At 65.5% G+C, this 167,934-nt stretch carries 138 protein-coding genes, 2 tRNA genes, 1 pseudogene and 2 riboswitches; of the genes and pseudogenes, 72 read left to right on the top strand and 69 right to left on the bottom strand.

Going from position 1 to position 167,934, the window contains the following annotated elements; all coding sequences use genetic code 11:
* Positions 1-2 precede the first annotated feature (2 nt).
* From CA2_RS03740 to uvrB, 10 genes are all read right to left on the bottom strand, one after another.
* Positions 3-74: transfer RNA gene (locus CA2_RS03740), tRNA-Val, on the bottom strand.
* A 28-nt stretch (positions 75-102) separates the two neighbouring features.
* Positions 103-840, bottom strand: a complete 738-nt coding sequence (gene dnaQ, locus CA2_RS03735; RefSeq protein WP_042412782.1) for a DNA polymerase III subunit epsilon — start codon at positions 838-840, stop codon at positions 103-105.
* Positions 841-843: 3 nt separating this feature from the next.
* The gene (gene fdx, locus CA2_RS03730; protein ID WP_042412781.1) at positions 844-1,182 is read right to left on the bottom strand and encodes an ISC system 2Fe-2S type ferredoxin; all 339 of its coding nucleotides are present in this window, start codon (positions 1,180-1,182) and stop codon (positions 844-846) included.
* A gap of 11 nt (positions 1,183-1,193) precedes the next feature.
* The gene (gene hscA / locus CA2_RS03725) at positions 1,194-3,065 is read right to left on the bottom strand and encodes a Fe-S protein assembly chaperone HscA (protein ID WP_042412816.1); all 1,872 of its coding nucleotides are present in this window, start codon (positions 3,063-3,065) and stop codon (positions 1,194-1,196) included.
* A gap of 88 nt (positions 3,066-3,153) precedes the next feature.
* Positions 3,154-3,672 (bottom strand): Fe-S protein assembly co-chaperone HscB, encoded by a 519-nt coding sequence (gene hscB / locus CA2_RS03720; protein ID WP_042412780.1) that lies wholly within the window; start codon positions 3,670-3,672, stop codon positions 3,154-3,156.
* Positions 3,673-3,746: 74 nt separating this feature from the next.
* Positions 3,747-4,070, bottom strand: coding sequence for an iron-sulfur cluster assembly protein IscA (gene iscA, locus CA2_RS03715; protein WP_042412779.1), 324 nt, complete (start codon positions 4,068-4,070; stop codon positions 3,747-3,749).
* 2 nt (positions 4,071-4,072) lie between these two features.
* A complete protein-coding gene (gene iscU / locus CA2_RS03710; protein WP_042412777.1) occupies positions 4,073-4,474 on the bottom strand; it encodes a Fe-S cluster assembly scaffold IscU in 402 nt (133 codons plus the stop codon).
* A gap of 36 nt (positions 4,475-4,510) precedes the next feature.
* Positions 4,511-5,731 carry an IscS subfamily cysteine desulfurase gene (locus tag CA2_RS03705; RefSeq protein WP_042412776.1) on the bottom strand — a complete coding sequence of 407 codons (1,221 nt, stop codon included), beginning with the start codon at positions 5,729-5,731 and terminating at the stop codon, positions 4,511-4,513.
* A gap of 95 nt (positions 5,732-5,826) precedes the next feature.
* Entirely contained in the window at positions 5,827-6,363 is a 537-nt protein-coding gene (iscR, locus tag CA2_RS03700) for a Fe-S cluster assembly transcriptional regulator IscR (RefSeq protein WP_042412774.1), read from the bottom strand.
* A gap of 244 nt (positions 6,364-6,607) precedes the next feature.
* The gene (uvrB, locus tag CA2_RS03695; RefSeq protein ID WP_042412773.1) at positions 6,608-8,668 is read right to left on the bottom strand and encodes an excinuclease ABC subunit UvrB; all 2,061 of its coding nucleotides are present in this window, start codon (positions 8,666-8,668) and stop codon (positions 6,608-6,610) included.
* Positions 8,669-8,782: 114 nt separating this feature from the next.
* Between uvrB and CA2_RS03690 the strand changes: the two genes are divergently transcribed.
* The 3 genes from CA2_RS03690 to CA2_RS03680 all read left to right on the top strand — a co-directional run bounded on the left by CA2_RS03690 (position 8,783) and on the right by CA2_RS03680 (position 13,811).
* Positions 8,783-9,979 carry an amino acid aminotransferase gene (locus CA2_RS03690; protein WP_042412771.1) on the top strand — a complete coding sequence of 399 codons (1,197 nt, stop codon included), beginning with the start codon at positions 8,783-8,785 and terminating at the stop codon, positions 9,977-9,979.
* Positions 9,980-10,190: 211 nt separating this feature from the next.
* Positions 10,191-11,102: a CoA transferase gene (locus CA2_RS03685; protein ID WP_042412770.1), complete on the top strand. Its 912-nt coding sequence runs from the start codon at positions 10,191-10,193 to the stop codon at positions 11,100-11,102.
* A gap of 276 nt (positions 11,103-11,378) precedes the next feature.
* On the top strand, positions 11,379-13,811 hold the full coding sequence (locus CA2_RS03680; protein WP_042412768.1) for a putative bifunctional diguanylate cyclase/phosphodiesterase: 2,433 nt from the start codon (positions 11,379-11,381) through the stop codon (positions 13,809-13,811).
* A gap of 51 nt (positions 13,812-13,862) precedes the next feature.
* On the opposite strand, the gene CA2_RS03675 is transcribed toward CA2_RS03680, so the two are convergent.
* Complete coding sequence (locus tag CA2_RS03675; protein ID WP_042412766.1) at positions 13,863-16,364, bottom strand: YgiQ family radical SAM protein; 2,502 nt, start codon at positions 16,362-16,364, stop codon at positions 13,863-13,865.
* 158 nt (positions 16,365-16,522) lie between these two features.
* Here CA2_RS03675 and CA2_RS03670 point away from each other — a divergent pair, with 158 nt between their 5' ends.
* Entirely contained in the window at positions 16,523-16,807 is a 285-nt protein-coding gene (locus CA2_RS03670; RefSeq protein WP_042412764.1) for a hypothetical protein, read from the top strand.
* A gap of 256 nt (positions 16,808-17,063) precedes the next feature.
* On the opposite strand, the gene rssA is transcribed toward CA2_RS03670, so the two are convergent.
* From rssA to CA2_RS03635, 7 genes are all read right to left on the bottom strand, one after another.
* A complete protein-coding gene (rssA, locus tag CA2_RS03665; protein WP_042412762.1) occupies positions 17,064-18,047 on the bottom strand; it encodes a patatin-like phospholipase RssA in 984 nt (327 codons plus the stop codon).
* Between the two features lie 2 nt (positions 18,048-18,049).
* The gene (gene ligA, locus CA2_RS03660; protein ID WP_042412761.1) at positions 18,050-20,152 is read right to left on the bottom strand and encodes an NAD-dependent DNA ligase LigA; all 2,103 of its coding nucleotides are present in this window, start codon (positions 20,150-20,152) and stop codon (positions 18,050-18,052) included.
* A gap of 6 nt (positions 20,153-20,158) precedes the next feature.
* Positions 20,159-21,340 (bottom strand): cell division protein FtsZ, encoded by a 1,182-nt coding sequence (locus CA2_RS03655; RefSeq protein ID WP_042412760.1) that lies wholly within the window; start codon positions 21,338-21,340, stop codon positions 20,159-20,161.
* A 29-nt stretch (positions 21,341-21,369) separates the two neighbouring features.
* On the bottom strand, positions 21,370-24,894 hold the full coding sequence (gene smc / locus CA2_RS03650; protein WP_042412759.1) for a chromosome segregation protein SMC: 3,525 nt from the start codon (positions 24,892-24,894) through the stop codon (positions 21,370-21,372).
* Between the two features lie 178 nt (positions 24,895-25,072).
* On the bottom strand, positions 25,073-25,435 hold the full coding sequence (locus CA2_RS03645) for a YnfA family protein (RefSeq protein WP_042412758.1): 363 nt from the start codon (positions 25,433-25,435) through the stop codon (positions 25,073-25,075).
* Entirely contained in the window at positions 25,428-28,505 is a 3,078-nt protein-coding gene (locus CA2_RS03640) for a bifunctional diguanylate cyclase/phosphodiesterase (RefSeq protein WP_042412757.1), read from the bottom strand. The genes CA2_RS03645 and CA2_RS03640 overlap by 8 nt, the downstream gene beginning before the upstream one ends.
* Positions 28,506-28,635: 130 nt before the next feature.
* Positions 28,636-29,535, bottom strand: a complete 900-nt coding sequence (locus CA2_RS03635; RefSeq protein WP_042412755.1) for a LysR family transcriptional regulator — start codon at positions 29,533-29,535, stop codon at positions 28,636-28,638.
* Positions 29,536-29,693: 158 nt separating this feature from the next.
* Here CA2_RS03635 and CA2_RS03630 point away from each other — a divergent pair, with 158 nt between their 5' ends.
* From CA2_RS03630 to mmsB, 6 genes are all read left to right on the top strand, one after another.
* Complete coding sequence (locus CA2_RS03630; RefSeq protein WP_042412754.1) at positions 29,694-31,217, top strand: CoA-acylating methylmalonate-semialdehyde dehydrogenase; 1,524 nt, start codon at positions 29,694-29,696, stop codon at positions 31,215-31,217.
* An 83-nt stretch (positions 31,218-31,300) separates the two neighbouring features.
* Positions 31,301-31,708: a lysozyme inhibitor LprI family protein gene (locus CA2_RS03625; protein ID WP_042412751.1), complete on the top strand. Its 408-nt coding sequence runs from the start codon at positions 31,301-31,303 to the stop codon at positions 31,706-31,708.
* Between the two features lie 63 nt (positions 31,709-31,771).
* Positions 31,772-32,938 (top strand): acyl-CoA dehydrogenase family protein, encoded by a 1,167-nt coding sequence (locus CA2_RS03620; protein ID WP_042412750.1) that lies wholly within the window; start codon positions 31,772-31,774, stop codon positions 32,936-32,938.
* A gap of 63 nt (positions 32,939-33,001) precedes the next feature.
* The gene (locus CA2_RS03615) at positions 33,002-33,505 is read left to right on the top strand and encodes a TfoX/Sxy family protein (protein WP_042412749.1); all 504 of its coding nucleotides are present in this window, start codon (positions 33,002-33,004) and stop codon (positions 33,503-33,505) included.
* Positions 33,506-33,523: 18 nt separating this feature from the next.
* Positions 33,524-33,925 carry a DUF488 domain-containing protein gene (locus CA2_RS03610; RefSeq protein WP_042412746.1) on the top strand — a complete coding sequence of 134 codons (402 nt, stop codon included), beginning with the start codon at positions 33,524-33,526 and terminating at the stop codon, positions 33,923-33,925.
* A gap of 106 nt (positions 33,926-34,031) precedes the next feature.
* Entirely contained in the window at positions 34,032-34,928 is an 897-nt protein-coding gene (gene mmsB, locus CA2_RS03605) for a 3-hydroxyisobutyrate dehydrogenase (protein WP_042412744.1), read from the top strand.
* Between the two features lie 380 nt (positions 34,929-35,308).
* Here mmsB and CA2_RS03600 read toward each other — a convergent pair whose 3' ends face one another.
* Positions 35,309-36,244 (bottom strand): EamA family transporter, encoded by a 936-nt coding sequence (locus CA2_RS03600; RefSeq protein ID WP_042412743.1) that lies wholly within the window; start codon positions 36,242-36,244, stop codon positions 35,309-35,311.
* Positions 36,245-36,282: 38 nt separating this feature from the next.
* Between CA2_RS03600 and CA2_RS03595 the strand changes: the two genes are divergently transcribed.
* Positions 36,283-36,852 (top strand): helix-turn-helix domain-containing protein, encoded by a 570-nt coding sequence (locus tag CA2_RS03595; RefSeq protein WP_042412814.1) that lies wholly within the window; start codon positions 36,283-36,285, stop codon positions 36,850-36,852.
* Positions 36,853-36,899: 47 nt separating this feature from the next.
* Entirely contained in the window at positions 36,900-37,373 is a 474-nt protein-coding gene (locus tag CA2_RS03590; protein WP_042412812.1) for a GNAT family N-acetyltransferase, read from the top strand.
* Between the two features lie 206 nt (positions 37,374-37,579).
* Here CA2_RS03590 and CA2_RS03585 read toward each other — a convergent pair whose 3' ends face one another.
* On the bottom strand, positions 37,580-39,766 hold the full coding sequence (locus CA2_RS03585; RefSeq protein WP_042412741.1) for an EAL domain-containing protein: 2,187 nt from the start codon (positions 39,764-39,766) through the stop codon (positions 37,580-37,582).
* Positions 39,763-41,907: an HDOD domain-containing protein gene (locus CA2_RS03580; RefSeq protein WP_042412739.1), complete on the bottom strand. Its 2,145-nt coding sequence runs from the start codon at positions 41,905-41,907 to the stop codon at positions 39,763-39,765. The genes CA2_RS03585 and CA2_RS03580 overlap by 4 nt, the downstream gene beginning before the upstream one ends.
* A gap of 220 nt (positions 41,908-42,127) precedes the next feature.
* On the opposite strand from CA2_RS03580, the gene CA2_RS17900 reads away from it, so the two are divergent.
* The 4 genes from CA2_RS17900 (at position 42,128) to amaB (ending at position 45,791) form a co-directional block, all read left to right on the top strand.
* Positions 42,128-42,457, top strand: coding sequence for a hypothetical protein (locus tag CA2_RS17900; protein WP_156105947.1), 330 nt, complete (start codon positions 42,128-42,130; stop codon positions 42,455-42,457).
* Between the two features lie 305 nt (positions 42,458-42,762).
* Entirely contained in the window at positions 42,763-43,881 is a 1,119-nt protein-coding gene (locus tag CA2_RS03575) for a saccharopine dehydrogenase family protein (RefSeq protein WP_042412737.1), read from the top strand.
* Positions 43,882-43,917: 36 nt separating this feature from the next.
* Entirely contained in the window at positions 43,918-44,274 is a 357-nt protein-coding gene (locus tag CA2_RS03570; protein ID WP_042412735.1) for a hypothetical protein, read from the top strand.
* Positions 44,271-45,791, top strand: a complete 1,521-nt coding sequence (gene amaB / locus CA2_RS03565; RefSeq protein ID WP_042412733.1) for an L-piperidine-6-carboxylate dehydrogenase — start codon at positions 44,271-44,273, stop codon at positions 45,789-45,791. Before CA2_RS03570 ends, amaB begins: the two co-directional genes overlap by 4 nt.
* On the opposite strand, the gene CA2_RS03560 is transcribed toward amaB, so the two are convergent.
* Both CA2_RS03560 and CA2_RS03555 read right to left on the bottom strand, forming a co-directional pair.
* Positions 45,779-46,627: a YggS family pyridoxal phosphate-dependent enzyme gene (locus CA2_RS03560; protein WP_042412731.1), complete on the bottom strand. Its 849-nt coding sequence runs from the start codon at positions 46,625-46,627 to the stop codon at positions 45,779-45,781. The two genes, amaB and CA2_RS03560, sit on opposite strands and share 13 nt — an antisense overlap.
* Before the next feature lie 4 nt (positions 46,628-46,631).
* Complete coding sequence (locus tag CA2_RS03555; RefSeq protein ID WP_042412729.1) at positions 46,632-47,885, bottom strand: benzoate/H(+) symporter BenE family transporter; 1,254 nt, start codon at positions 47,883-47,885, stop codon at positions 46,632-46,634.
* Between the two features lie 162 nt (positions 47,886-48,047).
* Here CA2_RS03555 and pdxR point away from each other — a divergent pair, with 162 nt between their 5' ends.
* Positions 48,048-49,526: a MocR-like pyridoxine biosynthesis transcription factor PdxR gene (pdxR, locus tag CA2_RS03550; RefSeq protein WP_042412727.1), complete on the top strand. Its 1,479-nt coding sequence runs from the start codon at positions 48,048-48,050 to the stop codon at positions 49,524-49,526.
* 159 nt (positions 49,527-49,685) lie between these two features.
* Here pdxR and CA2_RS03545 read toward each other — a convergent pair whose 3' ends face one another.
* On the bottom strand, positions 49,686-50,936 hold the full coding sequence (locus CA2_RS03545) for an MFS transporter (RefSeq protein ID WP_081888847.1): 1,251 nt from the start codon (positions 50,934-50,936) through the stop codon (positions 49,686-49,688).
* A 100-nt stretch (positions 50,937-51,036) separates the two neighbouring features.
* Between CA2_RS03545 and CA2_RS03540 the strand changes: the two genes are divergently transcribed.
* The 4 genes from CA2_RS03540 to CA2_RS03525 all read left to right on the top strand — a co-directional run bounded on the left by CA2_RS03540 (position 51,037) and on the right by CA2_RS03525 (position 55,969).
* Positions 51,037-51,987, top strand: a complete 951-nt coding sequence (locus CA2_RS03540) for a LysR family transcriptional regulator (RefSeq protein ID WP_042412725.1) — start codon at positions 51,037-51,039, stop codon at positions 51,985-51,987.
* 495 nt (positions 51,988-52,482) lie between these two features.
* Positions 52,483-52,941, top strand: coding sequence for an SRPBCC family protein (locus CA2_RS03535; RefSeq protein WP_042412723.1), 459 nt, complete (start codon positions 52,483-52,485; stop codon positions 52,939-52,941).
* Positions 52,942-53,051: 110 nt separating this feature from the next.
* Complete coding sequence (trpB, locus tag CA2_RS03530; RefSeq protein ID WP_042412721.1) at positions 53,052-54,260, top strand: tryptophan synthase subunit beta; 1,209 nt, start codon at positions 53,052-53,054, stop codon at positions 54,258-54,260.
* Positions 54,261-54,346: 86 nt separating this feature from the next.
* Positions 54,347-55,969: a methyl-accepting chemotaxis protein gene (locus tag CA2_RS03525; RefSeq protein ID WP_042412719.1), complete on the top strand. Its 1,623-nt coding sequence runs from the start codon at positions 54,347-54,349 to the stop codon at positions 55,967-55,969.
* A gap of 195 nt (positions 55,970-56,164) precedes the next feature.
* Here the strand turns inward: CA2_RS03525 and CA2_RS03520 are convergent, their stop codons facing one another.
* Together CA2_RS03520 and mnmH are read right to left on the bottom strand one after the other, a co-directional pair.
* Positions 56,165-57,046 (bottom strand): pirin family protein, encoded by an 882-nt coding sequence (locus tag CA2_RS03520; protein ID WP_042412808.1) that lies wholly within the window; start codon positions 57,044-57,046, stop codon positions 56,165-56,167.
* A gap of 125 nt (positions 57,047-57,171) precedes the next feature.
* On the bottom strand, positions 57,172-58,221 hold the full coding sequence (gene mnmH, locus CA2_RS03515) for a tRNA 2-selenouridine(34) synthase MnmH (RefSeq protein WP_042412718.1): 1,050 nt from the start codon (positions 58,219-58,221) through the stop codon (positions 57,172-57,174).
* 384 nt (positions 58,222-58,605) lie between these two features.
* Here mnmH and fdnG point away from each other — a divergent pair, with 384 nt between their 5' ends.
* The 17 genes from fdnG (at position 58,606) to selD (ending at position 79,023) form a co-directional block, all read left to right on the top strand.
* Positions 58,606-61,671, top strand: a complete 3,066-nt coding sequence (gene fdnG / locus CA2_RS03505) for a formate dehydrogenase-N subunit alpha (protein ID WP_081888846.1) — start codon at positions 58,606-58,608, stop codon at positions 61,669-61,671.
* A gap of 13 nt (positions 61,672-61,684) precedes the next feature.
* Positions 61,685-62,614, top strand: a complete 930-nt coding sequence (gene fdxH / locus CA2_RS03500) for a formate dehydrogenase subunit beta (protein WP_042412715.1) — start codon at positions 61,685-61,687, stop codon at positions 62,612-62,614.
* Positions 62,611-63,237: a formate dehydrogenase subunit gamma gene (locus tag CA2_RS03495; protein WP_042412714.1), complete on the top strand. Its 627-nt coding sequence runs from the start codon at positions 62,611-62,613 to the stop codon at positions 63,235-63,237. Before fdxH ends, CA2_RS03495 begins: the two co-directional genes overlap by 4 nt.
* 102 nt (positions 63,238-63,339) lie before the next feature.
* Positions 63,340-64,314, top strand: a complete 975-nt coding sequence (gene fdhE / locus CA2_RS03490) for a formate dehydrogenase accessory protein FdhE (protein ID WP_042412712.1) — start codon at positions 63,340-63,342, stop codon at positions 64,312-64,314.
* Positions 64,315-64,405: 91 nt separating this feature from the next.
* A complete protein-coding gene (gene selA / locus CA2_RS03485) occupies positions 64,406-65,809 on the top strand; it encodes an L-seryl-tRNA(Sec) selenium transferase (protein ID WP_156105946.1) in 1,404 nt (467 codons plus the stop codon).
* A gap of 203 nt (positions 65,810-66,012) precedes the next feature.
* Positions 66,013-67,935: a selenocysteine-specific translation elongation factor gene (gene selB / locus CA2_RS03480; RefSeq protein WP_042412708.1), complete on the top strand. Its 1,923-nt coding sequence runs from the start codon at positions 66,013-66,015 to the stop codon at positions 67,933-67,935.
* 66 nt (positions 67,936-68,001) lie between these two features.
* A tRNA-Sec gene (locus CA2_RS03475) sits at positions 68,002-68,097 on the top strand.
* A gap of 161 nt (positions 68,098-68,258) precedes the next feature.
* The gene (locus CA2_RS03470) at positions 68,259-69,071 is read left to right on the top strand and encodes a CheR family methyltransferase (RefSeq protein WP_042412706.1); all 813 of its coding nucleotides are present in this window, start codon (positions 68,259-68,261) and stop codon (positions 69,069-69,071) included.
* 2 nt (positions 69,072-69,073) lie between these two features.
* A complete protein-coding gene (locus tag CA2_RS03465; protein ID WP_042412704.1) occupies positions 69,074-70,153 on the top strand; it encodes a protein-glutamate methylesterase/protein-glutamine glutaminase in 1,080 nt (359 codons plus the stop codon).
* A 207-nt stretch (positions 70,154-70,360) separates the two neighbouring features.
* The gene (locus CA2_RS03460) at positions 70,361-71,482 is read left to right on the top strand and encodes a methyl-accepting chemotaxis protein (RefSeq protein ID WP_042412701.1); all 1,122 of its coding nucleotides are present in this window, start codon (positions 70,361-70,363) and stop codon (positions 71,480-71,482) included.
* 36 nt (positions 71,483-71,518) lie between these two features.
* The gene (locus CA2_RS03455; protein ID WP_042412699.1) at positions 71,519-71,887 is read left to right on the top strand and encodes a response regulator; all 369 of its coding nucleotides are present in this window, start codon (positions 71,519-71,521) and stop codon (positions 71,885-71,887) included.
* Positions 71,884-72,192: an STAS domain-containing protein gene (locus CA2_RS03450; protein WP_042412697.1), complete on the top strand. Its 309-nt coding sequence runs from the start codon at positions 71,884-71,886 to the stop codon at positions 72,190-72,192. Before CA2_RS03455 ends, CA2_RS03450 begins: the two co-directional genes overlap by 4 nt.
* Positions 72,189-74,288 (top strand): chemotaxis protein CheA, encoded by a 2,100-nt coding sequence (locus tag CA2_RS03445; protein WP_042412695.1) that lies wholly within the window; start codon positions 72,189-72,191, stop codon positions 74,286-74,288. Before CA2_RS03450 ends, CA2_RS03445 begins: the two co-directional genes overlap by 4 nt.
* A gap of 53 nt (positions 74,289-74,341) precedes the next feature.
* On the top strand, positions 74,342-75,976 hold the full coding sequence (locus CA2_RS03440) for a methyl-accepting chemotaxis protein (RefSeq protein ID WP_052369810.1): 1,635 nt from the start codon (positions 74,342-74,344) through the stop codon (positions 75,974-75,976).
* A 10-nt stretch (positions 75,977-75,986) separates the two neighbouring features.
* A complete protein-coding gene (locus CA2_RS03435; protein ID WP_042412691.1) occupies positions 75,987-76,502 on the top strand; it encodes a chemotaxis protein CheW in 516 nt (171 codons plus the stop codon).
* 21 nt (positions 76,503-76,523) lie between these two features.
* On the top strand, positions 76,524-77,810 hold the full coding sequence (locus tag CA2_RS03430; protein ID WP_042412689.1) for an EAL domain-containing response regulator: 1,287 nt from the start codon (positions 76,524-76,526) through the stop codon (positions 77,808-77,810).
* Between the two features lie 139 nt (positions 77,811-77,949).
* Positions 77,950-79,023, top strand: coding sequence for a selenide, water dikinase SelD (gene selD, locus CA2_RS03425; protein WP_042412806.1), 1,074 nt, complete (start codon positions 77,950-77,952; stop codon positions 79,021-79,023).
* A gap of 82 nt (positions 79,024-79,105) precedes the next feature.
* Here the strand turns inward: selD and CA2_RS03420 are convergent, their stop codons facing one another.
* From CA2_RS03420 to CA2_RS03400, 5 genes are all read right to left on the bottom strand, one after another.
* Complete coding sequence (locus CA2_RS03420) at positions 79,106-79,348, bottom strand: hypothetical protein (protein WP_042412688.1); 243 nt, start codon at positions 79,346-79,348, stop codon at positions 79,106-79,108.
* Positions 79,349-79,562: 214 nt separating this feature from the next.
* Complete coding sequence (locus CA2_RS03415) at positions 79,563-80,939, bottom strand: HD-GYP domain-containing protein (RefSeq protein ID WP_052369809.1); 1,377 nt, start codon at positions 80,937-80,939, stop codon at positions 79,563-79,565.
* A 103-nt stretch (positions 80,940-81,042) separates the two neighbouring features.
* On the bottom strand, positions 81,043-81,681 hold the full coding sequence (locus tag CA2_RS03410; protein ID WP_042412687.1) for a 3-oxoacid CoA-transferase subunit B: 639 nt from the start codon (positions 81,679-81,681) through the stop codon (positions 81,043-81,045).
* Between the two features lie 30 nt (positions 81,682-81,711).
* Positions 81,712-82,197, bottom strand: a complete 486-nt coding sequence (locus CA2_RS03405; protein WP_042412686.1) for a DUF3806 domain-containing protein — start codon at positions 82,195-82,197, stop codon at positions 81,712-81,714.
* A gap of 3 nt (positions 82,198-82,200) precedes the next feature.
* The gene (locus CA2_RS03400) at positions 82,201-82,899 is read right to left on the bottom strand and encodes a CoA transferase subunit A (protein WP_042412685.1); all 699 of its coding nucleotides are present in this window, start codon (positions 82,897-82,899) and stop codon (positions 82,201-82,203) included.
* A 79-nt stretch (positions 82,900-82,978) separates the two neighbouring features.
* On the opposite strand from CA2_RS03400, the gene CA2_RS03395 reads away from it, so the two are divergent.
* From CA2_RS03395 to CA2_RS03385, 3 genes are all read left to right on the top strand, one after another.
* Positions 82,979-83,521 carry a PAS and helix-turn-helix domain-containing protein gene (locus CA2_RS03395; protein WP_042412684.1) on the top strand — a complete coding sequence of 181 codons (543 nt, stop codon included), beginning with the start codon at positions 82,979-82,981 and terminating at the stop codon, positions 83,519-83,521.
* Positions 83,522-84,006: 485 nt separating this feature from the next.
* Positions 84,007-86,208 (top strand): catalase/peroxidase HPI, encoded by a 2,202-nt coding sequence (gene katG / locus CA2_RS03390; protein ID WP_042412682.1) that lies wholly within the window; start codon positions 84,007-84,009, stop codon positions 86,206-86,208.
* A gap of 269 nt (positions 86,209-86,477) precedes the next feature.
* Positions 86,478-87,893, top strand: a complete 1,416-nt coding sequence (locus tag CA2_RS03385) for an MBL fold metallo-hydrolase RNA specificity domain-containing protein (protein ID WP_042412680.1) — start codon at positions 86,478-86,480, stop codon at positions 87,891-87,893.
* A 102-nt stretch (positions 87,894-87,995) separates the two neighbouring features.
* Here the strand turns inward: CA2_RS03385 and CA2_RS03380 are convergent, their stop codons facing one another.
* On the bottom strand, positions 87,996-88,487 hold the full coding sequence (locus CA2_RS03380) for a DUF6882 domain-containing protein (RefSeq protein ID WP_042412679.1): 492 nt from the start codon (positions 88,485-88,487) through the stop codon (positions 87,996-87,998).
* Positions 88,488-88,632: 145 nt separating this feature from the next.
* Between CA2_RS03380 and CA2_RS03375 the strand changes: the two genes are divergently transcribed.
* Positions 88,633-89,214 (top strand): peroxidase-related enzyme, encoded by a 582-nt coding sequence (locus CA2_RS03375; RefSeq protein WP_042412802.1) that lies wholly within the window; start codon positions 88,633-88,635, stop codon positions 89,212-89,214.
* 275 nt (positions 89,215-89,489) lie between these two features.
* On the opposite strand, the gene CA2_RS03370 is transcribed toward CA2_RS03375, so the two are convergent.
* From CA2_RS03370 to CA2_RS03360, 3 genes are all read right to left on the bottom strand, one after another.
* Positions 89,490-90,821 (bottom strand): sigma-54-dependent transcriptional regulator, encoded by a 1,332-nt coding sequence (locus tag CA2_RS03370; RefSeq protein ID WP_042412676.1) that lies wholly within the window; start codon positions 90,819-90,821, stop codon positions 89,490-89,492.
* Positions 90,818-92,689: a sensor histidine kinase gene (locus CA2_RS03365; RefSeq protein WP_042412674.1), complete on the bottom strand. Its 1,872-nt coding sequence runs from the start codon at positions 92,687-92,689 to the stop codon at positions 90,818-90,820. The genes CA2_RS03370 and CA2_RS03365 overlap by 4 nt, the downstream gene beginning before the upstream one ends.
* 71 nt (positions 92,690-92,760) lie before the next feature.
* Positions 92,761-94,065, bottom strand: a complete 1,305-nt coding sequence (locus CA2_RS03360) for a dicarboxylate/amino acid:cation symporter (protein WP_042412672.1) — start codon at positions 94,063-94,065, stop codon at positions 92,761-92,763.
* Between the two features lie 500 nt (positions 94,066-94,565).
* Between CA2_RS03360 and CA2_RS03355 the strand changes: the two genes are divergently transcribed.
* From CA2_RS03355 to CA2_RS03340, 4 genes are all read left to right on the top strand, one after another.
* Positions 94,566-96,266: an electron transfer flavoprotein-ubiquinone oxidoreductase gene (locus CA2_RS03355; protein WP_042412670.1), complete on the top strand. Its 1,701-nt coding sequence runs from the start codon at positions 94,566-94,568 to the stop codon at positions 96,264-96,266.
* A gap of 275 nt (positions 96,267-96,541) precedes the next feature.
* A complete protein-coding gene (locus CA2_RS03350; protein WP_042412667.1) occupies positions 96,542-97,507 on the top strand; it encodes an ABC transporter substrate-binding protein in 966 nt (321 codons plus the stop codon).
* Positions 97,508-97,592: 85 nt separating this feature from the next.
* Positions 97,593-98,477, top strand: coding sequence for an ABC transporter permease (locus CA2_RS03345; protein WP_042412666.1), 885 nt, complete (start codon positions 97,593-97,595; stop codon positions 98,475-98,477).
* A gap of 30 nt (positions 98,478-98,507) precedes the next feature.
* Entirely contained in the window at positions 98,508-99,302 is a 795-nt protein-coding gene (locus tag CA2_RS03340; protein WP_042412664.1) for an ABC transporter ATP-binding protein, read from the top strand.
* Positions 99,303-99,425: 123 nt separating this feature from the next.
* Here CA2_RS03340 and CA2_RS03335 read toward each other — a convergent pair whose 3' ends face one another.
* The 10 genes from CA2_RS03335 to CA2_RS03290 all read right to left on the bottom strand — a co-directional run bounded on the left by CA2_RS03335 (position 99,426) and on the right by CA2_RS03290 (position 113,225).
* Entirely contained in the window at positions 99,426-102,140 is a 2,715-nt protein-coding gene (locus CA2_RS03335) for a cation-transporting P-type ATPase (RefSeq protein WP_042412662.1), read from the bottom strand.
* Positions 102,141-102,274: 134 nt separating this feature from the next.
* On the bottom strand, positions 102,275-102,907 hold the full coding sequence (locus CA2_RS03330; RefSeq protein ID WP_052369808.1) for a vWA domain-containing protein: 633 nt from the start codon (positions 102,905-102,907) through the stop codon (positions 102,275-102,277).
* Positions 102,908-102,942: 35 nt separating this feature from the next.
* Positions 102,943-104,043: a magnesium chelatase ATPase subunit I gene (locus CA2_RS03325; protein ID WP_042412660.1), complete on the bottom strand. Its 1,101-nt coding sequence runs from the start codon at positions 104,041-104,043 to the stop codon at positions 102,943-102,945.
* Complete coding sequence (cobN, locus tag CA2_RS03320; RefSeq protein ID WP_042412658.1) at positions 104,043-107,870, bottom strand: cobaltochelatase subunit CobN; 3,828 nt, start codon at positions 107,868-107,870, stop codon at positions 104,043-104,045. Before cobN ends, CA2_RS03325 begins: the two co-directional genes overlap by 1 nt.
* On the bottom strand, positions 107,870-108,949 hold the full coding sequence (gene cobW, locus CA2_RS03315; protein ID WP_042412656.1) for a cobalamin biosynthesis protein CobW: 1,080 nt from the start codon (positions 108,947-108,949) through the stop codon (positions 107,870-107,872). Before cobW ends, cobN begins: the two co-directional genes overlap by 1 nt.
* A gap of 43 nt (positions 108,950-108,992) precedes the next feature.
* The gene (locus tag CA2_RS03310) at positions 108,993-109,802 is read right to left on the bottom strand and encodes an ABC transporter ATP-binding protein (RefSeq protein ID WP_042412655.1); all 810 of its coding nucleotides are present in this window, start codon (positions 109,800-109,802) and stop codon (positions 108,993-108,995) included.
* On the bottom strand, positions 109,802-110,836 hold the full coding sequence (locus CA2_RS03305; protein ID WP_217997621.1) for a FecCD family ABC transporter permease: 1,035 nt from the start codon (positions 110,834-110,836) through the stop codon (positions 109,802-109,804). Before CA2_RS03305 ends, CA2_RS03310 begins: the two co-directional genes overlap by 1 nt.
* Positions 110,833-111,708, bottom strand: coding sequence for an ABC transporter substrate-binding protein (locus CA2_RS03300; protein WP_052369807.1), 876 nt, complete (start codon positions 111,706-111,708; stop codon positions 110,833-110,835). Before CA2_RS03300 ends, CA2_RS03305 begins: the two co-directional genes overlap by 4 nt.
* On the bottom strand, positions 111,708-112,334 hold the full coding sequence (gene cobO / locus CA2_RS03295; RefSeq protein WP_042412652.1) for a cob(I)yrinic acid a,c-diamide adenosyltransferase: 627 nt from the start codon (positions 112,332-112,334) through the stop codon (positions 111,708-111,710). The genes CA2_RS03300 and cobO overlap by 1 nt, the downstream gene beginning before the upstream one ends.
* A 126-nt stretch (positions 112,335-112,460) precedes the next feature.
* Positions 112,461-112,676: riboswitch (cobalamin riboswitch) on the bottom strand.
* Between the two features lie 45 nt (positions 112,677-112,721).
* Positions 112,722-113,225: a GNAT family N-acetyltransferase gene (locus tag CA2_RS03290; RefSeq protein WP_042412650.1), complete on the bottom strand. Its 504-nt coding sequence runs from the start codon at positions 113,223-113,225 to the stop codon at positions 112,722-112,724.
* 59 nt (positions 113,226-113,284) lie between these two features.
* Positions 113,285-113,510, top strand: a riboswitch (cobalamin riboswitch).
* Between the two features lie 134 nt (positions 113,511-113,644).
* Here CA2_RS03290 and CA2_RS03285 point away from each other — a divergent pair.
* From CA2_RS03285 to CA2_RS03260, 6 genes are all read left to right on the top strand, one after another.
* Complete coding sequence (locus CA2_RS03285; RefSeq protein ID WP_156105944.1) at positions 113,645-114,652, top strand: ABC transporter substrate-binding protein; 1,008 nt, start codon at positions 113,645-113,647, stop codon at positions 114,650-114,652.
* A gap of 55 nt (positions 114,653-114,707) precedes the next feature.
* On the top strand, positions 114,708-115,787 hold the full coding sequence (locus CA2_RS03280) for a FecCD family ABC transporter permease (RefSeq protein WP_081888845.1): 1,080 nt from the start codon (positions 114,708-114,710) through the stop codon (positions 115,785-115,787).
* Positions 115,784-116,578, top strand: coding sequence for an ABC transporter ATP-binding protein (locus CA2_RS03275; protein ID WP_042412648.1), 795 nt, complete (start codon positions 115,784-115,786; stop codon positions 116,576-116,578). Before CA2_RS03280 ends, CA2_RS03275 begins: the two co-directional genes overlap by 4 nt.
* A 17-nt stretch (positions 116,579-116,595) precedes the next feature.
* On the top strand, positions 116,596-117,048 hold the full coding sequence (locus CA2_RS03270; protein ID WP_042412793.1) for a pseudoazurin: 453 nt from the start codon (positions 116,596-116,598) through the stop codon (positions 117,046-117,048).
* A 44-nt stretch (positions 117,049-117,092) separates the two neighbouring features.
* Positions 117,093-118,514, top strand: coding sequence for an OprD family outer membrane porin (locus tag CA2_RS03265; RefSeq protein WP_245620871.1), 1,422 nt, complete (start codon positions 117,093-117,095; stop codon positions 118,512-118,514).
* 300 nt (positions 118,515-118,814) lie between these two features.
* Complete coding sequence (locus CA2_RS03260; RefSeq protein WP_042412646.1) at positions 118,815-120,281, top strand: amino acid permease; 1,467 nt, start codon at positions 118,815-118,817, stop codon at positions 120,279-120,281.
* Between the two features lie 138 nt (positions 120,282-120,419).
* Here CA2_RS03260 and CA2_RS03255 read toward each other — a convergent pair whose 3' ends face one another.
* On the bottom strand, positions 120,420-121,922 hold the full coding sequence (locus tag CA2_RS03255; RefSeq protein ID WP_042412644.1) for an MFS transporter: 1,503 nt from the start codon (positions 121,920-121,922) through the stop codon (positions 120,420-120,422).
* A gap of 70 nt (positions 121,923-121,992) precedes the next feature.
* On the opposite strand from CA2_RS03255, the gene CA2_RS03250 reads away from it, so the two are divergent.
* Positions 121,993-122,511 (top strand): TetR/AcrR family transcriptional regulator, encoded by a 519-nt coding sequence (locus CA2_RS03250; RefSeq protein ID WP_042412641.1) that lies wholly within the window; start codon positions 121,993-121,995, stop codon positions 122,509-122,511.
* A 36-nt stretch (positions 122,512-122,547) separates the two neighbouring features.
* Here the strand turns inward: CA2_RS03250 and CA2_RS03245 are convergent, their stop codons facing one another.
* From CA2_RS03245 to CA2_RS03220, 6 genes are all read right to left on the bottom strand, one after another.
* Positions 122,548-123,837, bottom strand: a complete 1,290-nt coding sequence (locus CA2_RS03245; RefSeq protein WP_042412639.1) for an arsenic transporter — start codon at positions 123,835-123,837, stop codon at positions 122,548-122,550.
* Between the two features lie 163 nt (positions 123,838-124,000).
* Positions 124,001-124,513, bottom strand: coding sequence for an arsenate reductase ArsC (locus tag CA2_RS03240; RefSeq protein ID WP_042412638.1), 513 nt, complete (start codon positions 124,511-124,513; stop codon positions 124,001-124,003).
* Between the two features lie 6 nt (positions 124,514-124,519).
* Positions 124,520-125,020 (bottom strand): ArsI/CadI family heavy metal resistance metalloenzyme, encoded by a 501-nt coding sequence (locus CA2_RS03235; RefSeq protein ID WP_042412636.1) that lies wholly within the window; start codon positions 125,018-125,020, stop codon positions 124,520-124,522.
* Between the two features lie 11 nt (positions 125,021-125,031).
* Positions 125,032-125,355 (bottom strand): ArsR/SmtB family transcription factor, encoded by a 324-nt coding sequence (locus tag CA2_RS03230; protein ID WP_042412634.1) that lies wholly within the window; start codon positions 125,353-125,355, stop codon positions 125,032-125,034.
* 350 nt (positions 125,356-125,705) lie between these two features.
* A complete protein-coding gene (locus tag CA2_RS03225; RefSeq protein WP_042412632.1) occupies positions 125,706-126,539 on the bottom strand; it encodes a substrate-binding domain-containing protein in 834 nt (277 codons plus the stop codon).
* Between the two features lie 47 nt (positions 126,540-126,586).
* Complete coding sequence (locus tag CA2_RS03220; RefSeq protein WP_042412629.1) at positions 126,587-127,561, bottom strand: Bug family tripartite tricarboxylate transporter substrate binding protein; 975 nt, start codon at positions 127,559-127,561, stop codon at positions 126,587-126,589.
* Between the two features lie 100 nt (positions 127,562-127,661).
* On the opposite strand from CA2_RS03220, the gene CA2_RS03215 reads away from it, so the two are divergent.
* Positions 127,662-128,612, top strand: a complete 951-nt coding sequence (locus tag CA2_RS03215; RefSeq protein ID WP_081888844.1) for a LysR family transcriptional regulator — start codon at positions 127,662-127,664, stop codon at positions 128,610-128,612.
* Between the two features lie 133 nt (positions 128,613-128,745).
* Here CA2_RS03215 and CA2_RS03210 read toward each other — a convergent pair whose 3' ends face one another.
* Together CA2_RS03210 and CA2_RS03205 are read right to left on the bottom strand one after the other, a co-directional pair.
* Positions 128,746-129,300, bottom strand: a complete 555-nt coding sequence (locus tag CA2_RS03210) for a DUF3455 domain-containing protein (protein WP_042412628.1) — start codon at positions 129,298-129,300, stop codon at positions 128,746-128,748.
* A 70-nt stretch (positions 129,301-129,370) separates the two neighbouring features.
* The gene (locus CA2_RS03205; RefSeq protein WP_042412626.1) at positions 129,371-129,964 is read right to left on the bottom strand and encodes a ferritin-like domain-containing protein; all 594 of its coding nucleotides are present in this window, start codon (positions 129,962-129,964) and stop codon (positions 129,371-129,373) included.
* 232 nt (positions 129,965-130,196) lie between these two features.
* Between CA2_RS03205 and CA2_RS03200 the strand changes: the two genes are divergently transcribed.
* Positions 130,197-130,772 carry an RNA polymerase sigma factor gene (locus CA2_RS03200; protein ID WP_042412625.1) on the top strand — a complete coding sequence of 192 codons (576 nt, stop codon included), beginning with the start codon at positions 130,197-130,199 and terminating at the stop codon, positions 130,770-130,772.
* 18 nt (positions 130,773-130,790) lie between these two features.
* The gene (locus CA2_RS03195) at positions 130,791-131,594 is read left to right on the top strand and encodes an anti-sigma factor (protein WP_042412624.1); all 804 of its coding nucleotides are present in this window, start codon (positions 130,791-130,793) and stop codon (positions 131,592-131,594) included.
* A gap of 252 nt (positions 131,595-131,846) precedes the next feature.
* Here the strand turns inward: CA2_RS03195 and CA2_RS03190 are convergent, their stop codons facing one another.
* From CA2_RS03190 to CA2_RS03145, 10 genes are all read right to left on the bottom strand, one after another.
* Positions 131,847-133,982: a TonB-dependent receptor gene (locus tag CA2_RS03190; protein WP_042412623.1), complete on the bottom strand. Its 2,136-nt coding sequence runs from the start codon at positions 133,980-133,982 to the stop codon at positions 131,847-131,849.
* Positions 133,983-134,687: 705 nt separating this feature from the next.
* Positions 134,688-134,906, bottom strand: coding sequence for a hypothetical protein (locus tag CA2_RS03185; protein WP_042412622.1), 219 nt, complete (start codon positions 134,904-134,906; stop codon positions 134,688-134,690).
* Between the two features lie 122 nt (positions 134,907-135,028).
* The gene (locus CA2_RS03180) at positions 135,029-135,484 is read right to left on the bottom strand and encodes an Lrp/AsnC family transcriptional regulator (RefSeq protein WP_042412621.1); all 456 of its coding nucleotides are present in this window, start codon (positions 135,482-135,484) and stop codon (positions 135,029-135,031) included.
* A gap of 305 nt (positions 135,485-135,789) precedes the next feature.
* Positions 135,790-137,259 (bottom strand): efflux transporter outer membrane subunit, encoded by a 1,470-nt coding sequence (locus tag CA2_RS03175; RefSeq protein WP_042412620.1) that lies wholly within the window; start codon positions 137,257-137,259, stop codon positions 135,790-135,792.
* Positions 137,256-140,411: an efflux RND transporter permease subunit gene (locus CA2_RS03170; protein WP_042412618.1), complete on the bottom strand. Its 3,156-nt coding sequence runs from the start codon at positions 140,409-140,411 to the stop codon at positions 137,256-137,258. Before CA2_RS03170 ends, CA2_RS03175 begins: the two co-directional genes overlap by 4 nt.
* 18 nt (positions 140,412-140,429) lie before the next feature.
* Positions 140,430-141,713 (bottom strand): efflux RND transporter periplasmic adaptor subunit, encoded by a 1,284-nt coding sequence (locus CA2_RS03165; protein WP_081888843.1) that lies wholly within the window; start codon positions 141,711-141,713, stop codon positions 140,430-140,432.
* A gap of 302 nt (positions 141,714-142,015) precedes the next feature.
* Positions 142,016-142,933, bottom strand: a complete 918-nt coding sequence (locus tag CA2_RS03160) for an SDR family oxidoreductase (protein WP_042412616.1) — start codon at positions 142,931-142,933, stop codon at positions 142,016-142,018.
* 100 nt (positions 142,934-143,033) lie between these two features.
* A complete protein-coding gene (locus CA2_RS03155; RefSeq protein WP_042412614.1) occupies positions 143,034-144,050 on the bottom strand; it encodes an NADP-dependent oxidoreductase in 1,017 nt (338 codons plus the stop codon).
* 99 nt (positions 144,051-144,149) lie between these two features.
* Positions 144,150-144,590: a PaaI family thioesterase gene (locus tag CA2_RS03150; protein WP_042412611.1), complete on the bottom strand. Its 441-nt coding sequence runs from the start codon at positions 144,588-144,590 to the stop codon at positions 144,150-144,152.
* 197 nt (positions 144,591-144,787) lie between these two features.
* Positions 144,788-145,573, bottom strand: a complete 786-nt coding sequence (locus tag CA2_RS03145; protein WP_042412608.1) for an SDR family oxidoreductase — start codon at positions 145,571-145,573, stop codon at positions 144,788-144,790.
* A 276-nt stretch (positions 145,574-145,849) separates the two neighbouring features.
* On the opposite strand from CA2_RS03145, the gene CA2_RS03140 reads away from it, so the two are divergent.
* The 14 genes from CA2_RS03140 (at position 145,850) to CA2_RS03075 (ending at position 163,215) form a co-directional block, all read left to right on the top strand.
* Positions 145,850-146,170, top strand: a complete 321-nt coding sequence (locus CA2_RS03140) for a hypothetical protein (protein WP_042412606.1) — start codon at positions 145,850-145,852, stop codon at positions 146,168-146,170.
* Positions 146,171-146,417: 247 nt separating this feature from the next.
* On the top strand, positions 146,418-147,557 hold the full coding sequence (gene gcvT / locus CA2_RS03135) for a glycine cleavage system aminomethyltransferase GcvT (RefSeq protein ID WP_042412603.1): 1,140 nt from the start codon (positions 146,418-146,420) through the stop codon (positions 147,555-147,557).
* 113 nt (positions 147,558-147,670) lie between these two features.
* Positions 147,671-148,045 carry a glycine cleavage system protein GcvH gene (gene gcvH / locus CA2_RS03130; protein ID WP_042412601.1) on the top strand — a complete coding sequence of 125 codons (375 nt, stop codon included), beginning with the start codon at positions 147,671-147,673 and terminating at the stop codon, positions 148,043-148,045.
* A gap of 112 nt (positions 148,046-148,157) precedes the next feature.
* Positions 148,158-151,028 carry an aminomethyl-transferring glycine dehydrogenase gene (gene gcvP, locus CA2_RS03125; protein WP_042412789.1) on the top strand — a complete coding sequence of 957 codons (2,871 nt, stop codon included), beginning with the start codon at positions 148,158-148,160 and terminating at the stop codon, positions 151,026-151,028.
* An 88-nt stretch (positions 151,029-151,116) separates the two neighbouring features.
* Complete coding sequence (locus tag CA2_RS03120) at positions 151,117-153,315, top strand: PAS domain-containing hybrid sensor histidine kinase/response regulator (protein WP_042412598.1); 2,199 nt, start codon at positions 151,117-151,119, stop codon at positions 153,313-153,315.
* Entirely contained in the window at positions 153,315-153,974 is a 660-nt protein-coding gene (locus CA2_RS03115) for a pseudouridine synthase (protein WP_042412596.1), read from the top strand. Before CA2_RS03120 ends, CA2_RS03115 begins: the two co-directional genes overlap by 1 nt.
* A 248-nt stretch (positions 153,975-154,222) precedes the next feature.
* Positions 154,223-155,347 (top strand): branched-chain amino acid ABC transporter substrate-binding protein, encoded by a 1,125-nt coding sequence (locus tag CA2_RS03110; protein WP_042412594.1) that lies wholly within the window; start codon positions 154,223-154,225, stop codon positions 155,345-155,347.
* A 111-nt stretch (positions 155,348-155,458) separates the two neighbouring features.
* Complete coding sequence (gene livH, locus CA2_RS03105) at positions 155,459-156,385, top strand: high-affinity branched-chain amino acid ABC transporter permease LivH (RefSeq protein ID WP_042412591.1); 927 nt, start codon at positions 155,459-155,461, stop codon at positions 156,383-156,385.
* Complete coding sequence (locus CA2_RS03100) at positions 156,385-157,632, top strand: high-affinity branched-chain amino acid ABC transporter permease LivM (protein ID WP_042412588.1); 1,248 nt, start codon at positions 156,385-156,387, stop codon at positions 157,630-157,632. Before livH ends, CA2_RS03100 begins: the two co-directional genes overlap by 1 nt.
* A gap of 41 nt (positions 157,633-157,673) precedes the next feature.
* Positions 157,674-158,444 (top strand): high-affinity branched-chain amino acid ABC transporter ATP-binding protein LivG, encoded by a 771-nt coding sequence (gene livG / locus CA2_RS03095; protein ID WP_042412585.1) that lies wholly within the window; start codon positions 157,674-157,676, stop codon positions 158,442-158,444.
* A gap of 17 nt (positions 158,445-158,461) precedes the next feature.
* A complete protein-coding gene (locus CA2_RS03090) occupies positions 158,462-159,163 on the top strand; it encodes an ABC transporter ATP-binding protein (protein WP_042412582.1) in 702 nt (233 codons plus the stop codon).
* A 50-nt stretch (positions 159,164-159,213) separates the two neighbouring features.
* Entirely contained in the window at positions 159,214-159,972 is a 759-nt protein-coding gene (locus tag CA2_RS03085; protein ID WP_042412579.1) for an SDR family NAD(P)-dependent oxidoreductase, read from the top strand.
* A gap of 332 nt (positions 159,973-160,304) precedes the next feature.
* On the top strand, positions 160,305-161,285 hold the full coding sequence (locus tag CA2_RS03080) for a Bug family tripartite tricarboxylate transporter substrate binding protein (protein WP_042412787.1): 981 nt from the start codon (positions 160,305-160,307) through the stop codon (positions 161,283-161,285).
* Positions 161,286-161,886: 601 nt separating this feature from the next.
* Positions 161,887-163,215 (top strand): sensor domain-containing diguanylate cyclase, encoded by a 1,329-nt coding sequence (locus CA2_RS03075; RefSeq protein WP_042412577.1) that lies wholly within the window; start codon positions 161,887-161,889, stop codon positions 163,213-163,215.
* Here the strand turns inward: CA2_RS03075 and CA2_RS03070 are convergent.
* Entirely contained in the window at positions 163,212-164,390 is a 1,179-nt protein-coding gene (locus CA2_RS03070) for a GNAT family N-acetyltransferase (RefSeq protein WP_245620869.1), read from the bottom strand. The genes CA2_RS03075 and CA2_RS03070 overlap by 4 nt on opposite strands.
* A gap of 487 nt (positions 164,391-164,877) precedes the next feature.
* Here CA2_RS03070 and CA2_RS17445 point away from each other — a divergent pair, with 487 nt between their 5' ends.
* Positions 164,878-165,114 carry a hypothetical protein gene (locus CA2_RS17445; RefSeq protein ID WP_245620868.1) on the top strand — a complete coding sequence of 79 codons (237 nt, stop codon included), beginning with the start codon at positions 164,878-164,880 and terminating at the stop codon, positions 165,112-165,114.
* A gap of 111 nt (positions 165,115-165,225) precedes the next feature.
* Positions 165,226-165,528 (top strand): annotated as a pseudogene (rbp, locus tag CA2_RS03065) (RNA-binding regulator); the annotation flags it as partial.
* A gap of 160 nt (positions 165,529-165,688) precedes the next feature.
* On the opposite strand, the gene CA2_RS03060 reads toward rbp, so the two are convergent.
* From CA2_RS03060 to CA2_RS03045, 4 genes are all read right to left on the bottom strand, one after another.
* Positions 165,689-165,940: an RNA recognition motif domain-containing protein gene (locus CA2_RS03060; protein WP_042412572.1), complete on the bottom strand. Its 252-nt coding sequence runs from the start codon at positions 165,938-165,940 to the stop codon at positions 165,689-165,691.
* A 48-nt stretch (positions 165,941-165,988) separates the two neighbouring features.
* Positions 165,989-166,255, bottom strand: a complete 267-nt coding sequence (gene infA / locus CA2_RS03055) for a translation initiation factor IF-1 (protein WP_042412569.1) — start codon at positions 166,253-166,255, stop codon at positions 165,989-165,991.
* A gap of 31 nt (positions 166,256-166,286) precedes the next feature.
* The gene (locus tag CA2_RS03050; protein WP_042412566.1) at positions 166,287-166,505 is read right to left on the bottom strand and encodes a hypothetical protein; all 219 of its coding nucleotides are present in this window, start codon (positions 166,503-166,505) and stop codon (positions 166,287-166,289) included.
* A 301-nt stretch (positions 166,506-166,806) separates the two neighbouring features.
* Positions 166,807-167,523: an EAL domain-containing protein gene (locus CA2_RS03045; protein WP_369441133.1), complete on the bottom strand. Its 717-nt coding sequence runs from the start codon at positions 167,521-167,523 to the stop codon at positions 166,807-166,809.
* Positions 167,524-167,934 lie beyond the last annotated feature (411 nt).

Here is a 167,934-nt window from a genome sequence, read left to right as displayed (position 1 = left end):
GGTGGGTGATACATGGATCGAACATGTGACCCCTGCCGTGTGAAGGCAGTGCTCTACCGCTGAGCTAATCACCCGTTTGTCAGTGTTCCGACAAGACTTAGATTATGTCACAGCTTGCGCCGCGTCTTTTCCAATTCGCCAAATAGTTTTGCCACCGGACGATTTGTCCAGATCGGCCAGCACGGCGTCGTGCGCTGCCAACTCCTGCTCGTTGGCCTTGAGCACGGGCAGCACCATGGCACGTAGATCCAGCACTGGCAGCGCATCGCTGGCCTCTTGCTCCTGCGGGGACTCGTCATCTTCCGGCATGACCAGGGCGTTCTGCCCGCGCGTCATGTTGATGTAGACGTCGGCCAGCAATTCCGCATCCAGCAACGCCCCGTGCAGGGCCCGACCGCTGTTGTCCACATCCAGCCGCGAGCACAGCGCATCCAGGGAATTGCGCTTGCCAGGGAACATCTCTTTGGCCATGGCCAAAGAGTCGGTGATCCCCTCCACATAGTGGGTCAGCGGCTGCAGACCCAGCAACGAGAATTCCTTGTTCAGGAAACCCACGTCGAACGGCGCGTTGTGGATGATCAGCTCCGCCCCTTGCAGGTAGGCCAGGATGTCCTGGACCATGGCCTCGAACTTGGGCTTGTCGCTCAGAAACTCGGTGGTCAGGCCGTGGACGCGCAGGGCATCGGGGTGGCTGTCGCGCCCGGGGTTGAAATACAGGTGCAGGTTATTGCCCGTGAGCTTGCGGTTGACCAGCTCCACGCAGCCCAGCTCAATGATGCGATCCCCGCCCTCTGCGGACAGGCCCGTGGTTTCGGTATCCAGAACAACGAGGCGCGACATAGGTCAGTGGTTTTCCTTGGCGTGGTTGATGGAGTACTTGGGGATCTCCACCACCAGATCCTTCTGCGCCACGATGGCCTGACAGCTCAGGCGCGACTGGGGCTCCAGCCCCCAGGCGCGGTCCAGCAGGTCCTCTTCCTCTTCCTCGGCATCGTTCAGCGAGTTGAAGCCTTCACGCACGATCACATGGCAGGTGGTGCAGGCACAGCTCATGTCGCACGCATGCTCGATCTTGATGTTGTGGTCCAGCAAGGCTTCGCAGATCGAGGTACCTGCGGGCGCTTCGATCTCAGCGCCAGCCGGGCAGTATTCGGGGTGGGGAAGAATTTTGATTACAGCCATGTTCTTATGAATCAAGTAAGAGATTGGACGTTCTTGCCAGCCAGCGCATCGCGAATGCCGCGGTTCATGCGCTCCGCCGCAAAGGCTTCCGTGCCTTTGGCCAGGGCCTGCGTGGCCGCCTCGATCACCGCCGCATCGGCCGCGGTCACCGTGGCACGCAGCGCATCCATCAAAGCCGTGATTTCATCACGCTGTGCCGGCGACAGCAGATCACCATCGGCATCCAGCGCACTCTGGGTCGCCAGCAGCATGCGGTCGGCATCCACGCGCGCCTCGACCAGGGCCCGGGCCTGCATGTCTTCCTGGGCGGTGCTGAAGCCCTCTTGCAGCATGCGTGCCACCTGGTCATCCGACAGGCCATAGGATGGCTTGACGGCCACCTGGGCTTCCACGCCGCTGACCTGCTCTTTGGCATGCACGGACAGCAGGCCGTCGGCATCCACCGTGAAGCTCACACGGATGCGTGCAGCGCCCGCCGCCATCGGCGGGATGCCGCGCAGCTCGAAACGCGCCAGGCTGCGGCAGTCCTGCACCAGATCGCGCTCGCCCTGCACCACGTGGATGGCCATGGCGGTCTGCCCGTCCTTGTAGGTCGTGAAGTCCTGGGCGCGCGCCGTGGGAATGGTTTCATTGCGGGCAATGATGCGCTCGACCAGCCCCCCCATGGTTTCCACACCCAGCGACAGCGGGATCACATCCAGCAGCAGCAATTCACCAGCGGCATTGTTGCCCGCCAGCTGGTTGGCCTGGATGGCGGCGCCCAAAGCCACCACCTCATCCGGATTCAAATTGGTCAGGGGCTGCTTGCCAAACAGCTGGGCCACGGCCTCCTGCACCTGGGGCATGCGGGTCGAACCACCCACCATGACCACGCCCTGCACGTCCTCCACCGTCAACTCGGCATCACGCAGTGCCCGGCGCACCGCCTGCAGCGAGCGCTTGGTCAGGTGCTCGGTCGCTTGCGCGAAATCCGAGCGCGCCACCGCCTGCTGCAGGGCCGCGCCACTGGGCAACTGCACAGCGAATTCGGTGTGCTCGACATCCGTCAGGCGCTCCTTGCAGGCCTTGGCCGCCACCCGCAGGGCCGCCCAGTCCTCCGCCGACTGTGCCTGCACCCCGGTCTGTGCCAGCACCCACTGGGTCAGGGCAGCGTCATAGTCATCGCCACCCAGGGCCGAGTCGCCCCCGGTGGAGATCACCTCGAACACACCCTGGGTCAGCCGCAGCACGGAAATGTCAAAGGTACCGCCGCCCAGGTCGTACACGGCGTAGGTACCTTCGCTGGCGTTGTCCAGGCCATAGGCAATCGCTGCCGCCGTGGGTTCGTTGATCAGGCGCAGCAGGTTCAGGCCCGCCAGCTTGGCCGCATCCTTGGTGGCCTGGCGTTGCGCATCGTCGAAGTACGCGGGCACGGTGATGACCGCGCCGTAGAGGTCATCGTTGAACGTGTCTTCCGCGCGGTAACGCAGCGTGGCCAGGATTTCGGCACTGATTTCCACGGGGCTCTTGGTGCCAGCGCGGGTCTGCAGGCTGACCATGCCCTGTTCGGCCTGCGGCTCGAAGGTGTAGGGCAATTGCTGGACCTGCGCCCCCAGGTCGGACAGGCTGCGACCCATGAAGCGCTTCACCGACACGATGGTGTTGGGCGCGTCCTCCACTTCGTGTCCACGCGCCTCGTAGCCAATATGGCGCTTACCCTCGGGGGCGTAACGCACCACGGACGGCAGCAACACCCGCCCTTGGTCATCCGGCAGGCACTCGGCCACGCCGTTGCGCACCGAGGCCACCAGGGAATGGGTCGTACCCAGGTCGATCCCCACCGCGATGCGGCGCTGGTGGGGATTGGGCGATTGACCGGGTTCGGAGATTTGCAATAAAGCCATGTTCATCAGTCTCTGTGTGAACGGAATGCTCCGCTCTGGACGCCCGCACCGGGGTGTGCAGGACGCGACGTTGCATGCAACGACTGGGTTATTGTTCCAGTTGCTCGCGGCGGCGTTCGATGTCTTGCGCAAAGCGCTCAACAAACATGAGGGATCTCACCACCTGTACGGCCTGCGTCGCCCCCTCCTGCGACGCCAGCAGGCGCTCGCAATTTTGAAGCATCTGACGCTTGACCAGCATGACCTCGTCGGCCAAAGCATCCACATCCGTTTCGGAGTCGGCTTCTTCCAGCGCCTCGCGCCATTCCATCTGCTGCATCAGGAATGCCGCAGGCATCGCCGTGTTGTCCTCGGCACGCACAGGCACGCCAAACAATTCACACAGGTAGGCCGCGCGCTTGAGCGGGTGTTTCAGCCGCTGGTAGGCCTCGTTGATGCGCACCGACCATTGCATGGCCACCCGCTGCGCCACACCGCCTTCGCCAGCAAAGCGGTCGGGGTGGGTCTGCTTTTGCAGCTCTTTCCAGCGCTCGTCCAGCACCGCGCGGTCCAGCGCAAACTGCCGGGGCAAGCCCATCAATTCGAAATCGTCAGACTGAAGGTTCATGTCAATAAAAAACCGCCAGCACTGCTGCAATGGCGGTTTGAAAAATCAGGGGCAGCACAACCGCCCTTTAGCAATCAGATCCGGAAGCTTTCTCCACAGCCACAGCGATCACGCTCATTGGGGTTGTGGAACTTGAAGCCCTCGTTCAAACCTTCGCGCACGAAGTCCAGCTCCGTGCCGTCGATGTACGCCAGGCTCTTGGGATCGATCATCACCTTGATGCCATGGCTTTCGAACACCACATCCTCAGGTTCGGGCGCGTCCACGTACTCCAGCTTGTAAGCCAGACCGGAGCAGCCGGTGGTCTTGACCCCCAGACGCACCCCGATCCCCTTGCCACGCTTGGTGAGGTAACGCCCCACGTGGCGTGCAGCAGCATCCGTCAGCGTGACAGCCATGGTTATGCAGCCGAGGCAGTTTCGCTGTGCTTGGCGCGGTAGTCGTCGACCGCGGCCTTGATGGCATCTTCCGCCAGGATGGAGCAGTGCACCTTCACGGGTGGCAATGCCAACTCCTCAGCGATCATGCTGTTCTTCAGCGCAGCCGCTTCGTCCAGCGTCTTGCCCTTCACCCACTCTGTCACCAGGGAGGACGAGGCAATCGCCGAGCCGCAACCATAGGTCTTGAAGCGCGCATCTTCGATCACGCCCGTTGCAGGGTTGACCTTGATCTGCAGCTTCATCACGTCACCGCAGGCGGGCGCACCCACCATACCAGTACCCACGCTGTCATCGCCTTTTTCAAACGAGCCAACGTTGCGGGGATTTTCGTAGTGGTCAATGACCTTGTCGGAGTAAGCCATGATGTCTACCTCTTCAAATTCAATCTATGTGACGGCTCAGTGCGCAGCCCACTGGATGGTGCTCAGGTCCACACCGTCCTTGTACATTTCCCACAGCGGGCTCAATTCGCGCAGCTTTTCCACGTTCTTGCGGATGGTCGCAATCGCGTAATCGATCTCTTCCTCGGTGGTGAAGCGGCCGATGGTCATGCGCAGCGAGCTGTGTGCCAACTCATCGCTGCGACCCAGGGCGCGCAGGACATAGCTGGGCTCCAGGCTAGCCGAGGTGCATGCCGAACCCGAGGAAACGGCCAGGCCCTTGATACCCATGATCAGGGACTCACCTTCGACGTAGTTGAAGCTGATGTTCAGGTTGTGGGGCACGCGGTGTTCCATGTCCCCGTTCACGAACACCTGCTCGATGTCCTTCAGACCTTCCAGCAGGCGCTGCTGCAGGCGCTTGGCGTGGTCGAAGTCCTGCTGCATTTCTTCCTTGGCGATGCGGAAGGCTTCGCCCATGCCCACGATCTGGTGCGTGGGCAGGGTGCCCGAACGCATGCCACGCTCATGGCCGCCACCGTGCATCTGGGCTTCCAGGCGCACGCGGGGCTTGCGGCGCACGTACAGTGCGCCAATGCCCTTGGGTCCATAGGATTTGTGCGAAGCCAGGCTCATCAGATCGACAGGCATGGTCTGCATGTCCAGCGGCATCTTGCCCGTGGCCTGTGCGGCATCCACGTGGAAAATGATGCCCTTCTCACGGCACAGATTGCCGATCGTGTTCAGGTCCTGGATCACGCCGATCTCGTTGTTCACGGCCATCACGCTCACCAGGATGGTGTCGGGACGGATGGCTGCCTTGAACACGTTCAGATCCAGCAGGCCGTTTTCCTGCACGTCGAGGTAGGTCACCTCGAAGCCCTGGCGCTCCAACTCACGCATGGTGTCCAGCACGGCCTTGTGCTCGGTCTTCACGGTGATCAGGTGCTTGCCCTTGCCTTGGTAGAAGTGCGCGGCACCCTTGATCGCCAGGTTGTCAGATTCGGTGGCACCACTGGTCCACACGATTTCACGGGGGTCGGCATTGATCAGCTCCGCCACCTGGGTACGGGCCTTTTCAATCGCTTCCTCCGCTTCCCAACCCCAGGCGTGGCTGCGCGATGCAGGATTGCCAAAGTGCTCACGCAGCCATGGGATCATGGCGTCCACCACACGCGGATCGCAAGGTGTGGTCGCACCGTAGTCAAGGTAGATGGGGAAATGTGGGGTCATGTCCATGGCTGGCTCTACTGATATCTGTCTGGCAACGCCGGGGTTGCCGATTGAAAACTTGTCCTTGCCTGCCGAGCGCGCCCGGCGGGCCAATCACACCATCAAGATTTGGCGAATACGTTGCCCAGTGCGAACACCGAGTTGGGGGCATTCACGCGAATCGGCTTGACCACGGGTGCGGTCGAGATGGCGCGACGCACCACGGGCTTGTCCTCGATCTGGATACCCTTGGCCAACTGTTCATCGACCAGCTTCTGCAGCGTCACGGAGTCCAGGAACTCCACCATGCGCTGGTTCAGGGCGGACCACAGCTCGTGGGTCATGCAGCGACCGGCCTCGCCCATACAGTTTTCCTTGCCACCACACTGGGTAGCATCGATGGGTTCGTCCACCGACACGATGATGTCAGCCACCGTGATTTCTGCCGCCTTGCGGGCCAGGGTGTAGCCACCACCTGGGCCACGGGTGGATTCCACCAGCTCATGGCGACGCAGCTTGCCGAACAGCTGCTCCAGGTACGACAGGGAAATTTGCTGACGCTGACTGATGGCAGCCAGCGTGACAGGACCATTGTTCTGGCGCAGTGCCAGATCGATCATGGCGGTGACCGCAAAGCGGCCTTTTGTTGTGAGACGCATCGTGAGCTCCTTCAGTCAGGCTGTTAGTTACAGAAACATCAATCGCGGTCAATCGGACTGATACCGTCTCCGCCCTTACTCCAGCGCCCTGCCCGTAACCAGCAAGCGCAGAGCCCTTCTCCTAAGAAGTCTTTTGTTGTTGTTGAGTGATAACCCGAAGTATACCAGAAACCCCATCAATTTTGTCGGATACCGCCAATCAACGTCATCAACGCAATCTATCAAGGAGAAAAAGTGTTGAAAATCAAGCCCCAAACAGTTTCTGCTTGAGCACGGCCAGCTGGTCCCGCAGACGTGCTGCAGCCTCGAACTCCAGGTTCTTGGCATGCGCCAGCATGTCCTTTTCCAGCTTCTTGATGGCCTTCGCCAGCTCGGCCTCCGACATCACGGCCTCGGCTTCGTGGCACACCTGGGCCCGCGCCTGGTCGTCGGCCGCACGGCCACTCTTTTCGCTATAGACCCCATCAATCAGGTCTTTCACCCTCTTGACAATTGCCTGTGGCTGAATCCCGTGCGCTTCGTTGTAAGCGATCTGTTTGGCGCGGCGGCGCTCGGTTTCATCGATGGCCTTGCGCATGGAGTCGGTGATGCGGTCGGCGTACAGGATGGCCTTGCCATGCAGGTTGCGCGCCGCGCGGCCAATTGTCTGGATCAGGCTGCGCTCGGCCCGCAGGAAACCCTCCTTGTCGGCATCCAAAATGGCCACCAGCGACACCTCGGGAATGTCCAGCCCCTCGCGCAGCAGGTTGATGCCAACCAGCACGTCGAACACCCCCAGGCGCAGGTCACGAATGATCTCCACGCGCTCCACGGTGTCGATGTCCGAGTGCAGGTAGCGCACCCGCACGCCGTTTTCGGTCAGGTAGTCGGTCAACTGCTCGGCCATGCGCTTGGTCAGCGTGGTGATCAGCACCCGCTCCCCGCGCTGCTCGCGCAGTCGGATTTCTTGCAGCACATCGTCCACCTGGTGGGTGGCGGGCCGCACCTCGATCTCGGGATCCACCAGCCCCGTGGGGCGCACGACCTGGTCAACAACCTGCCCGGCATGGGTCTTTTCGTAATCCGCGGGCGTGGCCGACACAAAGATCACCTGGCGCATGCGCTGCTCGAACTCCTCGAACTTCAGCGGCCGGTTGTCCAGCGCCGACGGCAGGCGAAAGCCATACTCCACCAGCGTGGTCTTGCGCTGCTTGTCGCCGTTGTACATGGCGTTGAGCTGGCCGATCATCTGGTGGCTCTCGTCCAGGAACATCAGCGCGTCCTTGGGCAAGTAGTCGGTCAGCGTGCTCGGCGGCTCACCGGGTGCCGCCCCGGAGAGGTGGCGCGTGTAGTTCTCAATGCCCTTGCAGTGCCCCACCTCGCTCAGCATCTCCAGGTCAAAGCGGGTGCGCTGCTCCAGGCGCCGCGCCTCCACCAGCTTGCCCATGTCCACCAGTTGCTTGCTGCGCTGGCGCAACTCTTCCTTGATGGTCTCGACGGCCGCCAATACCTTGTCGCGCGGCGTGACGTAGTGGCTGCTGGGGTAGACCGTGAAGCGTGGGATGCTCTGGCGAATGCGCCCGGTCAGCGGGTCAAACAACTGCAGGCTGTCCACTTCGTCATCAAACAGCTCAATGCGCAGCGCCAGCTCGGAGTTTTCCGCCGGAAACACGTCGATGGTGTCGCCACGCACGCGGAACGTGCCGCGCGAGAAATCCTGGTCGTTGCGCTGGTACTGCATGCGGATTAGCTGGGCGATGACATCGCGCTGGTTCATGCGGTCACCGGTGCGCACCGTCATGATCATCTGGTGGTAGCTCTCGGGCTCGCCAATGCCGTAGATAGCCGACACCGTGGCCACGATGACCACATCGCGCCGCTCCATCAGGCTTTTGGTGCAGGACAGGCGCATCTGCTCGATGTGCTCGTTGATGGCGCTGTCTTTTTCGATGAAAAGATCGCGCTGCGGCACATAGGCCTCGGGCTGGTAGTAGTCATAGTAGCTGACGAAGTACTCCACCGCGTTCTTGGGAAAGAACTCGCGGAATTCGCTGTACAGCTGCGCCGCCAGGGTCTTATTGGGCGCAAAGATGATGGCGGGCCGCCCCAGGCGCGCGATCACATTGGCCATGGTGAAGGTCTTGCCCGAGCCCGTCACGCCCAACAGCGTCTGGAAGGCCTCGCCATCCTGCACCCCCTCCACCAGCTTGGCGATCGCCGACGGCTGGTCGCCCGCCGGCGGATACGGCTGGAACAACTCGAACGGCGAGCCGTCAAAGTGGGCAAAAGTGCCTTCTGGCGCAGCGGTGCTGGTGGATTCTTGCATAGCGTTATGTGCGGCGCGCATGGCGCCCCCGGGAGTAAAATGCCGAGTTAACCCTCGAGCCTAAACCATCAGGTGGGGGCCTTTAGCGTTATATCTACCCCTCAAGGACGATTCATGTCTCTGTTTACCGCCGTCGAAATGGCCCCCCGCGACCCCATCCTGGGTCTGAACGATCAATTTGCCGCCGACACCAACCCCAACAAGGTCAATCTGGGCGTGGGCGTGTACTTCGACGACAACGGCAAGCTGCCCCTGCTGCAATGCGTGCAGGCCGCGGAAAAGGCCATGATGGACAAGCCCGCTGCGCGCGGCTACCTGCCCATCGACGGTATTGCGGCCTACGACAACGCCGTCAAGGGCCTGGTGTTCGGTGCCGACTCCGACGTGGTCACCTCCGGCCGTGTCTCCACAGTACAGGCCATCGGTGGCACGGGCGGCCTGAAGATCGGCGCCGACTTCCTGAAGAAGATCAGCCCCAACGCCAAGGTGCTGATCTCCAACCCCAGCTGGGAAAACCACAAGGCCATCTTCACCAACGCGGGCTTTGAAGTCGGCACCTACGCCTACTACGACGCTGCCACCCGCTCGGTCGACTTCGCCGGCATGCTGGCCGACCTGAACGCCGCCGCCGCCGGCACCATAGTGGTGCTGCACGCCTGCTGCCACAACCCCACCGGCTACGACATCACCGCCGCCCAGTGGGATGAAGTGATCGCCGTCGTCAAGGCCAAGGGCCTGGTCGCCTTCCTGGACATGGCCTACCAGGGCTTTGGCCACGGCATCGCCGAAGACGGCGCCGTGATCGGCAAGTTCGTGGCCGCCGGCCTAAACATCTTCGTGTCCACCTCCTTCTCCAAGAGCTTCAGCCTGTACGGCGAGCGCGTGGGCGCCCTGTCCGTGGTCGCCAACGACAAGGAAGAAGCCGCGCGCGTACTGTCGCAGCTGAAGATCGTCATCCGCACCAACTACTCCAACCCACCCACCCACGGTGGTGCGGTCGTGGCAGCCGTACTGAACAACCCCGAGCTGCGCGCCCTGTGGGAAAAGGAACTGGGAGAGATGCGCGTACGCATCAAGGAAATGCGCCAGAAGCTGGTGGATGGCCTGAAGGCCGCCGGCGTGACCCAGGACATGTCCTTCATCACCACGCAGATCGGCATGTTCTCGTACTCCGGCCTGTCCAAGGACCAGATGGTGCGCCTGCGCTCCGAATTCGGCGTGTACGGCACCGACACCGGCCGCATGTGCGTGGCCGCGCTGAACAGCAAGAACATTGAACACGTCTGCAAGTCGATTGCCGCCGTGATCTAAGGGACCACGCTGTCCAAGCAAAAAGCCACCTGCGGGTGGCTTTTTTGATGGCAGGTGTATTCAAAATACGTAGCTGGTTGCGCACATCAGACAAGGAATTTCTTATGTTTAGCGTCTGAAACCCTGTTTTGATCAACGCCATCAGCTATCAAAACCACGAATCGACGCCCAGGCGTCAACCCTGAACGCTGCGCTGGTTTACAAAACCGGCATGCACACCACACCGACCCTGCAGCCGCTCAGCGGCACCCACATCCTGAGCCTGGCGCTGAACCTGCCCGGCCCCGCCGCCCTCATCCGCTGCCGCGACATGGGCGCGCACTGCACCAAGCTGGAGCCCCCCGCGCCCGCCGCACAGCCCAGCGCCGACCCCATGCACAGCTACAGCCCCGCGGCCTACGCCCAGTTGCATGCCGGCATGCAGGTCCTGCACGCGGACCTGAAAAGCACCGCCGGCCAAGCCACGCTGCACCAGGCGCTGGCGCAGACCGACGTGCTGCTCACCTCGTTCCGCCCCGCTGCCCTGGACAAGCTAGGGCTGTCCTGGGATAGCCTGCACGCCCGCCATCCACGGCTGTGCATGGTGCGCATCTTCGGCAGCACCGACCCCGACGAGGCCAACCACGCCGGGCACGACCTGACCTACCAGGCCCAGGCCGGCCTGACCGATGACGGCCACCTGCCCGCCAGCCTGTTCGCCGACATGGCCGGTGCCGTCATGGGCAGCGAGGCCGTGCTGCAAACCCTGCTGCAACGCGGCCACAGCGGCCACGGCCACTGTCTGGACGTCGGCCTGGCCCAGGCCGCGCAATGGCTGGCGCTGCCGCGCCACTGGGGCATGACCACCCCGGGCGGTGATGTCGGCGGCGCCCACGCCGGCTACCGCATGTACCGTTGTGCCGACGGCTGGGTCGCCCTGGCGGCGCTGGAGCCGCACTTTGCCCAGCGCATCGCCCAGGTCGCAGGGCTGGTGCAGCGCGACGGCAGCCTGCCCAGCATGCACCACAGCGGCTCCCACGCCGCACTGGAGCGCTTTTTCGCGCTGCAGCGCTGCGAACAGCTGGCAGCGATGGCAGCACAAAGCGACATCCCCCTACATGTAATTCCAGTCCGAGACAAATAATCTTTGTCAATCAGGAGGCATTGATTTGAACCTATGACCTGAGCCTTTGCGCAAGCAACGAACTATCTCCATCGCCCTGTGGCCTGACCCGGATTGGGATCGCCCGATCCCCGAGACGGCCCCCACCCTGGAGTTTCCAGTGCCGAGCAATGACCATCGCACGATCCACCATGGCAGGTTTCTGCCTGGAGGCCATGCACCAGTCCCCCATCTGCCGGCCCAAGCTGGCAGCGGGCGCCGTGCATCCCTGGCCTTCCACTGCGGGGAGTACGCTTGATGCCAAGCCAGACCTCTGCCAGCAAAGCCTACACCCGGCGACGCTGGCTCTTCATCACCGCTGTTGGCGTCCAATTGCTGGTGGCCTGCATCAGCATCGTGCTGATGACCTCGGTGCGCGTCGTGGTGGGTGGCGAGAGCCTGTGGAGCAAAGGATTCAACGCGGCAGCCTTGCACCTCAACCAATACGCAGAAACTGGCAATACCCAGGATTTTCTGGATTTCCAGGATGCGCTGACGACACCGCTGGGCGTCGGCCAGGCGCGTGAAGCACTGGACGAAGGCGACCGCCACAGCACGCGCATCCGCACCGGCTTGTTGCAGGGAGAAAACCACCCGGACGACGTCGACACGCTCTTGTATGCACTGCCCTGGGTATGGACCCTGGACGTGCTGGCACCCACGCTGACGATCTGGCGCAGCGGCGATGCCCATGTGCAAGCCCTCAACCAGTTGGGCAAGGACATCTACAACCACAGAAACTCTGGGCGCCCGGTGACAGACCAGACGATTGCATCCTGGCACGAAGAAATCAACAACATCAGCACCACCGTGGTCCCGCTGGCCAAGAAATTCAACGCAACGCTGGCCAGCAATGCCCGCGATCTGGAATGGCTGCTGATCTTTGTGAACATCTTCACCGCCGCCTTGCTGTGCACCATGCACTGGCTCGCCATCCAGAAAGCGATTGTCGAAAACCGCAAAACCAGCAGCAAGCTGGAGACCGAGCGCCAGCGCAGCAGCACCACCCTGGCCGCATTGGGCGACGGCGTGCTGAACCTGGACGAGCAGCACCGCATCCGTTACGCCAACCCCTCCGCATCGCGGCTGCTGGACCTGTCGCAAGGCCATCTGCTGGGCCAGGACATCCAGACCATCCTGCCGTTTGCCACCGAGGTGCTGGTCAAACACCTGGCAGGCCCCAAACAGCCGGGAATGGCCCCACGTCGCGACGACAGCGTGCACTGGATCCGCCGCACATCGGGCGACAACGTGGCCGTCCACGTCAGCGCCACCACGCTGGATGGTGAAAATTCCGGCACCGTGGTGGTTCTGCACGATGTCTCGCAGGAGCAGAACTACATGCGCATGCTGCAATGGCAGCAAAGCCACGACCTGCTGACCGGCCTGGACAACCGCGCGACCTTCGAGAAATACCTGCAGCAGGTGCTGGGCAAGCACCAGGCCAGCCTGCTGCACCTGAACCTGGACCACTTCAAGATGATCAACGCCAGCTACGGCCACGCAGCGGGCGACGAGATCCTGCGCCAGGTCTGCCAGCAACTGCGCCTGGTGCTGCGCGAAAGCGATGTGCTGGCGCGCGTGGGCGGCGACGAGTTCGCCGTGCTGCTGACCCACTGCCCACCCCATGCCTCGATGCAGTCGGCCGAGCGCTTGCGCCAGTCCATCCACAATCTCAACGTGCAGTGGCGCCAGCACAACCTGCACACCGGCGTCAGCATTGGCGTGGTGCACATCGACCCACAGCAAAGCAGCGATCCGGCCAGCCTGCTGGGCATGGCAGAAAGCGCCTGCAAGCACGCCAAGGAAAGCGGGCGCAACCGCATCACGGTCTACAACCCGCATGACCGTGCCTTCCAGCGCTACCAGGGCGACATGGAATGGGTGCAACGCCTGCGCAACAGCCTGGAAGAAGACAAGTTCACCCTGTTTGCGCAGACGGTCTACCCGCTGCACCCCGAGGACCAGGGGGGGGTGCACTTCGAAGTGCTGCTGCGCCTGTCCGATGTCCCTGGGCAACAGCTGTCGCCGTCCGAATTCATCCCGATCGCCGAGCGCTACGACCTGATGAACCTGATTGACCGCTGGGTGGTGCGGCACGCCCTGCAACTGCTGAAGACGCACCTGGCGCAAGGCGCCGACATTCGCACCTGCTCCATCAACCTGTCCGGCTCCAGCCTGGGGGACAGCGACCTCACCGAGTTCATCCGGCAAAGCATCCTGGAGTTCGGCATCGCCGGCGACAAGCTGTGCTTTGAGATCACCGAAACCAGCGCCATCGCCAGCATGGACAGCGCCATCGCCATGATCACCGAGCTGCGCAAGCTCGGCTGCCGCTTCTCGCTGGACGATTTCGGCTCCGGCATGGCCAGCTTCCGGTACCTGCAACAGTTGCCCGTGGACTACCTCAAGATCGACGGCAGCTTCGTGCGCGACATGCTCAAGAACCCCAGCAACTTCGCCATGGTGGAGGCCATCGGCCACATAGGCCACGTCATGGGCAAATCCACCGTCGCCGAATTCGTGGGCGACCAGGCCACCTTCGACGCCCTGCGCAGCATGGGCATCGACTACGCCCAGGGCTACTACATCGCCACGCCGGTACCGCTGGACACCACCTACTTCCAGCACGCCCACCAAGCCCCACAGCAGCGCAGCCGGGCCACCGCGACCCCGGCACCACGCGACTGAGGCCGCCCACAAAAAAGCCAGCACAAGCGCTGGCTGGTGGGGTCAGCGCCTTCAGCGCTTGGGCTTGGGTTTGCCCCCTGCTGCAGGGCGTGGCTTGACGCCCGGGCGCGGCGGCAGCCCGGTGTGCTGGGTCAGCAGCTTGCCGGGACGCGGTGCGGTGCCACGCACCTCGGCCCCGCGGAAGCGCACATCGCTCTTGGGCTCCAGCAGGGCGTGTTCGTCCTGCTTGCGCGGGCGCAGCGCCACGGCCTTGCCATCCTGGTTGGTGGTATAGCCCAGGCCGGTCTTGCCACCTGCCGAGGGCGTGCTGTTCTTCTTGCGCGCGCTCTGGTAGCTGCCGTCCACCATGGGCTGGAAGGTCGGAATCAGGTGGTGCTTGCCGTTGCCGATCAGATCGGCACGCCCCATGGTCTTGAGCGCATCGCGCAGCAGCGGCCAGTTGTTGGGATCGTGGTAGCGCAGGAAGGCCTTGTGCAGGCGGCGGCGCTTTTCGCCGCGCACAATGTCCACGGCTTCCTCGTCCCGGTCGCGCATTTCGCGGCGTACCTTGGTCAAGGTGTTGCGGCCGCTGTGGTACATGGCCGTGGCCGTGGCCATGGGGCTGGGGTAGAAGGTCTGCACCTGGTCGGCGCGGAAACCGTTCTTCTTCAGCCAGATGGCCAGGTTCATCATGTCCTCATCGCTGGTGCCGGGGTGGGCAGCGATAAAGTACGGGATCAGGAACTGCTTCTTGCCCGCCTCTTCGCTGTACTTCTCGAACAGCTGCTTGAACTTGTCGTAGCTGCCGATGCCGGGCTTCATCATCTTGGACAACGGGCCGGCCTCGGTGTGCTCGGGCGCGATCTTCAGGTAGCCACCCACGTGGTACTGCACCAGCTCGCGCACGTATTCGGGCGACTTGACGGCCAGGTCGTAGCGCAGACCCGAGCCGATGAGGATCTTCTTGATGCCCGGCAGCTTGCGCGCGCGGCGGTAGATGTTGATCAGCGGGCCGTGGTCGGTGTGCAGGTTCGGGCAGATGCCTGGGAACACGCAACTGGGCTTGCGGCAGTGCTTCTCGATCTCGGGGCTAGAACAGCCCAGGCGGTACATGTTGGCGGTGGGGCCACCCAGGTCGGAGATGGTGCCTGTGAAGCCCTTGACCTTGTCGCGGATGTCCTCGATCTCCTGGATGATCGAATCTTCCGAGCGACTCTGGATGATGCGGCCTTCGTGCTCGGTGATCGAGCAGAAGGTGCAGCCACCAAAGCAACCGCGCATGATGTTAACCGAAGTGCGGATCATCTCCCAGGCCGGGATCTTGGTCGCACCTTCGTGGCTGCCGTGCTCGTCGGCATAGCTGGGGTGCGGGCCACGCGCGTACGGCAGGCCGAACACCCAGTCCATCTCGGCCGTGCTCAGCGGGATGGGCGGCGGGTTCAGCCACACATCGCGCGCCGTCGCGCCCTCCCCGTGGGCCTGCACCAGGGCGCGGGCGTTGCCGGGGTTGGTCTCCAGGTGCAGCACGCGGTTGGCGTGGGCGTACAGAATCGGATCGCTCTTGACCTGCTCGTAGCTGGGCAGGCGCAGCACGGTCTTGTCGCGCGGGGGCTGCTTGGCCTTGCTGCGCAGCGACAGATTGGGCATGAACTGGATGGGCTGCACGGCCGGCATCGCCGATTCAGCAGAATTTTGACCTGTAGCGCACGCTGCGCCTGCGCTGGGTGCTACACCATTTGTAGCATCTTCCTTGGAGCAGCTCTGGCCCTGGGCCGCGGCCTGCTCGCTGGTGGTCATGTAGGGATTGATGTGGGGCTCGACCACGCCGGGCTCGTCCACCACGGAGGAATCCACCTCGAACCAGCCGTCTTCGGAGCTGCGACGGAAGAACGCCGTGCCGCGCACATCGGTGATGCTCTCCACCGGATCGCGGCGGGCAATGCGGTGTGCCACCTCGACCAGGGCGCGCTCGGCGTTGCCATACAGCAGGATGTCGCACTTGCTGTCCACCACGATGGAGCGACGCACCTTGTCGCTCCAGTAGTCATAGTGGGCAATGCGGCGCAGCGAACCCTCGATGCCGCCCAGCACGATGGGCACATCCTTGTAGGCCTCGCGGCAGCGCTGGCAGTAGACGATGGCCGCACGGTCTGGGCGCTTGCCGCCGACGTCGCCGGGGGTGTAGGCATCGTCGCTGCGGATCTTGCGGTCCGCCGTGTAGCGGTTGATCATGGAATCCATGTTCCCCGCCGTCACGCCCCAGAACAGATTGGGCTTGCCCAGGGCCTTGAAGGCCTCGGCGCTCTGCCAGTCGGGCTGGGCGATGATGCCCACGCGGAAGCCCTGGGCTTCCAGCACCCGGCCGATCACCGCCATGCCGAAACTGGGGTGGTCCACGTAGGCATCCCCGGTCACCAGGATGATGTCGCAGCTGTCCCAGCCCAGCTGATCCATCTCTGCCCGGCTCATCGGCAGAAACGGGGCCGTGCCAAAGCGTTTCGCCCAGTACGGGCGATAGCTGGTCAGCGGCTTGGCATCGCGCTGAAAAAAGGAAACATCAATCGGTGCGTTCATCGAGGGATTTCGTGCGGGAAAATTCAACCCGCCAGTGTACGTTTGACCCTCCAACATTGGAGGCTGTAGGCTTATAGCGCTGCAACCAGACGATACGCTGGGCGTACCCAGACCTGCCCGGCTGTGCCGCCTTCCCTTTTTCGCCTCTTCATCCAACCATGAGCATTGTCGTCTTTCACCTGCACAACGCCCAGCCCGCTGCCGAAGCCCCTGTCTGGGTGCCGCAGTGCCATGCCTACAGCGACAGCGCCATGACCCAGGCGCTGGCCCACTGCCAAAGCCTGCGCGCCGACCCGCGCAACGCCCATGTCTGCATCTCGTCCGACCTGAGCGAGATGGTCGGCACGCTGGGCGTGGCGGCGGTGGAGAACGGCTGCACTCCCGATGGCGAACCCTACGACTGGAGCAAGGCCGGCCGCGCCGGGGCCGTGCGCCGCCGCTAGGAGCCGGACATTCATCATCAAATCGGCGTTTTGCGCAGTACCAGCAATCGCTGACTGCTATGGTTCTCGTCAGCCCTGAGCGAGAGAGTCGGCACCCTGGGCGTGGCGGCGGTGGAGAACGGCCGCACCCCCGATGGCGAACCCTACGACTGGAGCAAGGCCGGCCGCGCGGGTGCCGTGCGCCGCCGCTAGGCGCCGGAGATTCACCATCGAATCAGCGTTTTGCGCAATACCAGCAAGCGCCGACTGCTATGGTTCAAGAATTTTCCTGGGGTGACTTGTCCACCGCGGCCTTCCAGCCGAAATGCTGCAAGCCCGGCAGGGCGGCCTGCGCAGCGGCATAGCCCGCGGCCACGGCCTCCTTGGCGCGGTGAAAATCCAGCAGCCCCATGTCGGACAGCCTGGGGGCGATCACCAGCTCCGGCGGATCGCCCGCCATGCGGCTGCGCGTGATGCGCATCTGCATGATGTTGACGCTGGTCATCGCCACATCCAGCAGCGAGGGAATGGGGATCGCATCGCTGGCCGGGGTGGCGCGCCCGGCACGCCGCCCCCGCAGGCGGCTTTGCAGGCGCGCCACCCAGGCCGCGCTGTGCGCATCCACCACCTCCGCTGGCTGGCCGGCCGTCTCGTCGGGCTGCGTCGCCACTACCCCCAGGGGGTGCATGTGGCGGTGCAGCAAGCTGGCGTTCAAATCCACGGCGATGACGATGTCCGCGCCCATGGCGCGCGCCAGCGAGGCCGGCACCGGGTTGACCAGGCCACCATCGGCCAGCAGCCGCCCCTCGCGCACCACCGGGGTGAACAGGCCCGGCATCGCGATCGAGGCCCGCACCGCGTCGGCGATGGAGCCATGGCGCAGCCAGACCTCGGCGCCCGAATGCAGGTCGGTGGCGACGGCGGCAAACGGCAGGGCCGAATCCTCGATGTTGAAATCTGCGAAATTGCGGCGCCAGAAGCTGATCAGCTTCTCGCCCTTGAGCATGCCGCCCGACAGGTTGAAGTCCATGAAGCCGAAGACATCGCGCATGCCCAGGCTTTGCACCCAGTCGGCAAACCGCTCCAGCTCGCCGGCGGCATAGGCCGCGCCGACCAGAGCACCGATCGAGGCGCCACAGACCACATCGGGGCGGATGCCGGCTTCGTCCAGCGCCTGCAACACACCGATGTGCGCCCAGCCGCGTGCCGAGCCACTGCCCAGCGCCAATCCAATCTTCGGGGTGCGCCGGGCCAGTGTCATGCTCAGTTCTCCGTAGCGTTCAGTAGGGCCAGCATGCCGGCTTCGTCCAGCACGGGCACACCCAGTTCCTGGGCCTTGGCCAGCTTGCTGCCGGCCTCGGCCCCCGCGATCACATAGCTGGTCTTCTTGCTGACCGAGCCGCTGACCTTGGCGCCGGCCGCCTCCAGCAGCTCCTTTGCGGCATCGCGCCCCAGGGTGGGCAGGGTGCCGGTCAGCACCACGGTCTTGCCTGCCAGCACCTGCGGCGCCTTCTGCGCCGGTGCGCCCTCCTCCCAGTGCACGCCGCAGGCGCGCAATTGCTCCACCACCTCGCGGTTGTGGGGCTGGGCGAAGAAGGTGTGGATGCTTTCGGCCACCACCGGCCCCACGTCACGCACCTGCAGCAACTGCTCGACGCTGGCGTCCATGATGGCGTCCAGCGTGCCGAAATGGCGCGCCAGGTCCTTGGCCGTGGCCTCGCCCACATGGCGGATGCCCAGGCCGAACAGGAAGCGGTTCAGCGTCGTGGACTTGGATTTCTCCAGCGCTGCCAGTACGTTTTGGGCCGATTTTTCAGCCATGCGATCCAGCGAAGACAGCGCGGTCAAGCCCAAGCGGTACAAATCCGGCAAGGTGCGCACCACATTGCCATCCACCAGTTGGTCCACCAGCTTGTCACCCAGGCCTTCGATGTCCATGGCGCGGCGCGCGGCAAAGTGCAGGAGGGCTTCCTTGCGCTGCGCCGGGCAGAACAGCCCGCCGGTGCAGCGGTGGTTGGCCTCGCCGGGTTCGCGCACCACCTCCGAGCCGCAGATCGGGCAGGCCTTGGGCATCTGGAAGTTGGGCACGTAGACCGGGCGCTCGCCGGGCACCTTACCCACCACCTCGGGGATCACATCACCAGCGCGCCGCACAATGACGGTGTCGCCCACGCGCACGCGCTTCTTGCGGATTTCAAACAGGTTGTGCAGCGTGGCATTCGTCACCGTGACCCCGCCCACGCTGACCGGCGCCAGCCGCGCCACGGGTGTGAGCTTGCCGGTGCGCCCGACCTGCACGTCGATGCCCTCCATGACGGTGGGCATTTCCTCGGCCGGGTACTTGTGCGCCACGGCCCAGCGCGGCTCGCGCGTCACAAAGCCCAGCTGGCGCTGCAGGGCCAAGCTGTTGACCTTGTAGACCACCCCGTCAATTTCATACGGCAGGCTGGCACGCTGCTGGCCCAGCTCGGCATGGAAAGCCACCAATTCAGGAGCACCCCGCGCAATGCAGACCTGCTCTGCCACCGGAAAACCCCAGGTGCGCAGCTGCTGCAGCAAGCCATAGTGGGTGCTGAACACCGGCCCGCCCTGCTCGGGCGGGGTCACCTCGCCCACGCCGTAGGCAAAGAAGGACAGCGGCCGTTGCATGGCGATGTGCGAATCAAGCTGGCGCACCGAGCCCGCCGCCGCGTTGCGCGGATTGGCAAACAGCTTGCCGCCGGCGGCTTCTTGGCGCGCATTCAGTGCCTGGAAGTCGGCACGGCGCATGTAGACCTCGCCACGCACTTCCAGCACCGGGGGCACGCCGTCCGGCAGGCTCAGGGGGATCTGGCGGATGGTGCGGATGTTGTGGGTCACGTCCTCGCCCACCTCGCCGTCGCCGCGCGTCACGGCGTGCACCAGGCGGCCCTGCTCGTAGCGCAGGCTCATCGCCAGGCCGTCGAACTTGGGCTCGGCCACGTACTCCACGGGCGGTGCGGCCAGGTCCAGCTCCAGCTCGCGGCGGATGCGTGCATCAAAGGCCTCGGCGCCCGAAGCCTCGTTGTCGGTTTCCGTGCGGATGGACAGCATGGGCACCACGTGGCGCACCGGCTTCAATCCCTCCAGCACCGCACCGATGACCCGCTGCGTGGGCGAATCCGGCGTCTGCAGCGCGGGGTAGGCGCCTTCCAGAGCCTGCAGTTGCTGGAACACGCGGTCGTACTCTCCGTCGGGCACCGAGGGCGCATCCAGCACATAGTATTCATGCGCCCACTGGTTCAGCTGGGCGCGCAGCTGCTGCACCTTGGCAACAACGGTTTCAGGAGCAGCAGGCGTAGGCTGCTCGGGCGCTGGAGCGCCAAAAAGGTCTAGATTGTCGTGCATGCCGCCTCAATTGAACAGACGGCGCGCCAGCATGGAGCCGGCCGACAGTTCACGGCTGTCGAGCTTGTCGTACAGCTTTTGCAGGTCGGCCTCGATCGGATCCAGCACCTGGGGCAGCAACTGGTAGCCGTTCTGGTCGCACAGCATGCCGTCCATGCCTTCGCACAGCACCTGCACCACCTGGCGCAGGCGTGCAAACGGCTCCTCGGTGCGCGGCACCTGGGGCACATCCAGGCTCAGCCAGACCTCGTGCACGGCCGTCTGGTCCAGGTTGTCGGCTTGGGCTGCCTGGGCGTCGTAAGCCAGGGTCAGCAGCGGCGCATGGCCGGGCGTTTCGGACGGCAGCAGCATGCGTCCGGGCATGGTGGCCGGCACGAAGCCGACGGCCGCGGCGTGCTGCTCGATGTAACCGGGGCTCCAGGCCGCGCGGCGCGGGCGCAGCATGAAGCTCAGCTGCGCATCGTGCTCGCCGGCGAACTGGTCCAGCTCGCGCGCGCGCGCCACTTCGTGAAGCATGTCGGGCAGGTCCACGGCGGCATTCAGCGCATCGCCAAAGCCCTGCACCTTGGCCGCGAACTCGGAAAATTCGATCTCGTTGAGCGCACCCAGGCGGTTGGCCAGCTGCACCCCGGCCTGAAACGCCGTGTAGCGCTGGCCGGCACGCACGGTTTCCCATTCCTGGGTCGCGGCGTTCAGGCCTTCAATGCGGAACTGCTTGCTGCCGGCGCGGCGCGTGGTGGGCTGCACCATCAGGGCGGCATCGCCGGTGACCACGTGCTCCACGCGCAGCGGGGCAATCGCGTCGATCAGGCCATCCAGCGCCAGCTTGCGCTCGGCCGCTGCCGCAGGCGACACGGCCACGGCCGCACCGCCATCCACTGCGGCCGTGGCCGGGGCAGCGTCCAGCGCCGGGTCGGCGGCCAAGATGCCGGCCTGCGCCTCTTGCGCGGGCGCGGTATCCAGCAGGGGGTCGACCACCGGCGCGCGGTGGCTGGGTGGCAGATCGGTCACATCCACGCCGTCCAGGGCCGGGTCAAAGCGCGAATGCCCCTCGCCCAGGCGCATGTCTCCGTCTGCATGCTGCGCGCGCTTGGGGGCATTGCGCCGGTGGGTCCAGGTGTTGTAGGCCACGATCAGGCCCAGCAGGATCACCCCCACCACGGCCAGACTGATTTGAAGGGTACTCATGGAATTGCTTCGTCCCGTAATCCGTTGACTCAGGCGTGGGCCATGGACAGGGCCGATTCCATGTCCACGGCCACGATGCGCGAGACACCTTGCTCCTGCATCGTCACACCGATCAGTTGTTGCGCCATTTCCATGGCAATCTTGTTGTGACTGATGAACAGGAACTGGGTTCCCTTGCTCATGCTGGCCACCAGTTTGGCATAGCGCTCAGTGTTGGCGTCATCCAGCGGCGCATCCACTTCGTCCAGCAGACAGAAGGGCGCGGGGTTGAGCTGGAAGATCGCGAACACCAGCGCAATCGCCGTCAGGGCTTTTTCGCCGCCCGACAGCAGGTGGATGGTCTGGTTCTTCTTGCCCGGTGGCTGGGCCATGACCTGCACGCCGGAGTCCAGAATTTCATCACCGGTGATGATCAGCTTGGCCTGCCCGCCACCGAACAGCTCGGGGAACATGCGGCCAAAGTGCTCGTTGACCGTGTTGAAGGTGCCCGACAGCAGCTCGCGCGTCTCGTTGTCGATCTTCTTGATGGCGTTTTCCAGCGTGGTCATGGCCTCGGTCAGGTCGGCCATCTGGGCATCCAGGAAGGTCTTGCGTTCCTTGGCCAGCTGCAGCTCTTCCAGGGCTGCCAGATTGACCGCGCCCAGGGCCGCGATCTCGCGGTGCAGGCGGTCGATTTCAGACTGCAGGCCGTGCAGCTTGACGTTGCCTTCCAGGATGGACTGCGCCACCGCCGCCAGGTCGGCCCCGGCGTCGGCCAGTTGCTGCTCGTACTGGGCACTGCCCAGCGAGGCGGCCTGCTCCTTGAGCTGGAATTCGGTGATGCGCGCGCGCATCGGGTCCAGCGCGCGCTCGATCTGCACGCGGCGCTCGTCACTGGCGCGCAGCTTGTTGGTCAGGTCTTCATAGGCGCTGCGCGCGGTGGCCACGGCCTGTTCGCGCTCCATCTTCAGCGCCAGCGCGTCCTGCAACCCGCCCTGGGCTGCGGCATCGTTCAGGCGCCCTTGCTCGGCCTGCGCGCGCTCGCGCTCTTCCAGCAGCGCCTTGGTCTGCTGCTCGGCCGTCTCCAGGGTGCGCTGCAACTCACCTTGGCGCGCCTGCATGCTGCGCTGGCTGAACGTGGCTTCTTGCGCGCGGCGCTCCAGCGTGCGCAGCTGCTCCCGGCTTTCAGCCAGCTTGCGCTCGGCCTCGATCACGCGGTCGTCCAGCTGGGCGTGCAGCTCCTGGCTGTCGGCCAACTGCATGTCCAGCTCTTCAAAGCGTGCCTCGGCGGCCACGGCGCGCTCCTGCAACTCGTCCACCGCAGCCTGCACCTCGGCCACGTCGGCCTCGATCTGTGCCGTGCGCGCGCGCGCCTGCTCGGCCTGCTGCGTCAGGCGCAGCATGTCCACCTGCAGTTCGTGCGCGCTCTGCTTGGCCTCGGTGGCCTCACGGCGCGCGCTGACCAGCCGCTGCGAGGCATCGGCATAGGCGGCTTCGGCCTTGGCCAGGGCGGTGCGGGTCTCTTCGCTGATCAGGGCCTGGGCGCGCAGTTCTTTTTCCAGGTGTTCGATCTCCTGGGCGCGCGCCAGCAGGCCGGACTGCTCCGAATCCTGCGCATAAAAACTCACGCTGTGCGCCGTCACGGCATGACCGGTGGGCACATAGATGGTGTCGCCGGGCCGCAGCTGCGCCCGGTGGCTCAGTGCCTCGTCCAGCGAAGCAGCGGTGTAGCAACCGGCCAGCCATTCGCAGAGCACGGCCTTGAGACCCGCGTCGGTCACGCGCAGCAGGTCGGCCAGCAGGGGCAGACTCTGGCTGGTCAGCGCAATGCTGGCATCGGGCCGGGAGTAAAACGCCAGGCGCGCCGGCGGGGCATCCTTGGCGCCGGCCCCCAGGAAACCGCGCACCATGTCCAGGCGGCTGACTTCCAGCGCGCCCATGCGCTCACGCAAGGCCGCCTCCAGGGCGTTTTCCCAGCCGGCTTCCACGTGGATCTTGGTCCACAGGCCCTGCAGGCTTTCCAGCCCATGCTGGGCCAGCCAGGGCTGCAGCTTGCCATCGGTCTTGACTTTTTCCTGCAGCGCCTTGAGGGCTTCCATGCGCGCGGCCAGCTCGGCCTGCTTGGACGTTTCGGCATTCAGGGCCTGCTGGCGCTGGCGCCGCTCGTCATCCAGCTGGGGCACGCTGTCCTGCAGCTCCACCAGCACCGCCTCGGCCATCTCGGCCATATCGGCGGCGTCGGCGTACTGGGCGCTGACTTGCTGCAGCCGATCTTCGTCGGGGGCAGCCAGCGCATTGCGATCGTTGCGCAGCCGCTCCAACCGGGCTTCGTGCTGGCGGGTTTGCTCGTTCAGGCTGCGCTGCTCGGCAGCCAGCACCTGGATCTGCTGCTGCACCTGCACCACCTGCTGGCGCTGGGTATTGGCCTTGTGCTGGGTGGCGCGCAGCGCGTCTTCGAGGTCCGGCAGGCGCTGGCTCTGCTCTTCCAGCTGTGCGGCCAGCATTTCGGCCTGCTCTTCGGCGTCCATGCCGCTGGCGGCCAAGTGCTCCAGCTCGGCCTCGGCATCGTCCTTGCGCTGCGCCCACAGGGCAATCTGCTCGGCCAGCTGCTGCATGCGCTGCTCGACACGCTGGCGGCCCTCGACCACGTAGCGGATCTCGGCCTCCAGCTTGCCCACCTCGGCCGTGGCTTCATACAGTCGCCCCTGGGCCTGGTTGACCTGGTCGCCGGCCTCGTAGTGCGCCTGGCGCACGGCTTCCAGGTCGGCCTCGATGTGGCGGATTTCCGCCATGCGGCTTTCCAGCTCGTTGACGGCCTGCAGACCTTCCTGGCGGATCTTGGCCAGATCGCCCTCAGCGTCCTGCTTTTTCAGGAACCACAGCTGGTGCTGCTTGAGCGTCACGCTGGACTGCAGCGTGTTGTACTGGGCCGCCACCACGGCCTGCTTTTCCAGCTTGTCGAGGTTGGCGTTCAGCTCGCGCAGGATGTCCTCTACACGCGTCAGGTTCTCGCGCGTGTCGCCCAGGCGGTTTTCGGTCTCGCGGCGGCGTTCTTTGTATTTAGAGACACCTGCCGCCTCTTCCAGGAACAGGCGCAGCTCCTCGGGGCGCGACTCGATGATGCGGCTGATGGTGCCCTGGCCGATGATGGCGTAGGCGCGCGGGCCCAGGCCGGTGCCCAGGAACACGTCCTGCACATCGCGGCGGCGCACCGGCTGGTTGTTGATGAAGTAACTGCTGTTGCCATCGCGCGTGAGCACGCGCTTGACGGCGATTTCCGTGAACTGACCCCATTGGCCGCCCGCGCGGTGGTCGCTGTTGTCGAACACCAGCTCCACGCTGGAGCGGCTGGCTGGCTTGCGGTGGGTCGTGCCATTGAAGATCACGTCCTGCATGCTCTCGCCGCGCAGCTCGCTGGCCTTGCTCTCCCCCAGCACCCAGCGCACGGCATCCATGATGTTGGACTTTCCGCAACCGTTGGGGCCGACCACGCCGACCAACTGGCCCGGCAGCAGGAAGTTGGTGGGTTCGGCGAAGGATTTGAAGCCGGAAAGCTTGATCGAATTAAGGCGCACGGAGGTCGGGTCGGAGAAGCAGACGTGGCAACAGTGGAAACCAGAGGCCGATGATAACGCGCCTGCTTACAACTGCCGCCCGGGCTTCGGCGCGGACTTTGTAACAAAAAAGGCTTTTGCGCAGGTGCAGCCAGCGCGTTCAGCTCTCAATTCAGGAGTTGACGGTCCGCGAGGGTTCTCACACCGGGCGCGGTGCCAAGGCGATGATGGCCATGCCGCACAGGCAGACGGCGACACCGGCCCATTCCCAGGCCGTGGGGCGCAGGCCGTCCACCAGCCACAGCCAGACCATGGCCACGGCGACGTAGACACCGCCGTAGGCGGCATAGACCCGACCGGCGGCGGCCGGGTGCAGGGTCAGCAACCAGACAAAGGCCACCAGGCTGGCGGCGGCCGGCAGCAGCAGCCAGGCGCTGCCCCCTTGCTTGAGCCACAGCCACGGCAGGTAGCAGCCCACAATCTCGGCCACGGCGGTCGCCACGAACAGGCCCGCCGTCTTGAGCAGCCCCCCCAGGCTGCCCACCCAGACCGCCTCAGACATGGCTGCACTCTGAACGTGCCGCGCCGTAGGCCCGTGTCCAGGTCTCGAATTCCGCAATCGGCTTGGGCTGGCTGAACAGGAAGCCCTGCCAGTAATGGCAGCCGCTGGACGCCAGGAATTCGCGCTGCGCCTCGGTCTCCACGCCTTCGGCGATCACCTGCAGGCCCAGGCTGTTGCCCAGGGCGATGATGGAGCGGGCGATCGTGGCGTCGTTGGCGCTGGACAGCACCTCGTAGACAAAGCTCTGGTCGATCTTGAGCTTGTCCAGCGGCAGGCGCTTGAGGTAGCTCAGCGACGAATAGCCCGTGCCGAAATCGTCCAGCGAGAAGATCACGCCCATGGCCTTGAGCTGCACCATCTTGCGGATGGTGTCCTCGACATCGGCCAGCAGCATGCCCTCGGTCAACTCCAGCTCCAGCATGCGCGGCGGCGCGCCGGTGACGCGCAGGGCCTGCTGCACCTGCTCCACAAAGCTGGGCTGGTAGAACTGGCGCGGGCTGACGTTGACCGACATGGTCAGGCCCGCCATCTGCGGGTCCTTGGCCCACTGCGCCAGCTGGCGGCAGGCGGCGTACAGCACCCATTCGCCCAGCGGCAGGATCAGGCCGGACTCTTCCGCCGCCGGCACGAACACGCTGGGGGAGATGAAGCCCTTGACCGGGTGCTTCCAGCGCAGCAGCGCCTCAGCACCGATCACCTTGTCCTTTTGCACCTGGGGCTGGAAGTACAGGTCGAACTCATGGCGCTCCAGGGCCAGGCGCATGTCCTTTTCCATCTCGACCCGGGCACTGACGGCCTTTTGCATGCGGGGATCAAAGAACTGCAGCGTGTCGCGGCCCGCGCTCTTGGCCTGGTACAAGGCCAGGTCGGCGCGCTTGAGCAGCTCTTCCACGGTGTCGCTCTTGCCACTGAACACCACGGCGCCCATGCTGACGGTGACGTGAAAGTCCTGCGCCCCCAGGTAGAACGGCGTGCGCAGCGCCTCCAGCACCGCGCAGCCCACCTGCTCGGCGCGGCGCCCTGCCTCCAGCGGCTCGCTGGGCAGGTCCTCCAGGACCACGGCGAACTCGTCCCCCCCCTGGCGCGCCAGGGTGTACTGGCCCGCGATGCAGTTGCTCAGGCGCGTGGCCACCAGACGCAGCAGTGCATCGCCATGCTGGTGGCCCAGGGTTTCGTTCAGGGATTTGAAATTGTCGATGTCCAGCAGCAGCAGCAGTGCACCCTTGCCCCCACCCGGGCGCTGGCAGCGGGACACGGCCTCGGCCAGCCTCTCCAGCAGCAGGCGGCGGTTGGGCAGCTGGGTGAGGGTGTCGTAAAAGCCCAGCCAGCGGATCTCCTCTTCCGCAGCCTTGCGCTGGCTCAGGTCCACAAAGCTCAGCAGGATGCGCCCGCCCAGGAAGCGGCCCGACACCTCGATAGGCAGCTCCTTGCCATCCTTGCTGCGCAGCAGGTATTCGGCCGCCGGCATATTGACGCCGGTGGGCACCACCTCGCAGCGCCCAGTGTTCAGGCGCTGCAGCAGCGCGGCATGCTGCATGGCGTCCACGCACAACAGGCGCCACAGCGTGGTTTCGTCGGCCATGTCGCACTGCGACCAGCCGGTCATCACCTCGAACTGGTGGTTCACGAACTCGATGTTGCCGCTGGGCCCGACCACCACCAGCCCCACCGGCATGTAGCGCAGCATTTCGCTGGAATAGGCTTCGCGCGCGTGCAACTGCGCCTGCAGGATCTGGCGCTCGGTCACGTCCAGCAGCAGCACGATCTGGCGCCCCATGGACTGGCCGGTGTTGTCCACCACGGGCGAGACCCAGACCTCGGCCCAGACCTCGCTGCCATCGGCGCGCACCATGCGCTGCGTCACCGTGAAGTGGGCCAGACGGCCGGCTGCCAGTGCGCCTTCCAGGCGCTGGAACTCGGGGCGCTCCTCGGGGTGCAGGATCTGGTAGAGATCCATCATCTCCAGCGTCTTGGGGTCATAGCCCACAACATCGGAGAAGCGGCTGTTCACGCTGAGGTAGCGGCCAGTGCCGGGCTCGATCTCGGCCACGCCGATCGCAGATTGGTGCAGCAACGCCTTGAGGCGGTCGCTTTGCTGGCGCAGCAAGTTGTGCTTGACGCGGGTCTGGAATTGCGCGCGCAGCCGCTGGTGCGACAGCACGGCCACCAGGGCCGCCAGCACCAGGGTCGCGCCCAGCCCGCCAATGCCGACAATCATGGGATAGGCGCTTTCCAGCGCCGACAGCACCTGGGGCTGGGGGGCAAACTCCAGCGACCAGATGCGCCCCGAGACCAGCAGCTCATGCTGCACTTTGGGGGCACTGGCCGGCAACTTTGCCCAGCCATCGCTCACATAGATGGGCAGGCGCGGTGTGCGGCTGGTGGCACTGCGGTGCGAAGCCGAGCCCTGGTCGTGGATCGACACCAGCCCCTGCTCCAGCCCCCCACGTGACATGAAATGCTCCAGCAACTGGTCGGCACGCAGGCCCATCGCCAGAATGTCGCCCTGGTGCACCGCGGCGGACCGGGCCGAGGCCGACCACATCGGCATGCCGATGACCACCCGCTGCGGCGAGGCATCACCGCCCAGCAGCGCGAACGGCTCGCTCATGCTGGGCTCCAGGCTTTCGGGCAGCCGGGCCCACAGCTGGGTCAGCGCTTCCAGGTTCTGGGCGTTCTCGCCCATCCAGACATCGGTGCTGCGGGTGGGCCAGACATCGGCCATTTCATAGCCGGCCACGGCCGAAGGCATGCGCCGCACCAGGCTCAGGAATTCCACGCCCGGATAGCGCTGCGCATTGAGCTGGGGCAGCAAGGGCGAAGACAGGCTCTCCGGCGATTTGCCGAGCACGGCCATGCCATAGACCAGCTCGCCATAGGCATCCATCTTCTGTTCCAGCGCACTGCTGAGCTGCAGGGCCTGCTGCTCCAGACGCTCCAGTGTCATGCTGGCCCGGTGCGCTTCCAGGGTGTGCCACAGGCCCAGACTCAGGGCACCACCCACTGCGCAGACGGTCGCGGAAAGCCACCACAGTTGCAATCGCTGTCGGAACTTAGAGCGAAGTTTCATGAATCACTAGAGCTGTGCCGCAATGCAGGCATGCAATTGCTAACAAAATTTAACCGGAGCGATAGCATAACCTTGGCTCAGGTCCTGTTTGTGCAAACCAAACTGCTAAATAACCCTGAGTGAACCGCGCTCACAGGGGCTTGAGCCGAGACTGGTGCTCTGTGAACAAATGCTTCAGTAGTTTCCATACCACTTGGATGCGCGGCACACCCTTGGCTTCCTCGGGCATGGACATCCAGAAACTCCGCTCGAACCGCGCCTGCTCAGGCAGCACGCGCTGCAGCAGCGGGTCCCGGTCGGCCAGGAACGCCGGCAGCACCGCCAGGCCTGCGCCGGCGCGCACGGCCTCGTACTGCGCCGCAATGCTGGTGCTGCGGAACACGAAATGGGTGGGCTTGTACAGCTGCGACAGCAGTTGCAGCTCCTGCGAGAACAACAGGTCGTCGACGTAGTGGATGAACTGGTGGTGGCGCAGGTCCTCGCTGCTGTGCACCAGCGGCTTGCGCGCCAGGTACTGGCGCTCGCCATACAGATACAGGTGGTAGTCGGTCAGCTTGCTGACCACCACCGTGCCACGCTTGGGCCGCTCCAGGGAAATGACGATGTCCGCTTCGCGCCGCGACAGGTGCATCAGCCGGGGCAGCGCCAGCAGATCCACCGACAGCTTGGGGTACTGCAGCGACAGGCGCGACAGCGGCGCGGCCAGCAGCTGCACACCCAGCCCCTCGGTCACGCCGACGCGCACCAGCCCGGCCACCGCCGCATGCTCGGCATCGCTGTGCTGCGCCAGGTGCTCAATGCCGCTGGCGGCCTGCTCCATGGCCTGCACCGTCGGTAGCAGCTGGCGCCCGGCCTGGTTGAGCTTGTGCCCCGTGGCATCGCGCACGAACAGCGGGGTACCCAGCTGGTGCTCCAGCGCCTGGATGCGCCGGGCCACGGTGGTGTGCTCCACACCGAGTGCGCGTGCCGCCCCCACCAGCGTGCCGGTGTGGGCCAGGGCCGCAAAGAAACGCAAATGATCCCAATCCATGCCCACAGTATGACTGTGCATTTATGCAAAGCCAAGGTGCGTAAATGCGTATTGCTTTGGCAGTTTTGCACACCTAGCATGTCCTCCATGGTCGGACGAATGCACCGCAGCCGCTGCCAAGCCCACCTGATTCCTACAACACCCTGGAGACACGCACCATGAATGCACCTGCTTCCCAAGCCGTCCTTGCCCCGACCGTCAAACTGCTGATCAACGGCCAGCTGGTCGAATCCAAGACCACCCAGTGGCGCAACGTGGTCAATCCGGCCACCCAGGAGGTGCTGGCCCGCGTGCCCTTTGCCACCCCCGAGGAAATCAACCTGGCGGTGAGCAACGCCAAGGAAGCCTTCAAGACCTGGAAGAAGACCCCCATCGGCACCCGCGCCCGCATCTTCCTGAAGCTGCAGCAGCTGATCCGCGAGAACATGAAGGAGCTGGCCGCCATCCTGACCGCCGAACAGGGCAAGACCCTGCCCGACGCCGAAGGCGACGTCTTCCGCGGCCTGGAAGTGGTGGAGCACGCCGCCAACATCGGCAGCCTGCAGCTGGGCGAGCTGGCCAACAACGTGGCCAATGGCGTGGACACCTACACGCTGAACCAGCCGCTGGGCGTGTGCGCCGGCATCACGCCGTTCAACTTCCCCGCGATGATTCCGCTGTGGATGTTCCCCATGGCGATTGCCACCGGCAACACTTTCGTCCTGAAGCCTTCCGAGCAAGACCCCATGGTCACCATGCGCCTGTGCGAACTGGCGCTGGAAGCCGGCGTGCCCCCCGGCGTGCTGAACGTCATCCACGGCGGTGAAGACGCGGTGAACGCCATCTGTGACCACCCCGACATCAAAGCCATCAGCTTTGTGGGCTCCACCAAGGTCGGCACCCATGTTTACAACCGCGCCAGCCTGAACGGCAAGCGCGTGCAGTGCATGATGGGCGCCAAGAACCACGCCATCGTCCTGCCGGATGCCAACAAGGAGCAGTCGCTGAACGCCCTGGCCGGCGCCGCCTTTGGTGCGGCCGGCCAGCGCTGCATGGCGCTGTCGGTGGTGGTGCTAGTCGGGGAGGCCCGCAACTGGATCCCAGAGCTGGTGGCCAAGGCCAAGACCTTGAAGGTCTCCGGTGGCACCGAGCCCGGCACTGACGTCGGCCCCGTGGTCAGCTGCGCTGCCCTGTCGCGCGTGGAAAGCCTGATCGAACGTGGCATTGCCGAAGGTGCCGTGCTGGAGTTGGATGGCCGCAAGCCCCAGGTAGCCGGCTACGAGAAGGGCAACTTTGTCGGCCCCACCATCTTCAGCGGCGTCAAGCCCGGCATGAGCGTGTACGACCAGGAAATCTTTGGCCCCGTGCTGTGCATTGCCGAAGCCGCGGACATCGATGAAGCCATCGCCTTCATCAACGCCAACCCCAACGGCAACGGCACGGCCATCTTCACCCAAAGCGGCGCCGCTGCGCGCAAGTTCCAGGAAGAGATCGACGTCGGCCAGGTCGGCATCAACGTGCCAATCCCTGTGCCTGTTCCCCTGTTCTCGTTCACCGGCAGCCGTGCCTCCAAGCTGGGCGACCTGGGCCCCTACGGCAAGCAGGTGGTGATGTTCTACACCCAGACCAAGACGGTCACCGCGCGCTGGTTCGACGACTCGACCACCAGCCACGGCGTGAACACCACCATCAGCCTGAAGTAAGGCCTGCGCAAAGCATAGCTGGCAGCGCTGGTGCAGATTGGGCAGGAGGCCGTTTGGATACCAAACTCTGGGATGATGCAGGCATGAATTTGCCTGCCCCCTCCCTGGCCACCGCCTGCCTGCTGGTGGCCGTGCTGATCCACAGCCCTGCCGTGCGGGCCCAGGCCGGCGCGGCCTGCGAACCCGGTGCCAGCGACACCGCCAGCCGCAATGCCTGCGCCGTGCAGCGCTTTCAGCAGGCCGACAGCGCGCAGAACATTCTGTATGGCGATGTGATGCGCGCCCTGTCGGCCCACGAGCGCCCGGCCCTGCGCAAGGACCAGAGCGCCTGGAGCCGCCAGCGCACCAGCACCTGCAAGGCCCGCCATGCCGGCGACGAGGGCCGCGTCGACTGGCCCCAGCGTCTGCACGACTGCCTAACGCAGCAGACCGAAGCCCGCCACGCCGCCCTGCGGCACTGGCTGCACCACGGCGAAGCGCCGCCCCCCTGAGCCGCGGACCTTGCATCTGCGGACACCGCCTTCGACAACAACAAAGAGACAGGAGACACCGCCATGGACTTTGAACTCAGCGCAGACCAACGCGCCTTTGCCGACACCGCGCGCCAGTTCGCCCAGAACGCCCTGGCCCCGCATGCCGCCGAATGGGACCGCGAAGCCATCTTCCCGCGCGAGGCCATCGCCCAGGCCGGTGAACTGGGCTTTTGCGGCCTGTACGCCCCCGAGAACGCCGGCGGCCTGGCCCTGCCGCGCCTGGATGCGACGCTGGTGTTCGAGGAACTGGCCGCCGTCGATCCCAGCACCACCGCCTTCATCACCATCCACAACATGGCCACCTGGATGCTGGGCACCTGGGCCACCGAAGCCGTGCGCACCACCTGGGGCGAGGCACTCACCAGTGGACAGAAGCTGGCCAGCTACTGCCTGACCGAACCCGGCGCCGGCTCGGACGCCGCCTCGCTCAAGACCCGGGCCGACAAGGACGGTGACCACTATGTGATCAACGGGGCCAAGGCCTTCATCAGCGGCGCCGGCAGCACCGACGTGCTGGTGCTGATGGCCCGCACCGGCGCCCCCGACTCGGGCGCCAAAGGCATCAGCGCCTTTGCCGTGCCGGCCGATGCCCCGGGCATCAGCTACGGCAAGAAGGAAGAGAAGATGGGCTGGAACAGCCAGCCCACGCGCGTCATCAGCTTTGACAATGTGCGCATCCCGGCCGACCACCTGCTGGGCCAAGAAGGCGAAGGCTTCAAGATCGCCATGAAGGGGCTGGACGGCGGGCGCATCAACATCGCCACCTGCTCCATCGGTGCCGCCCAGGGCGCGCTCACCCAGGCGCAGCAGTACATGCAGGAGCGCAAGCAGTTCGGCAAGGCGATTGCCAGCTTCCAGGCCCTGCAGTTCAAGCTGGCCGACATGGCGACCGAGCTGGTCGCCGCGCGCCAGATGGTGCGCCTGGCCGCCAGCAAGCTGGATGCCGCCGCCCCCGACGCCGCCACCTATTGCGCCATGGCCAAGCGCTTTGCCACGGACGCCGGCTTCATGGTCTGCAACGAGGCCCTGCAACTGCACGGCGGCTATGGCTACATCCGCGAGTACCCGCTGGAGCGCCTGATGCGCGATGCGCGCGTGCACCAGATCCTGGAGGGCACGAACGAGATCATGCGTGTCATCATTGCCCGGCGCATGCTGGAGGCCGACGCGCCCGACGCCATCCGCTGAAATTTTCATAGCTGGCAGCGCGCACTGCACAAGCCCCAACACCCTTTTCACACCCAAACCGCCATGCCTGCCCGCCCGCTTTCCGACGACACCCTGCAGCTCATCGACGCCGTGCGCGAAGCGCTGCTGGAGGCCGGCGAGGTCGAGGAAAAGCGCATGTTCGGCTGCCATGTGTTCATGGTGAACGGCAAGCTGTGTCTGGGCGTGGAAGGCGACGAGCTGCTGGTGCGCCTGCCGTCGGACACACACGCCGCCGTGGCGGAAACGCCGGGCGTGCGCACCCTGTCCAGCAAGGGGCTGATGGACGGCTACTTCTACATCAGCCCGGCCGCCTACGCCACGCGCGCGCAGTGGCAGCACTGGATCGCCGCGGCCCTGGCCTTCAACCCGCTGGCCAAGGCCACGCGCAAGAAGGCCGCACGCGGTGACGGGGCACCGCCGCGCTCGCGCAAAGAGAGCGCACCACGCGCTTCCAGCCTGCACAAAACGGCCAAAACGCCCACCAACACGAAGGCCACACCACGCCCGCCTGCGCGCAAGCACTCCGTGTTCGATGACGACGCCTGACCGGCCCGGAGACACGCCATGCCCATCCGCATCGTTCAACTTGGCAGCCCGCGCAGCGCGGACGAGGGCCTGCGCATCGGCACCGTGCGCCGACCGCCGCGCGGTGTGCCCAAGGCCGAATTTGCCCGTCGCGACTATTACGACGTCTGGTACCCGGAGTTGTCCCCCTCGGCCGAACTCATGGCCCTGGGCCAGGCTGCGCAGAAAAACGGCGACGCCAAGGACTGGCAACAGTTTGAGAAAGCTTTTCGCAGGGCCATGGCCGAAGCCCCGGCGGCGCGCACGCTGGACCTGCTGGCGGCCCTGTCGCACCACGGCCGTTTCGCCCTGGGCTGCTATTGCGAGGACGAGGCCCGCTGCCACCGCAGCATTTTGCGCAGCCTGCTGAGCGAGCGCGGGGCCGACTTCGGCATTAGCTAGCTCGGATTGCAAGACTTTTAAGCCTCCAGCCCTTATCACACCAGCGCAGACAGCTAGTTTTTTTGAAGATTACAACCACAGTTCAACACCACCAGGAGACAACGGTATGACCACCATCGCTTTCATCGGCCTCGGCAACATGGGCGGCCCCATGGCCATCAATCTGCAAAAAGCCGGCCACGCCGTGCGCGCCTTCGACCTGTCCAAGGAGGCCGTCGCCAAGGTGGTTGCCGAAGGCGCCACCGCCGCCTTCAGCGCACAGGACGCCGTGCAGGGCGCCAAGGTGGTGGTCACCATGCTGCCCGCCAGCCAGCACGTGGAGGCCCTGTTCCTGGGCAAGGACGGCGCCCCCGGCCTGCTGGCCAGCATTGCCCCGGGCACGCTGGTGATCGACAGCTCCACCATCGCCGCCGCCACCAGCCAGAAGGTGGCCAAGGCGGCCGATGCCGCCGGCATCGACTTCATCGACGCCCCGGTGTCGGGCGGCACGGGCGGCGCGATTGCGGGCACGCTGACCTTCATGGTCGGCGGCACCACGGCGCAGCTGGAACGCGCCCAGCCCTACCTGGAGAAAATGGGCGCCAACATCTTCCACGCCGGCGCCGTGGGGGCCGGCCAGACCGCCAAGATCTGCAACAACATGCTGCTGGGCATCCTGATGGTGGGTACCAGCGAAGCCATCGCCCTGGGCGTGGCCAACGGCCTAGACCCCAAGGTGCTGAGCGAGATCATGCGCCGCAGCTCCGGCGGCAACTGGGCGCTGGAAAAGTACAACCCCTTCCCCGGCGTGCACGAGAACGCCCCGGCCAGCAAGGGCTATGCCGGCGGCTTTGGCACGGACCTGATGCTCAAGGACCTGGGCCTGGCCCAGGACAACGCCATCGCCACCAAGGCCAGCACCCCGCTGGGCGGCATGGCCCGCGCCATCTATGCGGCCCACAGCATTGCGGGCCACGGCGGCGAAGACTTCTCCAGCGTCATCAAGATGCTGCAAAAACCGTGAGGGTCTGAGCCACCGCTCAGGATCATCCTCCCAGGCCGCCAGGCAGATGCCTGGCAGCTTGTTTTATGGGGGTGCTGACGCCCACGGCCTCAGAGAGGTATTCACTCTGCGGACACTGCCCCCCTGCACCCGTAACCGGCCCTTCGAGCCGCGGCGTGCCCGCCGTTCGATCGTGCAAGCAGCGTCACAGTCCGGCTGAAATCAGGAGCCCCCCCCTGGGGGAGGAGCGCACCACAGCACCAGCGCAGTCCTAGCCACCACGGAGCAAGGAAGAAGGACGAGCATTCGCCCGAGCTAAACGTGGCGCACCCTGCGCCCTTTGGAGCCTTCACGCACAGGCCGCGCCATGCCATGGGCACAGCCGCCCTCACTCCGATGGATCACTCGGACACCATGTTGGAGGCCGCCCTGGCATGCCCCCAGACACTGGCCATCGCCGCGGACAGAATGCACACCCCGCCCACCACCAGCCCCAGATGCAAGGACGCGCCACCCCACCAGACGGCGGTGACGGCCGCAAACAGCACTTCGCACGGCAGGACCACCGCCGTCACCCGGGCGCTGAGACGGGCCACGGCATATTGCAGGCACAGGTTCACCACCAGAAAGGCCAGGGCCAGTCCCGCAACGGGCAGCACCCACGCTGCCGCGGCGCCAGGCCAGGTGACAGCCAGGGAGGCGGCATCCCCTGCCCCGGACAGCAAGGTGGCAGCAGCCCCCGCGACCAAAGCCCCGCCCAGAAACATGGCCATCGCCCGCCCTTCGCGCGGTACCGCGGCCGCACGCCGCAGCAGCACGGTGTTCAAGGCAAAAGCAAAGCCGGCCAGCAAGGCCAAGGCATCGGCAAGGCTGGCAGAACTGGCCTGTATGCCCGCTGCAGCTGCCGCAGGACCGGCCAGCACGCAGCCGGCCCCGACCACCGCCAGCACAGCGCGCACGCACGCACCGGCCGTCACCGCTTCGCCGAGCAACCGCCTTGCCAGCAGCAGCGACCACAGCGGCATCAGATAGAACAAGAGCACCATACGGACCACGTCCCCGATGCTGACCGCCCAGTTGAAGGCCGCATTGGTCAGACCTGAGGCGATGAGGATCCCCCACAGCGACGGCAGGCGCACGACCTGGCCCAGTGCTTGGGGGCGCCACAGCCCGATCACGCTGGCCGCCAACCCGTAGATGCAGGCGGTCGCCCACAGCGGATGCAGCCCCAAGGACTGAAGCTGCCGGAAAGGCCACCACGCGACACCCCAGGCCAGCGCATTGAGCAGCAGCGCCAGCACCGGCACGGCTGTCGTATTCGAGAACGTTGCACGCATATATTCCACTATAGTAGATATCCACTATAATGGAATTCATGTCACCCCACACATCCCCCGAACACCTCATCCCCCAGCGCGTCCGCGAAGAGCGGATGCGACGCGGACTGACACTGGACCAGCTGGCGACCCAGGCGGGCGTGAGCCGGGCCATGATTTCCAAGATCGAGCGCGGTGAAAGCAGCCCCACCGCCGTGCTGCTCTCCCGGATTGGTGATGCCATGGGCCTGAGCATGTCGGCCCTGATGCGCGAGCCCCGGTCAGCCCCCACAGCGATCCAGCGCATGCAGGAGCAGCAGCAGTGGACAGACCCGGCCACGGGCTATGTCCGGCGGCTGCTGTCCCCATCGGGCGATGCCGCCGAGGTGGAGATCGTGGCGGTCGAGTTGCCACCGGGGCAAACCGTCAGCTTTGCCGCCAGCGCCACGCTGCACTCGGACGATCAAATCCTGCTGCTTGAAGGCCAATTGACGCTCACCAGCGGGGCCACCGTCTACGAACTACAGCCTGGGGACTGCGCGCGCGTGTCCACCCACGAAGAACAATCCTTTGGCAACAGCGGAACGACCGCTGCGCGCTATCTGGTCATCAAGCGCCACTTTCGCTGACCCCCATCGGCAACGCCGCCTCGCCCCTGCCCCCCGCTCACCACATGATGCATCTGAACTACCACTGGAACCGCCTGGAGGCCTTCACGGCCCTGGAAATCTACGAAGTGCTACGCGCCCGAGAATCGATCTTCGTCGTCGAGCAGCAGTGCGCCTACCAGGACGCCGACGGCTTGGACCCACAGTCCTGGCACCTGCGGGTGACGGTGGGGAGCGAGCTCGCGGCCTATGCCCGGGTCGTGGATCCCGGGCTCAAATACACGGAGCCTTCGATCGGGCGCGTGATCACGCTGGCCCAATTCCGCAACCTCCAAATTGGCCGCGCGCTGGTCGCCGAGGCCATCGCCTTCACGGAAAAACACTTTCCCGGCCAAGGCATACGGATCGGTGCACAAGCGCACCTCGAAAAGTTCTATGGATCGCTCGGCTTCCAGGCCGCCGGGGATGTCTATGACGATGATGGCATTCCCCACATCGACATGTTGAAACCGGCGGCATCGACCGGCAGCGCTGCAGTGTGATGGACTGCCCAGGCAAAGGCCACCTGGTTGACGCCACCGGCTGAAAGCGACTCCCCACGCAATCCATGCATGGCGCAGTGCGCTTATGGGCCAGACCCACCTTCCCCCGCATCCGTGCATCAATTCCGGCGGTTGTTGTGTAGGAACACCTTGCGGCAGATCTGCCCCCCAGATTGACCAGGGGCCTCATCCCAACGCATGCCGCCCTATGGGCAACCGAGCGCGTGCTGCGGGGTGGTCTTCAAGAACTCCACCGTCTTTTCAAAAGGCAAGGGACGGCTGAAGAAGTAGCCCTGCATCTCGTTGCACCCCAGCTGGTGCAGTATCTCGAGTTGCTGCGCCGTTTCCACGCCCTCGGCAATCACGTTCAGCTTGAAATTCTTGGCGATGCCAACAATCGCCTGGATGATGGCGTAGGAGTCTTGCGACAGGCCCAGGTCACGCACAAAGGATTGATCGATCTTGATGCGGTTGACTGAGAACCGGCGCAAGTAGTTCAACGAAGAATAACGCGTGCCGAAATCATCGATGGAGATGTGGATCCCTGTATCACGCAGGCGCTGAATGCGGGCCACGATGCTTTCGACATCCTTCATCAACAGGCTCTCGGTGATTTCGATGTCCAGGGACTGGGGTGGCACACCAAACTCTTCCAGTGGCACCTGGATACGCTCCATGAAGTCACTGCGGTCGAATTCCCGGGGCGAGAGGTTGATGCCCAGGCGCAGGTGGTCAAAGCCCAGGGCACTCAAGGCCGCGAAATGGGAGCAGGCCTTCCACAGCACCCAGTCACTGATGGCCACGATCAAGCCAGTTTCCTCGGCGATCGGAATGAACACATCGGGGCTGATCATCCCTTCCTTGGGATGGTGCCAACGGATGAGGACCTCCAGGCCCGTTGCCTTGCCGGTCAAGGCCTCGATCTGCGGCTGGAAGTACAGCTCGAACTGGTTGCCCTGTTTGACGGCTTCACGCAGGTCATTCTCGATGGACAAGCGATTCAGGTAGGAGGTCTGCATGTGCGGCAGAAAAGCTGCGCAGCCATTTTTGCCCTGGCCTTTCACCTGGTACATGGCCATGTCGGCACAACGGATCAGCTCTGCGGCATGCGTGGCATCGTCCGGATAGACCGCAACGCCAATGCTCGTCGTCGCCAGAAACTGCGTGTCCGAGACCCGGAAGGGCTTGCGCAGCTCCGCCTGGATTTTTTCCGCAATCACGGCGATGTCATCACGATGCGCCAGGGACGGCAGCAAGACGGTGAATTCATCGCCCCCCTGGCGCGCCAGGGTGTCGCCATTGCGCAGGCATTTGCGCACACGCGCCGCGAACTCTCGCAAGAGCTGGTCGCCCACGGGGTGGCCGTAGGTGTCGTTGACCAGCTTGAAGCGATCCAGATCGAAAAACATCACGGCCAGTTTTTCTTTGCGGCGGCTCGCCTCGACAATCGCCATCTCCAGGCGGTCCATGAACAGGTTGCGATTGGGCAGCTTGGTCAGCAAATCGTGGAACGCCTGAAAGGCAATCGTTTCTTCCGCGCGCTTACGCTCGGAAATATCGCGTGCCACCCCGGCTGTGCCCACAAAGCGCCCGGTCTGCCCAATATCCTGGGCCTCGTACACACCCTGGGTACTGAGGATGACCGTGATCTCGCTGCCACTGCTGGCCTTGGGCGACACCGGGTTGACACGAAAGCGCACCTCCTTGTTGCTGGTGGCGCGCAGGCCGACACGCCGCTCCTTGAACGCATATTGCACGTGCAGGTAGTCGCGCGGGTCGACGATCAGCGAATAGTGCTTGCCGATCAACTCATCGGCCTCGTACCCCAGCAGGCTGTATACGCGGCCATTCATGAAGGTAAAGAACCCTTCTTTGTTGAGCGTAAAGATGATGTCGGGGGACTGTTCCACCAGGAAGCGGTGCAGGCGTTCCGAGTGCTTGAGCTGTGCCGAGATGCTGGCGTGCTCCTTGTCCCGCTGCCGGTGGTTCAAAGCGCGCTCGACCGCCAGCAACATATCGTCTGGATCGCAATCCTTGCGCAGGAACTCAAAAGCCCGGTGGCGCAAGGCATGGATTGCGGAATTGATGGATTTGTCGGCGCTGAAGACAATCACGGTGGTGTTGATCTTGTTGGCCGTCAACCACTCCATGATCTCCAGACCCGAAATGTCCGGCAGCTTCAAATCCAGGATCACCAGATCGATTGTTCCCTCTTTGAGCTTGGACAAGGCTTCCTGCCCGTTCTCGGCCTCCTCGATGACCCGCTGCTCATGGGCCAGCAAGGTTTTGTAGGCGGTCCGAAAGCGCGCTTCGTCGTCCACGATCAAGAGATGGCAGCCCGTCTCCAGGTTTTGGGGCTTGTCAGGAACGCCCAGGATGCTGATGGCATTCATGTGAGTGCGCTCTCCGGTATGAATTTTGGAACCAGTAGTTCGATGCAGGTCCCCGCGCCCGGCTGGCTGCGGCAGGTAATCAAAATCCCTTCCTGCCTGGCGAGGCGCCCGACCAGTGACAGGCCCAATCCACGCGTTTGGGTCGTGGAAATGACTGCAGGCTCGTACAGGGTGCGGATTTTCGCTTCGGAGATGCCCGGGCCCGAGTCATCGATCCGAAGCTGCGCGTAATGGGTGCCACCGTGCACCACCCCGTCAATCAGGGCAATTTTGACCAGTTCGCCCGCGCCCAAGGCCTCTGATGCATTCTTCCAAAGATTGAGCACGATCTGCTTGAAACGGTCGCGTTCCACGGATGCCAGAATTTCAGCCGGGGGCACTTGCTTTTCAACCCGGATCCCTTTTTCTTTGAACAGAGGGTCTGCATACAGGGCCAGCAAATCGCTCAACACTGCTGCCAAGTCTATGCCCTGGATTGCCACGTTTTGGGTGTGGTCATCGGCCATCTTTCCGACGATACCGGCCACACGGTCAATTTCTTCCGCCAGGATTCCCAGCTCCTGCCCAACGCTGTCTTCGGGCAGCTTGCGCTCCAGAATCTTCAAATAGCTCTTGATGATGCCGAGCGGATTGCCGGCTTCGTGCGCGATCTGGCGTGCGTGGCGGATGAATTGCTGGGTCCGCTGCTCTTCGGCATCGTGTCGCTCTTGTTCGGCCCGCAGCACAACCTCCAGGCTCAAGGCGGCGATTTTTCCAAAATGCTTCAGCCACGGAATACGCCGCTGCAAGCCTGCGTAGTGCCCAGAGGACAGACCGCAGACGATCACGCCCACCGTCCGCTGGCCGGCCACCAACGGAATGCACAGCAGGCCATCGGCCGAGAGGGCGCGTACCAATTGCCGGTCCAGCAAGGCCAGCGGCTGGGCGCTGGCAAACGATGCTCTGACCTGGTGATCGGCGACAGCCGCCGCCGCCAGGCATGCGGCGGGTGCCAAAGGGATCGAGAGTTGGCGAAAAAGCGAGGGTTGACCTTCCACCCCGTCGCCGGTCAAGGCTGCACCGGAGGCATCAACCAGCAAGATGGCCATGCTGGGCAGCTCAAACAGGATGCGCGCAGACTCTCGCAGCGCCAGCAACACCTCCCGGACGTTACCCAACTGCAGCAAATCCTGCTGCAGGGGTTGCAGCAAGGCCATGCCTCCCACCATCACCGACAGCTCGCTCTCGGCTGGGCTGAACGACATGGCTGGCACGCTGGTCGCAGGCACCTGCTGGAGGGCACGTTGCGGGAATTCCGCAGCCACCGCAATCCCCATGGCCTCCGCAATCTGCCGGGTGCGCTCCACCGCACGTGCTCGCGTCACGACCAAGGCCACGGGATCGATGGCAAGCGCGGTGCGCTCAATCAGTGCCCCATATTCGGCCGCGTCCTCCTCCTGCAGCGTGAGCGCCTGCGCGAGCCACACGGCTTGCGGCAAGGCTGTCGCTGCGGCTATCTCAGTGGCTCGGGCATGGTGAAACGCAATGCCATCGGCCAGCACCGAATCCAGCCCCCAATGCGCGATCAGCCACGCACCGACCTCACTGTGTGTCGTGCCAAAAAGCTGTTCCTCATCGGCAGTCAGCGAAGGATGGGCCGAGACATTCGCCAGAAATTGGCGATAGGGGTCGCCGATGGCCTGCAGCAAGATCAATTCACCAATGTCGTGCAACAGACCGGACAGATAGGCATCGTCGGGCTTGTGCAAGCCGGCCTGCTCGGCAATGCCCCGTGCAAGTTCGCCCACCAGCAGTGAATGGCACCAGAAATCCGCCACTTCGGCCGATGAAAGCGTCTGGTCTTTGTCAAACAGCCTTTGGATGGACAGGCAGGTGACCAGGGCACGCACCAATCGAATGCCGATGGATGCGAGGCAGTCTTCAATCGTCGTGAGTTCTTTCGTTCGCCGCAGTGCGGGTGAATTGGCGACCAACAGGATGCGGCTTACTAAGCCAGGGTCCTGGCTGACAATCTGCGCCAGATCGGGAATAGAGGAGGCCTCGTCCTCCATCGCCCGCATCAGATGCACCAAAACTTCAGGTGGCGACGGGATCTTCCCGGTTTCTACGGATTCCCGAACGACCTCTGGTAGTCGATGCATGGTTGATTTTGCTTTGATCTGTGGTTGTGTCAAAAATTCTATAAGTTATTTTTGATACGCAAGCAATAAATCGGCACAACCGCCGTCCAGTGATAATCACAAACAACAACATACAGACATATTGCATTTGAAAGCGCGCTTGTCCTACACAACAAAAAAAACTGCTTTATACCTTCCATTATTTATTCATCAATCGTGCTTCAGATGCTGCTTCATTGCCTTGCAATTCTCGCAAATTTCAAATGGACTTTCTTCGCTGACCCACGACGTTGACAGCATCCGGTGGGTTGTCACGCACAAGCATTCAAGCCATCAATATCTTGGTTCGACGCATCGTCGGCCTATCGCCAAGCCGGGAAGAATATCGCTGCTGCTGCGAATTGAGCATCGCACCAAAATGGAACAAATGTGGGATGCCAATATTCCCAACACCCGCGGCCAGATCATGGAATACCAGATGACCTTCAATATGCACGCCACGCGATTGCTTTCCGAATACCCACAGGCTGGTGAAAATCTGCGTCCCGAATCCACATTTCGCCCGGGCTGATACGCCCCCATCACTGGCATGCAGTCGCTCACTATCCCAAGGGGGCGTTGTTACAGCTTTCCTCAGTCCGCGCAACATCGGTCAGACCGTATCGGACGTCGCTGTTTCTTGCACCCCATCCCACACCTGCACCATTAGCCCTGCTGCACAGGATTAAGCAAATGTCGTGGTCAAGACGCACAAGCACCGTCCCATAATAGTGGTGCGGTCTATCAAGCGATATCACCCGCATGGTCTGAGCGGCTGCCCCAGCTTTCCACAGCAAGCCCTGCCCCTCAGCCAGCGGCGCTGCAAAGGAGCCTGCCATGAGCATGCATGCACACCACATCCTGGTTCTCGGCGCGGGAAAGATCGGCACCACCCTGGCCGACATGCTGACCGAGCTGTATGAGATGCCGGTCACGCTGGCGGATGTTCAGCCGGCTCCACCCCACAGCGATCCCCTGTTGCGCCACCTGCAGTTGGATGTCCAAGACGATGCGGCACTCACCGCCGCGCTGGCCGCCCACAGCCTTGTCATCAATGCCCTGCCCTTTTTCTGCGCGGCACGCGTGGCCACGGCAGCAACGCAGCGGGGCGTGCACTACTTTGATCTGACCGAGGATGTGGCGGCCACCCGCACCATCCGCGCATTGGCACCCCGGGCACGGGCAGTGCTGATGCCGCAGTGCGGACTGGCACCTGGGCTGATCGGCATGCTGGGAGGGCATCTGGCCAGGCAGTTTGACGAGCTCTATGACCTGCAACTGCGTGTGGGCGCGCTCACGCTGCACGCCCTGAATGCGCTGCGCTACCACTTCACCTGGAGCGTGGACGGCGTTATCAACGAATACTGCAACCCCTGTGACGCCATCGTGGGCGGCCAGCTCGCTAATGTGCAACCCCTGGAGGGCCTGGAAAGCCTCAGCCTCGACGGGCAGGTGTTCGAGGCCTTCAACACCTCAGGCGGCCTGGGCACGCTGTGCGAGACGCTGGCTGGCCGCGTGCGCAACCTGAACTACAAAACCATTCGCCACCCGGGCCACCGCGACGCCATGCACCTGCTGCTGCACGGGCTGCGCCTGATCGAGCGGCGCGATCTGCTGCGCCAGGTGCTGGATGGTGCCGTGCCCCACAGCCGGGACGACATGGTGGTGGTGGCCGCCACGGCCACGGGCCTGCGCAGCGGTCGGCTGGAACAGGTCACGCACAGCACCCGGCTCTACGGTGCAGCGCTGCGCGGGCGACAGCGCACGGCCATCGAACTGACCACGGCCGCTGGCGTGTTGGCGGCGGTGGAACTGTGGGCCCAGGGCCTGCTGCCGCAACAAGGCTTTGTGCGACAGGAGCAATGCACGCTTTCCGCCTTGCGCAACACCCGTGTGGGGCGCTACTTTGAAGCCCTGCTGCCCGCTCCGGCGGCGCCAGGCAATACCAACGCCTGATCACCCAGCCAGGGTCTGCCTCTTTCGCCCGCTGCCATGTTTGTTCTGCCCGCCATCGCCCTGCCCTTCCTGCTCATGCTGGCGGTCTACCGCCTGCTGCACATCCCCCTGCAAATGCGCGCCGGGACCTTGCGGGTTTCGGAACGGCGGCGCGCCATGCTGCTGGTGGCCACCGCTGCGGCCTATCTGGCGTTGCTGGCATACACGACGGGATTGCTGACGGCACTGGTACACACCTTGTTTTTTGCAGCGGACAGTTTGTCGACTTACCTGGAACTGGCGGCCTACGTGCTGGCTTATCCCTTGGTGTACCTCGCCACGGCCTGGATCTTCTACCACGGCCTGAAACCCACGACACCGCACACCCTGTCCTCTGCCAAGGAGCATCCATGAGCGCGCTTTCTGCCACCGACTTCTCCACCGTGCTGTCGCACTGCGGCATCGATCTGGTCGCTCACCAGGGCGATGACATCACCGTGTGCTCCCCCATCGACGGCGCCACGCTGGCCCAGTTGGCTGCTGTGCCCGTAGCCGCCATGCCGGCAGTGATCGATCGTGCGGCCCAGGCCTTCCTGCAATGGCGCCTGGTGCCCGCGCCAGTGCGCGGCGAACTGGTGCGGCTGTGGGGCGAGGAACTGCGCCGCTGCAAGGCCGACATCGGCCAGGTGGTCTCGCGCGAGGTGGGCAAGATCCTGCAGGAAGGCCTGGGTGAGGTGCAAGAAGGCGTGGACATCTGCGAGTTTGCCGTCGGCCTGTCACGCCAGCTGCATGGCAAGACCATCGTGTCCGAACGCCCCGGCCACCGCATGATGGAGCAGTACCACCCGCTGGGGCCGGTGGCCGTGATCACGGCCTTCAACTTCCCTAGCGCGGTGTTCGCCTGGAACGCGGCGTTGGCCTTGGTATGCGGCGACCCGGTGGTCTTCAAGCCCTCGGAAAAAGCCCCGTTGTCGGGCCTGGCCACCTTCCAGGCACTAGAGCGGGCGATCGCCCGTTTTGGCGACCGTGCGCCCCCGGGTCTGGCGCAGATCGTGCTCGGCCACAGCGATGTCGCGGAGGCCCTGGTGGACAGCCCGCAGATCGCTCTGGTGTCCGCCACAGGCTCCAGCCGCATGGGCCGCGCCGTGGGCCCCAAGGTGGCGGCCCGCTTTGGCAAGCGCATTCTGGAGCTGGGCGGCAACAATGCCATGGTGGTCACCCCCGCGGCCGATCTGGATCTGGCCGTGCGTGCCATCGTCTTCAGCGCCGTGGGCACGGCAGGCCAGCGCTGCACCTCGCTGCGCCGGCTGATCGTGCACCACAGTGCCAAGGCCGCGCTGCTGGACAAACTCTTGCAAGCCTATGCCAGCCTGTGCATCGGCGACCCGCTGCAGGCCGGCACACTGGTGGGCCCGCTGATCGACCGGGCCGCTTTGGATGCGATGCAGCATTCTCTTGCCCAGGCCCAGACTCAAGGCGGAACCGTGCTCACAGGGGGCCAGCGCGTGCTGGCAGACCAGTTCCCCCAAGGCTATTACGCGGCTCCGGCCATTGTGGACATGCCGGCACAAACCGCCATCGTGCAGCACGAGACCTTTGCGCCCCTGCTCTATGTGCTGACCTACGACACGCTGGAGCAGGCCATCGCCTGGAACAACGGCGTGCCCCAGGGCCTGTCCTCCTGCATCTTCTCCAACGATCTGCGCGAGGTGGAGACGTTTCTCGGGGCCGCTGGCTCGGACTGCGGCATTGCCAACGTCAACATCGGCCCCAGCGGTGCCGAGATTGGTGGTGCCTTTGGCGGCGAAAAAGAAACCGGTGGCGACCGCGAAAGCGGCTCCGACGCCTGGAAACAGTACATGCGCCGCACCACCAATACCATCAACTACTCGCGCGAGCTGCCCCTGGCCCAGGGCATTCAGTTCGGGTGAGGCAGAGGCCCTGACACCCCGTCCACCTCCGCCGGCACCGCAAGTCCTGGCCAATAGTGCTGGTCCGGGACTGCCCGGGCACCAAAAATGGCCTGGCCCACACGCACCACGGTGGCACCCTCCTCGATCGCGATATCAAAGTCACCCGACATCCCCATGGACAGCTCCTCCAGAGACATGCCCGCCGGGGCACTCTGCCGCAACTGGTCGCGCAACCTGCGAAGGCGCACGAAACACTGGCGCACCCGCGCGCTGTCCTCGGAGAACAGCGCCAGCGTCATCAGGCCGCGCACCCGCAGCGCCGACATGGCGGGCAAGGCCTGCAGGAACGCCGGCACCGCCTCGGGGGCCAGTCCGTATTTGCTGGCCTCGCCCGAGGTATTGACCTGGACAAAGACATCCAGCGCGCGCCCTTCGGCCTGCAGGCGGCGGTCCAGAGCCTCGGCCAGGCGCAGGCTGTCCAGGGCCTGGAATTCGCTGGCAAAGCGCGCCACCAGCTTGGCCTTGTTGGTTTGCAGATGGCCGATGACCGACCAGCGCAGATCGGTCAGGTCCTGCAAAGACTCCCATTTGCCCCAGGCCTCCTGCACCTTGTTTTCGCCCAACATCCGGCAACCCGCCGCATGGGCCAGGCGCAGGCTGGCTTCGGGTTTGGTCTTGCTCACCGGCAGTAGCCGCACGCTGGCCGCATCCCGCCCAGCGCGTTGGCAGGCCGCCGCCATGCGGGCCTGGACCGCAGCCAGATTGTGTTGAAAGTCCGCCAGAGTCAGGGCCTGGGGATAGCGACCATGCTGGTCATGGCCGGTGCGGGTCGGAAAGAAATTTGGAGCCGACATAGGTTCAGGCCTTGGTGACAGAGGAGGTCGCTGCCAGCGGTGCAGCACTCCCCGGGCGCCAGGGCATGCGGCCATGCAGCACGGCATGGGCCAGCAGACCGATCACCAGGCCCCAGAACGCGCCGCCAACGCCCAGCCACTGGATGTTGGCCGCTGCAGCCAGAAAGGTGATCAGCGCCGCCTCGCGGGTACGGGCATCGGCCAGGGCGGCCGCCAGACTGCCGCCCAGGGTGCCCAGCAGGGCCAGTCCCGCCAGCGTGGTGGTGAACGCAGCCGGCAGGGCCATGAAGACGGCAGCCAGCGTTACCCCGAACACCCCCACCAGACAGTAAGCTAGGCCTGCGGTCACTCCCGCAATCCACCGCTTGGACGGGTCTTCATGGGCTTCGCGCCCCGTGGCAATGGCTGCCGTGATGGCCGCCAGATTGAAGGCATGCGCACCAAACGAAGCCATCAGCAAAGAGCCCAGACCGGTCACAGTCACGATCGGGTTGGCACTGGTGGCAAAGCCATCGTTGCGCAACACCAGCATGCCCGGCATGTACTGACCCGTCAGGGTGATCAGAAACAATGGCAGGGCCACGCTGAGCAAGCTGTCCAGCGACCAGGTGGGTGCGGTGTACACCGGTGCCGCCAATTGCAGCGACAGCCCCGCCAGGTCCACGCGTTGCTGCTGCACCAGGAACGCCAGCCCCAGCAGCAGAATGCCGACCACCGCATAGCGTGCGGCAATGCGCTTGAGCACCACATAGGCCACGATCAATAGCAGCGCCAGCGCCGGCTCCACCGCCACGCCGCCAAAGGCCCGCAGGCCGAAGGGCAGCAGAATCCCCGCCAGCAGCCCGGTGGCCACGCCCGGGGGAATCAGCCGGATGACACGTTCGAAGCCCCCAGACAACCCCAGCACCACAAAGGCAGCAGCCGACACCAGGTAGGCACCCACAGCTTCGGCATAGGGCGTGCTGGCCAGTGCCGTCACCAGAAACGCCGCCGCTGGCGTGGACCAGGCCGTGATGATGGGCGCACGCGTCAGCCAGCTCAGCAGCAGGCCCGTCAGCCCCACGCCCATCGAGAGCGACCACACCCAGGACGCCGTGTGCGCGGCATCCAGCCCAGCCACCCGGGCCGCTTGGAACACCAGGATGAAGGTGCCCCCGTAGTTGACGATGACCGACACCAGCCCCGCCACGGCAGGATGGAACACATCGCGCAGACGCAGCCGCGCGGACACAGAAACGGAAGCCGGGGTATGGGCCATGCCTGAACAACTTTCCAACAGATCACACAGTCAAACAATCCAACCGGCCCAGGCGTTGCTCGACCGATGGAACACGGTGTGCCTGCTGCCTGGGCATGCGCCGTTTATAAAATCCGAATGGCATGCTGTAGCCAGCCACTTTTCCACCACCGGTCAGACCAATTGTTCAAACACGCCTTGCTCGAATCCGTCAAAGCCTGGATGACCGATCCGGCCCACCAGGCCCTGCCCTTGCACGCCCGGCTGCAGCGCAGCCTGCGGCAGCTGATCCTCGATGGCCAACTGGCGGCCGGGCGGCCCCTGCCTGCCTCGCGTGCACTGGCGCAATCGCTGGCGGTGTCGCGCGATACGGTGGAAACGGCCTACAGCCAGCTGCACGCCGAAGGCTTCATCACGCGGCGCGTGGGCAGCGGCAGCCAGGTGTCCCAGCAGGCGCGGCGCCTGCCGGCCCGCCCCGCAGCAGCCGGCCCGGCCGCGGCGCCGCCACTGAGTCGACGCTGCCAGGCCATGCTGGCTGCAGGCGGTGTTGGCGACTTTCCGGCGCCCCATACCTTTGTCCCCGGCGTGCCCGAGACCCGCAACTTTCCATTGCCGACCTGGGAGCGGCTGCAGCGCCAGGTGCTCAAGGAATACGGCCACCGCGCGCTGCAGCACAGCCCGGCGCAGGGTGTGCTGCCACTGCGCCAGGCCATTGCCGACTATGTGAACCTGGAGCGCGGCGCCCGCGCCACGCCCGAGCAGGTGCTGGTGCTGACCAGCACCCAGCAGGCGCTGAGCCTGTGCGCGCAGGTGCTGCTGGACCCGGGTGACCGCATCCTGATCGAAGACCCGGTCTACCATGGTGCGCGCAAGGCCTTTGACGCCGCCGGCCTGGTCTGCCAGCCCGTGCCACTGGATGCCGAGGGCATGCAGGTGCAGCACCTCGCGGCCGCCCCGCCCGCCCAGGCCATGTTCCTGACCCCGTCCCACCAGTACCCCACCGGCGCCACCCTGTCGCTGGAGCGGCGGCTGGCCGCCATCGCCTGGGCCCGGGAGCACCAGAGCTGGATCCTCGAGGACGACTACGACAGCGAATTCCACTACGCCGGCAAACCCACGGCCTGCGTGCAAGGGCTGGACGCCCACGGGCGTACGCTCTATATCGGCACCTTCAGCAAATCGCTATTTCCAGGCCTGCGCCTGGGCTATATGGTGCTGCCGCCCGCGCTGGTGGCCCCCATGACCGTCGCCCGGTCACTGCAGGACGGGCACAGCGCGCCCCTGGCCCAGCTGACACTGGCGCGCTTCATCGAAGGCGGCCACCTGGGGGCCCACATCCGCACCATGCGCACCGTCTACGCCCAGCGGCGCGATCGGCTGGCCCAGTTGCTGCGCACGCACCTGGCCGACTGGCAGGAACCCCAGGTACCCGCAGGCGGCATGCAGATGGCCTGCCACCTGCGCGGCGGTCTGCAAGAAGCACCGCTGGTGGCGGCCGCCGCACGCGCCGGCATCACGCTGGCGGGCCTGTCGGCGCTGTACAGCGGACCACCGCGCCACCAAGGCGTGCTGATGGGCTTTGCGGCCTACACCCCGATGGAACTGGAGGCCGGGGTGCGCCAGTTGGCCCAGGTGCTGCACGCGCTGCGTCACCCCGGCTGAAACGGGCAGCGGCCTCGGCCCAGGCTGACCGCCCCCACGTCCACCCCAGCTTGACACTGGCGAGGCCGGGCCCCCACACCGGCCCTTGCAGCCACACGCGTTAGGCCTGCCACCCAAGTGCTGGTTTGGCGCTGCGCAGCGGGATGGCATCCATAGCACTCAGCGGCCATGCGGCCAGCAGCACACCCCCAGGGCCGCCAGGGCCGTCACGGTGGCCAGCACGACCACGCCCAGCCAGCCCGCATGGTCCAGCACCCAGCTGCCGATGGCCGCACCGCTGGCCATGCCCACGAACATGCCGGTGAACAGCAGCGCATTCAGGCGGCTGCGCGCCTCGGGCGCAATGCCGTAGACGATGGTCTGGTGCGCCACTAGCACAGCCTGCACGCCAAAGTCGAACACCACGGCCGCCGCCACGATCAGCAGCATCTGGCCCTGCGCCCCCAGCCAGGGCATCGCCGCCATGCTGGCAAAGGCGGCCGCTGCCAGTGCGGCGCCGGCGCGCGTCACCAGCTCGGGGCCACGGCGGTCGGCCATGCGCCCGGCCAGTGGGGCGGCCAAGGCCCCGGCCGCGCCCGCCAGCCCCAAGGCCCCCGCTGCGGCGGCCCCCAACTGGAACTGGCTGTGCAGCATCACCGCCAGCGTGGACCAGAAGGCGCTGAAACCCACCGCCAGCAGGCCCTGGGCCAGCGCCGCACGGCGCAAGGCCGCATGCTGGCGCCACAGCCCCCACATGGAACGCATCAGTGCCGACCAGCCCAGCTGGGTGGTGGGCGCAAAGTGCGGCAGGCCGCGCCACACGGCCACGGCCAACAGGGCCATGGCGGCAGCGGCCAGCAGGTACATGCTGCGCCAGCCCCAGAGCTGGGCCACCAGGCCGCTGACCACGCGGGACAGCAAAATGCCCAGCAGCAGCCCGGTCATCACCGTGCCCACCATGCGCCCGCGCTGGGCCGCAGAGGCCAGCGTGGCCGCGGCGGGCACCACGTCCTGCGCCATGGTAGCGGCCAGGCCCACGCCCAGGCTGGCCGCCAGCAGGCTGGCCATGCCAGGCGCCAGGCCACTGACCAGCAGCGCCAGCACCAGGGCCGCAGCCTTGGCCAGGATGATGCGGCGGCGGTCATACCGGTCCCCCAGCGGCGCCAGCAGCAAAATGCCCAATGCATAGCCCAGCTGTGTCAGCGTGGGCACCCAGCCGGCGGTGCTGGCCGGGGCCTGCAGATCGGCGCCCAGCACCCCCAGCATGGGCTGGCTGTAGTACAGCGACGCGACGCTGACACCCGCGGCCGTAGCCAGCAACAGCAGCAGCCGTGCGCCGATGGCCGGCGGCGCCGGTGGGTGGATCACGCCCTGCGTGGACTGGGTGGTGTGCGTGCTGCGCGCTTCATACGTAGATGGAATGGATGACATGTTCAACGTCCAGATGTTTGCTATCAATGCTGCAGAGTTTCCGTATATCAACAGCGCGCGGGTAGTGGTCTGGCTTGTAGATTTGCTATACGCTTAACGTATGGAAACCTCGCCTTCCAGCGGCAGCGACCGCCTTGCCCTGCTGCACACCCTGGTGCGCATCGTCGAAGCCGGCAGCCTCTCGGCCGCCGCCCTGCAGCTGGGCACCACCCAACCCACCGTCAGCCGCCGCCTGCAACAGCTCGAGCGCGCGCTGGGCCTGCGCCTGCTGCAACGCTCCACGCACGGCATGAAGCTGACCGTGGACGGCGAGCGCTGCTACGCCCATGCCAAGTCGCTGGTGCGGGACTGGGAGGCCATGGAGGCCGATCTGCGCGGCGTGCAGGACGTGCCCCGGGGCCAGCTGCGCGTGCTGGTGCCGCATGCCTTTGGCCAGGACCAGCTGATGGCGCCCTTGCTGGACTACCTGCGCCGCTACCCCGAGGTGCAGGTGGAATGGATGCTGCACGACCGCCGCCCGGACTTCATCGCCGAAGGCATTGACTGCGCCATCCAGGTGGGCCAGGTGCAGGACCCGGCCGTCATCGCCCTGCGCCTGGCCGAGGTGCCGCGCATCGTGGTCGCGGCGCCGTCCCTGGTGGCCCAGCACCCGCCGGCCACGACCGCGCAGGACCTGGCCGGCTGGCCGTGGATGGCGCTCAACACCTTCTACCAGCGCGAAGTGGGCCTGACACACGCCCTGCACGGCACGCAGCGCCTGGCCATCCAGCCCCGTCTGTCCACCGACAGCCTGTACGCCCTGCGCAGCGCGGCCCTGGCCGGCCTGGGTGTGGGCATCGCCTCGGCCTGGGTGGTGCAGGACGATCTGCGCGCCGGCCGGCTGCAGCACCTGGTGCCGGGCTGGGAGGCCGCCCCCCTGCCCGTCTCCCTGGTCTACCCGCAGGCTGCGTTCTACCCGGCCAGGCTGCGCTGCTTTCTGGACACCATGCGTGCCGCCATGCCGCAGCTCAGCGGCATGCGGGCGGCTTCGGTCATACCGCCCCCGCCGTGAGACCCGGGCCCGTGCGCCATCGCCCACATCGCCAACCGACCACCCCACGGACAAGGCCCCGGCCCTTCCACCCCACGGCCCGCCCGGCCACGATGTCTTGCCAAGGCCCATGCAGGGGTCGCCGCGAGGACGCCACACAGACCGGGCCTGCAGCGCCTGCATGACCACACGACGCCAACAGCCGGCGACTGGCCGCGCCAGATGGACCCAGTACACCCCAGGTGGGAATCGTTGCGGGCCGTGAACTCGGCCTGCCAGGCCCTGCAGGCCAACCATTCGGCCGCCCCAGCGTTGGCTCAGTCGCCAAGCCGTGGCCAACGCGCCCAGAGCCCCACCGTGACCGCACAAGCACAGGGCAGTTGGACCGGGCAGGACAAGCCCCTGACACAGCACCCGGCCGCCCTCGATTCGCCATCCCGGCACCATGGCCTTGCCGCGCAGTGCTCCCGCGGTGGGGTTAGGCTGGCCCTGGCTGCCACAACCCAGGAGGTTTCCATGGCCCACACCATCCGCCTGCACCGCGTGCTCCAGGCGCCCCCGGAGCGCATCTACCGCGCCTTCACCAGTGCCGCCGCCCTGGTCAAATGGATGCCCCCGCACGGTTTTGTCTGCGAGGTCGAGGAGATGGACGCCCGCACCGGTGGACGCTTTCGCATGGCCTTCATCAACCTGGGCACGGGCGAGCGCAGCAGCTTTGGCGGCACCTACCTGGAGCTGGTGCCCAACGTGCGCATCCGCAACAGCGACCAGTTCGACGACCCCAGCCTGCCCGGCAGCATGACCACCACGGTCGATCTGCGTGCCGTGCCTTGCGGCACCGAGGTGCAGATCGTGCAGGAAGGCGTGCCCGCCATGATCCCCGCCGAGGCCTGCTACCTGGGCTGGCAGCAATCGCTGCAACTGCTGGCGCTGCTGGTGGAAGCGCACATCCCGTCCGCGCCGCCAACGGCCTGATCCGCGGCGGCCCTGCGTGGCAGGGTTTGTACAGACGGCTGGCTGTAAGCCTGGCGTGCTATCAAGATGGGGACTGCTTTGACCCACTCCCCACCCTTGTGACCCCTGCCATGCACACAGCCACCACGTTTGCCCCCATGCCCGATGACCAGGGCTTCTTCGGCCCCTACGGCGGCCAGTTGGTGCCCCCGCACCTGAAACAGGCCATGGACGACATCAACGTCGCCTACGCCCAGATCACCCAGCGCCAGGACTTCCAGCAAGAGCTGGCCGAGCTGTTCGCCGACTATGTGGGCCGCCCCAGCCCCATCTTCCACGCCAAGCGCCTGTCCGCCCAACTGGGCGGCGCGCAGATTCACTTGAAGCGTGAAGACCTGAACCACACCGGCGCCCACAAGATCAACCACTGCCTGGGCGAAGCGCTGCTGGCCAAGTTCATGGGCAAGAAGAAGGTGATTGCCGAAACCGGCGCCGGCCAGCACGGCGTGGCCCTGGCCACGGCCTGTGCGCTGGTGGGTATTCCCTGCGAGATCCACATGGGCCAGGTCGATATCGCGAAGGAACACCCCAACGTCACCAAGATGCGCATCCTGGGCTGCAAGCTGGTGGCCGTGACGCGCGGTGCCGCCACGCTGAAGGAGGCCGTGGACAGCGCCTTCGAGGAGTACCTGACCAACCCCAGTGACTACCTGTACGCGATTGGCTCGGTGGTCGGGCCCCACCCCTTCCCGATGATGGTGCGCGACTTCCAGAGCATCATCGGCCGCGAGGCCCGCGAGCAGTTCCAGGCCAAGCATGGCCGCCTGCCCGACTTCGTGGCCGCCTGCGTGGGCGGCGGCAGCAACGCCATCGGCATGTTCACCGCCTTCCTGCCCGACGCCGCCGTGCAGCTGGTCGGCGTGGAGCCCGCCGGTGAAGGCGTGGACAAGCCCGGTCGCCACGCGGCCACACTGTCGGTGGGCAAGCCCGGCGCCATCCACGGCATGCAGTGCTATGTGCTGGAAAACGCTGACGGCACGCCGGCCGCCGTGCACAGCATCGCCTCCGGCCTGGACTATCCCGGCGTGGGCCCGCAGCACAGCTACCTCAAAGACCTGGGCCGTGTGCAGTACCAGTCGGTCACCGACCAGGAATGCCTGCACGCCTTCATGGCGCTGTCGCGCGTGGAAGGCATCATCCCCGCACTCGAAAGCGCCCACGCCGTGGCCTGGGCCATGCGCGCCGCCCCCACGCTGGGCGCGGACCAGCACATCCTGGTCAACCTGTCCGGCCGTGGCGACAAGGATGCGGACTACGTGGCCAAAATCCTCAACCTGTAAAACGATCGTCAAGAGGTTGGCGCGAAATTTGCGAAACATTTTGTATACCGTTGCCACAAGCAGCGGGGCATACCCAAGGATTCGTGATGAACTTCGTTGCCAACCTGTCGATCAAGCGCCGCCTGTACTGCGGCACCCTGTTTTGCCTGGCCATGCTGGCCGCCATTGGCGGCGCGGGCTTTTATGCCCTGGAGCAGACCCACCACACGGTGGAAGAGGTCTTCGCCACCCGGGTGCAGACCCTGACCGATATCAGCGAGCTGCGCACCAATCTAGGGAGCCTGCAGATCGCCGAAAAAAACACCATCGTGAATGCCGACAGCTCGGACCGGGCCGAAGAGATGCTGGGTCGCTGGCAGACCACGCTGGCCAGCATCAAGGAACGCGCCCAGATGCTGGGGATGCTGCAGCCCGAAACCTCGGACTATGCCCAGAAGCTGGGCGTGGTCCACACCTCGCTGGAGCGCTATGGCAACGACCTGTCCCCGCTGCTGGAGCAGGTGCGCCAGGGCCTGGTCAGCCCGGCCGAGGGGGCCGAGCAGGCCGAGTTCGTGCGCTCGGCCATCCATGACGCGGACGCCCTGCTGAGCGCCGCCGTGATGCAGGCCCAGGCCGAGCTGGACACCGCCCGCCAGCAGATCACCGCCCAGGCCGAGCAGATGAAGCGGCTGATGGCCGCCGTGGTGCTGATCGCCGTGCTGGTGATGCTGCCGGTGACGGTGGTCAGCGTGCGCACCATCATGCGTTCGCTGACCATGGCGCGCGACATGGCGCAGCGCGTGGCCGCTGGCGACCTGTCGCAGGACATCGTGGCACTGAACCGCGACGAGGTCGGCCAGTTGGTGACCGCCATGGCCACCATGCAGGCCGCCCTGCGCAGCCTGGTGGCCCAGGTGCAGGCCGCCTCGGGCCAGGTGTCCACCGCCAGTGCGGAAATCGCCACCGGCAACCACCACCTGAGCGAGCGCACGGAAGACACGGCTTCGCACCTGCAGACCACCACCGGCGCCATGGAAGAGCTGGGCCAGGGCGTGCAGCACAACGCACAGGCCAGCGAAACTGCGCACCAGCACGCCCAGGCCGCCACCAGCGTGGCCCAGCGCGGGCGCCAGGTGACGGCGGAGGTGGTGCAGACCATGGCGCAGATCGCCCAGAGCTCCGAGCGCATCGCCCACATCACCGGCGTGATCGATGGCATCGCCTTCCAGACCAACATCCTGGCGCTGAATGCGGCCGTGGAGGCCGCCCGCGCCGGCGAACAGGGCCGCGGCTTTGCCGTGGTGGCCAACGAGGTGCGGGCCCTGGCCGGCCGCAGCGCCGAGGCGGCGCGCGAAATCAAGGCGCTGATCACCGCCTCCACCCAGTGCGTGGACAGCGGCACCAGCCTGGTGCGGCAGGCCGGCAGCACCATGGACGACATCGTGGGCAGCGTGCACCGCGTGGCCCAGGTGATTGCCGAGATCAGCGAGGCAGCCCACACCCAGCACCGCCAGATTGCGGAGGTGATGCGCTCCGTGGACGAGCTGGAACAGATGACCCAGCAGAACGCGGCCCTGGTGGAGCAGTCCAGCGCGGCCTCGGCCTCGCTGCGCGACCAGGCCGGCGTGCTGGACCAGGCCGTGCGGCAGTTCACCCTGCCCGGCAGCGCCCAGTCGGCCGAACAGGCACTCCTGGAATCAGAGCAGCCCGCGCTTATGCTGCAAGGCTAGAGGCCATTTTCACCCCTTGAGTACAGCCACAGGGGGTGAGCCAGCGTCGCTGAGCCCTCGGCCAGCGGCGGGGTCGTCACCCTGGGCGGCCACACGTGCCATGACGCCCAGACCGACCCGCCCAATATCAGCCGAATTGGCCTGCAGCGCCTGTGCAGCAAGCGCAGGCAGCTATCAAAACCGAATAACCCGTTTTCAGGGCAGCGGCGGGGCCATCAGGCGTCGCCCTTCCCCGCCGGGCACGCTGCCAAAGCGTTCGCTCTGGACCTGCCAGGCCTCGCGGTAGGTGCGGATGCTCGCCAGATCCGGGCCCACAAAGTTCCACCACATGGTCACCGGGTCGGCAAACGGCGCGCCACCGATCAGCAGCAGCCGGGTGCCGGCCTGCATCTGGAGCGTCACCGCGGTGCGCCCGGCAGCCAGGTACGCCAGTTCGTTGGCAATCCAGGTCTCGCCGGCCACGGCCAGCCCGCCAGTCAGCGGCAGCAAGCCGTATTCAAAGTCTGCGCGCAGCGGCAACGTCACGGTGGCCCCGCGGTCGCAGCGCACCTCCAAGCCCACCAATGGGGAATGCAGCTGCGTGGGCGCGGTGTGTTCGCCATAGCTGCCGGCCATTAGGGCCCAGTCACAACCCTGCGCCTGCCAGGTGGGCAGCACCGGGTAATGCGCAAAGGCGGGCGGCTGGTCGGCCACCGCCGCCGGCAAGGCAATCCACAACTGGGCCGCATGCAGGCGCGCACCGGGCGTGACCGAGTCTTCGGTGTGCGAAATACCGTAGCCCGCCGTCATCAGGTTCACCTGACCGGGGCGCACCACCTGTTCCGAGCCCAGGCTGTCGCGGTGCAGGATTTCGCCCTCAATCATCCAGGTGAAGGTCTGCAGCCGGGTGTGCGGGTGGGCCCCCACATGCATGCCCTGGCCGGCGGGAAAGTCCACCGGACCCAGGTGGTCCAGAAAACACCAGGCGCCGATCATGCGCCGCCACCGGGTGGGCAGGACGCGGGCCACCGTCATGCCCTCCCCCAGGCTGCTGGGGCGGGCAAGGATGCGTTCAGGCGGGACGGGGGCTTCGGACATGGTGCAGGACTCCTGGTGGGGCACATCAAACATGCGACGTTGTACCACCCAGCGGGCCTGCCAGGTGTCATCCAGGCACGCCAGACCCGCAGGCACCCAGGCCGTGGCGCCTGGATGCCCCGCGGTCAGCCCAGGGCGACGATCGCGCCGGCCAGGCGGGCAAAGGCGGATTCGGACAGGTCGTCGGCCGCCAGCGACTGGCGCTGCCCCCACTGGGCGAAGTGGCGCGACTGCGAACGCTGGTACTGGGGGTCGTAATGCAGGCGCATCAGCTCGGCAAACAGCTGCGGCAACGCGCCAGCCTGGGCCCAGTCCTGCCAGCGGGCAATCGTCTCGCTGCCCTGGATTTCCTTGAGGTAGGCCAGCCGCTCGCACAGCGAGGCCACGTCATCGCCCAGGTAGGCGTAATCGCGCAACAGGTAGTCCAGCCGCGCCGTCTCGGTGGCCTGGATTTCGATGACCGGCGCCTGGCGCATGTGCTGCACCAGTTGCAGGGGCAAGGCCACGCGGCCGATCTTGGGGCTTTCCCCCTCCACATACACCGGCCGGCTCAGGTCCAGGGTTTCCAGCACGGCCACCAGCTGTGTCTCGAAGCTCTTTTGCGAGGGCTGCGGCACGCCCGGCAAGGCGCCCAGCAACGACCCCTTGTGGCAGGCCAGCCCCTCCAGGTCCACCACCTGCGCACCCTGCTGCTGCAAGGCGTGCAGCACCCGGGTCTTGGCGCTGCCGGTGGCGCCGCACAGCACGCGCAGCTGCAACTGCGGCACCAGGCGCTCGATCTCGTCGACCACATAGTGGCGGAAGGACTTGTAGCCGCCCGCCAGTTGCTGGGCATCCCAACCGACCAGACGCAGCCACGTCACCATGGAGCCGCTGCGCAGCCCCCCGCGCCAGCAATAGACCACGGGACGCCAATTCTCGGGCTTGTCGGCAAAGGTGGTGTGCAGGTGCTGGGCCAGGTTCTGGGCCACCAGGGCCGCCCCCAGGCGTTTGGCCTCGAAGGGGCTGACCTGCTTGTAGATGGTGCCGATGGTGGCGCGCTCGGCGTCGCTCAGCACCGGGCAGTTGATCGCGCCGGGGATGTGGTCAAGGGCAAATTCTGCAGGCGTGCGGGCGTCGATGATGGTCGTGAACTGAGCAAGATCGGCCACACGGACGGGCTGGCGATGGGACATGGAAAAAACCGCAACAAGGAACAAAAGCCGACGCAGACAAGACGACCGGCGCATCTGCGCACAGCAGCCACCGCTGTACGCCAACACGAAGATGGGTCGACCCTCGACACGTGGCACACCCGCCTTCACGGGTTGCGCACACCTTGCTGTTGATGGCCCGCATTGTCGCCGCTGCAGGCGGCGCTTGCTGGATTTTCCATAAAGCACACACGGCCAGCACCTACAAAACTCGGGTTCTTCCCGCCTTATATGTGCCGCCGATCTATGCAACCATATGCATACATTCCCCGGTAAGCGCCATCGGTTAAAGGCTGGGAGTGGGTCTTGTATGAGACACATAACTAGAATTTCGCCTACAAGCGTCAAGTTTTAAAAGGTAACCCCATGGTGCAACTATCCAGACGCCAGTTCATGCAAGTGACTGGCTCGAGTCTGGCGGCATCCAGTCTGGCAGTGATGGGCTTCTCGCCCACCGCTGCCCTGGCTGAAGTCCGTCAGTTCAAACTGGCCGCAACCACCGTCACACGGCAGACATGCACGTACTGTTCGGTGGGCTGCGGCATCCTGATGTACTCCTACAGCGACGGCGTCAAGAACGCCAAGATGTCGGTGATGCACGTTGAAGGTGATCCCGATCACCCCGTGAATCGCGGCACGCTGTGCCCCAAGGGCGCCTCGCTGCTGGACTTCGTTCACAGCCCCAACCGCCTCAAGTACCCCGAATACCGTGCTCCCGGCTCGACCGAGTGGAAGCGCCTGTCGTGGGACGAAGCCCTGGACCGTATCGCCAAGCTTCTGAAGGAAGACCGCGACGCCAACTTCGTCGAGAAGAATGAAAAGGGTCAAACGGTCAACCGTTGGCTCACCACCGGCATGCTGGCTGCTTCGGCCTCTAGCAACGAAGCCGGTTACGTCACCCACAAGGTTGCCCGTTCCTGGGGCCTGCTGGCGCTCGATAACCAAGCACGTGTCTGACACGGCCCGACGGTGGCAGGTCTTGCCCCGACGTTTGGCCGTGGAGCCATGACAAATCACTGGGTCGACATCAAGAATGCTGATGTGATCCTGATCATGGGCGGTAACGCTGCGGAAGCGCACCCCTGTGGTTTCAAATGGGTGACCGAAGCGAAGGAGCACAACGGTGCGCACTTCATGGTGGTCGATCCGCGTTTCAACCGATCTGCTTCCGTAGCCGATTTCTATGCCCCTATCCGTTCGGGCTCGGACATCGTGTTCCTGGGCGGCATCATCAATTACCTACTGACCAACGACAAAATTCACCACGAATATGTGAAGAACTACACCGACTTCACATACATCGTGCGCGAAGACTTTGCGTTCGACGAAGGCATCTTCTCCGGCTACAACCCCGAGACCCGTACTTACGACAAATCGTCGTGGGACTACGAGATGGGCGAAGACGGCTTCGTGAAGACCGACCCCACGTTGCAGCACCCCCGTTGCGTCTACCAGTGGCTTAAGCGCCATTACGCGGGCTATACCCCCGAGAAGGTAGAAAGCATCTGCGGCACCCCCCAGGCCAAGTTCCTGCACGTGGCCGAGCAGTTTGCCTCGACCGCAGTGGCAGGCCGCGTGGCGACCATCATGTACGCACTGGGCTGGACCCAGCACACCACGGGCGCACAAATGCTGCGTACCGGCGCCATGATCCAGCTGCTGTGCGGCAACATCGGCGTTGCAGGTGGTGGCATGAACGCCTTGCGCGGTCACTCCAACATCCAGGGCTTGACCGACTTGGGTATCTTGTCCGCTTCGTTGCCGGGTTACCTGACGCTGCCCAACGAGCGCGAGCAAGACTACCAACAGTACATCGCCGCACGCACGCCCAAGCTGCTGCGTCCCGGCCAGATGAACTACTGGTCCAACACACCCAAGTTCCACGTCAGCCTGATGAAGGCATGGTGGGGTCCTGCGGCGACTGCGGAAAACAACTGGGCATTCGATTACCTACCCAAGTTGGACAAGCAGTACGACATGCTGCAGGTCACCGACATGATGGTGCAGGGCAAGGTGAATGGCTACATCGCGCAGGGCTTCAACCCCCTGGCCGCGCTGGCCAACTCCAACAATGTCCGCGAAGGCTTGAAGAAGCTGAAGTTCCTGGTCGTGATGGATCCGCTGGTCACCGAGACTTCCGAGTTCTGGAAGAACCACGGTGAATTCAACGATGTGGACTCCGCCTCCATCCAGACCGAGGTGTTCCGCCTGCCCACGACCTGCTTCGCCGAAGAAGACGGTGCGGTCGTGAGCTCCTCGCGCGTGTTGCAGTGGCACTGGAAGGCCGCCGATGCACCGGGCGAAGCCAAGACTGACATCGCGATCATGTCCGGCCTGCACCTGCGCTTGAAGAAGTTGTACGAGAAGGACGGCGGCAAGTTCCCTGACCCCATCGTCAACCTCTACTGGCCGTACTCGCACGCCGACCACCCCACTTCCGAGGAAATTGCCAAGGAATACAACGGTCGCGCCCTGGTCGATCTGTACGACCCCAAGGACCCCACCAAGCTCATCCGCAAGGCGGGCGAGCAGCTGGCGGGCTTTGGCGAAATGCGCGATGACGGCACTACCCTGGGTGGTTGCTGGATCTGGGCAGGCAGCTGGACGTCTTCGGGCAACCAGATGGCGCGCCGCGACAACAGCGACCCTACCGGGATCGGCAACACGCTGAACTGGGCCTGGGCCTGGCCGGCCAACCGCCGTGTGCTGTACAACCGCGCATCGTGCGACCGCCAAGGCAATCCGTTCAACCCCAAGCGCGTGCTGATCAAGTGGAATGGCAAGCAGTGGGGCGGCGCGGACGTGCCGGACGTGGCCGTAGGCCTGGATCCCGAGGTGATCAACCCCTTCATCATGAATCCCGAGGGTGTGGCGCGCTTGTTCGCACGCAAGGGCATGAACGAAGGTCCGTTCCCCACGCACTACGAGGCGTTCGACAACCCGCTGGGCTACAACCCCATGTATCCCAAGAACCCGCTGGCGGTCATCAACCCTGCAGCGCGTATCCTGGAATCCACCAAGGGCACTGCGGGTGATCCCAAGGACTACCCACACGTGGGCACGACCTACCGCCTGACCGAGCACTTCCACTATTGGACCAAGCACGTTCAGCTGAACAATATCGTTCAGCCCGAACAGTTTGTGGAAATTGGTGAAGCGCTGGCCAAGGAGCTGGGCATCGAAACCGGCCAGAAGGTCAAGGTGTCGTCCAAGCGTGGTTTCGTCAAGGCTGCGGCAGTGGTGACCAAGCGCATCAAACCCATGCAGATCGACGGCAAGACCATCCACCACGTGGGCATTCCGATCCACTGGGGCTTTGCCTCGACAGGTCGCAAGGGCTACCTGGCGAACAACTTGACTGCGTCGGTCGGTGACGGCAACAGCATGACCCCTGAATCCAAGACCTTCCTCGTGAAGGTTGAGAAGGCATAAGGAGAAATAGCTGATGTCCTCAACCATGTCCCTCGATATCAAGCGTCGCTCCGCAACGACCACCCCCGCTCCCAGTGCGCGTGAAGCACACAGCGGGGAGGTCGCCAAGCTGATCGATGTCTCCAAATGCATTGGCTGCAAGGCTTGCCAGACCGCCTGCATGGAGTGGAACGATCTGCGCGACGAAATCGGCACTTCGGCTGCTGGCGTGTACGACAACCCGACCGATCTGACCGATCAGTCGTGGACCGTCATGCGCTTTGCCGAGTACGAGAACGAAGCCACCGGCAATCTGGAATGGCTGATCCGCAAGGACGGCTGTATGCACTGTGAAGACCCCGGCTGTCTGAAGGCCTGTCCCTCGCCCGGTGCGATCGTGCAGTACGCCAACGGCATCGTGGACTTCCAGCAGGACCAATGCGTCGGTTGCGGCTACTGCGTGACCGGCTGCCCGTTCAACATTCCACGCATCTCCAAGAAGGACCACAAGGCGTACAAGTGCACCTTGTGTTCGGACCGCGTGGCGGTGGGCCGCGAACCTGCCTGCGTCAAGACCTGCCCGACCGGCGCCATCATGTTTGGCACCAAGAAGGCGATGCACGACCAGGCAGAGCGCCGCATCGGCGATCTGAAGCAGCGTGGCTACGCGAACGCTGGTCTGTATGACCCCGCAGCCGTGGGCGGTACGCACGTCATGTACGTGCTGCACCATGCAGACAAGCCTTCGCTGTACAAGGGCCTGCCGGACGATCCCAAGATCAGCCCGATGGTATCCCTGTGGAAGGGTGTTGCCAAGCCTCTGGCCATGGCCGCACTGGGCGCAGCTGCTGTCGGCAGCCTGTTTCACTACATCACCAAGGGTCCGAACGACGTGTCCAAGGAACTGGAAGATGAAATGGAGCGCAAGGACGCTGAAGCGCTGAACAAGGAGAACGGCAAATGAAACGCAACCCTCGCGACCTCGTGCGCTACAACGCATCGGAGCGCGCCAACCACTGGGTGGTAGGCATTTGCTTCATTTTGCTGGCCCTGTCCGGTCTGGCGTTCTTCCACCCCGCCTTCTTTCCGCTGACCCAGCTGTTCGGTGGCGGCCCCTGGACGCGCATTCTGCACCCCTACATCGGGGTGGTGATGGCCGTGTTCTTCATCATCATGGCGTGCCGTTTTGCCAAGCTCAACATCGTGGAACCCCGCGATATTGACTGGCTCAAGAACGTCAACAAAATGATCGACGGCGACGACCACGACATGCCCGAACAGGGCAAGTACAACGGTGGCCAGAAGCTCCTGTTCTGGGGCCTGGTGATCGGCATGCTGCTGATCACGGTCACCGGCGTGCTGATGTGGCGCGCCTGGTGGACGCTGCCCGTGGGCGTGGTGCGTGCCGCTTCGGTGGTGCACGCCATCGCTGCGGTGTGGATGATCGGACTGATCATCATGCACGTCTATGCGGCTATTTGGACCCGCGGCACCATCCGCGCCATGTTGTATGGCACAGTGACCCGTGCTTGGGCCAAGCAACACCACCGCGGCTGGTATCGCAAGATGACTGGCGACAACGACTGATCCGATCGGTCTTTAGATAAAGTCACTTAGACGCTTGTTGATTGCCGCCGGACGCCCTCTGCTGGGCGTGCCGGCGGCTTCAATTTCTGGACCCCTATTTCTATGCAACAACGCATTCTTCAACCCGGCGAAATCGAAGCGCTGGACAAGACCAGCTTCCCCCGCATCCTGCTGCCCCAGGTCGCCAGCCTGTTCGCAGACCGCGCAGCGCGCCTGCGCCAGCTGTCGGACGGCAACCCGATCGCGGACTACCTGCAGTTTGCCGCCAAGATCGTGGATGCCCAGCATGTGGCCGCCGCCCAGGTGACGCTGCAGCCCCTGGACACCAGCAGCATGGAACGTGCGCAGCAGCACTCCATGCCCCTGTTGCCCGCTGCCGACCACATCGACCCCGCCTGGCATGCCGTGCTGGACGCCATGCTGGACACCCTGGCGGGCAACGAAGGCCTGCCCGAGCCGCTGCAGCCACTGATCACCTCGCTGCGCGCCCTCAGCCCGCAGGAGCGCGATGAAATCGCCCAGCGCCTGCTGCAGAAGGAAGTGGCCGCCCGCCACATCGGCATGGCCCCCTTCATCATGGCCGCGCTGCAAGTGACCTATGCCCAGCGCGCCGCGGCCCTCAGCGTGCGCGACGTGCCCTACACCGAGCCGGCCACCATCTGCCCCGTCTGCGCCAGCGAGCCCGTGGCCAGCGTGCTGCGTATTGGCGGCCAAAGCAGCGGCCACCGCTACCTGCACTGCGGCACCTGCTGCACCGAATGGCACATGGTGCGCGTCAAGTGCTCGCACTGCGAGTCCACCGAAGGCATCCACTACCAGACCATCGAAGGCAGCAAGGACGTCATCACCGCCGAGACCTGCGACCAGTGCGGCACCTACCGCAAGGTCATCAACCAGGAAAAGGACCCCTTGGCCGAGCCGCTGGCCGACGACCTGGCCAGCCTGACCATGGACCTGCTGATGAGCGAGAGCACCCGCTTCCAGCGCTCCAGCGCCAACCCCCTGCTGTTTGTGGCCGTGGCCGAAGAGCAGGCGGCCGACGCCGAGGCCGGCCTGGTGGACCCTGCGGCACAATAAGAGGCCAGCCACCGCCAGCCCCTGCCGAAAGGCCGCTGCGGCGGCCTTTCTTCATTGCACCATTGTTTTTTTGACTGCGAGATTCCCCGCCGTGAACGCTGCCACCCCGCGCCTCCCCTCCGTTGACAAGCTGCTGCACACCCCGGCCCTGCAGGCCTTGCAGCAGCAGTACGGCACCAGCAGCACCACGGATGCCGTGCGCCAGGTGCTGGAAGGGCTGCGCCCGGCGCTGCGCGAGGGCAGCCTGCACGCAGACCAGGTGACCGAGACCGCCCTGGTGCAAGCGACCGAGCAGCGCCTGACCGAGCGCTTTGCCCCTCGCCTGCGCAGCGTGTTCAACCTCACAGGCACGGTGCTGCACACCAACCTGGGCCGCGCCCTGCTGCCCCAGGAAGCGGTGGACGCCGTGGTCGAAGCGCTGACCCACCCCGCCAACCTGGAATACGACCTGGACACCGGCGGCCGTGGCGACCGCGACGACCTGGTCGAACAGCTGGTCTGCGAGTTGACCGGCGCCGAGGCCGCCACCATCGTCAACAACAATGCCGCCGCCGTGCTGCTGGCCCTGTCCACCCTGGCGGCTGGCCAGGAAGTGGTGGTCTCGCGCGGCGAGCTGGTCGAGATCGGTGGCGCCTTCCGCATTCCGGACATCATGAAGCGCGCCGGCTGCCAACTGATCGAGGTGGGCACCACCAACCGCACCCACGCCAAGGACTATGCCGAGGCCGTGACCGACGCCACCGCCTTGCTGATGAAGGTGCACACCAGCAACTACGCGGTCATGGGCTTCACCAAGAGCGTCTCGGATGCCGAGGTCACCGCCATGGCGCACGAGCGCGGCCTGTCCATGCTGGTGGACCTGGGCAGCGGCACCCTGGTGGACCTGCGCCAGTGGGGCCTGCCCCACGAGGTGACGGTGCGCGAGACCGTAGAGGCCGGCGCCGACATCGTCACCTTCTCGGGCGACAAGCTGCTGGGCGGCCCCCAGGCCGGCATCATCGTGGGCCGCAAGGACCTGATCGCCAAGATCAAGAAGAACCCCATGAAGCGCGCGCTGCGCGTGGGCAAGCTGACGCTGGCCGCGCTGGAGCCCACGCTGCGCCTGTACCTGCACCCGGAAAAGCTGGCCGAGCGCCTGACCACGCTGCGCCTGTTCACCCGCCCGCCCACCGACATGCAGGCCCAGGCTGAGGCCCTGCGCCCCCGGTTGCAGGACGTGCTGGGCGATGCCTGGGTCGTCGAGACCGCTGCCATGCACAGCCAGATCGGCAGCGGCGCCCTGCCCGTGGACAACCTGCCCAGCTGGGGCCTGAAGCTGTACCCCGCCAGCGGCAAGCAGGCGGGCCGCCAGCTGACCCAGCTGGAAGCGCGCTTGCGCGCCCTGCCACGCCCGGTGATTGGCCGCCTGCACGACGATGCCCTGTGGCTGGACCTGCGCTGCCTGGAGGCCCCGGCCCAGCCGCAGTTTGAACAACAGCTGCATGCCTTGCGCTGAGCACGGCCCGCACGCTAAGACCCAGGCGATGGACGATGGCAACGAGGCGCGAAGCAGCAGGTAGCTCTTCAGTACGACAATCCCACGCAACGGCGTGCCCAGGTTTGCACAGGGCCATCTAAATACATAGCTACTGGCGCTTGCTGGACAAGCGCTGGATGCCAATTTGACTAGGAACCATCGGGGTTCTGGAAAGTGTTTGCATGATCATCGGTACCGCGGGACACATTGACCACGGCAAGACCACGCTGGTGCGCGCCCTCACGGGGGTGGAGACCGACCGCCTGAAGGAAGAGAAGGCGCGCGGCATCTCGATCGAGCTGGGCTACGCCTACGCCCCCCTGCCCAACGGCGACGTGCTGGGCATCATCGACGTGCCCGGCCACGAAAAGTTTGTGCACACCATGGCCGCTGGCGCCGTGGGCATCGACCACGCGCTGCTGGTGGTGGCCGCCGACGACGGCGTCATGCCACAGACGCTGGAGCACCTGGAAATCCTGCAACTGCTGGGCATCCGCCAGGGCACCGTGGCCCTGACCAAGGTCGACCGCGTGCTGCCCGAGCGCATCCAGGACGTGCGCGACGAAATCACCGCCATCCTCAGCGTCACGGCCCTGGCCGGCAGCCCAATCTTTGAAACCGCCGCCGCCCAGCCCGGCGCCCCCGGCGTGCAGGCCCTGCGCGCGCACCTGGACGTACAGGCCCAGCTGATGCCCCCGCGCCCGCGCGACGGCCTGTTCCGGCTGGCGGTGGACCGTGTCTTCACCCTGCCCGGCCAGGGCACCGTGGTCACCGGCACGGTGTTCAACGGTCGTGTGGCCGTGGGCGACAGCCTGGTGCATTCGGCCAGTGGCCAGGCGGTGCGGGTGCGCAGCATCCACGCCCAGAACCAGGCGGCCGAGCAAGGCGTGGCCGGCCAGCGCTGCGCGCTGAACCTGGCCGGCATCGCCAAGGACGACATCCAGCGTGGCGACTGGATCGCTGACGGCCGCGTGCTGCAGGCCACCGACCGCATCGACATCCGCCTGCACCTGCTGGCCGAAGCCCCTGCGATGGCGCAGTGGACGCCGGTGCACGTGCACCTGGGCACCCAGCGCGGCACGGCCCACGTGGCCCTGCTGCAGGACCAGCCGATCGAGCCCGGCACCGAAGTGCGTGCGCAGCTGGTGCTGGACGCCCCGGTCTTCACCGTGCCCGGCGACCGCCTGGTGCTGCGCAACGCCCAGGCCAGCCGCACCATTGCCGGCGGCATGGTGCTGGACCCGTATGCCCCCGCGCGCAAGCGCCGCAGCCCAGAGCGCAGCGCCACCCTGGATGCGCTGGAGCACCTGGTGGCCACGCACGATGCCACGCCGCTGGTCGCCCAGGCCGCCCACGGCCTGCCCCTGTCCCAGTTGCAACGCCTGACCGGGCGCAGCCTGGACGGCATTGTCCTGGCTGACACACAGCGCATTGCGCTGGCCGACGGGGATGCGCTGCTGATCGACGCCCAGCGCCTGGCCCAGCTGCAGGCCCAGGTGCTGGACACCATCACGCGCTTTCACGACAAGTACCCGGATGAGCCTGGCATCAACGCCGCGCGCCTGCGCCGCATGGCCTGGCCCGGCCTGGTCCATGCGCAACACGACATGCTGTGGCGCGCCATCATCGACCAGTTGCTGCAGTCGCAGCAGCTGGCCAGCAGCGGGGCGTGGCTGCACCGGCCCGGCCACAGCGTGCAACTGTCCGCCGCCGAGCAGGCCCTGGCCGAGCAACTGCTGCCGCGCCTGCAGGACGGCCGCTTTGACCCACCTTGGGTGCGCGACCTGGCACGCGACACCAGCAGCGGCGAGGAAGTGGTGCGCCAGCTGCTGCGCAAGCTGGCCCGCCAGGGCCAGCTGTTCCAGGTGGTCAAGGACCTGTTCTACACCGCCGCCAACATGGACCAGCTGGCCACCATCGTCCAGGACCTGGCCGCCACCACGCCCCACGGCGAGGTCGAGGCCCGCGCCTTCCGCGACGCGACACAACTGGGCCGCAAGCGCGCCATCCAGATCATCGAGTGCTTCGACCGCCTGGGCTACACCCGGCGCGTGCGCGACGCCCACGTGCTGCGCCCGGACGCGCAGTGGCACCCCCAGGCATGAGCGCGGCATCGCCCCGATTGCCGCGCTGCGCCACGCCAGCGCGTTACAATCGGCGCCAGCTTCTTCGGAAGGCAATCGTGCCCGGTGGTGCGGCCGGGCTTCAAACCCGGTGAGGGGTGTTAGCCACTCCTGGGTAGGTTCGACTCCTGCTGCTTTCCGCCACACATCCAAGCCCTGACTCTGCCGGAGTCAGGGCTTTTTTAATGAACCGCGCGTTCGTATAAATAAATGAGCAATTAGCGCCCGCTCACTCGGCCTTTCCTTTTACTTTTGCTTGCAATCCAAAGAGAATCAAGCGCTTCGCGCTATGGTTTTAGGCCACCATGTCTTTGCATCTTTCTGACGAAGAGTTTCTGGACTTTCAAAGCTTCATCCATCGCCAGACGGGCATCCAGATGCACCGCGGCAAGAAAGCCTTGATCTGCGGCCGCCTGGCCAAGCGCCTGCAGCAATGCGGCATGCCCAGCTATGGCGACTACTTCCGCTTCATCCATAGCGCGGAAGGCCAGGGTGAACACCAGACCTGCATCGACCTGCTGACCACCAACGAAACCTATTTCTTCCGCGAACCCAAGCACTTTGACTGGCTGACGGATTACCTGCGGGGCCTGTCGCCCGGCACGCAGCCACTGCGCCTGTGGAGCGCGGCCTGCTCCAGCGGCGAGGAGACCTACAGCCTGGCCATGGTGCTGGCCGAATACAGCCCATGTGCCTGGCAGTTGATGGGCTCGGACATCAGCACCCGCATGCTCGAGCGTGCGCGCACCGGGCACTATCCGATGGCGCGCAACAAGCACCTGCCACCCGAGCTGCTCAAGAAGTACTGCCTGCGCGGCACCGGCCGGCAGGATGGCACCTTCCTGATCACCAAGGCCCTGCGCGAGCGCGTGGAGTTCTGCCACATCAATCTCAACGAGGGCCTGCCCCAGGTCGGACTGTTCGACGTGATCTTTCTGCGCAACGTGATGATCTACTTCGGCTCAGCGACCAAGCAGGCCGTGGTCAACCGACTGGCGCAGCAGCTACGGCCCGGTGGTTTCCTGTGCATCGGGCATTCGGAAAGCCTCAACGATGTACAGCACCCACTGCAATCCCTGGCCCCAGCCATCTTCCGCAAGCCCGGCACGGCCGTCTGACGATGAGCATCCGCGTTCTGCTGGTCGACGACTCCGCGCTGATGCGCCAGACACTGGGTGCCCTGTTGCACGACAGCCCCGGCATCGAGCTGCTGGCCGCCGTCTCCGACCCACTGCTGGCCATGAAGCGCATGCAGCAACAGTGGCCCGACGTGATCGTGCTGGATGTGGAGATGCCGCACATGGACGGCATCTCCTTTCTCAAGAAAATCATGCACGAGCGGCCCACACCCGTCATCATCTGCTCCACCCTGACCGAGCAGGGCGCGAAGACCACCCTGGACGCCATGGCCGCCGGCGCATTCACGGCCATGGCCAAGCCGCGGCTGGGCCTGCGCCACTTTCTGGACGAGCATGCCAAGGAGTTCATCACCACCATCCGCGCCGCCATGCAGGCCAACGTGCGGCGCCTGGTGCCGCGCGCGCCCTTGCCGGCACCAGCCCCCAAGCTGAGCGCCGACGCCGTGCCGCCGGCCACCGCGCCCCGGCATGCCCTGGCCCACACCACGGAGCGGATTGTGGCGGTGGGCACCTCCACCGGCGGCACCCAGGCCCTGGAGCGCATCCTCACCGCCCTGCCGCGGCTGTCGCCGGGCCTGGTCATCGTGCAGCACATGCCCGAGCAGTTCACCGCGGCCTTTGCCCAGCGCCTGAATCAGTTGTGCGACATCACCGTGCAGGAAGCCCAGAACGGCGACCGCGTGCTGCCAGGCCATGCCCTGATCGCCCCGGGCGGGCGCCACATGCTGCTGCGCCGCAGCGGTGCGCAATACCGCGTGGAGATTGTGGATGGCCCCCTTGTCAGCCGCCACCGCCCCTCGGTCAATGTGCTCTTCCGTTCCGTGGCGCAAACCGCTGGCGCCAATGCCCTGGGCATTTTGCTGACCGGCATGGGCGACGATGGTGCAGCCGGCTTGCTAGAGATGCGCCAGGCAGGTGCCCACACCCTGGCGCAGGACGAGGCCAGCTGCGTCGTATTCGGCATGCCCAAGGAGGCCATCAAGCGCGGTGCGGCAGCCCAGGTGCTGGCCCTGCACGACATGCCGGACGCCATCACGCGCTACAACAAAAGTACCGGCTAGGTAAAGCCTTTAACCGTGTACCTTGCCCAGGATTTCTAGGGTTTACCCGGTAATTCCTTGGGTTTGCGCATATCCTCACCGTATACATTTTCTAACAAAAAGCGCACACCGGGCCATCCGGCGCTCGCGCTGCACGGCATGCCCCCCCTTTCTTCCAGCGCCTCGGCCGCACGGCCGGCTTCGGCATGTGCGGCTTGTGCCGCACGCATGCACACCTTTGGTGAATGGGCCGGCAGTCCCACCACCTTGGGGATTGCCGCCGGCCTGGGCATCTGGGCGGCCAGTGCCTGGCACCCCGCAGCCGCGCTGGCAGGCCTGGCCTGCAGCGCCTGGGGGGGGCTGGCCCACCGCCGGCATGTCCGGCACCTCCAACAGGTGCATGCGCAGCACAGTTCGCAGCACCAAGGCCTGCAGGCCTTGGGCCACGAACTGCTGCCACTGTGGCGCCAGCACCTGGGCGCATCCCAGGGGCAGATGGAAACGGCCGTGACGCAGCTGACCCACCGCTTTGCCAGCATCGTGGACCGGCTGGACCAGGCCATGGAGACCTCCACCCTGTCCTCGCAGGCCGGGACCCAGGAGGGGGTGCTGGCGTTCCAGCACAGCCAGACGCAGTTGCAGGCCGTGCTGCAGGCCTTGCGCGCGTCGATCGATTGCAACCAGCAGTTGCACCAGCAGGTGCAGGACCTGGAGCGCTACGTGCAGGAGTTGCAGGACATGGCGGCGGAGGTGGCCTCGATCGCCTCGCAGACCAACCTGCTGGCCATCAACGCGGCGATTGAAGCCGCCCACGCGGGCGAAGTCGGCCGTGGCTTCTCGGTGCTGTCGCAGGAGGTGCGCAAGCTGGCCGCCCTGTCCGGTGCCACGGGCCAGCGCATGACCCAGAAAGTCACGGCGATCACGCAGGCCATCAGCCACACCCGCCTCCAGGGCGCCGACACGGCTGCACAGCAGACCGCATCGCTGACGGCCTCCCAGGACAGCGTGGAGCAGGTGCTGACCCGCTTCCAGGGACTGACAGGGCAACTGACCGATGCCGCGCAACTGCTGCAGGATGAAAGCCGGGGCATCCAGACCGAAATCGTGCAGTCGCTGGTCCAGTTGCAATTCCAGGACCGCGTCAGCCAGATGATGGGGCACGTGGGTGACAGCCTGCAGCAGTTGGGCGCCCAGTTGCAATCCGCGCAGGGGCTCGACATCCCCCGCTTGCTGGCCGCCCTGGAAAACACCTACGCCATGGCCGAAGAGCGCCAGGCCCATGCCGCGCAGCGCGGCCAGGCCGCCCCACCCACGCCCACCCACGACAGCGATGCCGTGACCTTCTTCTGACCGCCCCTTGCCTGCTTGCTTTCTGAAAGTTGTACCGTGCCCAAGACCATCATGATCGTGGATGACTCCGCCTCGCTGCGCCAAGTGGTGTGCATTGCGTTGCGGGGCGCTGGCTATGAGGTGCTGGAAGCGTGGGATGGCCAGGATGCGCTGGGCAAGCTCACCGGCCAGAAGGTGCACCTCATCGTCTCCGACGTGAACATGCCCAACCTGGACGGCATCGGCTTGGTCCAGGCCGTCAAGGCGTTGCCGGCTTACCGTTTCACCCCGGTCGTGATGTTGACCACCGAATCCCAGGCCGAGAAGAAGGCCCAGGCCCAGGCCGCAGGTGCCAAGGCCTGGGTGCTCAAGCCCTTCCACCCCACGCAGCTGCTGACCGTCGTGCAAAAACTGGTGCTGCCATGAACGAGGCCCCCGTGTTCACCATCACCGGCGAGCTGAGCATCTACCGCGCGGCCGAGCTGTGCCAGGCCTTGCAAGCCTGGCTGCCCCAGGCCCTGGCCTGCGGTAATGACGCCGTGTCTCTGGACCTGGCCGAGGTGTCCGACATGGACACCGCGGGCCTGCAGCTGCTGCTGGCACTGCAGCGCAGCGCAGAAGACGCCGGCGCCCGGCTGGCCTTGCAGTCAGCCAGCCCAACGGTCATGGAAGTGCTGCAACTGACCGCACTGGAACACCTGATCGCGCCTGCCGCGGCCACCGCCCCATGAACCTGGACCACGCCTTGCACACCTTCATCGCAGAAAGCCGCGAGCTGCTGGCCGACATGGAAGCCAGCCTGCTGCACCTGCAGCCGGAAGCGCCCTCGCCCGACGCCATCCACGCCATCTTTCGCGCGGCCCACACCATCAAGGGCTCGGCCGGTTTGTTCGGGCTCGATAGTGTGGTGGCCTTCACCCACGTCGCCGAAACCCTGTTGGACCAGGTCCGTGCGGCCTGTGTGCCGCTGGATGCCGACTTGGTCGAGCTGCTGCTGGCCTGCTGCGACCACATGCACGCCCTGGTGAATACCGTCGAGGCGCATGGCGCTGTCCAGGACCCACAGCTGCAGGCACGCAGCGACACCCTGGTGCAGGCCCTGCACGCCCGCAGCCTGGCGCCCAGCAAGTCCGTGCGGCCGCCCCAGACGGCCACCCCCGACCTGCCTGCCGAGACCGACGCCCCCAGCTGCGCTTGGCAGATTGCGGCCCGGTTCGGTCCGGCCGTGCTGCAAAACGGCATGGACCCGCTGTCCTTTCTGCGCTACCTGCACACCCTGGGCCGCATCACCCACACCGAACTGCTGAGCCAGGCGGTACCGAACCTGCAACAGCTGGATGCCGAGCAGTGCTACCTGGGATTTGTGGTGCACCTGCACGGCCACGCCAGCCAGCAGGAGGTGGAGTCCGTGTTCGAGTTCGTGCGTGACGAATGCGAGCTGCAGGTCACGCCGCTCGCATCGCCACATGCTGCCCCCTGCCCCGCACAGCCCAGTGCGCAGGACAGCGCCGGTAGCGACAAGCCCCCCGCAAAAGCACCGCCCCATGCTCCCCCCAGCAACACCTGGCAGGATATTGCCCAGGTCACCGTGGTGCCATCCGCGGAGGCCCTTCCCAGCGCGTCTGCAAGCACGACAGGCCCCCGCCAGGGCGAGCACGCCAGCCTCAGGGTCGATGCCCACAAGCTGGAGCAGCTCATCAACCTGGTCGGGGAACTGATCACCGCATCGGCCGGCGCCACCGAAGTGGCACGCCAGCTGCGCCACAGCGAGATGCTGGAAGCCACCGCCACCGTCGCCGCGCTGGTCGAGCAGGTCCGCGACCATGCGCTGCAGCTGCGCATGGTGAAAATCGGCGGCACTTTCAACAGGTTCCAGCGCATCGTGCACGACGTGGCGCGCGAGATGGGCAAGGACATCGCACTGCACATCAGTGGCCAGGACACCGAACTGGACAAAACCGTGGTGGAGCGCATCGGCGACCCGCTGACCCACCTGGTGCGCAACGCCATCGACCATGGGATCGAGCCGGCGGCCGTGCGCTTGGCCAACGGCAAGCCTGCACAGGGCTCAGTGTACCTGGACGCCCACCATGAGTCGGGCCACATCGTGATCGAGATCCGCGATGACGGTGCCGGCCTGGATCGCGAGCGCATCCTGGCCAAGGCCATGGAGCGGGGCCTGGTCGAGCCAGGACAGCAACTGGCGGACAACGACATCGACGCCCTCATCTTCGAGCCCGGCTTTACCACCGCCACGCAGATCACCAGCCTCTCCGGGCGCGGTGTGGGCATGGACGTGGTGCGCAGCAACATCACGGCGCTGCGCGGCACGGTCGAGGTGCGCAGCGTGCCGGGTCAGGGCACGACGGTGCAAGTGCGCCTGCCGCTGACCCTGGCCATCATCGACGGCTTCCAGGTGCGCGTGGGCCACTCCGTGTTCGTGATTCCACTGGAAATGGTGGACGAATGCGTGGAATACCTGGGCACAGCAACGCAGCACTACACCGACCTGCGCGGCACGGTGCTGCCCTTCATCCGCCTGCGCCAGCACTTTGCCCTGCAGGGTCCTGGCAGCGCACGCCCCAACATCGTGGTCATCCAGCATGGCACCCAGCGTTTTGGGCTGCTGGTGGACGAACTGCTGGGTGAAGCCCAGGCCGTCATCAAGCCCCTGTCCCGCATCTTCCGACAGGCGCGGGGCATCAGTGGCTCCAGCATTCTGGGCAATGGCAAAGTGGCGCTGATCCTGGACATTGCCGCCTTGCACCAGCAAGTGCTGACCGCACGCCGCAGCGAGGCCCCCGCCTTCACGACGACTGCGCCCTGAGCGCCCGACTTTATTACCTCTTAATCCCTTCAAGGACAGGCATGTTTGCAAATATGCGCGTTGCGACGCGACTTGGCATTGGCTTTGGGCTGATGATTCTGATGCTGCTTGGCAGCTCCATGTTCGGGCTGGACCGTCTGCGTTCGGTGAGCGATCTGAGCGCACGGGTGATGGACGTGCACTACCCCCGTGCCTCGCTGAGCCGCGACATCATCGACGCCAACGACCGCACCAAGATTCTGGTGCGCGACCTGGTGTTCGCGCACACGGATGTCGAGCTGGCCCGCGCCCTGCAGACCCTGAATGCCGGCCGCGCCGACGTGGTCAAACACATCGCGCAGCTCAGCGACACGATCCAATCGTCCGAAGGCCGCCGCCTGCTGGAGTTGATCACCCTGAACTCGCACAAGCTCAATGCCCTGTACGAGCAGATCACGGCACTGGCCCAGGCAGACAAGGATGGCGCGCTGGCCCTGATCCGCGGCGAATACACCACCATCCAGGACCTGCAGACCCAGCACCTGCTGGACCTGTCCCGCCTCATCGCCACGCGCATGCACGAGGCCAATGTCGAGGCCCAGAGCACGGCCCAGGCCACCCAGCAGATGCTGCTGTACATCGCCGTGGCGGCCATCGTCGTGGCCGTGCTGACCGCCTGGCTGATCGCACGCGGGCTGACACGCCGGTTGGGCGGCGAGCCGGCCTATGCCGCTGAGATCATGAACCGGATTGCCACCGGGGATCTGAGCATGGAGGTACAGCTGCGCCAGAACGACACCAGCAGCATGCTGCACGCCGTCAAGCAGATGGTTGCCAAGCTGCAGCTGGTGGTCGGCGAGGTCAACAGCAGCTCCGAAGCACTGGCCAGCGCCTCGGAAGAAGTCAGCGCCACCGCCCAGACCTTGAGCCAGGCATCCAGCGAACAGGCGGCCGGCGTGGAAGAAACCAGCGCCACCATCGAGCAGGCGAACGCCTCGGTCACGCAGAACACCGAAAACGCCAAGCTGACCGACAGCATGGCCTCCAAGGCCGCCCGCGATGCTGCCGAAGGGGGCCAGGCCGTCAAGGCCACCGCCACTGCCATGAAGCAGATTGCCCAGAAGATCAGCATCATCGACGACATTGCCTACCAGACCAACCTGCTGGCCCTGAACGCGGCCATCGAGGCTGCCCGTGCCGGCGAGCACGGCAAGGGCTTTGCCGTGGTGGCGGCCGAAGTGCGCAAGCTGGCCGAACGCAGCCAGGTGGCCGCACAGGAAATCAGCGATGTGGCCACCTCCAGCGTGCAGCTGTCCGAACGGGCCGGCCAGCTCCTGGATGTGATGGTGCCCAACATCCAGAAAACCTCGGAACTGGTGCAGGAAATTGCTGCGGCCTCCGAGGAGCAAAGCAGCGGCATCGGCCAGATCAACCTGGCCATGGGGCAGCTGAGCCAGGCCACCCAACAAAACGCCTCCAGTTCCGAAGAGCTGGCAGCCACGGCCGAGGAAATGAGCGCCCAGGCTGAGCAATTGCAGCAAGCGATTGCCTTCTTCCGGCTGAGCGGCAGTGCGGCCACCACGCTGCCCCCCCATGCACCACGCACAGGCACGACCGCCAAACCCAAGGGGGCCACGCTGGCACGCGGCCCCATGGTGGCCCGCACCAGCGGCAAGACCCTGGACGAGTCTGATTTCGTCAAGTTCTGAGAGGACGGGCATGCACGCAAGCCAATCGTCCCCTGCCACCCCGGCCCTTCCCAGTCAGTACCTCACCTTCCTGCTGGGCGGTGAGGCCTATGCCCTGGGTATCCTGTCGATCAAGGAAATCATCGAATACACGCACATGACCGAGGTGCCGCTGATGCCGGCCTGCATCCGCGGGGTGATCAACCTGCGTGGTGCGGTGGTGCCGGTGATGGACCTGCAGGTCCGCTTCGGCCTGGCCACCAGCGCGGTGAGCAAGCGCACTTGCATCGTGATCGTGGAACTGCCGGGCAGCGAAGGCCCCCACACCATGGGCGTGGTGGTGGACGCCGTCAGCGAGGTGCTGGAGATCGTCCCGCAGGACATCGAGCCACCGCCGGCCTTCGGCACCCACATCCGCACCGACTTCATCTCCGGCATCGGCAAGGTGCGGGGCCGGTTCGTCATCCTGCTGGACGTGCAGCGCGTGCTGGATCTGGACGAGCTGCAAACCCTCTCAGAATCGCTGGCAGCCACAGAAAACGGTTAAGCTTGTCGTTTTAAAGCCACCATGCCATTGACACACTCAGTCCCGTCATCGCTAGGTCTGCAGTCCATCATGGTGGTGGACGACAGTCCCGTGCAGCGCGACCACGCGGCGCAGCTGTGTCGCCAGCTCGGCATCGGCCTGATTTACGAGGCCTGTCACGGTGTGGAGGCGCTGGAGCAGCTGGCCATGCTGCGCCTCAAGCCCGATGTGATGCTGATCGACCTGCACATGCCCGTCATGGACGGGGTGGAGCTGATCACGCAACTGCAGGACAAGGGCTGGAAGATCCCGATGTTGGTGGTGTCCAGCCAGCAGCAGGGCATCCTGAACGCGGTGCAGGAACTGAGCAGCACCCTGGGCCTGCCCATGCTGGGGTCGCTGCCCAAGCCCCTGCGCCAGGAACAGCTGGAGTCCGCGCTGCAACACTACAGCCAATGCCTCAAGGGCAATGTGCTGCAGTCCGGCCCGCGGCAGCCCCTGCCCATCAGCACCCAGGACCTGTGCCACGCCATCGACTGCGAACACATCGACGTGCACTACCAGCCCAAGGTCGACATCCGCACGGGCCTGGTGCGCGGCATGGAAGTGCTGGCCCGTTGGACGCACCCCAGCCTGGGCCGCATCCCCCCCGACCAGTTCATTGCGCTGGCCGAAAAGGAAGGCCTGATCTTCGACCTGACGCTGCGGGTGCTGCGCAAATCGATACGCCAGGCCGCTGCCTGGGTGCACATGGGCTTCACCCCCAAGCTGGCCATCAACCTGTCGCCCCTGCTGCTGGACAACCCCGGCATCGTGCAAGAGATCACCTCCCTGGTGGAAAGCAGTGCCATCAGCCCATCCCAGGTGGTGCTGGAAATCACCGAAAGCGCGGGCGTGGAACATCTGGGCAAGGCGATTGCCGTGCTCACCCGCCTGCGGCTCAAGGGCTTTGGGCTGTCCATCGACGACTACGGCACCGGTTTCTCGTCCATGCAGCAGCTGGCGCGCCTGCCCTTCTCGGAGCTGAAGATCGACCGCAGCTTTGTGCACGGCGCGCACCAGCGCCGCAACCTGGGCGTGATTCTGGAGTCGGCGCTGGACATGGCCAAGCGCCTGGAGCTGGTCTCCGTGGCCGAAGGCATCGAGACCATGGAAGACTGGTGCCTGCTGCAACGCTGCGGCTGTGCCGTCGGCCAGGGCTACCTGATTGCCCGGCCCATGCCGGCGCAGGACATCCCGGCCTGGCTGCGCAGCCACCGCGCCCGCCTGCCCGAATTGCGCCTGCAGCCCTCGCCCGCCCTGGCGCCAGCCCTCACGCCCCTGGATTGAGCACGCACGCTCCGCGGCGATGGCCGCACCCCACCCGCCCAGGCCGTGAACTGGCGCACAATGTGGGGCGCACCTGCGGGTGCCGTCTCTCCATGCCTCTCAAGCCACCTGTCGTGCTGCGTGCAGCCATTGAATGACCATGACCCAAGCTTCCCCCACCACCTCTGCCCACACGCCCCCCCGCCTGACCTCCCTGTCGCACGGCGGCGGCTGCGGCTGCAAGATTGCCCCCGGCGTTCTGGCCAAGCTGATCGGCCAGAGCACCCTGCCCAAGCAGTTCTTCCCGGACCTGCTGGTGGGCACGGAAACCGCCGACGATGCCGCGGTCTATCGGATCAACGATGAACAGGCCATCGTCGCCACCACCGACTTCTTCATGCCCATCGTGGACGATCCGCGCGACTTTGGCCGGATTGCCGCCACCAATGCGCTCAGCGACATCTACGCCATGGGCGGCACGCCCCTGATGGCGCTGGCCATCGTCGGCATGCCCATCAATGTGCTGCCGCACGAGACCATCGCCGCCATCCTGGAAGGCGGGGCCTCCATCTGCCAGGAAGCCGGCATTCCCCTGGCCGGCGGGCACTCCATCGACTCGGTCGAGCCGATTTACGGCTTGGTCGGCATTGGCATCGTCAACCCCCAGCACATCAAGCGCAACGCCGACGCCCAGGCCGGCGACGTGCTGGTGCTGGGCAAGCCCCTGGGGGTGGGCATCCAGTCGGCCGCGCTGAAGAAGAACCTGCTGGATGCCGCGGGCTACCAGGCCATGGTGGCGGCCACCACCCAGCTCAACCGCCCCGGCGCAGCACTGTCGCAGCTGGCCGGCGTGCACGCCCTGACCGATGTGACCGGCTTCGGCCTGCTGGGCCACAGCCTGGAACTGGCACGCGGCGCACAGCTGACGGCCCACCTGGACATGCAGGCCCTGCCCGTGCTGCCCGGCGTCATGGAACTGGCGCAGCAAGGCGTGTTCACCGGCGCGTCCGGCCGCAACTGGGCCTCGTACGGCGACACCGTGCAACTGGCCAGCCACATCAGCGATGCCCAACGCGCCCTGCTGACCGATCCGCAGACCTCCGGCGGCCTGCTGGTGTCCTGCACCCCCGAAACGGTGGACCAGGTGCTGGACATCTTCAGCAGCAGCGGCTTTGCCCAAGCTGCCGTCGTGGGTCGCATGCAAGCCGGCGCGGCCCAGGTGCACGTGGCCTGACGCCAGCGTTCACACAGCGCCCATGCCCAAGCCCCAGGTGGCAGCACCCGGGGCTTTTTTTGTATCTATTCCTGGGCCGGCTTCAGGCCAGCGTCTTGCGCTGCATCCAGGCACTGGCCTGGTCCACGGCATAGGCCAGCGCACCGTCCGCCGACTCGAACACCGGGGTGAAGGTGAACAGGCGCTGGTAGCGCGCCGCGCCGGCGCCGCTGTCGATGCGCAACTGCGACACAAAGCCCGGCCCGTCTGTGGGCTGTGCATGCGGCACAAAGGTGAAGCGGTCCATGGTGATGCCCGGGTGGGCGCCGGCGTAGGGGCTGTGCATGGCAAAAATCCTGGGTGATCGGGCCACCGCATCGGTGGCCGCACGCAGCCGTCATGGCCGCGCGGGTGTGCAACATCGGAGCGTGTGGAACGCAGCTTAGGCCTGGCACGTGACAGCCTGATTACATAAAAAAAGGAGCACCTTGCGCAGGAGCTCCTTGGTATTCAGAATCTAACGTATTCAAACCTCTTGAAATACGCGCGCAGCCAGCTCCTCAAATCGCAGCATCCGCATTGACCGTGGCGGGCAAGGCCGCATGGCCCAGCACCATGCGGCAGCTCTGCAGCCAGTCGTGCATGGCCGCATCGAAGGTGGTGCGCGGCTGCAGCAGCTGTGGCCAGCGCCGCACGCAGGCCTCGATGCAATTGTTGACCTGCCACAGCGCCTCTTTGTTGATCAACACCAGCTCGCCCATGCTGGAGGGGTCCTCCTCGAGCATGCGCAGCCAGTCCGCCTGCTGGCGCGGGTGCGAGCCCGATTCGGCCAGGGATTTTTCCAGCGCCTGCATGCGCAGGTCCACGTACACGCCAGCGCGCCCACCGGGCAGGGCCTGCCACTGCGATGGGAACTTGCGCTTGCACGCCGTCCAGTGCTGGAACACGGCGCCCAGTGTGGCGATCACCTCGCGCACCTCGGCGCTGGTGTGCGTGACCGCCGTGGCCGCGGCCGGCACGGCCTGCGCCAGCAGCGCAAACACGTGCTTCGTCAGCGCTGCGTCAAAGCGGCTGTGGTTCATGCGCAGCATCAGCGACAGGCGCTGGGCCGGCATGTCCGAGAACTTGCTGTAGAACGCAGACACCACCTCGGCCAGCATCAGAATGCGCCCCCAGGGCCCCACCTCGTCGCCCTTGGTGTGGCGCGGATAGCCGCTGCCGTCCAGGCGTTCATGGTGCTCCAGCACGGCATCGGCCACCGCCTGGGGGTAGACCTTGGCGCCCTGCACCACCAGCATGGCGGTGATGGAATGCGCGGCCAGCTGTCGGTGCTCCTGCGGTGTCAGCTTGTGCCGGGGGTTCAACCAGTTGGGCGGCATATAGAGCATGCCCACGTCGTGCAGCAGCGCCGCCGCCGCCAGGTCCGCGCACTCCGCAGGCTCCATGCCCTGCTGCACGCCCAGAAAGACCGTCACCATCATCATCAGCACGCTGTGCTCGAACAGCTCCGGCATCTGGTGGCGCATCACCGTCATCTTGAAGCTGGCCGGCTGGGGCCACTTCAAATGCCGCAGTGCCTCCAGCAGCAGGTGGTGGCGCTCGCCCATGTGCTGCGCCAGCAACTGGCCCAGCGGCGTCGAGCCGGACAGCAGCAGCACCTGGGCTTCCAGGCAGGCGCGGTCCACCGCATTGCGGGTGCTCAGCTGCTCATCGATCGATGTCGCCAGCCGGTGCTGGATCAGCTGCTCGTACAGGCGGCTGTCGATGCGCCCGCCCTTGTCCAGCAGCTTGATGCCGCTTTCGGAGTAGATCGCGCTGTCGGCCACCACCTCCTGGCTGTCGGCCATGCCGGTGACGGCACGCAGGAAGTGCGCGTCGTTGTGCAGGGACGACGCATTCAAAAGCAAGGAGGCAGCATCCGCTGTGGCCGAATTCATCCGTAAAAAGCAAGTTGCGACGGTGCCGATGTTAGTGGATTCCCCAAGTCAAAAAGCCCGCACCGGACTGGGTGCGGGCTTGACAGTCGTCAAAAACCGGCGCTCAGCGCAGCAAGGTCACCCCGGTCTTGGACTGGATCTCCTCGAAACTCACGCCCTCGGCCAGCTCCACCAGACGCAGGCCCTGGGGCGTGACGTCCATCACGCCCAGGTCGGTGATGATGCGGTCCACCACGCCCACGCCGGTCAGCGGCAGGCTGCAGTGCGGCAGGATCTTCAGGTCGGTGGTGCCATCCTTCTTCTTGGCCACGTGTTCCATCAGCACGATCACGCGCTTGACGCCGGCCACCAGGTCCATGGCGCCGCCCATGCCCTTGACCATCTTGCCGGGGATCATCCAGTTGGCCAGGTCGCCCCGCTCGGACACCTGCATGGCGCCCAGGATGGACAGATTGATCTTGCCGCCACGGATCATGGCGAAGGACTGGTCCGAGCCAAAGATGGCCGAGCCAGGGATGGTGGTCACGGTCTGCTTGCCGGCATTGATCAGGTCGGCGTCGACCTCCTCTTCGGTCGGGAAGGGGCCGATGCCCAGCATGCCGTTCTCGGACTGCAGCCACACTTCCTTGTCGCCCGTGTGGTTGGCCACCAGGGTGGGGATGCCGATACCGAGGTTGACGTAGAAGCCGTCTTCGAGTTCCTGGGCCGCGCGTGCGGCCATCTGGTCTTGGGTCCAAGGCATAAGAGCCTCCTGAATAAATCGTGATTGACGTTATTGGTAGTCGCCGGAGTCGATCATGGGCTGCAGGTGAGAAACCACACCGTCGAGCAGCTGCACCAGATCGACCGCCTGACCGTCTTCAAGCCGTTTGAGGACCATGTCGCGCGCCCCGACTTGGATGCTGGAGTCGCGAAAGCGAACCACGGGGTCGGTGCCCCAGTCGTTGCTCACCATGTGCCAGTCCATATCGTCCAGCTCGCAGGTCAGCACATCGCCCAGCACCACGCCCAGCCCGCGGGCCAGCAGCAGGTTGTCCGGCTGCACCAGGCCCCGGTCCAGCAGCGCCTGCAACTGCACCAGCCCTGAGCGGTCCATGCTCCAGTCGTTCAGCCCCAGTTCACGGGCTGCGACCTGGCACACCAGCAGGCGTTCGCGGTCCAGCTGATCCTGCTCGTGCGCCGCCAGGGCGCGAAACACCGGCACGCTGGCTGTGACCACTGCCTCGGACGCATCGGGCGAATGCGACAGTTTCCCCATGGCTCAGGCCTCGCGCACGGTGCGCTTTTCGATGCGCTTTTCGGGCGTGGCGTTGTGCACGATGCGGTGCACATAGATGCCGGGCAGGTGGATGTCGTCGGGCGCGATCTCGCCAATCTCGACCACTTCCTCGACCTCCACGATGCAGACTTTGCCGCAGGTGGCCGCTGCCGGGTTGAAGTTGCGCGCCGTCAGGCGGAACTGCAGGTTGCCGCTCTTGTCGGCGCGCCAGGCCTTGACCAGGGACACATCGGCCACGATGGCACGTTCCATCACATAGGTTTCGCCGTCGAATTCGCGCAGCTCCTTGCCCTCGGCCACCTGCGTGCCCACGCCGGTCTTGGTGAAGAAGGCGGGAATGCCGGCGCCACCGGCGCGCATCTTCTCAGCCAGCGTGCCTTGCGGCGTGAATTCCAGTTCCAGCTCGCCCGCCAGGTACTGGCGCTCGAATTCCTTGTTCTCACCCACGTAGCTGGCGATCATCTTCTTGATCTGGCGGGTTTCCAGCAGCTTGCCCAGGCCAAAGCCATCGACGCCGGCATTGTTCGAGGCGATCGTCAGGTCCTTGACACCGCTGTCGCGCAGGGCGTCAATCAGTGCCTCGGGGATACCGCACAGGCCAAAGCCGCCAACCGCCAGCAATTGCCCATCGGCCACCACGCCTTGCAAGGCCGCCGCCGCAGAGGGATAGAGTTTTTTCACGTTGTCTCCTATTGATCTTGAGCCACTTGCAACGATACTACGTAGCTACGTACGTAGTATTTCTTAAAGTCTTACCCACATGAACCTGGACCACCGTTTGGCATTCGATCTGGCGCCCGTCGGGCTGGTGATCTCCCGCAACCGCATCATGGTCGACTGCAACCAGCATGTGTGCGAGATGTTCGCCACCTCGCGCGAATTGCTGATCGGCCAATCCTTCCAGGTGCTCTACCCCTCGGCCGATGAATACGAACGCCTCGGGGCCCACATGGCGCCCATTCTGAATGCCAAAGGCTTTTACGCCGACAACCGCATCATGAAGCGGGGCACGGGCGAAACCTTCTGGTGCCACGTCAGCGGCCGGGCCCTGGACCGCAGCGAACCCCATGCGGCGGGTATCTGGAGCTTTGAGGACCTCTCGGCCCAGCGCCCCGTCAAGGCCGAGCTCACCGGCCGCGAACGCGAGGTGGCGGCACGCCTGCTGGAGGGGCTGACGTCCAAGGAAATTGGCCGGGCCCTGAACATCAGCCACCGCACCGTGGAAATCTACCGCGCCCGGCTGATGCGCAAGTACTGCGCCTCAACCGCTGCAGACCTGGTCCACAAGCTGCTGGCCGGCTGAGAGCTGCACTAGCCCTGCTCGACCTGTTCCTCGGCCTCGACAGGGTTACAGACGTGCTGCCTGATTTCAGCCCCCAGCAGCCAGGGCAGTTGCCCTGCATCACAACCGCCGCTGGCGTAGGCCAATCCCGCGATTTTACCGGGCGCCCTTGTGGGGGCCTTGTCGGTCTTCTAAGCTTTTTGCACAGCATGAGCACGGGGCTGCGCCGTTGCTTGTCGACACCCAGGTTCCGTGCCACACCCCACACTGGCTCAGCGGACCTGGACTGCCCGACAACCGGCCGTGCGAACGGTGATGAAGATGCAGCCTATGGCGCAGCTAAGAAAAATCAATAGCAAAAATCGCCCGCTTTGCCTGCAAGCAGGGATAATTCGAGACATCAATTGCAAATAGCTATTTATTTAACAAGTTTAATATCAATTATTAATTGATATTATGCCCCCGAAACCGTCGACTTGTCGGCCTCGCAGAAACGGAGATTCCCCATGACCACTGAATCCAAGTGCCCCTTCCACCAAGCCAACAGCGGCACCGCTGCCAAGGGCGGTGGCACCACCAACCGTGACTGGTGGCCGAACCAGCTGCGCGTGGACCTGCTGAGCCAGCACTCCGCCAAAAGCAATCCCATGGACGAAGGCTTCGACTATGCGCAAGCCTTCCAGCAACTGGACTACGAAGGCCTCAAGCGCGACCTGCGCGCGCTGATGACCGACTCCCAGGACTGGTGGCCTGCCGACTTTGGCCACTATGGACCCCAGTTCATCCGCATGGCATGGCACGCCGCCGGCACCTACCGCATGCAGGATGGCCGTGGAGGTGCCGGTCGCGGCCAGCAACGCTTCGCCCCGCTGAACAGCTGGCCTGACAACGTCAACATCGACAAGTCGCGCCGCCTGCTGTGGCCCATCAAGCAGAAATACGGCAACAAGATTTCCTGGGGCGATCTGATGATCCTGTGCGGCAACGTCGCGCTGGAAACCATGGGCTTTCGCACATTCGGGTTTGCCGGTGGTCGCGTCGACACCTGGGAACCCGATCAGGATGTGTACTGGGGTGCGGAAAAAGAATGGCTGGCGACCAGTGACAAGCCCAACAGCCGCTACAGCGGCGACCGCGATCTGGAGAACCCGCTGGCTGCGGTGCAGATGGGCCTGATCTACGTCAACCCCGAAGGCCCGGACGGCAATGGCGACCCACTGTCGGCCGCCCGCGACATCCGCGAGACCTTCGCCCGCATGGCCATGGACGATGAAGAGACCGTCGCCCTCATCGCCGGTGGCCACACCTTCGGCAAGACCCACGGCGCAGGGCCGGCCAGCCACGTCGGCACCGACCCCGAGGCTTCCGGCCTGGAAGCCCAGGGCCTGGGCTGGGCCAGCAGCTACGGCAGCGGCCACGGTGGTGACACCATCACCTCTGGCCTGGAAGTGACCTGGACGCAAACCCCCGCACAGTGGAGCAACTACTTCTTCGAGAACCTGTTCAAGTACGAGTGGGTCAAGACCCACAGCCCCGCCGGCGCCATCCAGTGGGTGGCCAAGGATGCCGCAGACGTCATCCCCGACGCCCATGGCGGCCCCAACAAGAAGCCCACCATGCTGACCACCGACCTGTCGCTGCGCATGGACCCGGCCTACGAAAAGATTTCGCGCCGCTTCCTGGAAAATCCCCAGGCTTTTGCCGAAGCCTTTGCCCGCGCCTGGTTCAAGCTGACCCACCGCGACATGGGCCCGCGTGCACGCTACCTGGGCCCCGAAGTGCCCAAGGAAGAGCTGATCTGGCAGGACCCCGTGCCCGCCGTCAACCATCCGCTGGTGAATGCCGCCGACGTGGCCACACTGAAGGCCAAACTGCTGGCCTCCGGCCTGAGCGTGCAGGAGCTGGTGGGCACGGCCTGGGCTGCGGCTTCGACCTTCCGGGGTTCGGACATGCGCGGCGGTGCCAACGGGGCCCGCATCCGCCTGGCCCCCCAGAAGGACTGGGCCGTCAACCACCCTGTGCAACTGGCCAAGGTCCTGGCCGTGCTGGAAGGCATCCAGCGCGAGTTCAACAAGGCCGCCGAAGGCGACAAGCGCATCTCCTTGGCCGACCTGATCGTGCTGGGTGGCTGCGCCGGTGTGGAACAGGCCGCCGCCGATGCCGGCACGCAGATCTCGGTACCGTTCACCCCCGGTCGCACCGACGCCAGTGCCGAGCAAACCGATGCCGCATCGTTCGATGTGCTGGAGCCTGTGGCCGATGGCTTCCGCAACTTCCAGAAGCAGGCGTTCGCAGCGCCTGCCGAGGCCTTGCTGATCGACAAGGCACAACTGCTGACGCTGACCGCCCCCGAAATGACGGTGCTGCTCGGCGGCCTGCGTGCCATCAACATCAACACCGATGGCAGTGAGCACGGTGTGCTGACCGCAACCCCCGGCAAGCTGACGAACGATTTCTTCGTCAACCTGCTGGACATGGGCACCCAGTGGAAGGCGCTGGACGATGGCACCTACGAAGGCGTGTGCCGCAAGACCGGTGCCAAGAAGTGGAGCGGCACCCGCGTGGATCTGGTGTTTGGCTCCAACGCCATCCTACGCGCCCTGGCCGAGGTGTATGCCGAGGCAGGTTCCAGCGGCAAGTTCATCCACGACTTCGTGGCCGCCTGGACCAAGGTCATGGAACTGGACCGCTTTGACCTGAAGAAGTGAGGCACCGCCCTGGGGCCCCGGCCCCAGCGCTGACCCGCTCCTGCCGCGCCCTTCGGGGCGCTTTTTCATGGCAGCGTGCACCCACGGTGCCAGGCAGCGCACGGTTTGCCCTGTATCAAGCCAGGCTGCCACAGCGGGCCACGCACCGCGCCTGGCTTGAACTGCCCTCCGTTTCTGGCGTATGGTGGACCTGTGCACCACCGCTGCACAGGCCTGTCCGAGGGTGGTGTGCTCTCCTGTAACACAGGGACAGGCCCGGATCCTCATTCATGCAGATCACTTTTCATGGTGCCGCCCAGCAAGTCACGGGATCGTGTTTTCTGGTGGAGGCGGCGGACTGCCGTTTCCTGATTGATTGCGGCATGGTTCAGGGCAACCGCGAAGCCCGGGAACGCAATTACGAACCCTTTGCCTTCGACCCGCGACGCATCGATTTTGTGCTGCTGACCCATGCGCACATCGACCACAGCGGCATGCTGCCGCGGCTGGCCATGCAGGGCTTCAGCGGGCCGATCTTCACCACGCCGGCCACCCTGGACCTGGTCGACGTCCTGCTCAAGGACAGCGCCCACATCCAGGAAACGGATTTTGAACGCAGCACCCAGCGGGCCAGCAAGCCCAACGGGCGGCACCGCCACCACAAGATAATGCCGCCGCTGTACACGCTGCGCGATGTGAACCACTGCCTGCGGCTGTTCCACACCGTGGACTACGACTCCGAGTTCTCACCGCATGCCTCGGTCAAGGTGCGCTTTCGTGACGCGGGGCACATCCTGGGCTCGGCCATCCTGGAAGTCTGGCTGACCGACGAGCAGGGGCGCACCCGCAAGCTGGTGGCCAGCGGCGACCTGGGGCAGCCGGGGCGGCCCATACTGCGCGACCCCACGCCGATTGACAGTGCCGATGTGCTGCTGATCGAGTCCACCTATGGCGACCGCCTGCACAAGGACATGCCGTCCACGCTCGACGAGCTGGTCGAGGTGGTCCAGCGCACGGTCGCCAAGGGCAATGTGGTGATTCCCGCCTTCGCCGTCGGCCGCACCCAGGAGCTGATCTATGAATTCCTGAAGCTGTCCTCGCAGGGGCGGCTGGGGCCGCTGGACATCTTCATCGACTCGCCGATGGCGATTGCCGCCACGGAAGTCACCCGCAAGCATTTCACCCTGTTTGACGACGAAGCCCGCGAGCTGTTTGCGCAGGCCAAGCAGCTGACCCAGCAGCTGCGCATCCATTTCGTGAGCGATGTCCAGGACTCGATCAAGCTGACGCGCGTGCGGTCCGGGGCCGTCATCATCTCGGCCAGCGGCATGTGCGATGCCGGGCGGGTGATCCACCACCTGCACCAGAACCTGGGACGCCGCGAATGCGCCGTGGTGATTGCCGGCTTCCAGGCCCAGGGCACACTGGGGCGGCGGCTGGTCGATGGCGAGCGCCATGTGCGCCTGCTGGGTGACGACATCGAAGTCCAGGCATCGATCCACACCCTGGGTGGCTTCTCGGCCCACGCCGACCAACGGGCGCTGCTGGACTGGGCACGGGCTTTTGAGCGGCCACCGGCCAAGGCCTATGTCATCCATGGCGAGGCCCAGGCCTCGCAGGCACTGGCCTCGGCACTGCGCCAGCAACAGGGCTGGGGCACCAGCGAGGTGGTTGTGCCCAGCCACGGTAGCGCGTACGCCCTGTGACCGCCGCGCCAGTGGCCTGGCGCTGAGGGCAAGCCGCCTGGGCCCGGACGGTACGCTCCACGGTGGCAGGCACGGTACCAGCGCCGGGACTCGGCCGTGCCCTCAGTTCAGCGCCAGATCGTCGTCCACAGCCACCTGCAGGTGCAGGATGGTGAAGTACAGGGCCACATCGCCCTGCTGGTCGATGAACGTGCCCACCGCGCGCTGCAGGCGACCGGCAATGCACAGGCATTCGGTCGCCTCCGGGCGGCCGCCCTGGATGCGCGGGGTCGTCAAAAGTGCCAGATGGTGGTCACGCCCGAATTCATGCACCACCTCCAACGCCTGGCCGTGCACAGGGGGAATGGCCTCGTTGGCCCAGCTCCAGACAAAGCTGCCTTCGCGCTCGCTGGTCGTCCCCACCAGGCAGGCGGTGGCCACCACCTCGTGCAATGGTCCTTCAAACACCAGCAGCGCACGCTCCAGATCCCAGCGGTAGGCCGGGTGGCCCTGCAGGCCAAACTGACGTGGCCATTCCGCATTGCGGGCCACCATGGTCTCGACCGCCTCGCGGCTCCAGGCCGCCCAATCGGTTGCTTCGTGTGCGTCACTCATTCCAGATTCCATCTTTTTGCAATAGGCATGATTGTCAGGCACGCGGGGCGCCCTTCTCGCTATGCTGGGCTTGGGCGTGCCACCGCCGCCGCAGGGTGGCGGTGCGCAGCCCTACCCTCTTCCCAGAACAACGGAGACCTTGACCATGCCAGCGGTACGCTACCCTTTCCCGGACCTGAACAGCCTGCCTGCGGACATCCGCGAGCGCATCCTGCAGGTGCAGGACAAAGCCGGCTTCATTCCGAATGTCTTCCTGGCCCTGGCCCGCCGGCCGGCCGAATGGCGTGCCTTTTTTGCCTACCACGATGCGCTGATGCTCAAGGAGGAAGGCAGCCTGACCAAGGGCGAGCGCGAGATGATCGTCACCGCCACCAGCGCCGCCAACCAGTGCCTGTACTGCGTGGTGGCCCACGGCGCCATCCTGCGCATTTACGAAAAGCAGCCACAGCTGGCCGACCAGGTGGCCGTGAACTACCGCAAGGCCGACATCACGCCACGCCAACGCGCCATGCTGGACTTCGCCATGAAGGTCTGCCAGCGCAGCCACGAAGTCGAGGATGCGGACTTTGCGCTGCTGCACGCCCACGGCCTGGACGACGAAGACATCTGGGACATTGCCGCGATCACGGCCTTCTTCGGGCTGTCCAACCGCATGGCCAGCTTCAGCAACATGCTGCCCAACCCGGAGTTCTTCACCATGGGCCGCCAGCCCAGGACCGCAGGCTGAGGCTGAGGCTGAGGCTGCCCCGCCACCACCGCACCCAGCGGGGGTATCCACAACGCCACGTGGAAGATGAAAAAATTTATAGCATCTAGCGCTTATTGGATAATCACTAGAGCCATTTTTCATTCCAAACACCACATCCCAAAGCGTTTAACCACTGCGCGCCCCACCGGCAGACCCTAATCCCGGGTGACGCGGCACTCAGCCCAGCACTCACGGCCCCCACTGAGCCGCCACCCCGAGCTATCCATCGCAATCGCGCAAGGCCGTGCGCGCCGTCAGCGTTCCAGCCCGTACTTGCGGATCTTGTCGTGCAGCGTGGTCTTGGCCGTGGCCAGGGCCTCGGCCGTGCGCGCCAGGCTGCCGTCGTGGCGGCGCAGGGCTTCGGCGATCAGGGCGCGCTCGAAGGCCTCGACCGTGGCCGCCAGCGGCCGGGGCGCGGCCGTGGCCGCTTCGCCAAAGGGCGGGGAGCCGGCCTCGATGCCCAGCACCGTGCGCTCCGCCACGTTGCGCAGCTCACGCACATTGCCCGGCCAGGGGTAGCTCAGCAGTTGCTGCACGCGCCCCGGTGTCAGCTCGGGCACGGGGCGCTCATGGCGCGCCGCGCCCTGCAACGCAAAGTGCTCGAACAGGCGCGGGATGTCCTCGCGCCGCTCGCGCAGCGGCGGCAGGGTCACCGTGGCCACGTTCAGGCGGTAGTACAGGTCAGCGCGAAAACGCCCTTCGCGGCTCAGCTCCAGCAGGTCGGTCTTGGTCGCGGCGATCACGCGGCAATCGATGGGAATCAGCGTGTTGGAGCCCAGGCGCTCCAGCACCCGCTCCTGCAGCACGCGCAGCAGCTTGATCTGCATGGCCATGGGCATGCTCTCGATCTCGTCGAGGAACAGCGTGCCGCCACTGGCGTGCTCGATCTTGCCGATGCGCTTCTTGCTGGAGCCCGTGTAGGCCCCGGCTTCACTGCCGAACATCTCGCTGTCGAACAAGGTGTCGGGCAGACCGCCGCAGTTGATGGCGACGAAGTTGCCGCCGCGCCGCGCGCTGGCCTCGTGCAGGCAGCGCGCCACCAGTTCCTTGCCCGTGCCGGTCTCGCCCTGGATCAGCACGTCGGCGGCGCTGCTGGCCAAGCCCAGCAGCATCTGGCGCAGCTGCTGCATGGCTGCGGAGCGGCCGATCAGGCGGCTCTCCAGGCTGTCGCGCTCGTCCAGGCGCTGGCGCAGGGCCCGCACTTCCAGCACCAGGCGGCGCTGCTCCAGCGCACGCCGCACGGCCCCCACCAGGTGCTCGGGGGCAAACGGTTTCTGGATGAAGTCGTGCGCGCCATCCTTCATGGCCTGCACGGCCATGGACACGTCACCATGGCCGGTGATCAGCACCACGGGCAATTCCCGGTCCATGGCCATCAGCTCGCGCAGGAACGCCATGCCGTCCATGCGGGGCAGGCGGATATCGCTGACCACGATGCCCGCGAAATCGCGCGACAGGCGCCGGCGCGCCTGCTCGGCACTGCCCACGCTTTCGGTGGCGATGCCTTCGAGCTGCAGCGCCTGCTCGCAGCCCAGCACGATGTCGGGGTCGTCTTCGATGATCAGAACTTTGAGGGCGTCGGTCATGGGATGTGCGGAGGGGAAGGCGCCAGCGGCAGGCGCAGGGTGAAGACGGCACCACCCTCAGGGTGGTTGGTGCCGGTCAGCGTGCCGCCGCATTCGCGCACGATGCCGGCCGACAGCGCCAGCCCCAGACCCAGGCCCACCCCAGCTTCCTTGGTGGTGAAAAAGGGCTGGAACAGGTGCTGCTGCGCGGCCTCGCTGAGGCCGGGGCCATGGTCGCGCACGGTCACCAGGGCCGCGCCATCGACCTCGGCGCAGGCCAGCTCCAGCTGCGGTGCGGACTGGCCGCGCATCGCGTCCAGGGAATTGTTGATGAGGTTGACCAGCACCTGTTCGATGCGGTTGCCATCACACCAGGCCACGGGGTCGGCCCCATCGGTCTGACGCAGGATCTCGGCCCCGGTCTCTGCCACGCGCGGCTCGAGCACCGACAGGGCATTGTCCAGCGCGCGCGACAGCGGCACCGCCTGCGGAGCGCCGCTGGACTTGCGCGCGAAATTGCGCAGCTGGCCCGTGATGCGGCCCATACGGTCGGCCAGTTGCGCCATACGCTGCAGGTTGACGCGCGTGGTGTCCAGGTCCCCGCGTTCCAGGAAACGCTGGCTGTTGCCCGACAGGGTGCGCAAGGCCGTCAGCGGCTGGTTGAGTTCGTGGGCGATGCCGGTGGACAGCTGGCCGATCACGGCCAGTTTGCCGGCCTGCACCAGCTCGTCCTGGGCGGCCCGCAACGTGGCTTCGGCGCGGATGCGCTCGGCCACCTCGTCTTGCAGCAGCTGGTTGGCCGAGGACAGGTCGGCCGTGCGCTGGGTGACCTTGCGCTCCAGCTCATCGTGGGCGGTCTGCAGGGCCTCGCGCGCGGCCAGACGGTCGCGCAGATGGCGGCGGCGCTCGTTGTACAGCAGGCCCAACAGGCCGACAAAAGCCGCACCGATGGCGGCGACCAGGGCCCGGCTCTGGGCAATCTGGTCCACCTGTTCCAAGTGGGACAGCACGGTCAGCGTCCAGGGCGTGCCGGACAGCGGCCGCGACTGCGCCAGGAAGCGGCCCGACACCGGGTAGACCGAGGCCGTGGTCGCACCGTCGCCACGCAGCCGCACCAAACGGGCACCCTGGTCCAGCTCGCGCATGGACTGCAGGCCCAAGGGCTGCAAGGGACGGCGGTTGTACTGCAGGCTGGCATCAAAGGCTTCGCGCATGGCAGCATCCAGCGGCAGCAGCGCGCGGAACTTCCAGTCGCTGACCGAGCTGAGAATGACCACCCCATGCTCGTCGCTGACCAACACCGGTGCTTCCACCGTGGACCAGGACTGCTCCAGCTGGTCCAGGCTGACCTTGACCACGGCCACGCCCACCGTGTGATGGCTGTTGCCCAGGGCCGTGGCCAGGTAGTAGCCGGGTTCGCCGCGGGTGGTGCCGATGCCGAAGAAACGCCCGCTGCCGGTGTCCAGGGCATCGCGGAAATAGGGGCGGAAGGCGAGGTTCTCGCCGAAATAGCTGTCTGCGCGCCGCCAGTTGCTGGCGGCCACGACGCGCCCCTGGGTCGTGATGACATAGATGCTCAACGTGCCGGCGCGGTCATTGAGCAGCTCCAGGTAGGCGTTGACCTTGCCGGCCAGTCCCGGCGTGTCCGGGGCCTGCAGCAGATCCAGCACGTCACCCTCCAGCTCCAGCACCCCGGGCAGGAAGGCGTATTTGCCGATCTCGCGCTGCAGGCTGGCGCCGTACAGCTCCAGGCGGTGCATGCCGGTGGCGCGCAGCTCGGCGATGCCCACGCGCTGGGCCAGTTGGAGCGCCAGCCAGCCGCTCAGCCCCGTCAAGGCAAGCCAAAGCAGGAACAGAAGGAGCTGGCGCAGCGGGCGGCGGACTGGCATGGTGAGTGCGGCAATGGTAGCAGCGCCCGCCGCTGCGCCGGGGGCGCCGCCCTGAGTGGCCACGTGGTCGTTCAGGCGGCCTGGGGCGCACCGTCCTCACCCGGTGCGGGCAGGACCTCTTCGCGCTCGGCCAGGGCCGCATCCACGGGGTCGATGGCGTTTTCCCACTTGGCCACGACGGCGGTGGCAATCGCATTGCCCAGCACATTGGTCAGGGTGCGGCCCATGTCCAGGAAGTGGTCAATACCCAGGATCAGCAGGATGCCGGCCTCGGGCAGGCCAAACATGGGCAGCACGGCGGCCACCACCACCAGCGAGGCCCGCGGTACGCCAGCAATCCCCTTGCTGGAGACCATGAGCACCAGCAGCATGGTGATCTGCGCCGTCAGCGACATCTCGATGCCGTAGGCCTGGGCGATGAAGATCGCCAGGAAGGTGGTGTACACCATGGAGCCATCGAGGTTGAACGAGTAGCCCAGGGGCAGCACAAAGCCCGTGACGCGCGGCTTGACGCCGAACTTCTCCAACTGTTCCATCAGCTTGGGATAGGTCGACTCGCTGCTGGCCGTGGAAAAGCCCACCAGCAGCGGGCCGCGGATCAGCTTGAGCAGGCGGAAGATGTCCTTGCCCAGCACCACATATCCGGCCACCACCAGCAGCAGCCACAGCGTGGCCAGGGCCAGGTAGAAGCTCAGCATGAACTTGCCGAACACCGACAGCATGCCCAGACCCTGGACGGTGATGGTGGCGGCCACGGCGCCGAACACGCCCACGGGGGCGAAGCGCATCACGTAGTCGGTGACCTTGAGCATCACGTGGACCACCTCCTCCATGGTGCTGACCAGCGAACGCGCGGTCTGGCTGTGCAGATGGCCCAGGGCCACACCGAAGAACAGCGCAAACACCAGGATCTGCAGTACCTCGTTGGTGGCCATGGCCTCGAAGATGTTCTTCGGGAAGACGTGGGTGATGAAGTCCTTGAGGTTCAGCGCCGAGGTCTTGAGCTGCAGGCCAGCGGCCGAATCGGGCAGCGGCACATTCAGGGCATGGCCAGGCTGCAGCAGGTTGGAGAACACCAGACCGATGAACAGCGAGCAGAACGAGGCCGCAATGAACCAGCCCAGAGCACGGCTGCCGATGCGGCCCACGGCCTTGGCATCGCCCATGCCCGCCAGGCCTGCGACCAGGGTGGCAAACACCAGGGGCGCAATGATCATCTTGATCATGCGCAGGAAGATGTCGGTCAGGATGCTGAAGTAGCTGGCGATCTCCTTAGCCGCTTCGGGACTGGGAGCGTAGCTGTGGCAGGCATAGCCCACCAGCACACCCAGCACCATGGCCATCAGGACCAGGGTGGTCAAACGATTGAATTTCATGCGGTTTTCCGTTGATTGTTGGTCGGGCGTGCAAGTCAGCCCCAGGGGCGGCAGTGCTTGGCCCTGCCCTTGCCCCACGCCTGCAGCCCCAGGGCCTCAAGCCCCTGGGTGCCAGGCATGGTTTGTCTCCCGTGCATACACAGCCACCGTTGTGGCCTGCGCTTGCATTCGCAGGGACCGTGCCAGCTCTAAAATCAACGCCAAGTGATTGATTTGCTTATAAGAAGCAAACATTTCCGCATAAAATCGCACGGATTTCCGAACAATCCACAGAGCCACACATTCGGAATTCCGAACATCGCCTTCTGCGACGGCCACTGTCACCCAGGCGTCACATCTGAGGCCAGGAAGGCCGGTTTCGGTCGTTTGCCAACGCTGTGCCCCGGCGCAGAACGTTGGATCCACACCAAGCACCGCATAGAATCGGCCGCAGTTTTGGTCCGTGCGCCTTGACACGCAGACGGCAAGAAAAAATTTTCACCATCCAAGAGAGACCCCCGATGACAAACGAAGAAATCTTGGCCCAGTACGGCCCGCGCGAGGCCATGGAATACGACGTCGTGATCGTGGGCGGAGGCCCTGGCGGTCTGGCCACGGCGATCCGCCTCAAGCAACTGGCGGCCGAGAAGGGCCAGGATGTCTCGGTGGTGGTGCTGGAAAAGGGCTCCGAACCCGGTGCCCACACCCTGTCGGGCGCCATCATGGACCCGATCGCCCTGAGCGAACTGATCCCTGATTGGAAGGCCAAGGGCGCGCCCTTGAACCAGCCCGTCACCGAGGACGCCATGGTGTTCCTGAGCGAGAAAAGCTCGCTGCGCACCCCCAACTTCCTGCTGCCCAAGTGCTTCCACAACGAAGGCAACTACATCGTCCGCCTGGGCTTTGTGACCAAGTGGCTGGCCGACCAGGCCGAAGCCCTGGGCGTGGAAATCTTCCCCGGCTTTGCAGCGGCCGAAGTGCTGTTCAACGACGATGGCTCCATCAAGGGGGTGGCCACCGGCAACATGGGCGTGGGCAAGGACGGCGAGCCCACGGGCGACTTCCAGCTGGGCATGGAACTGCACGGCAAGTACACCATCTTTGCCGAAGGCGCTCGCGGCCACCTGGGCAAGCAACTGATCGCCAAGTTCCAGCTGGACGCCGACAAGGACCCGCAAACCTACGGCATCGGCATCAAGGAATTGTGGGAAATCGACCCTGCCCGCCACAAGCCCGGCATGGTCCTGCACACCGGCGGCTGGCCCATGGACAGCAAGACCTATGGCGGCGGCTTCTTGTACCACCTTGAGGACAACCTAGTCACGCTGGGTTATGTGGTCGGCCTGGACTACGCCAACCCCTACCTGTCTCCCTTCGAGGAGATGCAGCGCTGGAAGACCCACCCCAACATCCGCTACTACCTGGAAGGCGACGAGGCCCACGGCATCAAGCCGGCCAAGCGCATCTCCTACGGCGCCCGCGCCATCACGGCCGGCGGCATCCTGAGCCTGCCCAAGTTCGTGTTCCCCGGCGGTGCGCTGGTGGGCTGCGATGCTGGTTTCCTGAACGTGTCGCGCATCAAGGGCAGCCACGCCGCCATCAAGACCGGCATGCTGGCGGCCGAAGCCGCCTATGAAGCCATCGTGGCCGGCCGCCAGGGCGATGTGCTCTCGGCCTACGAAACCGCGTTTGAAAGCAGCTGGCTCTACGACGAACTGTGGAAGGCCCGCAACTTCAAGGCCTGGTTCAAGAAGGGTCTGTCCACCGCCACCGTCATGAACGGGGTCGAGCAGTTCCTGCTCAAGGGCAACATCCCCTGGACGCTGCACCGCGACAAGCCGGACCACGCCTACCTCAAGCCGGCGGCCGAATGCCAGCCCATCGAATACCCCAAGCCCGATGGCAAGCTGACCTTTGACCGCCTGTCCAGCGTCTTCATCAGCAACACCAACCACGGCGAGGACCAGCCCGCCCACCTGACGCTCAAGGACGCTTCGGTGCCCGTGAGCATCAACCTGGCCAAGTACGCAGGACCGGAAAGCCGCTACTGCCCCGCTGGGGTCTACGAGTTCGTGGACAACGAGGCCGATGGCGGCAAGCGCCTGCAGATCAATGCGCAGAACTGCGTGCACTGCAAGACCTGCGACATCAAGGACCCCACGCAGAACATCGTCTGGGTGACGCCCGAAGGCGGTGGTGGCCCGAACTACTCCGGTATGTAAGCCCTGGCCGCATGCATCGTGCAAAAAAGACTCGCTTGGCGAGTCTTTTTTCATTGCAGAACGCACCAGCCTCATGCAAAACGCACCATATCGATACATTGCGCAACAAAATTGTGCAATGTAGGAAAACTGTCACACAACCTGCGTGACAGCCCAGGGAGCCAACATCCGCTGCTATAGACTTGATCGGCTGCAAAGCAGCCACAGCTGGCCCGTTCTTTGCATGTGCATGTTGCAGGCCGCATCGGCTTCATAACAATGGTGGAGAAAAAGCAATGAACTTCAAGTCTTGGGCACCACTGGGTGCCATCGCATTGGCAATCGCTTCGATGACCAGCGCCCATGCGGCGGACAAATCCGTGGCCGTGACGGCCATCGTCGAGCACCCTGCCCTGGACGCCGTGCGTGATGGCGTGCAGGCGGCACTGAAGGACGCCGGCTTCGAAGCCGGCAAGAACCTGAAGTGGCAGTACCAAAGCGCCCAAGGCAACACCGGCACAGCCGCCCAGATCGCCCGCAAGTTCGTGGGTGACAAGCCCGACGCCATCGTGGCCATCGCCACGCCCTCGGCCCAGGCTGTGGTGGCCTCCACCAAGACCGTGCCCGTGGTGTTCTCCGCCGTGACCGACCCCGTGGCCGCCAAGCTGGTGGCTTCGTGGGAACCCTCCAAGACCAATGTGACCGGCGTGTCCGACCTGCTGGCCCTGGACAAGCAGATGGACCTGGTCAAGCAGGTCGTGCCCGGTGCCAAGCGCGTGGGCATGGTCTACAACCCCGGCGAAGCCAATTCCGTGGTCGTGGTCAAGGAACTGCAAAAGCTGCTGCCCAGCCTGGGCATGACCCTGGTGGAAGCTGCCGCCCCCCGCTCCGTGGACGTGGGCAGCGCGGCCCGCTCGCTGATCGGCAAGGTCGACGTGATCTACACCAACACCGACAACAACGTGGTGTCGGCCTACGAATCCCTGGTCAAGGTCGGCCAGGACGCCAAGATCCCGCTGGTGGCCTCGGACACCGACTCCGTCAAGCGCGGCGCCGTGGCGGCCTATGGCATCAACTACCGCGACCTGGGCGAACAGACCGGCCGCATGGTGGCGCGCATCCTCAAGGGTGAAGCCGCTGGCAGCATCAAGCCCGAAGTCAGCACCAAGATGGAACTGTTCGTGAACCCCGGCGCCGCCGAAAAGCAAGGCGTCAAGCTGTCCGACGCCCTGGTCAAGAGCGCCGCGCAGGTCGTGCAGTAAGCTTGCACCCTTCCCAAAGGCAGGTGCCAACGCCTTGGCCCTGCCTTTTTTTCGTTGAACCCCAGCTACCGACCGCCTTCCTTCCATGTCTCTGTTTTCGCTGTTCGGTGCCATTGAAATTGGCCTGATCTTCGCCCTCGTCGCGCTGGGTGTGTACATCTCTTTCCGACTGCTGCGTTTCCCGGACCTGACCGTGGACGGCAGCTTTCCCCTGGGTGGCGCGGTCTGCGCCGTGCTGATTGCCGCAGGCATCAATCCCTGGATCGCCACCCTGGCCGCCACGGCGGCCGGTGCCGTGGCCGGCATGGTCACGGGCTGGCTCAACGTCAAGCTCAAGATCATGGACCTGCTGGCCTCGATCCTGATGATGATCGCGCTGTACTCCGTGAACCTGCGCATCATGGGCGGCCCCAACGTGCCGCTGATCAACGACCCCACCATCTTCAACCTGCTGCAACCCGCCGGCATGGAAGACTACGTGTTCCGTCCCCTGCTGCTGCTGGTGATCGTGGTCGCAGCCAAGCTGGCCCTGGACTGGTTCTTTGCCACCGAGCGTGGCCTGGCCATCCGTGCCACCGGCTCCAACCCACGCATGGCCCGTGCCCAGGGCGTGAACACCGGCGCGATGATCCTGCTGGGCATGGCCGTCTCCAACGGCCTGGTCGGCCTGGCCGGCGCCATGTTCGTGCAGACCCAGGGCGGCTCCGACATCTCCATGGGCATCGGCACCATCGTCATCGGCCTGGCAGCCGTGATCGTGGGCGAGTCCATCCTGCCCTCGCGCAAGATCATCTGGGCCACGCTGGCCGTGGTGGTCGGCGCCATCGTCTACCGTTTCTTCATCGCCGCCGCACTCAACAGCGACTTCATCGGCCTCAAGGCGCAGGACCTGAACCTGGTCACCGCCGTGCTGGTGACCATCGCCCTGGTGATCCCCCAGCTCAAGCGCAAGCTGAGCCGCAAGCCTTGATGCGCCCACTGTGAAGAAAGTCGAACCCCTATGTTGAGCGCCAAAAACCTCGAACTCACCTTCAACCCCGGCACCCCCATCGAAACCCGCGCCCTGCGCGGCCTGTCGCTGGAAATCCCCGACGGCCAGTTTGTCACCGTCATCGGCTCCAACGGCGCCGGCAAGTCCACCTTCCTGAACACCATCTCCGGTGACCAGAGCGTGGACAAGGGCAGCATCCACATCTCCGGCGAGGACATGACCCGCCGCCCGGTCTGGGACCGTGCCCACCGCGTGGCCCGCGTGTTCCAGGACCCCATGGCCGGCACCTGCGAAGACCTGACCATCGAAGAGAACATGGCCCTGGCGCACCGCCGGGGCGGCTCGCGCGGTCTGTCGCTGGCCGTCAAGGCCGAGCACCGCGAGCTGTACCGCGAACGCCTGGCCACCCTGGGCCTGGGCCTGGAAAACCGCCTCAGCGACCGCATCGGCCTGCTGTCCGGTGGTCAGCGCCAGGCCGTCAGCCTGCTGATGGCGGCGCTGCAACCCTCGCGCATCCTGCTGCTGGACGAGCACACCGCCGCGCTGGACCCGCGCACCGCCGACTTCGTGCTGCAGCTGACCGCGCGCATCGTGGCCGAAAGCAAGCTGACCACCATGATGGTCACACACAGCATGCGCCAGGCCCTGGACGTGGGCGAGCGCACGGTGATGCTGCACCAGGGCCAGGTGGTGCTGGACGTGCGCGGCGAAGAGCGCGCCCAGATGGATGTGCCCGACCTGCTGCAGATGTTCGAAAAGGTGCGCGGCGAAAAGCTGGCCGACGACGCCCTGCTGCTGGGCTGATCACAGCCCCTCCAAAAAAACATAGCTGCCCGCGCTTGTCCAGTAAGCGCCGGCGGCTTTTTCATGCAGATCGCACAGCCGCCCCCCATCCGGGCGCTGTGGCGGGCAGGTACCGCCCCCTGCTCAGCGGCGCTGCGCTGCCCGGCGGGCACGCCACTTGTCCAGCTCGGCGCCCAGGAATACCACGCCCCCCGCCAGGACGACCTTGGCCCACTGCGCCGCATCCAGCGCCGCCGAGCCAAAGATGGACTGCAACACCGGCAGGTGCACGAAGCCCAGCTGCAGCAGCAGGCAGGCCAGCAGCGTCCACACCAGCACCCAGTTGCCGTTCAGGGCCTCCCGGCTGAAGGCCGGGGCCAGCACCAAGCGGCTGCTGAGCAGGTAGCCCATCTCCGCCAGCACGATGGTGCTGACGGCCATGGTGCGCGCCACGGCCAGTTCGGTGCCCTGCGCCAGCTCCCACAGGAAGAGGCCCAGCGCGGTTGCCATCATCAGCACCGAGACCAGCAGCACGCGCCAGATGAACAGGCCCGAAATCAGGGTCTCCTGCGGCGGGCGCGGGGGCCGCTGCATGATGCCCGGCTCGGCCGGCTCGAAGGCCAGCGCCAGCCCCAGGGTGCAGGACGTGGCCATGTTGATCCACAGCACCTGGGCCGGTGTCATCGGCAGCGTCAGCTGGAACAGGATGGCCGCGATCACCACCAGCGCCTCACCGCCGTTCGTGGGCAGCATGAACAGGATGAACTTGCGGATGTTGTCGTACACCGCGCGCCCTTCGTGCACGGCCGCGGCGATGGTGGCAAAGTTGTCGTCGGCCAGCACCACATCGCCCGCCTCCTTGGCCGCTTCCGTGCCCTTGCCGCCCATGGCCACGCCCACATCGGCGCATTTCAGGGCCGGGGCGTCGTTCACGCCGTCGCCGGTCATGGCCACCACCTGGCCGTGCCGCTGCAGGGCCTGCACCAGGCGCAGCTTGTGCTCCGGGCTGGCGCGCGCGAACACGTCCACCTCCAGCGCCACGCGCTGCAGTTCGGCATCGCCCATCAGCTCCAGCTCGGCCCCGGTGACGGCGGGTTTGCCCGTCCCGATGGCCAGCTGCGCACCAATGGCGCGCGCGGTCTCGCCGTGGTCGCCGGTGATCATCTTCACGCGGATGCCGGCCGCATGGCACTGGGCCACGGCCCGCACCGCCTCGTCGCGCGGCGGGTCGGCAATGCCGACCAGGGCCAGCAGGGTGTAGCCCTGGGCCACATCGGCAAACGCCAGCCCCTGCCCGGCGGGGGCCGCCCGCTTGCAGGCCAGGCCCAGCAGGCGCAGGCCGCGCGCGGCCATGTCGGTGGCCATGCGCCGCCAGGTGTCGACATCCACGGGCCGCTCGCCCTGTGGCCCCCATTCCCGGTCGCAGATGTCCAGCATCTTCTCGGGCGCACCCTTGGCAAAGATCCAGGGCGTGCCGGCATCATCGCGGTGGGCCGTGGCCATGAAACGGTGCTGCGACTCGAAAGGGATGGAGTCGCTGCGCGGCCAGGCGGCCGCCGCCACCTCCTGCATCAGCCCCGCCTTGTGGCCGGCCACCAGCAGCGCCCCTTCGGTCGGGTCGCCCACCACATGCCACTGGCCCTGTTCATCGAGCGCCATGCGCGCGTCGTTGCACAGCACGCATGCCCGCAAGGCCAGCGCCAAGGCTTCGTGGCGGTCGGGGTCGATCACGTGTGCGCCCACCTGGAAGCGCCCCTCAGGCAGGTAGCCGGCACCGCTGACGGCCACGTCCAGCCCGGCGCAGACCACACGCTGCACCGTCATCTCGTTGCGGGTCAGCGTGCCGGTCTTGTCCGAGCAGATCACCGTGACCGACCCCAGGGTCTCCACCGCCGGCAGGCGGCGCACGATGGCCTGGCGCCGCGCCATGCGCTGCACGCCCAAGGCCAGGGTGATGGTCATGATGGCTGGCAGCCCCTCGGGGATGGCCGAGGCCACCAGCGCCACCACCAGCATGAACATGTCGGCCGCAGGGTGCCCGCGCAGCCAGACCCCCAGGACAAAGGTGAGCACCGCCAGCCCCAGGATGACCCCGGCCAGCCGGTGACCGAAATGGTCGATCTGGCGCAGCAAGGGCGTGCTGGTGCTGGCCACATCGGCCAGCAGGCGGTCGATGCGGCCGATCTCGGTGTCGCGTGCGGTGGCGACCACCAGGCCGGTGGCCTGGCCATAGGCGACCAGGGTACCGGCATAGGCCATGCCACGGCGGTCCCCCAGGGGGGCCTCGGCGACCACACCCTCTATGTGTTTGTCCACCGGCATGGACTCGCCGGTGAGCGCGGATTCATCGCAGCGCAGCTCCTTGACCTGCAGCAGCCGCAGGTCGGCCGGCACGCGGTCGCCCGAGGCCAGCAGCACCACATCGCCGGGCACCAGGTCTGCAGCGTCGATCTCCTGGCGCTGGCCATCGCGCAACACCACGGCATGCGGCGACAGCATGGCGCGGATGGCATCCAGCGCCGATTCGGCCTTGCCCTCCTGCACAAAGCCGATGGCGGCATTGACCAGCACCGCCGCCAGCAGCACACCGGTGTCCACCCAGTGGCCGAGAAAGGCCGTGACCACCGCTGCGGCCAGCATGACGTACAGCAGCACGTTGTGGAACTGCAGCAGCAGGCGCAGCCAGGCACTGCGCCGGGGGGCCGCCTGCAGGCAATTGGGTCCGTGCTGGGCCAGGCGCTGCGCGGCCTGCGCGGCAGTCAGCCCCTGGGGGCAGCTGTCCAGCGCGGCCAGGGCCTGCTCGGCCGGTTGCGCGTGCCAAGGCGGTGCGGGAGGGGGGCAGTCTGGGCGTGGGGTCATGCGGCATCAGCTCCTTGCCCCAACTATGCGGGCAGTGCCGATGCCTGCACCGGCAGCACCATGACCGCCTGCTCGGATATGGCTTGACGGATCGCGCCAATTCCCGTTGCGCCCCCGCCGGTGGCCGCCGCAGCTTAGCCCGCAGTCGGTGCGCCCCACTGCGCGGCAGGCACGCAGGTGCCACCCCACATCTCGGCCAGGCGGTGGCAGCGACCCAGGGCCACGGCCCCGTCTTCAAAGTCGATGATGTAGCAGTCGTCGACCCCCCCGGGGCGTTGCGGCAACGGGTCGAACCGGCCGTCGGTCAGCAGCCATACGGCCACCTGCGTGCCAGCCGGGGCGCGGCGCACAGCGTCCTGCACGGCATCGATGGCCGACTGGATGGGCGTGGCCCCGCCACCGCGCAACGGAGCGATCCAGTGCTCGTTGAACAGCCCGGCCTTGCTGGGCTTTTGCAGCCACTGCGCCTGCTCACCCGAAAAACCGAGGACGGCCATCGCGTCGCGGCGACGGTAGAACAGCGTGGACAGGGCCAGCAAGCAGCCCTTGGCCCAGGCCAGCTTCTGCCCGCGCAGCATGGACGCGGACTGGTCCAGCAGCACCAGGTGCAAGGTCTTGCGCCCCTGTGGCTGGCGGCGAAAGTGCAGATGCTGCGGTTGCAGCGCACCCGGGCCCTTGGCCGCCAGCGTGGCGGCCCAGTCCAGCTGACGGCTGGCCGGCCCCAGGCTGCGGCCCTTGCGTGCCGTGTTGCTGTCGCGCCCTGCCACGGCCTGTCCGGCCTGGCCCGTGGGGGCAGAGCGCGTCAGGCTTTTTTTGGCTGAAAAGGCCTCAGTGCTTTCACCGCCTGCAGGGGCACGGCCTGCGAAGCCGGCATGGCGCCCCAATCATCAGCCGGGTTCTGGTCCGCAGGGCCGGCGTCCGGTGCGGGCGCCGGGTCCGTGGGTGGTGGGTTCGTGGCCGCCTGCGCAGGCGGGGCCTCAGGCTGCTGCTGCGGTGGCTCGGCCGGTGGGCTGGAAGACGTTCGCGGCTGCCCCTGGGTGCGGCGGTGGGCCAGCGCCAGTTCGGCCACGGCCTGCACATCGGCCGGCGTCACCTGCGCCCGGGCCTCCAGCGCGGCATGGGCGCGCGCGGCACGCAGCATCACCAGATCGGCCCGCACGCCTTCCACACCGGCGTCCTGGCAGCGCTGGGCCACCTCGTCGTGCACGGCCTCGGGCCACTCCACGGTGGCCTGCCGGTCGCGGGCCTGCGCCACACGCAGCGCCAGGGCCGTCTGTGCGGCGGCATGGCGGCTGGCAAAGGCCTGCGGATCGGCATCGAAGGCCATGCGGGTGCGCACGATGGCCTTGCGCACCTGGGCGTTGGGCACGTTCTCCAGCCGCACAAACAGGCCGAAACGGTCCAGCAGCTGCGGGCGCAACTGTCCCTCCTCGGGGTTCATGGTGCCGATCAGGGTGATGCGCGCCTCGTGCTGGTGCGACACACCGTCGCGCTCCACGCGGTTGATGCCGCTGGCGCTCACGTCCAGCAGCAGGTCGACCAGGCCATCGGCCAGCAGATTGACCTCGTCCACATACAGGATCCCGCCATGGGCGCGCGCCAGCAGGCCGGGGCGGAACTGCACGGCGCTGCGCTGCAGGGCCGCCTCCAGGTCCAGCGAACCGACCAGCTGCTCCTCGGTGGCGCCCAGCGGCAGATTCACAAAGCGGCCGGCCGGCAGCAGCGCGGCCAGCGCGCGGGCGCTGGTGGACTTGGCCGTGCCGCGTGGCCCCTCAACCAGTACCCCGCCCAACAAGGGGTCCACGGCCGCCAGCAGCAGGGCCCGTTGCAGCAGGGGCTGGCCCTCGATGGCCGTGAAGGGGAATCCCACGGGCGCGGTGGCAGGCGGGGTGGCTATCGACATCATCGGCTCTCCAAAAGTTGCTCGGTGGCCAGCAAGTGCTGCTCCAGCAGTTGCTGGTGCTCACCGGGTTGTTGCCACAGGCCGCGGCCGATGGCCTCCAGCAGGCGCTCGCACATGCCGTGGAAGGCCGCCGGATTGTGCTGCTGCAGGAAATCGCGCGTGGCGGCATCGGCCACGAAGGCGTCGGTCACGCGGGCGTACTGGTCGTCGCGCACCACGCGCGCCGTGGCGTCGAAGGCGAACAGATAGTCCACCGTGGCCGCGACCTCGAACGCGCCCTTGTAGCCGTGGCGCTTGATGCCCTCGATCCACTTGGGATTGGTCACGCGCGCGCGCACCACGCGGCTGATTTCCTCCTGCAGCGTGCGCATGCGCGGCGACTGCGGGTTGCTGTGATCGCCAAAGTACAGGTCCGGCTGCTGGCCGCTGTAATGGCGCACGGCGGCCGCCATGCCCCCCTGGAACTGGTAGTAATCGTCCGAGTCCAGCAGGTCGTGCTCGCGGTTGTCCTGGTTCTGCACCACCAGCTGGATCTCGCTGAGGCGGCGCACAAAGGTCTCGGGCACCGCCGTGCCGTCGTCCTGCTGGCCATAGGCATAGGCGCCCCAGTTGCGGTAGGCAGTGGCCAGGTCCTCGTCGCTGTCCCAGTTGCGGCCGTCGATCAGCCCCTGCAGGCCGGCGCCATAGCTGCCGGGCTTGGCGCCGAACACGCGCAACCCGGCCTGGTGGCGGGCCGCCTCGTGGCTCAGGCCCTGGGCCTGCAGCTCGGCCGCTTCCTGCAGCACGCGCGCGCGGATGGGGTTGGTGAAGGCATCCTCGTCGTCCAGGCTGGCGACCTTCTGCACGGCGGCATCGAACAGGCGGATCACGTTCGTGAACGCGTCGCGGAAGAAGCCGGACACCCGCAAGGTCACGTCCACCCGGGGGCGGCCCAGGATGGACATGGGCAGCACCTCGAAGTCGCTCACGCGCCAGCTGCCGTCGTCCCACTTGGGGCGCACGCCCAGCAAGGCGAAGGCCTGGGCGATGTCGTCGCCGCCGGTGCGCATGGTGGACGTGCCCCAGACCGACAGGCCCAGCGAGCGGGGGTAGTCGCCATGCTCCTGGGTGTAGCGCTCGACCAGCAGCTGGGCCGACTTGAGGCCCAGGGTCCAGCTGGTGGGCGTGGGCACGGCCCGGGTGTCGATGGAAAAGAAGTTGCGCCCGGTGGGCAGCACGTCGGGGCGACCGCGCGTTGGCGCACCGCTGGGCCCGGCGGGCACGAAGCGCCCCTGCAGGCCACGACTGAGCTGCAGGATTTCCTGCGGGCCGCAGTCCTGCAGGCGTGGCCGCAGGTCGTGCTGCACGCGTTGCAGCACCTGGCGGGCATGCACAAAATTGGCCTCCAGCGCAATGCTGTCAAGCGCATCATGCTCCAGAATTTGCAGTGCCAGCAGTTCCAGCCGCTCGCGCGTATCGCCGGTGTGGCGCCAGGGCTGGGGGTCGACCTGCCGCAGCAGCTCGGGGAACGGGCCGCTCCAGGGCTGCTCCCAGGCGGCGTCCAGCGGGTCGAAGTCGCAGCCCGGCAGCAGGTCCTGCGCCAGCGCCCGGATCAGGCTGTTGTTGGCGCCCTGGCCGTGGCCCACGGGGTGGCGTGCCAGGGCCAGCAAGGTATCGCGCTCCAGCCGGCCGGTGGGCGACTGGCCAAAGATGTGCAGACCGTCGCGGATCTGGCTTTCCTTGAGTTCGCACAGGTAGGCATCGGTCTTGTTCAGCAGCTCCTGCTCCTCGGCCTCGGAGCGCGGCGCCGCCATGCCCAGGTCCTGGTGCAGGTCGTGCGCGACGATGTGCGCCAGGATCTGCTGGCGCAGCAGCGTGGCCCGCCGGCGGTCCAGCGTGATGGCTTCGTAGTACTCGTCCACCATGCGCTCCAGGTCGCGCGTCGGGCCATAGCTTTCGGCGCGCGTCAGCGGCGGCATCAGGTGGTCCACGATCACCGCCTGGGAGCGGCGCTTGGCCTGGGTGCCCTCGCCCGGATCGTTGACGATGAAGGGGTACAGGTGCGGCATGGGGCCGAACGCCAGGTCCGGCCAGCAGGTCTGGGACAGGGCCACGCTCTTGCCGGGCAGCCATTCCAGGTTGCCGTGCTTGCCCACGTGCACCATGGCATCGGCCTGCCAGGCCGTGCGCAGCCAGTGATAGAAGGCCAGGTAGTAATGCGGCGGCACCAGGTCCGGGTCGTGGTAGCTGGCCATGGGGTCCAGGTGGTAGCCGCGCGCCGGCTGGATGCCCACAAACACCTGGCCCAGGCGCAGCCCGGCCACCATGAAGCGCCCCTGGCGCAGCATGGGATCGGCTTCGGGCGCGCCCCAGCGCTGCAGCACGGCCTGCTGGTTGGTCGCCGGCAGGCTGTCAAAGAATGCCTGGTAGCTGGCCAGGTCCAGGCTTTGCTGGGCCGCGCGCAGCTGCCAGGACGCGGGATCGTTGGTGATGCCTTGCTGCAACAGCGCCATCAGGGCATCGCCATCGGCGGGGATGTCCTGCAGTGCATAGCCTTGCTGCTGCAGGGCCTGCAGGATGTGGATGACCGAGGCCGGCGTGTCCAGCCCCACGCCATTGCCCAGGCGGCCTTCCTGCGTGGGGTAGTTGGCCAGGATCAGCGCCAGCCGCTTGTCGGCATTGGGCCGGTGGCGCAGGCGGCACCAGCGCCGGGCCAGCTCCACCACGAAGGCCAGGCGCTCCGGATGGGCCTGGTACTGCACCACGTCCGACTGGGTCAGCGCGCTGCGGTGCGACAGCCCCTTGAAGCTGATGGCACGCGTGATGATGCGGCCATCCACCTCGGGCATGGCCACGTGCATGGCGATGTCACGCGGCTGCAGGCCGTGGGCGTCGTCCAGCCAGCTTTGCTGGTTGCTGCCCGACATGATGACCTGCAGCACCGGAATGTCGCCTGCCAGCGCGTGGTCGCCCGGGGTTTCCAGCGACGACTGGGCGAACGAGGTGGTGTTCAGGATCAGCGACACCTGGTGGGCCGCGCACAGCTGGTGCAGCAGGGCCAGGCTGGTGGCGTCCTTGAGCGACAGCACGGCCAGCGGCAAGGGGTTCATGCCCTGGTCCCACAGTTGCTGGCACAGGGTGTGGAACAGCTGGGTGTTGCCCGATTGCAGGTGCGCGCGGTAGAACAGCACCACCACCACCGGCTGGCCGGCCTGCCACTGCAGCGGCCCGGGCTGCTGCCAGTCCTCGACCGTGGCCACATCGTGTGCCGGGTGGTAGACGGCGGTGGCCGGCAGCGGCCGGGCGGGCAGCGCCGCCTGGGCGCCGCCCAGGAAGCTGTGCCACAGGTAGCGGAACATCTCGCGCGCGTTCGCCGCCCCGCCCTCGCGCAGATAGCGCCAGATGCTGCGGCACTGCTCGATGGAGGCCGTGCTCTTTTGCAGCAGGTTCATGTCTTCCGTGGTGCAGCCGGAGAACATCACCAGCGTGATGCGGTGCTTGCGGCAGATCTCGCGCACGCGCTCCGTGCCATACGGCCAGTAACTTTCGCCGCCCAGGTGGTCGATCACGATCACGCGGGCATGCTGCAGCACCTCGTCCACGTACAGGTCCACCGAGGCGGGCTGGCGCAGGTGCATCAGGTTGGCCAGGCGCACCGTCGGCAGGGGCTCGCCCTCCAGCCCCGGGGCTGTGGCCTGTGCCTGCAACTGTTCATAGGCATCGGCCAGCAGCGCCAGCGTGGTGTCGGCCGCACTCAGCACCACCACGTCGGCCGGCGACTGGCCCAGACTGGACACAAAGGCTTCGTCGTCGACAAAGCCACCGGGCTGGACAGCGAGCAGGTGCATCAGCAGGCTCCGGCAGTCAGGCCGTCCAGCGCAGCGCGGATCGCGCCCTCCTCCAGGTCGTGGCCGATGAACACCAGGTGGGTCTGGCGGGCCTCGTCCTCGCGCCAGCGGCGGTCGAAGTAGCTGTCAAAGCGCTTGCCCACGCCGTGCACCACCAAGCGCATGGGCTTGTCCGGCAGGGCCACAAAGCCCTTGATGCGGTAGACCGTGTGCTCGGCCACGATGGCGGCCAGCTGGGACAGCAAGGCCTCGCGCTCCACTTCGGGCAGCTGCACTACCACCGAGTCGAACACGTCGTGGTCGTGCTCGTCGTGGTGGTGGTCGTCCTCACCGTGCTCGTGGTGGCCCACGCGTTCATGGATGCTGTCTTCCGAGGCGCTGGACAGGCCCAGCACCACGTCCAGGTCGATCTGGCCATGGCTGGCGGCCACGATCTTCACCTGCGCCGGCACTTCCTCGCGCACGATGGCTTCGACCTGCGCGCGCTCGGCGGCACTGGCCTGGTCCAGCTTGGTCAGCACCACCAGGTCGGCGGAGATCAGCTGGTCCTCGAACAGCTCGTGCAGCGGCGATTCGTGGTCCAGGTTGGGGTCCTGCTTGCGCTGGGCATCGACGGCCGCGGGGTTGGCAGCAAACTGCCCGGCCGCCGTGGCGGGCACATCGACCACGGTGATGACCGCATCGACCGTGCAGGCGTTCTTGATTTCGGGCCAGTTGAAGGCCTGCACCAGGGGCTTGGGCAGGGCCAGGCCGCTGGTCTCGATGAGGATGTGGTCGATCTCGTCGCGGCGCTCGATCAGCTTGCGCATCACCGGGTAGAACTCTTCCTGCACGGTGCAGCACATGCAGCCATTGGCCAGCTCGTACAGCTGGCCGCTTTGCGCGCCGGCCTCGTCCTCGCAGCCGATGCCACAGCCGCGCAGGATGTCGCCATCGATGCCCAGCTCGCCGAACTCGTTGACGATCACCGCAATGCGGCGGCCATTGGCGTTCGCCAGGATGTGGCGCAGCAGCGTGGTCTTGCCGCTGCCCAGAAAGCCGGTGACGATGGTGGCGGGAATTTTTTGGTGGGTGTTCATGGTCGAAAGACTCCTGTGATCCGTGAAAAATGGGGCGTCGGCTTCAGCGCACGCCGGCCCCCGAGGGTTCTGTCCCAGGCCTGCAGCGCCAGGGCAGCACATAGCCCTGGCTTTCATGCTCGCCATGCATGGCCTGGACCTGGTAGACACGCTGCAGGTGCGCCGGGGTCAGCACATGGCGCGGCGCACCGCAGGCCACGGCCCGCCCGCCTTGCAGCAGCAGGACGCGGTCGCAAAAACGGCTGGCCAGGGTGAGATCGTGCAACACCACGACCACGGCATGGCCGGCATTGCACTGGGCGCGCAGCAGCTCCATCACGCTGAGCTGGTGGTAGGGGTCCAGCGCCGCCACGGGCTCATCGGCCAGCAGCAGCGGCGCCTGCACGGCCATGGCGCGGGCCAGGCGCGCGCGGGCGCGTTCGCCGCCCGACAGCGCATGCAGGTGGCGCTCGGCCATGTCCGTCAAATGCATAGCGCTCAGCGCAGCATCCACGGCATTCTGATCGGTTTTGGATGCCGACGCCAGACGCCAGCGGCCTTGGTGCGGCAAGCGCCCCAGCGCCACGAAGTCACGCACCTGCAAGGGCCAGGCCACCTGGTCACCCTGGGCCAGGTAGGCCAGGCGCCTGGCGCGCTGGCGGGGGGCCAGGCGTGCCAGGTCCTCGCCATCCAGCAGCACCCGCCCCTGGTGCGGCAACAGCTGGGCCAGGGCGCGCAGCACCGTGCTCTTGCCCGCGCCATTGGGGCCGATCAGGGCCAGCAGCTCGCCCGACTGGACCTGAAACGACAGGTCCTGCACGCAGGTCTGGCCCCGCCATGCCACCTGCAGCGACTCGACCGACAGCGTGCGCATCAGCGATGCCTCCAGCGCTCGCGCACCACCAGGTAAAAGAAGAAGGGCGCGCCGATCAGGGCCGTGACCACGCCCAGCATCAGCTCCACCCGCCCGCTGAGCAGGCGCAGCGCAATGTCCGCCCCCAGCAGCAGCACGGCCCCGCCCAGCGCACTGGGCAGCAGCAGGCGCGAAGGCCGGTAGCCCACAAGGCTGCGGAACAGGTGCGGCACCACCAGTCCGATGAAGCCGATGGACCCCGTCACCGCCACGCTGGCGCCCACGCACAGCGCCGTGCCGGCAATCACCTGCGCGCGCAACCGCGGCAGGTTCACGCCCATGCTGGCGGCCTCGTCCTCGCCCAGCGTCAGCGCATCCAGTTGCCGGCCGCTGCCGGCCAGGATCAGCAGCCCCAGCGCAATGAACGGCAGGCACAGCCGCACCTCGTCGAAGCTGCGGTCGGCCAGCGAGCCCATCAGCCACAGCACGATGTCCTGCATGTCGGTGGGCGTGGGGGCCAAGTTGATGGCCAGCGACGTCAGCGCCGCCATCAGCGAGGACATGGCCACGCCCGCCAGAATCAGGGTCAGGTTGCTGGCGCCCCGGCTGGCGATGCGGTAGAGCACCAGGGTGGCGGCGGCCGCGCTGGCCATGGCCACCGTGGGCAACAGCCAGGCATTCCAGTGCCACAGCCCGAAATAGATGCACAGCACGGCACCCAGGCCGGCGCTGGAGCTGACGCCCAGCAGGCCGGGCTCTGCCAGCGGATTGCGCAGCAGGCCTTGCAGGGCCGCACCCGCGACGCCCAGCGACATGCCCACCAGCACCGCCAGCACCACGCGCGGCAGGCGGATTTCCTGCACGATGGCCTGGTGGCGCACGGCCAGATCGCTGGCGCCTGCGGGCTGCCAGGCCGCCGCCCACCAGTCCGCCACCCCGATGGACACCGAACCGATGCCCAGGGAGATGCCGGCCAGCACCAGCAACAGGGCCAGCAGCCCGGTGTTCAGCAGCCAGACACGGGGCATGCCGGTGCGCGGGGCCCAGCGCATCATGGGGCCCCCTCGCGCAGCGCCACCCGGGCGGCAGGTCGCGGCAAGGCGTCGATCTGGGCCGCCACCGACTCGGCCGCCTCGATCAGTTGCCAGTTGCTGCAGCCCCAGTCGTTGTGCTGCAGCACCACCACGGGGATGTGCTGCAGCAGCTTTTGCATCTGCGGATGGCGGCTCAGCCCAGAGCGGGCGTAGGCCGCGTCATTGACCAGCCCGGGGGTGATGAAGATGTCGGGCGGGTTCTGCACGATGCGCTCCAGATCAATGCGCCCCCAGCCCTGCAGGCCCAGCGCGCTGGCATGGTTGCGCAGGCCGGCGGCCGTCAGCACGGCGTCCACATGCGTCTGCGCCCCCGCGCTGCCGCCATTCGGGCGCAGGTACAGGACCCTGAAAGGCCGCGGTGTGGCGCGCAACTGCGCCAGCCTGGTGGACAGGCTGTCCAGCAGCGCCTGCGCGGCGGCCTCGCGCCCCAGGGCCTGGCCCATCTTGCGCGTGCTGCTGAAGATGCCCTCCCAGTCGGTGGGAAACGGCACCGTCACGATCTGCACGCCATGGCGCTGGAGCAAGGCCGTCTGGTGCCGGGCATTCCAGCGCCGCGAGGCCAGCACCACCTGGGGCTGCAGGTGCAGCACATCCTCCGCCGTCGCTTCGTTGGCGGGAAATTGCCGGGCCTGGGCGGCCAGGGAAAAGCGCTGCGCATCCTGGCTCTGGCGCGACAGCGACAGGATCTGCTGCGGCGCCGCCAGGCTCAGCGCCAGGGTGTCCGCGCAGATGTTGGTGGACATCAGCGTGGGCAGCGCCCCCGCCCCCGCCCCCACGGCCATGGGCAGGCCGGCGCACAGCGCCAGCAGCAGGGCCTGCAGCGGTGGCCGCATCAGAAGTCCACACCCGCCTGCGCCTTCACGCCGGCCTGGAAGGCATGCCGGGTGTCGGCGATCTCGCTGACCGTGTCCGCCAGCGCCAGCAGCGGTGCCGGCGCACTGCGGCCGGTGATGACCACCGATTGCCCGGCGGGGCGGCGCTCCAGCGCCTGCTGCAGCTGGGGCAGCGCCAGATAGCCGTACTGCAGCATGAAGGTCAGCTCGTCGAGCACCACCAGGCGCAGGCTGGGGTCGGCCAGCATGCGCTGCGCCGCCTGCCAGGCCTGGTTGGCGGCGGGCTGGTCGGCCTCCCAGTCGCTGCGCTGCCAGGAACAGCCCGTGGCCATGGCGTGGTAGTCCACCTGGGCCATCGCCCCCTGCCCCAGCAGCCCCTGCTGCTGCAAAAAGGTGACTTCGCCCGAGGCGTGGGTGCCCGTGATGAACTGCACCACGCCGGCGCGCAGGCCATGGCCCAGGGCCCGGTACAGCATGCCGAAGGCCGAGGTGGTCTTTCCCTTGCCGTGGCCGGTCAGCAGCACGACGATACCGCGCTCGACCTGGGCGCGCGCCATGGCAGCCTGCACCTGGGCTTTCTTGTCCTGCATGCGTTCGGCATGCTGTTGTTTGAACGTGAGGTCCATGCTCTCCCCGAGCCATTTCCATGGAAAGGCATGCCCATACGGGAAGGTGGTGTGTGTGTGCGGCGGGCCGGCGCCCCGCCAAGGCGGGATGGAACCTGTCAGCAAACGGCCCACACCCCGTGGCATACAACTGCGTGCCAACAGGTCGGTATTCTGGCTCGCCGTCATACAGCGCACACCGCCTTCCCGGGGGGCACCCAGTGGCATCGAAGTGTGTCTGTCAGGCTTACAGCAGCGGGGGCTGCGCCGGAATGCTCCACACCAGGGGTGTGAGGTCACCGGACTTCCCGTTTCACCCCACGCACGCGGGTGCGGCGGGGCTCCTGTTGGAGTGTGGATTATAGAAGCGACTGCCGCCCCCGCGGCGCAGACCGCGGGCGGCACGCGCTACAGGGCGCATTGCATGTGGATGGTGTGCCAGGGCGCGGCCGTTTCACGCTGCACCACCTGAAAGCCCTGCTGCTGCCAGAACTCCAGCGCGCCCGGCAGGAACGGGTGCGTGTGCAGGTACAGCAGTTGCACCCCCTGGGCAATGGCGTGCTGGCGCACGTGGTCCAGCAAGGCCACGGCCAGCCCCTGCCGGCGCCACACCGGGGCGACGAACAGGCGCACCACCTCCACCACGCGCAGCGCACCGAAATCCAGCTGCGCAAAGCGGCCATCGTAGGCGCGGTAGGCAATGCTGCCCACCATGCCGTGCTGCGGATGCCTGGCCGCCCACATGCCGCCCGTGCCCGCCGCGTACACCTGCTCAAAATGCTGCAGATCCGTGGGGGTTTGCTGCGGATCCACCAGCGTGCCGAACATCTGCTGGCGGGCCACGTGCAAGAAATCCTGCACCACCTCCAGGCGGTGGACGGGCGCAATGACCATGCATTCGGGAAGGGACATATCAGGCTGAAAACAGGTGTCCACGCAGACGGTGCCTGCGCCAGACGCTACAAAATCAGCTACATTACCCGAACTTTGGTTCCGCAAGGACATGCGCCAGCCACCGCCAGCCGCATGAGGGAATCCAATGACCGCCACCCGCTTCAGGGGCTGGCGGCCGAATGGAACTGCCCCCGCAACTGTAGGCAACGAGCCCGCCCCATCCGCCACTGAATCCACATTCGGGAAGGCGGGGCGACGCGATGACGTGCCAGTCAGGAGACCTGCCAAAGCACCAACCATCGATTGCCGGCGGGGTGTCCGGGAAGTGAGCAATGTCCCGTGGACCTGCCTGCCAGGGCCTTTCGGGGTCCCGCGCGCCGCGGGGGTGTTGCCAGTGCTTCCAGGGGTACCCGCTTTTTCTGGAAAGAAGCCCCCTGATGCTGCCTCGACGCCTTGCCTACGCCGCCCTGCTGGCCACCGCCCTGTCTGCCCACGCTGCGGACTACCCGCTGCAGCTGCAGAACTGCGGCCATCGCCTCCAACTGGACCGGGCACCGGCCTCGGTGGTCACCATCGGCCAGGGCGGCACGGAAATGCTCTATGCCCTGGGCCTGGGTGACAAGGTGGTGGGCACCGCCCTGTGGTTCAACCCCGTGCTGCCGCAGTTCCAGGCCATCAACGACAAGGTGCCGCGCCTGTCGGACAACATTCCCAGCTTCGAGTCGGTGATCGGCAAGCGCCCGGCCCTCGTGGTCTCGCAGTTCGAGTGGATGGTGGGCAAGGACGGTGTGGTCGCCACGCGCGAGCAGTTCCATGACCTGCGCATTGCCACCTACGCCATGCCGACCGATTGCGAAGGCAAGAACAACCTGGTCGGCGCCGACGGCACGCGCACGGCCAGCTACGACGTCCAGACCCTGTACAAAAGCATCCGCCAGCTGGCCGAGATCTTCGGCGTGCCGGCGCGCGGTGCGCAGCTGGTCCAGAGCCTCAGCGACCGCCAGGCCCAGGCCGTGGCCAAGGTCCAGGGCGCGCAGCGCCAGCAGCTCACGGCGGCGCTGTGGTTCTCCAGCGCCGACCTGGCGGCCGACCCCTACATGGCCGGTAAGAACGGCGTGGCCGGCTACATGATGCAGACCCTGGGCCTGCGCAACATCGTCAGTTCGACCGAAGAATGGCCCACCGTGGGCTGGGAGACCGTCGCCAAGGCCAACCCGTCGGTGCTGATCATCGCCCGCATGGACCGCCGCCGCTTCCCGGCCGACGACTACCAAAAGAAGCTGGAATTCCTGCAGCAGGACCCGGTCACCCGACACATGGATGCCGTCAAGCACCAGCGCATCGTGATCGTGGATGCCGATGCGCTGCAGGGCTCCATCCGCCAGGTGGATGGCATGGAGCAGATCGCCGAGGCGGTGCTGCAGCTGCAGGGCCGCACGAAGTGACACACGGCCGTCCACGCCGGGCCCAGCGACCCGCGCCCGGGTGCGCACGGTGCTGATGCAGTCCGTGGCGCGACCGCCTGCGCCCATCCTGCTGCGCGCGGCCGGCCTGTGGCTGCGCGGGGGCCTGCTGACCCTGGCCGCCCTGGCGCTGCTGCTGGTCGCCGTCGTGCTGGGGATTGCAATCGGCGAGACCGAGATCTCCGTGCGCACCGTCTTCGAGGTGCTGTCCAACCAGTTGGCGGGCACCAGCTACGCCGTCGACCCCATCAACCAGGGGATTGTCTGGAACTACCGCCTGACACGCGCCCTGGTGGCCGCCTGCTGCGGCGCCGGGCTGGCCATCTCGGGCGTGATCCTGCAGTCGCTGTTGCGCAATGCGCTGGCCGAACCCTATTTGCTGGGCATCTCGGCCGGGGCCTCCACGGGCGCGGTGCTGGTGACCGTGGCCGGCCTGGGCGCCGGCGCCATCTCCATGACCACCGGCGCCTTCGTCGGCGCCGTCTGCGCCTTCGCCCTGGTGGCACTGCTGGCCCACGCGGCCGGGCGGGGCGGCCTGCACAACAGCGGGCAGATCGTGCTGGCCGGGATTGCCGGCTCGCAGCTGTTCAACGCCCTCACCTCGCTGATCATCACCAAGTCCGGCAGCGCCGAACAGGCGCGCGGCATCATGTTCTGGCTGCTGGGCAGCCTCAGCGGCGTGCGCTGGCCCGACACCCTGGGGGCGGCCACCGTGGCCGTCGCCGGCACGGTGGTGTGCCTGCTGCACGCGCGCTCGCTCGATGCCTTCACCTTTGGCAGCGAATCCGCCGCCGCCCTGGGCGTGCCCGTGCGCCGCGTGCAGCTGACGCTGCTGCTGGCCGCCGCGCTGATGACGGCGGTGATGGTGTCCATCGTCGGCGCGATCGGCTTTGTGGGGCTGGTGATTCCGCACGCCGCCCGCCTGCTGGTGGGCGTGCGGCACCGCCGGCTGATTCCGGTCAGCGCGCTGATGGGCGCCCTGTTTCTGATTGCGGCGGACGTGGTCTCGCGCACGCTGATCCCTGGCCAGGTGCTGCCCATCGGCGTCATCACGGCCCTGGTGGGTGCGCCCGTGTTCGCGCTCATCCTACTCAAAGCCCCCGGGGGCCGGCCATGACGGCCGTGCAGTCCCCCGCCCTGCAGGCCTGCGGCATCAGCTGGCAGGCGCACGGCACGCGCATCGTGCACGAGGTCTCGCTGCAGGTGCAGGCCGGCGAGCTGCTGGGCCTGATCGGCCCGAACGGTTCGGGCAAGTCCAGCCTGCTGCGCCTGCTGTCCGGCGTGCTGCGCCCCCAGCAGGGCGAGGTGCTGCTGGGCACGCAGCCGCTGCGCACCCTGCCGCGCCGGGCGCTGGCGCGGCAGCTGGCCTTCGTGCCGCAGATGGCCCATACGCAGGATGCCATCAGCGTCTGGGACGCGGTGGAGCTGGGGCGCACGCCCTGGCTGTCCGCACTGCGCCCGCTGTCGGCCCACGACCGCGCGGTGGTGGCCCAGTCGCTGGCCGCCGTGGGCCTGCAGGCCAAGGCGCACAGCGCCTGGAGCACCCTGTCGGGCGGCGAGCGCCAGCGCGCCCACCTGGCGCGGGCCCTGGCGCAGCAGCCCGGCGTGCTGCTGCTGGACGAGCCGACCAACCACCTCGACATCCACCAGCAGCTGTCGCTGATGCAGCTGATCCAGGGCCTGCCCATCACCAAGGTGGTGGCGCTGCACGACCTGAACCAGGCCCTGGCCTGCGACCGGCTGGCGGTGCTGCAGCACGGGCGGCTGGTGCGGCTCGGTCCGCCGGCCGAGGTGCTCAGCCCTGAACTGCTGCGCAGTGTCTTCCAGGTGCAGGCACGCACCCTGATCGACCCCCAGGACGGCCGCCACGTGCTGCGCTTTCAGCCGCTGGCGACCCCTGCTCCCTGAGTTTGAAAGGCCCCTCCATGACCCTCCTGCCCCCCAGCCGCCTGGCGGCCCTCCTGCTGTGCGGCGGTGCCGCCACCCTGGCCCACGCCGAGACCTGGGAGGTCCGGATGCTGAACCGCGGCCCGCACGGTCCCATGGCCTACGAGCCGGAGTTCGTGCGCGCCGCACCGGGCGACACCATCCGCTTCGTGGCGGCCAGCAGCGGCCACGATGCGGTCTCCATCGACGGCATGGCGCCCGCCGGGGCCACGCCGTTTCGCGGCAAGGTCAACCAGGAGATCGCCGTCACGCTGACCGAGCCCGGGCTGTACGGCGTCAAATGCCTGCCGCATTACGCCATGGGCATGGTGATGCTGATCCAGGTCGGCGATGCCCCGCTGTCCGCCCTGGCCGTGCCCGAGGCTGTGCCGCCGCAGGCACAGCAGCGCTTCCAGGCGATCGTGGCGCGCGCCCAGGCCGGCACCAAATAACAGAGCGCCCTGCGCAGACCCCATGCGGGCTGGCGCGGTATTTCATGAAATTTCTGGTACCGCTGCTGCAGCACCCGCCCGCTGCGGCGGCAGCGCCCCCACCGACCACCTCTCCCGGACCCGACCCCATGCCTTGCAAGATCTCCCCCCTTTCCGCCCTGGGCGCCGCCTTGCTGTGCGCCGCCGCCGCCAATGCCCAGGCCAGTGCCCAGGACGAGGCCCAGGGCTTTGTCGCCGGCAGCCGCCTGGGCCTGCTGAACCGCGTGGTGTGGGAGCAGCTGGACTACCAACAAGGCAGCAGCTTCCGCGCCACGAACGGGCTGCGCGGCCAAACCCAGGCCCAGGAATCGGCCTACGGGCTGATGCTGAACTACCAATCGGGCTACACGCGCGGCCTGGTGGGCGTCGGCCTGGATGCCCACGCCTATGGCGCCCTGAACCTGGACACCCAGGCCGACAGCGCCCGTGCCACGCCGCGCTATGTGGCCAAGGACGGCGCGGACATTGCCGACCGCTTCGGCCGCGCCGGCGCCGCGCTGAAGCTGCGCCTGGCCTCCACCGAGCTGAAGCTGGGCGAGATGCGCACCAAGAACCCCATCTTCAGCTCCTCCGACAGCCGCCTGCTGCCCGAGACCAACCGCGGCTGGCAGCTCACCAGCACCGACCTGCCCGGACTGAGCCTGCAGGCCGGCCGCTTCACGCGCTGGAGCGACCGCAACGCGCGCCAGAACGGGGGCCGGCTGCTGGCCAACTATGCCGGCAGTCCCGGGGATGCCTTCAGCTTCCTGGGCGGCACCTGGACCACCCCCGTCCCCCACCTGTCCGTCAGCAGCTACTACGGCCGCTATGCCGAGCACTGGAACACCTGGTACCTGGGCAGTGCCTACCAGCTGCCGCTGGCCGAGCAGCGCAAGCTGGCGTTCAACCTGAACCTGTACCGCAACACCGACACCGGCCAGGCGCGGGCCGGCCACATCGACACCACCACCTGGAGCCTGATGGGCAGCTACGCCTTCGGCCCGCACCAGCTGGGGCTGGGCTACCAGAAGGTGCAGGGTGACAACCCGTTCGACTATGTGAACCGCGGCTCCATCTGGCTGGACAACGCCATGCAGCTGTCCGACTTCAACGGCCCGCGCGAAGCCTCCTGGCAGCTCAAGTACGACGTGGACCTGGGCCCCCTGCTCGCCCCCGGGCTGAGCGCGGGCGTGGCCTACACGCGCGGCTCGGGCATCGACCACCGCCACCTCAACAGCGTCTACGCCAACTACCTGGGCTACAGCGGCAACGGCGGCAAGCACTGGGAGCGCGACCTGCTGCTGCGCTACACCGTGCAGCACGGCATGGCCAAGGGCATGGCACTGCAGTTGCGCTACAGCGTGCACCGCGCCAACCGGACGCAGGGCGAAGCCAACATCGACCAGATCCGCCTGCTGGTGGAAATGCCCATCCAGCTGCTGCCCTGAGGCCGGGCCCGTGCGGCGCTTCCGTGGCGAAAAAGCAGAGCAGCCTGCGCAGACTGGATGCGCGCTGCAGGCCATTTTGACTGCAACGCCCAGTCGCGCCGCCTCGGCAAAGGGGCGGCGCGTTAGCTTCTCTTAACTGGCTGTAGGGTCATTAACGCCATCGCCACACAAGAGGTCGGCCATCGCCCAAAATCCAGCCCCTTACGCCACCGCCAAGGCCGCAGCAGTGCGGCTTTTTTGTGGGCCTGTCCGGCCGGGTCCAGCGGCCCGCCGGGTGATTGCAACGGATTTCCCCCTTCTATGTCTGCTGACTCGCAAGTGTCTTCCCTGCGCCGGGGCCTCAAGGCCCGGCACATGTCCATGATCGCCATTGGCGGCTCCATCGGCACCGGGCTGTTCGTGGCCTCGGGTGCCACCATCTCGCAGGCCGGCCCCGGCGGCGCGCTGCTGGCCTACTGTGTGATCGGCCTGATGGTCTACTTCCTGATGACCAGCCTGGGCGAGATGGCCTCGCACCTGCCTGTCTCGGGTTCGTTCGCCACCTACGGCGCCAAGTACGTGGACGAGGGCTTCGGCTTCGCCCTGGGCTGGAACTACTGGTACAACTGGGCGGTGACGATTGCCGTGGACCTGGTGGCCGCACAGCTGGTGATGGCCTACTGGTTCCCCGGCGTCAACGGCCTGCTGTGGAGCGCGATCTTCCTGGCACTGATGTTCGGCCTGAACTCGCTGTCGTCCAAGGGCTTCGGCGAATCCGAGTTCTGGTTTGCCGCCATCAAGGTGGTGACCGTGCTGGTCTTCATCGGGGTAGGCCTGCTGATGGTCTTCGGCATCCTCACCGGCGGCGCCCCCGACGGCCTGTGGGGCAACATTGCCAACTTCACGGCCGGCGACGCGCCGTTTGCCGGCGGTTTTGCGGCGCTGATCGGCGTGGCCATGATCGTGGGTTTTTCCTTCCAGGGCACGGAGCTGATCGGGATTGCCGCCGGCGAGTCCGAGAACCCCGCCCAGAACGTGCCCCGCGCGGTGCGCAAGGTGTTCTGGCGCATCCTGCTGTTCTACGTCTTCTCCATCCTGATCATCGGCCTGCTGATCCCCTACACCGACCCGCAGCTGCTGCGCAACGACCTGGGCGACATCAGCGTCAGCCCCTTCACCCTGGTGTTCGAGCATGCCGGCCTGCTGGGCGCGGCGGCGGTGATGAATGCCGTGGTGCTGACCTCGGTGCTGTCGGCCGGCAACTCCGGCATGTACGCCTCCACGCGCATGCTGTACGCCCTGGCGCAGCAGAACATGGCGCCCAAGATCTTCGCCCGCGTGAATGCGCGCGGCGTGCCCATCATGGCGCTGATCGCCACCACCGTGATCGCGGCCATGTGCTTCTTCACCAATGTGTTCAGCCCCGAGTCGGTCTACATCTGGCTGCTGAACCTGTCGGGCATGTGCGGCTTCATCGCCTGGCTGGGGATTGCCATCAGCCACTACCGCTTCCGCCGCGCCTGCGAGGTGCAGGGCTTTGACACGCACCAGCTGCCCTACCGCGCCGCGGCCTTCCCCATCGGGCCCATCTTCGCGTTCGCGCTGTGCCTGATCATCACCCTGGGCCAGAACTACCAGGCCTTCCTGGCCGAGAGCATCGACTGGACCGGCGTGATCGCCACCTACATCGGCATCCCGCTGTTCCTGGCGATCTGGTGGGGCTACAAGCTGGGCAAGGGCACGCGCTTCGTCCAGCTGCAGGACATGGACATCAGCGGCGCCCGCTGAGCCACCGGGCCGCGGCCAAGGGCTGGACAGCCGGCCGCTACCCTGAAAAGAGCTGTCAGCGCGCGTGCCACAAGGGTTTTCAGCTGTTTTGTCGCTGAAACCTAATGTGGACCTGCGCAGGCAGCTCTTTTTTTTGGATCAATGCGCGGCCACGCGGGGCGCTTCACCCGCTGCGCCCAGCCTGCGCCGCTGGCCCAGCACGGCCAGCACCAGGGCCAGCAGGATGGCCGCCACCACCACGCTGACCCAGGTGAAGGACGTCTCGAACGCCTGCATCGCCGCCTGCAGCATGGCCTGGGCCTCAGGGTGGGCACGGGCGTGGGCATGCGCCTCGTCCAGACTGCCGCCCGCCTGCACGGCAAAGCCCAGGCGATCCACCGTGGACACGTAGACCGCCGTCATCAGCGAGCCGAAGATGGTCACGCCAAAGCCACCACCAAACTCGTAGGCCACGCCCTCCACGGAGCCGGCCATACCGGCGCGGTCTTCCGAGACATTGCTCATCACCAGGGTGCTGGACGCCGTCAGGCTGGCGCCGATGCCGACGCCGCAGACCGTCAGCACCAGCACCTGTGCCAGCACACTGCCGTCGCGCAGCAGCAGATAGCCGGCGATACCCAGGGCCGTCATCGCCAGCCCGGCGGCAATCACGCGCACGCAGCCGATGCGGCCGATCACCGCGCCGGCCAGCGGCCCGGCAAAGAACGAGCCCAGCGAAATCGGCAGCACGAAGGCCCCGGCCTCCAGCGGGCTCTTGCCCACCACCAGCTGCAGCCGCTGGCTGAGCACCAGCTCGAAGCCGATCAGGGTCATGGACGCCACCAGCGCCACCAGCATGCCGGTGGCAATCGGCGCCTGGGCCAGCAGGCGCAGGTCGATCAGCGGGCGCTCCAGCCGCAGTTGCCGGCGCACGAAGACCCCCAGCGTGGCGCCGCCCAGCACCAGCATGCCCAGGGCCAGCGCGGTGCTGCCGCCGGGCTTGGCCAGCTCCTTGATGCCGTAGGCCAGCGCGATGATGCCGACCATGCTCAAACCACAGCTGGGCAGGTCGATGGTGATAGCGGCATTGCCCGGGCGCACCGGCACATAGCGCAGCGCCAGCAGCGTGGCCACGGCGATGATGGGCACGTTGATCAGGAACACCGAGCCCCACCAAAAATGCTCCAGCAAGACGCCGCCCAGCAACGGCCCCACGGCCGCGCCACCGGAGGCAATCGCGGCCCAGATGCCGATGGCCAGCGCCAGCTCGCGCGGGTCCTGGAACGTCACCCGGATGATGGCGATGGTCGCCGGCAGCATGGCGGCGCCGCCGATCGCCAGCAGCACCCGCGCGCCGATCAGCACCGCGGAGGTCGTCGCAAGAGCCGCCAGCATGGAGGCCACGCCAAAGACGACCATGCCGGCGATGAAGATGCGGCGGTGCCCGATGCGGTCACCCAGTGCGCCCAGCACCGGCATCAGCCCGGCCATGACCAGGGAGTAGGCGTTCAGGATCCACAGCTTCTCGGAGGCCGTGGTGCGCAGGGCCTGCGCCAGGCTGGGCAATGCGGTGTACAGCACCGTCATGTCGATCACGACCAGGAACAAGGCCGCGGAAACAATCGCCAGCGTCAGCCAGCGATTCTGAAAGGGTATCTCCATGTGTCCCACATTCAATTAAAATACGACCGCATTGTAATACGTTCGTATTTTTACTTCCTGCCCCACTGCCATGGCCCGAAAACCTTCCATCGACAAAGCCCGCCTGCTTGAAGCCGCGGAGCAGATCATCGTGGCGCGCGGCGCGGCCGCACTGTCTTTCGACGCCATCGCCAAGGCGGCCGGGGTCAGCAAGGGCGGTGTGCAAAACACCTTCGGCACCAAGGAAGGCCTGCTGGCGGCGCTCTATGAGTACCTGGACAGCGGCTACCAGGCGCGCTTCGACAGCGCCCGGGCCGAGGGCGCCTCGTCGGTAGATGCCTATGTGGATGCCGTGACCACGGCGGCTTCGGCCGTGAACCAGCGGATTGCGGCCTTCTCGCTGGCCATCACCCAGGAGCCGGAAAGCCGCGCCTGCCTGCGCGCCTGGTATGCCCAGGTGTTCGACCAGCTGTCGGCCGCCACCCCCGAAGGCCGCCAGGAGATCCTGCGTCTGTGCGCGCTGGAAGGTGCGCTGATGCTGCGCTTCATGGACCTGCTGCCGCTGCAAGACAGCGACTGGGCGCAGGTGTTTGCCGACCTGCGCCAGTGAACGCCCGGCGCACGGGCCGGCACCGGGCCTTGGAACTCAGGCCCGGGCGCCCAGCACCACGGCCAGGGCCGACAGCGTGACCAGCAGCACCGGCAGTGTCAGCACCGCGCCCACCTTGAAGTAGTAGCCCCAGCCAATCGTGCGGCCCTTTTGCGCCAGCACATGCAACCACAGCAAGGTGGCCAGGCTGCCAATCGGTGTGATCTTCGGCCCCAGGTCGCAGCCGATCACATTCGCGTAGACCATGGCCTCCTTGACCAGCCCGGTGGCGCTGGAGGCATCGATGGACAAGGCGCCGATCAGCACCGTGGGCAGGTTGTTCATGACCGACGAAAGCAGCGCCGACAACAGCCCAGTGCCCAGGGCCGCGCCCCAGATGCCGCCCTGCGCAAACCAGTCCAGCCAGCCGGCCAGCTCATCCGTCAGCCCGGCATTGCGCAGGCCATAGACCACCAGGTACATGCCCAGCGAGAACACGACGATCTGCCAGGGCGCGCCGCGCAGCACCTTGCGGGTGCTGATGACCGAGCCGCGCGCGGCCACCGCCAGCAGCAGCGCCGCGGCCACCGCCGCCACGGCGCTGACCGGCACGCCCAGCGGCTCCAGGCCAAAGAAGCCGACCAGCAGCAGCACCAGCACCACCCAGCCGGCACGGAAGGTGGCCGGGTCGCGGATGGCATCGGCCGGAGCCTTGAGCTGGGCCAGCTCATACCGGGCCGGGATGCTGCGGCCAAAGCACAGCATCAGCACCACCAGGCTGGCCAGCACCGAGGCGATGTTGACCGGCACCATCACGGCCGCGTAGGCGTTGAAGCCGATCTGGAAGAAGTCGGCCGACACGATGTTCACCAGGTTGGACACGATCAGTGGCAGGCTGGCGGTGTCGGCGATGAAACCCGCCGCCATCACGAAGGCCAGCGTGGCCGCCGGGGAAAAGCCCAGCGCCATCAGCATGGCCATGACGATGGGCGTCAGGATGAGCGCGGCGCCATCGTTGGCGAACAGCGCCGACACCACGGCCCCCAGCAGCACGATGAAGGCAAACAGCCGCAGGCCCCGCCCGCCGCCCCAGCGGGCCACGTGCAAGGCCGCCCATTCGAAGAATCCCGCCTCATCCAGCAGCAAGCTGATGAGGATGATGGCGACAAAGGTGGCCGTCGCGTTCCACACAATGCCCCAGACCACGGCAATGTCGCCCAGGTGCACCACGCCCAGCAGCAGCGCGATGGCGGCGCCGATGGAAGCGCTCCATCCAATGCCCAGGCCGCGCGGCTGCCAGATGACCAGCACCAGGGTGAAAACAAAGATCAGGATGGCCGTGAGCATGGTGCAGGGCTTTTTCAGAAAAACAAACGAGGCACCACCAGCGTGGTGCCGGGAATCGGGAACAGCCGGTCAACAGACCGGGCCGGCCGCGCAGTGTTCCGCACCGTCATGCTTCCATATGGAAGCATGACGGCTCGGAACGCTGCTGCAGCCGTGCGACCGGTTACGGGCTGGCAGGGGCAGACAGCGCGCGCGCCGTGCCTTGCAGGCATGTGCGCGCCAGCTTGTCCGCCGGCAGGTTGACCAACAGCTCCAGACGCTGGCGCATCAGGTGCAAGGTCTGGCGGAAAGCCTCCAGCTTGGTGTCATCGCTGCCGTCGCCGGCGGAAGGGTCGGCATAGCCCCAGTGCGCCGTGGCGGGATGGCCGGGCCAGATTGGACAAACCTCGCCCGCCGCGCTGTCGCAGACCGTGATGATCAGGTCCATGTGGGGCGCCCCGGGGGCGGCAAACACCTCCCAGCTCTTGCTGTACAGGCCTTGCGTGGCGATGCCGGCCCGCTCCAGCACCTGCAGCCCCAAGGGGTTGGGTTGCTGGTTGGCGCGCGGGCTGCTGCCGGCCGAAAAGGCCTGGAAACGGCCCTGCCCCAGATGGTTGAGCAAGGCCTCGGCCAGGATGCTGCGCGCCGAATTGTGGGTGCACAGGAACAGAACATGCAATGGTTGAACAGAAGTCATGGAATCTCAGCAACAGGTCGAGGGGTTGGAGCCAGAGCGGGGAGCACAGCAACTGGTGGTGGGGGCCGGTGCAGGTGCTGCCGCTTTCGGGGCGCAGCAAGCGCTGTTCGCGGCAGGCGCGTCGGATGTTTCGTGGAAGACCGGAATGTTCTCCAACGAATGGAAATGCTCCCAGGCGATCCCCTGGGGATCGGTGATCCAGTGCTTGTCGCTGCGTGCGTAGCAGCAGGTGGTGCTGCCCTCGTCCAACACAGCCATTTCCGCGGCCTGCGCACGCGCCTTGAGGTCGGCCAGCTCCTCCTTGGCATCCACCTGAAAACCCAGATGGTCCAGACCCGGCTGGTGGTGGCCACGCGTGGAGATGGCGAAATTCACGCGGGGATCGTCCAGCATCCATTTGGCGTAGTCGCACTCCACGCGTGCTGGTGCTGCGCCAAACAGCTGGGTATAGAAGGCGATGTTCTGGGCCAGATCATCGACGTGCAGGTGGACATGAAAGCGTTTCATCGTCAGCTCCTTCAGCAGTGGCAGGACGCGGCCCCGGCCGGCGTGCAGGCCGCGCCTTGACAGCAGTTTTCGGTCATGTACGCAAGCAATCCGTTCATCGCAGGGAACGCGGCCCGGTACAGCACATTGCGACCCAGGCGCTCCTGGCTGACCAGCTCGGCGTGGAACAGCTCCTTGAGGTGGAACGACAGGGCATTGGGGGCAATTCCCAGCTGCTCGGCCAAGGCGCTCGGCGTCAGCCCATCGGGGCCTGCGACCACCAGTGCCCGGAACACGCGCAAGCGTGCCTCGTGGGCTAGCGCCGCCAGGGATCGAATGACTTGTGCTTCTTGCATAAGTCAATAATACAACATTTATTGAATCATTGTTTTATAAAAACTGCCAGTCATCCCGACGCCAGCATCCATGCCGTGCAGCGGCCCAACACCACAGGGCTTGGGACAGCACACAGGCGACGAGGACAGGGATGTTCTCCGCGACCCTGCAAGGAAGCGCAACGCCTGTGCGTTCGAGCCGTGCTTGCTACTAGAAAAGATAGCACTCGGCTCCTGCCCCCCAAAAAAACTGACCACCTGTGCAGGTCACAGGTGGTCAGCGAGCCCGCCATTGACGGGCGCATGGCCGGCTGGGTCAGGCGCCGCGGGCGGCACAACCCGAGCGGCTCGCCTTCCGGCAAGCTAGGGGTTCAACGTGCCGCAGCGGCTGCGGGCTCCATGCCAGTGCTGCGCACGATGGGCGCTGCGGCAGGCGCGGCCAGGAAGCGGATCAAATGCGAGGCCACGGCCGTGTCCGCAGCACCTTCAGCGACCCCGGCGGAAAAGAAGACTCGTTGCTGAACTTCCTCAGGCAAAGGGCCGACGAACTCCAGCTCCTTGAATGGCAAGAGTTCGCTGACCTGCTGGAAGCCGATTTCAGCATCCCCGCGCAGCACGACGGCCCCCACGCGTTCGCTGTAGATCTTGGTGGCCTTGTGCTTGATCTGCTCGGCCACGCCCAGGCGTGGAAACAGTTCGTTGGACAGGTACGTTCCGCTGGCGCTGGCGGAATAGGCGATCGACTTTGCATCCAGCAAGGTCTGCTTGAGCCCCTCGACGCTGCTGATGTCAGGCTTGGGCGTGCCTTTGCGCACGCTCATGCCAATCATGGAGCGCGCCAGATCCACACGGCTGCCGGCCTTCACCTTGCCTTGCTGAATGAACTGGTCCAGGGCCGAGTCGGCCAGGATCACGATGTCGAACTGCTCGCCCCGCGCCAGGCGGCTGGGGATGGAGTCGGGTGCATTGCCGATCGAGGCGCCACGTGAGGTGATCACTTTGTGCCCTGTGGCCTGCTCGTAGAGCGGGATCAGTTGGTCGTATGCGGCCGAAAACCCGCCGGAGGTCACCACCCGGATTTCCGCGGCATGGACGACCGTGGTGCACAAGGCGCTGACGGCCAGGCCCGCGCCCGCCAGCAGGCCCAGGAAGGTGCGGACAGCGCCACGCCGGGATACGGCATGCTTGTGAGTGATGGTGTGCATGGAATGTCTCCTGTGTTGTTGTCAGTTGTCGTTGTCGCTGCAGACCATCAATCGGCCGAGATCTTGCGCTCGCGGATGATGCGGCCCCACTTCGCATGCTCGGCGGCGATGAAGCTGCCCAGTTCTTCGCGCGTCCCTGGTGCTGCGGTCTGCCCGTGCTTGAGCAGGTTGTCGCGCACCTCGGGGGTGTTCAAGACCTTGACCAGCTCGGTGTTCCAGCGGTCCAGCAAGGCCTTGGGCGTTTTGGCGGAAGCCACGAAGGCATACCAGTTGGTGGCATTGAAGCCTGGGTAGCTTTCGGCCACAGTGGGCACATTCGGCAGGTAGGCAGGCCGGCTCAGGCCCGTGGTGGCCAGCGGAATCAGCTTGCCCGATTCGATGTGCGGCAGCGCCGTGGTTGGCGCCGCATAGAACGACGTGACGCGCCCACCCAGCACGTCCTGCAGCGCAGGCGCCCCGCCCTTGTACGGCACGTGCACGGTATCGATCTTGGCGACATCATTAAGCAACTCGCCCGCCAGGTGCGCGGCCGAGCCCGGGCCTGTGGAGGCGAAGTCCAGCTTGCCCGGTTCACGCTTGGCCTTGGCCACAAACTCGCCCAGGCTCTTGATGCCGGTGCTGGCCGGCACCACCAGCACATTCGGGAAGGTCACCCCCATCGTGATCGGTGCCAAATCCTTGAGCGGGTCGTAGCTGACCTTCATGAAGTGGGGAGAAATGGTCAAGGGGCCGATGGAGCCAAACAGCAGCATGGAGCCGTCCGCAGGGCCATTCGCCACCTGGCCATGGGCCAGGTTGCCGCCGGCACCGGGCTTGTTTTCCACGATCACGGATTGGCCGATGTTTTCGCCGAGTTTCTTGGCGATCACCCGGGCGGCGATGTCGGCCGAGCCGCCTGCAGCAAACCCCACCACCAAGGTCACCGCTTTCTTGGGCGGAAAGTCCTGTGCATGCGCCAGGTTCGTGGCAAGGCAGGCACCCGCGGCCAGGACCCCGGTCACAAGCAATGTGCGTCGTTTCATTTTGTCTCCAGAATTGCCGGGCTTTGACGGCTTTGTAAAAGCCCGCATCCTAGGCAGAGGACAATATTCTGTGAATTGCAATTTATAAAGAGACTATTGCATGCAACGCATCAAATTCGACATGGGCGAGCTGATCGCTTTTGTGGTGACCGCCGAAAAAGCCAGCTTTCGCCACGCTGCGGATGCCCTGTTCCTGTCGCCACCGGCATTGAGCCGTCGCGTCGAACGCCTGGAGGCCGCCGTGGGAGCGCGCCTGCTGGAACGCACCACCCGGCACGTGGAATTGACGGCGATTGGCCAGGAATTCCTGCAGGAGGCGCGGGCCGCGCTGGCGGGCCTGGAAGAAGCCATCCAGCGCGTGAACGATCAGCAAAAGCTGCGCCGCGGGCGCGTGTCCATCGCTTGCATTCCGTCCGTGGCCATCAATTTACTCCCCAACCTGCTGGCGAAGTTTGCCGTGCAGCAGCCCGACGTCCAGGTGCATGTCATCGATGAAAGTGCCCCCCAGGTACTGGACGCCGTACTCAAAGGGGATGCCGACTTCGGCATCAGCTTCACCGGCAGCCAGGAATCGTCGCTGCGGTTTGAAGCCCTGACACGGGAACGCTACATGTTGGCCATGCCGCGCAGCCACCCCTGGGCCGCCCGTCCCCATATCCCCTGGGCCGAACTGTCAGGCCAGCGCCTGGTGTCGGTGTCGCACAAAAGCGGGAACCGGTTGCTGCTGGACCAGGTCATGGCCGAACTGCCGCACCAACCTGTGGCCTGGTACGAGTGCAACCACGTGGCCGGCGCCCTGGCCTTGGTGGAAGCCGGCTTGGGGCTGAGTGCCATTCCCCATTTGGCCTTGCGGCCAGACCACCCGAATTTGTGCGCCATTCCGCTGACGGAACCCGACCTCTGGCGCACGCTGGGTTTCCTGCAGCGCCGCGACAGGGTGCTGGGCCCCTCGGCCCAGGCCTTTCGCACCCACCTGCAGCAGGAATTGCTGCCCATGCCCGAGGCAGTGAGCATGGCGCCCGAGCGCACAGCACCCGCAAAAGCGAGATGAGCGCAGATCGTTCTGTGCGCTCTCCCTCGCACCCCAGCCATTCGGGTGCAAGCGCGCTAGGTTCTTCGCGTGCAGCAGCCCTGCGGCGCAGGTCCGGGCAGGACCCTCGAACATGCGCCGCGGGCACGGACGATCAGGACGCCTTCCAGAAAATATAGTCCGCCTGATACGGCATGACCTGCTTGCTGCCCACGCTACTTGCCCCGCAAGCCATGCTGGGCGCCACACCGCCCTTGGTCGCCACGCGCTGGATGTACGTCACCCCCTGCATGGCGCCCATGCCACTGGCTGGATTGGCCTTGACCAGTTGCAGCGGAATGTTGCCCGCCCCGGCCGACGAGACCGCGACCTGCGTGGCAGTGACTTTGGAGCCATCGTTGTTCTCCCACGTCGCAGGCGGCCCCCAGTATTTGCCGATCACCTCACCGCCGCGGGTTTGCAGCTTGGCATCGGGGCCCACAAAGACCCATTCGTGCTCGCTGGGCATGTCTTTCTTGGCGCGGCATTCATAAGTGATGTGGCCCACGCCCACGGTTTCCAGGGCCACTTGATGGCCAGCCGGCACCTGCACGGGTGCTGGCATTTGCGCCTGCGAAAAAGCGGGATGCCGCTGCATGGGTGCACATGCGCTGAGCACCAGGGCCGATACACCCAGGGCCGTCGAAAAGCGTACGCGTTGATATTGCATGATGATTTCCTGGAATGATGAAGTGAATCAAGGCATCCGGCCGGTCGGCCGGGTGCGGGGAAGCGGCCTGTCAGCCGCCGAAGGTCAAGGGATTGCTCGGCAAGGAACGGCCCAGCGCCGACACCAGCGCGGTGTAGTGCATGGTTTCATCGGCCGCCAGGCGGCCTGCGACCTTGGCCAGATCTCGGTGCTCGAACGCGGGAATAACGCCCAGATAGGCATTGGTGGCCCCCAGCTCCAGCTTGGCCGCCAGCGCCAGCACGTCGGCCTGGCTTTTCAGCGTGGCGGCCTTCAGCGATTCCGCGTAGGTCTGCAGCGGCGCTTCGGCGACCGGGCTGCCCCCCAGCTTCTGGATGGTGGCGACGAGTGCGTCGCGGTGTCCCTTGTGGTGGCTCTGGAACAGCAGGGCCACATCCAGTGCAGGTTTTTGCAGCAGGCCACTGCCCGCGCCCAACTGGTAGGCATTGATGGCTTCATGCTCCAGCCCCAACGCCACGTTCAGGATGGCGACGTCCTTGGCGGGATCGTTGCCCATGCCCTGCGCCAGGGCCTCGTTGCCGGCCAGCATGGCGACCGCCACGGCCGACAAACTGCCGGTGGCCCCCAGAAATCCACGCCGCGAGGCGGTCGTGGAGAAACGGCCTTCAACCAAATTACTGCTCATGGTGACTCCTTGTTGACGATGGGGCTGTGTCGACGAATTGGTGTGTTCGACATTGGGAATACGCAGCCGTGGCATTAATGGATTCAAGTTTTTAAGAATTTTTTATTTCCCTCTGCGCTTGCATCCAGTCGCCCGGATGCTGCGTATATGCCCAAAGACAAGGTCTGCAAGCTGCGTTGGCGGCAATGCAACAGCGCCCCAACAAGCAGGTGCTTCTCATCACAATGGCGGCATGAACGCCACCACACCGGACCAGCAACTGATGGAATTTCTAGACCGCATAGCCGCCCGGGACGAAGCGGCGCTCAAACAGCTGTACGACCAGACCGCATCGCGGCTGTATGGCCTGGCACTGCGCATCGTGGGCAACAAGGAGTGGGCCGAGGATGTGCTGCAAGAGAGCTTTCTGGGCATCTGGCGCAATGCCGGGACCTACCGCGACTCGCTGAGTCCGCCATTGGCGTGGATGGGCATGCTGGTGCGCAGCAGGGCCCTGGACTTTTTGCGCAGACGCCGTGCGGAGCGCTTGCACCTGAATGTTCCCATCGAAGACATGGAGGAGCTGCCGCAGGACCCACAGGCGCAGGGGCCGATGCAACTGGTCGAAGCCAGTGAGCAAGCCGCCGTGCTGCACCAGTGCATGCAGCGCCTGGAAGATGCCCAGCGCCAGGTGGTCAGCCTGGCGTACCTGAAGGATCTCAGTCACAGCGAACTGGCCAGCTACCTGAAATTGCCTTTGGGCACGGTCAAGACATGGATGCGCCGCAGCCTGGAGCAGTTGCGCAAGTGCATGGCGCGCCATGTTTGAGCCCCTGGAGCCTCACCCATGAACCTGACACGCAATCCACAACTGCTTGACCAGTTGGCAGCCGCTTACGCACTGGGCAGCCTGCGCGGAGGGGCCCGCCGGCGTTTCGAGCAACTGGCCCGGGAATACCCCCAGGTGCGCGCCGCGGCACTGCTGTGGCAGGGGCGCTGGTCGGCTTTCGCGGAAGTCCAAGCGCCGGTGGTGCCCGATGCAGCGGTCTGGACCCGCATCCACAACCTGGTGCAAGCCGAGACGTCGAATGCCCTGTGGAGCGCGCAGCGCCAGGCCGGAACGTCCAGGCAGGCGGCGCGGGCATTGACATGGTGGCGTGGCTGGGCGCTGGCCGGCAGCTTTGCCACGGTGGCAGCAGTTGCGCTGGGACTGTGGTCGCACCAGGGCCTGCAGCACAGCACACGGCAGCAGCTGGCTTTGCTGCAAACGCAGCTCCAGAGCACACAGGCGGCCTTGCAGGCGACGCCGCAGATCCGGTATGTGGCGGTGTTGGCCGATGCCAAGGCAGATGCCTCGGTGCTGGTGACGTTTGATGCCCGACACGACCAGCTCGTGCTGCAGCGCGTGGGAGGATTCCAGGAAGCCGACAACCAATCCTTGCAACTGTGGGCCTTGCCACAGCAAGGCGCCCCACGGTCCCTGGGCGTCCTGGGCCAGGGCAAGCTGGACGAGCTCAAAGCCCAAGAACAGGATGTGCACACGATCCCGGCGCTGGCCATCAGCCTGGAGCCCAAGGGCGGCGTTCCCAGCAGCATGGGGCCCACAGGACCGGTGTTGTTCAAGGGGGCGCTGATCCGCCGCGAGCTTTGAGGGCGCGGTGCCCGCACCGAAAGTTGCCCATTCCAGCATCGATGCACCCCGCATTCCTGCACATTCCAGCTAGATCCGGGCAGATCCTTTTCACCAACCACAACCCGCCACCCTACTGGCAGGCGCACTGACAGCCCACACACGGAGGCCTGATGGCGCTTGAAGCCGGTACCAACCAAAAAGCCTGGCCACTTGGGATTGCGCCAGGCTTGTGGGGATGCGCCACGTAGCGCATCCGTGTCTGATGCGCACTCAGAACTGGTAGTTCGCACTCAGCAGGAACGTGCGCGGCGCTCCGGGCATGGCGTTGGAGCGCCAGTACTCCGTGTCCAGCAGGTTCGAGACCGCCATCGTCACCGTCCAGGGAGCTGCACGCCAGCCCACCAGTGCATCCCAGCGGGTATAGCCCGGCAGGCGCGCCGTGTTGGCCGCATTGCTCCAGCGGGCGCTGGTGTAGGTCACCCCCAACTCCCCGTACCAGGGGCCGGACGGTGCATAGCGCACGAACAAATTGCCATTGCGCTTGGCGGTGTTCTGCAGATCCAGGCCGACATTCGCAGGGGCCTGCTGGTCTTCCACCACTTTGGCACTCATCAGGCCCACGCCACCGCGCACATACCAGCTGGAGGCCACGCGCCCCGAGGCGCTGAGTTCCACCCCGCGCGAGCGCTCCTTGCCACGGATCGCCCACACGGTGGGCTGGTTGGTGGCATCGGGGCGATAGCGGATGTTGTAGTGCTCGAGCTGGTAAACAGCCAGCTGTGTCGACAAGGCACCATCCAGCCAATCACTCTTGAGGCCGGCCTCGACCTGGCGGGAATGCTGCGGCTGGTCGTCGTACACCGCCGTCGCGGCGGTGTCCACCGAGATGGTGCCGCGCCCACCATAGGGCGAATAGCTCTTGCTGTAGGACGTATACAGACTCTGGCTGGGAACAGGTTGCCAGACCACCCCAACGCGGGGGCTGGTGGATGACCCCTCATAGCCACGCTGGAATCCCGTCACATAGTTGGTCGAGTGGAACTTGAAGCGATCATGGCGCAAACCCGCCAACAGCTTCCACTGGGGCGTCAGGCTGATCAGGTCCTGAAAGTACACGGCCTGCGTCTCCCCTTCATGGCGGTTGTTCTGCGTCGGGGCGACGCGGGCTGGCCTGGTCGGCCATGCGCCGGTATTCGGATTGAACGGATCGTAGGTGAACGATCCCGCCACCGTGCCATAGACCTTGGGCCGGCGCAGCTCCTCGCTGACCTCCACGCCCACCAGCAGCTCATGCCCGATGCTGCCAGTCTGGAACTTGCCGGACAGGTCCACCATATTGGAGGTGGTGCGGTTCTGGGTTTGCTGCCAGGCGTAATTCGGGCGGATCAGCTCGGTGACCGCGTTGTACGTACCGGCGAAGTAGTGGTCGAAGTCCTGATCGGCTTCCCGCTGGCTGGCCACCCAGCGCACACTCCAGTCGTCGTTGAAGTCATAGCTCAGGTCCGAGCGGGCCACACGCAGACGGTCCTCCACATAGTCGCCCGGATGCTGGAAACCGTTGCGGATGGACACCCCGGCCGGCAGCGTTTCGTACGACGGTCCACGGTCGGGCACCCGCCAGACGTTGTCGTAGGTGTACTGTGCCGTCCAGCGCAGCCCGGTGCGCGTGTCCACCAGGATGCTGGGTGAGATCATCTCGTTCTTGTTGCGAATGCCGCTGCGGAAGCTGTGCGCCTGCTCGCGATCGGCGGTGAGGCGCACCACCACATTCGGATTGACCACATGGTTGATGTCGATGGTTCCACCGAAGTTCTCCCAGGATCCGCCGCGCAAGGTCAGGCTGCTTTTGGCGTCAAAACGGGCCTGCTTGCTGACCAGGTTGATGATGCCCCCGCCCCCGCCCCGACCGTACAGCACCGAGCCCGGTCCCTTGAGGATTTCGATGCGCTCCACGTTGGCCGTGCTGCGGCGCACCTGGCCCGATTCACGGATGCCATCCCGGTAAATGTCCCCGGCGTCAGCGCTGAAGCCGCGGATCATCACACCCTCCCCACGCATGTCGTAGTTGGTGTTCACGCCGGGAACGCCGTCGAGCATCACAGCCAGGTCGTTGATCCCGTAGCTCTTGTACTTGCTGACTTCCAGCGTGTCGATGGTCTGCGGTATGTCTTTGGGCGCCAGGTAGGTCTTGGTCGCCGTGGTCACCCCTTCTGGGCGCACATCGTCGGCGTCGTACTGCGAGGCTTTCACCTGCACGGCCGGCAAGGCCGCCATGTCTTCGGCCGCGTCCTGCTGGGCCTGGGCCAGACTGGGCAATGCCAGCAGTACCAGTGCTGCCACAGGGTGCAGCCCGCCGCGTTGTCCCTTGCTTGCGCCCTGCTGCAGGCTTGGTTTGTTGTGCGTCATCACGCGCTTCCCTCTGGGCTGTATCAGCCCTTGAAAATGAAAGAGCGTTAATGTAAACAACAATCAATCTCAACAAGATTTAACTTAAATCAAAAGGCAAATTCGTCGCGTGCGCACCACAGTGATGCGCTTGTGTGCGCTGCAGATGGAAGTTCGGTGGCTGAACGCAGCAGGGCCACCTCTAAGGGGAAAAACATCACTATCAAGGTGACACGCTGCAAAGATCATGTCCACAGCCGCCTAGTCCTGACTGTGCACAGCCATACATAGCCAACAGCGAAAGGCAGGTAATCGCGCCCGCAGGTTGCAGAGCTAGTCCACACCACACGAGAACCTGACACCGTGGGATGGTTCAGGACATGTTTAGACAAGCACTTGGGGTCCTAGCGAGGTCATCCACTCCACGAATTACCCGATCTCTATCTGGCCGAGAAAGAAGTCACTGATAGGTGCAACATGGCAGACGGGGTTACTTTTGCAGCAGGCAACCTACTACGTCTGAACCTACACATGCCAATCAGCCATAGCGATGACCGGCGACAGGTTTTGGCATCCGCTCTTCAAATTGGACTCTGCATCTGGGATGCTGCAATCGCATTGCTCGAGAACAGAGCCCGCTGTCTGTGTCTGGCCCCAAGCAGACGCCCAATCCTCGGCATCTTGGACATACGCCATGCCTGCAGCGGGCATTCAGGCGCTTGCGGCTCACACCTCCATCACACCGCCGGCATCCAGCGCAGGCACGCGCAGCAAGTCCTCGTTCACCCCCATCACCTCACTGGCACGCTCCACGGCCTGCCACAGGGGGGCCGGCATCTGCAGGATGTCATCCGGCGACGCAGAGCGTGCAATCCAGGCGCTGATGGCACCGTGCTGCTCGTGTGTCAGCAGATCCAGGTTCAGCATTTCATCGATGGTCTTCATAAGGGGGCTTCGTCAATGGTGAGCGGGAGAGACCGCAGGATGCGCACGCCTGCAGTGTGCCTTAGATGCTGCCGACCATCGCCAGATCAAGGGGACAGCGCTTACGCAGCAGGTGTGCCCCCTCACCCGCCCAGCGGCAGTTCGGTGCGCTTGAGCGTGCGCAGCACGAACATGGACTGGCTGTGCTGGATGCCCTTGATCTTGTAGAGCTTTTCACGCAGCAGGCGCTCGTAATCGCGCGTGTCCTTGACCACCACGCGCAGCAGGTAGTCGTAGGTGCCCGAGACCAGGTGCGCTTCCACCACCTCGGGGATGGTGGCCAGCTGTTCACCAAACTTCTCCAGCGTGTTGTCACTGTGGCTGTTGAGCGTGACCATCAACAACACCGTATCGGCAAACCCCAGGGTCTGGGGGTTGATGCGCACGGTATAGCCCTCGATCACACCCTCGTCCTCCATGCGCTTGATGCGTGTCCAGCAGGGCGAGGCGCTGAGTCCCACCGCCTGGCCGATGTCCTGCAGGCTGGCACGCGCATTGCCTTGCAATACAGCAAGGATTTTCCGATCAATTTTATCCATGAAGCAAATTTTGCTGCAATTTCATAAAACGCAGCATTTTTTTTCGAAAACATTCGAATTTCATAGCAGGACAGCAGCATTTTTTGCGGCGCGACATGCACACTACAAGTCATGGAAGCAACGCCCACCGGCGATGTAGAACGCCATTTCATCGCCAAGGCAATTTACCGTTTGCCCGTGGCCATGTGACCCACGCTGGACGCACTGTGCAAAAAGGCCGATCTGCAATACCCCTCGCAGATCGGCCTTTTTGTTGGTGCCTGCCGCAGAGCGCGCCAGGGCGCCCTGCGCACGCGTGCAGACGGCTAGCCTGCTGTACCTGCAGGCACCTCCGGCATATTGACCGCCTCCTGCCCGCCCAGTGCCTTCCACAGCGTGACACGGTTGGTTTGCTCGCCCAGGCGCAAGGTGATCAAGGTCTGCTGGGCCGCATACAGGCTGCGCTGCGCGTCCAGCACCGTCAGGTAGTTGTCGACACCGGCCTGAAAGCGCGCATCCGACAAATCGAATGCTTTCTGCGTGGCATAGACCATGCCGGTCTGCGCGCCCAGGCGGTTGGCCCACTGTGCCCGGTCGGCCAGCGCATCGGCCGCCTCCTTGAAGGCCGTTTGCACGGTTTTTTCGTACTGCGAAGTGGCAATGCGCTGGTTGGCCTCGGCCACCTGCACGCCGGCACGCAAGCGACCCCCATCAAAAATGGGCAGCTTGATTTGCGGCATGAAGCTCCAGGTGCCATTGCCACCGCCAAACAAGCTGTCCAGTTCCCGGCTGCCCGAACCGATGCTGCCCGTGAGCGTGATGCTGGGGAACAGGGCCGCCCGCGCGGCACCGATGTTGGCGTTCATGGCGCGCAGGTTGTGCTCTGCCGCCTGCACATCCGGGCGCTGCAACAACACGCTGGAGTGCAGGTTCAGCGGCACCGGCACAAAAGCCATGTTGTTGGCATCGTTCGCGGCCATGGTCTGCGCCGTGGGCAGCAAGGCCTCGGGCACCGCGCCGCCGACCAGCAATTGCAGGGCATTGCGACTGCGTGCGGCTTGCGAGGTATAGGCGGCCACATCGCTGCGGGCCGATTCAACGGTCGAGAGGTTTTGCGCGATCACCAGCCCCGAGGTGGCCCCGATATCGAACATGCGCTTGGTCAGCGCGTAGGCCTTCTCACGGCTGTCCAAGGTGTTCTGCGCCAGTTCCAGGCGCGCCAGGTCGGCGGCCAGGGTCAACCAGGCATTGCTGACATCGGCCACCAAGCCGATCTGCACATTGCGCTGGTTCTGCCCCGACTGTAGGAACGCTTGCAAGCCCGCCTCGCTGAGGTTGCGCACCCGGCCCCAGAAGTCGATCTCATAGCTGGTAAAGCCCAGCTGCGCGGTGTATTGCTCAGTGACCGTGGACTGGCCGGAATTGCTCAGCTCCGCACTGCTGCGGCTGCGCGTGCCCTGGCCTTGCGCGGTGATGCCCGGCAGCAAATCGGCGCGCGTGATGCCGTATTGGGCACGTGCTTTTTCGATGTTGTCCACGGCCACGCGCAAGTCGCGGTTGTGGCTCAAGGCCAGTGCCACCACTTCGCGCAGCTGCGGGCTGTGAATCCAGGTTTGCGCCTGTGCGAAATCCAGCGCGGCCGTGCTGGCCTGCACGGGTGTGCCCGTCTCCCCACTCAGGGTATCCGGCACGCCGGGCACCGGCGAAACGTAACGGGGAGCCAGGTTGCAGGCCGACAGCAGCACGGCAGCCAGGGCAGCGGCGGCCGCAGGCCGCAAATTCAAAGAAGTCATCATGCAGCGCTTTCGTGGTGGTCGGGGGTGTCATCAAGGCGCGAGCGGCTCTTGAACCAGCTGCGCACCAGCAGGAAGAACACCGGCACCATGAACAGGCCCAGCACCGTGGACGCCACCGTGCCCCCCAGCACCGCCGTGCCGATGGCATTGCGCCCACCGGCGCCTGCACCCGTGCCCAGCGCCAGCGGCACCACGCCAAAACCGAATGCCAGCGAGGTCATCAGGATGGGGCGCAGCCGCATGCGCACGGCTTCCACCGTGGCATCGAACAGGTTCTTGCCCTGCTCCTGCAACTGCACTGCAAACTCCACGATCAGGATGGCGTTCTTGGAGGCCAGGCCCACCGTGGTCAGCAGACCCACCTGGAAGTACACGTCGTTCGACAGCCCGCGCGTATAGGTGGCCAGCAGCGCCCCCACCACGCCCAGCGGCACGGCCAGCATCACCGACAGCGGCACGGTCCAGCTTTCGTACAGCGCAGCCAGGCACAGGAAGACGAACAGGATGGAGATGGCATACAGCAGCGGCGCCTGTGCCCCCGACTGGCGCTCCTGCAGCGAGGCCCCCGTCCATTCATAGCCAATGCCGTTGGGCATGTCGCGCAAGATGCTCTCCACGATCTGCATGGCCACGCCCGAGCTCACGCCCGGCGAGGCATTGCCCACGAGTTCATAGGCCGGTGCACCGTTGTAGCGCACCAGTTGAGGGGAACCGTAGGCCCAGTACGAGGTGGAGAAGGCGCTGAAAGGCACCATCTCGCCGTTCTTGTTGCGCACGCTCCACTTGGCAATGTCCTGGGGCAGCATGCGGTGCGGAGCATCGCCCTGGATGTACACCCGCTTGACGCGGCCGTTGTTCAAGAAGTCGTTGACATAGGTGCCGCCCATGGCGCTGGACAGCACGCTGTTGATGTCGCTGTACGACAGGTTCAGCGCCGCGGCCTTGCGGTCGTCGATGTCCAGGCGCAGCTCGGTGGCATCGTCCAGGTTGGTGGTGCGCACGCTGGACAGTTCGGGGTGCTTGCGCGACTCGGCCAGGAACTTGTCCTTGGCCGCCAGCAAGGCATCGTGGCCCAGGCCATTCAAGTCCTTGAGCACAAAGTTGAAGCCGGCGTTCGAGCCCAGGCCGCGCACCGCAGGCGGCTGGGTCACGAAGATGCGCGCGTCACGGATGGCCGCCAGCTCCTGGGTGGCCCGGTGGGCAATCGCTGCGGCCGACTGCGACGCCAGCGGGCGTGCCTCCCAGGGCTTGAGCCGCACGAAGCCGCGCGCCGAGCTCTGGTCACCGCTCAGGCCCGAGACCTGATTGAAGCTAATCACCTCCGGCTGCTGGGCAAAGTAATCGCGCACCTGGTCCAGCACCTCCTGCAGGCGGGCATCGGCCGCACCGGCGGGCAGGTTCACGCTGACGCTGACAAAACCCTGGTCCTCATCGGGCAGGAAGGACGTGGGCAGGCGTGCCAGCAGCAGCCACACAGCCGCCAGGATCAGCACAAAAAACAGGGCCATGCGCTTGGTCCTGCGCAGCGCCCACACCACCCCGCCCTGGTAGTGCAGGGCCGTGGCGTCAAAGTGGTGGTTGAACCAGCGGAAGAAGCGGTCGTTCAGCCCCAGGATGCCGCGGCGCAGCTGCCGTTCATGGCCGTGCTGCGAGGGCGGCTTGAGGATGGTGGCGCACAAGGCCGGCGTGAGGGTCAGCGCCACAAACACCGACAAGGCCATGGCCGCGACGATGGTGATGGAGAACTGGCGGTAGATGACCCCGGTGGAGCCACCGAAAAAGGCCATGGGCACGAACACCGCCGACAGCGTCACGCCGATGCCGACCAGTGCCGAGGTGATCTCGCGCATCGAACGCCGCGTAGCCTCCTTGGCCGACAGCCCGGTCTCGTGCATCACGCGCTCGACGTTTTCCACCACCACGATGGCGTCGTCCACCAGCAGGCCGATCGCCAACACCATGGCGAACATGGTCAGCGTGTTGATCGAGTAGCCCGCCGCGGACAGCACACCGAAGGTGCCCAGCAGCACCACGGGCACGGCAATCGCCGGAATCAACGTGGCGCGGAAGTTCTGCAGGAAGATGAACATCACGATCACCACCAGCACCATGGCCTCGCCCAGGGCCTTGACAACCTCGTGGATCGAGGCGCGCACAAAGGGCGTCGAGTCGGAACTGACGAAGTAATCGATATCGTTGGGAAAGAAAGCCTTCATCTCCGCCAGCTTGGCGGCGACCGCATCCGAGACCTGCATGGCATTCGCGCCATCGGCCAGCACGATGCCCAGGCCCGCGCCCACCATGCCGTTGAGCTTGGACTTCACGGTCAGGTTGTCCGGCCCCAGCTCGACCCGGGCCACGTCCTTCATGGTCACGACCGAACCATCCGTGGCGGCCTTGAGGACGATGTTCTCGAACTGCTCCACCGTCTGCAGCTTGGTGCGCGCGGTGATGGTGGCGTTGAGCTGCTGGTTGGTCACGGCGGGCAACGCCCCCAGCTGGCCGGCCGACACCTGGGCATTCTGGGCATTCAGGGCATTGATCAGGTCCGACGGCATCAGCGCGTACTTCTGCATCAGCGCCGGATCCATCCAGATGCGCATGGCGTAGTTGGTGCCGAACACGCTGATGTCCCCCACCCCGTCGAGACGGCCCAGCACATCGACCAGGTTGGAGTTCAGGTAGTCGCCGATGTCCACCTGCGTCATGGACGGATCGGTGGAGTAGAAGCTGTAGGTGACCAGGTAGTCCTGCCCCCCCTTGTTCACGAACACGCCGCGGCTTTTCACCGCCTCGGGCAGGCGGTTCATGGCCGACTGCAGCTTGTTCTGCACCTGCACCTGGGCCACATCGATGTCGGTGCCCGGCGCAAAGGTCAAGGTGGTGCGCGCGCGGCCCGAGGCATCCGAGGTCGAACTCATGTAGAGCATGTTGTCGATGCCCTTGAGTTGCTGCTCGATGATCTGGGTGACCGAGTTTTCGACCGTCTCGGCCGAGGCGCCCGTGTACTGCGCACCGATCGTCACCCGCGGCGGGGCGATGTCGGGGTACTGCTCCAGCGGCAGGGTGTAGATCGACAGCCCCCCCGCCAGCATGATGACGATGGAGATGACCCACGCGAAGATGGGCCGGTTGATGAAGAACTGCGCCATGGTGCGATCGCTTCCCGCTTACTTGGAGGCCTGCACGGCAGCGCGCAGATTCGCGGCAGCGGCCTGGGCATCGACACGCTTGGGCCCTTGCTTGGCCTTGAGGTCCACCTCGACCACGCTGACGGTATCGCCCGGCTTGATGCGCTGGAAGCCATCGACCACCACGCGCTCCCCGGGTTGCAGGCCGCTGTCCAGCAGCCAGTAGGTGCCGACGGCGCGGCTCAGCTCCACGGCGCGCTTTTCCACCACATCGCCGTCCTTGACCACCAGCACGCTGGGGCGGCCCGTCAGGTCGCGTGTCACCGACTGCTGGGGCACCAGGATGGCCTCCGGCGCCAGCCCCGTGGGCAGTTGCGCCTGCACGAACATGCCGGGCATCAGCAGGCCTTCGGGGTTGGGCACCACCGCGCGCAGCGTGACCGTGCCCATGGTGGCGTTGACGATCAGGCCGGCAAACTGCAGCTTGCCTTCGTGCGGGTAGTCGCTGCCGTCTTCCAGGCGGATGCGCACCGGCATCTGGTCGCCTTCAATCTTTTGATAGCGCCCCGCCTCCCAGTCACGCCGCAATTGCAGCAAATCGGCCGAAGACTGGGTGAAGTCCACGTACATCGGGTCGATCTGCACGATGTCGGTCAGCGGGGTGGTCTGGTTGGCCGTGACCAGGGCGCCGGGGGTGACGCTGGACAGGCTGATGCGGCCCGAGATCGGGGCCTCGATGCGGCTGTACTTCAGGTTGATGCGCGCGTTCTCCAGGTTGGCGCGCGCCACGGCCACGTCGGCACGCGACTGCTTGGCCGCGGCCTGGCTTTCTTCATAGGCCTGCTGGCTGATGGCCGTGATCTTCACCAGCTCGGCATTGCGCCGTGCCGTGGCTTCCAGGGTCTGCTGGCTGGCTTCGGCCTTGGCCAGGGCCGCCACCGCGCTGGCTTCGGCCGCGCGCAGGCTGGCCGCATCCAGTTGGTACAGCGGCTGCCCCTGCTTGACCATGCCGCCCTCGGTGAACAAGCGCTTTTGCACGATGCCGCTGACCTGCGGCCGCACCTCGGCGCTCAGGAAGGCCTGGGTGCGCCCGGGCAGCACCGTGTCCAGCATCTGGCTTTGCTTTTGCAACACCACCACGCCCACCTTGGCCGGTGCATTCTGCGCGGCGGGCTTGTCCGCGGTCTTGCCGCACGCGGCCACCAGCACCACCGCCAGCGCTGCGGCGGCCATGCGCCACCTGCCTTGTGGCCGCTGGTGCCCGGGTGAAAAACAGTCCGGCGAACGGGAAGCGGCGCGTGAAGGGACAAGGGAGAGCGTCATGGAGAGGCAATCAGTGGAGCGAAACGGTGCCATTCTGGGCCCGCAATGTTGATTTTTTGTAAAGCGCCCGGCCCAAAACCGGGGAAATTGGTAGCAAGACCGCCCGCCATCACCCGCTTTGCGCCAGATTGCAGCCGCGGCCTGCCTGCGCCTTGTGCTGAGACTGCGAGAGTCTGTAACAGTTCCCTACATCCTGTCCACACAAATTCCGGCACGCACCCGCCAGACGCGACACAGCCCCGGCCAGCGGGGCTGCAGGTCCGCGCCGCGGGCACAGGGCCCGCGGCCTGTGCGGGGCGCGCTCAGGCGGCGGCCGGCGTGCGCAAGGCGTTGCGCAGCTGGGTGCCCACGTCGGGGCGGTCCGCAAAGGCATCGGTGGGGTTGCGCATCTCCAGGATGTCCTCCAGGCGCGTCTGCACATTCCCCAGCGCATGCGGGTGGCTGAAGATGTAGAACTGGTTGTCGGCCATGGCCGCGAACACCTTGCTGGCGATGTCTTCGGCCGTGACCTTGCCGGAGCTGACGGCCTTTTGCGACATGGCGCGCGCAATCTGCTGGCTGGTGGTCAGCTGCTGCGTGTCCACGCCCCCGGGGCGGTTGCGCTCGCTGTTGGCTATGCCGGTCGGCACAAAATACGGGCACAGCACGCTGCAATGCACCTGGTCGCTGACCAGCCGCAGGTCCTGGTACAAGGTTTCGGTCAGGCTGACCACGGCATGCTTGCTGACGTTGTACACCCCCATGTTCGGCGGCGCCAGCAGCCCGGCCATGCTGGCCGTGTTGACGATGTGGCCCTGCCAGTCCGGGTCCTGGCGCGCGGCCTCCAGCATCATCGGGGTGAACAGGCGCACGCCGTGGATCACGCCCCACAGGTTCACGCCCAACACCCATTCCCAGTCCTGCACGGACTGCTCCCACAGCAGGCCGCCACCGCCCACGCCGGCGTTGTTGAACACGAAGTGCGGCGCCCCGAAGCGGGCCTGCACCTCGGCCGCCAGCTGTTCCATGGCTGCCGCCTGACTCACGTCCACCTGCCGCGCCAGCACGTCGGCGGCGCCCAGCCGCCGGGCTTCGGCCTCGGCCGCGGCCAGGGCGTCGGCCTGCACATCCACCAGCACCAGGCGCATGCCGCCGTGGGCGGCGATGCGCATGCACTCCAGTCCAAAGCCCGAGCCCGCGCCCGTCAGCACCGCCGTCTTGCCTGCCAGTCCATTCAGCATCTTTGTGTCTCCTTGTGTGTGATCCTCTGTCCTCGCATCCGTCACTGTCCGCTGCCGCCCGCAAAAAAGGCGCCACCGGGGCGCCTTGCAGGGAGGTGGCTCAGACCAACTGGACCAGTTGCTTGCCGAAGTTCTTGCCCTTGAGCAGGCCCAGGAAGGCCTCGGGCGCGTTCTGCAGCCCATGGGCAATGCTTTCGCGCGGGCGCAGCTTGCCCTGGGCCACCAGGGTGCCCAGCTCGGTCAGGGCCTCGGGCCAGACGTCCATGTGTTCGCTGACGATGAAGCCTTCGACCTTCATGCGGTTGATCAGGATCAGCGCCGGGTTGGCCAGCGGCAGGGGCTGGCCGTCGTAGCCGGCGATCATCCCGCACACGGCCACGCGGGCGAACGCGTTCGCGCGCAGCAGCACGGCGTCGAGGATGTAGCCACCGACGTTCTCGAAGTAGCCGTCGATGCCGTCGGGGCAGGCGTCCTTGAGGGCCTTGGCCATGGACTTCAGGTCGGGGTGGGCCTTGTAGTCGATGCAGGCGTCAAAGCCCAGCTCGCCCGTGGCGTAGGCGCATTTTTCCGCGCCACCGGCAATGCCCACCACGCGGCAGCCACGGGCCTTGGCCAGGGCGGCAAAGGCACTGCCCACAGCGCCGGTGGCGGCGCTGACGACCACGGTCTCGCCCGCCTTGGGCTGGATGATCTTCACCAGCCCGTACCAGGCGGTGACGCCGGGCATGCCCACGGCGCCCAGGTAGTAGGACAGCGGCACGTGGGTGGTGTCCACCTTGCGCAGCATGCCGGGGGCGTTGCCGTCGACCACGCTGTACAGCTGCCAGCCGCCCATGCCCACGACCTGGTCGCCGGGCTGGAACTTGGGGTGGCGGCTTTCCACCACCTCGCCCACGGTGCCGCCGATCATCACTTCACCCAGGGCCTGGCTGGCCGCATAGCTCTTGCTGTCGTTCATGCGGCCGCGCATGTAGGGGTCCAGGCTCAGGTAGTGGTGGCGCACCAGCACCTCGCCGTCCTGCAGCGCGGGGGTGGCCGTCTCGACCAGCTTGAAGTTGTCGACCGTGGCTTCGCCATGGGGGCGGTTGTCCAGCAGGATCTGTTGATTGACGGGCATGTGACTTGTCTCCTTTTGATAACTGTCATCGCTTGCCAGATAAGCGTAAACAGCACATTTGATACATGAAACTCAAGCCAGCCCTGGCTGGCCGCTGGCTCAGTCTGTGGCAATCACGGTGGTGGCGCTACCGGGTTTCTGACCAGGCTTGACAGTGCGCGGCATGTACTTGAAGGTGCCGGTGGCATGGGTGCACAGGCGGCCCTCGCTGTCATAGATCTTGCCTTCGCAATAGGCCATGGTCTTGGTGCGGTGCAGCACCAGTCCCTTGGCCACCAGCGGGCCGCGCGCGGCCTGCATGAAGCTGGTCTTCATCTCGATGGTGACGCAACCGAAATCGTCGCTCTCCAGGCTGCGCGCGGCCACGGCCATGGCCACGTCCATCAGCGTCATGCTGGCACCGCCGTGCGTCACGTCGAAGGTGTTCAGGTGCTCGGGCTTGGCGGTGTAGCGCAGTTCGGACTCCCCGTTGGCCATGTGGTGCAGGGTGAAGCCCAGGTGGTTCACAAAGGGGATGGGGTGGGCGCCAAAACTCAGCATGCGGTGTCTCCGTCGTTCATATCAGGGGGAAATGCGCGCAAGCATAGCGGCGCGGGCGGTGGGCTCTGGGCAAAAAGCTGTCGCATTGGAGTAATGGCGACAATCCCGTCCACGCAGGCCGCCGCCCGCGCGGGCTGGACCCTGGGCGCTGCAGACACACCGTTGGGACAGGGCCACTGACCGCGCGCGCATGCCCATCAGCCCAGCACCGCGCTCACGCCGCCGTCCACTGCCACCCACTGGCCGGTGATGTGCTTGCCGGCATCGCTGGCCAGCAGCACGGTCAGGCCCTTCAGGCCTTCGTCATCGCCCAGGCGCCGCAGCGGTGCGCGGCTGGCCATGTTGTCCTCGCCCATGGTGTCGATCAGCACCTCGGCCATCTTGGTGCGAAAGAAGCCCGGGCAGATGGCATTCACCGTCACATGGTGGGGGCCCCATTCGGCCGCCAGCGCGCGCGTGAAGTTCAGCACCGCACCCTTGGAGGTGTTGTAGGCAATCGTCTTCATCTCGATGGGGTTGCCGCCCAGGCCGGCGATCGAGGCCAGGTTGATGATGCGCCCGCCGCGCGCCAGCATGCCGGCGTTGGCCACGGCCTGGCTCAGCAGGAAATAGCCCCGGATGTTCAGGTTCATCACCTTGTCCCAGGCCGCCACGGGGTGGCTTTCCGCCGGGGCGCCCCAGCTGGCGCCCGCGTTGTTGACCAGGATGTCGATGGGGCCGACGCGCTGCACGGTCTCGGCCACCAGGCGCAGGATGTCCTCTTCCTTGGCACAGTCCGCGGCAATCCACTGCGCGTCGATGCCCTGGGCCTGCAACTCGGCCGCGGCCGCCTCCAGGTCCTGCGCCTTGCGCGAGGTCAGCACCACGCGCGCACCGGCCTCCCCCAGGGCCTGTGCCATCTGCAGCCCCAGGCCGCGCGAGCCACCGGTCACCAAGGCCGTCTTGCCTTGCAGGTTGAAGAGTTGTTGCACGGTACGCGTCATGGACGAAGTCTCCTGGTGGTCATGGATGGAAACGGCCCTCGTTCGGGGCCTGCGCCTGCATTGTGAAATGCCTCACCCGCATCGCGCTGTCGCACGGGTGAAGCCACTACCTAGTGAATCCACCAAGGCAGCCACGCAGACCCGCGGCCCGCCAGCCACCGCGCCACGGCGACCGACGCGGTGGCTCCTCAGGGTGATGGGCCCTGCAAAAAACACTTGCGCAGCGGCCACAAAAAACTGTACATTCATACAGTCACTGTTGTTTTATACATATCTATGTTCGCAACCGATACTGTTCAAGACCAACCCTGCTTCACCGTGGCCCTGTGCGACTACCCCGGCCTGCCGGAGTTCGAGCGCCAGCGCGCCGAAACCCGCTACGCCCGCACACTGGCGCGCCAGCTTGGCGGCGAGGCCCAGGTGGCCGACGCCCTGCGCACGCTGGAGCGTCTGGAAGACGCCCCGCCCGAGGAAATCACCGACGATGCCAAGGCCATCTACCAACGCTGGATGAAGGCCGCCCGCGCCGCGGCCGAGGCCGGCATGCAAGGCCTCGGTGGCGAGGAAGGCTGCTATTTCGAGGTGCGCCCCCACTGAGCACATTCGCTCAAAAAGAGAGCAGCTGGCGCACGTCCTGCCTTAACTTCAGGCACTTTTCGCGCTGAAAGTCAGGTGGAACCAGCGCCAGCTGCTCCTGGCAGGCATGGCCCGTGCGCGGCACACCCAGCCCAGGTGCGCCCGCCACGGGGCTGTCAACTGCACGTGCGCTCCCGCGACAACGCGCAGCCACAAGCGGCGGCAGCCCCCTAGAATCGTTCCAACCACCAAGAACGAGGACCAGGTCATGACCACAGTGCCGCCCACCGAGGCGCCCGCCCTGCACACCCCTTTGCACGCCTTGCACCTGGAACTGGGTGCGCGCATGGTGCGTTTTGCCGGCTATGCCATGCCGGTGCAATACCCCGCCGGCCTGCTGGCCGAGCACAAGCACACGCGCGAGAAAGTCAGCCTGTTCGACGTCTCGCACATGGGGCAGATCAGCGTCAGCGGCCCCTCGGCCGCCGCCGCGCTGGAACAGGTGCTGCCCATCGACGTGATGGACCTGGGCCTGCACCGCCAGCGTTACGCCCTGCTGCTGGCCGAGGACGGCGGCATCCTCGACGACCTGATGGTCATCAACCGTGGCCAGGACTACCTGCTGATCGTCAACGCCGCCCGCAAGCACGAAGACCTGGCCTGGCTGCAGACCCACATCGGCCACGAATGCCAGGTCCAGCCCCTGCCCGAGATGGCCCTGCTGGCCCTGCAAGGCCCGCAGGCCGCCGCCGTGCTGCAGCGCCCGGTGCCGGCCACCGGCCCGCTGCTGTTCATGCAGGGCACGCCGTTCGACTTCAAGGATGCACGCGGCTACATCACCCGCAGCGGCTACACCGGGGAGGATGGCTTTGAAATCTCCATCCCCGCCAGCCACGCCGATGCCCTGGCGCGCTGGCTGCTCAAGCAGCCCGGCGTGCTGCCCGCCGGCCTGGGTGCCCGCAATTCGCTGCGCCTGGAGGCCGGGCTGTGCCTGTACGGCACCGACATGGACCAGCGCACCACCCCCACCCAGGCCGCCCTGAACTGGAGCATCCCCAAGGTGCGCCGCACCGGGGGCCAGCGTGCCGGCGGCTTCATCGGTGCCGACGTGGTTCTGCCGCAGATCGAGGGCCAGGCGCCCGTGGCCGGCGTGCGCGTGGGCCTGCACGCCATGGAGCGCATCCCCGTGCGCGACGGCAGCCCCCTGCACCGCCCGGGGGGCATGGCGGTCGGCCAGGTCACCAGCGGCCTGCTCTCGCCCAGCACCGACCGCCCGATCGCCATGGGCTATGTCCCGCCCGACTGCGCCGCCCACGGCACCCGGCTGGATGCCCTGGTGCGCGGCAAGCCCGTGCCCATGGAGGTCATTCCTCTGCCTTTCATAGGGACCCGCTACCGCAAAAGCTAGGCCGCAGCCGCTGGCAACGCCGTCGGCGCCTGCCAACCCGGCTACAGTGTGAGCCAACGCGCGCCGGCCTGCGGCACGCTTTTTGCCTTTTCTCGCATCACGGAGTTTTTCCCATGAGCCTCAAATTTTCCAAAGAACACGAATGGGTCAACGCCGCCCAGCCTGAAGCCGCCATCGTCGGCATTACCGTGCACGCCCAGGACGCCCTGGGTGACGTGGTGTTTGTGGACCTGCCCGCCGTGGGCACCACCTTCCTGCAGGGCGACGTCACCGGCGTGGTCGAGTCCGTCAAGGCCGCGGCCGACGTCTTCATGCCCGTGACCGGCGAGATCGTCGAAGTCAACGAAGCCCTGCGCGCCGATCCCTCGCTGGCCAACACCGACCCGCTGGGCGCCGGCTGGTTCTTCAAGGTCAAGCTCAGCGACCCCAGCCAGCTCGACGGCCTGATGGACGAAACCACCTACGGCAACTTCGCCGCCAGCGCCTGAGCGCCTGCACCCTGCTCTGGGCCTGCGCCGCCCAGATCGGGGCGGCTGCGTGCCTGCCGCCGCAGCCGCAACCCGGCCCGCGCACTGTATCGATGAGAGGGAAGGTGGGATGATGAATCAGCGACTGCAAGCACCCCTGTCTGAACTGCACGAGAGCGACGCCTTCGCGCGGCGCCACATCGGGCCCAGTGCGCCGGACGAAGCACACATGCTGCGCGCCATCGGCCAGCCCTCGCGCCAGGCCCTGATGGATGCACTGGTGCCGCCCGACATCGTGCAGGACCGCCCCATGGACCTGCCCCCGGCACTCAGCGAAGCCGAGGCACTGCACGAACTCAAGACCATCGCCGCGCGCAACCGCGTGCTCAAGAGCTTCATCGGCCAGGGCTATTACGCCGCCCACACCCCAGGCGTCATCCAGCGCAACATCCTGGAAAATCCCGCCTGGTACACGGCCTACACCCCCTACCAGGCCGAAATCTCGCAGGGACGCCTGGAGGCCCTGCTGAACTTCCAGACCCTGGTCTGCGACCTCACGGCCATGCCCGTGGCCAATGCCTCCATGCTGGACGAAGCCACCGCCGCTGCCGAAGCCATGGCACTGGCGCGCCGCAGCGCAGCCTCGCCCAGCAGCATCTTCCTGGTCCACCCCGACACCCACCCCCAGACCCTGGCCGTGCTGCGCACCCGCGCCGAGCCCCTGGGCTGGCAACTGGACTGCCCCGCTGACGACGCTGCCTTCCACGCCGCCCTGCAGGCGCCGCACTTTGGTGCCCTGGTGCAGTACCCCGGCAGCACAGGGGCCCTGGCCGACTGGCGCGATGCGGCCAGCCTGAGCCACCAGCAGCAGGCGCTGTTCATCGTTGCCACCGACCTGCTGGCCCTGACGCTGTTGACACCGCCCGGCGAATGGGGCGCCGACATCGTGGTCGGCAGCAGCCAGCGCCTGGGCCTGCCGCTGGGGGCCGGTGGCCCGCATGCGGCCTTCATGGCCTGCCAGGATGCCTACAAGCGCGCCCTGCCAGGGCGTCTGGTGGGGGTCAGCGTGGACAGCCAGGGCGCACCCGCCCTGCGCCTGGCACTCCAAACGCGTGAGCAACACATCCGCCGCGAAAAGGCCACCTCGAACATCTGCACGGCCCAGGTGCTGCCGGCCGTGCTGGCCAGCATGTATGCGGTCTACCACGGCCCCGACGGCCTGCGCCAGATGGCGCAGCGCATTGCCGGCCTGACTGCCACCCTGGCCCATGGCCTGCAGGCCCAAGGCCATGCCCTGGTCCACGACACGGCCTTCGACACCCTGACCGTGCGCGTGCCGCATGCTGCAATCAATATAGCTACCCGCGCAGAGCTGGCGGGCGTCAACCTGCGAAAAGTCTCTGAATCCGCGCTGGGCATCTCGCTGGACGAGACCAGCACCCCGGCCGATGTGGCCCTGCTGCTGCGCCTGTTTGGCGCCACCGGCACGCCGGTGCTGGACGGCCAGGCCGCCCCATTGATCCCGGCAGCGCTGCAGCGCCACTCTCCCTATCTGACACACCCGGTGTTCCACCGCCACCGCAGCGAAACCGCCATGCTGCGCTACATCCGCAGCCTGTCGGACAAGGACCTGGCGCTGGACCGCTGCATGATCCCGCTGGGTTCGTGCACCATGAAGCTCAACGCCACCAGCGAGATGCTGCCCATCACCTGGCCGGACTTCGCCCACATCCACCCGTTCGCGCCGGCCGACCAGCAGCAAGGCTATGCCCTGCTGGACCAGCAGTTGCGCCAGTGGCTGTCGCGCATCACCGGGTATGCCGACGTGAGCCTGCAGCCCAACGCCGGCTCGCAGGGCGAATACGCCGGCCTGCTGGCCATCCGCGCCTGGCACGCCGCCCAGGGGCAGCCCCAGCGCACCATCTGCCTGATTCCGTCCAGCGCCCACGGCACCAACCCGGCCAGCGCCCAGATGTGCGGCATGCAGGTGGTGGTGGTGGCCTGCGATGCGCAGGGCAACGTCGACATGGCGGACCTGCAGGCCAAGTGCGAGGCGCACAGCGACCGGCTGGCCTGCATCATGATCACCTACCCCAGCACCCATGGCGTGTTCGAGGACGCCGTGCGCCCGCTGTGCGACCTGGTGCACCAGCACGGCGGCCGCGTCTATGTGGACGGCGCCAACATGAACGCCCTGGTCGGCGTGGCGGCGCCCGGCGCCTTCGGCGGCGACGTCAGCCACCTGAACCTGCACAAGACCTTCTGCATTCCGCACGGCGGTGGCGGCCCCGGCGTGGGCCCGGTCTGCGTGGCCGCCGATCTGGTGCCCTACCTGCCCGGGCACCCAGCCAGCGCCACGGCCAGCCCGGTGGGCGCGATCTCGGCCGCACCGTATGGCAATGCCTCCGTGCTGCCGATCAGTTGGATGTACATCCGCATGATGGGCGTGCACGGCCTGCGCCATGCCACGGAGACGGCCATCCTCAACGCCAACTACATCAGCGCCCGCCTGCAAGGCCACTACCCCACGCTGTACACCGGCCCTGGCGGGCTCGTGGCGCACGAGTGCATCCTGGACCTGCGCCCCCTGAAGGACAGCAGCGGCGTCACCGCCGAGGATGTGGCCAAGCGCCTGATCGACTATGGCTTCCACGCACCGACCCTGTCCTTCCCCGTGCCCGGGACCCTGATGGTGGAGCCCACGGAAAGCGAGCCGCTGTCGGAGCTGGACCGCTTCATCGACGCGATGCTGGCCATCCGCGAGGAAATCCGCCAGATCGAACGCGGCGACTGGACCCGGGACGACAACCCGCTCAAGCACGCCCCGCACACTGCCGCGCAACTGCTGCAAGAGCCCTGGCCGCACGCCTACAGCCGCCAGCAGGCCGCTGGCCAGACCGCACTGGCGCACAAGTATTTTCCGCCAGTGTCGCGTATCGACAACGTCTATGGCGACCGCAACATAGTGTGCACCTGCCCTCCGCTGGCGGCTTACCTGAGCTGATCCCCAGTCCTCTGGGGGTTTCCCGTCGTGCCCTTCACGGAGGGCGCTTACACTGCGCCTCCACGTCCCGCTGCCGGTGCTGCCGCCCATGAGTCGCCCAGACCTTTCCTTTCTGATCACCCGCGAAGCAGACGCTTCCACGCCCGTCCAGGATTTGCTGCCCGAACTGGACCCCGCCGCGCTGGATGTGCTGCCAGCGCTGCAGGTGAGCGAGGAATCGCTGAGCGACGACCCGCTGGCGGCCCTGATCGCCGAGCTGCGCAACTACCAGAACGAGCTGGAAATCCAGAACAAGGTGCTGGATTACAGCCAGGCTGTGGCCGAGAGTGCCTCGGAGCGCTTCGAGGCCCTGTTCTCCAGCGTGCCCCTGCCCCTGCTGGTGCTCGATGAGCATGACATGGTCATCCAGGCGAATGCCATGGCGCACAACGCCTTCCAGGCCGAAGGCCATGACCGGCTGTTTGTCTCCTTCATGCCGCTCGTCAGCCCCGCCGACAGCGACCGCGTGGCCGAGGGTTTTGTGCTGGCGCGCCAAGCCGGGCGCAGCGAAGTGCAGGAAGTGGTCTTCAGCCTGGGCAACGGCGAGCAGATGCAGGGCGACCTGCACATCGCCTGTATCCAGATTCCCCAGCGCGAAGGCCCAACCATCGCGCAATTCATGTGCGCCCTGGTGGACCAGGGCCCGCTGCTTGCCGAACGCCAGCAACTGCAGCAGCGCAACGACCAGCTGCATGCCAGCGAACGCCGCCTGGAATCGGTGATCAACAGCTCGCTGGACGCCATCATCTGCGTGGACCAGAACCAGTGCATCACGGTTTTCAACCCCACGGCGGCGGCCTTGTTCCTGTGCCCGGCCACGGATGCCCTGGGCAGCAAGCTGTCGCGCTTCCTGCCGGATGCCGTGCACGCCCTGGAATTCGCTCCCCTGACCACGCAGGCCATGCTGGGCGAGATGACCGCCCTGACCGCCACGGGCAAGACCTTGCCGGTGGAAGTGGGCATGTCCTTCGAGCGCCTGTCCGATGGCGAGATCACCACCGTCTTCGCCCGCGACCTGACCAGCCGCAAACGCGCCGAGGCCCAGCGCAGCGAACTGGAGCTGCAACTGCGCGAGTCGCACAAGATGCAGGCCCTGGGCACCATGGCCGGCGGGATTGCCCATGACTTCAACAACATCGTGGGGGCCATCCTGGGCAATGTGGAGCTGGCCAAGGCCGATTGCAGCCACAACCCGCAGGCCATGGAAAGCCTGCTGGAGATCGAGAAAGCTGGCCGCCGGGCGCGCGATCTGGTGCGCCAGATCCTGACCTTCAGCCGCAACGAGCCGCCCAAGCGCTATGCGGTCCGCGCCTCAGAGGTGATGCGCGACACCGAGCGCCTGCTGCGTGTCACCCTGCCACCCGCGATTGAGCTGCAGGTGGATGCCCCCCCGGAGCTGCCCCACATGCTGGCCGACCCGACCCAGGTCGAGCAGGCGCTGTTCAACCTGACCACCAACGCCGTGCACGCAATTGGCGACAACCGCGGGCTGGTGCGCATGGAGGCCACGCTCAGCATGTCGGAGCAACGCCTGTGCGAACGGCTGGGCCTGAGCCTGGGCGACTACATCGCCATCACGGTGCAGGACAACGGCCCCGGCATGTCGCCCGAGACCCTGCAACGCATCTTCGAACCATTTTTCACCACCAAGCCCGTGGGCCAGGGCACCGGCCTGGGTCTGGCAGTGGTGCACGGCGTGATGCGCACCCATGGGGGCGCGGTGGACGTCACCAGCAAACTCGGCCAGGGCAGCGCGTTCACCCTGTACTTCCCGGTCAACCTCCTGGCCTCCACCCCGACGGTGCCACCGCCGCGCTTTGCCACCTCGCACATCTGCACGCTTCCCCCGGCCCACGCTGCCGCCACCGTGCAAGAGCGCCCGCATGTGATGTATGTGGACGATGACCACGCCCTGGTCTCGCTGGTGCAGCGCCTGCTGCGCCGCCGCGGCTACCAGGTGTCGGGCTTCCTGGATCCGCGCGAAGCCACGGCCGCCCTGGAGCAGAACCCGCATGCCTACGACTTGCTGGTGACCGACTACAACATGCCCGGGTATTGTGGGGTGGATCTGGTGCGGGACTCCAAGCGCATCCGCCCGGACCTGCCCGTCGCGCTGGCCTCCGGCTATGTCACCGCCGAGATCGAGGCCCAGGCCCTGGACGCCGGGGCCCTGGCCCTGATTCACAAACCGAACGATGTGGACGAACTGTGCGAGACGGTGGACCGCCTCCTCCACCAAAAGCCCTGATGACTGTTGTTGCGCCCCGTCCTTCTTGTCTGTATGAAGACGAGCACCTGCTGGTGCTCGACAAGCCCTCCGGCCTGCTGAGCGTCCCAGGCCGCGGCGAGGACAAGCAGGACTGCCTGATCCACCGCGCGTTGCAGCACTGGCCCGATGCCCTGGTGGTCCACCGCCTGGACATGTCCACGTCGGGCCTGGTCATTCTGGCGCGCACCAAGACAGTGCAAAGCGACCTGGGCAAAGCGTTTGCCGCACGGGAAGTGCACAAGCGCTACACCGCCGTGGTCTTCGGCCAGGTCGCTGCGCCCGAACAGGATTGGAGCATGGTGGATGCCCCGTTGGTGTGCGACTGGGAGCGCCGCCCTTTGCAGATCGTGTGTCCAGCGACCGGCAAGCCCAGCCAGACCCGCTACCAGGTGCATCCCGACCAGCGCGGAATTCCCCCGCACAGCACCAGGCTGTGGCTAGAACCCATCACTGGCCGCTCCCACCAGTTGCGGGTGCACATGACCCACATCGGTCACCCGATGCTGGGCGATGCCTTGTATGCCCCTGCGGACGTCGTCGCCATGGCCCCCAGACTGCTGCTGCACGCGACCACGTTGCAGTTCCAGCACCCGGTATCCGGCAGCCCGTTGCAGGTTCAAAGCCCGGCTCCGTTTTGAGCACCCGGGCTTACCCCATGCCACAACAGCAAATTCTAAATAAGCGACCACGCGCGCATTAATCTTGATTCTCCGCAGCGATTTGCAAACTTTCCCTCTGCGCGCAGCGCCATAGAGACAAACCCGGTTGCGCCTTTTGCTAGCAAATTTTTAAGCTTGGCACCTCGCGCATCAGGCATGCAATTTGCAGCTATCCCTCAAGGGCATGCAAATGCCGGATGCAAAACCAACCAAGAGGACATACAACCATGCGTGCTTCGTTTCAATTGAAAACCATCGTGGCAACCCTGGGCCTGCTGGGCGCAGCCGTCACCAGCCAAGCCTACGCACAAAACATCAAGTTCGCCATGGTGATCCCAACCACCGGTCCGCTGACCCAGTACGGGGACATGGTGAAGGAAGGCGTCTCGACCGCCGTGGAACAAATCAACGCGGCCGGCGGCATCAATGGCAAGAAGATCGAAGTCACCACCGTAGACGATGCCTGCGAACCCAAGCAAGGCCCTGTGGCTGCCAACCGCGTGGTCAACAGCAAGATCGGCTACATGATCGGCCCAGTCTGCTCCGGCGCTGCGATTGCCGCAGCCCCCATCTATGACAACGAAGGCGTGGTGGTGGTGACCCCTTCGGCCACGTCGCCCGCGCTGACCGAAGGCAAGAACTTCCATTACATCTTCCGCACCATCGGTCGCGACGACCAACAAGGTCCTTCCGCCGCCAAGTTCATCATCGAAAAGGCCAAGCCCACCAAGGTCGCCGTGCTGCACGACAAGCAGTCGTATGGCCAGGGCATTGCCTCGTCCGTGCGCGACCAGCTGCAAAAGGCCAAGGTCAACGTGGCCCTGTTTGAAGGCATCAACGCCGGCGACAGCGACTACTCTGCCATCATCACCAAGCTCAAGAGCGCGGGCGTTGACTTTGTCTACTACGGCGGCTACCACCCCGAAATGGGCCTGCTGCTGCGCCAGGCCAGCGAGCAAGGCCTGAAGGTGCGCATGATGGGCCCTGAAGGCGTGGGCAACCCTGAAGTCAATGCGATTGCCGGCAACGCCGTCGAAGGCATGCTGGTGACCCTGCCTGCCGACTTCTCCACCAACCCCAAGAACGCGGCCATCGTGAAGGCGTTCCAGGACAAGAAGCGCAATCCTTCGGGCGCGTTCCAGTTGACCGCGTATGCGGCAACGCAGGCGATCGCCGAGAGCATCAAGGCCGTGGGTGACGATCCCAAGAAGGTGGCCGACCACCTGCACAAGGCGACCATCAACACCGTGATCGGCCCTGTGTCCTGGAACAAGCAAGGCGACCTGAACGCATTCGACTTCCAGATCTTCCAGTGGCACAAGGACGGCAGCAAGACGCCTGCGACCAAGTAATCCGTAGCCACTGACCAAGCCCACACCACAGCGCTTTGCACCAAGCCTGTGGGCTTTTCAGTTCAACACGGGTATTGCTGCGCCCTTCAATTTAGTTAGGCCTTTGCGCACATGAACGACTTTCTCCCCCAACTGCTACAGCAGCTTTTCAACGGTCTCTCACTCGGGGCCATCTACGCCTTGATCGCCATCGGCTACACCATGGTCTACGGCATCATCGGCATGATCAATTTCGCTCATGGGGACATCTACATGATTGGTGCCTACGTGGGGCTGGTGACCCTGTCGGCCGTCGGCATTCAGGGCACCGTGCCCATCTGGATGGTGATCGGCCTGATGCTCATCGTGGCCGTGGTCATCACCGGCATCTATGGCTTTGCCGTCGAACAGGTGGCCTACAAGCCGGTGCGCAGCAGCCCCCGGCTGGTGGCACTGATCTCCGCGATCGGTATGTCCATCTTCTTGCAGAACTGGGTCGCCCTGGGGCAGGGTGCGCGCGACATGGCCGTGCCTTCGCTGCTGCCTGGTGCTTTCCAGTTTGAGATGGGCAGCGGATTCGAGGTATTCGTGCCCTACACCCGCGTGCTGATCATTGCCGTGGCGGTCGTGCTGATGATTGCCCTGACCCTGTACATCAAGCACTCGCGCATGGGCCGTGCCTCGCGCGCCTGCTCCCAGGACATGCACATGGCCAGCCTGCTGGGCATCAACACCAACCGCGTGATTTCGTTCACTTTCATCCTGGGGGCAATGCTGGCGGCCGTGGGCGGCGTACTGATTGCCCTGGCCGTGGGCAAGCTCAACCCCTTCATCGGTTTTCTGGCTGGCATCAAGGCTTTCACCGCCGCCGTGCTGGGGGGCATCGGCAGCATCCCCGGCGCCATGCTGGGTGGTGTGATCCTGGGCGTCGCCGAGACCCTGGCGGCTGCCTACATCTCCTCCGAGTACAAGGACATCGTGGCATTCAGCCTGCTGGTGCTGATCTTGCTATTCCGCCCCACAGGTCTGCTGGGCAAGCCTGAAGTGGAGAAAGTCTGATGCAACGCCTTCTCCTGAACCTGGGCCCGGCCCTGATGGCAGCCGTCATCACCGCCGTGGTCGTCACTCCCATCTTTGGTTTGCAGTTGCAGCGCGTCGGCGGCCGCATGACGCTGGAGCCGCACTGGAACTACGTCCTCGGCGCCGCTGTGCTGGTGTTCGTGGTGCAACTGCTCAAACCCGCCCTGCGCGGTGCCACCCAGGGCCTGCGCATGCCCAGCCTGCCGGCACTGACGCCCAAGCTGCGCAATGCCCTGGTGTTCGCCGCCTTGCTGATGGCCGTGTCCTGGCCCTTCTTTGCCGGACGCAACGCCGTGGACATCGCCACCCTGGCGATGATCTACATCATGCTGGGCCTGGGCCTGAACATTGTGGTGGGCTTTGCCGGCCTGCTGGACCTGGGCTTTGTCGGCTTCTATGCCGTTGGCGCCTACACCTACGCCCTGCTGTTCCACTGGGCAGGCTGGAGCTTCTGGGAGGCCCTGCCACTGGCAGGTGCCGCCTCGGCCATGTTCGGCTTCGTGCTCGGCTTTCCTGTGCTGCGACTGCGCGGTGACTACCTAGCCATCGTGACGCTGGGCTTTGGTGAAATCATCCGCCTGCTGCTGATCAACCTGAACGACTGGACCGGTGGCCCTGACGGGATTTCCGGCATTCCCAAGCCCACGGTGCTGGGTCTGGAAATGACACGCAATCCGAGCGTCGAAGGCGCCACCACCTTCCACCAGTTCATGGGCTGGGAGTTCAGCTCCGTGCACATGGTCATCTTCCTGTACCTGATGGCACTGATGCTGGCAGTGGTGACGCTGTGGATCTCCAGCCGCCTCATCCGCATGCCCATCGGCCGCGCCTGGGAAGCCCTGCGCGAGGATGAGATCGCCTGCCGCTCGCTGGGGCTCAACCCCATGCACATCAAGCTGTCCGCGTTCACCCTGGGGGCCATGTTCGCAGGCTTTGGGGGCGCGTTCTTCGCGGCGCGCCAAGGCATCGTGAACCCCGAATCCTTCACCTTCATTGAGTCGGCCCTGATTCTGGCCATCGTGGTGCTGGGAGGCATGGGATCGCAGCTGGGAGTGATTGTCGCGGCCATTTTGATCACCGTGCTGCCAGAGCTGGCCCGCGAGTTCTCCGAATACCGCATGCTGATCTTCGGCCTCGTCATGATCCTGATGATGGTGTGGCGCCCCCAGGGACTGTTCCCGGTCACGCGCAACCATGTGAAGGTGCCCGCCAAACGCAGCGCCTGACCCCATCTATCCCATGCACTCTTTGAAGAAAACACTCCAGCATGCCTAGCAGTCATTTGTTGGACGTCAAGGACCTGAGCATGCGCTTTGGCGGCTTGCTTGCGGTCGATGGCGTCAGCCTCGAATTGGGTGAGAAGCAGATTCTCGCCATCATCGGCCCCAACGGGGCCGGCAAGACCACGGTGTTCAACTGCATCAGTGGTTTCTACAACCCCACAGGCGGCAGCATCCTGCTGCAGAACGCCAGCATTGCCGGTCTGGGCAGCCACACGGTCGCCCGCAAGGGCGTCGTGCGCACCTTCCAGAACGTGCGGCTGTTCAAGAAGATGACGGTGCTGGAAAACCTGCTGGTGGCCCAGCACCAGAAAAACCGCGCCTCCGTCCTGGCCGGCCTGTTCAACACCCCCAGCTTCCGTCGCCAGGAAGCTGAGTCCATCGAGCGCAGCCTGCACTGGCTGGACTACATGGGGCTGCGCGATTTCGCGAACCGCGAAGCAGGCAATCTGGCCTATGGTCACCAGCGCCGCCTGGAAATCGCGCGCTGCATGATCACCGAGCCCAAGGTGCTGATGCTGGACGAACCCGCCGCCGGCCTGAACCCCCAGGAAAAGCTTGATCTGCAAGCCCTGATCCGCCAGCTGCGCGACCAGTACGGCGTCGCCATCCTGCTGATCGAGCACGACATGGGCCTGGTCATGGGTGTCTCCGAACGCATCACCGTCATGGAATACGGCAAGCCGATTGCCCATGGCACGCCGGAGGAAGTCAGAAACAATGAACGGGTCATCAAGGCCTACCTGGGAGAGGCATGATGAGCACACATCCACCGATGCTGGAGCTGGACAGCATCAGCACGCATTACGGCTCGATTTGCGCCGTCAACAAGGTGTCGCTGCATGTCAACAAGGGCGAAATCGTGAGCCTGATCGGCTCCAACGGCGCCGGCAAGACCTCGCTGCTGATGACGGTATGCGGCAATCCCCGCGCCTCCAGCGGCACCATCCATTTCGAAGGCGAGGACATCACCAGCCTGCCCACGCACCACATCATGCAGCGCGGGATCGCCGTCTCCCCCGAGGGGCGGCGCATCTTCCCGGACCTCACCGTCACGGAGAACCTGCAGATGGGGGGCTTCTTCCTGAACAAGCACGACATTGAAGCGGGCATGGACCACGTGTTCCACCTGTTCCCACGCTTGAAGGAGCGTGCGGCACAGCGCGCAGGCACGATGTCGGGTGGCGAGCAACAGATGCTGGCGATTGGCCGTGCGCTGATGTCCAAGCCGCGTCTGCTGTTGATGGACGAGCCCACCCTGGGCCTGGCGCCGCTGATCATTGCGCAGATCTTCGACATCATCCAGACCATCCGCAGCCAAGGTGTCACGGTGTTCCTGGTGGAGCAGAACGCCAACCGCGCCCTGCAGATTGCCGACCGCGGCTACGTGCTGGAAACCGGGCGGCTGGTGCTGGAAGACACCGGTGCCAACCTGCTGCGCAACGACGCCGTGCGCAAAGCCTACCTGGGCGGTTGATCGCCCCTCTGAGGTTTCATGCGCCGGATGGAGCCGCTACGATACGGCGCATGAAACCTCAGCTTTACATCCTGACAGGCAGCTCGCGCGGCATGGGCCTGTCCATGGCCCGGCAGATCCTGCGCCAGGGCCACCACCTAGTGGGCATTGCGCGCCACCGCAACGCAGACCTGGACACCACGGCCCGCGAAGGCCACGCCACGCTGCTGCAATGGCAGCACGATCTGGCAGCACCACAGCCTGCGGCCCAACAGTTGAAAGACTGGCTCCGCGCGCAATCACCCGGCGACTACGCCCGCGTGGTCCTGATCAACAACGCAGGGGTCATCCCCCCCATCGCCCCGCTGGCAGACAGCGACTGGAATGCGATTGCCCAGGCCCTGCGTGTGGGCCTGGAAGCCCCAATGCTGCTGACCGCCGCGTTCCTGCAGGCTACCGAGGCCTGGGAGATTCCACGCCAGGTGCTCAACATCTCGTCCGGCCTGGGCCGCCGCGCCATCGCCTCGCAGGCCACCTATTGCGCCGCCAAGGCCGGGATGGACAACTTCTCGGTGTCCGTGGCTCTGGACGAAGCCCTCAAACCGAATGGCGCCAAAATCTGCTCGCTGGCCCCTGGCGTTATCGACACGGACATGCAACGCCAGTTGCGCAGCGCCTCCAGCCAGGCCTTCCCGGACGTGCAGCGCTTTGCCCAGTTGCACAGCTCAGGGGCACTGACGTCGGCCGACGAAGCCGCTGCACGGGTCCTGGCCTGGCTGGAGCGTGCCGACTTCGGCAATCCGGTGCTGGCCGATGTGCGCACCGCATAAGCACCGGCCTTGATGCACCAACAGCAGGCATTTTTTGCACGATCCGTCTTTTGAGAAGGATTCCAGCGCTAACATTCGGCTATCCCAAGAACCTGTTTGCGCTACGTGGGCCACACAGTGCTGCACCATCTGATCGGTGTCTGCAGCCAGTGATCAGTCTGCAGGCCACCCCTGCAGGCTGCGTGCAAACAGGCCGCTCACCCGGTACTCCATGCCTGATGGCCTGCACCCCGTGCCATCCAACGGCCCACAAATCTGCTTGAAAGCGGCTGGCTCGCTGTGCTTTGCGCCTCCAGCCGCAGTTTTGATGTCTGAGTTTTTTGGAGACCTTCATGTACCGCACACTGATTACCTGCACGACCCTGGCGTTGGCCGCAGGCGCTGCCGCCCCCGTGCTCGCACAATCAGCAGACCAATACCCCGGCAAACCCATCCGGCTGGTCATCCCCTTCCCCCCCGGCGGCGGTACAGACATCCTGTCGCGCGTGATCGCCAACAAGCTCACCGAAGCCACCAAGTGGACCATTGTTCCCGAGAACAAGGCCGGCGCCGGCGGCACCATCGGCATCACCGAGGCGGCCAAGGCCCCTGCCACAGGCTATGAAATGGTCATGGGCCAAAAGGACAACCTGATCCTCGGCCCCTACCTGTACAAGAACCTACCCTGGACCCCCACCAAGGACCTGACGCCGGTGGCCCACATTGCCTACACCCCGGTCATCATCGCCACCAGCGTGAATTCGCCCTACAAGAGCATTGCCGACGTGGTGGCCGCCGCCAAGGCCTCGCCCGCCAAGATCACCTACGGCTCGCCCGGCAACGGCACCAGCATCCACATTGCCGGTCACATGTTCGAAAAAGCAGCGGGCGTGCAGCTGACCCACGTGCCCTACAAGGGCTCGAACCCGGCGCTGATGGATGCGATTGCCGGCAACGTGGATCTGCTGGTCTCCTCCATCCCTTCGGCCATTGCACAGATCAAGGCCGGCAAGCTGCGCCCGCTGGCCGTGACCTCGGCCAAGCGGTCCACCTCGCTGCCCGATGTGCCCACCATGCAGGAACAGGGCATGAAGGGTTTTGATGTCAGCACCTGGTACGGCCTGTTCATGCCGGCTGGCACACCGGCCGACATCACGGCCAAGATGAATGCCGAAGTCAACAAGCTGCTGGCCAAACCCGAAACCCAGGAAGCCATCCTGGCCCAAGGCGCCGAGCCCAAGGCCATGAGCATTGCCGAGTTTGACAAGATGTACCGCGCAGACTTCGCCAACTCCAAGGCCGTGGTGGAAGCCTCGGGCGCCACCATCCAATAAACCACGCTGCAATTGCTGCGCTCCCTGGTCCAGCCTGGAGCGCAGCCCACCAAGCCCAACCTGCCGGTTGGGCTTTTTTTGTGGCACGAACTGCAGCCACCCCAGCCACACCCAGAACAAGCATGTGCCGCCCTCGGCGTGGGACCGACGTAATGGGTGCTGGCCCACGCCCCCATCAGACACCACCCGGCATCAGCTGGAGCAGCCCGTTGCCACCAAGCCGCTCAGGGCCTTCGATGGAGCCGGCATTCACCCCAATCCTGCGTCACAGGTAATTTGTAATGTTTGGTGACGCGCACGCGACTTGTGGCGTCCCACCTCCCTGTGCCCGTTGCACACCGTACAGCGTCTGCTCCTGCACGTTCGCGCTATCAACTTCCATAGCTGCCTGCGCTTTCCCCATCAGCGCCAGCACCACTTTTAATGCCTATCCTGTGGACAGGCTGCCGTCAGCGCACACCTACCCAGGCAAGGGCCCCGTCCGACGCATACGCGCATGGCGATGGCAGACCCCGCGGATGGCGGGTGTTACACGGGTTTAGCATGGGTCGTTACAAAAAACTTACAAGCTAGACTCAGACAGCTTTTTGGATAGCCCCACTTGATCTCAATCCTCAAACCAATAGCAGTAGCCCTCGACCAGCTGGAGGTGGCCATCTGCATTTTTGATGCAGAGGACAAGGCACTCGTTTGGAACGACACCTTTCTGCAGTTCTTTCCAGAGCATGCTGGCCACGTCCATGTCGGGGAAGACTACCGCGATAACCTGCGGCGTTTCTATCTGCAAAGGCTCTCGGCCGAGGAGTTGCCACAGATCGATCGCTACATCGAGGAAGGTGTGCTGCGGCACCGCAACCAGTTGCGGGCGTTTGAGTTTGACCACCACGACTACCGCGTGCGCGTGGCGTCCCTGCCACTGGGTGCCTATGGACGCGTCCGGCTATGGCGCAAAACGGCACCGCTGCTGACCGGCATGCAGGACCGCATCAATCCTGACACCAAGCCACTGCCCACACAAATCCTGCCAGACACAGCCATGGCACTGGAAAGCCTGGCGGACGGGATCTTGATGGTTGATGAGATCGGTCGTGCCATCTGGGCCAACCACGCATTTCTGGAGCTTTACGGGCTGCCCAGCACCGATGCGTTGAAGCTGCGCGATTTTGCACAGCTCTACACCCAGGCCTGGCAACACGAAGTCCCCACGGCGGAGTATGTCGCCAGCCTGGGTCTCCTCAAGGAACACCAGCGCTTTTCAGGCGCCCCCTACGTGCTGGCACTGCCCAACAACCGCTGGGTGCGCGTGGTGGAGCTGCGTGGCACCCAGACCAATGGCAGCAACTTTCTCTCCCATGTCGATGTGACGGAATCCCGGCAACAGCAGGAAGCCTTGAAGCAGCTCACCCAGCACCTGGAGTCGCTGGCGATCAAGGACGCGCTGACCGGCCTGGCCAACCGCCGCCGCTTCGATGAAGTGCTGGAGTCCGAGTGGCAGCGCGCGCACCGCTCCAAAACTCCACTGTCGCTGCTGATGCTGGATGTGGACCACTTCAAGCGCCTCAACGACACCCACGGCCACCCCTTTGGGGACGAAGTGCTCAAGCGCCTTGCCAGCATCTTGGCACACCGCATCCAGCGCACCGGCAGCCTGGTCGCACGTTATGGCGGCGAGGAGTTTGCGGTCTTGCTGCCGGACACCGATCTGCCCTCTGCCGCCAAGCTGGCGGAATTCATCCGGCAGCAGGTGGAAAACATGTCACTGGGCAACGAAAACACCGGCCTGGTGCGCATCACCATCAGCATTGGCGTCGCCTGCGCCAGCGGTACAGCCTTGACGGCATCGACCACCGCGCTGGTCGACATGGCCGACCGCGCCCTGTACCAAGCCAAGCGCAGCGGGCGCAATCAAGTGGCAGCGGCCACGCCCTAGGCGCCCCGGCCCCCCCTGCTTTTTGCATCCACCTTGAACGGGTTGGCGCGCTGCAACTCATCGACATAGCCGTCAACAGCCACCGTCTCCCGCTGCAGGAAGTGGTCGATGGCCGCGGCAAACCGGCGGTCAGCCACCCAGTGGGCCGAAAACATCTTCACCGGCAACAGCCCGCGGGCCATCTTGTGTTCGCCCTGGGCCCCTCCCTCAAAAAATTCAAGGCCGTGCTGAATGCAGTAGGCAATCGATTGCATATAGCAAGTCTCGAAGTGCAGGCCCTTGACGAACTCCGTCGTGCCCCAGTGGCGCCCATACAGGGTCTTGCCCTCACGCACATTCAGCGCCACCGCCACCGGTGCCCCGTCACGTTCCGCCAGGATCAGCACCAAGTCCAACACACGCTCCGCATGGGCCCGGAGAAAGAACTCCAGGCACAGATAGGGCTGCGACCAATGCTCGGTATAGGTATTGACATAGCAGGCATAGAAGAACTCCAGGTGCTCCCGCTGCAGCTGTGCGCCCTCCAACCACCGGTAAGTGATTCCGGCACTGGTCACATACCGGGTGTCTTGCCGCAGCTTCTTGCGCTTGTCCTGGGAGAGTCGGGCCAGGAAGTCTTCAGTGCATGTGTAGCCGTCGTTCCGCCAATGGAACTGCACGTTTTCGCGCAGCATGAAGCCAGCCTCAACCAGGGCTGCCCGGTCCTGCGGCGCGGTGAACAGCACATGCGCCGAAGAGGCATGCACGACGTCGCACGCCGCCGCCAGCTCGTGCGCCAAGGCACGGCGCGCAGCCTCATCCTTGGCCAATAGCCTGGGACCTTGGACGGGCGTAAACGGAACGGCCACCACCAGCTTGGGGTAATAGGACAGACCATGCGCCTCAAACGCCTGGGCCCAGGCCTGGTCAAACACAAACTCCCCACGGGAGTGGGTCTTGAAATAGCTGGGGGCTGCTGCCACCAAGACGCCCTCCTCGTACAGCAGCAAGTGGCGGGCATGCCACCCGGTCTTTGCGCCGACACAGCCCGTTGTTTCCAGCAGCTGAAGAAATGCGTGGCTGGTGAATGGATGGCCACCGGCCAGTACCTGCCACGCGTCTTCTTCGACATGGCCAAGCGCATCCACCCAGCTCGCCGTATACCGCCCTTTTTGAGTCATGCCGTAGTCTGGCACAGGCCCACCTATCCCACAGATGCTGCGTGATTTGCAGGGCCGCCCGCGTCTCTGGGCATAGCTTTCGCACACAGCATTGCATGGCGAACCTCCGCGCAAGCCATCGTGCACTGCGAGTTTCCACACGCCAGCGTGCCCGTTTGCAGCAACGGAGACTTGACATCACCCAGACACCTGAGCCCTGAGGGCATTGCGACCCTACACAAGAAAAGAAAGGCCATGCCTTTGCACCGAATACTGTTATAGTTGCGGCCAATTTGCTGCAACGCAACAACTTATACAGCACACCAAAGTGCAGCGCCCCAAGCGCAACCCACATCGCACCAGACGATTTTCAACTCCTTGTTTTCAATGACTTCTGGTTGTCATTGAGAAATGACCAAGCATGCCGCTGCAGCTTGGATCCTACTTTCCGCACCCCAAAACGTATAAGCGGCTTGCTTTTGAGCCTGTTATTCGCGCGTCTGCCTAACCCAACGCGTCTCTCTTGATCCACTCTCCTGCTATCTCTCAAGTCATCGGCCGCTACGCACTCACGCCTGCCGCCGCAATGACCGCCAGCGGCTCTTACACAGCACCGCTTTCCATTCGCAGCGGCAAAGGCTCTTGCTCACACGACCGGGTGTTTCGCTTCATTCCCCTGTTTCGATCTCCTGCTGCCGCCATTCGCTATGCCATTGAGCAAGGCAAAAGCTATTTGCACCTGCCCGGCCTGCCCGACTGACAACCGAGCTTGCGGCGCTCCACACCCAAAGGCCAACCCGTACACGGGCGCTTTGCACCCTTTGATCCTTGGACATCTCCCAGGATCACCCCAACTTCATAGAGTTACACCATGACAACCAAACTGTACGTAGGCAATCTTTCTTACAACGTTCGCGACCACGATCTGGAGCAACAATTTGCCGAATTCGGTAATGTGACCTCTGCCAAGGTCATGATGGAGCGCGATTCCGACCGTTCCAAGGGTTTTGGCTTTGTTGAAATGTCGACCGAGCAAGAAGCGCAAGCTGCCATCCAAGGCCTGCATGACCAACCTCTGAATGGCCGCAACATGCTCGTCAACGTTGCACGCCCCCGCGAAGAATCCGGCGGCGGCTACCGCAGCAACAACGGCGGTGGCGGTTACCGCGGTGGCAATAACCGCTACTAAAAGCTCTTGAGGCTCTAGATCTCAAGGCCCCTGCCAGCACTTGCTGACAGGGGCTTTTTGTTGGCAGCCGACAAGCATCAAATGCCCAAAGAAAACCCCCTGCGGACTTTCATCCGCGGGGGCTGCGCTTGTAGCTACAGGTGCTTTAGCTGCGATCGCGAGCAATCGCCACGCTCAGCGCGCGCCCCTCGGTGGGCTGACCATTCAAGCCCTGCACTGCGGCTTGCGCCTCTTCTTCCGTGGACATCTCCACAAAGGCAAAACCGCGCGAGCGGCCAGTGTCACGCTGCAAGATGACCTGGGATGACAGCACCACGCCATAGTTGGTCAACAGCTTGCGCAGTGCATCGCTGTCGATCGAGAAGGCCAAGTTACTGATGTAGAGTTTGTTTTGCATAGGGTACTTTCAAGAAGGACGGACCTTTGTGCCAGGACAGCCCAAAAATCAACGGGGACGACGCTTGGGACCACCGGGGGTCGCGTTCATCCGCGTCTCGATGTGGCGGAAGGTCACCCGCCCTTTGTTCAGGTCGTAGGGCGACATCTCGACAGTGACCTTGTCGCCCGCCAAGACGCGAATCCGATGCTTGCGCATCTTGCCGCCCGAATAGGCAATCAGTTCGTGCCCGTTGTCCAGCTTTACGCGAAAGCGCGTATCGGGCAGAACTTCTTCCACCCGACCTTGCATTTCAATGAGTTCTTCTTTTGCCAAGGTGCCTCCAGATGAGTGGCGATAAACAGGTTTAGTTCAGTGCGTTGGCCAGCAGCATCGTGCGTGCCTGATCGAGCGCATAGCTGTTGGCCAGGCTCTCGCTGGTGAACTGCGGAATGAATCGGAAGACACGGTCATAGACACCGCGTCGGATAGATACCGATGCAGCAAACTGGCCGGATGCGTCGAGGTGACTGAAGGGTGTAACAACGTAGTTGCCCACCTGCTCTTTGATAGGTTTTTGCAGCATGGCATACGGACGGGCACGCCCTGCTTGTGAGCAATGTCCATCGAGTAAATAGGGAGACAGCGGACCCTGGTAGATCAGGGGCTGGGCAGATCGAACGAAGAAGAGATCTGCAGAGATTCGCCGGGAAGGGAGAGTGACAGTCGCACGCTTCTCAAAGAAGGGAACTACCAACGGCCAAGGGGCTACGGAGGTGTCAGACGTGCGCTAGAGGGGCGAAGAACAAATTTAGCGCGCGAGACCAGTATATGCCAAGTCGCGCAGCGCGCGGCACACACGACCGACCGCGCTGCGGCATTCAGGCCTATATGCCTGCGCCAGTTTCAGACAGCTCGCAGCCAGCAGGCCACGTCACAACAGGCAACTGCTCAAAGGCTGGTTTGGCAAACAGATAGCCCTGGAAGTAATGCACCCCCATCGCGCACAACGTGTGGTACTCGGCATCGGTCTCCACACCTTCCGCAATCACTTCGATCGACAGTGCCTGGCACACGTCCAGAATGCCTTGGACGATGGCACGACGAACAGGGTTGGTGTCGATCTGGCGCACCAACTCCATGTCCAGCTTGATGATGTCGGGCTGGAACTCAGCAAGCAGGTTGAGGCCGGCGTAACCCGCACCGAAATCATCGATTGCCGTCTTGAAGCCGCGCCGGCGGTACTCCTGCATGATGCGCTTGAGGTGGTCTTTGTCAACCACGCGCGCGTTCTCGGTGATTTCAAAAATAAGGTGGCTGGTTGGAAACTGGTGCTGCTGCGCCGCTTCCAAGGTGGTGCGAATGCAGGCTGCAGGCTCGTATACGGCGTTCGGCAAAAAATTGATGCTGACATGGCAGGGGACGCCCAGACGTGCTGCCAAACTCACAGCCTTGACGCGGCAGGCCTGATCGAACTGGTAACGGTTGTCCGCATTCACCTGACTCAGAATCTGCCCCGCGCCGCTGCCATCCAGCCCACGCACCAGGGCCTCGTAAGCAAAAACGGTTTGATCACGCACGTCCACGATCGGTTGAAAGGCCATACTGAATGCCAGGCCCAGCGGGGGACGGTCATGACAGCCTTTACAGGGCGGTAACGAAGACTTGGGTTGAAGAAGCATCGGCAGATGTTATCGCACCCAGCTCCTGTGCCTGTCGTGGGTCTGGCAACGCCCGCATCGTTTGTGCGTATGGCTGTGCCTGCTGCAAAACTTCAGAAAAACTGCGGGGTTGCACACTGATTGCAACAGCCATCCACCGCTCAAAAAATAGCGACGACAGCGGAACCTACACAGCCCACAACGGCAAGCCCGCTTCTTGCCAGGGCGACGCCACGCCACCAATCCAGCTGCGGGATAGGATGCTAGGCCCATGCCTTCAAGCTGGATCAGATTACGGTTGCGTGTGCACTAAAAATGCATGACGAAGCCGTACCTTTGCTGGCTGAAAGGGCG

Source organism: Comamonas aquatica NBRC 14918 (assembly GCF_000739875.1).
Lineage (GTDB): Bacteria > Pseudomonadota > Gammaproteobacteria > Burkholderiales > Burkholderiaceae_C > Comamonas > Comamonas aquatica.
This window is presented reverse-complemented; position numbering and strand designations above follow the sequence as displayed.

Bases quoted from the DNA above. Each gene is read 5' to 3' on its own strand.
- dnaQ (WP_042412782.1), bottom strand. From the start codon at position 840: ATGTCGCGCCTCGTTGTTCTGGATACCGAAACCACGGGCCTGTCCGCA.
- fdx (WP_042412781.1), bottom strand. From the start codon at position 1,182: ATGGCTGTAATCAAAATTCTTCCCCACCCCGAATACTGCCCGGCTGGC.
- hscA (WP_042412816.1), bottom strand. From the start codon at position 3,065: ATGGCTTTATTGCAAATCTCCGAACCCGGTCAATCGCCCAATCCCCAC.
- hscB (WP_042412780.1), bottom strand. From the start codon at position 3,672: ATGAACCTTCAGTCTGACGATTTCGAATTGATGGGCTTGCCCCGGCAG.
- iscA (WP_042412779.1), bottom strand. From the start codon at position 4,070: ATGGCTGTCACGCTGACGGATGCTGCTGCACGCCACGTGGGGCGTTAC.
- iscU (WP_042412777.1), bottom strand. From the start codon at position 4,474: ATGGCTTACTCCGACAAGGTCATTGACCACTACGAAAATCCCCGCAAC.
- CA2_RS03705 (WP_042412776.1), bottom strand. From the start codon at position 5,731: ATGGACATGACCCCACATTTCCCCATCTACCTTGACTACGGTGCGACC.
- iscR (WP_042412774.1), bottom strand. From the start codon at position 6,363: ATGCGTCTCACAACAAAAGGCCGCTTTGCGGTCACCGCCATGATCGAT.
- uvrB (WP_042412773.1), bottom strand. From the start codon at position 8,668: ATGCAAGAATCCACCAGCACCGCTGCGCCAGAAGGCACTTTTGCCCAC.
- CA2_RS03690 (WP_042412771.1), top strand. From the start codon at position 8,783: ATGTCTCTGTTTACCGCCGTCGAAATGGCCCCCCGCGACCCCATCCTG.
- CA2_RS03685 (WP_042412770.1), top strand. From the start codon at position 10,191: ATGCACACCACACCGACCCTGCAGCCGCTCAGCGGCACCCACATCCTG.
- CA2_RS03680 (WP_042412768.1), top strand. From the start codon at position 11,379: ATGCCAAGCCAGACCTCTGCCAGCAAAGCCTACACCCGGCGACGCTGG.
- CA2_RS03675 (WP_042412766.1), bottom strand. From the start codon at position 16,364: ATGAACGCACCGATTGATGTTTCCTTTTTTCAGCGCGATGCCAAGCCG.
- CA2_RS03670 (WP_042412764.1), top strand. From the start codon at position 16,523: ATGAGCATTGTCGTCTTTCACCTGCACAACGCCCAGCCCGCTGCCGAA.
- rssA (WP_042412762.1), bottom strand. From the start codon at position 18,047: ATGACACTGGCCCGGCGCACCCCGAAGATTGGATTGGCGCTGGGCAGT.
- ligA (WP_042412761.1), bottom strand. From the start codon at position 20,152: ATGCACGACAATCTAGACCTTTTTGGCGCTCCAGCGCCCGAGCAGCCT.
- CA2_RS03655 (WP_042412760.1), bottom strand. From the start codon at position 21,340: ATGAGTACCCTTCAAATCAGTCTGGCCGTGGTGGGGGTGATCCTGCTG.
- CA2_RS03645 (WP_042412758.1), bottom strand. From the start codon at position 25,435: ATGTCTGAGGCGGTCTGGGTGGGCAGCCTGGGGGGGCTGCTCAAGACG.
- CA2_RS03640 (WP_042412757.1), bottom strand. From the start codon at position 28,505: ATGAAACTTCGCTCTAAGTTCCGACAGCGATTGCAACTGTGGTGGCTT.
- CA2_RS03635 (WP_042412755.1), bottom strand. From the start codon at position 29,535: ATGGATTGGGATCATTTGCGTTTCTTTGCGGCCCTGGCCCACACCGGC.
- CA2_RS03630 (WP_042412754.1), top strand. From the start codon at position 29,694: ATGAATGCACCTGCTTCCCAAGCCGTCCTTGCCCCGACCGTCAAACTG.
- CA2_RS03625 (WP_042412751.1), top strand. From the start codon at position 31,301: ATGAATTTGCCTGCCCCCTCCCTGGCCACCGCCTGCCTGCTGGTGGCC.
- CA2_RS03620 (WP_042412750.1), top strand. From the start codon at position 31,772: ATGGACTTTGAACTCAGCGCAGACCAACGCGCCTTTGCCGACACCGCG.
- CA2_RS03615 (WP_042412749.1), top strand. From the start codon at position 33,002: ATGCCTGCCCGCCCGCTTTCCGACGACACCCTGCAGCTCATCGACGCC.
- CA2_RS03610 (WP_042412746.1), top strand. From the start codon at position 33,524: ATGCCCATCCGCATCGTTCAACTTGGCAGCCCGCGCAGCGCGGACGAG.
- mmsB (WP_042412744.1), top strand. From the start codon at position 34,032: ATGACCACCATCGCTTTCATCGGCCTCGGCAACATGGGCGGCCCCATG.
- CA2_RS03600 (WP_042412743.1), bottom strand. From the start codon at position 36,244: ATGCGTGCAACGTTCTCGAATACGACAGCCGTGCCGGTGCTGGCGCTG.
- CA2_RS03595 (WP_042412814.1), top strand. From the start codon at position 36,283: ATGTCACCCCACACATCCCCCGAACACCTCATCCCCCAGCGCGTCCGC.
- CA2_RS03590 (WP_042412812.1), top strand. From the start codon at position 36,900: ATGCATCTGAACTACCACTGGAACCGCCTGGAGGCCTTCACGGCCCTG.
- CA2_RS03585 (WP_042412741.1), bottom strand. From the start codon at position 39,766: ATGAATGCCATCAGCATCCTGGGCGTTCCTGACAAGCCCCAAAACCTG.
- CA2_RS03580 (WP_042412739.1), bottom strand. From the start codon at position 41,907: ATGCATCGACTACCAGAGGTCGTTCGGGAATCCGTAGAAACCGGGAAG.
- CA2_RS03575 (WP_042412737.1), top strand. From the start codon at position 42,763: ATGAGCATGCATGCACACCACATCCTGGTTCTCGGCGCGGGAAAGATC.
- CA2_RS03570 (WP_042412735.1), top strand. From the start codon at position 43,918: ATGTTTGTTCTGCCCGCCATCGCCCTGCCCTTCCTGCTCATGCTGGCG.
- amaB (WP_042412733.1), top strand. From the start codon at position 44,271: ATGAGCGCGCTTTCTGCCACCGACTTCTCCACCGTGCTGTCGCACTGC.
- CA2_RS03560 (WP_042412731.1), bottom strand. From the start codon at position 46,627: ATGTCGGCTCCAAATTTCTTTCCGACCCGCACCGGCCATGACCAGCAT.
- CA2_RS03555 (WP_042412729.1), bottom strand. From the start codon at position 47,885: ATGGCCCATACCCCGGCTTCCGTTTCTGTGTCCGCGCGGCTGCGTCTG.
- CA2_RS03545 (WP_081888847.1), bottom strand. From the start codon at position 50,936: ATGTCATCCATTCCATCTACGTATGAAGCGCGCAGCACGCACACCACC.
- CA2_RS03540 (WP_042412725.1), top strand. From the start codon at position 51,037: ATGGAAACCTCGCCTTCCAGCGGCAGCGACCGCCTTGCCCTGCTGCAC.
- CA2_RS03535 (WP_042412723.1), top strand. From the start codon at position 52,483: ATGGCCCACACCATCCGCCTGCACCGCGTGCTCCAGGCGCCCCCGGAG.
- trpB (WP_042412721.1), top strand. From the start codon at position 53,052: ATGCACACAGCCACCACGTTTGCCCCCATGCCCGATGACCAGGGCTTC.
- CA2_RS03525 (WP_042412719.1), top strand. From the start codon at position 54,347: ATGAACTTCGTTGCCAACCTGTCGATCAAGCGCCGCCTGTACTGCGGC.
- CA2_RS03520 (WP_042412808.1), bottom strand. From the start codon at position 57,046: ATGTCCGAAGCCCCCGTCCCGCCTGAACGCATCCTTGCCCGCCCCAGC.
- mnmH (WP_042412718.1), bottom strand. From the start codon at position 58,221: ATGTCCCATCGCCAGCCCGTCCGTGTGGCCGATCTTGCTCAGTTCACG.
- fdxH (WP_042412715.1), top strand. From the start codon at position 61,685: ATGTCCTCAACCATGTCCCTCGATATCAAGCGTCGCTCCGCAACGACC.
- CA2_RS03495 (WP_042412714.1), top strand. From the start codon at position 62,611: ATGAAACGCAACCCTCGCGACCTCGTGCGCTACAACGCATCGGAGCGC.
- fdhE (WP_042412712.1), top strand. From the start codon at position 63,340: ATGCAACAACGCATTCTTCAACCCGGCGAAATCGAAGCGCTGGACAAG.
- selB (WP_042412708.1), top strand. From the start codon at position 66,013: ATGATCATCGGTACCGCGGGACACATTGACCACGGCAAGACCACGCTG.
- CA2_RS03470 (WP_042412706.1), top strand. From the start codon at position 68,259: ATGTCTTTGCATCTTTCTGACGAAGAGTTTCTGGACTTTCAAAGCTTC.
- CA2_RS03465 (WP_042412704.1), top strand. From the start codon at position 69,074: ATGAGCATCCGCGTTCTGCTGGTCGACGACTCCGCGCTGATGCGCCAG.
- CA2_RS03460 (WP_042412701.1), top strand. From the start codon at position 70,361: ATGCACACCTTTGGTGAATGGGCCGGCAGTCCCACCACCTTGGGGATT.
- CA2_RS03450 (WP_042412697.1), top strand. From the start codon at position 71,884: ATGAACGAGGCCCCCGTGTTCACCATCACCGGCGAGCTGAGCATCTAC.
- CA2_RS03445 (WP_042412695.1), top strand. From the start codon at position 72,189: ATGAACCTGGACCACGCCTTGCACACCTTCATCGCAGAAAGCCGCGAG.
- CA2_RS03440 (WP_052369810.1), top strand. From the start codon at position 74,342: ATGCGCGTTGCGACGCGACTTGGCATTGGCTTTGGGCTGATGATTCTG.
- CA2_RS03435 (WP_042412691.1), top strand. From the start codon at position 75,987: ATGCACGCAAGCCAATCGTCCCCTGCCACCCCGGCCCTTCCCAGTCAG.
- CA2_RS03430 (WP_042412689.1), top strand. From the start codon at position 76,524: ATGCCATTGACACACTCAGTCCCGTCATCGCTAGGTCTGCAGTCCATC.
- selD (WP_042412806.1), top strand. From the start codon at position 77,950: ATGACCCAAGCTTCCCCCACCACCTCTGCCCACACGCCCCCCCGCCTG.
- CA2_RS03420 (WP_042412688.1), bottom strand. From the start codon at position 79,348: ATGCACAGCCCCTACGCCGGCGCCCACCCGGGCATCACCATGGACCGC.
- CA2_RS03415 (WP_052369809.1), bottom strand. From the start codon at position 80,939: ATGAATTCGGCCACAGCGGATGCTGCCTCCTTGCTTTTGAATGCGTCG.
- CA2_RS03410 (WP_042412687.1), bottom strand. From the start codon at position 81,681: ATGCCTTGGACCCAAGACCAGATGGCCGCACGCGCGGCCCAGGAACTC.
- CA2_RS03405 (WP_042412686.1), bottom strand. From the start codon at position 82,197: ATGGGGAAACTGTCGCATTCGCCCGATGCGTCCGAGGCAGTGGTCACA.
- CA2_RS03395 (WP_042412684.1), top strand. From the start codon at position 82,979: ATGAACCTGGACCACCGTTTGGCATTCGATCTGGCGCCCGTCGGGCTG.
- katG (WP_042412682.1), top strand. From the start codon at position 84,007: ATGACCACTGAATCCAAGTGCCCCTTCCACCAAGCCAACAGCGGCACC.
- CA2_RS03385 (WP_042412680.1), top strand. From the start codon at position 86,478: ATGCAGATCACTTTTCATGGTGCCGCCCAGCAAGTCACGGGATCGTGT.
- CA2_RS03380 (WP_042412679.1), bottom strand. From the start codon at position 88,487: ATGAGTGACGCACACGAAGCAACCGATTGGGCGGCCTGGAGCCGCGAG.
- CA2_RS03375 (WP_042412802.1), top strand. From the start codon at position 88,633: ATGCCAGCGGTACGCTACCCTTTCCCGGACCTGAACAGCCTGCCTGCG.
- CA2_RS03370 (WP_042412676.1), bottom strand. From the start codon at position 90,821: ATGACCGACGCCCTCAAAGTTCTGATCATCGAAGACGACCCCGACATC.
- CA2_RS03365 (WP_042412674.1), bottom strand. From the start codon at position 92,689: ATGCCAGTCCGCCGCCCGCTGCGCCAGCTCCTTCTGTTCCTGCTTTGG.
- CA2_RS03360 (WP_042412672.1), bottom strand. From the start codon at position 94,065: ATGAAATTCAATCGTTTGACCACCCTGGTCCTGATGGCCATGGTGCTG.
- CA2_RS03355 (WP_042412670.1), top strand. From the start codon at position 94,566: ATGACAAACGAAGAAATCTTGGCCCAGTACGGCCCGCGCGAGGCCATG.
- CA2_RS03350 (WP_042412667.1), top strand. From the start codon at position 96,542: ATGAACTTCAAGTCTTGGGCACCACTGGGTGCCATCGCATTGGCAATC.
- CA2_RS03345 (WP_042412666.1), top strand. From the start codon at position 97,593: ATGTCTCTGTTTTCGCTGTTCGGTGCCATTGAAATTGGCCTGATCTTC.
- CA2_RS03340 (WP_042412664.1), top strand. From the start codon at position 98,508: ATGTTGAGCGCCAAAAACCTCGAACTCACCTTCAACCCCGGCACCCCC.
- CA2_RS03335 (WP_042412662.1), bottom strand. From the start codon at position 102,140: ATGACCCCACGCCCAGACTGCCCCCCTCCCGCACCGCCTTGGCACGCG.
- CA2_RS03325 (WP_042412660.1), bottom strand. From the start codon at position 104,043: ATGTCGATAGCCACCCCGCCTGCCACCGCGCCCGTGGGATTCCCCTTC.
- cobN (WP_042412658.1), bottom strand. From the start codon at position 107,870: ATGCACCTGCTCGCTGTCCAGCCCGGTGGCTTTGTCGACGACGAAGCC.
- cobW (WP_042412656.1), bottom strand. From the start codon at position 108,949: ATGAACACCCACCAAAAAATTCCCGCCACCATCGTCACCGGCTTTCTG.
- CA2_RS03310 (WP_042412655.1), bottom strand. From the start codon at position 109,802: ATGCGCACGCTGTCGGTCGAGTCGCTGCAGGTGGCATGGCGGGGCCAG.
- CA2_RS03305 (WP_217997621.1), bottom strand. From the start codon at position 110,836: ATGATGCGCTGGGCCCCGCGCACCGGCATGCCCCGTGTCTGGCTGCTG.
- CA2_RS03300 (WP_052369807.1), bottom strand. From the start codon at position 111,708: ATGCGGCCACCGCTGCAGGCCCTGCTGCTGGCGCTGTGCGCCGGCCTG.
- cobO (WP_042412652.1), bottom strand. From the start codon at position 112,334: ATGGACCTCACGTTCAAACAACAGCATGCCGAACGCATGCAGGACAAG.
- CA2_RS03290 (WP_042412650.1), bottom strand. From the start codon at position 113,225: ATGTCCCTTCCCGAATGCATGGTCATTGCGCCCGTCCACCGCCTGGAG.
- CA2_RS03285 (WP_156105944.1), top strand. From the start codon at position 113,645: ATGCTGCCTCGACGCCTTGCCTACGCCGCCCTGCTGGCCACCGCCCTG.
- CA2_RS03280 (WP_081888845.1), top strand. From the start codon at position 114,708: ATGCAGTCCGTGGCGCGACCGCCTGCGCCCATCCTGCTGCGCGCGGCC.
- CA2_RS03275 (WP_042412648.1), top strand. From the start codon at position 115,784: ATGACGGCCGTGCAGTCCCCCGCCCTGCAGGCCTGCGGCATCAGCTGG.
- CA2_RS03270 (WP_042412793.1), top strand. From the start codon at position 116,596: ATGACCCTCCTGCCCCCCAGCCGCCTGGCGGCCCTCCTGCTGTGCGGC.
- CA2_RS03265 (WP_245620871.1), top strand. From the start codon at position 117,093: ATGAAATTTCTGGTACCGCTGCTGCAGCACCCGCCCGCTGCGGCGGCA.
- CA2_RS03260 (WP_042412646.1), top strand. From the start codon at position 118,815: ATGTCTGCTGACTCGCAAGTGTCTTCCCTGCGCCGGGGCCTCAAGGCC.
- CA2_RS03255 (WP_042412644.1), bottom strand. From the start codon at position 121,922: ATGGAGATACCCTTTCAGAATCGCTGGCTGACGCTGGCGATTGTTTCC.
- CA2_RS03250 (WP_042412641.1), top strand. From the start codon at position 121,993: ATGGCCCGAAAACCTTCCATCGACAAAGCCCGCCTGCTTGAAGCCGCG.
- CA2_RS03245 (WP_042412639.1), bottom strand. From the start codon at position 123,837: ATGCTCACGGCCATCCTGATCTTTGTTTTCACCCTGGTGCTGGTCATC.
- CA2_RS03240 (WP_042412638.1), bottom strand. From the start codon at position 124,513: ATGACTTCTGTTCAACCATTGCATGTTCTGTTCCTGTGCACCCACAAT.
- CA2_RS03235 (WP_042412636.1), bottom strand. From the start codon at position 125,020: ATGAAACGCTTTCATGTCCACCTGCACGTCGATGATCTGGCCCAGAAC.
- CA2_RS03230 (WP_042412634.1), bottom strand. From the start codon at position 125,355: ATGCAAGAAGCACAAGTCATTCGATCCCTGGCGGCGCTAGCCCACGAG.
- CA2_RS03225 (WP_042412632.1), bottom strand. From the start codon at position 126,539: ATGCACACCATCACTCACAAGCATGCCGTATCCCGGCGTGGCGCTGTC.
- CA2_RS03220 (WP_042412629.1), bottom strand. From the start codon at position 127,561: ATGAAACGACGCACATTGCTTGTGACCGGGGTCCTGGCCGCGGGTGCC.
- CA2_RS03215 (WP_081888844.1), top strand. From the start codon at position 127,662: ATGCAACGCATCAAATTCGACATGGGCGAGCTGATCGCTTTTGTGGTG.
- CA2_RS03210 (WP_042412628.1), bottom strand. From the start codon at position 129,300: ATGCAATATCAACGCGTACGCTTTTCGACGGCCCTGGGTGTATCGGCC.
- CA2_RS03205 (WP_042412626.1), bottom strand. From the start codon at position 129,964: ATGAGCAGTAATTTGGTTGAAGGCCGTTTCTCCACGACCGCCTCGCGG.
- CA2_RS03200 (WP_042412625.1), top strand. From the start codon at position 130,197: ATGAACGCCACCACACCGGACCAGCAACTGATGGAATTTCTAGACCGC.
- CA2_RS03195 (WP_042412624.1), top strand. From the start codon at position 130,791: ATGAACCTGACACGCAATCCACAACTGCTTGACCAGTTGGCAGCCGCT.
- CA2_RS03190 (WP_042412623.1), bottom strand. From the start codon at position 133,982: ATGACGCACAACAAACCAAGCCTGCAGCAGGGCGCAAGCAAGGGACAA.
- CA2_RS03185 (WP_042412622.1), bottom strand. From the start codon at position 134,906: ATGAAGACCATCGATGAAATGCTGAACCTGGATCTGCTGACACACGAG.
- CA2_RS03180 (WP_042412621.1), bottom strand. From the start codon at position 135,484: ATGGATAAAATTGATCGGAAAATCCTTGCTGTATTGCAAGGCAATGCG.
- CA2_RS03175 (WP_042412620.1), bottom strand. From the start codon at position 137,259: ATGATGACTTCTTTGAATTTGCGGCCTGCGGCCGCCGCTGCCCTGGCT.
- CA2_RS03170 (WP_042412618.1), bottom strand. From the start codon at position 140,411: ATGGCGCAGTTCTTCATCAACCGGCCCATCTTCGCGTGGGTCATCTCC.
- CA2_RS03165 (WP_081888843.1), bottom strand. From the start codon at position 141,713: ATGACGCTCTCCCTTGTCCCTTCACGCGCCGCTTCCCGTTCGCCGGAC.
- CA2_RS03160 (WP_042412616.1), bottom strand. From the start codon at position 142,933: ATGCTGAATGGACTGGCAGGCAAGACGGCGGTGCTGACGGGCGCGGGC.
- CA2_RS03155 (WP_042412614.1), bottom strand. From the start codon at position 144,050: ATGCCCGTCAATCAACAGATCCTGCTGGACAACCGCCCCCATGGCGAA.
- CA2_RS03150 (WP_042412611.1), bottom strand. From the start codon at position 144,590: ATGCTGAGTTTTGGCGCCCACCCCATCCCCTTTGTGAACCACCTGGGC.
- CA2_RS03145 (WP_042412608.1), bottom strand. From the start codon at position 145,573: ATGACGCGTACCGTGCAACAACTCTTCAACCTGCAAGGCAAGACGGCC.
- CA2_RS03140 (WP_042412606.1), top strand. From the start codon at position 145,850: ATGTTCGCAACCGATACTGTTCAAGACCAACCCTGCTTCACCGTGGCC.
- gcvT (WP_042412603.1), top strand. From the start codon at position 146,418: ATGACCACAGTGCCGCCCACCGAGGCGCCCGCCCTGCACACCCCTTTG.
- gcvH (WP_042412601.1), top strand. From the start codon at position 147,671: ATGAGCCTCAAATTTTCCAAAGAACACGAATGGGTCAACGCCGCCCAG.
- gcvP (WP_042412789.1), top strand. From the start codon at position 148,158: ATGAATCAGCGACTGCAAGCACCCCTGTCTGAACTGCACGAGAGCGAC.
- CA2_RS03120 (WP_042412598.1), top strand. From the start codon at position 151,117: ATGAGTCGCCCAGACCTTTCCTTTCTGATCACCCGCGAAGCAGACGCT.
- CA2_RS03115 (WP_042412596.1), top strand. From the start codon at position 153,315: ATGACTGTTGTTGCGCCCCGTCCTTCTTGTCTGTATGAAGACGAGCAC.
- CA2_RS03110 (WP_042412594.1), top strand. From the start codon at position 154,223: ATGCGTGCTTCGTTTCAATTGAAAACCATCGTGGCAACCCTGGGCCTG.
- livH (WP_042412591.1), top strand. From the start codon at position 155,459: ATGAACGACTTTCTCCCCCAACTGCTACAGCAGCTTTTCAACGGTCTC.
- CA2_RS03100 (WP_042412588.1), top strand. From the start codon at position 156,385: ATGCAACGCCTTCTCCTGAACCTGGGCCCGGCCCTGATGGCAGCCGTC.
- livG (WP_042412585.1), top strand. From the start codon at position 157,674: ATGCCTAGCAGTCATTTGTTGGACGTCAAGGACCTGAGCATGCGCTTT.
- CA2_RS03090 (WP_042412582.1), top strand. From the start codon at position 158,462: ATGCTGGAGCTGGACAGCATCAGCACGCATTACGGCTCGATTTGCGCC.
- CA2_RS03085 (WP_042412579.1), top strand. From the start codon at position 159,214: ATGAAACCTCAGCTTTACATCCTGACAGGCAGCTCGCGCGGCATGGGC.
- CA2_RS03080 (WP_042412787.1), top strand. From the start codon at position 160,305: ATGTACCGCACACTGATTACCTGCACGACCCTGGCGTTGGCCGCAGGC.
- CA2_RS03060 (WP_042412572.1), bottom strand. From the start codon at position 165,940: ATGCAAAACAAACTCTACATCAGTAACTTGGCCTTCTCGATCGACAGC.
- CA2_RS03050 (WP_042412566.1), bottom strand. From the start codon at position 166,505: ATGCTGCAAAAACCTATCAAAGAGCAGGTGGGCAACTACGTTGTTACA.
- CA2_RS03045 (WP_369441133.1), bottom strand. From the start codon at position 167,523: ATGGCCTTTCAACCGATCGTGGACGTGCGTGATCAAACCGTTTTTGCT.